Origin of the sequence: Bradyrhizobium sp. HKCCYLRH3061, assembly GCF_051168015.1 — a bacterium.
Taxonomy (GTDB): domain Bacteria; phylum Pseudomonadota; class Alphaproteobacteria; order Rhizobiales; family Xanthobacteraceae; genus Bradyrhizobium.
Genome location: NZ_JBNPUE010000015.1, coordinates 1 through 190180, shown reverse-complemented (window position 1 = coordinate 190180; position 190180 = coordinate 1). Strand labels below are relative to the sequence as shown.

At 66.3% G+C, this 190180-nt stretch carries 158 protein-coding genes and 1 pseudogene; 57 read left to right on the top strand and 102 right to left on the bottom strand.

Annotation, left to right across the window (positions count from 1 at the left end; genetic code table 11):
- Positions 1 to 113 precede the first annotated feature (113 nt).
- From ACQR2C_RS23675 to ACQR2C_RS23665, 3 genes are all read right to left on the bottom strand, one after another.
- Positions 114 to 1055, bottom strand: a complete 942-nt coding sequence (locus ACQR2C_RS23675; protein WP_434882250.1) for an NAD(P)H-binding protein — start codon at positions 1053 to 1055, stop codon at positions 114 to 116.
- Between the two features lie 309 nt (positions 1056 to 1364).
- Positions 1365 to 2213: a VOC family protein gene (locus ACQR2C_RS23670; protein WP_434882241.1), complete on the bottom strand. Its 849-nt coding sequence runs from the start codon at positions 2211 to 2213 to the stop codon at positions 1365 to 1367.
- Complete coding sequence (locus ACQR2C_RS23665; RefSeq protein ID WP_315805861.1) at positions 2210 to 3469, bottom strand: Glu/Leu/Phe/Val family dehydrogenase; 1260 nt, start codon at positions 3467 to 3469, stop codon at positions 2210 to 2212. The genes ACQR2C_RS23670 and ACQR2C_RS23665 overlap by 4 nt, the downstream gene beginning before the upstream one ends.
- 206 nt (positions 3470 to 3675) lie before the next feature.
- Between ACQR2C_RS23665 and ACQR2C_RS23660 the strand changes: the two genes are divergently transcribed.
- Positions 3676 to 4569 (top strand): sugar kinase, encoded by an 894-nt coding sequence (locus ACQR2C_RS23660; RefSeq protein WP_315805870.1) that lies wholly within the window; start codon positions 3676 to 3678, stop codon positions 4567 to 4569.
- A gap of 20 nt (positions 4570 to 4589) precedes the next feature.
- Entirely contained in the window at positions 4590 to 5498 is a 909-nt protein-coding gene (gene rbsK, locus ACQR2C_RS23655; protein ID WP_434882240.1) for a ribokinase, read from the top strand.
- On the opposite strand, the gene ACQR2C_RS23650 is transcribed toward rbsK, so the two are convergent.
- On the bottom strand, positions 5495 to 6730 hold the full coding sequence (locus tag ACQR2C_RS23650; RefSeq protein WP_434882249.1) for an NAD(P)/FAD-dependent oxidoreductase: 1236 nt from the start codon (positions 6728 to 6730) through the stop codon (positions 5495 to 5497). The two genes, rbsK and ACQR2C_RS23650, sit on opposite strands and share 4 nt — an antisense overlap.
- Positions 6731 to 6843: 113 nt before the next feature.
- On the opposite strand from ACQR2C_RS23650, the gene ACQR2C_RS23645 reads away from it, so the two are divergent.
- Positions 6844 to 7629 carry an enoyl-CoA hydratase/isomerase family protein gene (locus ACQR2C_RS23645; protein WP_434882239.1) on the top strand — a complete coding sequence of 262 codons (786 nt, stop codon included), beginning with the start codon at positions 6844 to 6846 and terminating at the stop codon, positions 7627 to 7629.
- Positions 7630 to 7637: 8 nt separating this feature from the next.
- Here ACQR2C_RS23645 and ACQR2C_RS23640 read toward each other — a convergent pair whose 3' ends face one another.
- Positions 7638 to 9344, bottom strand: coding sequence for an IlvD/Edd family dehydratase (locus tag ACQR2C_RS23640; protein ID WP_434882238.1), 1707 nt, complete (start codon positions 9342 to 9344; stop codon positions 7638 to 7640).
- Positions 9345 to 9485: 141 nt separating this feature from the next.
- Positions 9486 to 10304 carry an NAD-dependent epimerase/dehydratase family protein gene (locus tag ACQR2C_RS23635; RefSeq protein ID WP_315805865.1) on the bottom strand — a complete coding sequence of 273 codons (819 nt, stop codon included), beginning with the start codon at positions 10302 to 10304 and terminating at the stop codon, positions 9486 to 9488.
- 89 nt (positions 10305 to 10393) lie between these two features.
- Here ACQR2C_RS23635 and ACQR2C_RS23630 point away from each other — a divergent pair, with 89 nt between their 5' ends.
- Positions 10394 to 11362 carry an SMP-30/gluconolactonase/LRE family protein gene (locus ACQR2C_RS23630; RefSeq protein ID WP_434882237.1) on the top strand — a complete coding sequence of 323 codons (969 nt, stop codon included), beginning with the start codon at positions 10394 to 10396 and terminating at the stop codon, positions 11360 to 11362.
- Positions 11363 to 11473: 111 nt separating this feature from the next.
- On the opposite strand, the gene ACQR2C_RS23625 is transcribed toward ACQR2C_RS23630, so the two are convergent.
- Together ACQR2C_RS23625 and ACQR2C_RS23620 are read right to left on the bottom strand one after the other, a co-directional pair.
- A complete protein-coding gene (locus tag ACQR2C_RS23625; protein ID WP_434873690.1) occupies positions 11474 to 12904 on the bottom strand; it encodes an aldehyde dehydrogenase family protein in 1431 nt (476 codons plus the stop codon).
- Between the two features lie 489 nt (positions 12905 to 13393).
- Positions 13394 to 15760: a transketolase gene (locus ACQR2C_RS23620; RefSeq protein ID WP_434882236.1), complete on the bottom strand. Its 2367-nt coding sequence runs from the start codon at positions 15758 to 15760 to the stop codon at positions 13394 to 13396.
- Between the two features lie 138 nt (positions 15761 to 15898).
- On the opposite strand from ACQR2C_RS23620, the gene ACQR2C_RS23615 reads away from it, so the two are divergent.
- From ACQR2C_RS23615 to ACQR2C_RS23605, 3 genes are all read left to right on the top strand, one after another.
- Positions 15899 to 16360 carry an Lrp/AsnC family transcriptional regulator gene (locus ACQR2C_RS23615; RefSeq protein WP_434882235.1) on the top strand — a complete coding sequence of 154 codons (462 nt, stop codon included), beginning with the start codon at positions 15899 to 15901 and terminating at the stop codon, positions 16358 to 16360.
- A gap of 1382 nt (positions 16361 to 17742) precedes the next feature.
- Complete coding sequence (locus ACQR2C_RS23610) at positions 17743 to 18846, top strand: ferredoxin (protein ID WP_316218384.1); 1104 nt, start codon at positions 17743 to 17745, stop codon at positions 18844 to 18846.
- A 55-nt stretch (positions 18847 to 18901) separates the two neighbouring features.
- Entirely contained in the window at positions 18902 to 20167 is a 1266-nt protein-coding gene (locus ACQR2C_RS23605) for a 2Fe-2S iron-sulfur cluster-binding protein (protein ID WP_434882234.1), read from the top strand.
- A 204-nt stretch (positions 20168 to 20371) separates the two neighbouring features.
- On the opposite strand, the gene ACQR2C_RS23600 is transcribed toward ACQR2C_RS23605, so the two are convergent.
- The 10 genes from ACQR2C_RS23600 to ACQR2C_RS23555 form a co-directional block, all read right to left on the bottom strand.
- Entirely contained in the window at positions 20372 to 21544 is a 1173-nt protein-coding gene (locus tag ACQR2C_RS23600; RefSeq protein ID WP_434882233.1) for a fumarylacetoacetate hydrolase family protein, read from the bottom strand.
- Positions 21545 to 21617: 73 nt separating this feature from the next.
- Complete coding sequence (locus ACQR2C_RS23595; RefSeq protein ID WP_434882232.1) at positions 21618 to 24617, bottom strand: autotransporter outer membrane beta-barrel domain-containing protein; 3000 nt, start codon at positions 24615 to 24617, stop codon at positions 21618 to 21620.
- A gap of 246 nt (positions 24618 to 24863) precedes the next feature.
- Positions 24864 to 25817: a DMT family transporter gene (locus tag ACQR2C_RS23590; protein ID WP_434882248.1), complete on the bottom strand. Its 954-nt coding sequence runs from the start codon at positions 25815 to 25817 to the stop codon at positions 24864 to 24866.
- A gap of 197 nt (positions 25818 to 26014) precedes the next feature.
- The gene (locus tag ACQR2C_RS23585; protein WP_316239044.1) at positions 26015 to 26854 is read right to left on the bottom strand and encodes an aldo/keto reductase; all 840 of its coding nucleotides are present in this window, start codon (positions 26852 to 26854) and stop codon (positions 26015 to 26017) included.
- Between the two features lie 184 nt (positions 26855 to 27038).
- Entirely contained in the window at positions 27039 to 29732 is a 2694-nt protein-coding gene (locus ACQR2C_RS23580; protein WP_434882231.1) for a nitrate reductase, read from the bottom strand.
- Positions 29733 to 29750: 18 nt separating this feature from the next.
- Positions 29751 to 30965, bottom strand: coding sequence for an NAD(P)/FAD-dependent oxidoreductase (locus ACQR2C_RS23575; RefSeq protein ID WP_410053187.1), 1215 nt, complete (start codon positions 30963 to 30965; stop codon positions 29751 to 29753).
- Positions 30966 to 30970: 5 nt separating this feature from the next.
- On the bottom strand, positions 30971 to 31396 hold the full coding sequence (locus ACQR2C_RS23570) for a globin family protein (RefSeq protein WP_316239042.1): 426 nt from the start codon (positions 31394 to 31396) through the stop codon (positions 30971 to 30973).
- A gap of 77 nt (positions 31397 to 31473) precedes the next feature.
- Positions 31474 to 33192 carry an ABC transporter ATP-binding protein gene (locus tag ACQR2C_RS23565; RefSeq protein ID WP_434882230.1) on the bottom strand — a complete coding sequence of 573 codons (1719 nt, stop codon included), beginning with the start codon at positions 33190 to 33192 and terminating at the stop codon, positions 31474 to 31476.
- 10 nt (positions 33193 to 33202) lie between these two features.
- On the bottom strand, positions 33203 to 34291 hold the full coding sequence (locus ACQR2C_RS23560; RefSeq protein ID WP_316239040.1) for an ABC transporter permease: 1089 nt from the start codon (positions 34289 to 34291) through the stop codon (positions 33203 to 33205).
- 68 nt (positions 34292 to 34359) lie between these two features.
- Complete coding sequence (locus ACQR2C_RS23555) at positions 34360 to 35802, bottom strand: CmpA/NrtA family ABC transporter substrate-binding protein (RefSeq protein ID WP_434882229.1); 1443 nt, start codon at positions 35800 to 35802, stop codon at positions 34360 to 34362.
- Positions 35803 to 36460: 658 nt separating this feature from the next.
- On the opposite strand from ACQR2C_RS23555, the gene ACQR2C_RS23550 reads away from it, so the two are divergent.
- Entirely contained in the window at positions 36461 to 37294 is an 834-nt protein-coding gene (locus ACQR2C_RS23550; protein WP_434882228.1) for a formate/nitrite transporter family protein, read from the top strand.
- Positions 37295 to 37360: 66 nt separating this feature from the next.
- Positions 37361 to 39091: a protein kinase domain-containing protein gene (locus tag ACQR2C_RS23545; protein WP_434882227.1), complete on the top strand. Its 1731-nt coding sequence runs from the start codon at positions 37361 to 37363 to the stop codon at positions 39089 to 39091.
- Positions 39092 to 39115: 24 nt separating this feature from the next.
- Here the strand turns inward: ACQR2C_RS23545 and ACQR2C_RS23540 are convergent, their stop codons facing one another.
- Entirely contained in the window at positions 39116 to 40030 is a 915-nt protein-coding gene (locus ACQR2C_RS23540; RefSeq protein WP_434882226.1) for an intradiol ring-cleavage dioxygenase, read from the bottom strand.
- A 148-nt stretch (positions 40031 to 40178) separates the two neighbouring features.
- Between ACQR2C_RS23540 and ACQR2C_RS23535 the strand changes: the two genes are divergently transcribed.
- Together ACQR2C_RS23535 and ACQR2C_RS23530 are read left to right on the top strand one after the other, a co-directional pair.
- Positions 40179 to 41453, top strand: a complete 1275-nt coding sequence (locus ACQR2C_RS23535; RefSeq protein ID WP_434882225.1) for a serine hydrolase domain-containing protein — start codon at positions 40179 to 40181, stop codon at positions 41451 to 41453.
- 244 nt (positions 41454 to 41697) lie between these two features.
- A complete protein-coding gene (locus ACQR2C_RS23530) occupies positions 41698 to 43215 on the top strand; it encodes an HWE histidine kinase domain-containing protein (RefSeq protein ID WP_434882224.1) in 1518 nt (505 codons plus the stop codon).
- 6 nt (positions 43216 to 43221) lie between these two features.
- On the opposite strand, the gene ACQR2C_RS23525 is transcribed toward ACQR2C_RS23530, so the two are convergent.
- Positions 43222 to 43956: a cytochrome c biogenesis CcdA family protein gene (locus tag ACQR2C_RS23525; RefSeq protein ID WP_315802516.1), complete on the bottom strand. Its 735-nt coding sequence runs from the start codon at positions 43954 to 43956 to the stop codon at positions 43222 to 43224.
- Positions 43957 to 44258: 302 nt separating this feature from the next.
- Positions 44259 to 44504 carry a hypothetical protein gene (locus tag ACQR2C_RS23520; RefSeq protein ID WP_315802553.1) on the bottom strand — a complete coding sequence of 82 codons (246 nt, stop codon included), beginning with the start codon at positions 44502 to 44504 and terminating at the stop codon, positions 44259 to 44261.
- A gap of 512 nt (positions 44505 to 45016) precedes the next feature.
- Between ACQR2C_RS23520 and ACQR2C_RS23515 the strand changes: the two genes are divergently transcribed.
- The 3 genes from ACQR2C_RS23515 to ACQR2C_RS23505 all read left to right on the top strand — a co-directional run bounded on the left by ACQR2C_RS23515 (position 45017) and on the right by ACQR2C_RS23505 (position 47901).
- Complete coding sequence (locus ACQR2C_RS23515) at positions 45017 to 46237, top strand: LysR family transcriptional regulator (RefSeq protein WP_315802515.1); 1221 nt, start codon at positions 45017 to 45019, stop codon at positions 46235 to 46237.
- Positions 46238 to 46244: 7 nt separating this feature from the next.
- Positions 46245 to 46640, top strand: coding sequence for a helix-turn-helix domain-containing protein (locus tag ACQR2C_RS23510; RefSeq protein ID WP_015668220.1), 396 nt, complete (start codon positions 46245 to 46247; stop codon positions 46638 to 46640).
- A 439-nt stretch (positions 46641 to 47079) separates the two neighbouring features.
- Positions 47080 to 47901 (top strand): enoyl-CoA hydratase, encoded by an 822-nt coding sequence (locus ACQR2C_RS23505; protein WP_434873675.1) that lies wholly within the window; start codon positions 47080 to 47082, stop codon positions 47899 to 47901.
- Here the strand turns inward: ACQR2C_RS23505 and ACQR2C_RS23500 are convergent.
- From ACQR2C_RS23500 to ACQR2C_RS23490, 3 genes are all read right to left on the bottom strand, one after another.
- Positions 47898 to 48977: an isocitrate/isopropylmalate dehydrogenase family protein gene (locus tag ACQR2C_RS23500; protein ID WP_315802513.1), complete on the bottom strand. Its 1080-nt coding sequence runs from the start codon at positions 48975 to 48977 to the stop codon at positions 47898 to 47900. The two genes, ACQR2C_RS23505 and ACQR2C_RS23500, sit on opposite strands and share 4 nt — an antisense overlap.
- 140 nt (positions 48978 to 49117) lie before the next feature.
- A complete protein-coding gene (locus ACQR2C_RS23495) occupies positions 49118 to 50185 on the bottom strand; it encodes an alcohol dehydrogenase (RefSeq protein ID WP_315802512.1) in 1068 nt (355 codons plus the stop codon).
- A 231-nt stretch (positions 50186 to 50416) separates the two neighbouring features.
- Entirely contained in the window at positions 50417 to 51586 is a 1170-nt protein-coding gene (locus ACQR2C_RS23490; RefSeq protein ID WP_434882223.1) for a CaiB/BaiF CoA transferase family protein, read from the bottom strand.
- A gap of 237 nt (positions 51587 to 51823) precedes the next feature.
- On the opposite strand from ACQR2C_RS23490, the gene glgA reads away from it, so the two are divergent.
- Positions 51824 to 53239, top strand: coding sequence for a glycogen synthase GlgA (glgA, locus tag ACQR2C_RS23485; protein WP_434873672.1), 1416 nt, complete (start codon positions 51824 to 51826; stop codon positions 53237 to 53239).
- Positions 53240 to 53403: 164 nt separating this feature from the next.
- Here the strand turns inward: glgA and ACQR2C_RS23480 are convergent, their stop codons facing one another.
- From ACQR2C_RS23480 to ACQR2C_RS23470, 3 genes are all read right to left on the bottom strand, one after another.
- Complete coding sequence (locus ACQR2C_RS23480) at positions 53404 to 55527, bottom strand: methyl-accepting chemotaxis protein (protein WP_434882222.1); 2124 nt, start codon at positions 55525 to 55527, stop codon at positions 53404 to 53406.
- Between the two features lie 238 nt (positions 55528 to 55765).
- Entirely contained in the window at positions 55766 to 56920 is a 1155-nt protein-coding gene (locus tag ACQR2C_RS23475; protein ID WP_434882221.1) for a patatin-like phospholipase family protein, read from the bottom strand.
- A gap of 62 nt (positions 56921 to 56982) precedes the next feature.
- Positions 56983 to 57804, bottom strand: a complete 822-nt coding sequence (locus ACQR2C_RS23470) for a 3-hydroxybutyrate dehydrogenase (RefSeq protein WP_434882220.1) — start codon at positions 57802 to 57804, stop codon at positions 56983 to 56985.
- Between the two features lie 185 nt (positions 57805 to 57989).
- Between ACQR2C_RS23470 and ACQR2C_RS23465 the strand changes: the two genes are divergently transcribed.
- Complete coding sequence (locus tag ACQR2C_RS23465; protein WP_434882219.1) at positions 57990 to 58886, top strand: LysR substrate-binding domain-containing protein; 897 nt, start codon at positions 57990 to 57992, stop codon at positions 58884 to 58886.
- Here the strand turns inward: ACQR2C_RS23465 and ACQR2C_RS23460 are convergent.
- Positions 58874 to 59593, bottom strand: a complete 720-nt coding sequence (locus ACQR2C_RS23460; protein ID WP_315802506.1) for a peroxiredoxin-like family protein — start codon at positions 59591 to 59593, stop codon at positions 58874 to 58876. The two genes, ACQR2C_RS23465 and ACQR2C_RS23460, sit on opposite strands and share 13 nt — an antisense overlap.
- Before the next feature lie 85 nt (positions 59594 to 59678).
- Positions 59679 to 59960, bottom strand: coding sequence for a hypothetical protein (locus tag ACQR2C_RS23455; protein WP_315802505.1), 282 nt, complete (start codon positions 59958 to 59960; stop codon positions 59679 to 59681).
- 238 nt (positions 59961 to 60198) lie between these two features.
- On the opposite strand from ACQR2C_RS23455, the gene ACQR2C_RS23450 reads away from it, so the two are divergent.
- Together ACQR2C_RS23450 and ACQR2C_RS23445 are read left to right on the top strand one after the other, a co-directional pair.
- A complete protein-coding gene (locus tag ACQR2C_RS23450) occupies positions 60199 to 60690 on the top strand; it encodes a cupin domain-containing protein (RefSeq protein ID WP_315802504.1) in 492 nt (163 codons plus the stop codon).
- A 92-nt stretch (positions 60691 to 60782) separates the two neighbouring features.
- A complete protein-coding gene (locus ACQR2C_RS23445) occupies positions 60783 to 62012 on the top strand; it encodes an MFS transporter (protein WP_434873665.1) in 1230 nt (409 codons plus the stop codon).
- Here the strand turns inward: ACQR2C_RS23445 and ccoS are convergent.
- The 10 genes from ccoS to ACQR2C_RS23395 form a co-directional block, all read right to left on the bottom strand.
- Positions 61982 to 62167 carry a cbb3-type cytochrome oxidase assembly protein CcoS gene (gene ccoS, locus ACQR2C_RS23440; protein WP_316218368.1) on the bottom strand — a complete coding sequence of 62 codons (186 nt, stop codon included), beginning with the start codon at positions 62165 to 62167 and terminating at the stop codon, positions 61982 to 61984. The two genes, ACQR2C_RS23445 and ccoS, sit on opposite strands and share 31 nt — an antisense overlap.
- Entirely contained in the window at positions 62158 to 64359 is a 2202-nt protein-coding gene (locus ACQR2C_RS23435; RefSeq protein WP_434873664.1) for a cation-translocating P-type ATPase, read from the bottom strand. The genes ccoS and ACQR2C_RS23435 overlap by 10 nt, the downstream gene beginning before the upstream one ends.
- Positions 64360 to 64372: 13 nt before the next feature.
- Entirely contained in the window at positions 64373 to 64873 is a 501-nt protein-coding gene (locus ACQR2C_RS23430; RefSeq protein WP_316218366.1) for a FixH family protein, read from the bottom strand.
- A gap of 17 nt (positions 64874 to 64890) precedes the next feature.
- Positions 64891 to 66372, bottom strand: a complete 1482-nt coding sequence (ccoG, locus tag ACQR2C_RS23425; RefSeq protein ID WP_434882218.1) for a cytochrome c oxidase accessory protein CcoG — start codon at positions 66370 to 66372, stop codon at positions 64891 to 64893.
- Between the two features lie 111 nt (positions 66373 to 66483).
- Entirely contained in the window at positions 66484 to 67356 is an 873-nt protein-coding gene (gene ccoP / locus ACQR2C_RS23420; protein ID WP_315802498.1) for a cytochrome-c oxidase, cbb3-type subunit III, read from the bottom strand.
- A gap of 6 nt (positions 67357 to 67362) precedes the next feature.
- Positions 67363 to 67527, bottom strand: a complete 165-nt coding sequence (locus tag ACQR2C_RS23415) for a cbb3-type cytochrome oxidase subunit 3 (protein WP_315802497.1) — start codon at positions 67525 to 67527, stop codon at positions 67363 to 67365.
- 18 nt (positions 67528 to 67545) lie between these two features.
- Positions 67546 to 68280, bottom strand: coding sequence for a cytochrome-c oxidase, cbb3-type subunit II (gene ccoO, locus ACQR2C_RS23410; RefSeq protein ID WP_315802496.1), 735 nt, complete (start codon positions 68278 to 68280; stop codon positions 67546 to 67548).
- A gap of 11 nt (positions 68281 to 68291) precedes the next feature.
- Positions 68292 to 69938 (bottom strand): cytochrome-c oxidase, cbb3-type subunit I, encoded by a 1647-nt coding sequence (gene ccoN / locus ACQR2C_RS23405; RefSeq protein WP_315802495.1) that lies wholly within the window; start codon positions 69936 to 69938, stop codon positions 68292 to 68294.
- Between the two features lie 271 nt (positions 69939 to 70209).
- The gene (locus ACQR2C_RS23400) at positions 70210 to 70635 is read right to left on the bottom strand and encodes a CBS domain-containing protein (RefSeq protein WP_315802494.1); all 426 of its coding nucleotides are present in this window, start codon (positions 70633 to 70635) and stop codon (positions 70210 to 70212) included.
- A 37-nt stretch (positions 70636 to 70672) separates the two neighbouring features.
- Positions 70673 to 71506: a universal stress protein gene (locus ACQR2C_RS23395; RefSeq protein ID WP_315802493.1), complete on the bottom strand. Its 834-nt coding sequence runs from the start codon at positions 71504 to 71506 to the stop codon at positions 70673 to 70675.
- Between the two features lie 271 nt (positions 71507 to 71777).
- Between ACQR2C_RS23395 and fixL the strand changes: the two genes are divergently transcribed.
- From fixL to ACQR2C_RS23375, 4 genes are all read left to right on the top strand, one after another.
- On the top strand, positions 71778 to 73301 hold the full coding sequence (fixL, locus tag ACQR2C_RS23390) for a sensor protein FixL (protein ID WP_434882217.1): 1524 nt from the start codon (positions 71778 to 71780) through the stop codon (positions 73299 to 73301).
- On the top strand, positions 73294 to 73911 hold the full coding sequence (gene fixJ / locus ACQR2C_RS23385) for a response regulator FixJ (protein WP_316183542.1): 618 nt from the start codon (positions 73294 to 73296) through the stop codon (positions 73909 to 73911). The genes fixL and fixJ overlap by 8 nt, the downstream gene beginning before the upstream one ends.
- 77 nt (positions 73912 to 73988) lie before the next feature.
- A complete protein-coding gene (locus ACQR2C_RS23380) occupies positions 73989 to 74393 on the top strand; it encodes a response regulator (RefSeq protein WP_316183541.1) in 405 nt (134 codons plus the stop codon).
- A 112-nt stretch (positions 74394 to 74505) separates the two neighbouring features.
- A complete protein-coding gene (locus ACQR2C_RS23375) occupies positions 74506 to 75213 on the top strand; it encodes a helix-turn-helix domain-containing protein (protein ID WP_434882247.1) in 708 nt (235 codons plus the stop codon).
- A 14-nt stretch (positions 75214 to 75227) separates the two neighbouring features.
- On the opposite strand, the gene ACQR2C_RS23370 is transcribed toward ACQR2C_RS23375, so the two are convergent.
- The 4 genes from ACQR2C_RS23370 to ACQR2C_RS23355 form a co-directional block, all read right to left on the bottom strand.
- Positions 75228 to 76553, bottom strand: a complete 1326-nt coding sequence (locus ACQR2C_RS23370) for an MFS transporter (protein ID WP_434846982.1) — start codon at positions 76551 to 76553, stop codon at positions 75228 to 75230.
- A gap of 97 nt (positions 76554 to 76650) precedes the next feature.
- Positions 76651 to 77109: a PRC-barrel domain-containing protein gene (locus ACQR2C_RS23365; RefSeq protein ID WP_315802550.1), complete on the bottom strand. Its 459-nt coding sequence runs from the start codon at positions 77107 to 77109 to the stop codon at positions 76651 to 76653.
- Between the two features lie 47 nt (positions 77110 to 77156).
- A complete protein-coding gene (locus ACQR2C_RS23360) occupies positions 77157 to 79358 on the bottom strand; it encodes an amylo-alpha-1,6-glucosidase (RefSeq protein WP_434882216.1) in 2202 nt (733 codons plus the stop codon).
- Positions 79359 to 79430: 72 nt separating this feature from the next.
- On the bottom strand, positions 79431 to 81194 hold the full coding sequence (locus tag ACQR2C_RS23355; protein WP_316183537.1) for an ABC transporter ATP-binding protein: 1764 nt from the start codon (positions 81192 to 81194) through the stop codon (positions 79431 to 79433).
- 292 nt (positions 81195 to 81486) lie between these two features.
- On the opposite strand from ACQR2C_RS23355, the gene ACQR2C_RS23350 reads away from it, so the two are divergent.
- Entirely contained in the window at positions 81487 to 82557 is a 1071-nt protein-coding gene (locus ACQR2C_RS23350) for a glycosyltransferase family 4 protein (RefSeq protein WP_434882215.1), read from the top strand.
- Positions 82558 to 82664: 107 nt separating this feature from the next.
- On the opposite strand, the gene ACQR2C_RS23345 is transcribed toward ACQR2C_RS23350, so the two are convergent.
- The 4 genes from ACQR2C_RS23345 to bioB form a co-directional block, all read right to left on the bottom strand.
- Complete coding sequence (locus ACQR2C_RS23345) at positions 82665 to 83930, bottom strand: adenosylmethionine--8-amino-7-oxononanoate transaminase (RefSeq protein ID WP_434882214.1); 1266 nt, start codon at positions 83928 to 83930, stop codon at positions 82665 to 82667.
- On the bottom strand, positions 83927 to 84559 hold the full coding sequence (gene bioD / locus ACQR2C_RS23340; protein ID WP_434882213.1) for a dethiobiotin synthase: 633 nt from the start codon (positions 84557 to 84559) through the stop codon (positions 83927 to 83929). The genes ACQR2C_RS23345 and bioD overlap by 4 nt, the downstream gene beginning before the upstream one ends.
- A complete protein-coding gene (locus ACQR2C_RS23335; RefSeq protein ID WP_434882246.1) occupies positions 84556 to 85701 on the bottom strand; it encodes an 8-amino-7-oxononanoate synthase in 1146 nt (381 codons plus the stop codon). The genes bioD and ACQR2C_RS23335 overlap by 4 nt, the downstream gene beginning before the upstream one ends.
- A gap of 100 nt (positions 85702 to 85801) precedes the next feature.
- On the bottom strand, positions 85802 to 86851 hold the full coding sequence (bioB, locus tag ACQR2C_RS23330; protein ID WP_434882212.1) for a biotin synthase BioB: 1050 nt from the start codon (positions 86849 to 86851) through the stop codon (positions 85802 to 85804).
- Positions 86852 to 86968: 117 nt separating this feature from the next.
- Between bioB and ACQR2C_RS23325 the strand changes: the two genes are divergently transcribed.
- The 9 genes from ACQR2C_RS23325 to soxA all read left to right on the top strand — a co-directional run bounded on the left by ACQR2C_RS23325 (position 86969) and on the right by soxA (position 95265).
- The gene (locus ACQR2C_RS23325) at positions 86969 to 87601 is read left to right on the top strand and encodes a GntR family transcriptional regulator (protein ID WP_315802482.1); all 633 of its coding nucleotides are present in this window, start codon (positions 86969 to 86971) and stop codon (positions 87599 to 87601) included.
- Between the two features lie 129 nt (positions 87602 to 87730).
- The gene (locus ACQR2C_RS23320) at positions 87731 to 89131 is read left to right on the top strand and encodes an MFS transporter (protein WP_316218354.1); all 1401 of its coding nucleotides are present in this window, start codon (positions 87731 to 87733) and stop codon (positions 89129 to 89131) included.
- A 136-nt stretch (positions 89132 to 89267) separates the two neighbouring features.
- On the top strand, positions 89268 to 89717 hold the full coding sequence (locus ACQR2C_RS23315) for a (2Fe-2S)-binding protein (protein WP_315802480.1): 450 nt from the start codon (positions 89268 to 89270) through the stop codon (positions 89715 to 89717).
- 10 nt (positions 89718 to 89727) lie between these two features.
- Positions 89728 to 91911 (top strand): molybdopterin cofactor-binding domain-containing protein, encoded by a 2184-nt coding sequence (locus ACQR2C_RS23310; protein ID WP_434882211.1) that lies wholly within the window; start codon positions 89728 to 89730, stop codon positions 91909 to 91911.
- Positions 91912 to 91966: 55 nt separating this feature from the next.
- Entirely contained in the window at positions 91967 to 93244 is a 1278-nt protein-coding gene (locus tag ACQR2C_RS23305; protein ID WP_434882245.1) for an FCSD flavin-binding domain-containing protein, read from the top strand.
- Positions 93231 to 93674: a sulfur oxidation c-type cytochrome SoxX gene (gene soxX, locus ACQR2C_RS23300; protein ID WP_434882210.1), complete on the top strand. Its 444-nt coding sequence runs from the start codon at positions 93231 to 93233 to the stop codon at positions 93672 to 93674. Before ACQR2C_RS23305 ends, soxX begins: the two co-directional genes overlap by 14 nt.
- Positions 93675 to 93680: 6 nt before the next feature.
- The gene (locus tag ACQR2C_RS23295; protein WP_434882209.1) at positions 93681 to 94169 is read left to right on the top strand and encodes a SoxY-related AACIE arm protein; all 489 of its coding nucleotides are present in this window, start codon (positions 93681 to 93683) and stop codon (positions 94167 to 94169) included.
- Positions 94169 to 94489, top strand: a complete 321-nt coding sequence (gene soxZ, locus ACQR2C_RS23290) for a thiosulfate oxidation carrier complex protein SoxZ (protein ID WP_434882208.1) — start codon at positions 94169 to 94171, stop codon at positions 94487 to 94489. The genes ACQR2C_RS23295 and soxZ overlap by 1 nt, the downstream gene beginning before the upstream one ends.
- On the top strand, positions 94489 to 95265 hold the full coding sequence (gene soxA / locus ACQR2C_RS23285) for a sulfur oxidation c-type cytochrome SoxA (protein WP_434882207.1): 777 nt from the start codon (positions 94489 to 94491) through the stop codon (positions 95263 to 95265). The genes soxZ and soxA overlap by 1 nt, the downstream gene beginning before the upstream one ends.
- Before the next feature lie 316 nt (positions 95266 to 95581).
- On the opposite strand, the gene ACQR2C_RS23280 is transcribed toward soxA, so the two are convergent.
- Both ACQR2C_RS23280 and ACQR2C_RS23275 read right to left on the bottom strand, forming a co-directional pair.
- Positions 95582 to 97237, bottom strand: coding sequence for a regulator (locus ACQR2C_RS23280; RefSeq protein ID WP_434882206.1), 1656 nt, complete (start codon positions 97235 to 97237; stop codon positions 95582 to 95584).
- Positions 97238 to 97309: 72 nt separating this feature from the next.
- Positions 97310 to 97996, bottom strand: a complete 687-nt coding sequence (locus tag ACQR2C_RS23275; RefSeq protein WP_434839735.1) for a cysteine hydrolase family protein — start codon at positions 97994 to 97996, stop codon at positions 97310 to 97312.
- A gap of 125 nt (positions 97997 to 98121) precedes the next feature.
- Between ACQR2C_RS23275 and ACQR2C_RS23270 the strand changes: the two genes are divergently transcribed.
- A complete protein-coding gene (locus ACQR2C_RS23270) occupies positions 98122 to 98388 on the top strand; it encodes a hypothetical protein (protein WP_316183523.1) in 267 nt (88 codons plus the stop codon).
- Between the two features lie 773 nt (positions 98389 to 99161).
- Here the strand turns inward: ACQR2C_RS23270 and ACQR2C_RS23265 are convergent.
- Entirely contained in the window at positions 99162 to 100199 is a 1038-nt protein-coding gene (locus ACQR2C_RS23265) for a S1C family serine protease (protein ID WP_434882205.1), read from the bottom strand.
- Between the two features lie 347 nt (positions 100200 to 100546).
- Between ACQR2C_RS23265 and ACQR2C_RS23260 the strand changes: the two genes are divergently transcribed.
- Complete coding sequence (locus tag ACQR2C_RS23260; RefSeq protein ID WP_315802468.1) at positions 100547 to 101314, top strand: thermonuclease family protein; 768 nt, start codon at positions 100547 to 100549, stop codon at positions 101312 to 101314.
- A gap of 43 nt (positions 101315 to 101357) precedes the next feature.
- On the opposite strand, the gene ACQR2C_RS23255 is transcribed toward ACQR2C_RS23260, so the two are convergent.
- The 3 genes from ACQR2C_RS23255 to ACQR2C_RS23245 all read right to left on the bottom strand — a co-directional run bounded on the left by ACQR2C_RS23255 (position 101358) and on the right by ACQR2C_RS23245 (position 106040).
- Complete coding sequence (locus ACQR2C_RS23255; RefSeq protein ID WP_316183265.1) at positions 101358 to 102686, bottom strand: PQQ-dependent sugar dehydrogenase; 1329 nt, start codon at positions 102684 to 102686, stop codon at positions 101358 to 101360.
- 81 nt (positions 102687 to 102767) lie between these two features.
- Entirely contained in the window at positions 102768 to 104555 is a 1788-nt protein-coding gene (locus tag ACQR2C_RS23250; RefSeq protein WP_315802466.1) for a chloride channel protein, read from the bottom strand.
- A 252-nt stretch (positions 104556 to 104807) separates the two neighbouring features.
- Positions 104808 to 106040, bottom strand: coding sequence for an acetyl-CoA C-acetyltransferase (locus ACQR2C_RS23245; protein WP_316183264.1), 1233 nt, complete (start codon positions 106038 to 106040; stop codon positions 104808 to 104810).
- 555 nt (positions 106041 to 106595) lie between these two features.
- Between ACQR2C_RS23245 and ACQR2C_RS23240 the strand changes: the two genes are divergently transcribed.
- The 7 genes from ACQR2C_RS23240 to ACQR2C_RS23210 all read left to right on the top strand — a co-directional run bounded on the left by ACQR2C_RS23240 (position 106596) and on the right by ACQR2C_RS23210 (position 117007).
- Entirely contained in the window at positions 106596 to 107567 is a 972-nt protein-coding gene (locus ACQR2C_RS23240; RefSeq protein WP_315802464.1) for an amidohydrolase family protein, read from the top strand.
- A 46-nt stretch (positions 107568 to 107613) separates the two neighbouring features.
- A complete protein-coding gene (gene dctA / locus ACQR2C_RS23235; protein WP_316218340.1) occupies positions 107614 to 108927 on the top strand; it encodes a C4-dicarboxylate transporter DctA in 1314 nt (437 codons plus the stop codon).
- A gap of 244 nt (positions 108928 to 109171) precedes the next feature.
- A complete protein-coding gene (locus ACQR2C_RS23230) occupies positions 109172 to 110092 on the top strand; it encodes a PepSY-associated TM helix domain-containing protein (RefSeq protein WP_315802462.1) in 921 nt (306 codons plus the stop codon).
- A gap of 295 nt (positions 110093 to 110387) precedes the next feature.
- Positions 110388 to 111968 (top strand): efflux transporter outer membrane subunit, encoded by a 1581-nt coding sequence (locus ACQR2C_RS23225; protein WP_434882204.1) that lies wholly within the window; start codon positions 110388 to 110390, stop codon positions 111966 to 111968.
- Entirely contained in the window at positions 111968 to 113083 is a 1116-nt protein-coding gene (locus tag ACQR2C_RS23220) for an efflux RND transporter periplasmic adaptor subunit (protein WP_316183260.1), read from the top strand. The genes ACQR2C_RS23225 and ACQR2C_RS23220 overlap by 1 nt, the downstream gene beginning before the upstream one ends.
- Before the next feature lie 34 nt (positions 113084 to 113117).
- A complete protein-coding gene (locus tag ACQR2C_RS23215) occupies positions 113118 to 116195 on the top strand; it encodes an efflux RND transporter permease subunit (protein ID WP_434882203.1) in 3078 nt (1025 codons plus the stop codon).
- Positions 116196 to 116317: 122 nt separating this feature from the next.
- Positions 116318 to 117007 carry a PadR family transcriptional regulator gene (locus ACQR2C_RS23210; protein ID WP_434882202.1) on the top strand — a complete coding sequence of 230 codons (690 nt, stop codon included), beginning with the start codon at positions 116318 to 116320 and terminating at the stop codon, positions 117005 to 117007.
- Positions 117008 to 117419: 412 nt separating this feature from the next.
- On the opposite strand, the gene ACQR2C_RS23205 is transcribed toward ACQR2C_RS23210, so the two are convergent.
- Complete coding sequence (locus ACQR2C_RS23205; RefSeq protein ID WP_315802457.1) at positions 117420 to 118256, bottom strand: class III extradiol dioxygenase family protein; 837 nt, start codon at positions 118254 to 118256, stop codon at positions 117420 to 117422.
- A gap of 5 nt (positions 118257 to 118261) precedes the next feature.
- Complete coding sequence (locus ACQR2C_RS23200) at positions 118262 to 118615, bottom strand: protocatechuate 4,5-dioxygenase subunit alpha (protein ID WP_315782786.1); 354 nt, start codon at positions 118613 to 118615, stop codon at positions 118262 to 118264.
- Positions 118616 to 118737: 122 nt separating this feature from the next.
- Here ACQR2C_RS23200 and ACQR2C_RS23195 point away from each other — a divergent pair, with 122 nt between their 5' ends.
- Complete coding sequence (locus ACQR2C_RS23195; protein ID WP_434882201.1) at positions 118738 to 119670, top strand: LysR family transcriptional regulator; 933 nt, start codon at positions 118738 to 118740, stop codon at positions 119668 to 119670.
- Positions 119671 to 119694: 24 nt separating this feature from the next.
- Here the strand turns inward: ACQR2C_RS23195 and ACQR2C_RS23190 are convergent, their stop codons facing one another.
- The 3 genes from ACQR2C_RS23190 to ACQR2C_RS23180 form a co-directional block, all read right to left on the bottom strand.
- Positions 119695 to 120081, bottom strand: coding sequence for a VOC family protein (locus ACQR2C_RS23190; RefSeq protein WP_434839743.1), 387 nt, complete (start codon positions 120079 to 120081; stop codon positions 119695 to 119697).
- Between the two features lie 74 nt (positions 120082 to 120155).
- Complete coding sequence (locus ACQR2C_RS23185) at positions 120156 to 121433, bottom strand: flavin monoamine oxidase family protein (protein WP_434882200.1); 1278 nt, start codon at positions 121431 to 121433, stop codon at positions 120156 to 120158.
- On the bottom strand, positions 121426 to 122145 hold the full coding sequence (locus ACQR2C_RS23180) for a RibD family protein (protein WP_434882199.1): 720 nt from the start codon (positions 122143 to 122145) through the stop codon (positions 121426 to 121428). Before ACQR2C_RS23180 ends, ACQR2C_RS23185 begins: the two co-directional genes overlap by 8 nt.
- A 164-nt stretch (positions 122146 to 122309) precedes the next feature.
- Here ACQR2C_RS23180 and ACQR2C_RS23175 point away from each other — a divergent pair, with 164 nt between their 5' ends.
- Together ACQR2C_RS23175 and ACQR2C_RS23170 are read left to right on the top strand one after the other, a co-directional pair.
- Positions 122310 to 123836: an alpha/beta hydrolase gene (locus ACQR2C_RS23175; RefSeq protein WP_434882198.1), complete on the top strand. Its 1527-nt coding sequence runs from the start codon at positions 122310 to 122312 to the stop codon at positions 123834 to 123836.
- A 65-nt stretch (positions 123837 to 123901) separates the two neighbouring features.
- The gene (locus ACQR2C_RS23170; RefSeq protein ID WP_434882197.1) at positions 123902 to 124255 is read left to right on the top strand and encodes a DUF2200 domain-containing protein; all 354 of its coding nucleotides are present in this window, start codon (positions 123902 to 123904) and stop codon (positions 124253 to 124255) included.
- A 38-nt stretch (positions 124256 to 124293) separates the two neighbouring features.
- Here ACQR2C_RS23170 and ACQR2C_RS23165 read toward each other — a convergent pair whose 3' ends face one another.
- Positions 124294 to 125211 carry a PaaI family thioesterase gene (locus ACQR2C_RS23165; protein ID WP_315802450.1) on the bottom strand — a complete coding sequence of 306 codons (918 nt, stop codon included), beginning with the start codon at positions 125209 to 125211 and terminating at the stop codon, positions 124294 to 124296.
- Between the two features lie 310 nt (positions 125212 to 125521).
- On the opposite strand from ACQR2C_RS23165, the gene ACQR2C_RS23160 reads away from it, so the two are divergent.
- The gene (locus tag ACQR2C_RS23160) at positions 125522 to 126190 is read left to right on the top strand and encodes a hypothetical protein (protein ID WP_315802449.1); all 669 of its coding nucleotides are present in this window, start codon (positions 125522 to 125524) and stop codon (positions 126188 to 126190) included.
- A gap of 56 nt (positions 126191 to 126246) precedes the next feature.
- On the opposite strand, the gene ACQR2C_RS23155 is transcribed toward ACQR2C_RS23160, so the two are convergent.
- From ACQR2C_RS23155 to ACQR2C_RS23105, 11 genes are all read right to left on the bottom strand, one after another.
- The gene (locus tag ACQR2C_RS23155; RefSeq protein WP_315802448.1) at positions 126247 to 127794 is read right to left on the bottom strand and encodes a L,D-transpeptidase; all 1548 of its coding nucleotides are present in this window, start codon (positions 127792 to 127794) and stop codon (positions 126247 to 126249) included.
- 297 nt (positions 127795 to 128091) lie between these two features.
- Positions 128092 to 128970, bottom strand: a complete 879-nt coding sequence (locus ACQR2C_RS23150) for a bifunctional helix-turn-helix transcriptional regulator/GNAT family N-acetyltransferase (protein WP_434882196.1) — start codon at positions 128968 to 128970, stop codon at positions 128092 to 128094.
- A gap of 130 nt (positions 128971 to 129100) precedes the next feature.
- Positions 129101 to 130036, bottom strand: a complete 936-nt coding sequence (locus ACQR2C_RS23145) for a sugar-binding protein (RefSeq protein ID WP_434839750.1) — start codon at positions 130034 to 130036, stop codon at positions 129101 to 129103.
- 82 nt (positions 130037 to 130118) lie between these two features.
- Entirely contained in the window at positions 130119 to 131216 is a 1098-nt protein-coding gene (locus tag ACQR2C_RS23140; protein WP_315802445.1) for an ABC transporter permease, read from the bottom strand.
- Entirely contained in the window at positions 131216 to 131998 is a 783-nt protein-coding gene (locus ACQR2C_RS23135; protein WP_434882244.1) for an ATP-binding cassette domain-containing protein, read from the bottom strand. Before ACQR2C_RS23135 ends, ACQR2C_RS23140 begins: the two co-directional genes overlap by 1 nt.
- A gap of 19 nt (positions 131999 to 132017) precedes the next feature.
- On the bottom strand, positions 132018 to 133340 hold the full coding sequence (xylA, locus tag ACQR2C_RS23130) for a xylose isomerase (RefSeq protein WP_434882195.1): 1323 nt from the start codon (positions 133338 to 133340) through the stop codon (positions 132018 to 132020).
- Positions 133337 to 134794 carry a xylulokinase gene (xylB, locus tag ACQR2C_RS23125; RefSeq protein WP_434882194.1) on the bottom strand — a complete coding sequence of 486 codons (1458 nt, stop codon included), beginning with the start codon at positions 134792 to 134794 and terminating at the stop codon, positions 133337 to 133339. Before xylB ends, xylA begins: the two co-directional genes overlap by 4 nt.
- 116 nt (positions 134795 to 134910) lie before the next feature.
- Positions 134911 to 135939 carry a LacI family DNA-binding transcriptional regulator gene (locus ACQR2C_RS23120; RefSeq protein WP_315802441.1) on the bottom strand — a complete coding sequence of 343 codons (1029 nt, stop codon included), beginning with the start codon at positions 135937 to 135939 and terminating at the stop codon, positions 134911 to 134913.
- A 101-nt stretch (positions 135940 to 136040) separates the two neighbouring features.
- Positions 136041 to 137255: a sensor domain-containing diguanylate cyclase gene (locus ACQR2C_RS23115; RefSeq protein WP_434882193.1), complete on the bottom strand. Its 1215-nt coding sequence runs from the start codon at positions 137253 to 137255 to the stop codon at positions 136041 to 136043.
- A gap of 881 nt (positions 137256 to 138136) precedes the next feature.
- On the bottom strand, positions 138137 to 139309 hold the full coding sequence (gene pobA / locus ACQR2C_RS23110; RefSeq protein ID WP_434882192.1) for a 4-hydroxybenzoate 3-monooxygenase: 1173 nt from the start codon (positions 139307 to 139309) through the stop codon (positions 138137 to 138139).
- A 171-nt stretch (positions 139310 to 139480) separates the two neighbouring features.
- A complete protein-coding gene (locus ACQR2C_RS23105) occupies positions 139481 to 140401 on the bottom strand; it encodes a helix-turn-helix domain-containing protein (protein ID WP_316218322.1) in 921 nt (306 codons plus the stop codon).
- Between the two features lie 133 nt (positions 140402 to 140534).
- Between ACQR2C_RS23105 and ACQR2C_RS23100 the strand changes: the two genes are divergently transcribed.
- Positions 140535 to 141698 (top strand): cytochrome P450, encoded by a 1164-nt coding sequence (locus ACQR2C_RS23100; protein WP_316183241.1) that lies wholly within the window; start codon positions 140535 to 140537, stop codon positions 141696 to 141698.
- 107 nt (positions 141699 to 141805) lie between these two features.
- On the opposite strand, the gene ACQR2C_RS23095 is transcribed toward ACQR2C_RS23100, so the two are convergent.
- Positions 141806 to 142924: an NADH:flavin oxidoreductase gene (locus ACQR2C_RS23095; RefSeq protein ID WP_434882191.1), complete on the bottom strand. Its 1119-nt coding sequence runs from the start codon at positions 142922 to 142924 to the stop codon at positions 141806 to 141808.
- Positions 142925 to 143104: 180 nt separating this feature from the next.
- On the opposite strand from ACQR2C_RS23095, the gene ACQR2C_RS23090 reads away from it, so the two are divergent.
- Positions 143105 to 143428 carry a winged helix-turn-helix transcriptional regulator gene (locus ACQR2C_RS23090; protein WP_409997925.1) on the top strand — a complete coding sequence of 108 codons (324 nt, stop codon included), beginning with the start codon at positions 143105 to 143107 and terminating at the stop codon, positions 143426 to 143428.
- Between the two features lie 20 nt (positions 143429 to 143448).
- On the opposite strand, the gene ACQR2C_RS23085 is transcribed toward ACQR2C_RS23090, so the two are convergent.
- The 11 genes from ACQR2C_RS23085 to ACQR2C_RS23035 form a co-directional block, all read right to left on the bottom strand.
- On the bottom strand, positions 143449 to 144945 hold the full coding sequence (locus ACQR2C_RS23085; protein ID WP_434882243.1) for an AMP nucleosidase: 1497 nt from the start codon (positions 144943 to 144945) through the stop codon (positions 143449 to 143451).
- A 117-nt stretch (positions 144946 to 145062) separates the two neighbouring features.
- Positions 145063 to 146022, bottom strand: a complete 960-nt coding sequence (locus tag ACQR2C_RS23080; RefSeq protein ID WP_316183238.1) for a Gfo/Idh/MocA family oxidoreductase — start codon at positions 146020 to 146022, stop codon at positions 145063 to 145065.
- The gene (locus ACQR2C_RS23075) at positions 146023 to 146886 is read right to left on the bottom strand and encodes a class III extradiol dioxygenase subunit beta (protein WP_434873641.1); all 864 of its coding nucleotides are present in this window, start codon (positions 146884 to 146886) and stop codon (positions 146023 to 146025) included.
- Positions 146887 to 147276 (bottom strand): protocatechuate 4,5-dioxygenase subunit alpha, encoded by a 390-nt coding sequence (ligA, locus tag ACQR2C_RS23070; RefSeq protein ID WP_257168873.1) that lies wholly within the window; start codon positions 147274 to 147276, stop codon positions 146887 to 146889.
- Between the two features lie 12 nt (positions 147277 to 147288).
- Positions 147289 to 148203, bottom strand: a complete 915-nt coding sequence (locus tag ACQR2C_RS23065) for an amidohydrolase family protein (protein ID WP_434882190.1) — start codon at positions 148201 to 148203, stop codon at positions 147289 to 147291.
- An 8-nt stretch (positions 148204 to 148211) separates the two neighbouring features.
- A complete protein-coding gene (locus ACQR2C_RS23060) occupies positions 148212 to 149135 on the bottom strand; it encodes a DUF1932 domain-containing protein (RefSeq protein WP_434882189.1) in 924 nt (307 codons plus the stop codon).
- A gap of 6 nt (positions 149136 to 149141) precedes the next feature.
- Positions 149142 to 149837 (bottom strand): 4-carboxy-4-hydroxy-2-oxoadipate aldolase/oxaloacetate decarboxylase, encoded by a 696-nt coding sequence (gene ligK, locus ACQR2C_RS23055; RefSeq protein WP_315802430.1) that lies wholly within the window; start codon positions 149835 to 149837, stop codon positions 149142 to 149144.
- Positions 149838 to 149854: 17 nt separating this feature from the next.
- The gene (locus ACQR2C_RS23050) at positions 149855 to 150880 is read right to left on the bottom strand and encodes an amidohydrolase family protein (RefSeq protein ID WP_315802429.1); all 1026 of its coding nucleotides are present in this window, start codon (positions 150878 to 150880) and stop codon (positions 149855 to 149857) included.
- Between the two features lie 43 nt (positions 150881 to 150923).
- Complete coding sequence (locus tag ACQR2C_RS23045; RefSeq protein ID WP_316183232.1) at positions 150924 to 152300, bottom strand: MFS transporter; 1377 nt, start codon at positions 152298 to 152300, stop codon at positions 150924 to 150926.
- Between the two features lie 539 nt (positions 152301 to 152839).
- On the bottom strand, positions 152840 to 153739 hold the full coding sequence (locus ACQR2C_RS23040; RefSeq protein WP_315802427.1) for a LysR family transcriptional regulator: 900 nt from the start codon (positions 153737 to 153739) through the stop codon (positions 152840 to 152842).
- Positions 153740 to 154014: 275 nt separating this feature from the next.
- Positions 154015 to 154428, bottom strand: coding sequence for a TspO/MBR family protein (locus tag ACQR2C_RS23035; protein WP_315802546.1), 414 nt, complete (start codon positions 154426 to 154428; stop codon positions 154015 to 154017).
- Between the two features lie 275 nt (positions 154429 to 154703).
- Between ACQR2C_RS23035 and ACQR2C_RS23030 the strand changes: the two genes are divergently transcribed.
- Positions 154704 to 155663 (top strand): AAA family ATPase, encoded by a 960-nt coding sequence (locus tag ACQR2C_RS23030; RefSeq protein WP_315802426.1) that lies wholly within the window; start codon positions 154704 to 154706, stop codon positions 155661 to 155663.
- A gap of 5 nt (positions 155664 to 155668) precedes the next feature.
- Positions 155669 to 157045: a vWA domain-containing protein gene (locus ACQR2C_RS23025; protein WP_434882188.1), complete on the top strand. Its 1377-nt coding sequence runs from the start codon at positions 155669 to 155671 to the stop codon at positions 157043 to 157045.
- 264 nt (positions 157046 to 157309) lie between these two features.
- Here ACQR2C_RS23025 and ACQR2C_RS23020 read toward each other — a convergent pair whose 3' ends face one another.
- From ACQR2C_RS23020 to ACQR2C_RS23005, 4 genes are all read right to left on the bottom strand, one after another.
- Positions 157310 to 157585, bottom strand: coding sequence for a hypothetical protein (locus ACQR2C_RS23020; protein WP_434882187.1), 276 nt, complete (start codon positions 157583 to 157585; stop codon positions 157310 to 157312).
- Positions 157586 to 158307: 722 nt separating this feature from the next.
- Complete coding sequence (locus tag ACQR2C_RS23015; protein ID WP_315802423.1) at positions 158308 to 158754, bottom strand: RidA family protein; 447 nt, start codon at positions 158752 to 158754, stop codon at positions 158308 to 158310.
- 12 nt (positions 158755 to 158766) lie between these two features.
- Entirely contained in the window at positions 158767 to 160461 is a 1695-nt protein-coding gene (locus ACQR2C_RS23010; RefSeq protein WP_316218455.1) for a benzoate-CoA ligase family protein, read from the bottom strand.
- A 175-nt stretch (positions 160462 to 160636) separates the two neighbouring features.
- Entirely contained in the window at positions 160637 to 161131 is a 495-nt protein-coding gene (locus ACQR2C_RS23005; RefSeq protein ID WP_315751998.1) for a MarR family winged helix-turn-helix transcriptional regulator, read from the bottom strand.
- A gap of 306 nt (positions 161132 to 161437) precedes the next feature.
- Between ACQR2C_RS23005 and ACQR2C_RS23000 the strand changes: the two genes are divergently transcribed.
- Together ACQR2C_RS23000 and ACQR2C_RS22995 are read left to right on the top strand one after the other, a co-directional pair.
- Positions 161438 to 162622, top strand: a complete 1185-nt coding sequence (locus tag ACQR2C_RS23000; RefSeq protein ID WP_316183228.1) for an ABC transporter substrate-binding protein — start codon at positions 161438 to 161440, stop codon at positions 162620 to 162622.
- Positions 162623 to 162642: 20 nt separating this feature from the next.
- Positions 162643 to 163101 (top strand): cupin domain-containing protein, encoded by a 459-nt coding sequence (locus tag ACQR2C_RS22995; protein ID WP_172111799.1) that lies wholly within the window; start codon positions 162643 to 162645, stop codon positions 163099 to 163101.
- 118 nt (positions 163102 to 163219) lie between these two features.
- On the opposite strand, the gene ACQR2C_RS22990 is transcribed toward ACQR2C_RS22995, so the two are convergent.
- The 4 genes from ACQR2C_RS22990 to ACQR2C_RS22975 form a co-directional block, all read right to left on the bottom strand.
- Positions 163220 to 164467, bottom strand: coding sequence for a flavin-dependent oxidoreductase (locus ACQR2C_RS22990; protein WP_434882186.1), 1248 nt, complete (start codon positions 164465 to 164467; stop codon positions 163220 to 163222).
- A 54-nt stretch (positions 164468 to 164521) separates the two neighbouring features.
- A complete protein-coding gene (locus tag ACQR2C_RS22985; RefSeq protein ID WP_434882185.1) occupies positions 164522 to 166870 on the bottom strand; it encodes a bifunctional salicylyl-CoA 5-hydroxylase/oxidoreductase in 2349 nt (782 codons plus the stop codon).
- 87 nt (positions 166871 to 166957) lie between these two features.
- Complete coding sequence (locus ACQR2C_RS22980) at positions 166958 to 167794, bottom strand: enoyl-CoA hydratase family protein (RefSeq protein ID WP_434882184.1); 837 nt, start codon at positions 167792 to 167794, stop codon at positions 166958 to 166960.
- A 48-nt stretch (positions 167795 to 167842) separates the two neighbouring features.
- Positions 167843 to 168604: an SDR family NAD(P)-dependent oxidoreductase gene (locus ACQR2C_RS22975; protein WP_315802545.1), complete on the bottom strand. Its 762-nt coding sequence runs from the start codon at positions 168602 to 168604 to the stop codon at positions 167843 to 167845.
- A gap of 170 nt (positions 168605 to 168774) precedes the next feature.
- On the opposite strand from ACQR2C_RS22975, the gene ACQR2C_RS22970 reads away from it, so the two are divergent.
- Genes ACQR2C_RS22970 through ACQR2C_RS22950 form a run of 5 tightly spaced genes read left to right on the top strand, consistent with a single transcriptional unit; the run spans position 168775 to position 174502 of the window.
- Complete coding sequence (locus tag ACQR2C_RS22970) at positions 168775 to 169605, top strand: alpha/beta fold hydrolase (RefSeq protein WP_434882183.1); 831 nt, start codon at positions 168775 to 168777, stop codon at positions 169603 to 169605.
- Positions 169602 to 170888, top strand: a complete 1287-nt coding sequence (locus ACQR2C_RS22965; RefSeq protein ID WP_434873914.1) for an acyl-CoA dehydrogenase family protein — start codon at positions 169602 to 169604, stop codon at positions 170886 to 170888. The genes ACQR2C_RS22970 and ACQR2C_RS22965 overlap by 4 nt, the downstream gene beginning before the upstream one ends.
- A gap of 2 nt (positions 170889 to 170890) precedes the next feature.
- The gene (locus tag ACQR2C_RS22960; protein WP_434882182.1) at positions 170891 to 172405 is read left to right on the top strand and encodes a class I adenylate-forming enzyme family protein; all 1515 of its coding nucleotides are present in this window, start codon (positions 170891 to 170893) and stop codon (positions 172403 to 172405) included.
- Positions 172406 to 172424: 19 nt separating this feature from the next.
- On the top strand, positions 172425 to 173519 hold the full coding sequence (locus ACQR2C_RS22955) for an NAD/NADP-dependent octopine/nopaline dehydrogenase family protein (protein ID WP_315802413.1): 1095 nt from the start codon (positions 172425 to 172427) through the stop codon (positions 173517 to 173519).
- Entirely contained in the window at positions 173516 to 174502 is a 987-nt protein-coding gene (locus ACQR2C_RS22950) for a 3-hydroxybutyryl-CoA dehydrogenase (RefSeq protein ID WP_434882181.1), read from the top strand. Before ACQR2C_RS22955 ends, ACQR2C_RS22950 begins: the two co-directional genes overlap by 4 nt.
- Positions 174503 to 175574: 1072 nt before the next feature.
- On the opposite strand, the gene ACQR2C_RS22945 is transcribed toward ACQR2C_RS22950, so the two are convergent.
- From ACQR2C_RS22945 to ACQR2C_RS22920, 6 genes are all read right to left on the bottom strand, one after another.
- Entirely contained in the window at positions 175575 to 176621 is a 1047-nt protein-coding gene (locus tag ACQR2C_RS22945; RefSeq protein ID WP_315802411.1) for a peptidase M29, read from the bottom strand.
- A gap of 32 nt (positions 176622 to 176653) precedes the next feature.
- A complete protein-coding gene (locus tag ACQR2C_RS22940; protein ID WP_315802410.1) occupies positions 176654 to 177415 on the bottom strand; it encodes an ABC transporter permease in 762 nt (253 codons plus the stop codon).
- Positions 177412 to 178188 carry an ABC transporter permease gene (locus ACQR2C_RS22935; RefSeq protein ID WP_434873917.1) on the bottom strand — a complete coding sequence of 259 codons (777 nt, stop codon included), beginning with the start codon at positions 178186 to 178188 and terminating at the stop codon, positions 177412 to 177414. The genes ACQR2C_RS22940 and ACQR2C_RS22935 overlap by 4 nt, the downstream gene beginning before the upstream one ends.
- A complete protein-coding gene (locus tag ACQR2C_RS22930) occupies positions 178185 to 179030 on the bottom strand; it encodes an ABC transporter ATP-binding protein (RefSeq protein WP_315802408.1) in 846 nt (281 codons plus the stop codon). Before ACQR2C_RS22930 ends, ACQR2C_RS22935 begins: the two co-directional genes overlap by 4 nt.
- 105 nt (positions 179031 to 179135) lie before the next feature.
- The gene (gene ilvD / locus ACQR2C_RS22925; RefSeq protein WP_434873919.1) at positions 179136 to 180842 is read right to left on the bottom strand and encodes a dihydroxy-acid dehydratase; all 1707 of its coding nucleotides are present in this window, start codon (positions 180840 to 180842) and stop codon (positions 179136 to 179138) included.
- 24 nt (positions 180843 to 180866) lie between these two features.
- On the bottom strand, positions 180867 to 181844 hold the full coding sequence (locus ACQR2C_RS22920; protein ID WP_434873920.1) for an ABC transporter substrate-binding protein: 978 nt from the start codon (positions 181842 to 181844) through the stop codon (positions 180867 to 180869).
- A gap of 290 nt (positions 181845 to 182134) precedes the next feature.
- On the opposite strand from ACQR2C_RS22920, the gene ACQR2C_RS22915 reads away from it, so the two are divergent.
- Positions 182135 to 182485, top strand: coding sequence for a RidA family protein (locus ACQR2C_RS22915; protein ID WP_315715601.1), 351 nt, complete (start codon positions 182135 to 182137; stop codon positions 182483 to 182485).
- 21 nt (positions 182486 to 182506) lie between these two features.
- Here ACQR2C_RS22915 and ACQR2C_RS22910 read toward each other — a convergent pair whose 3' ends face one another.
- The 6 genes and pseudogenes from ACQR2C_RS22910 to ACQR2C_RS22885 all read right to left on the bottom strand — a co-directional run.
- Positions 182507 to 182743: a hypothetical protein gene (locus ACQR2C_RS22910; protein ID WP_434882180.1), complete on the bottom strand. Its 237-nt coding sequence runs from the start codon at positions 182741 to 182743 to the stop codon at positions 182507 to 182509.
- A gap of 108 nt (positions 182744 to 182851) precedes the next feature.
- Positions 182852 to 184228 carry a sigma-54-dependent transcriptional regulator gene (locus ACQR2C_RS22905; protein WP_434882179.1) on the bottom strand — a complete coding sequence of 459 codons (1377 nt, stop codon included), beginning with the start codon at positions 184226 to 184228 and terminating at the stop codon, positions 182852 to 182854.
- A gap of 12 nt (positions 184229 to 184240) precedes the next feature.
- Positions 184241 to 186043 carry a sensor histidine kinase gene (locus tag ACQR2C_RS22900; RefSeq protein ID WP_434882178.1) on the bottom strand — a complete coding sequence of 601 codons (1803 nt, stop codon included), beginning with the start codon at positions 186041 to 186043 and terminating at the stop codon, positions 184241 to 184243.
- Between the two features lie 139 nt (positions 186044 to 186182).
- Entirely contained in the window at positions 186183 to 187505 is a 1323-nt protein-coding gene (locus tag ACQR2C_RS22895) for an NAD(P)/FAD-dependent oxidoreductase (RefSeq protein ID WP_434882242.1), read from the bottom strand.
- Between the two features lie 292 nt (positions 187506 to 187797).
- Entirely contained in the window at positions 187798 to 189123 is a 1326-nt protein-coding gene (locus tag ACQR2C_RS22890; protein WP_434882177.1) for a dicarboxylate/amino acid:cation symporter, read from the bottom strand.
- 578 nt (positions 189124 to 189701) lie between these two features.
- Positions 189702 to 190180, bottom strand: a pseudogene (locus ACQR2C_RS22885) (hypothetical protein); the annotation flags it as partial.

Sequence of the window (190180 nt, the reverse complement as noted above, 5' to 3'; positions counted from 1 at the left end):
CAAAAACCCACAACAGTTGAGCCTCGCAATATGCGGAAGCTGAACCGGACAGCCGTGGGTCAAGCCCGGCCATGACGACGGAGAGGATCGTGCCCAACATGGCGCCGGAGACTTCAAAACACCGCGTGGTCGCCGCGCTCGGCCGTGGCCTCGCCGCGGATCAGCTTCGCGTAGTAGTCGAACAGCGTCTCCGAACCCGTCGACGGCGTGGCGTCGGCGTCGTAGCGGCCGGTGGCGGGGTCGAGCACCAGCATGGATTCGGTGGCGTAGTAGCGGCCGATGCGGGCGAGCTCCGCCTTGTCGGCGAGCGACGGCACGACCCGACCGGCAAGATCGAGCCCGCGGATGACGACGTCGAGCAGCGCCACCGGGACGTGGCGGATGTGCGGCTTGCGTCCGAGCAGCGCGAACAGATGCTCGCCCTGCTCCAGCGGCGTGATGGCCGGTCCGGGGCCGCCGATTGGCAGCACGCGATTCCAGCAGCTCTCGTCATCGAGGCAGCCGGCCAAGTAGTCGCCGAGATCGGCGTCGCTGATCGGCTTGCACGCGGTGAGACGGCCATCGCCGAACACGAGATATGGCCGGCCCTGTCTGACACGCTCGACCTGCCCGGACAGCGACTTGAAGAACGCGGTGGGACGAACGATCGAATGGATCAGGCCCTGCTCCATCAGATGCGCTTCGAACGCCAGCTTGGCCTGCTGAAACGCCAGCAGCGGCTTCTGCACGCAGATGGCAGACAGCATTACGAAGTGCGTCACGCCTGCATTGCGGCCGGCCTCCAGCACGTTCACATGAGCCTGGTGGTCGACCGCCCAGGCATCGCGCGGCACACCGGTCCGCGATGCCATGCAGGACACCACGGCGTCGAAATGCTCGCCGCGAAAGCCGTCCCGCGCCAGCGAGACGGGATCGGTGACGTCGCCCGTTCTGACGGTGGCACCCTGGACCCGCACGGCGTCCTGGCGCGGACGGACGAAGCAGACCACCTCATGCCCCCGCGCGACCAGCGCACGCACGGTGGCGCGGCCGATCGTTCCCGTCGCGCCGAGCATGAAGACACGGCGCGGACCAGACGAAGGGACGACGATAGGAGAGGTCATCGGCTGAGGCGAAACTCTGGAAACCGTCCCAATCTATATCACCGCCTGCCCTTGCGCGGCGTCGAGACTGCCACGGGAATTCTCGTCATGCCCGGGCCCGTCCCGGCCATCCACGTCGTCCGGCGTGTGCGGTGCTACGTGGATGGCCGGGACGAGCCCGGCCATGACGGGTCGAAAGAGCTGAGCGCATCCCGACGCCCTAGCGTTGCTCGCGACCTGCCGTGCCGTTGTCCGAACGCCTCTCCACGCTCCGCGAATCCCTCACTCCGCCACGCGCGGGGTCTTCTCCAGGATCAGCGTGTGGATGCCGCAGGTGCCGCTGTAGAGGCTCATCACCCGTGTGCCGGGCTTGCGCCCAACTCTGGGCTCGGAGACCTGCAGGCCGGCGGCGAGCAGCCGCGCGCGCGTGGCATCGATGTCGGCGACGCGCCAGCTCAGGCCCCACAGCTTGTCATGGGCCTTGTCGTTGCCGGCGACCGGCCGCTTCACCACCTCGACGATCAGGTCGCCGCAGCGGAAGAACATCAACTGCCCCCATTCCTGATGGCTGCGGTCGAGCGCCATGTCGAGGCCGAGCCGGGCGCCGTAGAGCGCGGCGGCGCGTTCGGGATCCTCGGTCGAGATCACGATATGGTCGAGGCCGAGCACGGCCGTATCGGCGGTCTTGGCGGACGGCGGACGTGGCTCGGCAAGCTCGAGGAAGAACATGCGCACGCCACGCGTGAGATCGGTCATCGCGCGGGTGCGCTTCCAATGCAGCGTCCGGCCCGAGATGCGGTCGGTGTTGTCGACCTCGGCAATCGGATCCGGCTTCAGCGCGACCCGCTCGAGCCGCCGATGCATCTTGCCGATATCGCCGGTGGCAAAGCAGATGCTGGCGAGCCCCTCTCCCCAGATCTTGATGACGTTGCGGATGCGGTCGGCGGCGGGGCTCTCCCCCGCCGGCGCCATCAGCTCCAGGCTCATGTTGTCGAGCGTGAACAGGACGCGGTCGGCGCCCTCGCCCGAATTCTGCCAGGACGGCTTGCGCGCCAGCAGCGTCTCGAACGCGGCGCTGCCGGCCTGGATGTCCTGCAGCAGGACGACGACGTGGTCGAGCCCGGTGATCACGGAAACAGCCCTCGCGAGTTCTTGGCGTTGCGCACCTTCTCCACCCCGATCGCCATCGCCGCGGTCCGGTGCGAGATGTCGTCGGCCTTGGCGCGCGCCAGCATGCGCTCGAAGGCGCGGTCGAGGATCTGGTACTCCCTGCGCATCACCTCCTCTTCCTCCCAGAACAGCTGCTGCAGATCCTGCACCCATTCGAAGTAGCTGACGATGACGCCGCCGGAATTGCAGAGAATGTCGGGAATGAGGAAGATCTCCTTGCGGCGCTGCTCCAGCACGAGATCGGCATCCGGCGTGGTCGGACCGTTGGCGGCTTCCGCGATCACCCGGCATTTCAGATGCGCCGCCACCTTGGCGTCGATCACGCGCTCGACGGCCGCCGGCACGAGGATGTCACAGGCCAGGGTCAGTATCTGGTGTGGATCGAAGGCGAGTTCGGTGGAGAAGCCCGCAATGCTGCCGTGCCTGGTCGCATGCTCCATCAGCGCCGGGATGTCGAGGCCACGCGGATCATGGAGGGCGCCAGTGTGATCGCTGACCGCAATCACCTTCATGCCCATCTGGTGGAAGCCGAGCGCGGCGTAGGAGCCGACATTGCCGAAGCCCTGCACTACGGCCGTGGACGTGGTCGGGTCGATGCCCAGCTCATCCATCACCCGCCGCGACACATGGGCGACGCCGCGGCCGGTCGCCTCGCGGCGGCCGAGCGTGCCGCCGGAGAACACCGGCTTGCCGGTGACGATCTCGGTCACGGTCTGGCCCTGGTACATCGAATACGTGTCCATGAACCAGGCCATCACCTGCTCATTGGTGCCCATGTCGGGCGCCATCACGTCGGTATGCGGGCCGACGAACGGGATCATCTCCTGCATGTAGCGGCGCGACAGCGATTCGAGCTCGCGCTTCGACAGCTTGGAGAGATCGACGTTGATGCCGCCCTTGGCGCCGCCATAGGGCAAGCCGACCAGCGCGCATTTCCAGCTCATCCAGATCGCGAGCGCGGCGACCTCGCCAATGTCGACCGTCGGGGCGAACCGCGTGCCGCCCTTGGTCGGCCCCATCGTCAGCAGATGCTGGACCCGGTAGCCTTCATAGACCGAGATTGTGCCATCATCCTTGTGGATCGGACACGAGACGGTGATCGCCCGCTTCGGCAACAGCAGCCGGTCCCGCTCGTCGGCTGGGATGCCAAGATGGTCGGCGATCACGTTGAACTGATTGGTGGCCATCTCGAACACCGGACCCGCATAGACAGTCATATTCCACTCCCGAATCTGCGTTTCTGCAGGCCGGCAACCATAGCGCGACCCGCGCGCCGGCGGCAGGGGGCCACCGGTAGCAGACGGCCGATCTCAACCACCAAGGTGACGATTTGACGAAGAATTTCAGCGTTGATCCGCTTTGACCGCTTGCTAATCTGCGGCGCCGGGGCCGCGACCACCCCTTGAGTGAGACAAAAATGGCAATGCAGGCCCTCTTCATCGGACAGACCTACATCGACGTGACGTTCATTACCGACCACATGCCGACGGGGGACGAGAAGCATGTGGCGTCCGACTATGCCGTCTCGTTCGGCGGCAATGCGGTGACTGCGGCTTTTTGCTGCGCCAAGCTCGGCATCGTGCCCGACCTGATCGCGACCGTCGCGAATGACTGGCTCGGGCGGATGTTCCAGGACATGACCGCGAAATACGGCATCTCCGTGCATCCCCGGAAGGTCAATGCCTCCTCGTTGTCCTTCATCATGCCGAAGGACGGCAAGCGCGCCATCGTGCGCTGCCGCGACGACGCGCATATCCACCCGTTCCCGCTGCTCAATCTCGGCAATTGCAGGGCGCTGCATGTCGACGGCCACCAGCCCGACGCCGCGTTGCATTATGCCAAGCTGTGCCGCGAGGCCGGCATCCTGACCTCGCTCGACGGCGGCGGCCTGCGCACCAACACCCATGAGCTCCTGGAATATATCGACGTCGCGATCGTGGCCGAGCGGCTGTGCGAGCAGATGGACCTCACGCCGGAGAAGATGCTCGACTACCTGAAGAGCCGCGGCTGCCGCATCGGCGGCGTGACCCAGGGCGAGAAGGGCCTGCTCTGGTATGACGAGGTCGGCGCGGTGCATACGCTGCCCGCCTATCCGATCCCGCGCGAGCGCGTGATCGACACCAACGGCGCCGGCGACGTCTTCCATGGCGCCTATGTGTATTCGTATCTGGCCGATCCGGCGAAGGGCTGGAAGGAGCATTTCGAGTTCGCCCGCGCGGCCTCGACGTTCAAGATCCAGAAGCTCGGCAACGAGGCCGGCCTGCCGACGCTCGCCGATATCGAGCTGGTCCGGCAGGAATTCGAGGCGCGCGTCTAGCGGTTGTGGGGAGCAGGCGGATGGGGCGGGTCGTCGTCGCCGGCAGCATCAACATGGACGTGGTGGCGGCGGCCGAGCGCCATCCGCGCATCGGCGAGACCGTCGCCGGCCGGTCGGTGATGTACTTCCCGGGCGGCAAGGGAGCGAACCAGGCGGTGTCGGCGGCCAAGCTCGGCGCGCCGACCACGCTGATCGGCCGGCTCGGCCGCGACGCCTTCGGCGAGCAGCTGCGCGCCTTCCTCGCCGGCCAGGGCATCGACCTCGCCGCGGTCAAGGACAGCGCGGACGCGTCGACCGGCACCGCGATCATCACGCTGGCCAACGCCGACAACACGATCGTGGTGATCCCGGGCGCCAATGCCGAGGTCAGCGCTGACGATGTGGCGCAGATTGCGTTGACAACGGGCGACGTGGCGGTGAGCCAGTTCGAGATCCCGCAGGCGACCATCGCCGCCTTCTTCCAGCGCGCGAAGGCCGCCGGCGCCACCACGATCCTCAACCCCGCCCCCGCCAGCGCCTTTGGCCGCGAGCTGTTCGCGCTGGTCGACGTCCTCGTGCTCAACGAAAGCGAGCTCGGCTTCCTGGCCGGCATCGAGCTTGGCGACGCGCCGACGCCGCGGCAGGCGAACGCGGCGGTGCTTGCGCTCAAGCCTCGCGACGACCAGACGGTCTGCGTCACGCTCGGCGCGCGTGGCGCGGTCGCGGTCTCTGGTGCCGAGGCAAGGCTGGTCGAAGGCCGCGCGGTCAAGGCTGTCGACACCACGGGCGCCGGCGACTGCTTCGTCGGCGCGCTGGCGGCGCGACTGTCGCAGGGCGCGGCGATCGCGGATGCGATCGCCTACGCCAACGCTGCGGCGTCGATCTCGGTGCAGCGGATGGGCGCCGGCCCGTCGATGCCCACTGCCGAGGAGGTGCGCGCGCTGCTCTAGGCGAGAGCGCTCTTCAGGTCGAAGCTGGAATCAGCGGCCTTGGCTGCATCCAAGGTGCCGCCCGCAGCAAGCAACTTGCGGCCGAACATATGGTCGCCGGCGCGGTTGACCGACTCGATGCCGACCAGCCGGCCCTCTTTGTAACAGAATGCGGAGAATGCCTTTTGCGCCGGATCCCCGCGCAGCACGACCTGGTCATAGCCCGTGGTGAGCCCCGCGATCTGGAGCTTGTCATTGCCCTGATCGCTCCAGAACCACGGCTGCCCGTCATAGGGCTTGACGTCGCCCGTCAGCCGCGCCGCGACGCAGCGGGCATGATCGGTGGCGTTCTGCACCGACTCCAGCCGCAGAGTCCCGCCGAAGCGCTGGCTGGCGAACAGCGCGCAATCGCCGATCGCCGAGATGTGCGGATCGCTGGTCAGCAGATACTCGTCGACCACGATGCCGGAGGCGACCTGCAATCCCGCCTCGGCGGCGAGCTCGACATTCGGCAGCACGCCGACGCCGACCACGACGAGATCGGCGGGGATGTGCCGACCATCGCTGAGGCTGACGCCGGTGACCTTGTTGCCGTCGGCCTCGATGCTGGTGGCCTGCACGCAGAGATGAATCCGCACGCCGGCTTCCGCATGCTGCTTCTGGAAGTAGTCCGAGATTTCCGCGGTCACGGCCCGCGCCATCACCCGCGCGCCGAGCTCGAGCACGTCGACCTCGAGGCCCTTGTTCCGCGCCGTCGCCGCGAATTCGAGACCGATGAAGCCGGCGCCGATCACCACGGCCCGCTTGGCATCGGCGAGCAATCCTCGCAGCGCTTCGCTGTCATCGAGAATGCGCAGATAGCGCACGGCCGGGAGATTGGCATTGGGAATGTCGAGCAGCCGGTTGCGCGCGCCAGTCGCGAACACGAGGTGCCCATAGTCGAGCGTCCGACCGGAGGCGAGCAGCACCTTGCGCTGATCGCGCTGAACCGCGACGGCACGATCATAGACGAGATCGATGGTCTGGTCCGCGTAGAACTTCTGCGGCCGAAACATCAGGGTCTCGGGACCGCCGGTGCCCTTGAGATAGGCCTTCGACAGCGGCGGGCGCTGATACGGCAGATGCGGTTCGTCGTTGATCAGGTGAATCGGATCGGCAAAGCCTGCCTGACGCAGCGAGGTCGCGAGCTGGAATCCCGCATGCCCCGCACCTACGATCACCACCGGTCCCTTCGTCACTGCGCGCTGCCCCATTCTGTCATTGTCCATGCCGACGGAACCGGGTTTTGGCAGACTTGCCCGGCATTGTCACCGGTCCCGCCGTGCGGTTTAAATGCGGCAACAAGAACCACGCCCGGGAGGTATGAATGTCGGACGCCGTAGCGGAACCTGCCCGCCTGAGCATCGAGGGTCCGATCGCGGCCATCACGCTCGACCGCCCGGCGGCGTTCAACGCCATCAACCTTGCGATTGCGAAGCGCTTGGAGCTGCTTGCGGCCCAAGTAGAGGCCGACAAGACCATCCGCGTGCTGATCCTGAAAGGCGAAGGCCGCGCCTTCTGCGCCGGCGGCGACCTGCAGACGATCGGCGCTGCCGCTGAGGCCAACGCCATCACGCCTGTCGTCAGCGAACTGCTGCATCACTACCATGCTTTCATCGCGAGCCTGCGGCGCATGCCCAAGATCGTGCTGGCGAGCGTGCACGGCTCCGCCGCCGGCGCAGGGATGTCGCTCGCCTTCGCCGCCGACCTCTGCATCGCCGCCGAGGACGCGCGCTTCACGCCGGCCTATGCCAAGCTCGGCGTGTCGCCCGACGGCGGCGGTACAGTTGGCATGGTCGCCACTGTGGGCATCAGGCGGGCGTTGCAGATCTTCCTGGCGGAGGACAGCTTCACGGCCGCGCAGGCCCATGAATGGGGCTTGGTCGCGAAAGTCGTCCCCGCCCCCGGGCTCGCTGCAGCCACCGAAGCGCTGGCGCAGCGACTGGCGCAGAACATGCCGGCGGGGATCGCTGCGACCAAGGCGCTGATCCATCGCGCACTGACCAGCTCGGTCGAAGACCAGCTGGCGGCCGAGCGGGATGCGATCATCAATTGCATGCACACCGACGAATTCCGCGCCGCCGTGAAGCGGTTCACCAGCAAGGGAAAGTAGGACTGCGCTCAACTCTTCCCTTTCCGGCGCATGAAATCGAAATCGCAGCCGTCGTCGGCCTGCAGGATCGTTGCATGGAAGAGATGCGCATAGCCGCGCTCGGCCCATTCGGGCGTTGCGGCTTGCTTCAGCGCAGCGCGACGCCGGTCCAACTCGGCGTCGTCGACCAGCAGGTCGATGCTGCGCTTTTCGACATCGAGCCGGATCATGTCGCCGCTCCGCACCAGCGCCAGCGGACCGCCGACGGCGGACTCCGGCGTGATGTGAAGGACGATGGTGCCGAACGCGGTGCCGCTCATGCGCGCATCGGAGATGCGCACCATGTCCTTGGTGCCGCCGCGCGCGAGCTTCTTCGGGATCGGCAGGTACCCCGCCTCCGGCATGCCTGGCGCGCCCTTGGGTCCGGCATTGCGCAACACCAGGACGTCGTCGGCCGAAACATCGAGAGCGGGATCATCGATCCGCAGGGTCATGTCCTCCACCGACTCGAACACGACGGCGCGCCCGGTATGTTGCAGCAGCTTCGGGCTCGCCGCCGAATGCTTGATGACTGCGCCGCGCGGCGCCAGATTGCCGCGCAGCACGGCAAGGCCGCCTTCCGGCTTGATCGCGTCATCGCGCGCGCGGATCACGTCCTGCCCGGGAACATCCTCCGCCGCAGCGACGATGTCGCGCAGCGACTGGCCGGTGATCGAGCGGCAATCGAGGTCGATGAGATCGCCGAGCTGCTTCATCAGCTTCGGCACGCCGCCGGCGTGATGGAAATGCTCCATGTAGTGATCGCCGGACGGCTTGAGGTCGACCAGCACCGGCACCTCGCGCCCGATGCAGTCGAACGCATCGAGGTCGATCCTGTGCGGCGTCCGGCCGGCGATGGCGGTGAGATGCACGAGCCCGTTGGTCGAGCCGCCGATCGCCTGCAGCACCACCTGGGCGTTCTTGAAGGCCGCCGGCGTCAGCAACTCGCTCGGCCTCGGCCCCTTCGTCTTGGCCATTTCCGCCGCGACCCGGCCGCTGGCCTCGGCCGAGCGGAAACGCTCGGCGTGGGGCGCCGGGATGGTCGCGCTCATCGGCAGGGACAGGCCGAGCGCCTCGGTGACGCAGGCCATGGTCGAGGCCGTGCCCATCACCATGCAGGTGCCGACCGAAGGCGCGAGCCGGCCGTTGACCGCATCGATCTCGCTGCCGTCCATCTCACCGGCGCGATACTTCGCCCAGAGACGTCGGCAATCGGTGCAGGCGCCGAGCACCTCGCCCTTGTGATGCCCGACCACCATCGGTCCGACCGGAATGACCACGGTCGGCAGATCGGCGGACACCGCGGCCATGATCTGCGCCGGCAAGGTCTTGTCGCAACCGCCGATGACGACAACGGCGTCCATCGGCTGCGCGCGGATCATCTCCTCGGTTTCCATCGCCATCAGGTTGCGCAGATACATCGAGGTCGGATGCGCAAAACTCTCGGCGATCGAGATGGTCGGAAACACGAACGGCATCGCGCCGGACAGCATGACGCCGCGCTTCACCGCTTCCAAAATCTGCGGCACGTTGCCATGGCAGGGATTGTAGTCGCTGTAGGTGTTGGTGATGCCGACGATCGGACGATCGAGCGCGTCATCGGAATAGCCGGCCGCCTTGATGAAGGCCTTGCGCAGGAACAGCGAGAATCCAGCATCGCCGTAAGCGGTCAGTCCCTTGCGCAGGCCGTCGGTCATGGTCTTCTTTTCTTTCGTTGCTCTGTCTCGTTATTCCGGGGCGCGCGAAGCGCGAACCCGGAATCCAGAAGTGGTTTAAACTCTCATGTCGAGATTCCGGGTTCGCGTCCTGCGGACGCGCCCCGGAATGCCGACCTTGGATCACCCCCAATCGATGATCCGGCTGGTGTCGCCATCGAACTCCGTGGTGCAGAACGCGCCGCCCTGGAAATAGTCCCCAATCGGATCGGCCGGCAGCTTGGCCTGCTCGGCCATGGCGTGCTCGCGGAAATCCTCGGCGCGGCCAGTCGGGCGGTAGCCGAGATCATAGGCGCGCTGGTTGTCCCACCAGGCGCGTTCATTGAGCGAGGCGCCGTACAGCACCTCGAAGTGGATGTCCGGATGCTCCAGGCCGATGCGGCAGAGCTGCACGAGATCCTCCGGCTTCAGCCAGATCGACAGACGGCGCTTGTCGAGCGGCTTGTCGCCGAAATTGCCGATGCGGAGGCACGTGACCTTCAGCCCGTGCTTGTCGGCATACAGAGACCCGAGCGCCTCGCCGAACACCTTGCTGACGCCGTAGCGGCCGTCGGGGCGCGGCTGCACGTCGTTGTCGATCTTGCGATGGCGCGGATAGAAGCCGACCGCGTGGTTCGACGACGCGAACACCACGCGCTTCACACCCTTGCGGCGGGCGGCCTCGAACAGGTTGTAGCCGCCGATGATGTTGGCCTGCAGGATGTCGCTCCACGGTCCTTCGACCGAGTAGCCGCCGAAATGGATGATGCCGTCGACGCCCTCGCACAGCGCCTCGACCTGGGACAGGTCGGCAAGATCGGCCGCCTTGAACGTCTCCTGGCTGGACAGATCCGCCGGCGGTCTGAGGTCGCTGAGCAGAAGGTCCGGATAGATCGGCGGCAGCAGCTTCCGCAAGGAAGTGCCGATTCCACCGCTCGCTCCGGTCATCAAGATACGTGGCATTTCATCCCTCTTGTTCGGCCCGCAGGTTTGCGGTCATTGCTCGGCGATGATAGCAGAGATCGTAACGGCGCAATAACAGGACCGGCCAAATGTCCGACGGAAACGCTCACGCGCAGGGCTTTCGCCCTGCCACCTTCTATCCCGATCCGGCGATCCAGGCGCTGGATCCGCGCTTCGAGAAATACTGGCTCAAGCTCTCCGCGGTCGAGCGGCTCGCCACCGGGCTGCGCTGGGCAGAGGGGCCGGTGTGGTTTGGCGACGGGCGCTATCTCCTCTGCAGCGATATTCCCAACCAGCGCATCCTCAAATGGGAGGAGGAGACCGGCGCGGTCTCGATCTTCCGCAAGCCCTCCAATTTCGCCAACGGCAACACCCGTGACCGGCAGGGACGGCTCGTCACCTGCGAGCATGGCGGCCGCCGCGTCACGCGCACCGAATACGACGGCTCGATCACCGTGCTGATGGATTCCTTCAACGGCAAGCGGCTGAACTCGCCGAACGACGTCGCGGTGAAGTCCGACGGCTCGATCTGGTTCACCGATCCGACCTTCGGCCTGCTCGGCAATTACGAGGGCTACAAGGCCGAGCCGGAGATCGACACCCACGTGTACCGGATCGACGCTGCCACCGGCCAAGCGACCATCGTCGCCGAAGGCGTGCTGGGGCCGAACGGGCTGTGCTTCTCGCCCGACGAATCCATCCTCTACATCGTCGAATCCCGCGGCGTGCCGACGCGCAAGATCCTCGCCTATGACGTCTCCGCCGACGGCACGACGCTCGCCAACAAGCGCGTCCACATCGATGCCGGCCCAGGCACGCCGGACGGCATGCGCTGCGACGTCGACGGCAATCTCTGGTGCGGCTGGGGCATGGGCTCGCCCGAGCTCGATGGCGTCATGGTGTTCGCGCCGGATGGCGCGCCGATCGGCCGCATCGCTTTGCCCGAGCGCTGCGCCAACGTCTGCTTCGGCGGCCTCAAGCGCAACCGCCTGTTCATGGCTGCCAGCCAGTCGATCTACGCACTCTACGTGAACACGCAGGGCGCGCTGGGGGGCTGACATCCGGTCCCGTAGGGTGGGCAAAGGCGCGGAGCGCCGTGCCCACCTGCTTCGTTGTCGGCGCGAACGGTGGGCACGCTGCGCTTTGCCCACCCTACGCATCCTCATCGATCAGGCCGCGTTGTAGCCCGCGACCGCCTTGACCTCGAGATACTCCTCGAGACCGAACTTGCCCCATTCGCGGCCGTTGCCGGACTGCTTGTAGCCGCCGAACGGCGCGGTGCGGTCGTTCGGCACGCCCTGCAAATTGACGTTGCCGGCGCGGATCTTGCGGCCGACCTCGCGGGCCTTCTCGATCGTCGGAGCCGAGACGTAGCCGGCAAGACCATAGGGCGTGTCGTTGGCAATCTTCACCGCCTCGGACTCGTCCTGCGCACCGATGATGACGAGCACCGGCCCGAAAATCTCCTCGCGCGAGATCGTCATGTCAGGCTTGACGTCGGCGAAGATGGTCGGACGGACGTAGAAGCCCTTGTTGACGCCCTCGGGCAGGCCCGGACCGCCAGCCACGAGCGTCGCGCCCTCCTCGATACCCTTGTTGATGAGGGCCTGGATCTTGTCCCACTGGCCGCGATTGACGACCGGGCCGATCGTGGTGCCCTCGCCGCGGGGATCGCCGGCCTTGGTCTTGTCGGCGACGCCCTTGGCGATCGCGGCCACTTCCTTCATCCGCGCGGCCGGCACGATCATGCGCGACGGCGCGTTGCAGGACTGGCCCGAGTTGTTGAACATGTGCATGACGCCGCCGGTCACCGCCTTGGTGAGGTCGGCCCCCTCCAGGATCACGTTCGGCGACTTGCCGCCGAGCTCCTGGCTGACGCGCTTCACCGTCGGCGCTGCGCGCTTGGCGACGTCGATGCCGGCGCGGGTTGAGCCGGTGAACGAGATCATGTCGATGTCCGGATGTTCGCTCATGGCGGCGCCGACCTCCGGCCCGAGGCCGTTGATGAGGTTGAACACGCCCTTCGGCACGCCGGCTTCATGCAGGATCTCGGCGAAGATCAGCGCCGAGGTCGGAGTGAATTCCGACGGTTTCAGGATCATGGTGCAGCCCGCGGCCAGCGCCGGCGCGACCTTGCAGGCGATCTGATTGAGCGGCCAGTTCCAGGGCGTGATCATGCCCACCACGCCCACCGGCTCGCGCACGACCACGGACGCCGGAAGCGTCTCCTCGAACTCGTATTTCTTAAGCACGTCGAGCGTCGACATCAGATGGCCGAGGCCGGCGCCGGCCTGCAGCTTCTCCGCCATCGGCAGCGGCGCGCCCATCTCGTCGGAGACGGCGGCGCCGATCTCCTTCATGCGGCCCTTGTAGATCGCGATGATCTTCTCGAGCAGGGCGACGCGCTCATCGCGCGAGGTCTGCGAAAAGGTCTCGAAGGCGCGCTTGGCGGCGGCGACGGCCTTGTCGACATCGGCCTTGGAGCCCAGCGCAACCTCATACATCGCCTCCTCGGTCGCCGGATTGATGACCGGGGTGGACTTCTTGACGACCGGATCGACCCAGGCGCCGTCGATGTAGAATTGCAGGCGATTGACCATCGGAAAACCTCTTCACGTGGAAGCATATGGAGGGGCGGCAGCGCGCGGGCCGGCATCCTGGCACGCGCGATCCGCGGGATGAACCCGCCACATGCGGGGACCGGGGTTGCGTCCCGCGGATATAGGAGCAAGCCCGCGACCGGCGCAAGCCGACGCGCCTGCGTTTCGTCGCCGCTCCATTTTGCATCGCAACAAGCGTGGCTCCCTCTTTCGCCGCTAACCGGCCATCATTCCGGATGGCAGAATTCCCGTCGCCGAAGATTCATTTCCAAGATGTGAACTGCTTCACATCGCCGTTGGATCGCCGTGGCTAATCTCCCCGTCATAGACATCCCGGCATCTCGAAAGGACGCCGGACACGATTTCAGAACCGATATTTTCGCCTGTTCTTATTGCGTGGCCTTTTAGCACGTAGACATTTGATCCAAGTTGCGACGCCGTCTCCTTCACCCCAGGTGAGCGAGGCGGCGTCCTTGTTTCCGCCCCCTCTCACACCGCCATCTTGCGATGCCTCACCGGGGCGCCGGTGAGGCTCTCGGCGGCGTCGATGATCGCGTTCGCGTCCATGCCGTTGTGGCGATAAAGGTCGTCGATCGTGCCGGTCTGGCCGAATTTCTCCACACCCAGCGCCTCGACGCGATGGCCGCGCACCGAGCCGAGCCAGCCGAGCGTCGCCGGATGGCCGTCGATCACGGTGACGATGCCGCAATCGCGCGGCAGCGGCGCCAGCAACTGCTCGATGTGGCTGAGATGCTGCCCGCCGCGGCGATGCCGGCGCAGGCTGCGCGCCGCCGTCCATCCGGCATGCAGCCGGTCGGCCGAGGTGATCGCGAGCAGGCCGACGTCGCGGCGGGACTCGCCGATCAGCCCGGTCGCCTCGATCGCCTCCGGCGCGACCGCGCCGGTATAGGCGACGATCACCTCCGCATTCGGGCCCGGCTTGCGCAGCCAATAGGCGCCCGCGGCGATGTCGGACTCCAGCTCGGGCGTCATGATCCGCTGCGGCTGGTCGATGGTGCGCGTCGACAGCCGCAGATAGACCGAGCCGCCCTCGCCCGGCGTGGCTTGCATGTGGGTAAAGCCCCACTTCATGATCGCGGCGAGCTCGTCGACGAAGGCCGGCTCGAACGAGGACAGCCCATCCTGCGCCATGCCGATCAAGGGCGTCGCGATCGACTGATGCGCGCCGCCTTCCGGCGCCAGGGTGACGCCCGACGGCGTCGCGACGACCATGAAACGCGCATCCTGATAGCAGGCGTAGTTCAGCGCATCGAGGCCGCGCTCGATGAAGGGATCGTACAAGGTGACCACCGGCAGCAGCCGCGCGCCGTTGATGGCGTGCGACAGCCCGAGCGCGGAGGCCATGATGAACAGGTTCATCTCGGCGATGCCGAGCTCAATATGCTGGCCCTTCGGCGAGGCCGCCCAATTGAAGGTCGAGGGGATCTTCTCACTGCGGAACAAATCGGCCTTCTCGGCACGCGCGAACAGGCCACGGCGGTTGACCCAGGCACCGAGATTGGTCGAGACGGTGACATCGGGCGACGACGTCACGATGCGCGAGGCCATTGCGGTGTCGCCGCGGGCGAGATCGTTGAGGATCAGGCCAAAGCCCTGCTGCGTCGACATCTGGGCCGCGGCGGTGAAGGTCAGCCTGGGCACGTCGAACACGGCATCGTCGAGCCGGCGGCCGTCGCGATTGAACGGCACGGATTTGAGGAACGCCTCCAGCGTGGCCGCATCCTGTGTCAGGCCTTCGAACTTGTCCCATTCATGGCCCGGGCGGATGTTCTGCTGCGCGCGCCATTTCTCCATCTGCGCCACTGTCATCAGCCCGGCGTGGTTGTCCTTGTGGCCCTGGAACGGCAGGCCGACGCCCTTGATGGTGTAGGCGATGAAGCAGACGGGGCGATCGTGGTCGATGGACTCGAACGCCTCCAGCATGCTCGCCATGTCGTGGCCGCCGAGGTTCGACATCAACGCCAGCAGTTCGTCGTCGCTGCGCTTGTCGAGCAGCCGCGTCACGTCGCCCTGGTCACCGATCTCGTCCTGGATGTGCTTGCGGAAGGCAGCCCCACCCTGGAAGCACAAAGCCGCGTAGAGCGCGTTCGGGCAATTGTCGATCCAGCGCCTGAGCGCCTCGCCGCCGGGCTCGGCGAACGCCTCGCGCATCAGCCGGCCGTACTTCACGATCACCACGTCCCAGCCGAAATTGCGAAACATGGTTTCGAACTTCTCCCACAGGCCCTCGCGCACGACAGCGTCCAGGCTCTGGCGGTTGTAGTCGACGATCCACCAGGTGTTGCGCAGGCCGTGCTTCCAGCCCTCGGCCAGCGCCTCGAAGATGTTGCCCTCGTCCATCTCGGCGTCGCCGACCAGCGCGATCATGCGGCCTTCGCGGCGATCCTTCATCCAGCCATGCGCCTGCACGTAGTCCTGCACCAGCGACGAGAACAGCGTCTGCGCGACGCCGAGCCCGACCGAGCCGGTGGAGAAGTCGACGTCGTCGACATCCTTGGTGCGCGACGGGTAGGATTGCGCGCCCTTGAAGCCCCGGAAATTCTCCAGCTTCTCGCGCGTCTGCCGGCCGAACAGATATTGGATCGCGTGGAACACCGGGCTCGCATGCGGCTTCACTGCGACGCGGTCCTCGGGGCGCAGCACCGAGAAGTACAGCGCCGACAGGATGGTCGCGAGCGAGGCGGACGAGGCCTGGTGGCCGCCGACCTTCAGGCCATCGGTGTTCGGCCTGATGTGGTTGGCGTGATGGATGGTCCAGGACGACAGCCACAACGCCTTGCGGGTCAGCGCGTTCAGGATATCGAGACGGTCTGACGATGCGGATGGCGTGGCCATGGCGCTGCTCCCCGGGTATTGCTGGATTCGTGGACTTTAATCCTCTTGCCACGGCCAGAATTCTCAATTTTTCGCGCACAGAGCGGCTATATTGGGATATTTTATCAACCTGAACTCATTTTCAGCGACTTGATTCCAATGCCAGAACTCGACGCCATCGACCGCAAGATTCTCGGCCACCTCCAGGCCGACGGCCGCATCACCATGCAGGAGCTCGCCGACAAGGTCGGGCTGTCGGTCTCGCCCTGTCACCGCCGGGTCAAGTTGCTGGAGGAGCGCGGCGTCATCACCCGCTACATCGCCAGCGTCGACCAGAAGGCGCTCGGGCTGCACGTCTCGGTGTTCATCTCCATCAAGCTGGCACGTCAGAAGGAGGAGGACCTGAAGCGGTTCGAAAAGGCGATCTCCGCCTGGCCCGAGGTGCTGGAATGCTATCTGATGACGGGCAATCGCGACTACCTGCTGCGCGTGGTGGCGGCCGATCTGTCGTCGTATGAGGCGTTCCTGAAGACGAAGCTGACCCGGCTCGACGGCATCGCCTCGATCGAGAGCAGCTTTGCCCTGAGTCAGGTCAAGTACTCGATTGCACTGCCGGTGTGAGCCAAGCAATCGCCACGACCTCCGCTGTCGTCCCGGCGAACGCCGGCACCCATACTCCGCGGCGGCCGTGGTGAAACAAGCCTGGTCCAACATCTCGCGCAACAACATCTTCCTGGGGTTATGGGTCCCGGCGTTCGCCGGGACGACACCGTGTTTGTTGAAACGAGACGCCCACCAAGATTTCCGTCATTGCGAGGAGCGCAGCGACGAAGCAATCCAGAGCGCATCCGCGGCAAGATCCTGGATTGCTTCGCTGCGCTCGCAATGACGCCCGTACTGTCTGCCGTGCTCACGTTGTCCGACAGCACTTTCTGATGCATGAGAATATAGTTTCGCGACCTCGCGACACGTTTTGCGCCCGAGCTTTGATTTTTCGCCCTCTCATCAAAGAGGGCGCAGGGAAGGCCGGGCGCTGGCCGCGCCCGTGGCCCGCCTGCTCAAAAAATGCAGGCGGCAGGTACCACAGGTCTGGCCGAATACGCCCGGCCCTCCCTGCGCGATGGTTTTGACGGCTGCTTCGCGTTCTCCCTGGTGCGCCGGGCTTTCTGGCCACCATCACGAGCGCGACACGCTGAGGCATCGTCACCCGCTTGATATCAGCGTCGGGATATCAGGACCGCGCGACTTGACCGTGCGTGCATCATTGTTCGTCCGCGCGACTGATCACGCTGCAACGACACACGCCCATCGCATTCCGCTGCCGACGTCCATGACGACCGCGATACGTCCCCTCCGACGCAACGGAACGGGCCGGACTCTAATGCTGATTTTGCGAAATCGGCAAGCGATTTATTTTTCGTCCGGGGGGTGGACAGGATTTGCGCAGGCAATCTGATTTGCCCGTCGGGTCGCCACGCGCACCGCCGGCCTCTCCCAGAGTGCGGGAGAGGCCGGATTGCATCGGCAGATGCAATCCGGATGAGGGGGGACTCTCCGCTGGGCTGGTGCGCGTGGCCGCCCCTCCCCCACCCCTCTCAGCGCGAGCGAAGCCTTGATCGCGCCTGCGATGCGTCACAGCAAGGGCCGTCATTGATCCAGATCAAACGTCCACGACAAACCGATCTCGCCCCCGATCAAATCCTTGATGTTCCTCGATTTGATCCAGATCAAACGGCCGCACGCCTACCGCAGCATGGCCCAGACACGTCCATATTGGCCGTCAAAAAGCGCCACATCTCGCCGTCAGATTCTGCGGCACAGCATGCGCTGATGACGCGAACTAACAGGCACGGCGGACCAACACGTCCGGCCCGAAATCGTCACACCAGCGCGCCCGTACAGAGAAACCAGCGTCCTGGAAAGCAATGCGAAACAACAGCGCTCAACGTTCGGCTCAACACGATTATGCTTCCCACCAACGACAGACCCGGCCACTCGCCCACGTGGCCGTGAACGTGGCACCGGCCCGGTATCAGCCGGCCGCACAGCCCGGCAGCCGCAGCACCGGACGCGGCGAGCGGCGGTTCTGGCTGACGATGCAGACGGTGATGCTGGCCGTCGGCGTGCTGCTGGTGAACCTGCTGCTGTTCTTTCCTGCGCTCGGCATCGCGCTGATGTGGAATCTGCTGATTCCCGTCGCGCCCGCCTTGGTGACGATCTCGCCCGGCCTGTGGCGCAACATCTGTCCGATGGCGACATTCCATCTGCTGCCGAACAAGATGGGCATCTCGCAGAACATCAGGATGCCGGAATGGGGCGCGGCGACGCTGGCGGTGATCAGCGTGACGCTTCTCTTCATCGTGGTACCGATGCGGCGCATCGGGCTCAATGTCGATGGCCCGCTGACGGCGGTCATGCTGCTGTCGGCCGCGGTCATGGCGTTCGCGATGGGCTCGGTGTTCGAGATGCGCTCGGGCTGGTGCACCTCGTTGTGCCCGATCCATCCGGTCGAGCGGCTCTACGGCACCAACCCGGCCCTGACCTTCAAGAACGCCCGCTGCAACATCTGCGAGGCCTGCAGCAATCCGTGCCCCGACTCCACGCCGGAGCTGACGCCGACCGCCGGCGTGCCCACAAAAGTCCAGCAGTTCCTCGGCAACTTCCTGATCGGCAGCTTCCCCGGCTTCGTCTGGGGCTGGTATCAAGTGCCGGATTATCCGCCGCAGCAGGTCGACCAGGCCGCGATCATCACCGCCTATGTGTGGCCGCTGGGCGCCGCGCTCGTCAGCTACGTCGTGTTCAGGGTCGGCGAGCGCATCCTGCGCTACAGGCCGGCCGCCCGCACCCGGATGCATCGCATCTTCGCGGCGGCCGCGATCAGCACCTACTATTGGTATCGCCTGCCCGGCCCGGCGTCATTACTCCCGGACTGGTTTCCGCTGGTCTCGCATCTCATCACGACGCCATTCTTCTTCTGGTTCCTGGTGCTGCGCTCGCCGAAGGTGAGCTGGCTGAAGCGGCCGGTGATGGCGTCGAACTACTGGTCGAGCCGATTCGAGAGCACGGCCAACAAGAATCTCATCCGCGTGTCGCCCGGCAAGGCGTGAAGCCCCGCGGTCTCGTCCCACCATCGTCACAGCGTATCCGATCGAGGAGTAAACCATGTCGAACTTCAGGACCGTCACCGTCAAGGGCCGCCAGTTCCGCGTCCGCGCGGGTGACGTGCTGCTCGATGGCGCGCTCGCCAACGGCGTCGAGATTCCGTTCGACTGCCGCGCCGGCACCTGCGGCACCTGCATGGTTCACGTCTCGAAGGGGCAGACGGTGTGCGGCGAGACGCATACGCAGGGCATGATCTATGCATGCCAGGCGCGCGTCGTCTCCGACCTCGACGTCGACGTGGAGGACGTGCCGGAGATCGATATCAGCAAGGCACGGCTGGTCGGCCTGCGCGAGGTCGCGCCAGATATCATGGAGCTGATGATCGCGCCCGAGAAGAAGAGCATCAGCTATCTGCCGGGCCAGTACTTCAAGTTCACCTTCGCCGGCTATCCGGCGCGCGCCTACAGCCCGACCGCCTCGTTCGACGGCCGCATCGGCGGCCGCGTCATCCATCTCAACATCAAGAAGGTCCGTGGCGGCCGCGTCACGCAAGCGCTCGGCAGCGGCATCCGGCCCGGCCATCGGCTGCGCATCCAGGGGCCGTATGGTCACGCGTTCCTGCGTCCGGGCGGCGCCGGCCGTCTCGTCCTCGCCGGCAGCGGCACCGGCTTCGCGCCGATCTGGGCGATCGCGGCGATGGCGTTGCGCGAGAACCGCAGCCGTCCCATGGTGATCATCGCCGGCGCCAAGAAGCTGCCGCAGCTCTACATGACGCCGATCCTGGCGCAGCTCGCGCGGCTGCCGAATGTCACGATCATTCCGACCGTGGAGGAAGGCCCGATCAACCATCCGTCGATCCGCACCGGGCGGATCGAGCCGCACATGCCGACGCTGACGTCCTCCGACGTGGTCTATGCCTGCGGCTCGCCGCGCATGGTCACCGCACTTGCCGGCATGGTCGAGAAGGCCGGCGCGACGTTCTATGCCGACCCGTTCGATTCAGCGCCGCCGGAAGCGCCATCCGGCCTGATCGGGCGCATCAGGACGCTCGTGGCGCGACGTCCGCCCGAGCCTGAGCCGGGCCGTGACGGCGGCAGGGGGCGTGACGCGTCGCTCGATCCGTTCGAGCGGGCGTTGTCGCTGGTGCCGAAGGATCCGATCGACGACGATCTCGGCCTGCGCCGGTCGGAGCCACGGCGCAGCCCGGCCGCCGAACGCGACCACGCGCTCTCGCTGGTCCGCGAGCGCGCCGCGCGCGGCGATCCCGCCCAGCTGCAGGAGCGCCCGCGCCGCGTCGCCGGCGAAATGGCGTCGGGGCATGTGTGAGGCGACGCAGGAGCCCCCCAGTCTCTCCGTCACTCCGGGGCGCTCGCGAAGCGAGCGAGCCCGGAGTCCATAACCACGAGCCTGCGTGATGGAGCGCGATCGTAACTCAGGACGTCTGCCTCACGAGCGCCGCGGCGTATGGATTCCGGGCTCGCGCTGTCGCGCGCCCCGGAATGACATCGTGGGTGTGGAAGCCCGCGTGCCTCAGACCAGCTTGCGCCGCGCGAGGCTGCGCATCAGGGCGCCGACGCCGAACGTCCACGGCTCGCATTCGTCGCTGTTGCGCATGCGGTTGACGAGGCGGCCGAGCTGCGGAGCTGAAATCGTGACGATGTCGTCGCGCTTGTGGGTGAACCCCTGACCCGGCGCATCGCGGTCCTTGACCGGTGCGAACATCGTGCCGAGGAACAGCGCGAAGCCGTCGGGGTATTGATGCACGGCGCCGATGGTCTGGGCGACGAGATCGGTCGGATCGCGACTGATCTTGCTAATGGAGGAATGGCCGTCGAGCACGAAGCCGTCGCTGCCGGTCACGTTCAGCGCGACGTCCATCTTCCTGACGTCGTCGAGCGAAAAGCTCCTGTCGAACAGGCGCAGCAGCGGTCCGATCGCGCAGGAGGCGTTGTTGTCCTTGGCCTTGGACAGCAGCAGCGCCGAGCGGCCCTCGAAGTCGCGCAGGTTGACGTCGTTGCCGAGCATCGCGCCGACGATCTGGCCGCGGCTCGACACCGCCAGCACCACCTCCGGCTCCGGGTTGTTCCAGGTCGATTTCGGATGCAGCCCGGCATCCATGCCGGTGCCGACCGACGACATGGTCGGCGCCTTGGTGAAGACCTCGGCGTCGGGGCCGATGCCGACCTCGAGATACTGGCTCCAGGCGTTCTGCTCGATCAGCACCTGCTTGAGGTGCATGGCCTGGTCGGAGCCGGGCTTCAGCTTGGAGAAATCGTCGCCGACGAGACGCACCACCTCTGTCCGGATCGCCTCGGCCGAGGCCGGATTGCCGCGCGCGCGCTCCTCGATGACGCGCTCCAGCATCGAGATCGCGAAGGTGACGCCGGCCGCTTTGAGCACCTGTAGATCAACCGGCGCCAGCAGCCACGGCTTGGCGGGATCACGGCGATCGGGGGGCGTGTTGGCGAGGATGGCGGCGAGGTCGCCGATGCGCGGCCCGCCCATGCCGCGCAGTGCAGCCGCGGGATCGTCGTGCTCGCACAGCGCGCTGACGGTCGGGAAGGCCGAGGTGACATCGTAGACGCCGTCATCGCGCACCGCCACAACGGCCGGACCATCGACGTCGGGCCGCCAGACCCGGCCGACCAGCGTTCCCTGGGTGCCGTCGTCGGGCAGCATGGTCTCGGGCGTCAGATTGATCATGGCGTTCTCCCTGGTGTCTCGTTGAGGCAGCCGTAGCATTGCTGCGAGAACGATCCAAGATGGGAGCGCGCGATCACCAGCTGTAGCGCACCGCGCCCTTGCCGGCGTAGGAGCGTCTGATGGTCGAGAACTCGCCTTCGAAGGTCGCGGCCGCCGACCAGCCGTTGCGCCAGGCCATTTCGGCCGAGGCCGTGGTGAGCGCGAGGTCGCGCGATTGCGCGGCGCCGTTGACGATGAAACTCGTGCCTGGCAGCGCCTGGAAGCTGGCGGTCATGGTGCGATCCGGGTTGAAATTGTGCGCCCAGGCGGCGCGGCCACGCAGCGACAGCACGCCGTCGGCGAGCGCAAACGACCGGTCGCCGCGCGCGCCAAGCTCGGCGCGCGCATCCGTCACGGTCTTGCCGGCATAGCTCAGCGCGAAGGTGCCCGCGCCGGAGAGCACCTGCTCGGCATAGGACGGCAACACGTAAGCCGTCGCCTGCCCGCCGAGATAGGGCGTGACCCCGCCCCACGGCGTGGCATAGCGGCGGCCAGCCTCGAGGCGGGCGGAATAGGCCGATGCATTGAAGCGGGCGCGGAGCTGGTCGACGCTCGCGACGGCCACGGTGCGGTCGGTGGTCACGTCGTGCCAGCCATAGGCCAGCGCGGCGGAGAGATAGTCCGGGCCGTTGCGATAGCGGGCGAAGGCGCCGGCCTGGAACAGGTCGGAGCGGCCGCTGCCGCCGCCATTGACGCTGAAGCTGGTGCCGCCGCCCGACAGCGCGAAGCCGGCCAGCCAGTTCGGCGACACGATGTAGTCGGCGCCGGCGGCGAAGCCGACCTCGCGGATGGTGGTGTCGTTCGAGCCGAGCGCGGCATTGCCGTCGGTGAACGAACCGCCACCAAACGGCGCCGCCCAGGTGCTCCAGCGCTCGTCGAAGCGCCGGGCCAAAGCGGCCTTGACCGGCATGCGCGCGAAGGCATCGCGCGGTGCGGCGCCCTGCCCTGCGTCGGCGAACGCCGCCGGAGCCGATGGGTTCGCACTGCGCCCGGCGACGAAGGGATCGGTCATCAGGCCAAGGAAGATCTTCATCGAGTCGAACATCGCCTGCTGCGAGGCGGTGGCGATCTCGCCGGACGCCTGCGTCAGGCCGGCCGGGGTCAGCGCGCCGAAGGCGACCGGGATGCCGCCGGTGCGGTTGAAATAGCCGGTCGTGGTGTCTGTGACGTTCTGCTGGTTGGTATTGGTCCCGGACGTGCCGAGCGTCAGGTTTAGATAGACGGTGTTGGCGTCGTAGCTCAGGCTCGAGGAGAAGTTGGCCGGCAGGTTGGTGTTGACCAGCGTGTTGAAGGTGCCGCTGATGCCGCCGGCGGCGTTGACGATCGTGTACTGCTTGTTGACGTAGCTGCCGGGGGCGAACGCCGCCTGCACCGTGGCGCCACCCAGCGTCGCGGTGCCCGTCACGTTGACCCGGTCGGCATTGGCCGGCGACACCTCGACCATGTAGCTCGCGGCAGCCGTGAACACGAGATTGCCCTGCACCGTCAGCAGCCCGATCGAATTGCCGGGCGCCAGCGCGCCGCCATTGACCAGCGTGCTGCCGACGATGCCGTTGCCGCCGAGCGTGCCGCCGGCATTCACGGTCACGCTGCTGCCGGCGATCGAACCGTTGACGGCGAGGATGCCGCCATCGACCGTGGTCGCACCGGTGTAGGTGTTGATGCCGGACAGCATCAGCTTGCCGCTGCCGACCTTGGTCAGCGCGCCCGGTCCGACCGTGCCGCACTCGCACGGGTCGTAGTCGCTGATCACGCCGGAGACCTCGGTCGAGAGATTGTTGCCGCCAACCACCAGCGTGTTGAAGGCGCCGATGTAATAGTTGCCGGATCCCGCCAGGGAGCCGGCGGTGATGCGGCCGTCGCCATTGGCCCCCGTGCTGCCGGAGAAGTCGACCACGCCGGTGCCGTTGGTCACGAACTGCGCGGCGCCGCCGGTCGTATTGTCGAGGAAACGGGTGCGACCACCGGCATTGGTGATGATCGTGGCGGAGCCTGCGGTCGCATGGTCGAAGAACAGGGTGGAAGCGCCGTCGTTGGTGGTGATGGTCGCATTCGCCGCGGTGGAATGGGCGTTGAACTGGATATGCCCGTCCATGTTGTTGGTGATCTCTGCGTTGCCCGCGGACGGCGTGTCGCTGCCGAAGCCCATCCCGAACATCAGGTAGGAATTGCCGCCATTGGTGATGACCGCGTTGGCGGCCGTCGCGGCATTGACGAACGCGACCAGGCTGAACGTATCATTCGTGATCGTCGCATTGCCGGCGCTGGTGTTGGCGTTGAACAGCGTGCGGCCCTGATGGTTGGTGATCACGGCGTTCCCCGCCGTCGCCGTATCGGTGCCTCCGGCGACGCCGAACGCCGTCGTGGCGATCGACTGGTTCACGATCGTCATCGTGCCGGCGGAGCTCGCGCCGAGGAAGTTGGTGGTGCCGCCATCATTGGTGAGCGAGACGATGCCGGACGTATCGGCCCTGACGACGTTGAAGATGCCGAAATTCGACACGTCGCCGATGATGCGGGCGGTGTGGGTGGCGTCGCCGAGCTGCAGGGTCGCGCCGTTGCCGATGAAGGTGCCGCCCGAATAGGAGTTGTTGCCGAGCAGAATGGTGGTGCTGTTGCCGAGCAGCTCGGCGCGCACGCCGGCAACGGTCTCGCCGAGATTGTTGTTGATCGTGATCGTCTGGCCGGAATTGGCGTTGTTGATGAAGCCCCAGCCGGAGCCGGCGACGCCGAAATTCACGTCGGCGCCGCCAATCGCATAGGACTGGGCGTTGCTGAGGACAATCCAGGAATCCGGATTGAGCGGCGCGGTGACCGTGATGGTCGATGCGCCGGTGGCGCCGAACAGCGCCCGCTGGCCGCTCGATGCGGGCGGCGCGCCGGCCGGCGGGGTCTCCCAGTTGGTCGCGAGGTTGTAGTCGGAGGTCGCAGTCGAAGAGCCGGTGCCGCCCCAGGTGTAGTCGGTCTGGGCCTGCGCCGACGTCGTCGCCCCGAGCCCGACGAGCCCGAGCATGAGCCCCAGCGCGCCCCACACGCCTCGCGCCGTCGGACGCCCCGCCGTTTCGACCCGCCTCTGCACGCAATCCCCCGATCTTGCTCTGCACCCCGTGATGCAATCCAAGACCTAGCAGGCGCGCGGCGCCCGCCGAGATCGACGGCGTCCCTGTTTCTTGTTTGAAATCAGCGCGTTACGCGTTTGATCGCGGTTGTAGCGGGCGCGCAACGCATCCACCCAAAAAGTCGCCCCCCGCAATGGCCTGGGGGACGTGCGACCGATGGCTCACGGATTCGGCGAGCTCTCGCCGGCGACCTGCAGCAGTTGCGAGCGACGGACGCGCTCGCGATGGGCAGTGTAGAGGCCGCTGGAAACGATGAAGGCGGCGCCGACGATGGTCCAGACGTCCGGCACCTCGCCGAACACCAGGAAGCCGAGGATGCTGACCCACAGCAACTGGGTGTAGGAGAACGGCGCCAGCACCGAGGCGTCGGCATAGCGGAATGCCAGCACCACGATCCACTGCCCCATGGTCGAGGCGACGCCGACCAGCACGCCGAAGCCGATGTCCTGCCAGGACGGCGTGGTCCACACGAATGGCACGATGGCCGAGAGCACGCAGACGCCGGCGATCGACGAATAGGTCATGATCGTGATCGCGTGCTCGCGCCCGCTCATCATCCGCGTCATGATCAGGGTGCAGGCCCAGGCGAAGGCCGAGACGATCGGAAACAGCGCAGCAAGATGGAACGCGCCGGTGCCGGGGCGAAGAATCACCAGCACGCCAAACAGGCCAACCGCGGTGGCGACCCAGCGGCGCAGGCCGACCTTCTCGCTGAGGAAGATGATCGACAGCGCGGTGACGAACAGCGGCGCGACGAAGCCGGTGGCGGAGGCCTCGGCGATCGGCAGGTAGCGCAGGCCGGTGATGAACATCAGCGACGAGCCGAGCAGCGCGACGCCGCGCAGCAACTGAAACTTGAGCTGCGCGGTGCGCATAGCGAACAGCGGCGAGCCCGGGATCATCGCCGGCACCATGATGAGTGCGAATACGACGAAGCGGATCCAGGTGATCTCGATCGAGGGCAGCGTCTTCGACAGATATTTCGCCGTCACGTCCGAGGTGCCGAGGAACACGGTCGACAGCAGGATCAGCGCAATGCCGCGGAACGGCCGGTCGGCGCGGGCGGGCGCGCGCTTGCGCCGGGCCTGCGGCTTGTCCTGCACGGACGTCGGCACGTCGTCGAGGCGCGCGGCGGCGGCCGCACTCGGGGGCGGGGTCACGGTCGAACTCGAAGGTTGGCAGAAGCGACGATTCGGTGAGTGGCGACAAAACGCCAATCACGGCCGCGGGACAACCCATGGAAAGCGGGCAGCCGATATGCGCTGGCTACGCGCCGAGGTAGCAAACATCCGTAATTTTCCGTGATGCTGCGCTACAGCATGGGCAGCCCACGCGGCTTCGGCCCGCGCGGAAAGGCGCGATCGATCGCGGCGATCTCGGCCGCGGTGAGCTCGATGTCGCCGGCCGCCGCATTCTGCTCGGCATGTTCGGGCCGCGACGCCTTGGGGATCGCGAACAGCGACGACGCCCGCGTCAGGAAGGCGAGCGCGACCTGGCGCGGCGTCGCGCCGTGCTGCTCCGCGATCCGCTGCAGCACCTCGCCGCCGGCGCTGCGGCGTTCCGGAAAGTCGTCATGGCCGAACGGCGAATAGGCGACCACCGCGACGCCGTGCTGGCCGCACCATGGGATGACGGCGTGCTCGATGGCGCGCTCCTGCAGGTGATAGAGCACCTGGTTGCAGGCGATCCTGCCCTCGCCTGCGACCTCCAGCAGCTCATCGAGATCGTCGACGTCGAAATTGCTGACGCCCCAGGCCGCGATCTTGCCGGCCGCCTTGAGCTCCTCGAACGCTGCCACCGTCTCCGCGAGCGGATAGGAGCCGGGCCAGTGCAACAGATAGCAGTCGAGCCGGTCGGTCTTGAGCCGCTTCAGCGAGCGCTCGCAGGCGGTGATGGTGCCACGGCGGGAGGCGTTGCTCGGCAGCACCTTCGACACCAGGAACACGTCGTCGCGCCGGCCGGCGATGGCTTCGGCAATGACGAGCTCGGCATCGCCATACATCTCCGCGGTGTCGATGTGGCTCATGCCGAGATCCAGGCCGCGCCGCAACGTGGCGATGGCGCGGCTGCGGTCGGCGTGGTCGAGATACCAGGTGCCCTGCCCGATCACGGACACACCGGCGCCGCCGGTTCCGAATGTCTTGTGCTTCATGGCGGCGAGCATAGAGGATGGAGCGCGCGACGTCGATTGGCGCTCCCCAGGAACGTCATTCCGGGGCGACGCGTCAGCGTCGAACCCGGAATCTCGAACCTGGTTTGCACCGGCTCGTTTCCGCCATGTCGAGATTCCGGGTTCGAGGCCTTGCGGCCTCGCCCCGGAATGACGGCGGGCTTGGCTAGCTCGCCACCTTCACCGACGCCTCGGCCTGCGCCGGCGTCTGCGCGATCAGCCGCTTCATCTCCGGAATGCACGAGCCGCAATTCGTTCCCGCCTTGAGCTGCGCGCCGATCGCGGCGGGCGTGCGCGCGCCGGCGGCGATCGCATCGCAGATGGTGTCGCGGCCGACGCCGAAGCAGGCGCAGACGATCGGGCCGCCGCCGACGCCGTCGGGCGCGCGGCCGGACAGCAGCATGCGGCGCTGGTCGTCGTCGAGACGATCGGCTGAAAACATCGTCTTCACGACGTTCCAGTCGCCGGCATCATGGCCCGGTCCGACGAAGACGCAGGTCTCGATGCGGTCGCCGCCGAAGGACGCGGCGCGATAGACGCCGCCGCCGACATCCATGTAGTCCGTGACATCGTCGGTGGCGCGCGCCTTGAACCACGCCGGCCAGCGCATGAGGTCGCCGTTGTCGGCGAACAGATAGCCGAAGCCGCCCTGCACCGTCGCCCGCGCCCACCACAGATGGGACGGCAGCGCGAGCTCGGTGCGCGACAGGATGAAGCCGCGGAAGACGTACTCATAGGGACTGATCGCGGCCGGCGTCGCCTTGGCCTCGGGCTGGCCGGAGAACGGATCGGTGTGCGAGGCGACGAGCGCGCCGACGCGGCCATGCGAGGAGTTCGTCGCGTTCCAATGGATCGGCGCGAACAGCATGCCGCGCTGCTGGCGCTCGCTGACGACGACCTTGAGGATGCACCGGCCGTGCTCGGTCGTCACCTTGGCGAAGCCGTCATGCATCAGGCCGTAGCGCAGCGCGTCGTCCGGATGCACCTCGACGAACGGCTCCGGCAGATGCGCCGATAGCCGCGGGCTCAAGCCGGTGCGCGTCATGGTGTGCCATTGGTCGCGGATGCGCCCGGTGTTCAGACGCAGCGGCCGCGCGGCATTGGTCTCGCTGCGCAGCGCCGGCACCTCCGGCGCGACGAAGCGGGCCTTGCGGTCGCCGGTGAAGAAGGCGCCGTCGGCGAAGAAGCGCGGCGCGGGCGGCTTGCCGGCGCGGACCGGCCATTGCACCGGCGCCATCGTGTCGTATTCGTCGTCGCTGAGGCTCGCCAGCGCGCCGATGTCGAAGTCGCGGCTGCCGTCGTTCTCAAACGCCGACAGCGCCGCATGCTCGCGGAAGATGTCCGCGGCGGAGCTGTAGTTGAAGGCGGAGGCGAAGCCGAGCCGCTTGCCGACCTCGCTCAACATCCACCAGTCCGGCATGGCTTCGCCGGCTGGCGCCAGGAAGGCGCGCTGGCGCGAGATGCGCCGCTCGGAGTTGGTGACGGTGCCAGATTTCTCGCCCCAGGCCTGCGCCGGCAGCAGCACGTGCACGCCGGCATCCACGGTGTCGTTGGCGCGGACGTTCTCGGAGACGACCAGCAGCTCGAGCTTCTTCAAGGCTGCGCGGACCAGATCGGCGTCCGGCAGCGACACCGCGGGATTGGTGCCGATCACCCACAGCGCCTTGATCTCGCCGCGCGCGATCGCCTCGAACATCGCGACCGCCTTCAGCCCTTCGTGGGTGGCGATATCGGGCGCCTTCCAGAAGCGTCTGATACGGTCGATGTCCGGCGGCGTGAAGCCCATATGCGCGGCGAGCTGGTTGGCGAGCCCGCCGACCTCGCGGCCGCCCATCGCGTTGGGCTGGCCGGTCAGCGAAAACGGCCCCATACCCGGCTTGCCGATGCGCGCGGTGGCAAGATGGCAGTTGAGGATCGCATTGACCTTGTCGGTGCCCTGAGCCGACTGGTTGACACCCTGCGAGTACAAGGTAACGACCTCTGGCGTGTCGCGGAACAGCTTGAAGAAGGCGGCGACATCGGGCTCAGACAGACCGGTGGCGAGCGCGGTCGCCGCGGTGCTGCCGGCAAGGCTGCGCGCGCGCGCCAGGGTCTCGTCGAAACCAGACGTATGGCGCGCGATGTAGTCGCCGTCGAGCGCGCCGCTGTCGGCGAGATGCACCAGCAGGCCGGAGAACAGCGCCGCATCCGTGCCGGGCCTCAATCCCAGGAACAGGTCGGCTTCTTCAGCCGTGTCGGTACGGCGCGGATCGATGACCACGAACCTGGCGCCGCGCGTCTGCTTGTTGGCCAGCATGCGCTGGTAGAGCACCGGGTGGCACCAGGCGGCGTTGCTGCCCACGAAGACCAGCAGATCGGCCCGATCGAGATCCTCATATGTGCCGGGGACGGTGTCGGCGCCGAAGGCGCGGCGGTGGCCGGCGACCGACGACGCCATGCACAGCCGCGAATTGGTGTCGACATTGGCCGAGCCGAGAAAACCCTTCATCAGCTTGTTGGCGACGTAGTAGTCCTCGGTCAGCATCTGGCCCGAGAGATAGAACGCCACGGCGTCCTCGCCGTCGCGGGCGACGATGTGCTTGAGGCGGGTCGCGACGTGATCGAGCGCATCGCTCCACGCCACCCGCTCCATGCCGCCCTTGCAGCGGATCATCGGATAGAGCAGCCGGCTCTTGAGCCCGAGCGTCTCGCCGAGCGCCGAGCCTTTGGAGCAGAGCCGGCCGAGATTGGCCGGATGCGACGGATCGCCGGAGATCGCCGCGCCGCCGCTGCCGTCGGGCGTGGCGAGCACGCCGCAGCCGACGCCGCAATACGGACAGGCGGTGCGCACCGTGCGCAACTTGGGATCAACAGTCGTCATCGTGCGAGGTCCCCTCTCTCACGCTGCCCGTGGCCGCGCCGCGGCGCGGCCGAACATCATCTCGGTCCGGATCGCCGCGACCGGCTCGCGGCTGCGGATCAGGTCGCGATACCACAGAGCATCCCTGGTCTCCCCGATCAGCACGGCGCCGGTGAGGCGCCCGTCGGCGATGACGAGCTTCTTGTAGATGCCGCGCCTGGCATCGTTGAGCACGATCGTCTCGCTGCCCTCGACACCAACGAAATCGCCGGCCGAGAACACCGACACCCCCGACACTTTCAGATTGGTCGAGACGACGCTGCCGCCATAGGCCGCCTTGCGTCCGGCCAGATGCTGCGCCAGCACCCGCGCCTGCTCGTAGGCCGGTTCGACCAGCCCGTAACAGGTGCCGCGGTGCTCGGCGCATTCGCCGAGCGCGAAGATGCCAGGCGCCGAGGTCTGCATCGCATCGTCGACGACGATGCCGCGGTTGACGGCGAGCCCCGCTTCCTTTGCCAAGGTCACATTCGGCCGGATGCCGGCGGCGAAGATCACCGCGTCCGCGGCGAGGCGGCGCCCGTCGGCCAGCTCGACCTCTTCGACCCGGCCGTTGCCGTGGATGGAAGCGGTGCTGGCATTGAGCAGAACCTCGATGCCCTTGCGCGCCACCAGCGACTTGAGCAGCGCGGCGGCCGGCGCATCGAGCTGCCGCTCCATCAGCCGGTCCATCAGATGCAGCAGCGTCACCTTGGCGCCGGCGCGCGCCAGGCCATAGGCCGCTTCCAGCCCGAGCAGCCCGCCGCCGACGACCACGACGCGGCCCTTCTTGGCCGCCAGCGCCAGAAGCACGTCGGTGTCGCGGCTGTCGCGGAACGTGTGCACGCCCGGCAGATCGGCGCCCGGCACCGGCAGCCGCAGCGGCAGCGAGCCGGTAGCGAGGACCAGGCGCGAGAACGCCACGTTCTCATCGTTCTCGATCTGCAGCTCGCGGCGGCCGACATCGATGCCGGTCACGCGCGCGCCGTACTTCAACGTCACGCCGCGCTCGCGCCACCAGGATGCCGGCTTGAGCTCGATCTCGTGGGACGCGGCCTCGCCGGCCAGCACCGACGACAGCAGCACGCGGTTGTAGGCCAGCCGCGGCTCCTCGCCGATGACGGCGATCGCGTAGCGGCCGAGCACGGTCTGCGACAATTCCTCGGCCAGCTTCGCAGCAGCCATGCCGTTGCCGACGATGACGAGCGGTTCACTCAAGGCGCCTACTCCGCCGCCTGCGCCTTGCCATAGGCTTCCGCGATCATGTAGCCGGACAGCGTGCCATAGGCCGCGGTCCAGGCGGCGGCGACCTCGGGCGTCCAGCCGTCGCCGAGGCCCTTCTCCAGGGTCCACAGCAGCGCAGCACCGACCACCGGATAGTGCTCCGGCCTGGCACCGTAATCGACGTGGCGCTTGGCGAGCGCGCTTGCCGCCGGCAGGATCGCAGGCAGGTTGGTCAATCCATTCACCACGACCGCCAAGGTCGCCATCAGCTTCTTGCGCTGCTCGGTGAGGTCGTCCGGAAACATCGCACGCACCTGCGGCGCGACCTCGAACAGGCGATCGTAGAAGATGGTCGCGGCCTGATCGGAGATCGGCGCGACCTTGGCAAAACTGTCCTGAACCAATGCGATCTGAGACGGCGTCATGGGAAATCCTTCGATGCAGCTATCGGGCCTCGTTGGTCGTCTGAAGGCGGACGGCGGTTCGATCCGGCGTCCGGCAGTCATGCAGCCTGGGTGCCTGAATGCGACGGGACCGCGGGGCCCGGCTCAGGTTTCGAACCGTGTTCATAGGCCTCGAGGAAATCGAGCACCTCGCGCCGGTAGCGGTAATAGTCCGGATGCTCCAGCAAGGCCTTGCGCGTGCGCGGTCGCGGAATGTCGACCTGGAGAATGTGACCTATGCGGGCGTTGGGACCGTTGGTCATCATCACCACGCGATCGGCCAGCAGAATTGCTTCATCGACGTCGTGGGTCACGCACAGAGCCGTCACCTGCGTGCGCTGCCAGACTTCCATCAGGACCTCTTGGAGGTCCCAACGGGTGAGACTGTCGAGCATTCCGAACGGCTCGTCGAGCAACAGCAGCTTCGGAGACAAAGCGAAGGCGCGCGCGATGCCGACGCGCTGTCGCATGCCGTTGGACATCGACGCAGCCGCCGTGTCGAGCGAGTCGCCGAGGCCGACGCGCTCGAGGTAGTAGTCGACGACGTCGTTGCGCTCCTTGGGCGTCGCATGCGGATAGACCCTGTCGACGCCGAGCGCCACGTTCTCACGCGCGGTCAACCACGGAAACAGCGACGGCGACTGAAAGACGACGGCTCGGTCGGGACCGGCCGACGAGACTTCGCGACCATCCAGAATGATGCCGCCGAGCGTGACATCGTTGAGTCCGGCGGTCATCGAGAGCACGGTCGACTTGCCGCATCCCGAATGACCGATCACGGAGATGAATTCTCCCTTGCGCACCTTCAGGTCGAAATTGTCGACCACGGTGAGCGGACCGCTCGGGGTCGGATAGACCTTCGACAGCTGTGAGTATTCCAGGTAGCGGTCGGACTGGTAGGGCGCCGAGCTGATCGCGCGCTGGTAGGCCGGGGGCGGCTTCTCCATCTGGGTGATCGGCACCACATTGGGCAGAGAGCGGGCAACGGCCTTCTCCTGCGTCCGGCCGGCGGCCGCGTCCATGAGATAACTCGTCACCGCTTGCCTCAGCTGCTTGAAGCGCACGTCCTCGTTAATCGAAGAGCGCTGGCGCGGGCGCGGAATGTCGACCTTGAAATTCTGTCCGAGCGTGGACTTCGGCCCCGGCAGCAACGGAATGATGCGGTCGGCAAGCAGAATGGCCTCGTCGACATCATTGGTGATCAGCACGACGGTGCGCTTGTCACGCGACCAGATCTCGACGATCTCGTCCTGAAGTCGCGCCCGGGTCAGCGCATCGAGCGCAGACAGCGGCTCGTCGAGGAGCAGAATTTCCGGTCCGGTGGCGAGCGCGCGGGCGACGGCTACCCGCTGCCGCATGCCCCCTGACAGCTCCGACGGCAGGCGCTGCGCCGCATGCGACAGCCCGACCATTGCGATATACCGGTCAACCCTTGCCGACCGCGCCGCCCTGGTCTCTCCGGCGAACACCTGATCGACGGCGAGCGCGACGTTGCCGCGCACCGTGAGCCATGGCATCAGCGAGTAGGACTGGAATACGACGCCACGGTCGGGCCCTGGCCCGGAGATCGGCTTGCCTTTGAGTGTGATCTCGCCGGCATCGGGCTGAACCAGCCCCGCAATCGCCGAGATCAGCGTCGATTTTCCGCTGCCGGAAAATCCGACGATGGCAACGAACTCGCCTTCCTCGACCTCGAGATCGAGATTGGACAACACGTCGAGCTTGCGATCGCCGCTGCCGTAGCTCTTGCTGACGCCCTTCAACGACAGGAATGACATGACGGCCACCTCAGCGCTGACTCGAGAAGGTGAAGGCGGATTGCAGCGCGTACATCACCCGATCGAGCAGGAAGCCGATGATACCGATGGTCAGCACCGCCACGATGATCCGCGCCAGCGACTGTGACGAGCCGTTCTGGAATTCATCCCATACGAACTTTCCGAGACCCGGGTTCTGCGCCAGCATTTCGGCGGCGATCAGGACCATCCAGCCCACCCCCAGCGAAAGACGCAACCCGGTGAAGATCAGCGGCAGCGAGCTCGGCAGCACCAGTTTCGTGATCGTGCGATGGGTCGGGAGCTGGAGCACACGGCCGACGTTCAGCAGGTCCTTGTCGATCGACGCGACCCCGAGCGCCGTATTGATCAGCGTCGGCCACAGCGAGCAGAGCGTCACGGTGATGGCCGAGATCAACAGCGACTTCGGCAGGTATTCGGTCGGATTGGTGTAGAGAGCGGATACGACCATCGTCACGATCGGTAGCCAGGCCAGCGGGGACACCGGCTTGAATATCTGGATCAGTGGATTGAGCGCACCGTTCACGGTCTTCGAAAGTCCGCAAAAGATGCCGAGCGGAACCGCGATCACCGTAGCGACGACGAAGCCGACGGCAACAGTCAGCAGACTGGTGAGGATCTGATCGAAATAGGTCGGGTTTCCGGCGTAGCTTCGCTGCTTGACCTCATCAGCCCGTCCGTCCGCGATCAGCTTGGCATTGCGTGCCTCCTGCCGTTCGTAGAAGGCGGCCTGCTTGGCGCGTTCGGCCACATGATCGGCGTAGAGATTCTTGGCCTGCCCCCAGACTTCGGCTGGCCCCGGAATGGCGCCGAGCGACGTCTTCACGTGGGGCGCGACCCAACCCCACGCAGCAAGGAAGAGGCCGATGCCGAGCAACGGAACGAGCAGCGTCTGCCGGAGCTCCTTCAATTGCGGCTTGATACTGTCGCCGGCCGCCATCCGCGCCAATGGAGCGAGCCAGCCTAGACCGACGATATTCAGATAGCTCGCGGCGGCGTTGATCCGCGCGAAAATTCGCTCCTTGCGCGCGCGCTGCTCCGCGGCGGCGTCGACATCGACATAGTCTCCGACAATTGCCATTGCTCATCTTTCAGAATGCGAGACAGGGACCGGGTGTGAACCGCCAGGACTTGTGGCCCTGCCGCCGTTCATCCGCCGATGATCTTGTTGCCTTCGATCTTCTGCTTGCCCTTCAGCCCGACCTTGAGACTGTCGATATAGGCGTTCGGCTGGCGACCATCGTAGGTCACGCCATCGATGAATTCGGCAGTCGGCGCGCGGAAGCCGTCGGTCTGCCAGGGAAAATCCTCCTTCTTCGCCTTGCCGTCCGCGACGAGTTGCTGGGCGGCCGCAAGATAGATGTCGGGCCGATAAACGCTCTTGGCCGTCGCGTGGTACCAGGCGTCTTCCCTGGCCTCGGCGATCTGTCCCCAGCGCCGCATCTGGGTGAGATACCAGACGGCATCGGAGTAATAGGGATAGGTCGCAAAGTAGCGGAAGAAGACGTTGAAATCCGGAATCTGCCGCTTGTCGCCCTTCTCGTACTCGAAGGTGCCGGTCATCGAGTTCGCAATCACCGCCTTGTCGGCGCCGACATATTCAGGCTTGGAGAGCATCTCGACGGCCTTGGCGCGGTTGGCGTTGTTGTTCTCGTCCAGCCACATCGCGGCGCGGATCAAGGCCTTGGTGAGCGCGAGCGTCGTATTGGGATTCTTCTCGGCGAACGCCGCCGTGATGCCGAACACCTTCTCGGGATTGTCCTTCCAGATCTCGTAGTCGGTGATCACCGGCACGCCGATGCCCTTGAAGACGGCGGCCTGATTCCACGGCTCACCAACGCAGTAGCCGTTGATGGTGCCGGCTTCGAGCGTCGCGGGCATCTGCGGCGGCGGCGTGACCGACAGCAGGGCTTCGGCCGCGATGGTGCCGCTCGTATCATCGGCCGAATAATATCCAGGATTGATGCCGCCGGAGGCGAGCCAGTAGCGAAGCTCGTAGTTGTGGGTCGAGACCGGGAACACCATGCCCATCTTGAAGGACTTGCCGGAAGCCTTGAGCTTCTCGATGGCCGGACGCAGCGTCTCCGCCTTGATGGGATGCACCGGCTTGCCGCTCGCATCCTTCGCCACCTGTGGCTTCATCAGCTCCCAGATTTCGTTGGAGACCGTGATGGCGTTGCCGTTGAGATCCATCGAGAACGGCGTGATGATATGGGCCTTGGTCCCGAAGCCGATCGTCGCCGCGAGCGGCTGGCCGGCAAGCATGTGCGCGCCATCGAGCTCGCCGGTGATGACCCGATCGAGCAGCACCTTCCAATTGGCCTGTGCCTCCAGCGTGACAATCAGCCCCTCGTCCTCGAAGTAGCCGTTCTCCTTGGCGACCGCGAGCGGGGCCATGTCGGTGAGCTTGATGAATCCGAACTTGAGCTCGTCCTTTTCAAGCTTGGCCGCACGCGCACGGCTGGAAGTGAGCGCCAGCGCGGCGGCAGTGCCTGCCGCAAGAAACGCACGACGATCCAGCACGGCGCCGCGCTTGGAAGCGAACGCCTGTTCCGGATCAGGACGTCGGGTGAGGTCGGATGAATTCGGCATGAAAGGATGATCCTTTGCGTCTCCGTGACGCCTTGCCGGCCTGCGGACGCAAGCCGACTCCCGGAGAAGGCTCCGGTGAGCTGTCACGCTGCTGATGAATGAGTTTTCGGGAGACGGCGTCGATGGCGTCAGGAGTACTTATTCAATCTTTGTGCCAAGCGCGTTCTGAGCCGGAGCGCAGCAATTTCAGCGGGTTAGGAACAAGCCGTCCGCGCCTGCCTTCGCCAGAAACGCACGTATCTTTTGCGATTCGCTTGCTATATGTGCAATGCACACCGAATGAGCACATGCGATACGGCCGTAAGCAGCCGCCGTCTCAACGCCCGGCACATTCGCTCATGGTCGCGCCGCGCAATCGGCTAAGGCGTTGGATAAATTGACGAACCGGCATTGTGGCCAGAATTGGCACGTGGCTTGCTAACAACTCATTAGTCAACGATGACTGCGGTTCGACGGATTGTTGAGGCTGTTAGCGCCTGACATTCGGGACGGATCTCAATGAACTGCTCCGATCCCAGCAGTCGTCGTGATGCGCCCGCAATTCAGCCTTGCACCGACATTCGACGCCGCTCGCTTCATGTGGTGCCCACCGGGAAACGTGTTCCCGGCGGGCAACGCGAAACCGGCAGTTGTTAAGCACAATCAGAAGGAAGCCTGAATGTCGTATCTCGCGCCCTCGGAATTCGTCACCAAGATGGTGGATGCAGGGGAGTCCAAGATCTTCATGTCGACACGGGATACGGTTATCCGCGCCTATATGGCCGGCGCCATTCTCGCGCTCGCGGCGTGGTTCGCCGTGACAATCAATGTGAACACCGGCCAGCCGATCATCGGCGCGCTGCTGTTTCCCGTCGGCTTCTCGATGCTCTATCTGCTGGGCTTCGACCTTCTGACCGGCGTGTTCGTGCTGTCGCCGCTGGCGCTGATCGACAAGCGTCCCGGCGTGACCATCGCAGGCGTGCTGCGCAACTGGGGACTCGTCTTCATCGGCAATTTCGCCGGCGCGCTGACAGTGGCCTTCATGATGGCGTTCGTGACCACATTCGGCTTCACGCAGGAGCCGGACAAGGTCGGCGCCGTCATCGGCAATATCGGTGAAGGCCGGACGCTGGGCTACGCAGCGCATGGCGCCGCCGGAATGGCGACGCTGTTCATCCGCGGCATGCTGTGCAACTGGATGGTCTCGACCGGCGTGGTTGGCGCGATGATCTCGACGACCGTCCCGGGCAAGGTGCTGGCGATGTGGATGCCGATCCTGGTCTTCTTCTACATGGTGTTCGAGCATTCGGTGGTGAACATGTTCCTGTTCCCGTCGGGGCTGATGCTCCATGCGAAGTTCTCGATCATGGACTACCTGATCTGGAACGAGATCCCGACCGTGCTCGGCAATCTCGTCGGCGGCCTCTCCTTCACCGGCCTGACGCTCTATGCCACCCACGTCAGGACGCAGCCGAAGCGCGATGCCAAGATCGCCGCTCGCGTCGCCGCCTGATTTCATTTCCCCTCGGGAGCCCGTCCCCGATAGGGTCGGGCTCCCTCACTTTGTCCCAAGGCCCAGATGCCATTGCGGATCACCATCGGAGCACATTCCGACAAGGGGCAGAAGCCGGGCAACCAGGACTTCCACGGCGCCCTGATTCCCGACGAGCCGGCGCTCAGCCTGAAGGGCATCGCGGTCGCCATCGCCGATGGCATCAGCAGCAGCGAGGTCAGCCACATCGCGAGCGAGTCGGCGGTCAAGAGCTTCCTGACCGATTATTACTGCACGCCGGATGCCTGGTCGGTGAAGACCTCGGCGCGACGCGTGATCACGGCCGCCAACTCCTGGCTTCATGCCCAGACCAGAGCCAGCCAATACGCCTATGACCGCGACAAGGGTTACGTCTGCACGCTCAGCGCGATCGTGATCAAGGCGGCCACCGCGCATCTCTTCCATGTCGGCGACTGCCGCATCTCACGCCTCGCCGGCCATTCGCTCGAGCAGCTCACCGACGATCATCGCGTCATGATCTCGTCGCAGCAGAGCTATCTGGGGCGCGCGCTCGGGGTCAACCCTCAGGTCGAAATCGACTATCAGGCTGTCAGGATCGAGCGCGGCGACATCTTCGTGCTCGCGACCGACGGCGTTCACGAGCATGTCGGCAAGCGTTTTGTCGCCAACGTGTTGAAAGAGAATTCCCACGACCTCGACCAGGCGGCCCGCATCATCGTCGCCGAGGCGCTGGCGCAGGGCAGCGCGGACAATCTCACGATCCAGATCGTGCGGATCGACGAGCTCGGTGTCGGCGACGCCGCCGAGATTCCGGTCCAGGCCGAGCAGCTGCCGCCGGCGCCGCTGCTGGACGCGCGGATGATCTTCGAGGGCTACCGGATCTTGCGCGAGATCCATTCCAGCAGCCGCAGCCACATCTATCTGGCGGTCGACGTCGAGACGGAGCTCCCCGTCGCCATCAAGGTGCCTTCGATCGACCTGCGCGGCGACCCGGCCTATTTGAAGCGCTTCCTGATGGAAGAGTGGATCGCGCGACGGATCGACAATCCGCACGTGCTGAAGGCCTTCCCATCGACGCGCCGCCGCGATCATCTCTACGTCGTCACCGAATTCGTCGAAGGCCAGACCCTGGCGCAATGGATGATCGACCATCCGAAAGCCGATCTCGATACTGTCAGAGACATCATCGAGCAGATCGCCAACGGACTGCAGGCGCTGCATCGCAAGGAAATGCTGCACCAGGATCTGCGGCCTGCAAACATCGTGATCGACCGGACCCGGACGGCGAAGATCATCGATTTCGGATCGGTGCGCGTCAGCGGCGTGGTCGAGGCCGACCCGGCCGCCGACCACGACAGCATCCTCGGCACCCAGCAATATACGGCGCCGGAATATTTTCTCGGCGAGGGCGGCTCCGAATGGTCCGATCAGTTCTCGCTCGGCGTGATCGCCTACCAGATGCTGACAGGCCGGCTGCCCTATGGCGCGCAGATGGCGCGCGCGAGAACCCCGGCACAGTTTCGCAAGGTGCGCTATCAGCCGGCCTCGGGCGATGACCAAACCGTCCCGCTCTGGATCGACGGCGCACTTCGCCGCGCCGTCCATCCGGTCGCTGCCAAACGTTACGAGAGCCTCTCGGAATTCGTCTTCGACCTTCGGCACCCCAATCCGGCCTATGTCGGCGGCGACCGGACACCGCTGATCGAGCGCAATCCGCTGCTGTTCTGGAAGGCAACGACGGCGCTGCTCGCGATCGCCGTCGTCATCCTGCTCGCGGCTCGCCACGGCGGCTGGTAGGCGAGACTGGCGCTCGCCGCAGGATCAGGCGGGTTCAGGCGCGATCGCGCCGAGCGGCGTCGGCGCCACGCCTGCTCCCGGCTTCATGCGGAAATCATAGCTCATCAAGTGCCACGGCCCAGCCGCCAGCTTGCCGTCCGGCATCACCGCATCGGTGCGCCGCTCCACCTGGGCGATGAGGTCGTCCTTGACGCCGAAGACGACGTCGCTGTCGAGATATTCGTCGCCGCCGACGAAGACGTGGGTGATCAGCGGCTCGTAATCCTTGGCGTCCACCAGGAAATGCACATGGGCCGGGCGCATCGGATGACGCTTCGTCTCGAGGATCATCCGTCCCACCGGACCGTCGGTCGGGATCGGATAGCTGCAGGGCAGGATGGTGCGGAAGAAAAAGCGACCATCCGCATCCGTGATGAAGCGCGCCCGCGACGACGGACCATCGCTTTCATAGGACGGCCGCTGCGAATCGTAGAAGCCCTCGTCGTCGGCATGCCAGACATCGACCGTGGCGCCCGCCAGCGGGGCACCCGACAGATCGGTCACCCGTCCCTGGACGAACATCTTCTCGCCCTTGAGATCCGCCGAGATGTCGGTGCCGTGGGGCGTCACCTTGTGCTCGCCGACGTAGAACGGACCGAGCACGGTCGTCTCCGTCGCCCCTGCCCGGTCGCGATGATTGATGGCGTCGACCAGCATCGACACGCCGAGCACGTCGGACAGCAGGATGAACTCCTGCCGGCTCGCGGTGCAAGTCTGGCCGGTGCGGGTCAGAAAGTCGATGGCGGCGGCCCACTCGTCGAAAGTGAGCTCCGTCCGGCGCACATAATCGTGCAGCGACTTCACCAATTCCTGCAGCAGGAATTTCGCGCGCGGATCGGGTGTGCGCTCGAAGCTCGCGACGACGGCCTCCGTGAGCTCGACCTCGTTGAATTGTGTCATTGCCAATTCCTCCCGGCGCAAAGGGTACACGACGCATCCCCGGCCCGCCATTGGACGCGGCGCGTTTTTCGGCTATCACCCGAAACAAACGGGATGCGCGGCCGATCCTCGCGCAGGCCGCCGGAAACCGATCATAGCGGAGACGCCGATGCTCGCCCCCACTCCTGCCTCGCCCGAAACCGTCGGGATGTCGAAAGCCGCGCTCGACCGCATCGATGCCCATCTGCGGCAGCGCTATGTCGAGGCCGGCCGCTTTCCCGGGACGCAGTTGATGGTCTATCGCCGCGGCAAGATCGTGCACGCGAGCTCGCTCGGCTTTGCCGACGTCGAGCGCAAGGCCCCGGTCCGGGACGACACGATCTACCGCATCTATTCGATGACCAAGCCGATCACCTCGGTCGCCTTCATGATGCTGGTCGAGGAGGGCAAGGTTGCGCTCGACGAGCCGGTCGCGAAATACATTCCGGAGTGGAAGAATCTCGGCGTATTCGTCGCCGGCACCGCGCCGGGCTTTGTCAGCCGCCCGCCGTCGCGGCCGATGCTGATCGTCGACCTCTTGCGCCACACCTCGGGCCTCACTTATGGCTTCCAGCAGCGCTCGAACGTCGATGCCGCCTATCGCGACGCCAAGATCGGCGCGGTCGAAAAGGCCGGCACCCTGCAGTCGATGATCGATGACCTCGCGCGGATTCCGCTGGAGTTCTCGCCGGGCGAGGCCTGGAACTACTCGGTGTCCACCGACGTGGTCGGCTATCTCGTCGGCAAGATCGCCGACCAGCCGTTCGAGCAATTCCTGAAACAGCGCATCTTCGATCCGCTCGGCATGAGCGACACCGACTTCCATGTTCCCGCGGCGAAGGCGCACCGGCTGGCGGCGTGCTACTCGGCCGACGCCGGCGGCGCCTTGTCGTTTCACGCCGCCGATCGCAAGGGCGGCCTGACCTTGCAGGACGACCCGGCGACCAGCACCTTCCTCAACCCGCCCGACTTCATCTCCGGCGGCGGCGGCCTGTGCTCGACCACGGCCGACTATCTGACGTTCTGCCGCGCATTGCTCAATGGCGGCGAGCTCGGCGGCGTCAGGCTGCTCGGGCCGAAGACGCTGAAGCTGATGACCTCGAACCATCTGCCCGGCGGCGTCGACCTGCCGGCGCTGTCGCGCTCGATGTTCGCGGAAGCGGCCTATAACGGCATCGGCTTCGGTCTCGGCTTCTCGGTGACGATGGACCCGGCCAAGACGCTGATCCCCGGCAGCGCCGGCGAATATGCCTGGGGCGGCGCGGCCTCCACCGCGTTCTGGATCGACCCGGCCGAAGAGCTGATCACGATCTTCATGACCCAGGTGCTGCCCTCGAGCGCCTACCCGATCCGCCGCGAGCTGCGCACGATGGTGTACGCGGCCATCACCGAGAGCAACGTTTAGGAGAGGCGCTGTGGCGGCAAAGCCGCTCAGGGAACCGACGATCCCCGCGCATTGCGCTTGGCGCGCTTGCACCGCTCTCCTATGCTGACAACGATGTGAACGGCTGCAACCGCCGGGACCTTGCGGACGCAGCCGCTCCAGCCTGATATGCGCTCGCTGCATACATTCGCCTGCGCCCGACGCATCTCCCCAGCCGACGTCAGTCCCAACGGCAATCAGCAGCGCCAGCTCAAACGGGGCATCCGTGCCAAAACTCTCCCTGCCGATCCGGCTTGCTCTTCTGGTCGCAGGGACCACGCTGCCGCTCATCCTGTTCGCAGGCGGGATCGTCTTGCACAACTACATGCAGGACCGCAGCGACGCCCGCCAGCGCGTGCTGGAGACGGTGCGCAGCATCCGCCTGACGCTCGATGCCGAAATGCAGCGCATGACCGGCGGCGTCCAGGTGCTGGCGCTGACCGATGCGCTGACCACCGGCGATTTCGAACGCTTCCGGCCGATCGCGATGGGCTTCCTCGAGCAGTACGGCAAGAACGGCACGATCGTGGTCGCCGACCGCGAGGGACGCCAATTGTTCTCGTCGGCGACGCCGGATACGGCTCACCTGCCGCCGCGCAACAACCGCGAGATCACCCGCCGCGTGTTCGAGACCAGGCAGCCGCAATATTCCGACCTGTTCTACGGCGTCGTGAAGAAGAGCCTGATCGTCACCGTCGAGGTTCCCGTCTTTCGCGACGGCGAGGTCGTCTATGACATCTCGTTCAGCCCGCCGATCGAGATGTTCCAGACCATCCTGGAAAAGCAGCGGCCGAACCCGGACTGGACCCTGTCGCTGCTCGACCGCCAGGCGACCGTCTTCGCACGCGTGCCGAATCCGACGAAGACGATCGGCAAGCAGGCCTCGCCCTCGGTCTTCGATCGCATGCGCAGCGAGCAGGAGGCGACGCTGTCGAGCGTATCGCTCGAGGGTGTGCCGTTGCTGTCGAGCTTCACCCATTCCACCCTGACCGGATGGACCATCGGCGCCGGCATCGCCGAGGATTCGCTGGTGGCGCCGCTGTGGCGCAACCTCGCCGTTACCAGCCTGCTCGGCGGCATCATGCTGGCGATCGGCCTGGCCTTCGCGGTGCGGATGGCGACGGCGATCGCGCGCGCAGAGATGCTGCACGATCTGCTGATCGAGGAGCTCAATCACCGGGTCAAGAACACGCTGGCGATCCTGCAGGCGATCGCGGTGCAGACCTTCCGCAGCGCCAGCCGCCATGAGCGCGAGAAGTTCGAGGGCCGACTCGGCGCGCTCGCCGAGGCGCATAATCTGCTCAGCAAGGAGAAATGGCAGGGCTCCGAGCTGCAGGACGTGATCGAGCGCGTGCTCAAGCCCTATCGCCTCAACACGCCCGACCGCATCAGGATCTCCGGCCCGAAGGTGGCGCTGTCGCCGCGGCTCGCGGTCGTGCTGTCGATGATCGTGCACGAGATCGCAACCAACGCCGCCAAGTATGGCGCGCTCTCGAACGACACCGGCACGGTCGATCTGTCCTGGGAGCTGACGAGCGCGGCCGACGCCGCGAAGAAGCTGCCGGCACGGCTGCGGCTGGTGTGGCAGGAGACCGGCGGCCCGGTGGTCTCGGCGCCGATCCAGCGCGGCTTCGGCTCCCGCCTGATCGAGCGCAGCGCGCGCGATCAGCTCGGCGGCGAGGCCACGGTCGACTTCCTGCCGCCGGGCGTGGTCTACACCATCACCTGCAAGCTCGACGATTGAGCCGCGTCAGCCGAACCTCTGCAGCGCCGGGAACGTCTCGAGCAGCCAGATGCTGAAGGTCGAGACCGCGCCGGTGAGAAAGCCTATGCCGGTGGCGATCATCAGCACGCCCATCGCGCGCTCGATGTTCACGAGATGGCCACGCATGCGCATGAACAGCGCCGAGAACTGCTCGATCATGAACGCCGCGACCAGGAACGGAATGCCGAGGCCGGCGGAATAGACGGCAAGCAGCCCGGCGCCCTTGGCGACCGTCGTCTCCGCGGCTGCGATCGAGAGGATCGCAGCCAGGATCGGCCCGATGCACGGCGTCCAGCCGAAGGCGAAGGCGAGCCCCATGACATAGGCGCCCCACAGGCCGACCGGCTTGGGGATCGGCAGCCGCCCTTCGCGCATCAGGAACGCGATCCGGGTCAGGCCGAGGAAGTGCAGGCCCATCACGATGATGACGATGCCGGCGAGAATGGACAACTGCTCCGACCAGGCCCGGATCAGGCCGCCGATCAGCGAGGCGCTCGCCCCCAGCATGACGAACACGGTGGAGAAGCCCAGCACGAACAGTGCGGCCGAGATCATCACCGCGCGGCGCGACGCGGCCGGAGGCTCCTCGCTCTCGATGTGCTCGATCGTGGCGCCGGTGAGATAGACCAGATACGGAGGAACCAGCGGCAGCACGCAGGGCGAAAGAAAACTGACCAGGCCAGCAATGAACGCGGCCGGAATCGATACGTTCTGGATCATGCGAGTCCCGCGATACGCCCCTCCAGGCGCAAGCCGGGGCACGACGCTTCTTGCCGCCGATACGGGGAATACGCAACAGACGTGCCGAAGTTACGGCGCTCAACGATGATCACCGCCTACAGGCCTTCGCTAGGATTGAGCCCGACGTCCCCGGATCGGAGCCTCGTCGGCAAAGTCCCGCCCGGATGCGGCACGTCCACCCGTTCCAACCGGCTCGTCCGCGAGCCGCTGCGCGCATCACCGCGGGATCACGACATATCACAAATGCGCTAAATGCACCTTTGTGCACACATCGAACTGTGCTATTTCACCACTCGAAGCAAAGGCTGCCTGCGCTGACCCGGCTGCAGCTTCGGATCGCGCAGCTTGTCGGGATTGTCAGCTTGAACCATTTCATCGCAGAGCGATCTCAGATCGTCCTCGCTCAGACGGTTCAGCTTCATACGCAGGTCGAGGATGGCAACCGAGACCAAATGTGCCGATTCGCGATTGCCCGTCGCCGCGAGCGTGGCGCGGCACTGCTCCAGGGATGCAAGCACTGCAAGCATTTGTTCGTCTGAATTGGCCACAGGCGTCGTTTCCGTTCTAGCGTGCGACGAGATGGAGCCGAGCAACTCCCGACTCGCGGATGGCTTCCAAATACGTCATGTCGTTGCTCCCCTGCGCTTTGCCCATGCGGCTCATCCGAGCCGCGCGCCTACCCCCTGGGACGGCACGACGACGTCCTGGCATGGCGCATGGTGAAGACACATCACCGCTCCCCGGCATTCGATGAGTTAGCGCCACGATCCGTTCATCAAGATAGCATGACAACGGACCATCTTCGAATACCATTTCATTGCAGTCGAGGCAAAAACCGTCGATCTTAGGTTCGACTCGCGCTAAGCGTGTCTCTGTCCTACATGATGTGTCAGACCGCGCGTCTGCTGGCGGTAAGACCATGCTGCAGAGAACTGAACGTGGCAGACTCATCGCCCCTCGATCGCTCAACCAAATCATGGCACGAACGTGCCCTGACCGTAATTTATCGGAATCACTCTAGCAGGCGGAGAGAGCTTGTATGCGCGTTGCGGCGGAACGGGGCGTTCCTCAGAAGGAACGCCAGGACCTAGCCGAGACCCCTGCGACGCTGGCGCCAGGGGAGCACGGCGACTCGTCTGCTGCGGCAGGATCGAGCATTGAACTGAGCCGAGAGAGTGGCGGCGCCAAGGGCGCAACGGCGAGCAAGCCGGCAAAAACTGCGACGGGCCGGGCCGCCCCGGCCAAGTCGACCGTGAGCAAATCGGCGCTGGCAAGCCTCACCGACTGGGATGCAGCGCGGATCTTCCTCGAGGTTGTCAGGGCCGGCAGCTTCCGCTCCGCGGCGGAGCGGCTGACGCTCTCGATCAATGCCGTACGGCGACGCATCGATGATTTCGAGCGGCAGATCGGCGCGACGCTGTTCACGCGCGACGTCCACGGCGCTCGGCTGACCGACGAAGGCGCACTGGTGGTCTCTGCCGTCGAACGCATGGAGGCCGCGTCATTCGAGCTGCTGCGCGCGGGCGATGGTCTCGCCGGCGCTGCGTCGGGCGAGGTCCGGGTCGCGGTGACCGAGGGGCTCGGCACGTTCTGGCTGGCGCCGCGGCTGGTCGAATTTCAGCAGAGCTTTCCCAACGTCATGGTCGACCTCTATTGCGCGATGCGCTCGGCCGACGTGTCACGCCACGAGGCCGACGTGGCCATCCATCTCTCCCGGCCGGCGGCGCTCGATGTCAAGCTGGTCCGGCTCGGCCGCATGCACCTGATGTGCTTTGCGAGCGAGAAATATTTGGAGATATTTGGCATCCCAAAGACGATTGACGATCTCGTCAAACATCGCTTGGTTCTGCAGGTGGCGGACGAAGCCGCCGCCAACGCCGCCTTCGCCACCATCTTTCCCGGTTTCGAGCAGCGGGACCTGATCGCGATGACCACCAATGTCTCGAGCGCCAATTACTGGGCCGTGGCGCACGGCGCCGGTATCGGGGTCTTCCCAACCTATGCGAGTGCCCTGGGCGGGAAGATCATACCACTTGAGGTTGACCTCAAGTGGTCCTACGACATCTGGCTGTCTTACCATGCCACCACCGGACGCATCCCTAGGGTGCGTCACATGATCGACTGGCTGGTCGAGGCCTTTAACCCTGGCAAATACCCGTGGTTTAAAGACGAATTCATTCATCCACAGCAACTTAAAACAGTATATATGGGTGAACCCCTGACCCATCTATTCGGGGGCTTTCCGATGGAAGGACGGTAAAATCAGTATGAACAAATCAGCGGCAAAGAAAATGAAGCAGCGCAGTGCGGGCAAGCCCGACATCGAGCTCGGCAAGCGGATTCGCCTCCGGCGTGTGGAGCAGAAGATCTCGCAGGCTGAACTCGGCGAGAAGCTCGGCGTGAGCTTCCAGCAGGTCCAGAAGTACGAGAAGGGCGTCAACCGGGTCGGCGCTGCGCGTCTGCAGCAGATCGCCACCGCGCTCGACGTGCCCGTGACGTTCTTCTACGACGGCGACAGCAAGGCGCGCGAGGTCGAGAGCCTCCTGTTCCTGGACTCAGCCTTCAGCCTGCGGTTGCTGCGCGCCTACAGCAAGATCAAGGACCAGACCGTACAACGTCAGCTGGTATCCTTGATGGAATCGATCGCAGCGAACGAAGAATAGGCAAGGCTGTCTGATCCGTCAGACAGATCTGCCCGTGATGGATATGGACCATCTTCGCTCGAGGGCGCAACTTGGGGGCGCCAGGCTTTGCCAGCTCGGGCGAGTTCACTGCCTCGGCTCGAGGCCGAGTGATCGGCGCGGCCGGCACACCGGCCCTTCTCGTCCGCCCAGCGATCGCTGCGCGGTCTGAGGCTTCGTCGCCCTTGTATTCTCGTGCTCTCTGCCGTCATAGGAAGTGGCGGCATGGCGGCGTTTCGGTCCCGTCGGCCGACGCTGATCATGAACGCTGCGCGTCCTCTCCTGGGCCACCCGTGCACAGGTCGAGAGCATCGGCTCTGACGTCCTCTTGCCTGCCCATCGTGGCCTGAACTCACATTGACGCCGTCACCGGCGCGGTGAACGATGCCGGCCGCCTTGCCCTCCCTGCCGACGGACCCTCATGCCGACCATCTCCGAGCTCCCCACCACCTTCGCCGAGGGCAAGATCCTCATGACCAGAGCGGGCGACGGCGTCGGCATCATCACCTTCAACAACCCGGATAAGCGCAATGCGATGTCGCTGGAGATGTGGGAGGGGCTCGGCCAGGCCCTGGTCGCGCTGCGCGACGATGACGCGATCCGGGTCGTGGTGCTGACCGGCGCCGGCGGCAAGGCCTTCGTGTCCGGCGCCGACATCAGCCAGTTCGAGCAGAGCCGCCACAACGCCGCGGCCTCGGAGGCCTATGCCGAGCGCAGCGCCGCCCAGCGGGCGCTGCTCGCCGGCTACCCTAAGCCGACGATCGCCTGCGTCAGCGGCTTCTGCCTCGGCGGCGGCCTGCAGATCGCGATGCTGACCGACATGCGCTTTGCCGCCGAGGACAGCCAGTTCGGCATCCCCGCCGCCAGGCTCGGCATCGCCTATGGCTATGACGGCCTGCGCAACCTGGTGTCACTGGTCGGCCCGTCGCAGGCGCGGCTGCTGCTCTATACGGGCCTGCGGATCGATGCCGCGGAGGCGCTGCGCATCGGCCTCATCGATCGGATGATCCCCAACGACGAGCTGCTGCCGGCGACGCTGGAGATCGCCCGCACCATCGCCGGCAATGCGCCGCTGGCGGTCAAGGCCGCCAAGATCACCATCGCCGAAGTGCTGAAGGACGAAAGCCGGCGCGACATGGAAGCCATCAAGCGGATCGGCGACGCCTGCATGGATTCGGAGGATTTCCGCGAGGGCCGCCGCGCCTTCATGGAGAAGCGCAAGCCGGCCTTCAAGGGACGTTAGAGCGCCTCCAGCACCGCCTTGGTCACGTCAATCGTGCCGGCCTTGCCGCCGAACTCGAACGGCTTGAGGCCGGAGGCATAGACCCGGTCGACGGCCAGCTCGATCCGCTGCGCCGCTTCGGCTGCGCCCTCGATGCCATGCGTGTCCGCCAGCCAGTCCAGCATCATCGCGGCCGAGAGGATCATCGCGGTCGGATTGGCCTTGCCCTGCCCCATGATGTCGGGCGCGGTGCCGTGGCAGGGCTGGAACACGGCGTGGCGGTCGCCGATGTCGGCCGACGGCGCCATGCCCATGCCGCCGACGAGACCGGCGGCGAGATCGGACAGGATGTCGCCGAACATGTTCTCGGTGACCAGGACGTCGAAATCCCACGGGCGCTTCACCAGCATGAGCGCGCAGGCATCGATGTAGAGGCGGTCTGTCTTCACGTCCGGATGAAGTTGAGCGACCTCGTCGAAGATCTTGCGAAAGTAGGCGAAGGCCTTGAAGACGTTGGCCTTGTCGACGCAGGCCAAAGTTCCCGAGCGGCCGCGCGCGCGGCGCCGGGCGGCGAGCTTGAAGGAGAAGTTGAACAGCCGCTCGGATGTCTTGCGGGTAATGACGAGGGTCTCGCGCGCCTCCTCATGTGTCACGACACCTTTGCCCATCGAGGCGAACAGGCCTTCGGTGGACTCGCGGATGACGACGAAGTCGATGCCGCGCTCGGCGGCGCCGACGATCGGGCTCGGCACGCCCGGGATCAGCCGCGCCGGCCGCACGCCGGCATAAAGGTCGAAATGGAAGCGCAGCTCGATCTGCGGCGCGATCTCGGTGTTGTCGGGATAGCGCACCGAGGGCAGCCCGCAGGCGCCGAGCAGGATCGCGTCCGCCTCTTCGCACAGCCGGATCGTGCTGTCGGCGATCGAGACGCCGGTTGCGAGATAGTTGTTGGCGCCGGCCTGGGCCTCGGTGAAGCGGAACGACAGGCCGGCCTTGGCCTCGACCTTGCGCAGCACCTCGAGCGCGGGCGCCATGACTTCAGGACCGATGCCGTCGCCGGGGAGGACTGCGATGTGGAGTGAATTGGTCGAGGGCATGGGCGACGCTTTCGAGGACGACATCAATGAGCCGTCATGCCCGGGCTTGACCCGGGCATCCACGACTTTCTAACGCCGCGGCGCCAAAGACGTGGATGGCCGGGTCAAGCCCGGCCATGACGAGCGGACGGAGTTGCGATTTACGGCGTCAGCACCGCACGGCCGACCAGCTGACCCTTTTGCAGATCGTGCAAGGCATCGTTGGCCTTGGACAACGGCATCGGCGTCACCGGGATCGGGGCGATGTGCTTGGCGCGGACGAGATCGAGCAGCTCCTTGGTCTCGCGGAGATTACCGACATAGCTGCCCTGGATGGTGACCGCCTTGATCGGAATGAGTGGCAGCGCCCACGGCGCGCCGCCGCCGAACAGGCCGACGATGACGAGCTTGCCGCCCTTGGTCAGGCAATCGAAGCCGAGCTGCGCGGTGGCGGCATTGCCGACCAGGTCGATGACGGCGCGGATCGGCTCGCCTGCGGCCTTGTTCAGTTGCTCCAGCGCATCCGGCGCCTTGCCGTCGACCGCCGCCAGCGCCCCGGCCGCCAGCGCCGCCTCGCGCTTGCGCGCGTCGATGTCGACCACGATCGCGCCCTTGCCGCCCATGGCCTTCAACAGCGACAGCGCCATCAGCCCGAGGCCGCCGGCGCCGAAGATCACGATCGGCGTGTCGAAGTCCTTCTCGACCTTCTTGAGCGCGCTGTAGGTCGTGACGCCCGAGCAGGCGTAGGGCGCGGTCGTCACCGGATCGAGGCCCTTGAGGTCGATCAGGTGGCGCGGATGCGGCACGGTCATGTGGTCCGCATAGCCGCCGTCGCAATAGACGCCGAGCGAGGCCGGCTTCAGGCACATGTTCTCGTCACCGGCGAGACAGGTGGCGCACTTGCCGCAGCCGATCCAGGGATAGACCAGCACGACGTCGCCGGCCTTCAGCCCGCCCTTCTCCGCCTCGGTAACCTCCGGCCCGAACGCCACGATCTCACCGGCGCTCTCATGGCCCATGGTCCGCGGCAGCGACACGCCGCGATCCTTGAGCGAGAGCGGCTTGCGGCCGTGGCCGAGATCATAGCCGCCCTCCCAGATGTGCAGATCGCTGTGGCAGACGCCGGCTGCCTTCACCTTGATCAGCACCTGCTTGCCGAACGGCTGCGGCGTCGGCTCGTCGACCTCGGTCAGCGGCGCATTGAAATCGGTGACCTTGAAGCTCTTCATGCTTTCACTCCCGTCGTCCGGCGCGGCCAGGACCGGACGGCGCATCGACGGGACGAGCGGCGCGGCTGCGCGCGGCAACGGCGCCTTTCGACCTCCTCCCGGCATGAGCGCGTCCGGCTGGTCCGGACTGTTCTTGCGATGTCGCGACATTGGCTGGAAACGCGTGGAGCGGCAAGGCTGCGCGCAGCATGTGCGGTCATGGCAGCCCTGCAGCGTTTTGCCTCAGCGAGCTCAAGGTTTTGCAGCGTCGCTGACGCCAGCCTCGCGCAGGATGTCCTCGGTGTGCTCTCCGAGGCTCGCGGCCCGGGGGCCGGCCGCAACTTTCGCCTCCGACATCCGAAACGGCAGGTTGACGACCTTGAAGTTGCCGGCTGCATCCTCCACATCGGCCAGCGCGCCGCGATGCGCGATCTGCGGATCAGCCAGCGCATCGGCCACGCTGCGGTAGGCCGAGCTGGGTACGCCGCCCGCGTTCAAGGCGTCCAGGCATTGGGCGACGTCGAGCCGGCGCGACCAGGCCTCGACGCCATCCATCAGAGCACCCCAGTTTGCCCGCCGGTCGGAATATTTTGCGAATCTTGGATCCTCGATCCAGTCCGGGTGGCCGATCACAATCATCAGGTTCTGGAACGTCTTCTCGCTGGCGATGGCGATCATGACATAGCCGTCGCGACACTCCGCCGGGCCGAAGGTCGGCCGCGACGGCTGCGCGACGGGAAATTGCGACCATTGGATCTCGTTCAGCGTCAGGCTCAGCATCGATTCCAGCATCGAGCAGTCGATGTGCTGGCCGCGCCCGCTGCGCTCGCGCTGATACAGAGCGGAGGCGATGGCGCCGAACGCGTAGGTCCCGGTGACGACGTCGGCATGATAGATGCCGCAATAATCGGGCCGGCTGCGCCCCGGCTGGTAGGCGAGATGCGCCATGTCGTAGCCCGAAGCCGCATGGATCACCGGGGCATAGGCCGGGAGTTCCGCCGATGGGCCGGTCTGGCCGTAACCCGAGATCGAGCAGTAGATCAGCCGCGGGTTCAGCGCGCTCAAGGCCGCGTAGTCGAGCCCGAGCCGCTGCATCACGCCCGGGCGGAAGTTCTCGACCAGGATATCGGCCTCGGCGACCAGCCGACACACCGCGGCGACACCGTCGCGCGACTTGAGGTCGAGCACGACGCTCTTCTTGCCGACGTTGAGCTGACCGAAAGCGGTAGAGCAGCCATGACGCATCGGAGGCCGGGTGCGCATGGTTTCACCTTCGGCTGACTCGATCTTGATCACCTCCGCTCCCATATCGGCAAGCATGCGGGCACAGTGCGGGCCGGCGATGGTGGTCGAGAAGTCGAGGACGCGCAGTCCCTCGAAACATCCTGTCAAACGGCTCTCATCGTTTCCCACTAGACTCACCCTGGCAGCTCCCTGGTTTGAACTCTTCTCGCTCGGCACCGAGGCCGAAGCTCCGCTTTGCCGTCGCTGATTCACGAAGCGTAAGCCATCGATCGTCGTGCAGGTCGTTTCTAGATCGAACCATTCGATGTCGAAAGCGTTTGGCCTTTCGCCGCAATGCGGCAACGCTTTTCTTCATGACTGAATTTGGACCTTTTCTTGCATAGGACGAACATGGGGCTTGATCGAGGACATCTCTTGCGGGTTCTGTTCGTTACGACCGAAATGGACGATTTCGTCCGGGTGGGCGGACTGGCTGCCGTTTCGGCGGCACTTCCCCGGGCACTGCGCTCACATACCGACGTCAGGATCATGCTGCCCGGCTACCGGGACGTGATCGAGCAACTCACCCACATCGAGATCGTCGGCCAATGTGCGCCTTTGGCAGAGATGCCAGGCTGCGCGCTGGGACGGTCATCGACCCGCGACGGCCTGCCGGTCTACGTCCTGCTCTGCGACGAGCTTTATGACCGGCCGGGCAACCCCTACGGCGACGAGAACGGGCAGGACTGGGCGGACAACGACATCCGTTTCGGCCGTCTCGCCGCCGCCGCCGCCGAGCTCGCGGCGGGCACGCTGGACAAGAACTGGGCAGCCGATCTGGTCCACGCCAATGATTGGCAGGCGGCATTGGTGCCGGCCTATCTGGCGTGGCGCGGGGTCGACGTGCCGTCGATCCTGACCATCCACAACCTCGCCTATCAGGGCCTGTTCCCGCGCGAGTCGTTGCGCCGGATCGGCGCCCCCGAATCCTCGTTCCACATCGATGGTCTGGAGTTCTACGACAAGCTGTCCTTTCTCAAGGGCGGTCTGGTCTATGCGTCGCATCTCACCACGGTCAGCTCGACCTATGCCCAGGAGATCACGACGCCCGAGCTCGGCTGCGGGCTGGAGGGCCTGCTCCGGCAGCGCTCCAATGCCCATGAGCTGACCGGCATTCTCAACGGCATCGACGAGAGCTGGGATCCCCGCTATTGCCAGAAGCTGGCGCAGCCCTTCGCCGCGGGCGACTGGAAAGGCAAGAAGGCCAACGCCGACTACGTCCGCAAGCAGTTCGGGCTGGCCGTGTCGCGCGGTCCGATGTTCGGCATCGTCGCGCGCCTCGTTCACCAGAAGGGCATCGACCTGGTGCTGGAAGCCGCCGATGAGATCGTCGGCGCCGGCGGCCAGATCGTGGTCACCGGCACCGGCGAGCCCGCCATCGAACGCGCGCTGATGGAGGCCCACCGCCGCCGGCCGGACGCGATCGGGGTCGCCATCGGCTTCAACGATGCGCAGGCGCGGCGCATCTTCGCGGGCAGCGACTTCACCCTGATGCCGTCGCGCTTCGAGCCATGCGGCCTGAGCCAGATGTATGCCCAGCGGTTCGGCTCGCTGCCGATCGGCCACCAGACTGGCGGCCTCGCCGAGACGATCACCGATGGCGAGACCGGATTCCTGTTCGAGAAGCCGTCGGCGGAATCCTTCCTCGGCGGGGTAAAGCGCGCGTTTTCGGCGTTCACCAGCACCGAACGGCTGAACGAGATGCGGCTTTCGGCGATGGCCCGCTCGTTCAGTTGGGACCTGTCGGCAGCCTGCTACAATGCGCTGTACCGGAAGATGCTGGCGTCTTAAGCCGGGACCGGCTGTCGTAGCCCGCATGAGCGGAGCGACATGCGGGATGATTTCAACGTTCGGAGCAGACCCCGGATATCGCTGCGCTCGTCCGGGCTACGGCCAAATAACAAAAGCCCGGACATCGTCCGGGCTTTTTCTTGGGCGCTTGAAAGGTTGGCTTCTTACGCCGCGCGGACCGCTTCCAGGAAGCTGCCGACCTCTCGCTTGAGGCGGTTGGAATCTCCAGCCAGTGACTTGGCCGACGACAGCACCTCGGCGGAGGCCGAGCCGGTCTGCGAGGCGCCACGCTGCACGTCCGTGATGTTGGACGAGACCTGCTGGGTGCCGTGGGCGGCCTGCTGCACGTTGCGCGAGATTTCCTGCGTTGCCGCGCCCTGCTCTTCGACCGCCGCCGCGATCGCGGCACCGATCTCGGCGAGCCGCTCGATCGTCGAGCTGATCGCCTGGATCGAAGTCACCGATTCCTGCGTCGCGGCCTGCACGCCTGAGATCTGCTGTGAGATCTCCTCGGTCGCCTTCGCCGTCTGTTCGGCGAGCGCCTTCACCTCGGTCGCAACCACCGCGAAACCGCGGCCGGCATCGCCGGCCCGCGCCGCCTCGATGGTGGCGTTGAGTGCAAGGAGATTGGTCTGTCCGGCAATGCTGTTGATGAGCTCGACGACGTCGCCGATGCGGGCTGCGGCCTGCGACAAATCGGCGACGCGCCCATTGGTCTGGCGCACCTGCTGCACGGCGTCGCCGGCCATGCGCGCCGACGCCTGGACCTGACGGCTGATCTCGGTCACCGACGAGGACAGCTCCTCGGTGGCGGAGGCGACCGACTGGACGTTGGCGGACGCTTCCTCCGACGCAGCCGCCACCACCGTGCTGAGCTCCTGCGATCGGTTCGCCGTGTTGGTCAGCGTATCCGCCGAGGTTTCGAGCCCCGAGGCCGCCGACGACACGGTGTTGACGATGTCGGCAATCGTCAACTCGAAGTTGCGCGTCAGCGCATCCAGCCGCCGGGCCCGATCGATCTGCGCCTGCGCGTCGCGCTGCGCGGCCTCGTCCGAATCCTTCTTGGCGATCAGGGCGTCCTTGAAGATCTTGAGCGCGCGCGCCATCGCGCCGATCTCGTCCTTGCGGGACTCGTTCGGAATGTCGGCGCTCAGCTCGCCATTGGCGAGGCGCAGGGTCACGCCGGTCAGCCCGACCAGCGGGCCGATGACGCCACGGACGACGCCGAGCACCACCGCCACCGACACCAGCGCGACAACGAGCAGGATTCCGAGAGCGGTGAACAGGCGCAGCCGCGCGGCCTCGATCGACTGATCGATGGCCTGGTGCGCCGACGTCAGCGCCGCATCGCGCAGCACGATCACATTGTTCAGCATCGGCGTGGTCCAGCGGCCCCACTCCTCGGGGGTGACCGGCGAAGGTTGACCGTCGCGCGCCGCGGTGACGATCTGACGATAGCGGCGCTCGCCGTCGCCCATCAGCGTCGAGCGGACATGTTCGAGCGCAGAGCTGACGTCCGGATTGTCGCGCACGCTGCGGGCCGCGAGCTCCATCTGCTGCCACAACAGGGTCACCTGCCCGCTCTGTTCGGTGACCTCGGCGAGGCGTGCCGGCGTCCAGTTCAGGCTCTGGATGAAGAAGCGAAGAACCGCGGAGCGCGCACCATTCACCGTCCGCATCGATTGCGACAGTTGCGCCAGTTGGCCCGACGGCAGCAGGTTCTCGACGTCGCCACCGACGCGCGACAGCTCGATTGCGGTCGCGTCGATCGCGGCATTCAATGACTCGGCGGCGCGGCCGAGGCCGTCGATCGTTGCCGCCTGGATGTTGGCCGGACGCTGCGCAAAGGGCAGCCCCACGGCACCGCGAGCCGCCGACCGGATACCGCGAAGGGTCTGCTCGGCGGCGTCGATGCTGCTGGTCGCCAACCCCGCCGCCTTGGCGGATGACTTGGCCTGGTTGAGCAGATCGTCGGTGCTTGCGATGGTCTTGTCGAGCTTGACGGCATCGTCGGCCGAAGCGGGCGCCGGAGCAGCCAGCAGATTCCAGATATTCCGTTCGAGCGGGATCTGGGCGTTCACCTTCATCGCCAGCTCGAAAGCGTCAAGGACGCGTCGCGCCTGCTCGCGCTTGACCAGATCTCCCCACCCGCTCCATGCGAGCACGAACGCAAAGGCCATGGCGAAGAAACCGGTCAGCAGATTGCCGGCGAGAATTTTCCATTTCAGGCTGACCGCGCCGGTCTCCGGCTTGACCGTCTCATTGTGCAGCACCGCGCGCGAGGACATTGGTTATTCCCAATCAATTACCGTTGCCCGGCCGGTCGCGCGCGTATCGGCTGATACGCGCTTGCGCAGCTGCCCTTCGGCGACGTTCCCGCACGGTCGGCAAACAAGATCGCGGCGACGCTGCCGCGCCACAATGATTAAGAACGAATGACGACTAATCCCTTAAACCAAGTTGTTCCATGCGGTATCGGAATGCCGAAATGCTGCACTATTGGGATCGGGTCAGCGCATCGGCCTGCTACTCGGCAGCCGCTGCAAGCTCGATCGAGGGATCGTGCAACACCACGCCGGCGAGCGGATCGTGCTCGCCCGACCAGGGCCTGCGCTGCAGGACCGATCGCGTGTGCTGATAGCCCGCAGTCCAGCGCGCGATGATGCCCCGCTCGGTGAAATCGATATCCTTGGTATGGCTCTCGCGAGCGAGTTGCGGGGCCAGCAGCCGGACGACATGCATCCGCGTCTGGCAGCCGTGACTGATGAGATCGCGGATCGCCGGATCGTTGCGGGCCGACTCCGGCAAATGAACCGCAAGCTGATTGATGATATGCCGCAGCCGATGCGTCTGCTGCTGGCGCGCGATATGGCTCGAGATCCGGCTCGAATATTGCACGTCCTTGTGGCGGTTGAACACCTCCGCCATGGTCGTCGGCTCGGCACCTTCGGGATTCCACAGATGCACGGCGAAGATCAGCGAGTCCTTTCGCGGATTGTCGTCGAACACGACTTCGGTCGGCGTGTTCGACAGGATGCCGCCGTCCCAATACAGTTCGCCATCGATGCGAACGGCCGGAAACGCGGGAGGCAGCGCGCCCGATGCCAGGATATGGCGGACATCGAGCACGTCGTCGCGACTGTCGAAATAGCGCATCCGGCTCGTCCTGACGTGCGCCGCCCCGACGGTGAGGCGTAGACCGCCATTGTTGAGACGATCGAAATCGACGAGTTCCTGCAGCGTTTCCTGCAGCGGAGCGGTCGAGTAGTAGCCGGCCTGCTCGGCACCGAGCGGATAGGCCTCCCCGGCATGCGCCAGGGCGTTGGGACGGAAGAAGCCCGGAATCCCGTGCGTCACGGTCGTCCAATAGGACAGCCGCTCGTTGAAATCCGGAAAGGCCGTGCGCACCGACCAGGCTGGCTGCCGGTGCATCCGCTTCCAGAACTCCCGCAGCCGCGTCATGCGCTCCTGCACCGGACTGCCGGCGATGAGAGCGGCATTGATGGCGCCGATCGAGGTCCCGATCACCCAGTCCGGCTCCAGGCCGGCCTCGTGCAGCGCCTGGTAGACGCCCGCCTGGTATGAACCGAGCGCACCACCGCCCTGCAGGACGAGAACCACCTGCCCGGGCAGCCTGCCACGATCGATCATCGCGCGCATCGTGTCGTCGACCTCGGCCATGTCTCCCTCCTGATACATTGTCCTGTTCGCAGTTCTCACGTCGCTGTTACATCGCCCGACCGTCAATGTGCGGTCCAACCACCATCGACCGGCAGGGCGACACCGGTGATCGATGCGGCGGCATCGCTGGCGAGAAAGACGGCGAGCGCGCCGATCTCCTCCACCGTTGCAAAGCGCTTGTTCGGCTGTTGCGCGAGCAGGACATCGCGGATGACCTGATCGCGGGAGATGCCGTGCGCCTTCGCCTGTCCGTCGATCTGCGCCTCGACCAGCGACGTGTAGACGTAGCCTGGACAGATCGCATTGCAGGTGATGCCGATCTCGGCCGCCTCCAGCGCCGCGACCTTGGTGAGGCCGATGATGCCGTGCTTGGCAGCAACATAGGCCGATTTGAACGGAGAAGCGACGAGGCCATGCGCCGAGGCGATGTTGATGATGCGGCCGAAGCCATTCCGCCGCATCGACGGGAGCGCCAGCCGCATCGTGTGGAACGCCGACGAGAGGTTGATCGCGACGATGGCATTCCACTTGTCGACCGGAAACTCCTCCAATGGCGCGACATGCTGAATGCCGGCATTATTGACCAGTACGTCGATACGGTCGAACTCATGCAAGGTGTCGTTGATCATTTGCTCGATTGCCGCGGGCTGCATCATGTCGGCGGCGGCATAGCCGGTCCGCACACCGAACTCGGCTGCGATGTCCGACCGCATCCGTTCGATGTCCTCCGGCGCGCCAAAGCCGTTCAGCACCACATGTGCCCCCGCGCCGGCGAGCGCCCGCGCGATGCCGAGGCCGATACCGCTGGTCGAGCCCGTGATCACCGCCACCTTGCCGGACAACGGACGTAACGAGCGCGGGGTCGTCATCGTATCTGCAGCCATGGCTGTTCCTTCATCCGTTTCGAAGATTGCTCGAGGCGAGAACAAACTGCCGGGCTGCCGCGACGAATGGAAATGCCGTTTGGCTCGTCCCACGATACGGTTTCGCTATCGCGATCGTTGATGCGATGCGCGGTCTGCTAGGATATTGCATCCGGGACGTCGGCCCGGTCGAACGGAGCTCTCCCATGGAAATGCATCAGGTTCGGTATTTTCTTGCCGTTGCCCGGCTGCTGCACTTCACGCGCGCGGCCGAGGAATGCAACGTGACGCAGCCGTCGCTGACCCGTGCGATCAAGCAGCTCGAAGCCGAGCTCGGCGGCGATTTGTTCCGGCGTGAGCGGCCGGCCGCACAACTCACCGAGCTCGGCCAGCGCATGCATCCACTGCTGAAGCAATGCTACGAGGCTGCCGTCGGCGCGCGAACCCTGGCCTCGTCCTTCAAGAGCGGAGAGCTCGGCACGCTCCGGATCGCGCTCGCCGACTCGGTCGACCTTGCGCTGCTGATCCCGCTGCTCGATCAGCTGCAGCGCCAGTTCAACCAGCTCGAGCTCAGGTTTCTGCGCGGCAGCAGCCGCATGATCGCAGAGCATCTGAAGAACGGCGAAGCAGAGCTCGGCATCGCCTCGGAGATCGACGAGACCTGGGATCGGCTGGATGTCTGGCCTCTCTTCACGGAGGACTTCGCGCTCGCCGTGAGCAGCCGGCACCGGCTGGCGGGGCAGGACGCGATCACGATCGATGATCTCAGTGGCGACGCGCTGCTCTGCCGCAACTACTGCGAACATGCGGACAGGTTGCGCACGCTGCTCCGCGAGCGCGGCGTCGACCTCGGACGAACTCATGACGTCCACTCCGAACGCGACCTGATCGCGCTGATGGAAGCCGGAGTCGGCATCGGTGTGGTGCCGCAAACGACCGCGCTGCCGGAGACCCTGCATCGGGCCGCGGTCGACGGACTCGACGTGCGGCGCACCGTGCATCTCTACGGCGTTGCCGGACGTGAACGCACGGCGGTTGCCTCGACCGTGATGCGCATGCTGCGCGGCAGGAACTGGCAGGAATGGCTCGGTCAGCTGTCCTGAGCTGCGGCCTGGCGAAGCGCTTCGACCAGATCGTCGATCTCCATCCGCTTGCGGAAATCAGGATCGACGAAGCGCGCCTTCACGAGGCCGTCACGCCCGACCACGAAGGCAGCCGGGATGGGCAACACCCAGCCGTCATTGCCGTGGAAGCTCGCCAGGTCCTGGTGCGCCAGCAGTTGCTGGATCTCACGACCGAGCCAGATCGCGAGGTTGAGCGACAAAGCATAGCCGTTGTCGAGATCCGTCAACACAGGGAAGGTCGCGCCGGCGTCCGATTTGAACTGCTGGGTGAACGCCTGCAGCTCCGGCATGATCGCGACGATCGCGCCGCCCGCGGCGTCGATGCGCTGCTGCGCCTTGATCACCGCGCGAACGTTGAGCCGGCAATAGGGACACCAATGGCCGCGGAAGAACATCACGGCGACCGGCCCCCGGACGAGGCAGGATTGCAGGCTCACCAGGCGGCCAGCCTCATCGGGCAGGACGAAGGGCGGCATCGTCTCACCGGGCCGCGGCGCAGTCTCGCCGCCACCGTTTTCTCCGAGCCGCGCCACCAGGCGGTCGACGGCGGACGCATAGGCCGGAAAGATCTCGCGACCCGCAGCGGCATAGGCCTCGAGTTGCTGCCGCAGGGTGCCCTGTATCTCCCTGCATTGCAGGAAGGCCTGTCTGAGCCGCTCGGCATCCGCGGGTGAAAGCACTGTCATGAGCTGCTCCGGCACGTTCAGGACCCCAACCATGATAGTTTCCCGGGCAAGCCGACCACAAGGGCGGCCTGCCCGGCTGCCGCGCTCAGGGCCGGTAGAAATTGCCGGTGGGATCGAGCATGCCGGACGTCGAATAGAGCTGCCCGTCGCTCATGAAGAAGACAGTGTTGTTCGGCACCTTCCTGGCGTGGCGCATCATGGCCCGATGATTGGCGTCGCCGGTGGCCATCGTCATCATGCTGGTCTTGCCGGCGCTGTAGACATAGGCCATGCCGGGCGCGAGATCGAGGCCGCCTTGCGCGACGGCTGCGGTGGCAGAGACCGCGACCACGGCCGCGGCAATCAAGGTCTTGGACAGGCGGGTCATGGATATCTCCTCCTCATGAATGCTGTCGCCCGTCATCGGGCGCTCGCATTACAAGCGTGAGCTGCCCTGCTTGAGAAATGCCGTTGTCCAATCGCGAGGATAGCGCCCGCCTATCGATAGCGGCGGTCTATCGGCTCCAGAGAAAGGATGCATTTCCATCACGTGCTCTGCTCCCCGATGGTGCGCCTCGCGATGCCCGCTCGGCGCGGGCCGCTGTTCCATCAGAGGAGACCATGACATGTTGATGCAGATCGCAGCTATACGCACGCGCCGCCTGAGCGCTGCTTTCGTCCTGGCCGTTGCTACGACGGTGATCGCGGCGTCCGGCGCCCGCGCCGGCGAGTGTCCGGCTGACAAGATCAAGGCCGGCGTGCGCGAGAAAACCGACGTCAAGGCGGTCGGCGTGACCGACGTCACCCTTGGCGCGATCGATCTCGCCAAGCAGCCCGCCAATCTCAAGGACCGCGAGTTGCGCTTCCGCAAGCTGACCATCGCGCCGGGCGGCATCGTGCCGTGGCACAGCCATGACGATCGCCCGGCGCTGATCTTCGTTCAGCAGGGCGAGATCGTCGAATATGCCAGCAACTGCGCCGAGCCGATCCTGCACAAGGCCGGAGATCTGAGAGCCGAGGTGTTCGGCACGTCGCATTGGTGGAAGAACGACGGCAACGAGACGGTCATCCTCTATGTCGGCGACGTTCGCAAGGATCCGCACGACCATAACATGTAGATCGCGTACCTCCGCCAGCCGCCTTCGGATCGCCCCTTCAGGCAGGCGATCCGGACACGGCCGCGTTGCGCTGTCGAGCCGAGGAGATTGCCATGACGGATATGTCCGCACGGTTGCCGATTGGAGCCGGCCATGTGAATGCACGAACGGCGGCGCGGCGCGCGGTCCTGGTCGGCCTGCTCGCCTTTTTCAGCCTCGTCGATCTGTTCGCGGCGCAGGCAATGCTGCCGGTCCTCACACGCTACTATCAGGTCAGCGCGGCCGAGATGGGGCTCGCCGTCAACGCCTGCACGCTGGGAATGGCGATCGCGAGCCTGGTCATCGGCCTGCTCAGCCCGCTGATCGATCGCCGGATCGGCATCGTTGCCAGCCTTGCCCTGCTCGCCGGCTTCACCGCACTGCTCGGCAGCGCGCCGGACCTCTCCATCTTCGCAGGCTTGCGCATCCTGCAGGGCCTTTGCATGGCCTCGGCGTTCGCCCTCACCCTGGCCTATCTCGGCGAGCAGTGCAGCGCCGGCGAAGCCGGCAGCGCCTTCGCGGCCTATATCACCGGCAACGTCGCCAGCAATCTGGTGGGGCGGCTGCTCTCGGCCGGTCTGACCGGGGCCCTCGGCCTCAAGCCGACCTTCTACGTCTTCGCCGCGCTCAATGTCTGCGGCGCCCTGCTCGCCGCATTCGCGGTCGGAGGCACGGCCATGCGTGCGGAAGGAGCGATGCGGCTGCGCGGCGGGGCCATCGCCGATCACCTGCGCGACCGCCGCCTGCGCGCGGCCTTCGGCGTCGGCTTCTGCGTCCTGTTCGCCTTCATCGGCGCCTTCACCTTCGTGAACTTCGTGCTGGTGCGGCCGCCGCTGTCGCTCGGCATGATGGAGGTCGGACTGGTGTATTTCGTCTTCCTGCCGTCGATCGCCACCACGCTGCTGGCGGGCCGGACGGTCGCAAGGATTGGCACACAGGGCGCGATCTGGGGCGCACTCGCGACCGCAGGCCTCGGCCTCGTCCTTATGCTGTCGTCACGGCTCGGGGCGGTGCTGGCCGGCATGGTGCTGGTCGGCGCCGGCACGTTCTTCGCCCAGGCGGTGACCACAGGCTTCGTCGGAAAGGCCGCCACGCACGATCAGGGTGTCGCCAGCGGACTCTACCTCGCCAGCTATTTCGCCGGCGGCATCGTCGGCACGGCCGTGCTCGGGCAGTTGTTCGATCGGTTCGGCTGGACGGCCTGCGTCGCAGGCATCGCCGGCGCGCTGGGGATCGCGGGATACCTGGCCCGCTGGTTGACGCCGCCGGACGCTCAGGACCGGCTCGGCGCCGGCTCGGACTGAGACGGCGGGGCCTGCTCATCGTCGTCGGCGATGGCGCGCCAGGCCGCCCCTTCGAGATCCTCATACTGGCCGCTCTTCAGCGACCAGAGAAAGCCGACCAGGCCGGCCAGGCCGAGCGCCAGAGCGAGCGGGACGAGAATGATCATCACTTCCATGACGCGGCCTCCCCGGCCACCTTGCGGGCACGTAGCGCATTCAGCATGACGATGATCGAGGAACCGGACATCGCGGCTGCCGCGATCAGCGGGGTGACGACGCCGCTGATCGCAAGCGGCACCGCCAGGACGTTGTAGCCGACTGCGAGCCATAGATTCTGCCGCATCAGATGCAGCGCCTTGCGCGCGTAGTCGATCGCGGCCAGCACCGGCGCCAGGGGACGACCGAGGAAGACGAGATCGGCGGTGGCCTGGCTCAGATGCGCGGCCGAGATCGGCGACATCGAGACGTGCGCGGCGGCGAGCGACGGCGCGTCGTTCATGCCGTCGCCGACCATCATGACCTTGACGCCCGCGCGCTTCAGCTCCTCGATAACAGCGATCTTGTCGGCCGGCGTGACGCCCGCGCGCCACGCGCCGATGCCGAGCGCCTTGGCGGCCGCGGCCACCGCCGCCTCGTGATCGCCCGAGAGGATCTCGACCTTGATGCCGCGCCGCTGCAGGCCGGCGACGATCTTGGCGGCGTCAGGGCGCAGGCCCTGGCGCACCGAGAACAGGTACCTGCTATCGCCGCGGCTGAAGGCCACCACCGAGGCCTCGGGATCGACGCCCTTGGTCTGCGCAACCAGCGCCTCGGCGTCACAAAAGGCCGGACGTCCCAGCCTGATCTCGACGCCGTCGACGACGGCGCGGACACCCTGGCCCGGCTCCTCGACCGCGCCCATCAGCGGCGACCGCGCATTGGCGGCCTGGGCCACCGCCGCGGCCACCGGATGATGGCTCGACAGCGCGAGCTGGCCGGCCAGCGCGAACACATCTGCAGGAATGCCGGCGGCGTTGACGACCTCGAGCTCCGGCAGCGTCAAGGTGCCGGTCTTGTCGAAGATGACGTGATCGGCCTCGGCGAGGCGCTCGATCGCATCGCCCGCATTGAGCAGCACGCCGGACTTGAACATCGCGCCCGACGCCACCGTCTGCACGGTGGGGATCGCAAGCCCGAGGGCGCAGGGACAGGTGATGATCAGCACCGCGATGCCGGTGACGATGGCATCGTGCCAGCTCGCGCCCATCAGCACCCAGCCGAGCACGGTGAGCGCCGCCGTCGCGTGCACGACCGGCGCATAGAGCCGCGAGGCGCGGTCGGCGAGGCGCATGTAGCGCGAGCGCGCCTGCAGCGCGTTGTCGAGCAGGCGCGTGATCTCGGCGAGCAAGGTGCCCTCGGCGGCGGCGGAAACCCGGACACGCAGCGTGCCGGAAATGTTGAGCGAACCGGCATAGACGGCGGTCCCCTGCTCGGCCGGTACGTACAGCGTCTCGCCGGTGATCAGGCTCTGGTCGATCTCGGAGCGGCCCTCGACCACGACACCGTCGACGGCGCAGCGCTCGCCGGGCCGCAGCAGCACCAGATCGCCGGCGCGGACGGCGGCGACCGGCACCTCCGAAATCTCGTCGGGACCGATGAACTTGGTCGCGGTCTCCGCCTTCAGCGCGGCGAGATTGCCGGCGACCGCGCGGGTCCTCCGCCGCATGCTCTGGTCGAGATAGCGGCCGACCAGCAGGAAGGTCAGCAGCATGATCGCGGCGTCGAAATAGGCGTGCTCGGCGTGATGAAACGTCTCGACGATCGACATGCCCAAGGCCAGGATCACGCCGATGCAGATCGGCACATCCATGTTGACGTTGCCGGTCTTCAAGGCGCGCCACGCCGAGCGGAAAAACGGCTGGCCGGCATAGGCCGCGGCCGGCAGCGCGATCACGGCCGACAGCCAGTGGAAGAAGTCGCGCTGCTCGGGCAGCATGTCGCTGCCGTTGCCGGACCACACCGGGATCGACAGCATCATCACGTTCATGGTCGCGAACGCGGCGACGCCGAGACAGCGCAGCAGGAAGCGCGATTCCTCCGCCTCGGTGGCCTCGGCGCTCGCCTTCTCGAACGGATAGGCCTTGTAGCCGAGCTCGGCGAGGCGATCGATGAACCTGGCTGGATCGAGGGTGCCCTGCTTCCATTCCAGCGCGACACGGCGGTCGGTGAGATTGACGCGCGCGAGCGTCACGTCGGGCAGCGCGGAGAGGCCGCGCTCGATCTTGGCCATGCAGCCGGCGCAGCTGACACCCTCGACCGCGAGGTCGATGTGCTTCAGGCCGGCGCCGAGATCCTTGACGTAATGGGAGAAGTCACGCGTCACATGCATGATCGGACGTCCTTCAGTTCAGCAGCACGCGGTTCTTCGACAGGAACAGGCGGCGGCCGCTGGAATCGCCTTCGAGCACGAGGTCCCACTGGCCCGGCGCGATCGCCTCCGCGGTGCCGCGATAGATGCCGCCGCCGATCTCGGCCAGCGCGACCTCCTGGTCGGCGCGCTTGTCGGCCGGCCGCTCGAGCCGGCCCTGGAAGGTCAGGCCAGACAGCGGATTGCCGCTCGCATCGCGGGCGTTGACCTGCACCACCGCCGCGCCGCCTGCGCCGCGCTCGATATGCGCCTCGACCTGCCAGCGCCGCGCCTCCTGGGCGCGCGCCGCCGCGATCTCGTTCTCGTAGCCGAGGCTGGCGCTGTAGGCGCTGTCGACCTCGGTGCCTGGCAGGGTCGAGATCGCCGCCGTCATCATGTAGACGTTGACGCCGATCACCGTCCCGAAGAAGGCGAGAAGCATCGCGAGCACCATGCCTCCGGTCAGCTGGAAGGAAGGATTGGAACGGCTGGCCATTGACGGGCTCCCTTGCTCTACGGGCTGACGAAATTGTCGGTGGCGGAGGCGACGACGCCGAGACCGATATCCGTCACATGGAACTTCACCGGAATCGACTTCTCGAGATTGCTCTCTTCGGGCGCGGTCACCAGCAGGCGCAGCTCCTCGGTCTGGTCGCGTCCGATCACGATCATCGGCCGGTCCGGGGTCACGGAATCGGCGCCGACGACGTGGACGGCGGCGTTGGCCGGCCCTTCGATGTCGATGGCGATGACGCGATCGAAGCCGTGCTTGTTGAGGACGCGCACCGTATAGGCATTGCGGATCGAGCCGTCGGACAGCTTGATCGCGATCGGGTTGCGATCGTGCAGCACGTTGACCTCGAGCAGCGACCGGGTCGCGAGCTTGTAGACCATGGCACCGCCGACCACGGCGATGATCGCGGCATAGACAATGGTCCGCGGGCGCACGAGCTTGTAGATCGGCGGCTTGCCTTCCTGTCGGCGATGAATGTTGATGTCGTTGTCATAGCCGATCAGCCGCGTCGGGCGGCCGATCTTGGTCATGACGGTATCGCAGGCGTCGATGCAGAGGCCGCACTGGATGCAGTCCATCTGGGCGCCGTCGCGGATGTCGATGCCGGTCGGGCACACCGCCACGCATTGCTTGCAATCGATGCAGTCGCCGGCAGGCTGGCCGAGCGCGCGCAATTCGGCGGCCTTCTTGACCGACATGCGGCTCTCGCCGCGGTCATAGCGGTAGGTGACGTTGAGCGCCCATTCGTCGGTCAGCGCCGCCTGGATGCGCGGCCACGGGCACATATAAACGCAGACCTGCTCGCGCATGAAGCCGGCGAGCGTGTAGGTCGTCGCGGTCAGGATCGCGATCCAGACATAGGCGAGCATCGGCCCCTGGAAGGTGACGAGATCCTTCACGAGCGTTGGCGCATCGCTGAAATACAGCACCCAGGCGCCGCCGGTCCACCACGCGATCATCAGCCAGATCGAATGCTTGAGCACGAGCTCCGAAATCCGCTCCAGCTTCATCGGGTCGCCGGAGGCATCCTTCTTCATGCGCTCCCGGCGGTCGCCCTCGATCAGGCGCTCGACGGCATAGAACAGGTCGGTCCACACTGTCTGCGGGCACAGATAGCCGCACCAGATGCGGCCGCCGATCGCGTTCATCAGGAACAGGCCGATGGCGGCGATGATCAGGAGGCCGGTGAAGTAGTACACCTCCTGCGGCCACAGCTCGATGAAGAAGAAATAGAAGCGGTGGTTCGGGAAGTCGATCAGCACCGCCTGGTCGGGCGCGCCGAGGCCGCGATTCCAGCGCACGAACGGCAGGAAATAATAGACGCCGAGACAGAAGCCCATCAGGCCCCATTTGATCCGGCGGAAAGTGCCCGAGACGCTCTGCGGATAGACCTTCTTGTGCGCAGCATAGAGCGGACCGTAATCGTCCACCTGTTGCAGATCTTGGGGCTGCAGGTCGTCCGGTTTTACCGTCTGGTTCATGGCTGGCGGATCATGGCTGGGGTCTTCTCGCAGTTGCGGCCGAAGGTATGTCCACCTCCGGCCGCTCAGTTGATCCAGCTCAATTGAAGGGAAAGTTCCGTTGGATTTCCGTTACTTTCCGCCGCCCAGCGAGTGGACATAGACCGCCATCGCCTTGATCGTGGTCGGGTCGAGACGGCCCTCCCAGGCCGGCATGACACCGGCGCGACCGTTGGTGATGGTCTCGATCAAGGTCGCCTCGTCGGAGCCGTACAGCCAGATCTTGTCCGTGAGGTTCGGCGCGCCGAGCTCCGGATTGCCCTTGGCGTTGTCGCCATGGCAGGCCGCGCAGTTCTCGGCGAAGATCTTGGCGCCGGCCTTGGCGTCATAGCCCGGCCGGGTCGGCAGGCCCGCCAGCTCGCGGACGTAGTTGGCGACCGTGATGATTTCCGCCGGCTTCAGGACACCGTCCTTGCCGAAGGCGAGCATCTGGCCCTCGCGGGTCTTCGGGTGCCCCGAGCGCACGCCGTACAGCAGGGTCTGCTGGATCTGCTCCAGCGAGCCGCCCCACAGCCAGTCGTCGTCGTTCAGGTTCGGGAAGCCCTTCGCACCGGCCGCGCCGGTACCGTGGCAGGCGGCGCAGTTGTCGCCGAACACGGTCTTGCCCTTGGCACGCGCCAGGGCAAGCATCGCCGGATCCTTCTCGATGTCGGCGAGCGAGGCCGTCGCGAGCGCGGCCATCTTGGCGCCGCGGATCTTCTCGAGATTGGCAAGCTCGACCGCCACGTCCGCACGGGACGAGTAGCCGAACATGCCTTGCGTGTTGCTGGAGATCAGCGGCCAGGCCGGATACACGATCCAGTAGCCGATCGCCCAGACGATGGTGATGTAGAAGGTGATCACCCACCACCGCGGCAGCGGGGTGTTGAGCTCCTTGATGCCGTCCCAGACGTGGCCGGTCGTGGCCGTGCCCGTGACGCTGTCAACTTCGTTGTGGTCAGCCATGATGAATTACTCCTCCCGCAACGGCATGCTCGCCGCCTCGTCGAAAGCGGCCTTGTTGCGAGGCCAGAGGGCATAGGTCACGATCGCGAGGAAAATCGCGACGAAGATCGGGGTCCACAGCGTCGTCACGAGTGACGACGCGATGTTTTCCACTGCAATGATGGGCTTCATGATGCTCGCCTCTCGATCTCAGCGCAGATTGGCTTTTTCGTTGTAGATCTTGAAGTCCACCAGCGTGCCGAGCATCTGCAAGTAGGCCACCAGCGCATCCATTTCAGTCGGCGCACCCGCCTTGCCGTCGAAGTTGCGCACCACCGCCTTCGGATAGCGCTTGACCAGCGCCTCCGCGCCGGCACCGTCCGGATCGACCTGCGCCTTGAGGTCGGCGGCGGCGTTGGCGATCTGGTCGTCGGTGTAGGGCACCCCAACCATCCGCAGCGTCTTCAGATGGTCGGCGATGTTGTCCGCGTCGAGCTCGGTCTCCTTCAGGAAGGGATAGCCGGGCATGATCGACTGCGGAACGATGGCGCGCGGGTTGGTCAGATGGGTGACATGCCAATCGTCGGAGTACTTGTTGCCGACGCGGGCGAGGTCAGGCCCCGTGCGCTTGGAGCCCCACTGGAACGGGTGGTCGTACATGCTCTCCGCGGCGAGCGAGAAGTGGCCGTAACGCTCCACTTCGTCGCGCAGCGGACGAATCATCTGCGAGTGGCAGAGATAGCACCCCTCGCGGACATAGATGTTGCGGCCGGCCAGCTCGAGCGGCGTGTAGGGCCTGACGCCGTCGACCGCCTCGATCGTGCTCTTCAAGTAGAAGAGCGGAGTGATCTCGACGAGGCCGCCGATCGCGACCACCAGCAGGATGCCGATGACCAGGATGATCGAGTTCTTCTCGAAGACTTGGTGTCGTTGCCAGAAAGACATGATTGGTTACCTCACTCCGCCGGCTGAAGGGCGACGGGCGACTGAACTTCTTCCTCACCGACACGGACCGTCATCCAGAGATTGTAGGCCATGATCAGCGAGCCGATGACGAACAGTGCACCGCCGGCTGCGCGGATGATGTAGAAGGGATGCATCGCCTCGACGGTCTCGATGAACGAGTACTCGAGGAAGCCGAGCGCCGTGTAGGACCGCCACATCAGACCCTGCAGGATGCCCGAGACCCACATCGCGGAGATGTAGAGCACGATGCCGAGCGTGGCCGTCCAGAAGTGCCAGTTCACGAGCTTGAGGCTGTAGAGACCCTTGCGGTTCCAGATCCACGGCACCATGCAGTACAATGCGCCGAAGGACACGAAGCCGACCCAGCCGAGCGCACCGGAGTGCACGTGACCGATGGTCCAGTCGGTGTAGTGGCTGAGCGAGTTGACAACCTTGATCGACATCATCGGACCTTCGAAGGTCGACATGCCGTAGAAGGCGACCGACACGACCAGCATGCGCAGCACGGGGTCAGTCCGCAGCTTGTCCCATGCGCCCGACAGCGTCATCAGGCCGTTGATCATGCCGCCCCAGGAGGGCATCCACAGCATGATCGAGAAGGTCATGCCGAGGGTCTGCGTCCAGTCCGGCAGCGCCGTGTAGTGCAGGTGGTGCGGGCCGGCCCAGATGTAGAGGAAGATCAGCGCCCAGAAGTGGATGATCGACAGCCGGTAGGAATAGACCGGACGCTCCGCCCGCTTCGGGATGAAGTAGTACATGATGGCGAGGAAGCCGGCGGTCAGGAAGAAGCCGACCGCGTTGTGGCCGTACCACCACTGGAACATCGCATCCTGTATGCCGCCCCAGGCGATGTAGGACTTGGAGCCGAACAGCGACACCGGCAGCGACGGATTGTTGCCGAGATGCAGCATCGCGATCGTGACGATGAAGGCAAGGTAGAACCAGTTCGCCACGTAGATGTGCGGCTCCTTGCGCTTGATGACCGTCACCAGGAACACCAGAAGATAGACCACCCAGACGATGGTGAGCCACAGGTCGGAGTACCACTCCGGCTCGGCATATTCCTTCGACTGCGTAACGCCGAGCAGATAGCCCGTGCCGGCGATCACGATGAAGAAGTTGTAGCCCAGCACCACGAACCACGGCGCGAGGTCGCCGGCCAGACGGGTCCGACAGGTCCGCTGCACGACGTAGAACGAGGTCGCGATCAGCACGTTGCCGCCGAAGGCGAAGATGACCGCCGAGGTGTGCAGCGGGCGCAGGCGACCGAAGCTGATCCATTGCAGATCGAAGTTCAGCGCCGGCCATGCCAATTGCGAGGCAATGATGAGACCGACGGTGAAGCCGGCAATGCCCCAGAACATCGCCATGATCGCGCCGAGCTTGATCGGACCGAGATTGTAGTTCGGTCGGCCATTGATCTCCTGCGGCGGCAGCTCGCCGCGCTCGAAGTAGCGGTTGAGGATGAAGAAGACGGACGCCGCGCTGGCGGCAGCCGCGAGCGAGGCGTGGAACGCGAAGGCCGTATCCAGTGCCTTCGCCGCAGCGAAGACGCACAGGAAGGCGGTGACGGCAAAAGTGAGCGACAAGCCACTTTCGCCGATGGTCATGGATTTTGTGGATGAGGACGCGCTCATGCGGAATCTCGCTGAAAGAACACGAGCCCAGCAACCACAATCGTTCACACGTGGAATTGATCGAAATCAACTTTGCGACCGGCTCGCCGTAAAGACTGGGAATGTTGCAGAACCAGCCGGAGGGAACCAGGACCGCGGCAGAGTACGATCCCGGCGATGCATGCTCCGATGCACAGAGCCAGAGAGGCCCGCACGCGGCACACGTGCGGGCCTCATCTCCCAGACGTTGGCACAAGGCCTGAGATCAGGTCTTCAGATCAGGTCCTCGCGATCATTCCTTGGCGGCGGCGGCCAGAGCCCTGACGATATCCTCGCGGGCGACGATCCCGACGACCCTGTTGTCGCCGTCGGTCACGGGCAGGCTGCGGATACGATGCTCGACCATCAGTTGTAGCACGCGCGTCAGCTTCGTATCCGGCCGGACATAGATGAACTCGGATGTCATCACGTCGGCGACCGTCCGGTTCATCAGGTCCGTATAGCGCGGCAGCATCTGATTTGGCGTGAAGGCAAAGCATTTCAGCACGTCGAACTTGGTGACGATGCCGATCACCTCGTCGTTCTCGACGACGGGGTAGGTGTTGAAATCGTCGCGGTCGAACATCTCGCCGAGCTCGCGGATCGTCGTCTCCCGGGTCACGGTCGTGACGTTCCGCGTCATGTAGTTGCCGGCGGTTTCCTCGAGAAATCTGTACAAGGCGGCAATCCTGTTCTCGAATGAAGCGGGTCGAATTTCAGTGCGACAGCAGAACGCAACGCTCGCTGCGCGTCATCAGATGCTCGGTGACCCCGCCGAGCACGAGCTCGCGGAATCGGGAATGGCCATAGGCGCCCGCCACGACGAGACCGGCCGAAACATCGGCGGCGACGGCGTCGAGCGTAGCCGCAACGTTGCGCCCCGGCCCCGGTTCCGCGATGCGCGCCGATGCGACGATCTTGTGACGGCCGAGCCATGCGACAACGTCCGCAAGACGCGCCTCGCAGGCGTCATATTCCGAGGTGTTCTCCGGGATCTCGGCGACCACGACGCCGCTCGCCCTGGCGAGCAGCGGCAGGGCATCGGCCAAAGCGCGGCGCGCCTCCGGTGTCTCCTTCCAGGCCACCAGCACGGTCCCGAGATCGAGGCTGCTGACGTTGTCCGGCACCACGAGCAGCGGGCGCCCGGCCTGCATGACAAGATCCTTGGGATTGGCCACCGCGAACGCATCGGACACCCCGGGCGGCACGCCGCCGGTGACGAGAATGTCGGCGGCACGGGCCTGCGCCAGCACGTAGCGCGCGGGGAAATCCACGGCGCTGCGCCAGCTCAACGACGCAGCCCGGTCACCCACTGCGGTGCGGAACTCCTGCTCGAGCTCGGCCAGTCGATTCCGCAGCGCGGCCTCACCCTGCTCGATCAGATCCTGCGCCTGCTCGCCGGTCGTGAAGTACAGCGGCGGCGCGAATTCCGCGGCCGCAACGCCGATGACAGCTGCGTCAAAGCGCGCCGCCAGGTCGGCCGCGACCCGAAGGCGGGCCTCATTCGGCTGACTGAGCGCAAGGCTCACCATGACAGTCGCGAACGTCATCCCGCCTCTCCAAACATTGCTTCCATGCAACTCTTAGAGGTGAAATCGCCTGCCGTGATGAGATAGATCAAGGTGCGGCGCGGGAGCATGGACGGCAGGACACCGTTGCAACCCGACCCAGGATCGGAGAAAGCCTTGAATTGTCGAACCAAAGTTTAAGTCGGCCCGGGTTGCAACGGCGCAATCTGGTATAGGATACCGCGGTGGTCGGCCTCCCGGCTGCGGCGGTAACGGCGAATCGGATAACGGCGAATCGATCAAAGGCTTCGAATTGCGCGACTTCACCCACCCCTTCCCGGATGCATCCGCCAGGCCCGAGGACGCTCCCGAGGACGCTCGGAGGCTGGGCTTCGGCGCGTGGGATCTCGATCTGGCCTCGGGCGAGTTCTACTGGTCGGTGACGACGCGGAAGCTGTTCGGCGTGGCGGCCGATCAGCCGGTGACCTACGGCTCCTTCCTGGCGCTGCTCGCGCCCGAGGATCGCGCGCCGGTCGAGGCGGCGATCGAGGATTCGCGCTATCGGAGCACCGGATTCGACATGTCGTTCAAGGTGTCCGGCGGCGGGCACTGGATTCGCGTGCTCGCCGGCGTGGTGTCCGACGAGGCCGGCACGCCGCATCATCTGCGCGGCATCGCCCTCGACATCGACCAGGAGAAGCGGCTGGAGGAGACACTGCGGCTGCGCGAACAGCATTTCCGCTCGATCCTGGACACCGTGCCGGACGCGATGATCGTGATCGACGGCAGCGGCACGATCCAGTTCTTCAGCTCCGCGGCGGAGCGGATGTTCGGCCTCACCGAGGCAGAAGCGGTCGGCCTTGACGTCAGCGAATTGATGCCCGAGCCGGACCGCTCGCGCCATGCCGGCTACCTCACCCGCTACCATGCCAGCCGCGAGCGCCGTATCATCGGCATCGGCCGCATCGTGACCGGCCGCCGCCGCGACGGCACGACGTTCCCGATGCATCTGTCGATCGGCGAGATGCAGTCCGGCGGCAAGCCCTATTTCACCGGCTTCGCCCATGATCTCACCGAGCATCAGCAGACCCAGGCACGGCTGCGCGAACTGCAGTCGGAGCTGGTCCACGTGTCGCGCCTCAGCGCCATGGGCGAGATGGCCTCGGCGCTGGCCCATGAGCTGAACCAGCCGCTCGCCGCGATCAGCAATTACATGAAAGGCTCGCGCCGGCTGCTGGCCGGCAGCAGCGATCCGAACACGCCCAAGATCGAGAGCGCGATGGAGCGCGCCGCCGAGCAGGCGATTCGCGCCGGCCAGATCATCCGCCGTCTGCGCGACTTCGTCTCGCGCGGCGAATCGGAGAAGCGGGTCGAGAGCCTGTCGAAGCTGATCGAGGAAGCCGGCGCGCTCGGCCTTTCCGGCGCCCGCGAGCAGAACGTCCAGCTGCGCTTCCAACTCAATCCGGATGCCGATCTCGTGCTCGCCGACCGGGTCCAGATCCAGCAGGTCCTGGTCAATCTGTTCCGCAATGGGCTCGAGGCGATGTCTCATTCCGCACGCCGCGAGCTCAGTGCGACGAATCGCAAGATCAGCGACGACTTGATCGAGGTTGCGGTGTCCGATACCGGAACGGGATTCCACGACGACGTCATGCCCAACCTCTTCAAGACCTTCTTCACCACCAAGGACACCGGAATGGGAGTCGGCCTCTCGATCAGCCGGTCCATCATCGAGGCCCATGGCGGGCGCATGTGGGCCGAGAACAACGAAGCGGGCGGCGCGACGTTCCGCTTCACCCTGCCGGCTGCCCCAACCAAGGTTGAGCACGATGGCTGAACAGGCCAAGGTCTATGTGATCGACGACGACGAGGCGATGCGGGACTCGCTGAACTTCCTGCTCGATTCATCAGGCTTTGACGTCACGCTGTTCGAGAACGCGGAGGTCTTCCTCGGCCAACTGCCGATGCTCCCTTTCGGCTGCGTCGTCTCGGACGTGCGGATGCCCGGCATCGATGGCATCGAGCTGCTCAAGCGCATGAAGGCCGCCGGCAGCAGCTTTCCGATCCTGGTGATGACCGGCCATGGCGATGTGCCGCTCGCGGTCGAAGCGATGAAGCTCGGCGCGATCGATTTTCTGGAGAAGCCGTTCGAGGACGAGCGACTGGTCGCCATGATCGAAACGGCAATCCAGCAGGCCGAGCCAGCCGCGAAGAACGAATCGGTCACGCAGGACATCCTGGCGCGCGTCGCCAGCCTGAGCCCCCGGGAGCGCCAAGTGATGGATGGGCTGATGGCCGGCCTCTCCAACAAGCTGATCGCGCGCGAATACGACATCAGCCCGCGCACCATCGAGGTCTACAGGGCCAACGTGATGACCAAGATGGGAGCGAACAGCCTCTCCGAGCTGGTGCGTCTGGCGATGCGCGCAGGCGCGCTGAAGGATTGAGCTAGATCAAGCTACCTTGACAGAATCGAGTGTTATGTTGTGCCTCGGTTCAACATCACATTCTCGCGGCACGTGCGATGTCGGCTCACACAAAACTCACGGTCTACGTGGCCGACGACGATGCTGATGTCCTCGGCTCGCTGCGCTTTCTGCTGGAGGCCGACGGCTTCGACGTGCGCACGTTTCGCAGCGGCACCGCGCTGCTCAAGGCGTCCGACCATGCGACCGTCGACTGCTTCGTGGTCGACTACAAGATGCCGGAGATCAACGGGGTCGAGCTCGCCGAACGGTTGCGTCAGCAGGGAGCCACCGCTCCGGTGGTGCTGATCACCGGCCACTACGATGACCGGCTTGCGGCGCGCGCGGCGGCCGTCGGGATCCAGGATTTCCTGCTCAAGCCGCTGCTCGACGACAATCTGGTGAAGCGGATCCGCAAGGCGATCGCCAACGACCATTCCGGTACCGCACAGCGCGTCGTCTGACCCGGCCGGCCTACGTACATCTACGTAAGGAACCCCCCTTAAGATAACGGCCGAAATGTCCTTAACGGGAGCCGCAATGTACCACATCGCCATCCGCCGCAAGGAGATGGTCATGCTCAATCAGTCGATTGCCCACCCGGTCGTCAACACCAACGCCCCCCACGCCGTCCCCTCTGCTGTCGTCCCTTCTCCTGCCGCCAATCCCTTTGCCGAGATCACCGGCCACGCCGGGCTGATCGCCAGCGAGTTCTCCTACAAGAAGGACGAGGAGATCTATGGCGAGGACGAGCCGGCCGAGTACGTCTACCAGGTGATCTCGGGCGCCGTTCGCAGCTACAAGCTGCTCTCCGACGGCCGCCGCCAGATCGGCGCCTTCCATCTTCCCGGTGACGTTTTCGGCCTCGAATTCGGCTCCATGCACCGCCTCGCCGCCGAAGCCATCATCGATACCACCGTGCGCCTGGTGAAACGCCGCAGCCTCGAACAGGCCGCAGGTGTCGACGTCGCGGTCGCCCGCAAGCTCTGGACCATGACGGCCGGCGATCTCCGCCATGCCGAGGACCACATGCTGCTGCTGGGCCGCAAGACCGCGATGGAGCGCGTCGCGACCTTCCTGCTCGAGATGGACCGCCGCCTCGCCGTCGCCGGCATGATGGCGCTGCCGATGTGCCGCCGCGATATCGGCGACTATCTCGGCCTGACCCTGGAGACCGTGTCGCGCGCGCTGTCGCAGTTGCACAGCCAGGGCGTTCTCGGTTTCTCCGGTGCCCGCCAGATCGTGCTGCGCAACCGCCAGCGCCTGCGCAGCATGGACGCCTGAGGCGCCCTGCCCGTTCATGCCCTGCGCTCGCGCTGCCCGGTCTCCGGCATCAAGAGCGCGATCAAGAGAAGACCTGTCAGCGCCACGCCTGACAGACCCATGAATGCAGTGGCGCTGCCGTAGCGGTCGCTGGCGAAGCCGGCGACCACGGTGGACAGCGATCCGCCGATCCCGGATGCCGTCCCGACAATTCCCTGCGCCAGATTGAAATGTCCGCTGCCGAAGGCGACGTCGGCCACCGTCAGCGGAATCATGACGGCGAACACGGCCGCCGTGACACCGTCGAAGATCTGCACCGCCACCAGCACGTAGGGATCGTGCACGACCGCGAACAGCGCGCCGCGCGTCGCGAGCGCGGCAAACCCCAGCATCAGCAGCGGCCTGCGGCCCCATTGCTGCGCGACCGCGCCGACCGAAGGCGAGGTCAGCGCCACGATCGCCTGCGGCACCACGATGCAGAACGCGATCAGCATCGGCGCCCACTCGCTCGATTTCGTCGTCACCACGCCGGCCATCAGCGGCAGCATCGCCGCATTGGCGAGCTGCAGCAGGAACACGCCGAGCGCGAAGACGAGCAGCGCGCGCTGGCGCAGCAGGCCGAGCAGGTTCGACAGCCGCGCGACCTCCTTGTCCTCGTGATCGGCCTGGCCGTGCGCCCGCGCGACGTCGATCTCGCGCTCGCGGATGCGCGACAGCGCGATCAGCGTCGGAAAGGCGAGAATGAAGGTAACCAGGAACACGGCGCGGCTGGACAGCAGATAGCCGCAGGTGCCCATCACGGCCGCGGCCACGCCGTTGCCGAGCGACGCGAACCGCGCATTGCGGCCGAGCCGCTCCGCCATGCCGCGCGGCCCGACCAGGCCGAGGCTGATCGCCGCGATCGCAGGTCCGAGCACGCAGCTCGCCGCCGCATGCAGCGTCGCGGCACCCGCGACCACGGGAAAGATCGGCCAAGCGGCATAGGCGAGCGCGCAGCAGCCGATGGTCGCGATGGCCAGACCGGCGACGCGGCGCTCGGACCGGGCCGCATCGATGATCGCGCCGCCCGGCATCTGCCCGATCAGCCCGACGATGCCGCCGATCGACAGCACCAGGCCGATCTGGGCCTGCGTCCATTTCTGCGTCGTCAGATAGACCGCGATGAAGGGACCGAAGCCGGTCTGCACATCGGCCAGGAAGAAGATGAACCAGTCCAGCCCGCGCAGGCTCTGCCGCGACGGCGCAGGTCTCGCAATCGTCGGGCCATGATCCTGCCCTGCATCCGGACGCGCGCCCGCCTCTGCCGCGCCGTCAGGCTCGGGCTCCCGGTCAGGTGATCTCGACGGCCGTGCAATCGGCATGGCTTTCTATTCTCAACTCATGAGGCTGACGGGACAGAACATCCCCCACCGTGTTCCGCTGCACGCGCAGGCCGGACCGGCAATCTCACGCATCAACTCAATGATCGAAATCCCAGGGTGACAGCTTGCCGGACGCGCCGAGCACGACGACGGGCTTGTCCTCCTTGTATTCGGGCGCGGCCTTCACCTGCTCCTTGGTAAGGTCGAGCGTGACCTGGTCGCTCTTCTCCGCGATGTGCTTGAAGTCGAGCGCGGTCCAGTCGACCACGATCTTGCGGCTGCCGACGCCGAGGAAGCCGCCGAAATCGATCACCGCGGCGCGCACCGTCCCGGTGGGATCGACGATGACATCGACGATGTGGCCCATGTCCTCGCCGGTCGAGCTGCGCACGTCGCGGCCGAGCACGCCATGCGCATCGCGCGCGCCGAGGATCGTGACCGAGGGCGGCGGTGCCGGCTCCTTTGCGGGCGCCGCTGCGTCCCTGGCAGGCGGTGTCGGCGACGGCTGCTGCGCATGCCCATCGCCTGCATACGAACCGATCAGCAGCGGCAGCATGACGAGGCAACTGCGAGCAGCCCGGCGAAGAGTGTGTTTCAGCGTCATCATTGCGCCAGCACCAGCGAGACCTGGATCTGACCGCGCCGCCGCAGCACCTCCATCGAGATATCCTCGCCATGGCGGCGAATGCGCAGGTCGATCGTCGAGCTGCCGAGCCGGAGATCGCGCAGCACAACCCAGTCGAGGAAAGGCGGCAGCCGCGGATTGCGCAGACGGATCTGGCCGCGCTCGGCGTCGAACTCGAGTCCGAGGGCCGCTTCGAGCAAGGTGAACGGCGTCGCGCTGGCCCAGGCCTGCGGCGCGCAGGCCACCGGATAGAGCGTCGGGCCGCGATGCTTCTCCCGCCGGAAGCCGCAGAACAGCTCCGGCAGCCGGCGCAGATCCATGTAGGACGCCGCTTCGAACAGGCCGCCGAACACCTGCTCAACCGCATGCTTGAGGCCATAGCGCGACAGGCCGAGCGCAATCAGCGCGTTGTCATGCGGCCAGATCGATCCGTCGTGATAGGACATCGGATTGTAGCGCGCTTCGCCGCAGGCCACGGTGCGGATGCCCCAGCCCGAGAAGAAATGCGGCCGCAGCAGGTCAGCGGCGAGCTTGCGGGCGCGGTCCTCGCGCACCATGCCGCTGAACAGGAGCTGCCCCGCGTTGGACGTCCGCACCCGGCAGGGCTGCTTGTGGCCGTCGAGCGCCAGCGCATAGGTGTTCAGATCCTCGCACCAGAAGGCGTCCTCGAACCGTTCCGCGAGACGGGCGGCCTCGGCCTGGAGCAGGTCCGCCATCTCGGCCTTGCCGAGCCGACGGGCGCAACGCGCCGCCAGCTGCTTGCCGGCAAAGACATAGCCCTGCACCTCCGCAAGCGCGATGTAACCTTCCGCGAGGCGGCCGTCGGCATGGAACACCGCGTCGTAGGAATCCTTCCAGCCCTGGTTGGCGAGGCCCTGCTCGGAGGCGCGCTGATATTCGACGAAGCCGTCGCGATCGGGATCGCCGGGTCCGTCGATCCAGCGCAACGCCAGCTCGATCGCCGGCCAAAGCTCGCGCAGGGTGTCGATGTCGCCGGTGCGCTCGATGTAGAGGCCGGCGAGCAGCACGAACAGCGGGGTGGAGTCGACGCTGCCGTAGTAGCAGGCGAACGGCACCTCGCTCAGCGCCGCCATCTCGCCGCCCCGCATCTCGTGCAGGATCTTGCCGGGCTCGGCATCGGCCAGCGGATCGGTCGTGCGCGCCTGATGCACCGCGAGCCGGCGCAGCACGCCGCGGGCGATGCGCGGATCGACCCACAGCATCTGCATCGCCGTGATCAGCCCGTCGCGGCCGAACGTCGTCGAGTACCAGGGAATGCCGGCATAAGGATAACGTCCTTCCGGCGTGTCGGTCATCAGGATGTTGAGGTCGGCCGCCGCCTGGCACAACACCTCATTGAGGATGTCGTTGGAGGTCTCGATGGTGGTGGCGCCGTGCGTGCAGCGGCGCATCTCGCGCCGATGGGCGAGCAGGCTCCGAAAGAAGCGCCCCGGCCGCTCGCCGGCCTTGGCGTTGCACATCACGGCCACGAACAGGGACGCAGATTCCTGCGGCGCAAGATCGAAATGATAGGTCGCGACATTGGTGGTGAGACTGGTCGGACGCGGATCGAAGCTCATATCCGTGGTGCGTGTGACATTGTCCAGCCCACGATAGTGAAGCACGACCTCGCCTGGATCGACCAGCCGGCTCGAGCCGACCCCGCGGCGGGGCCGCACCGAGCCCCGCACCTCGAACAGGTCGGCAAAATCGTTGTCGAACGTGAGCTTGAGATCGAAGCTGGCGTGGCGATCACCATGGTTCTGCAGCCCGATGCGCTGATAGGCCGTGCCATGCCAGAGAAAGATCGTCCGCACGATGTGCAGCATGTCCTTCGGCAGCACCAGGCGGCCCTGGCTGTAGATGTCGGGATTGGTGAGATCGACGGTCAGCGCGGAGTTGTCGTCACGCAGGCTCGAGCCGAGCAGCAGGGGCTGAACGTCGTCCAGCGTCAATTCGAGGCGCGCGAGATAGCGCGTATCGGCGTTGAAGAGACCGTCCGGTCCGCCGGCCGAGGCGCCGATGTCGCCATGGCCGTCGAGGACAATGAACGTATCGTCATGCTTGAGCGAGCGCCGCGGCCGTGCCGCCGGCCCGGTCATGGGAATGTAGAACGGCTGCTCGGCAGGCTCGTCCGTCCGGGTGATCAACGACAGTGTGCTTGCGACTTCGGCGGACATGTTGGCCTCATGCGATATTGAAGTGCCCGGACAACCGAGAGTGCACGTTCTCGACGCGATCCGACGCAACGATCAGGCGGCGAACTTGGCGAGCCGGTTCATCTCCTGGGTCACGAGGTCCCGATACGGGCCCTCGTCCTGCATCAGCCGGTCGGGCGCGCCGTCCTCGATGATCCTGCCCGATTTCAGCACCACCACGCGGTCAAAATTCCGCAAGGTCGCGAGTCGGTGCGCGATCGCGATGACGGTGCGGCCGCGCATCAGGCGGCTCAACGCCTCACGGATGGCCTCCTCGGACTCGCTGTCGAGCGCCGCCGTCGCCTCGTCGAGCAGCAGGATCGGCGCGTCCTTGAGGAAGGCCCGCGCGATCGCGATGCGCTGGCGCTGTCCGCCCGACAGCTTGACGCCGCGATCCCCGACCATCGTCTGCAACCCCTCCGGCAGCGTCTCGACGAAGTCGCAACGCGCCGCGATCGCCGCCCGCAACACCTCATCGTCGGTCGCACTCGGACGTCCGTAGCGGATGTTTTCCAGGATGGAGCGATGGAACAGCGAGATGTCCTGCGGCACCACCGAGATCGCCTCGCGCAGGCTCTGCTGGGTGACCTTGGCGATGTCCTGGCCGTCGATCGTGATGTGACCGGCTTGCGGATCATAGAACCGTTGCAGCAGCGTGAACAGGCTCGACTTGCCGCCGCCGGACTGACCGACCAGGCCGACGCGCTGGCCGGGCTGCAGCCGCAGCGTGAAATTCTCGAACAGCTTGTGGCCGCCCGGATAGTGGAAGGTGATGTTGTCGAACGCGATCGCCGCGCCGCTCTTGACCAGCGGCTCGGCCTCGGGGTGATCGCGCAGCTCGTGCGGCTGCAACAGGGTCGCGATCGCCTCGCTCATGCGCGCCACATGCTGGGTGACGTCGACCAGCGCGACCGCGAGATCGCGCGTCGCGTTGAGAATGCAAAGGCCGAGCGTGCAGACCAGCACGACGTCGCCGGTCGTCGCCCCGCCCCGCTGCCACAGCGAAATCGCCCAGGCCATGAGCGCGACCGTCAGCACGATCGTCACCGTGGCGTGCAGAATGCGCAGCTTCTCGAGGTAGCGGAGACTGCGCCCCCGCGCCTCGAGCTCCCTGTCGATGGTCGCGTCGAACCGGTCGTGCTCGTGGCGCAGGCCGCAGAAGGCGCGCACCAGCGGCATGTTCGAGATCACGTCGACCATCTCGCCGTCGACCATCGCAGCCTTGTCGGCGAAATCGTCGTGCAGCGGCTTGCCGGCGGCGGCCAGACGGAACATCGCCACCACCATCATGGCCGCGATCAGCAGCAGGCCGATCGCCATCGGGCCGCTCACGGTTCCGATCAGGCAGATGGCCGCGACCGTGGCGAGGCATGGCGGCAGCACGTTCCACATGAACATGTTCTCGACGGTGAACACCGCGTTCGACGTGGCCGTGATCCGGCTCGACAACATTCCCGGCAGGCGATCGCCGAAATAGCTCGGCGCATGCCCAGTGAGATGACGGAAGATGTCGCGCCGAAGATCTCCGGTCACGCGCACGAAGGTGAAGCTCGCGATCCAGCTCGCGACGCGCCAGAGAATGTTGTCGGTCGCAATCAGCGCCATCAGCAGCAAGAACGCGGTCCAGACATTGCTGTCACGCGACGGCCCGGAGGAGAGCGCGTCGACCAGCGACTTCACACCATATTGCGTGCCCACCGAGCAGGCAACTGCACCGACGACGGACAGCAGAATAATGAGATGCGCTGCAGGGCGCCTCATGAGATAGCGCAACACGAAAGGAAAGGGCCGGTGCGCGTAGCCTGAAAGCTGATCCATGATCTTCCCATTGAGATGAGCGCGTCGTTGCGACACCTGTTGCGGCGAGTTGAACGATGAACAGTTTGTCCGGTTCCTTGCGCTGCCGCGCTGCAACCCTGCCCTTCGACAATGACGGCAGCAGCGTTGAGGATCAGGGATGGCATCAATGAGACGCCGAGGAACACGTTGTGTCGAAGAAAGAGTGATCAGGGCAAGGGAACTTCGCACATGCGACAACGTTCCCGCTTCGGCAGTGCCGGTGCCATTCGGTAGGGGGCTTCATCCATGATCACGAATAGGAGACGACGAGATGCGCATTGCGCAGGTAGCTCCATTGACGGAGGCTGTGCCTCCGAAGCTCTACGGCGGCACTGAGCGGGTCGTTCATTGGTTGACCGAGGAGCTCGTGGCCCTCGGACACGACGTCACCCTGTTCGCCAGCGGCGATTCGCAGACATCGGCGAAACTCTCTCCGACATGGCCGAAGGCTCTGCGCCTCGACGGCTCGGTAAGGGATCCGAACGCGCTTCACATGGTGATGCTCGAAAACGTACGGCAGCAATGCGACGACGAACAGTTCGACATCCTGCACTTCCATCTCGACTACTACCCGTTCTCCCTGTTCCACCGGCAACCCACCCCCTTCCTCACCACCCTGCACGGCCGGCTCGACCTGCCGGAGCATCAGCCGGTATTTTCGGTCTTCAAGGATGTTCCCGTCGTCTCGATCTCGGACTCGCAGCGCCGACCGGTGCCGAATGCGAACTGGGTGCGCACCGTGCTGCATGGGCTTCCCGAACGGCTGCTGATGCCCAAGCCTGTGACGCCGAGCTATCTGGCCGTGCTCGGACGCATCGCCCCGGAAAAGGGAGTCGACCGCGCCATCAAGATCGCGATGCGCTGTGGGATTCCGCTGAAGATCGCCGCCAAGATCGACCGCGCCGACCAGGATTACTACGACCAGCTGATCCATCCCCTAATCAAGGACAATCCCTTGGTCGACTATATCGGCGAGATCGGCGACCACGAGAAACCGGAATTCCTGTCCGGTGCGCTCGGCCTGTTGCTGCCGATCGATTGGCCGGAGCCGTTCGGCCTGGTGATGATCGAATCGATGGCCTGCGGCACGCCCGTGATCGCCTACAATCGCGGCTCGGTTCCCGAGGTGATCGACGACGGCGTGACCGGCTTCGTCGTCGAGGACGAGCTTAGCGCGGTCGCAGCGGTCAATCGCCTGTCCGGCCTGAGCCGCGCCCGCGTGCGCGAGCAGTTCGAACGCCGCTTCACCGCACGCCGCATGGCGCTCGACTATCTCGCGGCGTATCGCAGCCTGATCGAGATGGCGGAGCCGCGCATCCGTCTCGTCAGCAGCGCTGAATAAGTAGATCGAATCCGAGACCGGGCACTGAGCTGCCCGGCCTCCTGATCATCTCAGCTGACAGCAGCCTACTCCGGCGAACATGCGCTGGAACTCGTCCATCGGCGACATCAGAGCACGTGGTCGACCGCCTCGTCGATCGCGGTATACACCGCCTCGAGGTCGCCAGAGGTGACGCAGTATGGCGGCATGACGTAGATGGTATGGCCGAGCGGACGCAGCAGCACGTCGCTGTCGCGGAAAAACGCCAGCAGCCTGGGACCGACCTCGGCAAGGTAGCCCGGCTCGTCGGCATGGAGATCGAGCGCCGTGATAGTGCCGCAACGCCGCAGCGCGGAAAATCGCTCGTCGTAACGCAAGCGGTCGAGACAGCGCTGCTGCGCGGCCGCGACGGCGGCGATCCGGGCCCGCGTCTGCGGCTGCCGCCATAGCTCGAGATTGGCGCTGGCCGCCGCGCAGGCGATGGGATTGGCCGTGTAGGAGCTGGAGTGAAAGAACGTGCGGGCGCGGTCGGTCGAATAGTGCGCCTCGTAGATCGCCGGACTGCACAGCGTCACCGCAAGCGGCACCGCGCCTCCGGTCAGCCCCTTGGCGTAGCAGGCGATGTCGGGCGCGATGTCCGCCTGCTCGCACGCGAACAACGTGCCGGTGCGGCCCCAGCCGGTCATGACCTCGTCGGCGATGAACAGCACGCCGAACGCCTTGCAGATCCGGTGCATCTCGCGCAGCACCGCGGCCGGATACATCAGCATGCCGCCGGCGCCGAGCACCAGCGGCTCGACGATGAAGGCGGCCGGCCGGTCGCTCTCACACAGCGCAGCGAGCGCGTCCAAAGTTGCCTGTTCCCTGCCCTGCGACGGAAACGGGATGACGGCAACGTCGAACAGCAGCGGCTCATAGGCGGCGTTGAACACGCCACGCGCGCCGACCGACATCGCACCGATGGTGTCGCCGTGATAGGAATGCTGCATCACCACGATGCGCGAGCGCGGCTCGCCGATGTTCCTGAAATAGCCGAGCGCCATCTTCAGCGCGACCTCGACGCTGGTGGCGCCACTGTCGGAGAAGAACACGTGCGCAAGGCTCGGCGGCACCAGCGCGAGCAGCCCGGCGGCAACCTGCTCGGCCGGCTCATGGCTGTGACCGGCGAAGATCACCTGATCCAGCCGCTCGGCCTGGTCCTGAATCGCGCGCACGATATGCGGATGGCAATGGCCGTGCGTGACCACCCACCACGACGCGATCGCATCGATGATCCGCCGGCCGTCGGCGGTGAAGAGATAGGCGCCCTCGCCGCGCGCGACCGGCGTCATCTCGGGCTGGAGCGCATGCTGCGTGAAGGGATGCCAGATCGGCGAGGTTGCCTTGCGCATCATGGTTCGAAATCCCTGCGCTGGAATTGCGTGGCGAACACGTTCTGCAGCGATCGCGCCGTCAGCGGCGTGATCCAGGGCAGCCGGCCCAGGCGCTTCACCCCGCCGAGCCGGCAGATGGTCTCCTCGTTGTCGGCATGGCCGTCGCCGATGAAGGCGATGCCGAGCACGTCGATGCGGCGGCTGCGCAGCGCCGCCAGCGACAGCAGCGAGTGATTGATGGTGCCGAGGCTGGTGCGCGCGCAGAGCACGACCGGCAATTGCCATCGCGCGAAGACATCGAGATAGAGCGTCTGGGAATCGAGCGGCACCATGACGCCGCCGGCCCCCTCGATCACGACAGGCCGGCCGACGGACTGCGGAGGATGCAGGCTGAGCGGATCGATGCTGATGCCTGCGAGGCGGGCCGCGCGATCCGGCGAGGCCGGCTCCGGCAAACGATAGGCTTCGGGCAGCACGCGATCGTCGGCGAGCTCGGCCAGCCGCTGGACACGGCAGGAGTCCGTCTCCTCGGCAAGGCCGGCCTGGACCGGCTTCCAATAGCAGGCCCCCAGCAGCGCCGTGAGGCCGGCCGCGAACACCGTCTTGCCGATCCCGGTATCGGTGCCGGTGACCACGATGCGTGGCGTCATGCCCCCAGCCTCCCGATCTCGTCGGCGAGCGCATCGAGCAGCGCCACGATCGCGGCCTCGTCGACGTTCAAGGTCAGCGACAGCCGGAGCCGCGCCGTGCCAGGCGGCACTGTCGGCGGCCGGATGCCGCGGACGTCGAAGCCTCGCGCCTGCAGCGCGGCAGCGAGGCTCATCGCGCGCGCATTGTCGCCGACCACGCAGGGAATGATCTGCGACGGCGACCAGCTTTCACCGAAGCGCGCGTCGATCGCGCGATGGGCGAAGCCAACGAGCTGCGCCAGCCGCTGCTGCCGCTCCGGCTCGTCGCGCAGGATCGCAAGCGCCTCCAGCACCGCCACCGCCATCAGCGGCGACGGCGCCGTGCTGAAGACGAAAGGCCGGCAGCGATTGATCAGCGTGTCGCACAGCACGCCGCTTGCGGTGACCAATGCGCCGGCCGCGCCCAACGCCTTGCCGCAGGTGTGAACGGTGACGACGCTCTCGCGTCCCTCATAGGCTGCGGCGAGACCGCGGCCCTGCGCGCCGTGGACCCCGGTCGCATGGGCCTCGTCGATCAGCAGAAAGGCGTCGTGGCGCTCGGCGATCGCCATCAAATCCGCCAGCGGCGCGAGATCGCCGTCCATGCTGTAGAGGCTTTCGACGACGATCCAGGGCTGGCCGACACCGCCGTCCCTGCGCCAGGTCAGGATCGCGTCCTCGGCCGACTGCGCGTTGTTGTGGATGAACTGGCACGTCTCGGCGCGACCGGCACGCGCGCCCTCATGGGTGCTCGCATGAACGAGCGCATCGAGCACCAGCAGGTCGTCGCGCTGCGGCAATGTGGTGAGCACGGCGAAATTCGCCATGTAGCCGGAGCCGAAGAACAGCGCGCGCTCGGCGCCGAAGAAGCGCGCGGCCTCCGCCTCGAGCCGTTCGTGCTCGTCGCAATTGCCGCGCAGCAGGCGCGAGCCGCCGGCGCCGACCGGCGTGCCGGCCTCCATGGCCGCGGCGACCGCGCGCTTGATGCGTGGCGCCTGCGCCAGTCCGAGATAGTCGTTGGAGGAGAAATCGAGACCGGCCGGTGGAGTGAGCTGCCGCAACCGGTCATCGGCCGCGAGTCTCTGCAGGCCGTCGGAATAGATCGCCAACCTGTCGGACAGCATGGACATGGCTCCGCTCTGTTTCGGTCAGCCGCGGGCGTGGACCGGCACGACCAGGCAGTTCCGTGGGCGCGGTCGCGCCGAACTCGCGATGAGGTTCGAATCAGGCCGGGGACGATGCGTCTGCGCTTTCGCTGGCGGCGGCCGGTGCGACCGGACGCGCCGACAGCGACGAGGTCATGCCGAGCCGCGCGAGCAGATCGGCGTCGCGCTGCGCCTGGGGGTTGGCCGTGGTCAGCAGCACGTCGCCGATGAAGATCGAATTGGCGCCGGCGAGCAGGCACAGGCTCTGCAGCTCGTCGCTCATGTACTGCCGGCCCGCCGACAGCCGCACCACGCTCCGGGGCATCAGGATGCGCGCGACCGCGATCAATCGCACCAGCGCAATCGGATCGGGCCGCGTGGCCGTCTCGTGGACCGGCACGCCCCTCACCTCGTTCCACATGTTGATCGGCACGCTGTCGGGATGCTCGGCGAGGTTGGCGAGCAGCACCAGCATGCCGAGCCGGTCGTCGATCTCCTCGCCCATGCCGATGATGCCGCCGCAGCACACCTTGATGCCGGCCTCGCGCACATGCGCGAGCGTATCGATGCGGTCCTGCAGCGTGCGCGTGGCGATGATGCGGTCGTAGAACTCGGGCGAGGTGTCGACATTGTGGTTGTAGAAGTCGAGCCCGGCCTCTCTCAGCCGCTGCGCCTGCGGCGGCGTCAGCATGCCCAGAGTCACGCAGGTCTCCATGCCCAGATCCTTCACCGCGCTGACCATGTCGCAGACCTGATCGAGGTCGCGGTCCTTGGGACTGCGCCAGGCGGCGGCCATGCAGAAGCGCTCGGCTCCCGCTGCCTTCGCGCGCCGCGCGGTGGCGACCACCGCATCGCGGTCCATCAGCTTCGTCGCCTTGAGACCGGTGTCGTAATGCGCGCTCTGCGAGCAGTAGCCGCAATCCTCCGGGCAGCCGCCGGTCTTGATGCTGAGCAGGCTCGCGGTCTGCACGCGGGTGGGATCGAACTGCCGGCGATGCGCCGACTGCGCCAGGAACATCAGATCCGGAAATGGCAGGCCGTAGAGCGCCTCGGCCTCGTCCCGGGTCCAGTCGTGACGGACGGCAGCGTCGTTGTCGGGGCGATCGGACGAGTTGCTCGGGACGGTCATGCCACACCTTACAAATTATAGATTTTCATAGGTGTTATCTATGAAAACCCCTATCAAAGCACCGTAGGACACGGCAGCTTTGATCGCACCGGTTTTTTCGATAGATAATCTATCGCCATGCAGGACGAGAATCTCACCACGGCCCACCGCATCGCCGAGGCCATCACCGAACGGATCGTCAGTGGCGCGCTCCCTCCGGATGCGCCGCTGCGGCAGGACCACGTCGCGCGCGAGTTCAAATCCAGCCACGTGCCGGTGCGCGAGGCATTTCGACAGCTCGAGGCGCTGTATCTCGTGGTCGCGGCACCGCGGCGCGGCGTGCGGGTGGCGCCGCTCGATGCGAAGTCGACCAGGGAGATCGTCGAGATGCGCGTCGCGCTCGAGGTGATCGCGCTGCGCAATGCCGCGCCGCGCTACACGCCGACGCATCTCGCCGCGATCGAGCTCGCGCTGATCGAGGCCGACAATGCCGAGACCATCCAGGAATTCGAGACCGCGAACCGCGCCTTCCACCGCGCGCTGGTCGCGCCCTGCGCGATGCCGCGGCTGCTGGCGAGCCTCGACGGATTGCGCCTGGCGAATTCACGGCTGGTGCTGGCGATGGCGCGCAATGCCGGCTGGCGTCCGCGCACCAACCAGGATCACCGGCTGATCCTGCAGGCCCTGCGCGCCCGCCAGATCGGCCACGCCTGCGAGCTCCTGACGCGGCACAACCAGACGATCGAACGGCTGGCAAGGCCGGGCGTGTAGCCAGCTTCGACCCGTTCCTTGCGACCGGGCGCATACCGCCATGCGCCCGCGACGGCTGGGGCGCTCGCCTGCTCCCGTGTACATGCTGATCCGGACGCGCCCCGCGAACCGAAGGTCTCCAAAGGTCTCATGTCCGACCGCCACCACGCTTCGAAGCTCGCCGGCGACGGCACCACCGATGGCCTGCCGCCCGGCAAGCGGCCCTGGGCCATCGCCGCGATCTTCACGGCGCTGTCGATGGCCTCGCTCGACGTCGCCATCGCCAACATCGCGCTGCCGTCGATCTCGGCCGATCTCCACGTCTCCCCGGCCGAGGTGGTCTGGGTGGTCAACATCTATCAGATCGCCTTGGTCGCGACTTTGCTGCCGCTCGGCGCGCTCGGCGAGATCGTCGGCCATCAGCGCATCTATCTCGGCGGCCTGCTGCTGTTCACGCTGGCCTCGGTCGGCTGCGCGCTGGCGTGGTCGCTGCCGACGCTGGTGATCGCCCGCGCGCTGCAGGGCCTCGGCGCCAGCGGCATCATGAGCGTCAACACCGCGCTGGTGCGCTACGTCTATCCCGGCAAGATGCTGGGACGCGGCCTCGGCCACAATGCGCTGGTGGTCGGCATTTCCTTCACCTTCGGCCCGACGATCGCGTCCGCCATTCTCTCGCTCGGCTCCTGGCCGTGGCTGTTTGCGATCAACCTGCCGTTCGGCCTGATCGCGATCGCGATCGGCATGAGGATGCTGCCACGGACGCCGCGCGCCGAGCACGGCTTCGACTTTCTCGGCGCCGCCCTCGCTGCGCTCTGCCTCGGCCTGTTCATCACCGGCATCGGCAGCGCCGCGCACGGCGCGACGCCGGCCATGGTGGTCGCCGAACTGGTCGCAGCGCTCGTGCTCGGCGTCATCCTGGCCCGCCGCCAGGCCGACCACCCGGCGCCGATGCTGCCGATCGACCTGTTCCGCCGCGGCGTGTTCGCGCTGTCGGCCGCGACCGCAGTGTGCTCGTTCTCGGTGCAGGGCCTCGGCTTCGTGTCGCTGCCGTTCTATTTCGAGGACATTCTCCAGCGCTCGCAGGTCGAGACCGGGTTCTTCATGACGCCCTGGCCGCTCGCAGTCACGATCATGGCGCCGATCGCCGGCCGGCTGTCGGACCGTTTTCCCGCCGGCCTGCTCGGCGGCATCGGCCTGGTGATGCTCGGCTCCGGCATGGCGCTGCTCGCCATGCTGCCGGAGAACCCGAGCATCGCGAACATCGTCTGGCGCATGCTGATCTGCGGCATCGGGTTCGGCTTCTTCCAGGCGCCGAATATGAAGGCCATCATGTCAAGCGCCCCGCCGCACCGCAGCGGCGGCGCCAGCGGCATCGTCGCCACGGCCCGGTTGACCGGCCAGACCACCGGCGCGGCGCTCGCCGCCTTGTGCTTCAGCCTTGCGGGGCACCAAGGAGCCACCCTTGCCTTGGCCCTCGGCGCCGGTTTCGCCGCGCTCGGCAGCGTGATGAGCTTCCTGCGGCTTGCCGTCGCTCCGCCGCGCGGCCCATGAGCCGACGCAACTACAAGCCGGGCCCATCACAAATCCTGCGCGCGGCAAACGCATATTCTTGATTTGAAGGATGCAAACGTTCGCGCCACAGTGCCGCCCTCTGTTCAACTGGCGCGTTGAACGAAAGGGATCTGCGATGGCAAACCTCACGATCAACGGACAATCCTATACCCTGGACGTCGAGCCCGACACGCCGCTGCTGTGGGCGATCCGCGAGAACGCCGGACTGACCGGCACCAAATATGGCTGCGGCATTGCACAATGCGGCGCCTGCACCGTGCATCTCGACGGCGCGGCCGTGCGCTCCTGTGGCGTCACCGTCTCCGAGGCCCTGGGCAAGCAGATCACCACCATCGAGGGGCTCGCGAGCGACACCGGGCTGCACAAGGTGCAGCAGGCCTGGGTGGAGAACGACGTTCCGCAATGCGGCTACTGCCAGAGCGGCATGATCATGGCCGTCGCGGCACTGCTCAAGGACAATCCGAAGCCGAGCGATCAGGACATCAACGACGCCATCACCAACATCTGCCGCTGTGGAACCTTCGCGCAGGTGCGCGAGGCGATCCACGCCGCCGCCAACGCCTGAGGAGGACGGCATGAACCAGCATGTGACGCCGCGCCTCGACCGCCGGTCCTTCGTCATCGGCACCGCCGCGCTCGGCGGCGGCCTCGCCCTCGGCCTCGACATTCCCTTCGGCGGGCCGCAGATCGTGCGCGCCGCGGATGGCTCGCCCGAGGTCAACGCCTGGGTCGTGATCCGCCCCGACGACACCGTGGTGATCCGCATCGCCCGCTCCGAGATGGGCCAGGGCTCGCTGACCGGTCTCGCGCAGCTCGTCGCGGAAGAACTCGCCTGCGACTGGAGCAAGGTGACGACCGAATATCCGACGCCCGGCCAGAACGTCGCGCGCAAGCGGGTGTGGGGCGATTTCTCGACCGGCGGCAGCCGCGGCATCCGCGCATCGCAGGACTACGTCCGCAAGGGCGGCGCCGCCGCGCGCATGATGCTGATCCAGGCCGCGGCCGACGAATGGAAGGTGCCGGTGGCCGAATGCACAGCCGCCAACAGCGTCATCACCCACAAGGCCTCGGGCAAGACCACCACATACGGCAAGGTCGCGGAAGCCGCGGCCAAGCTGACGCCGCCGGCCGACGTGAAGCTGAAGGATCCGAAGGACTGGACCCTGATCGGCAAGGGCGTGAGACGGCTCGACACCGCCGACAAGGTCACCGGCGCGATGATCTACGGCGCCGACATGAAGCTGCCCGGCATGCTCAATGCCGCGATCAAGGATTGCCCGGTCACCGGCGGCAAGCTGAAGAGCTATGACGAGGCCAAGATCGCCGGCATGAAGGGCGTCAAGAAGGTGGTCGCGATCGATGGCACCGCCGTGGCCGTGGTCGCCGACACCTGGTGGCACGCGAAGACGGCGCTCGACGCGCTGCCGATCGTGTGGGACGAAGGCGAGAACGCCAAGGTCTCCTCGGCCTCGATCGCCAAATGGCTCGCGGAAGGATTGGAGTCCGGCCCCGCCTTCGTCGGCAACGAGAACGGCGACGCCAAGGCGGCGCTGGCGAGCGCCGTCAGGAAGGTCGAGGCCGTCTACAACTACCCGTACCAGAACCACGCCACGATGGAGCCGATGAACGCGACGGCGCTCTACACGCCCGAGCGATGCGAGGTGTGGTGCGGCACGCAGAACGGCGAGGCGGCGTTCGCCGCGGTGCTGGAAGCCTCAGGGCTGCCCGCCGACAAATGCGAGGTGCACAAGCTGATCCTCGGCGGCGGCTTCGGCCGGCGCGGCCAGACCGACTATGTCCGCCAGGCGGTGAAGATCGCCAAGGAGATGCCGGGCACGCCGATCAAGCTGTTGTGGTCGCGCGAGGAGGACATGACCCACGGCCGCTATCACCCGATCACGCAGTGCAAGCTGACCGGCGGCTTCGACGCCGACAACAATCTGACGGCGCTGCACATGCGCATCTCCGGCCAGTCGATCCTGTTCAGCCTGCGGCCCGACGCGCTGGTCAACGGCAAGGATCCCGCGACTTTCCAGGGCCTCGCGCCATCAGGCGAAGCCACGATCGGCTACTCCGTGCCGAATTTGCTGATCGAACACGCGATGCGCAACCCGCACATCAATCCGGGCTTCTGGCGCGGCGTCAACGTGAACCAGAACGCGATCTATCTCGAATGCTTCATGGATGAGCTCGCCGACGCGGCCGGCCAGGACCCGCTGGACTTCCGCCGCAAGCTGATGGCCGATCATCCCAAGCATCTCGCGGTGCTCAACGCTGTCGCGGAGAAGATCGGCTGGGGCACGCCGGCGCCCGACGGCGTGTACCGTGGCCTCGCTCACCTGCACGGCTATGGCAGCTACGTCGCGGGTGCTGCCGAAATCTCGGTGATCGACGGCAGCAAGATCAAGATCCACCGCATCGTCGCCTCGACCGATCCCGGCTACGTCGTCAACCCGGCGCAGGTGGAGCGGCAGATCGCCGGCTCGTTCGTCTACGGCCTCTCGGCGCTGTTCTACGGCGGCTGCACCGTGAAGGACGGCCGCATCGAGCAGACCAACTTCGATACGTACAACTCGATGCGCATCGCCGAGATGCCGAAGGTGGAAGCGATCATGATCCCGAGCGGCGGGTTCTGGGGCGGCGTCGGCGAGCCGACCATCGGCGTCGCCGCGCCCGCCGTCCTGAATGCGTATTTTGCCGCCACCGGGAAGCGCATCCGCTCGTTGCCACTGCGCGACCAGAACATCACCTTCGCATGACCCGCGTGGCGGCGGCCGTTGGGACCAATGGCCGCCGCCGTGCTATTGCAGGATGATGACGATGTCCCGGCAGCGCACGCGCAGAGAGGTCGGCGGCCTGATCGCGGCGTCAGTTGCCATGATCGCCGCCCCTGCCGTGCTGCGCGCACAAGCGATGGCGCGCGTCGTCGTGATCGGCGGCGGCTTCGGCGGCGCCAGTTGCGCCCGCGCGCTGCGCCAAGCCGATGGCAAGCTCGACGTCACCCTGGTCGAGGCCAACGAGACCTTCACGGCGTGTCCGCTCAGCAACGAGGTCATCGCTAGCCTGCGCGATATCAGTGCCCAGCAGTTCGGCTATGACAAGATCGCAGCCGAAGGCGTGAGCACTGTGCTGCGGGCGGCCACGGCGGTCGATGTGCCGGCCCACAAGGTCACGTTCGCCGACGGCACCACGCTGGCCTATGACCGCCTCGTGCTGGCGCCCGGCATCGACCTCGATTTCACGGCCCTGCAGGGCTACGACGAGGCCGCCTCCGCGGTCATGCCGCACGCCTACAAGGCCGGCGAGCAGACGCTGCTGCTGCGGACGCAGATCGCGGCGATGCCGGATGGCGGCACCGTCGCGATCGCCGTCCCGGCCAATCCGTCGCGCTGTCCGCCCGCGCCTTACGAGCGCGCCAGCCTGATCGCGCATTATCTCAAGGCGCACAAGCCGAAGTCGAAGGTGCTGATCCTCGATGCCAAGGACAGCTTCTCGCAGCAGAAGCTGTTCGAGCAGGCGTGGCAGCAGCTCTACCCCGGCATGATCGAGCGCATTCCGCTGTCGCAGGGCGGCCGCGTCACCGGCGTCGAGATCGCCACGCGTACCGTCGTCACCGAGTTCGGCAACTACAATCCCGATGTGACCAACATCATCCCGCCGCAGAAGGCCGGCCGCATTGCCGCTCTCGCCGGCGCGGCCGACCGCACCGGCTGGTGCCCGATCGATGCCGCGACCTTCGCCTCGAAGCTCGTCCCCGACGTCCATGTCATCGGCGACGCCTGTCTCGGCGGCGGCATCCCGAAATCGGCCGGCGCCGCCCAGGCGCAGGGCAAGGCGTGCGCGGCCGTGATCGCGCGCGATCTGACGGGACGGCGGTCGGAGCCGCCGCCGCTGACCGGCATCTGTTACAGCATCGTCGCGCCGGACGACGCGTTCTCGCTCGCCGGCGTCTACCAGCCCAAGGGAGACATCTTCGCCGAGATCGAGGGCGGACGGGCCAGCCCGATCGACGCATCGCGCGAGACGCGCGCGCGTGAGGCCGCCGCGGCGACGGCCTGGTTCAAGGCGCTGACCCACGATGCCTTCGGCTAGCCTTGTCATCGCCGCGCTCGTGGCCGCCCTGCCCGCCGCTGTCGCGGCGCAGACACTCGCGCCCGCTACGATCACCGGCGACGGCATCGCCTCGTCCCTCACCGGACGGCCCGGCGACGCTACCCGCGGCCGCGCACTCGTCCTCGCGCGCAGCTCGACCTGCATCCTCTGTCACTCCGGCCCGTTCGCGGAGGTGCGCTTCCAGGGCGATCTCGCACCCAGCCTTGCCGGGGCCGGCAGCCGTTCGACGATCCCGCAGCTCCGCTTGCGGCTGGTCGATGCCTCCCGACTCAATCCGGAAACGATCATGCCGTCCTATTATCGCATTGACGGGTTGACGCGCGTCGGTTCCGCCTGGCGCGACAAACCGATCCTGTCGGCGGAGCAGATCGAAGACATCGTCGCCTATCTCGCGACCTTGCGCGAGTGAGCCCATATGACCGGCATGTTCGAACCGTCCCACATTTCCCGCCGCCACCTGCTGCAACTGGCGGGAACGCTGACCGCCGCGGGCGCGCTGCCGCTGATCACGGTCCGGCCTGCGCAGGCGACGCCGGCGATGCTGGCGTCGGCGATCCGCAACCTCGTCGGCGAGGCAAAGGTGAACGCCGGCAAGATCCGATTAGACATCCCGCCGCTGGTCGAGAACGGCAATACAGTGCCGATGACCGTCAGCGTCGATCACCCGATGACGCCTGACAATTTCGTCAAGAGCATCCACGTCTTCAACGAGAAGAACCCGCAGCCCAACGTCGCCAGCTTTCACCTGACGGCGAGCGCCGGCCGTGCCCAGGTCACGACGCGCATCCGGCTCGCCGACACCCAGAAGGTCGTGGCGATCGCAAAGCTCTCCGACGGCTCGTTCTGGTCGGCGAGCGTCGACGTCATCGTGACCTTGGCCGCCTGCACCGAGGAGATGCCGTGATGCCTGCCGCCCTCGTCAACGTTCCCGCCAAGGCCAAGCGCGGCGCCGTCATCGAGATCAAGACGCTGATGAGCCACGTCATGGAGCCGGGCTATCGCCATACGGCCGCAGGCGAAGCCATCCCGCGCGACATCATCACCAGCTTCACCTGCCGCTTCAACGGCACCGAGATCTTTCGCGCCGATCTCTATCCGGCCATCGCCGCCAATCCGTTCCTGTCGTTCTTCACCATGGCTACCGAGAGCGGCCGCTTCGAGTTCGAATGGATCGGCGACAACGGGTTCGTCGCCACCACCACCGCCGCGATCACGATCGAATGATGCGGTCTGCGTTTCTCACTGTCGTCACGGTGATCGTCCTGACCTTGCCCGTGCTTGCCGGCGAGATCGCAGAGTCCGAGCGCCGCTCCGGCTATGACTTCATGTCGTCGGACACCAGGGCGATGCAGGACGACGACACCGCCAATCCGGCGATGCTGTCGGTGCTCGACGGTGAGGCGCTGTGGACGACGAAGGCAGGCACGGCCAACAAGGCGTGCGGCGATTGTCATGGCGCGGTCGATGTCAGCATGAAGGGCGTCGCCGCGCGCTATCCCGCCTTCAATGCCGCCAGCGGTGCGCCGGTCGATCTCGGCCAGCGCGTCAATCTCTGCCGCAAACAACATCAGGAGGCGGCGCCGTTCGCAGCAGAAAGCCGCGAGCTGCTGGCGCTGACGGCGCTGATCGCGAAGCAATCGCGCGGGATGCCGATCACCGCTGGCGACGATCCGCGGCTCAAGCCCTTCATCGCGCGCGGTCGCGAGCTGTTTTTTCAGCGGCAAGGCCAGCTCAATCTCGCCTGCACCAATTGTCACGATGACAATTGGAGCAAGCATCTCGCCGGCTCCGCGATCACGCAGGGACAGCCGACGGGCTATCCGATCTACCGGCTGGAATGGCAAGGCATGGGCTCGCTGCAGCGCCGCCTGCGCGGCTGCATGACCGGCGTGCGCGCGCGAGCCTTCGACTTCGACGCGCCCGACATGATCGCGCTCGAGCTCTACCTGATGTCGCGCGCGCGTGGCATGCCGATGGACGCGCCGGCGGTGCGGCCATGAGTACGTCGGACCAAACCACGGCGCGGCCGACCAAGATCGGATTGATGGGGCAACGGAGCCGCAATGCCCCGCCTCTCCTTCACCGATCCGCATGCGCAGGGACGCATCGGACCGATCCGGATGCGTCGGTGTTCGCCCTGCCGGCGTTCACCGTCATTCCGGGGCGATCGGCAACGCGAAGGCGCAAAGCGGCTGCGCGTTGACGATCGAACCTGGAAGCCCGAGCTTGTGAGAAACCGACGCAAGACAACGTCGAGATTCCGGGCTCAAGGCCTGCGGCCTTGCCCCGGAATGACGGTGGTCGTGAGTCATCGGACTACTCCGCCGGCGCCGCCTGCATCTCCGCATGCGGCACGTAGCTCTCGGACATGCCGAGCCGCCCCAGTGCGAACAATCCGCCCGCGACCACGACATAGGCCAGCGCCACCGCCGGCGTGACGCCGAAACCGCTACCGATGCCGACCGCCTCGCCGTGCATGAAGCCGAAATAGGTCATGACCGCACCGGCGAGCGCAAACGCCGCCGCCTTGGTGAAGTCGCGCTCGATGACGAACACCCCGATCGCGCCGAGCACGAGGCCGGCCAGGATCGAGCCGCCGCCCATCACTTCGAGCCCGTGATACAGCACGCCCTGCTGCGGCAGCGCCGCGATCGCAGCGGTCTTGACCGCATCGACCTTGTCGGCCGCGAGGCCGCCGACGCTCTGCGCCGCGGTCACCGTCGAGGCCAGCATGGTGTCGATCTGCAGCTTGGCCCAGGCGGCGAGATGCGGCGTGAAGGCGAGCACGATCGCCGGCGCGTGCTTGACCGGCGTGGTCTGGAACGCCTGCGCGCCGATCAGCATGCCGATGTAGAGCAGGATCGGCGAGATCGCGACTACCGGCACCAGCGCCAGCAGCACCGAGATGATGCCGAGCCAGGACAGCACGATCACCATTAGCCCGGTCGCCGCGGAGTAGCCGATGCGGCCACCCATCGCCTTCCAGCCGGGATGGCCGATATAGACGGCGTTGATGAAGGGATTGCCCATCATGCAGCCGATCAGGCTGACGACGCCGTCGGCGGTCAGCACGCGCGTGGTCGGATATTCGTCTCCCGCGGCTTCCGCGCTCTCGACATTGTCCATGGCCTCGACGAGGTCGTAGATGCCGAACGGGATCGCGGTCACCAGGATCACGCCGAGATATTCGAAGCCTGAGAACACCGTGCCGAACGCCGGCAGCGGCACCGAGAAGCCGAAGCTCGCAAAGGCGTCGCCGACGCCCTTGACGCTGAGGCCGCCGAGACCGAGGCCGAACAGGTTCGAGCCCCAGGCGATGACCATGCCGACCGCGATGGCGACGAGCCCGGCCGGCAGCCCCTTGGGATATTTCACGCCGCCAAACCAGCTCACCAGAATGATCGCGAAGCACACCAGGCCGATCTGCGGCGTCATGTACATCTCGAGCGCCGGCCGCATCGAGATGAAGGTGACGGAGACGCCGGCCAGCGTGCCGAGGAGCGCCGCGCGCGGCGTGATCTTGCGGATATAGGGGGCGACGAAGCCGCCGATCATCAGGATGAAGCTCTGGAAGAACACCCAGACGAGGCCGGCCGACCAGCCCTTCAAGGGATCGCCGGTCTTCAAGGTGATCGGCAGCATGATCACGAAGGTGACGATGAACATGTGCGGCACGCTGACGCCGGACGGCAGCGCGCAGACGTCGCTGCGTCCGGTCTTCTTGGCGAGGCGATAGGCGAGAAACGCGTAATACAGGGTCGACAGGCACATCATCAGACCGAGCGCCGGCAGGATGCGGCCGAACACCAGGCTGTCCGGCATCTTCAGCACGAAGCGCAACAGCCCGGTGAGGACGAGCATGTTGACGAGGATGTTGGTGCCGAAACCGAAGAACGCGTTCCAGTCCCCTTGTGTCCAGAGCACCGGTTTGAAATCCGCACTTGTCGAGCTTGCCGTCCCGCTTCCGCTCATCGCCTTGCTCCCCTGTTGCCTGCAGCGACTACATGATCAAACTCATCCGTCTCAGATCTTTCAGCTCGTCTCTCAGATCATGGCCTTCAGCACCGCGGCCGAGTCCGCGACCCAGCCGAAGATGCCGCCCTGGGCCTTGATCATCTTCAGCCCCATCTCGTGGAATTCCGGGAAGTAGGACGCGCAGCCATCGGAGATGACGACGCAGCGATAGCCGCGGTCATTGGCCTCGCGCACGGTGGTGTTGACGCAGACCTCGGTGGTGACGCCGCACACCAGCAGATTGGCGATGCCATGGAGCTTCAGCACCTCGCCCAACTCGGTCGCGTAGAAGGCACCCTTCCCCGGCTTGTCGATCACGACCTCGCCATCGACGGGATAGAGCGCGGGAATGATGTCGTGCCCGGCCTCGCCGCGGATGAGGATGCGGCCCATCGGACCGGGATCGCCGATGCGAAGCGACGGCGCGCCGCGCTCGACCTTGGCCGGCGGCGCATCCGACAAATCCGGCTCGTGGCCCTCACGGGTGTGAATGACCAGCATGCCGGACTCGCGTGCCGCCGCCAGCACATTCGCGATCGGCTCGACCGCGCGGGCAAGCTGCGACACGTCATTGCCCAGTGTCTCGCCGAACCCGCCCGGCTCCATGAAGTCGCGCTGCATGTCGATGATGACCAGCGCGGTCTTGGACAGATCGAGCGTGATCGGCTCCGGCTCGGCGATGATCGTCGCGGTTGCCGCTGCAGATGAGTTCGCCATGTCAGCCGCCTGCCTCCCCGCGAGAATGTCTCGCAACTGATGAAGCAAGCGGTGTGCCATTGTGTACAATGCGGCGAGGCGCGACGGCCCTGGCGAAGCACGAACTAATTCAAGGGGTTGAGAAGATGGCCGACATTGCCCGGTTGCTGGGCAGGCTCGTTCGGCGCGAACTCAGCCCATTTCATGAGCGATCATTGCATGCAATGATCGCCATGCTGCATCGCCTTGCGCCAAGGAAGGAGATTGAGCTTCACCTCGTCCCGCCTGTGCGCAGCATGACCACCGATCGCGCCAAACCGACAAATGTCGGGTCAAGCCCGGGACGACGGCGGGAGAACGTCACATCACCTTCCGATAAAAATAATCTTCTTGCTATTTTTCGGAAATCATGATTGTCTATGCGCATCCCGCCTCATCGCAGAGGGGCGTAGCGCGCGATCGTCACGACACGCGAGGCGGGGAAGCGATGGCCGCGAGAGATCGCAGCGTCCTCTTTCGAGGGCGCGGACGAACGATGGCTTGCGGACGTGAAGTCGCAGCGTCCTGACACCCCGACGCTGGTGTCACCCGCGCAATGCGCAAGCATTGTCGCGGCATGGTGGCCAACAAGCCCGGCGCACCAGGGAGACTGCGTATAAGCGTGAAGACCGTCGCGCAGGGAATGCCGGAGTGTTCGGCTTTGCCTGTGGTACCTGCCGCCTGCATTTTTTTCGCAGGCGGGCCATGGGTGAGGCCTTCACCCGGCATTCCCTGCGCCCTCTGCATGATTTGCGAGGGGCGAATTGAATGTAGAACTCGGGCGCGACGCGCCGCGAGGCTGAGATGTCGTGTCCCGTGCTGTTTGAGACTGTGAATTAGATGAACGGAGACACCTCTGCCGTGCAACAGCTGGATTCAATAGCGCCGCTTGACGACGGAGAAGATGCGACATGCTGATGACTGCGCCCTCTCCCCTTGTGGGAGAGGGCATGTACGACAGTGTGACAAGGACGGTCGGGTGAGGGGTATCTCTCCAAAAACGCCAATCGCGGAGAGATACCCCTCACCCAAACGAGTATGCGGAGAGGCTATACATGCCCTCTCCCACAAGGGGAGAGGGCACTATATCACACAGCTCGACTTGTCGAGCCAATCGTCGCCAGCACTATGCGCTCATGTAGCAAGCTTATCCAGCCGCCTGCCGCGCCGCAGGCTTGCGCTCCACCGGGTGGATGTCGATGCCGCGCAGCCTTCCCAGCCGCAGCACATCCATCGCGACGGTGCGGCCGATGCGATCGCGGTCGAGCACGCGGATCAGGTCGTCGACGCCGTTGATGTCGGCGCCGTCGAGGCTGATCACGACATCGCCCGGCAGCAGGCCGGCACGCGCCGCCGGGCCATCCGGCTCGATCTGCATCAAGAGCGCGCCCATCTTGTTCTCGACGCCGGCGAGCAGCGCGTGACGCCGCGGCACCGGCGCGGTCTGCCCGGAGACGCCGATATAGGCGCGGCGGACATAGCCGTGGCGGATGATTTCCGACAGCACGAACTGCGCGGTGTTGCTCGCGACCGCAAAGCAGATGCCTTGCGCCCCCTGGATGATGGCGGTGTTGATGCCGATCACCTCCGCGGCCGAGGACACCAGCGCCCCGCCGGAATTGCCGGGGTTGAGCGCCGCATCGGTCTGGATGACGTCCTCGATCATCCGGCCCGAGACCGAGCGAATCGAGCGCCCCAGCGCCGACACCACGCCGGCCGTCACGGTCGATTCGAAGCCGAGCGGGTTGCCGATCGCGACCACGAGCTGGCCGCGCCGCAGGCTCTTGGAGTTGCCGAGCGCGGCGTAGCGCAGGTCGCGCGCGTGATTGGCGCGCAGCAAAGCGAGATCGGTGTCGGGATCGACGCCCAGCACCTGCGCATCGGTGACGACGCCCTCGACGTCGCGCAGCCGGATGGCCTTCGACAAGCCGACCACATGGCTGTTGGTCAGCACCAGCCCGTCGGGCGAGATCACGATGCCCGAGCCGAGGCCGCCGCGCTCGGCGCGGGAGCCGGCTTTGGGGCCAGTCTCGACACGCACGACCGCAGGGCCGACGCGCTCGGTGACGTCGATGACGGCATTGGAATAGGCGTCGAGCAGCGCCCGGTCATCGGCCGGGGCAGCAGACGACGCTTGCGCCGGCGACAGCGCGTCGCCGGCGAGATCGGAGGTAAAGTCCAACATGGCAAGATTTCCTTCGGCCGCTCAGATGGGTAGCAGCCTGCCCCGGCGCAAGGTGGCGGTCTGTCCCGTTCGCAAGGCGGGCGAGCTGATCCGCACTTGCGGCCGTCGTTCGAGACGCCCGCCTCCGGCAGGCTCCTCAGGACGAGGACCGGCTGCGCGGCAATATCTCAAACCCTCATGGTGAGAAGCGCCGCACGCCAAAATGAGCCAAGCAGTCGGTCCAGATGGCGGTGCGTCTCGAACCATGAGGCCGAGACGCCGGATCCCAAGCCGCACTTGCCGTGACTCACGAGCGATGTGATAGGACTGGACGCGGATATTTGATGCAATTGATTGCGGGAGAAAACATGCGGCTGCGAGACCGGCTGTTGTCGTTGTGTGGGGCCATTGTGCTGGGAGCCGGCATGACCGGCGCATCGCTGGCGGCGAGCGCCACGGTGCGCAGCGGTGACACGATCCAGCTCGGCGACACTGTGTTCCGGCTCGACGGCATCGATGCGCCGGAGGTCGACCAGCTCTGCATCGACGATCACGCCGATTCCTGGAGCTGCGGCGTCGAGGCGCGCGAGCAGCTCGGCAAGCTGATCGGCGGGCGCTCGGTGCGCTGCGACGATCTCGGTCCCGACAAGCCGCTCAAGACCCGCAGGATCGGCCTCTGCACCATCGACGGCGACAAGGTCAGCCTCAACCAACAGGTCGCGCGCGCGGGCTACGCCATGAGCGCGGATCCGGCGATCAAGTATCGCGCCAAGGACGATGTCGCCGCGGCCAAGGAGGCGGTGCGCGGGCTGTGGAAGGGATGCTTCGTCGCGCCCTCAGAGTTCCGCGCCGACAAGAAGGACGGCGCCCTGCTCGGCGCCGCCTGCCGCGCCGACCGCGACCGCGAGATCCGTGCGGTGCTGTTCCCGGACGCGCCGAGCGCGCCGCCGGGCTGCAGCATCAAGGGCAAGTTCGCGGTGCGCGCCCGCGTGACCGGCAACATCGGCATCTACCATCTGCAGGGCTGCCCGAGCTATCCCGCGACCACCGAGCCCGACCGCTGGTTCTGCTCGGAGGACGACGCACGCGCCGCCGGCTTCCGCCGTGCGTTCAACTGCCGCGCACCGAAGAAGTGAGGACGGCCCGCTCGTGCTTCTCAATGCCGCATCAGCTGGTCCATCAGCGGCTGACGCGCCAGATCGTGCCGTTGCCGTCTTCGGAGATGAGCAGGCTGCCGTCGCGCGCCACGGTGACGCCGACCGGCCGCCCCCAGACCTCGCGATCGTTGACGACGAATCCGGTGACGAAATCCTCGTATTCGCCGGTGGGCGCGCCGTCCTTGAGCCTGATCCGGATCACCTTGTAGCCGGTGCGCTTCGACCGGTTCCACGAGCCGTGCTCGGCGGCGAAGGCATCGCCGCGATACTCCGGCGGAAACAGATTTCCGTCGTAGAACGTCAGACCGAGCGAGGCCGAATGCGGCTGCAGCAGCACGTCGGGCACGGTGATCCTGCCCTTCAGGTCGGGGCGCTCGCCGGCATGGCGCGGGTCGGGGTTGTCGCCGATGTAGTACCAGGGCCAGCCATAGAAGCCGCCCTCCTTCACCCGCGTGACATAATCCGGCACCAGATCGTCGCCGAGCCCGTCGCGCTCGTTGGTCGAGCACCACGGCGCTCCGGTTGCCGGCTGGATGGCGAGGCCGACGCAGTTGCGGATGCCGGTGGCGAACAGGCTGCGGTTCTGGCCGTCGGGATCGAATGCCAGCACGCCGGCACGGTCGGTCTCTCCGCCCCAGCCCGCGCCGAGCGGATGCGCCTTGATCCAGGCACTGATTCCGCCGGCTGGCTCTCCCAGCGCTTCGCCGACATTGCCGGCGGAGCCGACCGACACCAGCATGCGCTTGTCGTCCCTGGTGAAGACGATATCGCGCGTCGAATGGCCGTAGCCGGCCGGCAGATCGGCGATCGTCTGGGCCGCGGCCGACGCCTTCATGTCGCCAGCCCGATAGGGAAAGCGCATGACGCGCTCGGTGCTTGCGACATAGACCCATTGCGGATCGCGGCTCGGATAGAACGCGATGCCGAAGGGATGGCCGAGACGGTCGGCAAAGATCTCGCTGGAGGCGACCTTGCTGCCGTCCTCGCTCGGGCGCAGCACGCGGACGCGCCCGGCCCGGGTCTCGGCGACGAAGATGTCGCCATTCGGCGCGGTGCGGAGGATGCGCGGCCCGTTCAGCCCCTCGGCGAACAGCGCGACCTTGAAACCGTCGACGACCTTCGGCACGGCGGAGGCCGGTCGTTGCACCACGCGGGACACGTTCGCGGCGGACGCCGTCGCCCCCGGCGTGGGCAGGTCTTCAGGGCGGATCAGCCTGATCGTGCCCGGTGCATCACCCTGCCAGCTGCCGAACGCGTCCTTGCCTTTCAGCACAGCAGGTTCGGCTGCGGCGGCGGTCGCCGCCAGCGCGCTCAAGGTCGCCACGACAGCCGTGCTCATCAGTCTCGTCATGCAGTCCTCGCGCGTCTCGAACGGCCGGCAGTCTACCCCGGTCGAGGACCGGCGATCACGTGTCGCCGCGATGGGACGCGATCACGACAGCGCCCCGAGCACACCGCGCGTCGCCTGGTCGATCTCCTCGACATAGCGGCGGCGCGCGAAGGACTCGGTCAGGAAGCCGATCACCTTGCGGCTGTTCTCCGATTCCAGCACCGCCAGCTCTTCCGCGCCGGAATCGTCAAAGATCTTCATCGCCGTCTTGACGTTCATTTCGGGCAACAGCGCGACGTCGAAATATTTGGCGAGCTCGACCACCTGGATCTCGTCGGCGATGGAGTCCAGTTCGCCCGAGAACAGATCGGGCAGCGACACCAGCCCGCAATAATCGTCGCTGTTGTTCACCACCACCACGGCCTGGCGCGTGCCCAGCGCGAACTCGCGCCGGCAGGCCGCGATGCTGGTCGTGGTCGGCACCTTGGCGACGTCGGAGCGCATCAGCCGCTCGACCGTGAGGTTGCGCAGCCAGCCGACGTCGTTGGCACTGCGGATGGTCTCGCCGCGCAGATGCAGTCGCCAGGTCGAGAACGAGTGGCCGAACAGGACGCGGACGCACACCGACGTCACGATGCAGGCGCCCAGCACGACGGCCGTGACGTCGACGCTGCGGGTCATTTCCAGCACCAGGAACGACATCGTCAGCGGCCCGCCGACGATGGCGACACCGAGCGTCGCCATGCCGGTGAGCATCGCCACCAGCGGGTCGATCGCGAGCCCGAGGCCGGCCAGCGCGAGCAGTCCCGCAAACAGCTTGCCGAGCAGGCTGCCGACGAACAGCGAGGCGAAGAACAGACCGCCGCGGAAGCCCGAGGCCAGCGAGATCAGGCAGGCGGCGAGCTTGAGCACGATGATGGTGGCGATCATGCCGACCGCCATCTCGCGATGCAGATCGAGCAGCATCGCGCCGTGGCCAGCCGCCAGCACCTGCGGCGTCACGATCGCCATGGCGCCGACACAGACCCCGCCGATCACCGGGCGCAGCCAGACCGGGATGCGGACGAACAGCCGCTCGACCGCCGGCGAGGCGCGCATCACCACGATGCCGATGCCGGCGACGAGGAGCGCCAGCACGAACAGCGCGATGTATTGCTCGAAGCCGACCGCGCCGACCTTGGCGATCTCCAGCGAATACGGCGCGCCGGCGAGATATTGCGAGGTCAGCGCACCTGCCAGCGACGCCGCCAGAATCGGCGCCGCGCTGCCCACGGAGTAGACGCCGACGATCAGCTCACAGGCATAGAACGCGCCGGTGATCGGCGCGCCGAAGGCGGCCGCAATGGCTGCCGCCGCACCGCAGCCGAGGATGAGGCGCAGATCGTTGCGGCGGAGTGTGAGATACTGCCCGAGAAGCGAGGCGACGCCGGCGCCGATCTGGGTGTAGCCGGCCTCAAGCCCGACCGACGCGCCGGAGCCGTTGGAGACCAGGGTCTGGCCGCTCACCACGATGCTGTCCCGCATCGACAGCCGTCCGCCGCGCAGCGCATTGGCCTCGACGGGGTCGACCGCGGCCGCGATCTTCCAGCGCCGCCGCAGCCATTCCATGATCCCGAGCGCGAGGCCGCCGCAGGCGGGTGCGATCAGCGCGACCGCCGGGTTGACCCAGGTATGAGCGCTGAGCCGGACATCGATCGGAATGCCATAGATGACCACATGCGCGACCTGCGCGATCAGGCTCATCACCGTCACGATCGCACCCGTCGCGACGCCGATCACCAGCGCCAGCGGTATCAGGTAGAACTCGTTGCTGCGCAGCAGGGCCCGCAGCCGCGTGACCACCCGGTTCGAAGCCTTGCGATCGATGATATGCGACAGCGTCGACAGCACGGAGAGCCATTTCTTCTACGATGAGGCCTCGCCGTGGCAATAACCTGTCGCAACTAGCGGAACAAGCGCGAATTCCTGTCCAGTCGAAACGTGGTTGACCGGTCCGGAAAGTGGAACCGCCGCGGCCCGCGCGATCCTACGCCTCCGCGCGGCACCGCTGAGGTCACAAGCAGCCCAAGTTTAAAACGACGGCGCCCGCCACGGGAGACTCCGCAACGGGCGCGTGCAACTCAAATCGAGGAGATCGACCGTTCAGACCCGCTCGATGATGATCGCGGGTGCCATGCCACCGGCCGCGCACATCGTGACCAGGCCGCGCTTGAGATCGCGCCGCTCGAGTTCGTCGAGCAGCGTCCCGATCAGGATGGAGCCGGTGGCGCCGATCGGATGTCCCAGCGCGATCGAGCCGCCGTTCACATTGACCTTGGCGCGATCGAGCTTGAGGTCGCGGATGTACTTCTCGGCGACGACGGCGAACGCCTCGTTGATCTCGAACAGGTCGATGTCATCAAGCTTGAGCCCGGCCTTGGCCAGCACCTTGCGCGTCGCCGGCACCGGGGCGTTCAGCATCAGGGTCGGGTCGTCGCCCATGTTGGCCATCGCCACGACGCGTGCCCGCGGCTTCAGACCATGAGCCTTGGCATAAGACGGCGACGCCAGCAGGATCGCTGCCGCACCGTCGACCACGCCCGAGGAGTTGCCGGCGTGATGGACGAAGTCGATCTCGAGGTCGGGATAGCGCTGCAGGATCAGGTTGCGATAGGTCGTGCCCTTCTCGTCAAGCGCGTAGTCGGCGATCGCCGGAAACGCCGGCTTCAGCCCGGCGAGCGCCTCCGCCGTGGTCTGCGGCCTGGGATATTCTTCGTGGTCGAGCGCGAGGCTGCCGTCCTCGCGACGTACCGGCACCAGGCTCTTCTTGAAGTGGCCGGCAGCGATCGCCGCCGCCGCGCGCTTCTGGCTCTCCAGCCCGAGCGCGTCGACATCGGCGCGGGTGATGCCTTCCATGGTGGCGATGGCGTCGGCACAGACGCCCTGGTGCGACTGCGGGTGCAGCGCGCGCAGATGCAGATTGCCGGCATCCATCATCAGCGGCCCCTCGCCGCGCCGGCCCTCCATCGACATCATCTCACAGCCGCCGGCGACGACGAGATCCTCCTGCCCTGCCATGATCGAGGCGGCGGCGATGTTGACGCTGGTGATGCCGGAGCCGCAGAAGCGGTCGAGCGTGACGCCGGAGGCGCGGATGTCGTAGCCGGCATCGAGCGCTGACATGCGGCCGAGGTCGCCGCTCTGCGGGCCGCGCTGCGACGAGCAGCCCCAGATGATGTCGTCGACATCGCCGGTGTCGATGCCGGTGCGCTCGGCCAGCGCACGCAGCACGGTGGCGCCGAGATGCTGCGGATGCAGCCCGGCGAGCGCGCCCTTGCCGGCCTTGCCGATACCGCGCGGCGTCCTGCAGGCATCGATGATGAGCGCGTCGACCATGGTGTTTCCTTTGCCCGATGTTGCTGTGCGCTGACAGCGCGCAGCGTCTCGGCGGCCGCACGCTCTCTTTGTTGTCGCATAGCATTGCGCATGCGGTCTTCACAACGGCGCGTGAAGCTGCCGGCGCATGACCAAAACGCACGCCATGGCGTTGACGCAGCTCACCTTTCCGTCGCACGAACAATTCCGCAGATCGGCGCGCTGACGCTGCCTTCTCACAGACGGGTTGAAGAGCAGCCGGTCTCGCCCAGTCGCGCTGCAACGCAGCTCGAACGGAGGGTCTCGGCAACGTTGGCAATTGGACTGCAGAGCATTGTCCAAGCAAGCGAACTGACCGTTCACCCAATGCTTCTTGTCATGCTGCAGAGGCCGCAAGATCCTACTGGGATCACCGCGATCCGCCGGCCCCGGATCCGGAGCACGCCATGATCACGACGCCACGTTGAGAGGTCGCCTGACCTCGCCATCGTAGGGTGACGATAGCAAACACGAACGATGCCCGCGCCTGGCAGGCGGAGCCTGCCTGCGACCGGCCATTCCGAGGAGGACGCCCTGATGTTGAGACGAGATCTGCTGGCCACCATGGCCGGACTGGGAGCGGCAAGCGTGCTCGGCGCGGTCCCCGCGCAACTCTCCGCCGAAGAGGCCAAGATCCCCAACATCGCCGGGCCGGATCCGGCACCGAAGACCCCAAGCTTCAGGGCGCCACCGGGCAGCGTCGATACCCACACCCATATCTTCGGACCGGCCGCGACCTATCCGTTCTCGCCCACCCGCCCCTACACGCCGCCCGACGCATCGCTGGAGATGTTCCGGGCGCTGCACGCCAAGATCGGCGTCGAGCGCGCCGTCATCGTCAACGCCACCGTCCACGGCACCGACAATCGGGTCGTGACCGATGCGATCGCGCAGAGCAACGGCAACTACAAGGGCGTCGCCAACATCAATGCGGCGATGTCCGATGCCGACCTCGCGGCGCTCGGCAAGGCCGGCATCTGCGCCTGCCGGTTCGCCTTCCTCCGCCGCCTCGGCGGCGTCGGCGACATGAACGTCTTCCGCAGCCTCGTGGACCGCGTCGCGGCGATCGGCTGGCACGTCGACATCTATCTCGAGGCCGGAACGATCCAGGAATTCGTGCCGATCCTGAAGGCGCTGCCGGTCACCTATGTGATCGACCACATGGGCACGATCAGCGCCGCCAAGGGGATCGACGATGCCGGGTTCAAGGCGCTGCTCGACCTGCAGGCGAGCGACGACAAGTGCTGGATCAAGATCACCGGTCCCGAGCGCGCTTCGGCCTCCGGCCCCCCATTCCACGACGCGGTCCCGTTCGCCCGCAAGCTGATCGACAACGCGCCGGATCGCGTCATCTGGGGCACCGACTGGCCGCATCCGAACGTCAAGATCATGCCCAATGACGGCGATCTGGTCGATCTGATCCCACTCTACGCCCCGGATCCGGCCATGCAGCGAAAGCTGCTTGTCAGCAATCCCGAACGGCTGTTCAAGTTCGAGCCCAAGAGCTGAGTCACCGCCAGCTGCGACTTCGAACCTTTCAGCGACAGGACCGATCATGACCGCCACGACCCTCACCGCCGACAGCAAGCCAGGCGCCCGCCGAGGCTGGTGGAAGGAGCTTTGGGTCCAGGTCATGATCGCGATGGCAGCGGGCATCCTGCTCGGTGCCATCAAGCCGGATCTCGGCGCCCAGATGCAGCCGCTCGGCGACGCCTTCATCAAGGCGATCCGGATGCTGATCGCGCCGATCATCTTCTGCACGGTGGTCAACGGCATCGCCCACATGGCCGACATGGCCAAGGTCGGCCGCGTCGCGATCAAGGCGCTGATCTATTTCGAGGCCATCACGACGCTGGCGCTGATCATCGGCCTGACCGCGGTGAACCTGTTTCAACCCGGCGTCGGCATGAACGTCGACCCGGCAACGATCAACTCCGCAACGATCGAGCCCTATGTCAAGCAGACCGCTGCGGTCGGCTTCGTGCCGTTCCTGCTCAACATCATCCCGCAGACCTTCGTTGGCGCCTTTGCCGAGGGCAATATCCTGCAGGTGCTGTTCATCTCGGTGATGTCAGGCTTTGCGCTGATCTGGCTCGGCGATCGCGCCAAGCCGGTGACGGACGTGATCGAGGTCGCCGGGCAGATGATCTTCGGCGTCGTCCGGATCGTGATGTGGGCAGCGCCGCTCGGCGCCTTCGGGGCAATCGCCTTCACCGTCGGCAAGTTCGGCATCGGCTCGCTCGCCAAGCTCGGCCTGCTGCTCGGCAGCTTCTACCTGACCTGCCTGATCTTCATCGCCGCCGTGCTCGGACCGATCGCCGCCTTCACCGGCTTCAGCCTGTGGAAGCTGATCCGCTACCTCAGGGACGAGGTGCTGGTCTGCATCGCCACCACGTCATCGGAGACCGTGCTGCCGCGCATGCTGGCGAAGCTCGAAGCCGCCGGCTGCGAACGCAGCATCGTCGGTCTCGTCATCCCCACCGGCTATTCGTTCAATCTCGACGGCACCTGCCTCTACCTCGCCACCGCCGCGGTGTTCCTGGCGCAGGCGACCAACACGCATCTCGACGTCAGTCACCAGATCGGGCTGCTGCTGATCCTGCTGGTGACATCGAAGGGCGCAGCCGGCATCGCCGGCGCCGCTTTCGTCGTGCTGGCCGCAACGCTGGCCGCGACCGGAACGATTCCGGTCGCCAGTGTCGCCTTGGTGCTCGGCATTCACCGGCTGATGTCGCAGGGGCTGACGCCGACGAACCTGATAGGTAACGCGGTCGCCACCATCGTCATCGCGAGGTGGGAGAATGGCTTGGACGCGACGCGCCTGCGCGAGGTGCTCGATGGCGTCATGACGGCATCTGATGCAAATTGAAATCATTGAAGCAGACGTGAAGCGAGTCTCGCCGCATTGACGCCGATCAAACGGCGCATGACCTAAAATTAATAGTTGTCTTCTTTCGTCTCGCTGCTGCGCTCAGCTAATGAAGCGCAGCGGACGACGTGTCGATATCCCCGCGTCGTCCAGCAAGAACGATCAGAAACGTTCACGGAGCAAGCGCCTGAGGACCACCGGTCCCGCATGACACCGTGCGCGAGACGATCAATCGGAGACGATCATGAACAAGCAGCTTCTGCTCAAACTTCACCGTTGGATCAGCCTCGTCTTCGCGCTGCCATTGCTTGTCATCATCGTGACCGGGATGATCCTCTCCTTCGAGCCGATGGCACAGGTCGCCGCCGTCAAGCCGCACAGCGTCGATCCGGCGCGCGTGGTCGCGCTGATCAAGCAGTACGATCCCGACGGCAAGGCACGCGGCCTGTCAATCGACGCCTCCATGCAGCACCTCACCTTGCAGGGGGCGCCAGGCACCGAGGTCGACATGACGACCGGCGCCGCGGTCGAGAGGCCGGCGATGGCCAGCGTCTTCTCGTGGGCGCGCAGGACCCACGAGCATCTGATCGGAATCCCCGGCCTCACTCTGATCTCGACCGTCGCCATGGTCGGCATCATGATCATCGGCATCCTGATGGGACTGCCGCGGCTGCGCAACACGCTGTCCGGCTGGCACAAGGGCACGGCCTGGTTCACGCTGCCGCTGATTTTGCTCAGCCCGCTCACCGGACTCTGCCTCGAGCTCGGCCTCACCTTCGCAGGCAGCGCGCCGCCCGCAGCGGCCAAGCGCATCTCGCTGCCTGAGGCCGTCAGCATCGTATCCAGGGACCACGACCTGTCGTCGGTGAACTCGATCGGCAATCGCGGCGGGCGGATGATGGCGAGGATCATCGAGGACGATGAGCTCAGGGCCTATGCGGTCACGTCCGACGGGCTCTCCGCATTGCCGCGCAACTGGCCGCGCCTGCTGCACGAAGGCAACTGGTCTCTGATCGGAAGCGCGGCCAACATTCTGATCTCGGTCGCGTTGTTCGCGCTGCTGGTCACCGGCGTGTTGATCTGGACGCAGCGCCGGCTGCGGCGCCCGAGCCGCGCGCGCGACGTGCCGGCGAAGACCGCCGTGGCATCCTCGATGCCGTCCTGACGATTGCGATCATCGCATGGAGCCGGCCCGCCCTGCGGGCCGGCTTCCAATTACGACCTTCTGCGCGATCTGCGCGGCCCGGTTCGTCGCCGCGGCCTGGTACGGGACGGGCAGCGGCGTTCTCGGCGTTCGTCTCAGAACTGTCATGCGCGTCCGGCGCAGGCGGGCACCGACGCCGCACGGACCGTGCGCGAGACGTCAAGGTGTGAGCAAGCCCGTCCTGTCATCAACGTGACTTGACCAGATCGGTACTGACACGCATCGTCAGCAGCAGAAAACGAAACGGTTTAGTTTCATGTCTGATGATGTCCAATTGTTTCACGGCTGTTCGGGACCAGTCCCAAGACGCAGCGCATTGCCCTTGCGGCTCGGCCTGCTCGGTTGCAGCATGCTGCTCGCGTCCTGCGCGGTCGGCCCGGACTTCATGTCTCCCGACGCGCCGGCCGCAACCGGTTATGTGGCCGAACGTCGGCTCGCCGCGACCGCCAACGCCTCGACACCGGGCGGCAATGTGCAGAGCTTCGCGCCCGGAGGCGATCTGCCCGGCACTTGGTGGGCGCTGTTTCATTCCCGGCAGATCAACGCCTTCGTCGAGGAGGCGATTCGCAACCACCCGGACATCGAGGCCGCACAATTGGCGCTGCGTGCTGCGCGCGAGAACGCTCTGTCGCAGCAGGGCGCGCTGTTTCCGCAGCTGAGCGCTAGCGGGTCGGCCGAGCGTACGCAGGCCTCCAGCACGCAGCAGGGACAATGGCCTGGCCAGACGTCGCTCTACACGCTCTACGGTAGCTCCGTCAGCGTCAGCTACGCGCTCGACCTATGGGGCGGTACGCGGCGTCAGGTCGAGGCGCTGCAGGCCCAGGCCGACTACCAGGGGTTCAAGATGGAGGCGACGTATCTCGCGCTGACCGCCAATGTGGTGACCGCCGCGATCACCGACGCCTCGCTGCGCGACCAGATCGCGGCGACCGAGGAGATCATCAGGGCCGAGACCGATCAGCTCGGCCGCATCCAGCGCCAGTTCGACGTCGGCGCGATCTCCAAATCCGACGTGCTGGCGCAGGAGGCAACGCTGGCGCAGGCCAAGGCGACGTTGGCACCACTGCAGAAGCAACTGGCGCAACAGCGCAATCAACTGATGGCCTATCTCGGCCGGCTGCCGAGCCAGGACCGCGGCGAGCACGTGACGCTCGCGGAGCTGAAGCTGCCGCGCAAGCTGCCGGTCTCCCTGCCCTCGTCGCTCGTCCGGCAGCGTCCCGACATCCGGCAGGCCGAGGCGACCTTGCACCAGGCGACTGCGACCGTCGGCGTCGGGATCGCCAACCTGCTGCCGCAGGTGACGCTGTCCGGCAGCTACGGCGCGAGCGGGCCGGAGCGGCTGTTCTCGCCGACGACGCTGGTATGGGATGCCGCCTCGAGCGTCAGCCAGAAGCTGATCGACGGCGGCACGCTGTACCACACCAAGGAGGCCGACGTCGCCACGTTCGAGCAGGATTTGTCGCTCTACAAGAGCACGGTCATCACGGCGTTCCAGAACGTCGCGGATTCGCTGCGCGCCATCCAGTACGACGCCGAGGCGCTGAAGGCGCAGGCCGCCGCCGAGAAGGCCACGGCCGACAGCCTTGCAATGTCGGTCGAGCAGTTCAAGACCGGCGCCGTTCCCTACGCCAACGTCATCACCGCGCAGCAATCCTATCTCAACGCCCGGGTCTCCCGCATCAAGTCGCAGGCCACGCGCTTCACCGACACCGCGGCGCTGTTCCAGGCGCTCGGCGGCGGCTGGTGGAATCGGCAGGACGAGACACCGGCGGCGCTGCCGCGCGCCAATCCCGGCTATTTCGCCGGTCCCAATCGTACGACCCAGGAAGCAATGTAATGAAGAAGCGCATGGTCATCATGCTGGCCGCCATGGCCGCTCTGTTCGGCGGCCTGTACGGCTTCCAGACCTTCAAGGGCATCATGATCGCCAAGGCGATCGGCGCCATGGCGAACCCGCCGCAGACGATCTCGACCACGGTCGCGGCGACCGCGCCGTGGCGCTCCAATCTCACCGCAGTCGGCTCGCTGCGCGCCGTTAACGGCGCCGATCTGTCACTGCAGGTCTCGGGCATCGTACAGAGCATCCAGTTCAATTCGGGTGATGCCGTCGAATCCGGCCAGTCCCTGCTGCAACTGGTCGCCACCGACGACGTCGCCAAGCTGCAATCGCTGCAGGCGACCGCCGAGAACAACGCCATCGTCGTCAAGCGCGACGAGGAGCAGATCAAGTTCAACGCCGTCAGCCAGGCGACGCTCGACAGCGACCGCGCCAACCTGAAGAACGCGCAGGCCCTGGTCGCGCAGCAGAAGGCGGTCGTCGAGCAGAAGACCCTGAAGGCGCCGTTCGCCGGCCGCCTCGGCATCCGCGCCGTCGATCTCGGACAATTTCTCAGCGCGGGCACCACCATCGTGACCTTGCAGAGCCTCGATCCCATCTTCGTCGACTTCTATCTGCCGCAACAATCGCTCGCCGACATCCGCATCGGCCAGGACATCACCATCGTGGTCGATGCCTTCCCTGCCGAGCGTTTCGCCGGCCAGATCTCGGCCATCAACGCCAAGGTCGATTCCACCAGCCGCAACGTCCAGGTCCGCGCCACGCTGCACAACGCGGCGGCGCGGCTGCTGCCGGGCATGTTCGCCAAGGTCGAGATCGCGACCGGACAGCCCGAGCAGCTCGTCACCCTGCCGCTGACGGCTGTCGTCAGCAATCCCTACGGCGACCTCGTCTATGTCGTCGACGATCTCAAGGACGGCCAGGGCAGAGCGCGGCAGACCTTCGTCAAGAGCAAGCCGGCCAAGGGCGACCGGATCGCGATCACCGACGGCATCAAGCCGGGCGAGACGGTGGTGATCGCGGGCCAGATCAAGCTGCGCAACGGCAGCCCGGTGAGAATCGACAACTCGCACGTCCCGGTCGCCGAGGCCGCGCCTGACGTCGTCGATCAGTAATTCGCGAAAAGCCTCCGACCTTCAGAGCCCGCCCATGCGCTTCACAGACATCTTCATCCGTCGGCCGGTGCTGGCGCTCGTGGTCAGCGCGCTGATCCTCGTGCTCGGCCTGCGTTCGATGACGACGCTCGCCATCCTGCAATATCCGCGCACGCAGAACGCCATCGTCACGGTCAGCACGGCCTATGCCGGCGCCGATAGCGATATCATCGCCGGCTTCATCACCACGCCGCTGGAGAATGCGATCGCCCAGGCCAACGGCATCGACTACATGACGTCGACCAGCGTCACCGGCAGCAGCACCATCACGGTGAACCTGCGGCTCAACTACGATTCCGGCAAGGCGATGACCGAGATCAACGCCAAGGTGAACTCGGTGCTGAACCAGTTGCCGACCGGCACGCAGCAGCCGACCCTGACCCTGAAGGTCGGACAGACCATCGACGCGATGTATATCGGCTTCGCCAGCGACGTGCTGGCGCCGAACCAGATCACCGACTATCTGACGCGCGTGGTTCAGCCGAAGCTGCAGGCGGTCTCCGGCGTGCAGACCGCCGAATTGCTCGGCGCCAAGAAGTTCGCGCTGCGCGCCTGGCTCGATCCCGACAAGCTCGCGGCCTATGGCCTGACGGCGACCGACGTGTCGACGGCGCTGTCGGGCAACGACTACATCTCCGGGCTCGGCACCACCAAGGGCCGCCTCGTGCAGGTCGACCTCGCCGCCGCGACCAACCTGCATTCGCTGGAGCAATACCGCAACCTCGTCGTCAAGCAGGTCAATGGCGCCATCATCCGCCTGCGCGACGTCGCCAATGTCACGCTCGGCAATGACGACTACGACAGCGCGACGCGTTTCAACGGCAAGACCGCGGTCTATATCGGCGTCCAGGTGGCGCCGACCGCGAACCTGCTCGACGTCATCAACGGCGTGAAGGCGGTCTATCCGGAGCTGCAGCGGCAATTGCCGAACGGCATCACCAGCGAGATCCTCTACGACTCCACCGATTTCGTGAACTCGTCGATCGACGAGGTGATCCACACGCTGGTGGAGGCCATCGGGATCGTGATCGTCGTGGTCTTCATGTTCTTAGGCTCGTGGCGCTCGGTGCTGATCCCGGTGATCGCCATTCCGCTGTCGTTGATCGGCACCTTCGGCCTGATGCTGCTGATGGGCTTCTCCATCAACCTGCTGACCCTGCTGGCCCTGGTGCTCGCGATCGGCCTCGTCGTCGACGACGCGATCATCGTGGTCGAGAGCGTGCACCGCCTGATCGACGAGGGCGTGCCGCCGGTCGAGGCGGCGATCCAATCGGCGCGGGCGCTGGCGAGCCCGATCATCGCGATGACCGTGGTTCTGATTGCGGTGTACGTGCCCGTCGGCTTCCAGGGCGGCCTCACCGGCGCGCTGTTCACCGAATTCGCCTTCACGCTGGCCGGCGCCGTCACCGTCTCGGCGGTGATCGCCCTGACCTTGTCGCCGATGAACTGCGCCTGGCTGCTGCGCCGGACCGAGCGCGACGCCACCACCCTCGAGGCGCGGCTGGTGAGAACGATCGACCATGTGCTCGAACGGCTCGCGCATGGCTATCGCCGCGGGCTCGAAAGCGTGTTCGCGACCAAGCCGGTGGTCGTGGTGTTCGCGCTGCTGCTGCTCGCGATGATCCCCTGGCTCTATGTCAGCTCCACCAGCGAGCTCGCGCCGGACGAGGACCAGGGCATCGTGCTGTCGCTGACGAATTCCGCGCCCTCGGCCACGCTCGAGCAGCGCCAGTTCTACGGCCAGCAACTGTACGGCCTGATCGCGCAGCGGCCGGAGACGCGCACCGTGTTCCAGATCGACACCTCGACGCAGGTGATCGGCGGCTGGGTGCTGAAGCCGTGGGATCAGCGCAAGGCGACGACCAAGACCCTGCAGCCGGAATTCCAGCAGCTCCTGAACGGCATCGCCGGCGCGCGCTCGGTGGCGTTCCAGCCCTCGCCGCTGCCGGGCAGCAACGGCCTGCCGGTCCAGTTCGTGATCGGCACCACGGGGTCCTTCAACGAGCTCAACGACGTGTCGCGGGATTTCATGACCAAGGCGCTGGCGAGCGGCAGGTTCATCTTCCTCGACAGCGACCTGAAGATCGACAAGCCGCAGACCACCGTGGTGTTCGACCGCGACAAGGCCGCCGATCTCGGCCTCAAGATGAGCGATCTCGGCGGCGCGCTCGCGACCATGCTCGGCGGCAACTATCTCGACTATTTCAGCCTGGAGGGCCGCTCCTACAAGGTGATCCCGCAGGTCCGGCAGAACGATCGCCTCACCGACACGCAGCTGCTCGACTATTCGATCCGCACCAGCGGCAACGCCATGGTGCCGCTGTCGACCGTGGCCCGGCTCGAGCGCAAGACCATCCCCGAGTCGCTCAACCACTTCCAGCAGATCAACGCGGCGACCATCTCCGGCGTGGCGATGCCGGGCATCGCGATGGGCGACGCGCTCGCCACCCTGAAAGAGATCGCGACATCGCTGCCATCGGGTTACTCGATCGACTATGGCGGCGCCTCGCGGCAGCTGGAGCAGGAATCCGGCGGCTTCGTCACCACCTTCGTGTTCGCGCTGATCATCATCTTCCTGGCGCTCGCCGCGCTGTTCAACAGCTTCGTCGATCCGGTCATCATCCTGGTGTCGGTACCGATGTCGCTGGCGGGCGCACTGATCTTCATCAGCCTCGGCATCGGCGGCGCCAGCATCAACATCTACACCCAGGTCGGCCTCGTCACCTTGATGGGCCTCGTCAGCAAGCACGGCATCCTGATGGTGGAGGTCGCCAACGAGCTGCGCGAACACGGCAAGGACCGCACCGAGGCCATCATCGCGGCGGCCACCGTCCGCCTGCGCCCGATCCTGATGACCACGGCGGCGATGGTGCTCGGCGTGATCCCGCTGATCGCCGCGAGCGGCGCCGGCGCGGTGTCGCGCTTCAACATGGGGCTGGTGATCGCCACCGGGCTCGCCATCGGCACCCTGTTCACGCTGTTCGTGGTCCCCGTCGCCTATGCGCTGATCGCCCATCGGGGTACGGCGCACGAGACGCCGGCCCAGGCTGCCGGGGCGACAGCCGCTCCTTAAACGGCTTACAAAACAACGAAATATCAGAAGCTTAGGCGAAGACCCGACAATCGAGCAGCCCGGCATTGACAAACGATATACTTAAACGATATATCGTTTGTACGAACGGGAGATCATATCGTATGAGACATCATCATTGGAAATTCGGACCTTCTCGCCGCGACGACGAAGAGCGCGGTTGGGCGCAACGCGGACGGCATGAGCGGCATGGCTTCGGCGAGACCTGCGAGGACATCCGGCTCAGCGGGCGCGGCCCCGGATTCGGCCGCCATCGCGGTCCCGGCCTGTTCGAACGGGACGGTCGCCGTGGCGGGCGCGAGGAATTCGGACGTGGCGGCGGGCGCTTCTTCGGCCCCGGCGACCTGCGCAGCCTGCTGCTGTGGCTGATCGGCGAGAAGCCGCGCCATGGCTACGAGCTGATCAAGGCGGTCGAGCAGCTGGTCGGCGGCGCCTATTCGCCGAGCCCGGGCTCGGTCTATCCGATCCTCAGCCTCCTCGAGGACATGGGCCAGATCGAAGCCGCCTCAAGCGAGGGTGGCAAGAAGCTGTTCGCGATCACCGACGCCGGACGCCAGGCGCTGAAGGACGACGAGGCGGCGATCGAAGGTCTGCTCAGCCGGCTGCGCATCATGGCCCGCACCATGGGCGGCATGCGCCCGCCCGAGCAGGTGCTGCAGAGCGTGCAGACGCTGAAGATGGCGCTCAAGATGCACCGGCAGGGTTGGAGCGAGGACGAGGCCAAGCGTGTCAGTGACATCCTCACCCGGGCCATCGCCGAGATCCAGGGCGACGACGACGGCGCGGCGAGCTGACATCAACATCAGCCAGAAGCGGAGGCGTAGCAGCCGGAATTGATATCCGTGCTCGCGCCGTGCAGACGGTGCGCTCCCTCTCCCCGTTCTTCACGGGGAGAGGGGCAGCCACGCGGGAAGCGTCGGTTGAGAAACCATACTCCCCTCATCCAAAACATCTGCTGTCGTCCCGGCCTTTAGCCAAGACTGCTAACATCGGGTCGCGATGAGACAGGCGACTGATAGCGACGTTCCTCGATAGCATCCGCGGTATGGGTCCCGGCGTTCGCCGGGACGACACCGTTGATGCGGCCTAGTCGAGCCAAACACACTGCTGTCGTCCCGGCCTTGCGCCGGGACCCGTACCGCGTGATGGTCGTTGGCGGAACGGCTCTCGGTCATCACCGTCCGCACCAGGATCCCGCAAGAGCCGCTACACCGGCTCCAGCACCATCAATCCCGTCGCCGTGTTGGAGATCGGGATGTGATAGTTGGAATGCTCCTTGCGGACCTTCTCCGGCAAGGTGCCGCGCGCCACCATCCAGTTCAGCAACTCGACGCCCTGGGTGCCCGACAGCTCGACCAGCTCGGTGGTCGAATACTTCGTCGCCCACGAGGGATCGTCGATCATGCTGGCCATGAACTTCTCATCGAAATCCTTGTTGATGAAGCCGGCCCGCTCGCCGTCGAGCTGGTGCGACAGGCCGCCGGTGCCCATCACGACGACGCGCTCATCCCCAGGCCAGGATTCGATCGCCCGCGCCAGCGCCTGACCGAGCTTGTAGCAGCGTGCAGCCGATGGCAGCGGCGCCTGCACCGTGTTGACGACGACCGGCACCACCCGCACCGGCCATTTCTGATCCGGCCAGCACAGCGCCATCGGCAGGGTGAAGGCGTGATCGACCACCATCTCCTGGCAGGTCGTGAGGTCGAAATCCTCCTTCACCAGATGCTCGATCAGGTGCCACGACAATTCGCTGTCGCCCTTGAACGGCGCGGTCTGCGGAATGCCCCAGCCCTCGTCGGCATTGCTGTAGCTGTCGGCCGCGCCGACCGCGAAGGTCGGCATCTTGTCGAGGAAGAAGTTGAGGCCATGGTCGTTGTAGACCAGCACGACGACATCCGGCTTCACCTTGGCGAGCCATTCGCGCACATGCGGGAAGCCGTCGAAGAACGGCTTCCAATACGGATCCTGCTGCAGACCCTTGGCGATTGCGCCGCCGATGGCCGGAACGTGGGAGGTGGTGATGCAACCGACGATCTTTGCCATGACGATTACCCCCTCGCCGCCAGAAGCTTGGCCTTGAACTGCTCTTTCGTCAGCCCGGTCTGCTGCGCGCCGATGTCCTGCATGTCGAGCCCGAAAATGCCGGCGAACTTGGCGAGGTAGTAGGCGTTGCCGCCGGCCTCGATCAGCTCGAGCACGTTGCGGTTCTTGATCGCCGCGCGCTGCTGCGCATTGAGGCCATATTTGGCGCAATAGCCGTCCTCGTCGGCGACGAAGGCCTTGCGGTTGGCGGCATCGTTGAACGAGTAGCACATCTTGTTGAGCGCGTAGCCTTTGCGCGCCTGCTCGCCGTCGAAGATGGTGGTGCCGGGCACGGGCTGCCGGGCTGACGTGGCGGACATCGTCGCCTCCCCTGTTCGTGTTACGACGACCACGCTTGATCTGGATCAAACGCGGCGCCGGTTCGTGCCGCCAGTATCGCCGACAGACATCCCCGATAAAGGCCGCGCGGCCGATCTGATCCATGAGCCAATTCGATCATTTGGACCTCGACGGCCACCTGCTGCAGCTGCTGCTCGCCGTCATCGAGGAAGGCTCGGTGACGCGCGCCGCGCAGCGGCTCGGCGTCACGCAGTCGGCCGTCAGCCATCTGCTCGACAAGCTGCGCGCGATCGCCGGCGACCCGTTGTTCGTGAAGTCCGGCCGCGGCATCGTGCCGACCGCCCATGCGCAGCTCCTGGCGTTGCGCGCCCGCGCGCTGCTCGACGATCTCCGGAGCTTCTCGCACACCGCCGCGTTCGAGCCGGCGAAAATCTCCGCGCAGGTGACGATCGCGGCCAATGATCTGCAGCGCGACCTGCTGCTGCCGTCCCTGCTCCGCTACGCCCGCGCGCAGGCGCCGGGCCTCAGCCTGCGGGTGATCCCTTCAGGCGCACCGGTGCCGGAAATGCTGCGCGAAGAACACTGCCAGCTGATCATCACGCCACGCCCGCCCGAGGGCAGCGACATCCTGCAGAAGCGGCTGTTCGAGGACAGCTATCGCGTGTTCTACGATGCGGGCCAGCGCGAGCCGCCGGAAAGCCTGGAAGACTATCTCGCCAGCGACCATGTCACCGTGCTGTACGAGCCGCGACGCCGGCTGGACATCGACGAGGTCCTCGCCGAGCGCGGCATCGTCCGGCGCTTCGCGGCGCAGGTTCCCGGCTTCGGCGGCATCGGGCCGTTCCTGCGCGGCAGCCGCATGATCGCGACCCTGCCGAGCCTGCTGCGCGCCTACATGCTGCGCGGCCTCGCGGTCGCGCCGGTGCCGGTCCCCTGCCCGGCGATGCCGATGTACATGGTCTGGCACCTGCGCCACCACGAGGATCCGATGCACCGCTGGCTGCGCCAGCAGCTCGAGATCGTGGTCGCGCCGAGCCTCGCCGCTGCGGCCGAGCACATGCCCATCATGGCGTGACTCATCCCGAGAGGTGAGCGGCCCTCACCCCGGCGTATGGCACACCGCCTCGATGTTGTTGCCGTCGGCGTCGCGCACGAACGCGCCGTAATAGTTCTCGTGATAATGCGGCCGCAGTCCAGGCGCGCCGTTGTCGCGTCCGCCTGCCGCGATCGCCGCCTGATAGAATGCATCGACCGTGGCGCGATCCTTGGCGTGGAACGCGACATGCGTCGAGGTCGCGGCCGTCCCGCCGGTGCCGATCCAGAAATCCGGACGGCCGTCGCCGAAGCCGGCGTGATCACCGTGGCCGCCGGTCTGCGCGTCGGTGATCTCCATCATCAGGACGTAGCCGAGCGGCGCCAGCGCCGCCGCATAGAACGCCTTGGCGCGGGCAAAGTCGGAAACGGGGAAGCCGACGTGGTCGAGCATGGCGATCCTCATCGATGATGACGGCCGAATGCTAGCTCCGCGGGCAGGACGGCGCAACGATGCACGCGGCACGCTCACATCGCGAGGATGCGCCGCGCCGTCCGTTGCCCACTCGCCAGCGCCGCCTCGACCGTTCCCATGTCGCGGCCGCGATACAACGCCTCGCCGGAGATCAGCACCCGTCCGCCATCCCGGCGCGAAAGCGTATCCTGCGCCTCGCGCGAGGTCAGCGTCGCGTAGGAATAGGCGCCGCGCGCGAACGGATCCTTCGCCCAATCCGTGACATGCGACGCGACGAGCTGCCGCTTCAGGGAGCCCACGGGCCGTGAGAAGATGTCCGCGAGCGCCGAAAGCCCTCTTTCGATCAGCGCGTCCTCGTCGCACGCAGCGAAGGCAGCGGCCGGCGGCCCGGCGAGCCAGCCGGTCAGCACCGCGTCATCGTTCGGATGCTGCGTCCACCACACCGGCACGTCGGCATCGGACAGCACGAACAGCATGTCCGAAAGATCCTCGGTCCGGGCCTCGCGCCACCACCGCCGCTCGAAGCGCAGCAGCAGCTTGATGACGTTGCCGAAGCCGATGGTTTCGGCGGCGGCCAATTGCGGACGCATGGAAGGCGGCAGCGCGATGGTTCGCAGCAGCGGCAGCGGCACGGTCAGGATGACGCGATCGCCGCGCTGCGCGCGGCCGTCGGCGCAGCGCACGACGACACCATCATCGGCGCTCTCCACCGCGCGCACCACCGCCTCGAGCTGCATCGCCACGCCATGCGCCCGGCACTCCGCCAGGAGATGAGCGAGCAGCGCCGCGTAGCCGCCGACGATGCGCGCCTGAGCGCCGCGCTCGCCGCCCATCCATTCGTCGCGCAGCGCGAACACGCTGGCACGGGCGGGATCGGCCGCGTCATAGCCCTGCACCATCCCGAGCACGGATTTGCGCAGGGCGGCGAACTCCGCGCCGGCGAAATGCCGGTCGAGCAGCGCCGTCACGGTCATGTCCTCGGCGAGCTGCCGCGCCACGCGGTGCAACTGGCGCATCTGCCGATCGGCGGGATCCTCGCGCGAGAACGCGCCATCCGCCACGTACCAGCGCGTGCCATCGACCGGCGTTGAGGCCAGCCCCGCCTCCGCCATCAGCGAATGGGTGACCGGCGCCTCGCCATGGATGAATTCCGCGCCGGCGTCCGCGCGATATCCGAACCTGCTCGCGGGCAGCGGATGGATGCGTCCGCCGCAGCGGTCACGCGCTTCCAGCAGCGTCACCCGCTGGCCGGCGCGGGCCAGCTCGCGCGCCGCCATCAGGCCTGCGGCACCGGCACCGACGATGATGATGTGCATTGGCCGCTCAGCCATGACTCGCCTGGGCCGGCATGGCCGAGCCGTTGGTGATCTTGTAGCGCAGCCACAGCGCGCCGCCCTCCAGCGCCGTGCTGCTTTCGAGCGTCATCGCCGTGATCGGCGCGCGCATGCCGGACTCGGCTTCCGTCGAATCGAACACGCTGGGCGCCCCCTTGGCGCCATCCACCGCCGGACACAGAACGAGGTTGAACTCGTCGACCAGACCGGCGCGCAGGAACGCGCCGTTGGCGCCGCCGCCGCCTTCGAGCAGCAGCCGTTTCACGCCGAGCTCGTGCGCGACGATGTCGAGCACGAGCTCGAGATCGAGCTTCGACTGGCCGGCGAAGACGTAGGACACGCCTTCGCCGCGCAGTCCCGCGAGATGCGCATCGGACACGGCCTCGGTCAGCACGACGACGATCGGATCGCCGCCGATGTCGGAGCGGCCCCAGCAGATCTTGCCATGGGGATCGAGCACGATGCCGTAGGCCTTGGCGCCGGGCCGCGCGATCCAATGGGTGCGCGGGAAGCGCTCGGTGGTCTCGGCGGGATAGGCCGAGCCCTTGGCGAATTCCTGGCCGGTGACGCGGCCAATCAGCCAGGCGTCGCCGCCGAGCTGGTCATGCACCTGCTCGAACAGATCGCCCGATCCCTTCGGACGCCAGCGGCTCGGCAACGTGCGGCCGTCGACGCTCGACGCCATCAGGCAGATGACTTCCGGTTTCATGCATCCTCCTTGTCGCCGCCAAACGGGGGTCACCGAATATCGGTGCGGCGGCGTTGTCAACGAAGCGGCGTGCGTTTCGTTCGATTGCGCCGGTTTCGCTCGCCGGCGCCGTCGTTGTTACGGCGCACATTCGTGCGCTAGTTTCGGATGAAATGGAGCCAACCATGGACGCTGCGCCGCGCAGACGGGACGCCATCGGTTTGCGCGGGGCAGCCCTGCTGGCTGCAGCGCTCGCCGGCCTCGCGCTCTGCGTCGCCGGGATCTGGCGCCTCGAAGCCGAGCGCGCAGGCATCACGATCACCCCGCTGCGGGCGGGCTCCACTCCCATCACCGTCTATCGGCGCGACGGAGCGGCTGCGTCGCCCGTCGTCGTCATTGCTCATGGCTTTGCGGGCTCGCGCCAATTCATGGAAGCCTATGCGCTGACATTGGCGCGCGCGGGCTATGTCGCGGTCTCGTTCGATTTCGAGGGGCATGGCCGCAATCCGACGCCGATGTCGGGCGATGTCACGCGCGTCGACGGCACGACGAAGAAGCTGATGAGCGAGATCGGCCGCGTTACCGATGCCGCGCTGTCCCTGCCGGGGACTGACGGCCGGGTCGCCCTGCTCGGGCACTCGATGGCGTCCGACATCATCGTGCGCCAGGCGCTGGCCGACCCGCGCATCGCCGCAACGGTGGCGATCTCGATGTTTTCCGAAGCCGTCACGCCGAGCGCGCCGCGCAATCTGCTGATCATCACCGGCGAATGGGAAACGGCCCTGCGCCGGGACGCGCTGCGTAACCTCCGGCTCGCCGATCCCGCCGCGCGCGAGGGCGACACCGTGGGCGATCCCGCGGACAACGGCGGGCGCCGCGCCGTCGTCGCGCCCGGCGTCGAACACGTCAGCGTGCTGTATTCGACGACCGCATTGCGCGAGGCGCGCGACTGGCTCGATCGCGCGTTCGGCCGCGCCAGCAGCGGCCCGGTCGCTTCGACTGGCGGTGCGATCGCGCTGCTGCTTGCCGGCATCGTGCTGCTGGCCTGGCCGTTGGCCGCGCTGCTGCCGAAGGGCAGCGCAGCGCCGCCTGCGCTTCCCTTGCGCAGCCTGGCCGTCGCCACCTTGCTGCCGGCGGTGGTGACCCCCCTGGTGCTGAGATTCGTCAATACGCGCTTCCTGCCGGTGCTGGTCGCGGACTACCTCGCCGTGCATCTGTTCGTCTATGGCGCGCTGTCGCTCACGCTGCTCCGCGCGCAGGGCGTTCACTTCGGCCGCGTGGCCTGGATCGCGGCGCTGGCGTTCGCCGCCTATGGCATCGGCATATTCGGCGGCGCGCTCGATCGCTATGTCGCATCGTTCATGCCGATTCCCGCCCGCCTCCCGATCATCGCCGCGATCGCGGCCGGCGCCGTGCCCGCCATGCTGGCTGACAGCCTCGCCAACCAGGGCGGCCATGCCGCGCTGTGGCGCACGCTCTGGATCAGGACCGCCTTCCTGGCCTCGCTCGGCAGCGCGGTCGCGCTCGATCTCCGCAGGCTGTTCTTCCTGCTGATCATCATTCCGGTCATCGTGCTGTTCTTCATCGTGTTCGGACTGATCGGCGGCTGCGTCGGCCGCAGGACCGGCTCGCCGATGGCTGAAGGCATCGGCCTCGGCCTGATTCTGGCGTGGTCGCTCGGGGTGTCGTTTCCGATGTTCCTGCCGGGCTAGCGCGCCGGTTTCCCCGGTGCACGAAGGGGCTGCGTCATGATACCAATCACGGACAGGGAGCACTCATGGCGAAACACCGCATCTACACGACGAGCTTCGCGAGCGTGTACCGGCTCTACGTCGCGAAGGGCGAAAAGAAGGGCCGGACCAAGGCCGAGGTCGATCAGGTCATCTGCTGGCTGACGGGCTACGATCAGAAACAGCTCGACGCTCAGTTGGACCGGCAGACGGACTTCGAGACCTTCTTTGCGCAGGCGCCGGCCATGAATCCGGCGCGCTCCCTGATCAAGGGCGTGGTCTGCGGCGTCCGCGTGGAGGACGTCGAGGAGCCGACGATGCGCGAGATCCGCTACCTGGACAAGCTGGTCGATGAGCTGGCGCGCGGAAAGGCGATGGACAAGATCCTGCGCACGCCGTGAGCGCCAAGCGCGCGGCGGCGGTCGTGCAAACCCAAGCCTCAGTCCTGCTCCTGCCCCGGCGCCTGCCGCAGCATGAAATGCCCGAATGCGGTGGCAATCGGCTTCGTATCATCGTCCTGCCAGGCGCGGGCCTCGAAGGCGACGACGCGGCGGCCCTGCTTGACGATCGACGCCGACGCGATGCTGTCGAGCGCGCGCCCCGAACGGAGATAGTTGATGGTGAGGCCGATCGGCTTCGGCGGCGCCGACGCGCCGAGCTCGCGCATCACGGTGATGATCGCCGCGGTTTCGAGGAATGCGCCGGTCATGCCGCCGTGGATCGCCGGCAACACGGGATTGCCGATGATCTGCTGCGAGAACGGCATCATCAGCGTCTCGTTCTCGGCGAGACGAATGCCGAGACAGCGCGCGAACGGACTGGTGGCGAACGGCCCCGTCGGATCCTCAGGCGCCTCGAGCGGTGGCGGCGCGCCGTTGAACGCCGGGCGATCGGTCAGCATGTTGGTGCGGTTGGCGCCGATCATGAAACAGGCCGTCGCGGTCGCGACCGGTTCGCTTTCTTCCTCCTGATAGGCGGTGGCGCGCACGAAGGCGATCGAGCGCGTGACGCGGAAGCATACGGCATGCGCCTTGATGTCGAGCCCGGGGGTCGCCGGCTTCTGATAGTCGATGCGCAGATCGAGCGTGGCGATCGCCCGGCTGCCGTCGAGCGCGAGCTGCACCGCCATTCCGCAGCTCTCGTCGAGCATCGCCGTGACCACGCCGCCATGGATGACGCCGGTCTCGCTGTCGCCGACGAACACGGGACGATAAGGCAGGGTCGACCAGGCCTCGCCGGGCGCGAAGCGGTCCATCCTGAGCCCGCTGATATGGCCATAGACCGAGCGGCGATTCCTGATGGCCCCGGCGAGCGCGTCGAATGCCGGCGGTGCGGCGGTGGGCGGAATGTGGGACATGCGCGATTTAGAGCATGATCGCACGGAGGCACGAAGTCTTTTTCCGGCACATCTGCTTTGTGTGCGAACGATCCGCCCCGGACCACCGCTGCTCCCGCCTCTGCACCGTTCTGCACCGCCGACCACGTTCACGACGCGCGCCGCGAGACCGACGTGCAGCAGCGCGCACCGCACGGCCTTGCAGCTCGGCGCCGGGACCGCATTCCGCAAAACTACGTGGATGAAATGTTCCACCGGCGCGGCGCGCTTAGAACATTGGCAACCTTAATATGATCATAATTGTCTCCATCAAATCCCGGAGACCCCGTCGATGCGCAGATCCACCAAGACGCCGGACGCCCCGCCGAGCAGCGGCACGGCCTCTCTACGAATTGTCCTGAGCCTGGCGCTCGTTGCCAGCGCCGGCGCGATGTGGTGGAGCAGCGGCGGCGCCAACAGCTTCTCCTTCGGTAACGGAGCGCCTTCGCTCGAGACCCGCGTCGCCACGCTGACATCGGAGCTGGCCCAGCTCAAGGCCGAGACCGCCCAGTTGCGCGACCGCCAGAGCGACACCTCCGGCGAGCTCATGCAATTGCGCGCCAGCCTCACCACGACCGAGACCGGCCTGGCCACTCTGCGCACCGCCGCCGACGAGACCGAGGCGCGCCGCCGCGATACGGCCGACAAGATCGAGTCCGATCTCGCGCTGCTGAAGCGCCAGGCGGTCCGCCTCCGCGGCGCCCAGGAAGATGCGGCGACCGAGCTGAGCGGGCTGCGCACCGCCGCCGCGAACAGCGACATGTCCATCGAGCAGCTCCGGACCTCCACCGGCGAGATGCGTCAGCAGTTGGCGCGCATCGAGACCGCGCGCGAAGCGACCAGCTCGATCTCCCGCAGGCCTCACCGTGTCAGGCGCGTAGCGCGCGCGGCCGAGGCGCAGCACGAGCCGCAGCCCTTCCTGATGCAGTGGCCCGGCGTCCTCCCCGCAGGCCGCAACTGATTTGAAGTGCCACCCGGCCTGACCCGCGAATCGCGGTCAGGCATCAGCCCGGCTGGTCACCACCAGCCCGGCTGCACCGGCCGGTAGTAGGTCGGAGGCGGCCCGCGACGACGCGGAGCCGCGACGGGCTGGCCATCCCAGCTGCGCTGGAAGAAGCTGCCGAAGCCGTCGTCATATTCGTCCCCGCTGGCGACGACATCGGCATTGGTCGTCGGCCGCCGCGTGATGAAGCCGCCCTGCGGCTGGTTGCTCAGCACCGCCACGAACTCGGTCCGGTAGTTGGTCTCGCTCGACAGCGGCTCGTCCGAGACGATGATCGAGGAGCGCGGCACCGCCGTCGGCGCGATGCGGTCGAGCACGTCCTTCGGAATGGTGATGCGGTCGAGCGCGTCCTTGGCGGTGTCGCCGTCGTCGATGGTCACCGCCGTCCAGCGCAGCCCCGCGCCGTCCTGCGCCACCGCGGTGAACACATGCGTTCCGATCGGCCGGTCGGGATCACGGATGGTCACCGGGGCCTCGATCGAGGTGTCGAACACCTCGCCGCCGCCATCGGGGGCCGGCTTGTGCGTGTTGCGCCTGACATAGAGCATCTGCGTCGACCGGCTGATATAGACCGAGACCGGCTCGGTCGCGAGCCTGGCGTCGGTCGCGGCCTTGCTCGTCTCGGTCTTCCTGGCCGCCGCCGCCTTGGCGGCGTCCTTGGTCGAGGTCGCCGCTGCGAGCTTCACGGTCGCGTCCGACTTCGCGGCCTCGAGCTGCGCTGCCGCGTCGGTCGCCTTGGCGGCGGCCTTCTGCTTCGCATCCTCGGCCAGCGTCCTGGCCTGATCGGTCTTGGCGGCAGCCAGCTTCCTGTCGGCGAATTTGAGCTCGGCCTCGGCGCGTGCCTTGGCCTGCTCCAGCTTGCGCAAGGACGTCTTCAGCGCCTTGGCCTCGCGCTCGGCCGCGGCGGCCGCCGCCTTGGCCTCGTCGGCGCTCTTGGCGGCGTCCTCGGCTTCGTGGCCAAGCGTCGCGGCCCGCGACGGCACCGCGGCGAGCGCCTGCGCATTTGGTACGAACAAAGCGGGATGGGAGAACTCGACCGGCGCCGGGTCACCCGGCGCGATGATCACCCGCATGCCGATCCAGGTCCGGTCGAACAGCTTCTCGGCAAAGCCATAGGGCATGCGGACGCAGCCATGCGAGGCGGCATAGCCAGGCAGCGGCCCGCCGTGCAGCGCCACACCATTCCAGGTGATGCGCTGCATGTTCGGCATCCAGGCATCGTCGTAGAGCGTCGAGTGGTGGTCCTTGTCCTTCTCGATGATGGCGAACACGCCGGCCGGCGTCTCGCGGCCGGAGACGCCGGTCGAGACCGGCGCGCGCCAGATCCAGCCATCGGCGTCGTAGAACGTCACCTTCTGCGCCTTGATGGACACGATCGCCATGATCGGATCGCCATGCGCGCGCGGCGCCGTCGCCTCGGTCACCGGCGCCGGACGCGCCTGCCGTGCACCAGCCTCGGATCCGGCCAGCGCCAGCACGGTGGCAGCCGCGAGAGTCGTCAGGAGCGCTCCCCGACGCCGCATCGCTGCAAGGTTCTGAGCCGCCGTGGATCGTGTCGCCATGCTGTTTCCCGAATCGTCATTGCTGTTCCGCCGGCGCGATCGGCGCAGGACGATCTATACGCTCGATCATGTCTTGGGGTGAAGTGAGGCGAAGGCGCGTCCTGATGTCATCGGCTTTCCGCTCGCCGCAATTGGGGCAGGATCGGGCAACGAATCGGACTCAAGACGCGCCCTTCCGTCGCACGCCCCCAAGACCCGCATTCCACCACCCCACCGGTTGCCCATCGCTTAACGCCGAACAGGGCGATCGGGTCCGTGGCTCGGCCTGGAGAACCGCAAGGCGCAGGCGCCGCGAGATCAATCTGAAATCCGCTTCTCGAAGAACAGGTCCGGATAGGGGTCGTCGTTGAAGCGGTCGATCTCGGTCCAGCCGGTGCGGCGATAGAGCTGCATGGCCTCGGCGAGCGCGCTGTTGGTGTCGAGGCGAAGGAGGCTGATCGAGAGCTTGCGGGCAGCCGCTTCGGCCGCATCCATCAGGCGGCGGCTGAGGCCGAGGCCGCGCGCGGCGGGCGCGACCCAGAGCCGCTTGATCTCGGCGGCATCGCCGCCGCTGCCCTTCAGCCCGACGCAGCCGAGCGGCAGGCCGTCGGACAGCGCGACGAAGAAGGCGCCGCGCGGCACCATCATGTCCAAGGCGTCGGGATCGCGCGACAGCGAAACATCGAAGCCGCGCTCGAAACGGCGTGACAGCTCGGCGTAGTATTCGCCGAGGCAGTAGCGCGCCTGCTCGCTCCTGGGATCGGTCTCCTCGATGGTGATGCGGCTGCGCCCGAGCGCGGCCGCAACCATGTCCATCGCGGCAAGCAACGCCTGGGGCTGGCCATGGCGCGCCAGCATCGATTCCGCCTGGGCATTGGAGAGCGTCTCATAGGCGTCGAATTCGCGCCGGCCGGCGGCCGTGAGCCTGGCGACGCGGCGGCGCGCGTCGTCGGGATGCGGCCGGGTCGTTACCAGCCCCTCCTCCTCCAGGCCGCGCAGCAGCCGGCTCATCAGCCCGGAATCGAGCGCGAGATAGTCGCGCAGCTCGGCCACGTCGCTGCGGCCATGGCCGATCGCGTTGAGCACGCGGGCCGCGCCGAGCGGCCGACCGCGCCCGAGAAACGAGGTATCGAGCGCGCCGACCTCCGAGGTGACGGCGCGGTTGAAGCGGCGGACGCGGGAGACGGGGTCGAGCATGATATCTGACTTAAGTCAGATATCTCGCGATGTCAACGCGGAGACAATCACGCCGACTGCAAACAAAAAGGGCGGCCCAGCCGCCGGCCGAAGCCGGATGCCGGACCGCCAGGTTTTCCCCGGGAGGAACTCAGTTCAGAAGCTTGGCGACGTTGTCCTTGGTGACGAGGTCGAGACCCGTGTAGATCACCTCCGGCACCTTCTCGCCCTTCTTGATCGCGAGCAGCGTGTCCATCGCCTTCTCGCCCATCTCGAACGGACGCTGGCCGGTCAGCGCGTTGGAATAGCCGTCGCGCAGCAGCTCGAGCTGCATCTTCAGCGTATCGGCAACGACCAGCGTCAGCTTGCCGGCGTCGATGTCCTTCTTGTTCTTGTTGACGAAGGCCTTGTAGCCTTCGGGTGCGAACATCGGCCAGCCGCCGATCGGCACGATGGCGCCGAGATCGGGCGTCGCGGTGCGCAGGTCGGCCATCTGCTGCACGGCGAGCGCGGGATCGTCGTTGCAGAAGGTCGGCGAACCGGCCACTTCCGTCCACTTCGAGCCCTTCAGCGCCTCGCGCACGCCGTCGACACGCTCGGCGAGGTTCTTGGCGCCGGGACCGCCGGAGACGATGGCGTACTTGCCGCCGTCAGGCCGCAGCTCCCGCAGCTGCTTGCCGAGCGCGAGGCCGAAGTCCTTGTTGTTGGTGCCGATATAGGCGAGGCGCTTGGAGCCAGGCGCATCGGCGTCGAAGGTGATGACGGGAATGCCGGCGGCGGTCGCCGCCTCGATCGATTTCGTCATCGATGGAACGTCGGCGACCGAGATGGCGAGGCCGTCGACCTTCTGGGTGATGAAATCCTGGATGATCTGCGCCTGCGTGGCCGGCTCGTGCTCGACCGGGCCCTTGTAGATGCACTCGACATTGCCGAGCTCCTTGGCGCGCTTCAGGCAGCCGTCGCGCGCGACGTCGAAGAACGGATTGTTCATCGCCTTCGGCACGATGGCGAAGCGGTACTTGGTCTCCGCCTGCGCCGGGGCCAGCATGATCGCGAGCGACGCGACCGCATAGAGCAGCTTCTTCATGGGTTTCCCTCCTCCATGTCTATCCCTGATGATTGTCTGTTCCGGGTGAGGATAGACGTGATGTCATCCCGGCCAGTATTCGTCACAGCAGGCGTGCGCGGATGCGATCGACCAGCACGGCGGCAATGATGATCACGCCGACCAGCGTCTGCTGCCAGTAGGAATTGACCTGCGCCAGCACCAGCCCGTTCCTGATCACCTCGAGCAGCACGCAGCCGACGATGGCGCCGAGCGGGCCGCCGAGACCGCCGGCGAGGTTGGCGCCGCCGATCACGGCCGCGGCGATCACGTTGAGCTCGTAGGACGTCGCCATGTTGGCCGGCGCGGATCCCAGCCAGCCGGAGATGATGATGCCCTGCAGGCCGGCGGCCAGCGCGCCGATCACATAGACCTCGATCTTGACGCGGGGCACGGAGACGCCGGTGAGCTCCGCGGCCTTCTCATTGCCGCCGATCGCGAACACGTGGCGGCCGAACGCGGTGTGGTGCAGCACCAGCGCCATCACCAGCGCCAGCGCCATCAGATAGATGAAGGGCGCCGGCACGCCGTACACGTCCCCCTGCGTCAGCGCGTAGAAATAATCGGCGTCCGGCCCGCCGGGGAAGCTGCCCTTGCCGTTCGAGATCACGTAGCTCAGGCCGCGCACGATCGAGAGCATGCCGAGCGTCGTCACGAACGGCGACAGCCCGAGCAAGGCGATGCAGACGCCGTTGATGAGGCCGACGACCAGCGAGACCGCAAGGCCGGCCAGCACCGAGACGATCAGGATCAGGCCGGGCACGTTGGCGACCACGGTCTTGCCGTCCGCGGCGAGATGCACGAACAGCGAGGACAGCGGCATCCCCGGCGTCGACAGCGTCGTCATCACCATCGAGGTGATCATCGCCGCGAAGCACATCATCGAGCCGACCGACAGGTCGATGCCGCCGGTGATGATGACGAAGGTGATGCCGAGCGTGGCGATGGCGATGAAGGAGAAGTTCTTGGCGACGTTCTGCAGATTGCCTTCGGTCAGGAAATAGGGACTGGCGAAGCTCATCACGATGATGAGGGCGATGAGCGCCAGCGTGACGTAGGCCGTCTGCGAGGCGAATACGCCGCGGTGCCACCATCTGATGGCGCCGACATTGGTGAAGGTGACGTCGGTGCCGGCGGAGCTGGTCTCGGATGGAACGGACATCACGCCGCCTCCTTGGCGCCGGTGATCAGCGCGGTCACTTCCTCGGGGCTGGTCTCGCCGACCGGCTTGTCGGCCTTCTTCTCGCCGCGGCGCATCACCACGACGCGATCGCAGACCGCGAAGATGTCAGGCATGCGGTGCGAGATCAGGATGACGGCGATGCCCTGCTCCTTCAGCCGATGGATCAGGCTCAGCACCTGCTCGACCTGGCGCACCGAGATCGCCGCCGTCGGCTCGTCCATCATCACCAGCCTGGCGTTGGACAGCCGCGTGCGCGCGATCGCCACCGCCTGGCGCTGGCCGCCCGACATGTCCTTGACGAGATCGTGCGGCCGCGTCTCCGAGCGCAGCTCGCGGAACAGCTCCAGCGCGCGCGCCTCCATGCCCTTGTGGTCAAGCAGCACGAGGGGACCGAAACTGCGTTTCAGCTCGCGGCCGAGAAACACGTTGGCGGCGGCGGTGAGATTGTTGGCGAGCGCGAGATCCTGGTACACGACCTCGATGCCGACGCTGCGCGAATCCATCGGGCGATGGAAATGCACCTCGCGGCCGCCGAAATGGATCGTGCCCTGGCTCGGCGGAAAGTTGCCGGCGATGATCCGCACCAGGGTCGACTTGCCGGCGCCGTTGTCGCCCATCAGGCCGACGACCTCGCCGGCGCCGATTGTCAGATCCACGCCCTGCAGCGCGCGGATCGCGCCGAACTGCTTGCCGATGCCCTTCAGCTCCAGCACCGGCTGCGCGGCCGTGCCGGTCACGGCGCGCTCGGCCGCGCTCGTCATCGTATGCAGGCGGCTGTCGTCAGACATAGCGGTTCACCACGCTTTCGAGATATTCCTGGCGGCCGGAACGCGGCTGTGGATCGAGACCGGTGTCGACGGCGCGGTCGGCGAGCTCGGCGAGCGAGCGGCGGCCGGCAAGGATCGCCTGCCCTTCCTCGCCGTCCCAGCCGGCGTAGCGGGCTGCGAGCGGCGCCGTCAGCGCACTGTCGGTCAGCATCTCGTCGGCCGCGATCAGCGCCCGCGCGCAGGCGTCCATCGAGCCGACATGGGCGTGCAGCAGATCATCCGGATCGATCGACTGCCGGCGAATCTTGGCGTCGAAGTTCAGCCCGCCGGTGGTGAAGCCACCGCCCTTGAGCATGTCATGGAACACCAGCGCCAGCTCCGGCACGTTCATCGCGAACTGGTCGGTGTCCCAGCCGAGCAGATCGTCGCCGCGGTTGATGTCGAGGGAGCCGAACACGCCGAGCGCCTGCGCCAGCGCGATCTCGTGCTGGAACGAATGACCGGCGAGGATGGCGTGGTTCTGTTCGATGTTGAGCTTGACGTCGGCGAGCAGGTCATAGCGCTGCAGGAAGCCGTAGCAGGTGGCGACGTCGAAATCATATTGATGCTTGGTCGGCTCCTTCGGCTTCGGCTCGATCAAGAGCGGTCCCTTGAAGCCGATCTTGTGCTTGTGCTCGACGACCAGCGAGACGAACCGTCCGAGCTGGTCGAGCTCGCGCTTGATGTCGGTGTTGAGCAGGGTCTCGTAGCCCTCGCGGCCGCCCCACAGCACGTAGTTGGCGCCGCCGAGCCGGTGCGTCACTTCGAGCGCGGCGCGCACCTGCCCCGCGGCATAGGTGAAGACATCCGGATCAGGATTGGTCGCGGCGCCCGCCATGTAGCGGCGGTGCGAGAACAGATTGGCCGTGCCCCATAGCAGCCGCACCTTGGCAGACGCCATCTTCTGCTCGAACAGGTCGCCGATCGCATTGAGATTGGCGACCGATTCCTTCAGCGTCGCGCCTTCCGGCGCCGCGTCGACGTCGTGGAAGGTGAAGAACGGCACGTCGAGCAGCCGGAACAGTTCGAACGCCACCTCGGCCTTGGCCCGCGCCATCGCCAGCGCATCGTCGCCATGCTGCCACGGCCGCAGGAAGGTCTCGCCGCCGAACGGATCGCTGCCCGGCCAGCAGAACGAATGCCAGTAGCAGACGGCGAAGCGCAGATGGTCCTCCATCCGCTTGCCCCGGATGAGACGGTCCTTGTCGTACCAGCGGAACGACAGCGGGCTGCGTGACTCGGGCCCGCCATAGCTGACGGTTGCGCCGGTCTGGAAGAAGGGAGCCTGGACGTTCACGAGATGCACTCCTTGAGAGCAGGATAGAGCTTGCGCCATTGCGCGTAGGCGTCGTCGTAGGCGGCGCGCTGCGGCCCGCGGGGTTCGAAACTCTGCAGCCGCTGCGGCTTGCGGCAGACGTCGGCCGGGGCTGCGCCGGTCGCGGCCAGACGGCCGAGCCTGGACGCACCGATGGCGGCGCCGACCTCGCCCTCCTCGACGCGGTGCACCGTGACGCCGAGCACGTCGGCCATGATCTGCGCCCACAACACAGAGCGCGAGCCGCCGCCGACGAGATCGAGCTCTTCGATCGGCTGCGCGCTGCGCGCAAGCGCGGCGAACATGTCGCGTGAGGCAAACGCCACGCCCTCCAGCACCGCCTGCACCAGATCACCGCGGCCGGCGGCGCTGCGCAGGCCAACCAAGGCGCCGGCCGCGTGGGCATCGTTGTGCGGCGTGCGCTCGCCGTCGAGATAAGGCAGGAACCGCACCGGGCTCGGGCGATCGACGCTGATGCCGAGCGGCGCCAGCAGCGCGGCTTCCGGCGTCTCGAGAAGGCGCGCCAGCCACGCCAGCGAGGCCGCGGCCGACAGCATCACGCCCATCTGGTGCCACAGACCGCCGAGCGCATGGCAGAACGCGTGCACGGCCGCTTGCGGCGCCGGCGCGAAGCGGTCGGTCACCCGGAACAGCACGCCCGATGTGCCGAGCGACAGGAATGCATCGCCGGGCGTGATGGCGCCGAGCCCGATTGCGCTCGCCGCGTTGTCGCCGGCGCCGCCCGCGATCACGACGTCAGCGCCCATGCCCCAGCGCCGCGCCAGCTCGGGCGACAACACGGCGCTGCGCTCATTGCCCTCGACCAGGCGCGGCATGTGATCGAGACCGAGCCCGGTCGCCGCCAGCAGTTTCTCCGACCAGCGCCGCGCGCCGACGTCGAGCCACAGGGTGCCGGCCGCATCCGACATGTCCTCGACCATCTCGCCGGACAGCCGATAGCGCACATAGGCCTTCGGCAGCAGCACTTTCGCGACCTCGGCAAATATCCTCGGCTCGTGCTTCGCCACCCAGACGAGCTTCGGCGCGGTGAAGCCGGGCATCGCGAGGTTGCCGGCGATCGCATGCAGTTCGGGGCAGCGGCGTTCGAGCTCGGCGCATTCGGCTTGCGAGCGGCCGTCATTCCACAGGATCGCCGGCCGCAGCGGCCGGCCGTCGCGGTTCAGCAACGTCGCGCCGTGCATCTGGCCGGACAGGCCGATGCCGCTGACGGCAGCGGTCTCGCGCGGACGCTCCCGCGCGAGATCATCGACCGCGCCGATCACGGCCTCGACCCAATGATCCGGGTTCTGCTCGGACCACAGCGGCTGCGGATGCGACAGCGCCAGCGGACGCCCGGCGCTTGCGATCAGCGCGCCCGCCTCGTCCTCCAGCACGGCCTTCACGCCGGATGTGCCGACATCCAGTCCGAGAAACACGACTCCACTCCTCCCACCGACCGCCAGGCGCTTCGGCGATCTGCTGTCGCCTCGAAACCAGCACCTCGGTCTTTCTCGTTCCGTACGCAAACGACCGCGTCACCGCGGCCGCCCGCTCACGGCAGATTGTCCCGCATCACGATGTCGATGCGGATCGTCTCCTGTTCGCTCAGGATCGGCTCGCCGCGCGCCAGCGCCAGCAGCACGCGCACCGCGGAGCGCGCCTCGTGGCCCGGGTTCTGCGAAATCGCCGCATCCATCACGCCGTTCAACAGCAGCTTGCGCGTCAGTGCCGTCACGTCGTGGCCGACGAACACGATGTCGTCGGCGCGCCCCGACTCGGTCAGCGCTTTGGCGACGCCGGCCGTGCCGGCGCCGACATTGTAGAGCCCGACGATGTCGCGGTGCTCGGTCAGCAGCTTGCGCATGAGGTGCTCTGAGCGATCGTCCACGTCATGCCCCTCAGCAACCGGCAAAACCTCAAGTTGCCGAAACTCCGCCGCGAGAACCTGGCCGAAGCCGAAGATGCGCTCGGCATGATCGCGCAGGCCTTGCGAGCCCGCCATGATCGCGATCCGCCCCGCCTTGCCGCCGGCGAAGCGTCCGACCAGCGCCCCCGCGGTGCGGCCAGCGGCGATGTTGTCGATGCCGACATAATGCTGCCGCCGCGACGATGGCACGTCCGACACCAGCGTCACCACCTTGGCGCCGGACTCGACGAGATCGTTGATCGCCGCGCGCACGCCCGGATGATCGAGCGCCACCACCGCGACGCCGTCGACCTGACCGACGAGCTGCTCGAGCTTCGCGGCCAGCACGGCGGCATCGAACACGTCGGTCGTGACGACATCGACCGTGAGCCGGCGCGCGGCCATCCAGCTCGCCAGATCGCCGAGATGCGCCTGAATCTGCTGCATGAAGGGATTGATGCCGGACGGCATCACGAAGGCAAAGCGCCGCGCGCGGGCACGGGCGAGTTCGGAGGCCGCCGCATGCGGCTGGAACGCGCTACGCGCCATGGCGTCCTTGACGCGTCGCACCGTGTCCGGGCGCACGCCCGGCCGGTTGTGCAGCACGCGGTCGACGGTGGCGAGGCTCACACCCGCCTGTCGCGCAATGTCCCGCAATGTCAGCGGCGCGTTCATGGTCCTCCCCTTTGGGTTGAGGAGATTAGCGCCATTTTTGAGGTGCGCAACTCATTTTTGAGGGGCGGCGCGCCCGGCCGCGCCTGGAAGCCCCGAGGGAGCTAGACGAAAGCGACCTCGATCCGCTTGTCGGACCGCGCCGTCATGCGACAGGCGCGTGAGAAGCCGTCGCTGGCGATCGCGAGCTTGAAGTGCTCCGGCAACTCCGCCGTCGAGATCACGTCCAGTGCAGCCGCGTGTTCGGACAGTGCACGGACCGTGCAGTCGAACGTCGACCGTCCGGCGTTGAACGCGATCTGTCCCGCCTTGAACACGCGGCGCAGCGCGGGCGCGATCGAGGGCGACGCCTCCACCCAGGCGATGACCTGATTGCGGCCGTTGTTCTTGGCGGAGTACATCGCCATGTCCGCCCGCTCCTGCATGGCATCGAAGCCCAGACGGGAAGTCATATCCGCGGCGCCGAAGCTGGCGGTGACCCTGATCGGTCCGCATGGCGTGTCGATCGACAGGCCGGCAGCCGCCGACCGCATCTTCTCCAGCACCGCCAGCCCGTCGTGCAGGCCCGTATGCGGCAGCAGGATGCCGAACTCCTCGCCCCCGAGACGGCCGATGACGTCGGAGCTCCGCAGCACCGACCGCCAGGTCTCGACCAGCCTGGACAGGACGAGATCGCCGACGGCGTGGCCGTAAGTGTCGTTCACCGACTTGAAGTGATCGATGTCGACCATCGCATATGTCAGCTTGTGGCCGTGACGCTCGGCCAGCGCCCGCAACCGCTCGCCTTCGTTGTGAAAGGCGCGGCGCGACAGCGCGCCGGTGAGAGCGTCGCGCATGCTCAGCTTGCGCAGCATCAGCTCGTCGACGGCGATCGCGGCGAGATCCTTCAGCATGTCGACATCGTGCGCACTGAACTCGCGCGGCGCCGTGTCCATCGCGCATAGCGTGCCGACGTTCACGCCGGAGATGCGAAGCTGCGCACCAGCGTAGAACCGAATGAACGGCTTGCCATGGACGAGGACGTTGTCCACCAGCCGCGCATCCTGATGCGTGTCGGGGATGATCAGCGGCTCGCTTTCCTGAATGGCATAGTTGCACAGCGCGGGCCGCCGCTCGCCCTCACGGTCGGCCATCCCTGTGGCCGCCTTGAACCATTGGCGATGGCCGTCGATGAGGGTGAGTGTCGACATCGGGACGCCAAAGACCTTCCGGCACAGGCCGGTGAGACGGTCGAAGGCGAGCTCGCTGGGTGTATCAAGGATGTCGAGTTCGGCAAGGGCTTCCAGGCGGCGGGCATCGTCGTGGTGGTCGGCTGACATCGGCAACTCCTCGCCGACAGCTTCTCGCGGAGGGACTTAACGCCGGATTGAGGAGGAGAATGAGCAAATTCCTAACAGGAAGCACGACGTCCGGCGGGGGAACCGCCCGAGGGCCGGCCTGCCTGCCATCGGCCGGCCAGCCGGCGACATCTTCCGATAAAAATAATCATCTTGCCATTTATCCGAATTCGTGATTATCTCCCGCCATCCCGCCTCAACGAGAGGGGCGTTGCGCGCGATCGTCACGACACGCGAGGCGGGGATGCGGTGGCCGCGAGAGATCGCAGCATTCTCTTTCACGAGGGTGCGGACGAACGATCGCTTGCGGACGTGAAGTCGCAGCGGCCTGACACCCCGAAGCTGGTGTCAACCTGGCGCAATGCTAACGCATTGCGTTGGGGATGGTGGCCAACAAGCCCGGCGCACCAGGGCGACTGCGTATAAGCGTGAAGACACCGCGCAGGGAATGCCGGATGCTCGGCTGCACCTGTGGTACCTGCCGCCTGCATTTTTTTCGCAGGCGGGCCATGGGTGAGGCCTTCACCCGGCATTCCCTGCGCCCTCTCACTTGGAGGGACGAACCAGTTGCAGGCCTCGGGCATCAGATGCCGCGAGAACGCGCTGCTATGTCCTCGCTGTTTGAGCCGTGAAGCCTACCCCACCCACCACCGTCGTCCCGGGCAAGCCGTGACGCGCAAAGCGCGTCGCGGCGCCGACCCGGGACCCATGGTCCGCGGCGGGTGTGAGGCGCGGGATGGCCGACGCGCCTGCCCCGAACTATGCCCTGTGATTATGGGTCCCGGCTCAAGGCCGGGACGACAGGAGAGTTTGCTGATGCGGTTACGCCATCAGTTGACGCCGACGAAGCGCGCCGCGCTCGCTCAGAACGGCAGCCCGACATAGTTCTCCGCCAGCGACCGCTGCGCGGCCTCGGACGAGAACAGATAGGCGAGCTCGGTGTCCTGCAGTCTGTCGTCGTAGGACAGCCGGTCGGGGAAGCGATGCAGCAGCGTCGTCATCCACCACGAGAAGCGCTGCGCCTTCCAGATCCGCGCCAGCGCGCGCTGGGAGTAGCCGTCGATGCCGGCGTCGTCGCCCTTTTTGTAGTGATCGAGCAGCGCATGATAGAGATAGTAGATGTCGGACGCCGCCGAGTTCAGCCCGCGCGCGCCGGTCGGCGGCACGATGTGGGCGGCGTCGCCGGCTAGGAACAGCCGGCCGTAGCGCATCGGCTCGGCGACGAAGCTGCGCAGCGGCGCGATGCTCTTCTCGATCGACGGGCCAGTGATCAGCTTGGCCGCGATCTCATTGGGCAGGCGGCGCTTCAGCTCCTCCCAGAACGCGTCGTCGCTCCAGTCCTCGACCTTGTCGGTCAGCGGCACCTGGACATAGTACCGGCTCAGCACCTGCGAGCGCAGCGAGCACAGCGCGAAGCCGCGCTCGTGCTTGGCATAGATCAGTTCCGGCGACACCGGCTTGGTGCGCGACAGCACGCCGAGCCAGCCGAACGGGTACACCCGCTCGTATTCCGTCAGCTTGTCGTGCGGGATCGACTTGCGGCTGACGCCATGAAAGCCGTCGGCGCCAATGATGTAGTCGCAGTCGATGCGGACGACCTCCTCGTCCTGACGGTAGGTGACGTAGGGCTTGTCGGAGGCGATGTCGTGCGGCGTCACGTCGGCCGCGTTGTGCACGACCTTGCCGCCGAGCTTGTCGCGGGCCTCGTAGAGATCGCGCGTCAGCTCGGTCTGGCCATACACCATCACCGAGTTGCCGCCGGAATATTTGTGCAGGTCGACGCGGTCGAGCTTGCCGTCATGGGCGATGTAGAAGCCGTGATGGATTTCGCCCTCGCGGTCCATGCGCTCGCCGCACTGCGCCTCGCGCATCAGCTCGGCAAAGCCGTGCTCGAGCACGCCGGCACGGATGCGCGACAGCACGTAGTCGCGGCTGGACTTCTCCAGGATGATCGTATCGATGCCCTGCAGATGCAGGAGCTGCGACAGCATCAGCCCCGACGGGCCTCCGCCGATGATGCAGACTTGGACTTTCATGGGCGCGTTCTCCCGGATTCGCAGACGCAGGTTTGTTGGGTATGCTTTTCAGTGGCGGATTTTACCAAGAAATGCGCAGGATCACTTGGATGGACGCGGCATTCTCTTGTACTTTTCCAACACCATGCCGCGACGCAAAACGAATGCGGCGGCGGTATCGGGCGGCGCCGGTCAGCCGGCCGGCGGCGCCGCGCCGTCTCCGACACCCATTGCGCGCCGATAGTCGCGCGGGCTCGCGCCGGTGTGGCGCTTGAAGAAGCGGCAGAAATAGGCCGGGTCCTTGAAACCGAGCTCGAACGCCAGCTTCGACACCGGCGCTGCAATATAGGTCAGCCGACGACAGGCCTCACGGGCCAGACGCGCATGTACGATATCGAGCGCGGACTGGCCGGTCTCGGCCCGCGTCAACCGATTGAGCCGCTCCGGCGTCATGCCGAGCTCGTCGGCGTAACGCGCCACCGACCAGTGATCGCGGTGATGCGCCTCGACCAGCACGATGAAGCGGGTGAACAGATCCGCGTGCCCGCTGCCGCGCCGCCCGCCTTGCGACTGCCGCGCGCTCTGCTGCGCCAGCCGCCACACGATCGAGCGCCCGAGCCAGTGCGGCACCGGCGAGGCCGCGGAATCGGCTGCGGCGAACTCGCCGGCGAGGTCGACGAACAGCGTGCCGATCCGGCCCGTCGCAACGGCTTGCGGCTCCAGATGCAGGATTTGCGGCGTTGCAAACAGGTCGCGCAGCGCCTCGCCGGTCGCCGGCACGTCGCCCTCCACCACCGCCCGCGGATTGAAGGTGAGCACGTAGCCGTCGGTCTCGCGCGAGAAGCGGAAGGCATGGACGACGCCGGGCGGAATGATCACCGCCACCGGGCCGGTGCAGCGCTCGCGGCTTTCGTCCAAGGCGATCTCGGCCGGGCCGGAGGCGACCCAGAGGATCTGATGCAGGCCCTGGTGCGTATGCGCCTCGATTTCCCAGCGATACAGCTTGCTGCGCACCTGGATCGGCTCGACATGCAGCATGTCCGGCTGCGCGGCGGAGGCTTCGCCGTACAGCGCGAAGGCCGGGATCGACGGCTTGGTGCGAAAGCGGGGCATGAGCGAGAGCTAACCCCGAATGTCGGAAAAGTACAAGTCTTGACCGGCTTTCGTGTCTCACGCCGCGGCCACGGCTCGGCTAGATCAGTGAAAAGAACAACAACGACCACACTCAATGGAGAGGAGGCCCGACATGTTCACGTTCGACCCGTATTCGCCGGCGGTCGATGCCGACCCGTTCCCGTTCTACAAGACGCTGCGCGACGAGCACCCCTGCTTCTGGAGCCAGCAAGCCCAGATGTGGATCCTGTCGCGCTATGCCGACGTGGCAGCGGCGGGCACGAACTGGCAGACCTATTCGTCGGCTAAGGGCAACCTGATGACCGAGCTGCCGAACCGCGCCGGCGCGACGCTCGGCACCACCGATCCGCCGCGCCATGACCGGCTGCGTGGCCTCGTCCAGCATGCCTTCATGAAGCGCAATCTGGAGAGCCTGTCAGGCCCGATCCGCGACATCGCGCGCGACAGCGCCGAGGCGCTGCGCGGCCAGGACCGGTTCGACTTCATCGACGCCTTCTCGTCGAAGTTCACGGTGCGCGTGCTGTTCGCCGCACTCGGCCTGCCGCTCGGCGACGAGCAGACGGTGCGCGACAAGGCGGTGCTCATGGTGCAGAGCGATCCGGTGAGCCGCGCCAAGGGACCGCAGCACATCGCAGCCTACAACTGGATGCAGGACTATGCGGCCGGCATCATCGCGGAGCGCCGGGCGCGGCCGCAGAACGATCTGATCTCGCATTTCAGCATGGCCGAGATCGACGGCGACAAGCTCGACGAGCGCGAGGTGCTGCTGACGACGACCACGCTGATCATGGCCGGCATCGAGTCTCTCGGCGGCTTCATGACGATGCTGGCGTACAATCTCGCCGATCACGACGACGCCCGCCGTGCGGTCGTCGCCAATCCCGATCTGCTGGCGGACGCCGTGGAGGAGTCGCTGCGCTTCAACACCTCGGCGCAGCGTTTCCGCCGCTGCCTGCAGAAGGATCTCACCCTGCACGGCCAGACCATGCGCGAGGGCGACTTCGTCTGCCTCGCCTACGGCTCCGCCAATCGCGACGAGCGGCAGTTTCCCAATCCCGACGTCTACGACATCACGCGCAAGCCGCGCGGCCACCTCGGCTTCGGCGGCGGCGTGCATGCCTGCCTGGGATCGGCGATCGCGCGCATGGCGATCAGGATCGCGTTCGACGAGCTGCACAAGGTCGTGCCGGACTATCGCCGCACCCAGGAGCAGCTGCCCTGGATGCCGTCATCGACCTTCCGCAGCCCGATGTACCTGGAGCTGACGGTGCATTAGTCGGTCGCAAGGACGGGATGGCGGGCTCGAGCACGCACCTCGCGGACGGTACGCTCCCTCGCCCCGCTTGCGCGGGGCGAGGGAGGCGCCAACCGGTTTACCAGAGCTCAAACCAGCGCGCCGAGATCCGCCGCGCTGAAGCCCTTCAGGCCCGCCTTGTCGCCGGACTTGATCTTGGCGACCCATTCGGCATCGCTGATCAGCGCGCGGCCGACCGCGATGAGGTCGAACTCCTCCTTGGCCATGCGCTCCAGCAGCGCATCGAGATCGGCTGTCGTCGACGGCTTGCCGGCGAACGCCGAGAAGAACTCGTCGGACAGGCCGACCGAGCCGACGCTGATGGTCGCGGCGCCCGTGATCTTCTTGGCCCAGCCGGCGAAGTTCAGGCCCTTCTCGCCGTCGACGTCCGGGAATTCCGGCTCCCAGAAACGGCGCTGCGAGCAGTGCAGGATGTCGACGCCGGCCGCGACCAGCGGCTGCAGCCAGTCGGCCATCAGCGCCGGCGTCTCTGCGAGGCGCGCCGCATAGTCCTGCTGCTTCCACTGGCTGACGCGCAGGATGATCGGAAAATCCGGCCCCACCGCCTTGCGGATCGCGGCGACGATTTCGCCGGCGAAGCGCGAGCGCTCCTCGATGCTGGCGCCGCCATAGCGATCCTCGCGCTGGTTGGTGCCGGACCAGAAGAACTCGTCGATCAGATAGCCGTGCGCACCGTGGATCTCGACGGTGTCGAAGCCGGTGCGCTTGGCGTCGGCCGCGGCCTGCGCGAATGCGGCGACGGTGTCGGCGATGTCGTTCTCGGTCATCGCGTTGCCGCGCGGCTTGCCAGGCGCAACCAGCCCGGACGGGCTCTCGACCGGCGCATCAGGCTCCCAGCGGCTCATGCCCTTGGTCGAGCCGGTGTGCCAGATCTGTGGCGCGATGCGGCCGCCGGCCGCGTGTACGGCGCTCGCCACGCTCCGCCAGCCGGCCAGGGCTGCGTCACCGTGGAAGAAGGGAATATTGGGCTCGTTGCGCGAGGCCGGACGGTTGACGACAGTGCCCTCGGTCAGGATCAGCCCCACGCCGCCTTCGGCGCGGCGACGGTAATAAGCGGCATTGGCCTCGCCGGGAACGCCATTCGGCGCCGCGTTGCGGGTCATCGGCGCCATGACGATGCGGTTCTTCAGCTCCAGCGACTTCAGGCGAAACGGACGAAACAGCACGCTGGTATCGAGGTCGGACATTCAGAGGGCTCCATTGCGTTCGGAACCGCTCCAGTATACTTCGTAAACCTGAAGTCAATCAGGCACCCGAAGTCGCTCAGGTATATCAGAGGAAACCGCGTCGTGACCGTCGCGTCGACATCAGAGACCGCCCCGCTCCGCTGCAAGCCGCAGCACTTCTCGTCGGAGTGCCCGAGCCGGGTGCTGATCGACCAGATCGCCGACAAATGGTCGATGATGGTGCTGGCCGTGCTGGACGGCGGGCCGTTGCGCTTCAACGCGGTCAAGAAGCAGCTCGAGGGCGTCACCCAGAAGGCGCTGACGCAATGCCTGCGCCGGCTCGAGCGCAACGGCCTCGTCGCGCGGGAGGTAATCGCGGACTCGCCCGTTGCCGTCCAGTACGAGATCACGCCGCTCGGCCGGACCCTGCAGCCGCCATTCCGCGCGCTCTACGCCTGGACCATCGCCAAGATGCCCGAGGTCGAGCAGGCGCGTCAGGCCTTCGACGAGCGCCGCGGCCGCTGATCGGCGGCGGTCGCAGACCGCTATTGAAAGGCGACTTCGGCGAAGCTGCGCAGCTTGCGCGAATGCAGCCGCTCCGACTCCTGGTGCTTCAGCAGTTCCAGCGCCTTCAGCCCGATCTGAAGATGCTGGCCGACGCGCTGCCGGTAGAAGTCGCCGGCCATGCCGGCGAGCTTGATCTCGCCATGCAGCGGCTTGTCGGAGACGCAGAGCAAGGTGCCGTAGGGCACGCGGAAGCGATAGCCGTTGGCGGCGATGGCGGCGGACTCCATGTCGAGCGCGACGGCGCGCGACTGCGACAAGCGGCGGATCACCCCAGGGCCGGAGATCTCCCAATTGCGGTTATCGACGCTGGCCACCGTGCCGGTCCGCATCACCCGCTTCAGCTCAAAGCCGGAATAGCCGGTCACCGTCTCCACGGCCTCTTCGAGCGCGACCTGCACCTCGGCCAGCGCGGGGATCGGCACCCAGGGCGGCAGCTCCTGGTCGAGCACGTGGTCCTCGCGGACGTAGCCGTGCGCGAGGACGTAGTCGCCGAGCCGCTGAGTGTTGCGCAGTCCCGCGCAGTGGCCGACCATCAGCCAGGCATGCGGCCGCAGCACCGCAATGTGGTCAGTGACGTTGCGCGCATTCGACGGGCCGGTGCCGATGTTGATCAGCGTGATCCCCTGATGGCCCGGCTCGACCAGATGAAGCGCCGGCATCTGCGGCGTGCGCGCCGGCGCGGAGCCCGTGGTGCCACCGCCGAGACGCGCGGTTCGCGTGATCACATTGCCCGGCTCGACGAAGGCCTCGGCTGCCCCCTGCCCGGCCGCCAGCTGCTGGCGGCCCCAATCGGCGAAGGCGTCGACATAGAACTGATAGTTCGTGAAGATCACGAAATTCTGGAAATGGTCCGGGTCGGTCCCGGTGTAGTGATAGAGCCGACGCAGCGAGTAGTCGACGCGCGCGGCGCGGAACAGCGACAGCGGCTCCGGCATGCCGGGCTTCAGCTCGAGCGTGCCGTCGGCGATCGCATCGTCCATGGTCGCGAGATCCGGAGCGTCGAACACGTCGCGCAGCGAGCGCGTCACCAACGGGCTCTCATGGTGCGGAAGCGCCGTCTCGATGTTGATGTCGCGGCGATAGGCGAAATGCACCGGGATCGGCTCGGCTGACTCGCCGATCTCGACCGGCATGCCGTGGTTCTCCACCAGCAGACGGATCTGCTCGGTGAGATACGAACGGAACAGGTCTGGCCGCGTCACGCTGGTCTCGTGCACGCCGGGCCCTGCGACGAAGCCATAGGCCAGACGCGAGTCGAGCCGGGCATGACTTGCGGTCGTCAGCCGCACGAAGGGATAGGTGGCGCGGATCCGTGTCGCCGGCACGAGGCCGTTGGCATAGGCCTCGAAATGGCCGCGCAGAAACGCCGTGTTGCGCTCGTAGATTTCCTCGAGCCGGGCCACCGCGGCGGCCGCGTCGGTAAAGCTTTCGGTCTGGAACGGTTGCGGCGATTGCACGGTCAAGGGCGGCCTCATCTTGCTGAAGCCGATGGTAAGCGAAGCCGCCATACGAGTGCAACGCTCGTCGGCGGATCTTCCAGGCGCCGCCGAGGGTCCCCTCCCCGCGCGCCGAGACGCGAGGAGGGAATCGGCTCAGCCCTTCGCGAGCTGCGCGTCGAGGTCGTGCAGCACCTGGTAGCAGGGCAGCACCTGGGCAACGGACGCGTTGGGCTCGCGGCCCTCGCGGATCGCGGCGAAGAACTCGCGGTCCTGCAGCTCGATGCCGTTCATGGAGACATCGACCTTGGAGACGTCGATCTTCTCCTCCTTGCCGTTCACCAGATCGTCGTAGCGCGCGATGTAGGTGCCGGTGTCGCCGATGTAGCGGAAGAAGGTACCGAGCGGGCCGTCATTGTTGAACGACAGCGACAAGGTGCAGATCGCGCCATTGGCGGCCTTGAGCTGGATCGACATGTCCATCGCGATGCCCAAGGTCGGATGGATCGGCCCCTGGATCGCATTGGCCTTCACGATCGGCGAGCCCGCCTGGTAGGCGAACAGGTCGACGGTGTGCGCGGCGTGGTGCCACAGCAGATGGTCCGTCCAGCTGCGCGGCTGGCCCAGCGCATTCATATTGGTGCGGCGGAAGAAGTAGGTCTGCACATCCATCTGCTGGATGTGAAATTCGCCGGCCTTGATCTTCTTGTGCACGAACTGGTGGCTCGGATTGAAGCGGCGGGTGTGGCCGCACATCGCAACCAAGCCGGTCTCCTTCTGCAGCTCGACGACCTGCTGGGCGTCCTTCAAGGAGTCGGCGAGCGGAATCTCGACCTGCACGTGCTTGCCGGCCTTGAGGCAGTCGATCGCCTGCGCAGCGTGCATCTGCGTCGGCGTGCAGAGAATGACGGCGTCGACCTCCGGCAGCTTGAGGCTGTCGGCGAGCTCAGTCGCGACGTGCTTGATGCCGTATTTGTCGGCGACTTCCTTGGTCTGGTCGAAGCGGCGGCCGACCAGCGACACCACCTCGACGCCATCGATGTTCTTGATGCCGTCGAGATGCTTGATGCCGAAGGCGCCGGCGCCGGCGAGCGCGACCTTGATCGTCTTGGCCATTTAGTTGTTCTCCAGGATCAGATGGCCGACCGCGGTGTTGCTCGCCGGCACATGATAGAAGCGGTGGCGCACGGTCGGCGCGTTGCCCTTCTTGGTCTCGTTGACGTCGCTCATGGCGCCGCGCGCGATCAGCCACATCACGAGCTCGATGCCCTCGCTGCCGGCCTCGCGGACGTAGTCGATATGCGGCACCTTGGACAGGCCTTCGGGATCGTTGATCAGCTTGTCCAGGAACATGTTGTCCCATTCCCGGTTGATCAGGCCGGCGCGCGGACCCTGCAACTGGTGGCTCATGCCACCGGTGCCCCAGATCTGCACGTTGAGCGGCTCGTCATAGCTCTCGATCGCCTTGCGGATCGCCTTGCCCAGCATGAAGCAGCGGCGGCCCGACGGCACCGGATACTGCACGACGTTGACGGCGAACGGGATGACGGGGCACGGCCATGCATCGACCTGGCCGAAGATCAGGCTGAGCGGCACGGTGAGGCCGTGGTCGACATCCATCTTGTTGACGATGGTGAGATCGAAATCGTCCTGGATCACCGACTGCGCGATATGCGCGGCGAGCTTCGGATGTCCGATCACCTTGGGCACCGGGCGTGGCCCCCAGCCCTCGTCGGCCGGCTGATATTCGGCTGCGGTGCCGATCGCGAACGTGGGAATCATGTCCAGGCTGAAGGCGGTCGCGTGGTCGTTGAAGACCAGGAACACCACGTCCGGCTTCTGCTCCTTCTCCCACTGCTTGGCGAAATCGTAGCCGGCGAACACCGGCTTCCAATAATCCTCGCCGGTCTTGCCGAGGTCGAGGGCGGCGCCGATCGCCGGCACGTGCGAGGTGAAAACGCTTGCGGAGATTTTTGCCATTTACTTCTTCTCCCCGGTGTAGCGGTTGCCCTCGACCGAGCGGCCGCCCTTGATCATCATCTCGCGATACTGGTCTTCAGTCATGCCGGTCATGCTGCCGGCCATTTGCTGAAAGCTCTTGCCGTCGGTCGCGCCGATCTTGGCGAGGAAGTAGATGTTGCCACCAAGCGCAATGCAGCGGTTGAGGTCGCGGTCGAGCACGGCCTGCTTCTGCTCCTCGCTCATCGGCCATTCGTCGAGATAGGCGCGCTCGTTGGCCTTGAAGCGGGCGCGGTTCTCCGCCTTCATCAGCGACATGCAGAACTGGTTGAGGTGATAGCCCATCCGCGACATGTCCGCGTCGAAGATGGTCGTGCCGGGAACGTCGGTATAGGGTTTGTCGAGCGACATCGCTTCCCTCCTTCAGGATTCTTCGGGCCAGTACAGCCGCATCGGATTGTCGACCAGGAGCTTCTGCTGCAGCTCCGCGGTGACGGCGATGTGGGGAATGAAGTCGACCAGCAGGCCGTCATCGGGCATGTGGTCCTTGAGGTTCGGATGCGGCCAGTCGGTGCCCCACAGCACGCGACCCGGGAAGGTCTCGACGATGCGCTTGGCGAACGGCACGACATCGCGATAGGCGTTCTGCTCGCCGTTCAGCGCCGGCGGCCCCTTCACCGAGAGACGCTCGGGGCAGCTCACCTTGGACCAGACGTTTGTGTGCTCGCGCATGAACTTCACGAACAGCTCGAACTCGGGGCCATCGACCGGCTTGGTCACGTCGGGGCGCCCCATGTGATCGACCACGACCGTGGTCGGCAACGAGGTGAAGAAGTCCCACAGCTCGGGCAGGTCGACGGCTTCGAAATAGATCACGACGTGCCAGCCGAGCATGTTGATGCGGTTGGCGATCTCGATCAACTCGTCCTTGGGCGTGAAGTCGACCAGGCGCTTGACGAAGTTGAAGCGGACGCCGCGCACGCCGGCGTCGTGCATCGCCTGCAACTCGGCGTCGGTGACGCTGCGCTTGACGGTGGCGACGCCGCGGGCCTTGCCGTTCGAATGCACGAGCGCATCGACCATCGCGCGGTTGTCGGCGCCGTGACAGGTCGCCTGCACCACGACGTTGCGGGCGAAGCCGAGATGGTCGCGCAGCGCGTAGAGCTGGTGCTTGGAGGCATCGCAGGGCGTGTACTTGCGCTCGGGCGCATAGGGGAATTCGGCGCCAGGGCCGAACACGTGACAATGCGCATCGACGCTGCCGGCCGGCACCTTGAAGCGCGGCTTCGACGGGCCGTCATACCAGTCCAGCCATCCCGGGGTCTTCTGGAACTCCATGAGGTTCCCTACTCCTTGGACTTGATCTTGTTGATGATACGATCGGCCTCGGTGCGCCAGTCCGGGCTGCGCGCGAACTCCTTGGTGCCGCGCGTGCCGAACAGGCCGTCATCGGCGAGATCGGCGACCCAGGCCTGGCGCTCGGCGGTGCCTTCCGCCGACCACGGCGTCAGCCCGATGTCGCGTACGGTCTCGGCCACCTCCCTCACCTCCTCGGCGCGGCGGCGGCCATGCTCGATGACCCGCTGAAAGAAATAGGCGCCCTGCTTCTCCCAGTCGATCCCGGGAAAGGTCTCCTTCAGCGAGGCCAGCACCGCGTCCTCGACGCCATAGGCGCGGGCGGTGGTGAAGCTCTCGATCACCATCGCCTCCAGGCCCTTGATCATGATGCTGCGGCACATCTTTGTGGCCGAGGCCACGCCGAGCTTGTCGCTGGCGGGCTTGGCGGCAAAGCCGAGATCGTTGAGCAGCGGGGCCAGCTCGCGCGCGCCGGCGCCTCCGAGCAGCAGCGGCACCTTGATGCGATAGGGCGGTACCGAGGTCATCACCGCGCCTTCGACATAGCGGCCGCCGGCTCCGTCGATCAGCGCGGCCGCGCGCTGCTTGGCGCCGGGCGAAGCCGAGTTGAAGTCGAGGAACCACGCGCCTGGCTTGATCTTCGGAGCGCAGGCTTCCGCCACCGCCACGTCCTGACTGGCGGTCACCGCCGAGACGATGAAGTCGGCCTGCGCCGCCAGTTCGGCATGCGAGGCCGTGAGCGTCACGCCGATGCTCTCGGCATGGCTGCGCATCGCGTCGCCGCGGCTGTCCGCCAGCTTCACATCATAGGCCGAGACGCGCACGCCATCCTTGCGCAGATCCTCGGCGAGGATCTTGCCGACCTCGCCGTAGCCGATCAGCCCGACATGCCACTGGTTCGACGCCGCGGTCATCGCTGCTCAATCGATGTATTTGAGCCCGGCCTTCGCCAGCGGCTCGCGCATCTTGTACATGTCGAGGCCGAGCACGCCCGACGCCAGCTTCTCGCGCTTGTCGGCCTCGTTGGCCTCGCGCGCCGCGGCCGCATCCGCCGCCTGATGTGCGACCGCGGCCGGCACCACGACGATGCCGTCGACATCGGCGACGATCACGTCGCCCGGATTGACCGCGGCGCCGGCGCAGACGATCGGGATGTTGACCGAGCCGAGCGTGGCCTTGACCGTGCCGCGCGCGGAGATCGCGCGCGAGAACACCGGGAACTGCATGTCGGTGAGATCGGCGACGTCACGGACGCCGCCGTCGATGACGAGGCCCTGCGCGCCGCGGGCGCGGAAGCTGGTCGCCAGGAGATCGCCGAAGAAGCCGTCGGTGTTCTCGACCGTGCAGGCCGCGACGACGACGTCGCCGGGCTGGATCTGCTCGGCCGCGACATGCAGCATCCAGTTGTCGCCGGGCTGCAGCAGCACCGTGACGGCCGTGCCGCACATCTTCGCCGTCGGATAGATCGGGCGCATGTAGCATTGCATCAGGCCGACGCGGCCCATCGCCTCGTGGATGGTGGCGACGCCGAACTTCGACAGCTTCTCCACCGCCGCCTTGTCGGCGCGGTTGATCTTCGTCTTGACGATGCCGAGATTGTTCATGGGGGTGCTCATATCGCTTGCCCTTTAGATTACTTGCCCTTGGCCTTCAACGCGGCGTCGAGACGCGGGAACACGCGCCGCGCATTGCCTTCGTAGATCTGGTGGCGCTGCTCGGGGGTCAGCTTGGCGGCCTCGATGTAGCGCTTGGTGTCGTCGTAGTAGAAGCCGGTCTCCGGATCGATGCCGCGGACGGCGCCGATCATTTCCGACGCGAACAGGATGTTGTCGATCGGGATCACGCCGGTCAGGAGGTCGATGCCCGGCTGGTGATAGACGCAGGTGTCGAAGAAGATGTTGTTGAGCAGATGGTCCTTCAACAGCGGCTTCTTCAGCTCCTGGGCGAGGCCGCGGAACCGGCCCCAGTGATACGGCACCGCGCCGCCGCCATGCGGGATCAGGAACTTCAGGGTCGGGAAGTCCTTGAACAGGTCCGACGTCAGGCACTGCATGAACGCGGTGGTGTCGGCGTTGAGATAATGCGCGCCGGTGGTGTGGAAGCAGGCATTGCAGCTGGTCGAGACGTGGATCATCGCGGGGATGTCGAGCTCGACCATCTTCTCGTAGATCGGATACCAGTGCCGGTCCGACAGCGGCGGCGAGGTCCAGTGGCCGCCGGACGGGTCCGGGTTCAAATTGATGCCGACGAAGCCGTAGTCCTTGATGCACTTCTCGAGCTCGGGAATGCAGGTCTTGGGGTCCACGCCCGGCGACTGCGGCAGCATCGCGACGCCGATGAAATTGTCCGGGAACAGCTTGCTGACGCGGTAGCAGAGCTCGTTGCAGATCCCAGCCCAGGTCGAGGACACCTGGAAGTCGCCGATATGGTGGGCCATGAAGCTCGCGCGCGGCGAGAACACGGTGAGGTCGCTGCCTCGCTCCTTCATCTTCTTGAGCTGGTTGCTCTCGATGCTCTCGCGCAGCTCATCGTCGCTGATCGAAAGCTCCGACGCCTTGGGCATGACGGAGGGATCCTTGATGCCCGCGATCTGCCGGTTGCGCCACTCTTCGAGCGCCTTCGGAGCCGTCGTGTAATGGCCGTGCACGTCGATGATCACGTCAGTCTCTCCCTCAGATTGTCTCGCGAGCCAGCTAGCGCCTTCAATGCGCCGCCACGGGGGCGCCGACATCCTTGCCGCTGGCGCGGCCTCCCGGTCCCACGACCTGCTTTACCACAAGGGCGAGCGCCGCGATCAAGCCGGGAACTGCGATCACGGTGAAAATCTCGCTGAAGGTCAGGTGCCGCGCGGTCAATTCGGCGACCAGGAACGACCCGGCGATACCGCCGAAGCGGCCGATGCCCATCATCCAGGCGACACCGGTGGCGCGGCCCTGGGTCGGATAGAACGCCGCGGCCAGCGCCGGCAGCGACGACTGCGCCGTGTTCATGACCACGCCGGCGACGAACACGATCACCACCAGGAAGCCCATGTTGCCAGCCGCCTGCCCAATCAGGAAGATCGTGACCGCCGTCAGCGCATAGCCGACCGCGACGATGCGGTTGGCGTTGAAGCGGTCCATCAGCAGGCCGAAGAACACCGCCCCGACTCCGCCGAGCGGGAACAGCGCCGAGATCAAGGTCGCGGTCTGCGGGTTCAGCCCGACATCCTTGAACAGGATCGGCATCCAGTTGATCAGCGAATAGAAGATCACCAGGCCCATGAAATAGGTGACCCACAGCATCAGCGAGCCCACACGCAGCACCGGCGACAGCACCATGCCGATGCCGGTGGCATTGACGCGCCGGGTGGTCTCGGCATGCTCCGGCTCCAGCATCACGAACTGGCCGACTTCGGAGGCGGCAGAAGAGACCCTGCGCATGACCTTACGGACACGCTCCACACTGGCGCCTCGCGACAACAGGTAATGCACCGATTCCGGCAGGATCGCGATCAGCAGCACCGTCAGCACCAGCGGGGTGACGCCGCCGAGCACCAGCACGCTGCGCCAGCCCCATTGCGGGATCATCCACGCCGCGAGAAAGCCGCCGCATGCCGCGCCCAGCGGAAAGCCGCAGAACATCAAATTGGTCATGGTCGCGCGCAGCCGGCCCGGGCAATACTCGCTGAGCAGGGTCACGGCATTCGGCATGGCGGCACCGAGGCCGATACCGGTGACGCAGCGGAGCACGGTGAGCTCGGTGAGGTTGCTCGCGAACGCCGAGGCAAGACAGGCGATGCCGAAGATCAGCACGGAGCCGACCAGCACCAGCTTGCGGCCGAGACGATCGGCGATAGGCCCTGCGAACAGCGCCCCGCCGGCAAGGCCGAACAGCGCCGCGCTCAGCACCGGTCCCAGCGCCGACTTCTCGATGCCCCACTCCTTCAGGAGCGACGGCGCGATGAAGCCGATCGCCGCGGTGTCGAAGCCGTCGAGCAGCACGATGACGAAGCCGAGCGCGAAGATCAGCCACTGGAAGCCGGAAAACGGGTGGTCGTCGAGAAAGGCCTGGACGTCGACACGGGCGGTCGTTGGCATCGCTTCTGCTTCCTTGGGGTGCTGTTCTGGCGCATCAACCGAGGTCCGCAGACGCCCGTTCCTCGCGTGGTCGGGTCTTGCAGCTTCGGCAGCTTGACAGGCTATGTGACGGACAGGGACAGCGCGCACCAGCGCCCGGCGGCTTCTATCAGCTATTCCGAAACGGCATAAGATATCACATGAGCCATGCTGAATTTAGAATGGGTCTGGAGAGGCCGCCACAGCCGCTTGGGCGCAACGTCGAGGCTCACACCTCCACCTCCCCAGGCGACGCTGCTACACTTGCTCCCCAGGCGACGCTGCTACACTTGAAGATCGGAGCTTTGCGCTCGCGTGTCTCCAAGTCGTCAGGGCCGGGCTTGTCCCGGCCATCGACGTTGGTCGGCATCCTGGGAATGACGTGGATGCCCGGGACGAGCCCGGGCATGACGGAGTAACTCACTGGCGGGGTTGCTCGTCCCAGGAGTCCGATATCTTCACATGCCCGCCTTGAACCTCCAGGGGACAATGGCGCCGCCCGAACCGAACTGACGCAGCGCTCAGCGCGGCAGCTTCCTGATCAACGCGGTCGCCAGCTTGATCGTCTGCTGCGCCAGCGGCGTCGGGCGCTTGTGCGCCGAGGTGACGAAGCACAGCACGCTTGTCGGGGCCGGCTCGGTCAGCGGCCGGATCGCGAGCTCGCCGGCGCGGCCCGAGGCGGCGACGCCGCTCGGGGTCAGCACCGCGTGGCCGTAGCCGGCGCAGACGAGATCGATGATCGAGGGCACGCTCGATACCTCCCAGGCGATGTCGAGCTTGATCCCGGCGAGCGCGGCCTGCGTCTCCAGCAGGCGCCGCATCGCGTGCACCCGCTCCGGCATGATCAGGCTGTAGCGCGACAGCTCGGCCATCGGCAGCGGCGCGGTGACGCGGCGCTTGCCCTTCGGCGCGTGGCTGACGAGGGCGAGCGGCTCCTGCAGCACCGGCGTGATCTCGATGCCGGCCTGCGCCTCGGGATTGTAGACCATGCCGACATCGATGCGGCCCGTGGTGACCCACTCGACCACATGCGTCGACAGGCCCTCGACCACGGCGAGCCGCGCCGCCGGATATTCCTTCCGGAAGCGATCGATCAGCGGCAAGGTCAATTGCCGCGCGATGCTCGGCGGCAGGCCGATGGTGACGCGGCCGACCGGCGCATCGCGGCTGGCGCCGAGATCCTCGCGCGCATGCGCCACCAGCTGCAGCACGCCGACGCTGTGGTCGAGCAGCCGCTTCCCCGCTTCAGTCAGTTCGACGCCGCGCCCGTTGCGCGCGAACAGCTGCTGCTTCAATTCCGATTCCAGCGCCCGCACCTGCCGCGACAGCGCCGGCTGCGCCACGTCGAGCACGGACGCGGCCTTGCTGAACGAGCCGAGCTCGGCGACCTGGACGAAGTATTCGAGCTGCTTGAGGTTCATGGGCGGTGGCCCCGCGAATGCCCGTGGTGTGACGCGAACTCGGAGCCGCAAGCGCGCTGCAACCTCGCCCCGCTTGCGGGGCCGCGACGAGCTTCGCTCGCGCTGAGAGGTCGGATTGCATCGTCAGATGCAATCCGGGTGAGGGGGTACAGGTCTATCCGCGAACACCCCCCGCGCGGCTGCCCCTCACCCCAACCCTCTCCCCGTAAGAACGGGGAGAGGGAGCGCACCGTTGTTCTCATCTGACAGCGAGCTTTCATCAAACCCGCCTCATCTCAATTCAACACGTTCACCGAAAAATTCAGCACCGACGCAAACCCTACCCAACACGCATAGGGCACGAACAGCAACGCGGCGATCCGATCCTCGCGCCATTGCATCACGATGAAGATCACGATCAGCACGAACATGCTGGCGATGATCGCGAACGCGACCCACATCAGATGCGCGGTGAAGAACACCGGCGACCAGGCGAAGTTCAGCACCAGCTGTCCCCACCACACCTGCATCACGGCGCCGCTTTCGACCCGCTCATAGGTGCGCCAGCCGGCGACCGCAATCATGATGTAGAGCACGGTCCAGGCGATCGGAAACAGCCAGCCGGGCGGGGTGAACCAGGGCTTGTTGAGCGAGCCGTACCAGGCGCCGGGCATGTTGGAGGCGCCGATGATCCAGCCGCCTCCGACCACGAGGACCAGCAGGACGAGGAGATGCAGGATGGATCGGTTCATATTCCGCTCGGCGTGATTTACAGGAGGAGGTTCTCGGTCCGTCCGCTGGCGACCGGCAGCCATGCGGCTTGGGCACCCACGCACGCACTGGACAGGGCTGCCGGGTGCGCGTAGCCAGGACATAACACAATGCGAGGAAAAGTCAGGGTTTTCGCCCTGATGCCAACGTCCAGGGACCGGAACGCCGATCACATCTGCGCCGGGTCCTGATACCAGGAAACGGAGTTTCGTCAGTGGCTGATTCCCCGGCCTCCCCTTCAGCCATCGCCTCGATCGCGGCCGTCGAAGCCGGCCTCGCCGCGCAGGGCTATATCGCCAGCCGCCAGATCGCCACCGCCGTCTACCTGTCGCAGGCGATCGACAAGCCGATCCTGGTCGAGGGGCCGGCCGGCGTCGGCAAGACCGAGCTCGCCAAGGCGATCGCCGCCTGGCGCGGCCTGAAGATGATCCGGCTGCAATGCTATGAGGGTCTCGACGAGGCCAAGGCGCTGTACGAGTGGAAATACGCCAAGCAGCTGCTCTACACCCAGATCCTGAAGGACAAGCTCGGCGAGGTGCTCGGCGGCGCCCAGACCTTGCATGCCGCGCTCGGCCAGCTGCATGATTTCGGCGACGTGTTCTTCTCCAAGGAGTTCGTCGAGCCGCGGCCGCTGCTGCAGGCGCTGCTCGAGCCAAACGGTTGCGTACTGCTGATCGACGAGATCGACAAATCCGACGCCGAGTTCGAATCGCTGCTGCTGGAGATCCTCTCCGATTTCCAGGTTACGATCCCCGAGCTCGGCAGCATCGCCGCCGCAAAGCCGCCGACGGTGATCCTAACCTCCAACTCCGAGCGCAATCTCGGCGACGCGCTCAAGCGGCGCTGCCTGCATCTGCACATCGGCTTCCCCGAGCAGAAGCTGGAGGAGCGCATCGTCGAGAGCCGCGTGCCCGGCATCGCGCAGAATCTGCGCCGGCAGCTCGTGGCCTTCATCCACGACGTCAGGACGCTCGACCTGAAGAAGCAGCCTTCGGTGAGCGAGACCATCGATTGGGCGCGCGTGCTGGTGCTGCTGCAGGCCGCTGAACTCGGCCACGAGGTGGTCAAGGACACGCTCAACGTGCTGCTGAAATACGAATCGGACATCGAGGTCGCGCTGCCGCAGGTGACGACCTTCGTCGCCAAGGCGCAGCGACAGAACATCTTCGGGTAGGCGCCATGCAGGAGAACCTGCATCGGTTCTTCCGGGCGGCGCGCGGCGCCGGCGTGCACGTCTCGCCGGCCGAGAGCATCGACGCCATGCGCGCGGTGGCGAGCGTCGGTCTCGCCGACCGCACGGTGCTGCGCGACAGCCTGCTGCTGACGCTCGCCAAGAGCGAGGACGAGAAGAAGGCGCTCGGCGCCTGCTTCGACCTGTTCTTCGCCCATGTCGATCCGGCGCAGGCCGAGGCGGATGACGACACGCGGCAGGACGCGGCGTCGAAGAAGGCCCAGGCAGCTCCGCCATCATCGGGACAGCCGGCCGGCGCCGAGGCGGATGCAGAGCTTGGGCCCCTCGCCCAGATGCTGCTGACGCAGAACACGGCTGACATCTCGGCCGCGATCGCCAACGCGTCCAGCGCCGTCGGGCTGTCGGAGATCCGCTACTTCACCCAGCGCGGCCTGTTCTCCAGCCGCATGCTGGAGACGATGGGCATCCAGCGGCTGCGCGACGATCTGGATACGCTTACCGAAACCAATCCGGCATTGGCGGAGCGGCTGCAGGCCGGGCTCGACGGCCTGCGCGACACCGTGCGCGATGCCGTCGCGCAGGCGCTGGCGCTGTACGGCCGAGAAGAGACCGAGAATCTGCGCCACGAGATCCTGCGCAACGCGCAGCTCTCGCGCATCGAGCCGCGCCAGGTCGCGGCGATGCGGGCGCTGATCCGGCAGATCGCGCGCCGCCTGCGCGAGCGCTATGCGAAGCCGCGCAAGCGCCAGCGCCGCGGCCATCTCGACGTCCGCCGCACGCTCCGCCGCAACGCCGCCTGGGGCAGCGTGCCCTTCCTCACCGCGTGGAAGCGACGGCACCGCGACCGGCCGAAGATCGTCGCGCTGTGCGACGTCTCCGGCTCCGTCGCCCGCGTCTCGGACTTCTTCCTGCTGCTGATCCACAGCCTGCACGACGTCGTCAGCGATGTCCGCTCGTTCGCATTCTCCGGCCACCTGATCGAGGTCAGCGAGATCCTGGAGCAGAAGCCGGCCGAGGAGGCCATGGCCGAGATCATGCACAAGGTCGGCTTCGGCTCGTCCGACTACGGCTCGTCGCTGGTCGATTTCGAGAAGCAGTTCATGGCCTCGGTGACGCCGCAGACCACCGTGATCATTCTGGGTGATGCCCGCAGCAACAAGCTCGCCCCGCGCGCCGACATCCTGAAAGCGATCTCGGAGCGCGCCAAGCGCGTGGTGTGGCTCAATCCAGAGGGCCGCATGACCTGGGGCTGGGGCGATTCAGAGATGCCGCGCTACCAGACCTTCTGCAACGTCGTCCGCCCCTGCGCGACGGCCCAGCAGCTCGAGCGCGCCGTGAGCGACATCGTCTCGGCCTATCAGTAGGCCACCGCTCTCACCCCGTCATTGCGAGCGAAGCAAGCAATCCAGGGGTGGAGCAAGGACTCTGGATTGCTTCGTCGCTGCGCTTCTCACCATGACGCCGAAAATTCGTAGGGTGGCAAAGCCGTCGTGCGGCGCAAGCCGCGCGATGGCGTGCCCACCGACAGTCCATCCGCGCAAGACGGCGGGCATGGCGCGAACATGTAACACGGACAAACAATCACATTGCGGGCGCGCCTTTGCCCACCCTACGCACCGTCGGCGGAGCTACCTTCCCCCCGCCGCCCGCTTCAACAATGCCGCACGCTGCTGGTCCGTAAAACTCACCCCCGACTTCTTCTCCACCACGCGCACCGCCCACGACCGCATCGGATCGTCATCCACCCGCGCCGGCTCGCGCAGAATGGCGACGCCGATCTCCAGCATCTTGGCATCGGCCTGATGCTCGATGCCGCCGCCACCGACGCTCGCCAATGCCAGCGCGCCGGCCGCAGCGCCGATGCCGGCGGCCAGCGCCGTCGCCACGAAGAGTTTCCAATCCAAGTCCGCCCCCTGCTCTCATCCGCCCCTGGGCGGCCACGCTCGAACAGGTTGGTGGCTGCGACATGGCGATCCCGCGTCCATCGTTCGACAGAGGGCGCATCAGGCGACCACAATTGTTCGACGAACGAAGCGCGATGCCCGCGAACTGTGATGTGCTGTGTGACTGCCCGTCGCGTTACCATGTCGCAGCGCTCGAGCCTTGTGTCGTCGGGCAAATCACGACGATGCTTGCGCCCAACCTGATCCGGCGAAGAGGGGCGTACGCGTCGTCACGATACGTGGGGCAGGCTGCGGCGGACGCCGTTGCATCATGCGCTTGTTGCGCGGACGAGTGATGTCGTGGCGTACGGTGAAGTCGTGATGTCCTGATACCCCGACGCTGGTATCACCCGCGCAACGCGCTACGCGCGTTGTCGCGAACGCGACGAGGCTTCGCCTCGCGCGGAGGTGGCCAACAACCCGGCGCACCAGGGAGACCACGTATAAGCCGTCAAACATCGCGCAGGGAAGGCCGGCATGTTCGGCCCACCTGTGGTTCCTGCCCCGTGCATTTTTGATCGCACGGGGGCCGCGGGTGTGGTGGACACCCGGCCTTCCCTGCGCCCTCGATTTTCGCCGGGGGTGATCGACCAGCAAAGCTCGGGCCGACCAGCCGCGAGAGCGCGATGTCATATTCCAGATTCGACCGATCAAAGACGGGCCCCTGCCGGCAGCACCCGCCCTCAGCGCGGCACCACCGCAGTCGCCTCGATCTCCACCCGCGCGGCCTTCTCGACCAGCCTGACGACCTGCACCAGGGCCATCGCGGGATAATGACTGCCAAAGATCTCGCGATAGATCTTCCCAAGCTCCTTCAGATGGCCGAGATACTCATCCATGTCGACGACATACCAGGTCAGGCGCACCAGGTGCTCCGGACGCGCATGGCCCTCGGCCAGGATTGCGGAGATGTTTTCCAGCGCCTGCCGCACCTGCGCGACGAAGCCGTCGGCGAGCGTCTCGCTCGCGTCCCAGCCGATCACGCCGCCGGTGACGACGATGCGCCCCTCGGCGCTGATGCCGTTGGCATAGCCCTTTGGCATCGGCCAGCCGCTCGGCTGCAGCACGCGCATGCCCTCGGCCTCATCCTGCTTCACCACGGCCAGCGTGGGCGCCTTGGTCGTGCTCACGACTGTGCCTCCTTATCGATTGTCAGCGCCGGACGGCGGCGCGGCCACGCCTTGCGCCAGCTGCCGCAGGGCAAAGCGCTTCAGCTTGCCGGTCTCGGTCTTGGGCAACTGTGTCACGAACTCGATCGCACGCGGATATTTGTACGGTGCGATCTCGCGTTTGACATGCTCCTGCAGTTCGGCCACCAGCGCCGGCGTGCCTTCGGCTCCCGGCGCCAGCACGACATAGGCCTTCACGACCATGCCGCGCGCGTCGTCGGGAGCACCGACAACGCCGCATTCGGCGACCGCCGCGTGCGTCAGCAGCGCCGCCTCGACGTCGGTGCCGGCGATGTTGTAGCCGGACGAGACGATCATGTCATCGGAGCGCGACTGATACCAGAAGTAGCCGTCCTCATCCATCACATAGGTATCGCCGGTGACGTTCCAGCCGTTCTGAACATATTTGCGCTGACGCTCGTCGGCGAGATAGCGGCAGCCGGTGGGACCGCGCACTGCGAGCCGCCCCATCGTGCCCGGCGGCACGTCGCGGCCCTCGTCGTCGACGATCTTGGCCTCGTAGCCCGGCACCGGCTTGCCGGTGGCGCCGGGGCGGATCTCGTCCTCGATGGCGCTGATGAAGATGTGCAGCATCTCGGTCGAGCCGATGCCGTCCATCAGCTTCAGCCCGGTCGCCTTCAGCCAGGCGTCGAAGGTCGGCTTCGGCAGGGTCTCACCGGCGGAAACGCATTTGCGCAGCGAGGAGATGTCGCGCCCCTCGAGCTTGCTCAGCATCGCCCGATAGGCGGTCGGCGCCGTGAAGCAGATCGTGGCCTTGGTGCGCTCGATGGCCGCGAGCAGATCGTCCGGCGAGGTCTTTTCCAGCACGACATAGGATGCCCCGATATGCATCGGAAACAGCACGCCGCCGAAGCCGAAGGTGAAGGCGAGCGGTGCGGTGCCGATGAAGCGGTCGCTCTGGCTGGCGCGCAGCACGTTGCGGGCGTAGCCGTCGCACACTGCGAGCATGTCGCGGTGAAAATGCATGGTGCCCTTGGGATCGCCGGTCGTACCGGAAGTGAAGGCGATCAAGCAGAGATCGTCGGAGGCGGTGTCGACTGCGGTGAACTCCGGGCTGGCATCGGCGATCAGCGCTTCCAGCGCGCTGGGCTGGCCGTTGCCCCAATAGACCACCTGCTTCAGCGCCGGCGCGATCGGGCGGGTCTTTTCCATCTCGTCGGCGAGCTTGCCGTCGCACAAGGCCAGCGCGATCTGCGCCTTCTGGATCGGATAGGACAGCTCTTTGGCGCGCAGCAGCGGCATGGTGGCGACCACGATGCCGCCGGCCTTGATGACGGCCAGATAGGTGGCAACCATCATCGGATTGTTGGCGGAGCGGAGCAGCACGCGGCCGCCGGGCACGAGGCCGAGCTTGCCGACCAGGACGTTGGCGATCCTGTTCACCAGGGCCTGCAGCTCACGATACGTGTAGCCGATGTCAGCGCTGATGATGCACGGCGCATCGCCCCGCCCCTCATTCACCCAGCGATCGACGAAATGCGTCACGCAGTTCAGCCGCGGCGGATACTGGAATTCGGGCCGGCTGAAGACGAAGTCAGGCCACAGCTCGCGCGGCGGCAGATTGTCCTGGGCGAAGGTGTCGACGTGGGCGCTGTGCGCATGCGCACTGGCGCTCTCCGGCTGCTGAACCTTGGCGGCAGTGGCCATCACACGCTCCTGTCTGAAGGGAAGAACGCCCGGCACGTTTCAGTCCTAAACATTTTAGACTTAAAACATCTGGACGCAAGAGCCGAAGAGAGCCGAAGATTGTGCACTGCCCGCAAATTGTTTGAGCGTTTGCCGCGCGTGGCAGCGTGGCCTGCGACGTCCTGTCAGGCCCGCTTCAATCCTGCCGGCGCTGCACGGCCTTCTGCGCCGACCCCTTGGTCTTGGCGAGCAGCCGCATCAACTCGCGCACGTCTTTCTCCGTGAGATCGCCGAAGATATCCGCGATCCAGGTCTCGTGCTCGGCCGCCATCTTGCGGAATTCGGCGCGGCCGAGCTTGGTCAGCCGGATCACCTGGACGCGGCGGTCGGTATCGGAGGTGCGGCGATCCAGATGGCCGGATTCGACGAGGCGCTCGACCAGTCCGGTGACGTTGCCGTTCGAGACCATCATGCGCTTGGAGACGTCGGACAGGGTCATGCCATCAGGCGCCTTGTCGAGCTGCGCCATCAGGTCGAAACGCGGCAGGGTCACGTCGAAACGCTCACGCAGCCGGCTGCGGATCTCGCCTTCGATCAGCGTCGTGCAGGTGAGCAGGCGCAGCCACAGCCGCAGCTCCTCGGCATGGTCCTCGGGCAGCTCGACGGCCTTGGTCTCGGAATCAAGCGTCATGACGGAATCACTTGGGCACGTTCAGCCTCGTCTGGCGAGGCTCGTGAGTTTGACCTTCAGGACCTCCCGGGAGCAAGGAAAAATGTACCGTCATTTTGCGCAGGACGATGAGGCGGCAATTCCTTTAACCTTCAAGCAATTGGCGCGGCGCTTGCATGCGTGCCGAAACTGCCCTTTCCGCAAGCAGCTCGCTTGCGGCTGAGGGCGTCATCAGACTAGGCTTGTGACCAAGCTGCGGTCTGGCCCATCGTTTGGTCAGGTGCAAAAAAACATAAACCTGAAATTCCGCATCCCGGGGGAGTTGTCATGAAAATGAGTTCGAAGCTGGCCGGTCTCGGCGTCGGTCTTGGCATTGCTGCGAGCCTGCTCGCCCAGCCGACGCTGGCCGCCGACAAGATCAAGATCGGCGTCATCGTCACCCTCTCCGGCCCCGCCGCCGCGCTCGGCGGCCAGGTCCGCGACGGCTTCAACCTTGCCATCAAGGACCTCGGCGGCAAGATGGGCGGCAAGGACGTCGAGGTGGTCGTCGCCGACGACGAGCTCAAGCCGGACGCCGCGATCACCAAGGTCAAGGGCCTGCTCGAGCGTGACAAGGTCGACTTCGTCGTCGGTCCGATCTTCTCCAACATGCTGCAGGCGATCCACCGGCCGGTCACCGAGAACAAGACCTTCCTGATCAGCCCGAATGCCGGTCCGTCCAGCTACGCCGGCAAGGAGTGCAGTCCCTACTTCTACGTGACCTCGTACCAGAACGACCAGGTGCATGCCGTTCTCGGCAAGGTCGCGCAGGACCGCGGCTACAAGAAGATGTATCTGCTGGTTCCGAACTACCAGGCCGGGCGCGATTCCGTCGCCGGCTTCAAGCTCGACTACAAGGGCGAGATCGTCGAGGAGTCCTACGTCCCCCTCAACACGCTCGATTTCCAGCCTGAACTGTCCAAGATCTCCTCGCAGAAGCCGGACGCCGTGTTCACTTTCATGCCGGGTGGCATGGGCGTGAACCTCGTCAAGCAGTTCAAGCAGGCCGGCCTTGCCGACACCATTCCGGTGCTCTCGGCCTTCACGGTCGACGAATCCACGCTGCCTGCGCAGCAGGACGCCGCGGTCGGAATGTTCGGCGGCGCCAACTGGGCGCCCAATTTCGACAATCCGCAAAGCAAGAAGTTCGTCGCCGGCTACGAGGCCGCCTACAACAGCGTGCCCGGCACCTACGCCATGCAGGCCTATGACGCCGCGCTTTTGATCGACAGCGCCGTGAAGGCGGTCAATGGCGACCTCAGCAACAAGGATGCGGTGGCCGCGGCGCTGAAGAAGGCCGATTTCGCCTCGCTGCGGGGCAACTTCAAGTTCAACACCAATGGCTACCCGATCCAGGACTTCTATCTGACCAAGGTCGCCAAGCGGCCCGACGGCAAGTTCCAGACCGAAATCGTGCAGAAGGTGTTCGAGAACTACGCCGACCGCTACGCCAAGGATTGCGCGGCCAAGTAACAACAGGGAGCGAAACCAACATGAGCCATCCGGAAATCGCCGGCATCACCCGGGCCAATGAGGGCATCCAGGGCATCTCCTGGAACATCCTCGGCCAAGTCTACGTACCGAAGAACCGCACCGAGCACAGCTTCTCCTGGCATGCGACGTTCCCGGTCGGCACCTTCGTGCCGCCGCACATCCATCCCGACCAGGACGAGTATCTCTACATCCTCGAAGGCCGGCTCGACTTCTTCCTCGATGGCGCCGAGGAATACGCCACCGCCGGCGACACGGTGCGGCTGCCGATGGGCAAGCCGCACGGCATCTTCAACAAGTCGCAGCAGACGGCCAAAACGCTGTTCTGGGTGTCGCCGACCCGGCGGCTCTACGAGCTGTTCTGGGCGATCCACAACATGCGCGAGCAGAACCCGGACGACGTGGTGAAGCTCGCCGCCGAGCACAACATCCACTTCCTGCCCCCGCCTCCGGGGGCGTGAGCCGGGCTGGTGCTTGGGTTCGAACTATACCGCAGAATGCAGTCGGCTCCCTCTCCCCGTTGTTACGGGGAGAGGGCTGGGGTGAGGGGCAGCCCGGAAAACGGTGCTCGACGCTGACTTACGACGCCTGCCGCGTCACCATCCGCGCGGCAAAGCCGGCCCGGTTGGCATAGCCGCGCACGATGCCTTCGCGGGCTTCGTAGTTGAGGATGGTGTTGATGTCGCTGAACCCCTGCGGCGCGAGCTGCTCGACGGCATCGATGACGCCCTCGGGGCCGCCGCGACGGTTGGACGCGACGATCTCGGCCGTCATCGGCAGCCGCTTCTGCTCATAGGTCATCAGCGCCTGGCGCGGATGCTCGGAGCGGGCCAAGGCATCGGCGAGCGCTCGGGCATCGAGAATGGCCTGCGAGGCGCCGTTGGAGCCGACCGGGTACATCGGATGCGCGGCGTCGCCCAGCAGCGTGACGCGGCCACTCGACCAGTAAGGCAAGGGATCGCGGTCGCAGCAGGGATATTCCCAGAACTCCGGCGTCGCCCGCACCATCGCGGCGAAGTCGACCTGGGGAATGGAGAAGCCGTTGACATGCGGCATCAGCTCGTCGGCCTTGCCGAGCCGCGACCAGTCCTCGCGCCGCGGCGGCGCGGTGTTGGCATCGCCGATGCGCACCAGCACGGCCCAGTTGGTGAGGCGGCTCGCGGGGCTCGAGCCCTCGGCGATCGGATAGATCACCGCCTTGGCGTTGAGGCCGCCGGCGATGATCATCGAACGCCCGGTCAGGAACACCGGCCAGTCGGTGGCGCCGCGCCACAGCATCAGGCCGTTCCAGCACGGCGCGCCCTCGTTCGGGAACAGCGTCTGCCGGACCTTGGAATGGATGCCGTCGGCGCCGATCAGCACGTCGCCGCGGGCGGTGTGGACATGGGCGCCGGTGCGGTCGAAGAAATACGCGGTGACCCCGCCCTCATCCTGGGTGAAGGCGCCGAGCCGGCAGCCGGTGTGGACCTTCTCAGGCCCGAGCCGCTGCATCACCGCCTGATGGATCACGCTCTGCAGACGGCCGCGGTGAATCGAGAATTGCGGCACATCATGGCCGGCATCGAGCCCGCGGGTCTCGTGCCAGACCTCCTGGCCGCGCCGGGTCAGGTAGAACAGCTCATAGGTCCGGATGGCGACCTCGTCGAGCCGGTCGAGCAGCCCGAGCTGGGCGAGCTCGCGGATCGCGTGCGGCAGGGTGTTGATGCCGACACCGAGCTCGCGGATTGCATCCGCCTGCTCGAACAGCTCACAGTCGATGCCGCGCGCCCGCAGCATCAGAGCCGTGGTCAATCCGCCGATACCGCCGCCTACGATGATCGCCTTCATCGTCCCCTACTCCACTCGTACTTCGCATACCGGGCGGCAGCGTTGCACAGCGGCTCACTCCGCCGCAAGCGGCTTCGCAGCCTCGGCCTTCAGCTCGGCCCGCGTTTTCGGCTTAGCCTTAATCTTCAGCTCCTCGAAATCCTGCCGGTCGCGGACGCTGTTGCGGAAGATCTGCTCCTTGCCCGGCAGATATTGCGGTGGACAGAACATGTCGGCGCCGTACCAGGCCGCGGCCTTCATCGTGAAGGCGGGGTCGACCAGATGCGGACGGCCGAGCGCGACGAGATCGGCGCGGCCGGCGGCGAGGATGGTATTGACCTGGTCGGCCGAAGTGATGTTACCGACGCACATGGTGGCGACATCAGCCTCATTGCGGACCTGGTCCGAGAACGGCGTCTGGAACATGCGGCCGTAGATCGGCTTGGCCTCGCGCACGGTCTGCCCGGTCGAGACGTCGACGAGATCGACGCCCGCCTCGCCGAAGGCGCGGGCGATCAGCACCGCGTCGTCACCAGTGATGCCGCCCTCGGCCCAGTCGGTGGCGGAGATGCGCACCGACATCGGCTTGTGCGCCGGCCACGCCGCGCGCATCGCCGCGAACACTTCCAGCGGGAAGCGCAGCCGGTTCTCCAGCGAGCCGCCGTACTCATCGGTGCGCCTGTTGGTCAGCGGCGATATGAAGCTCGCGAGCAGATAGCCGTGGGCGCAGTGCAGTTCGAGCATGTCGAATCCGCACCGGTTGCCGCGCTCGGCCGCAGCGACGAAGTCGGTCTTGATCGCATCCATCGACTGGCGGTCGAGCTCGCGCGGCACCTGGCTGTCCGGGAAATACGGCAATGGCGACGCCGACACCACGTCCCAGCCGCCCTGCTCCAACGGCCGGTCGATGCCGTCCCACATCAGCTTGGTCGCGCCTTTGCGGCCGGCGTGGCCGAGCTGCAGCGCGAACTTCGCCTGCGAGTTCGCATGGACGAAATCGACGATGCGCGTCCACGCCGCCTCCTGGGCGTCGTTCCACAGACCGGCGCAGCCGGGCGTGATGCGGGCACCGCGGCTGACGCAGGTCATCTCGGTGAACAGCAGACCCGCGCCGCCGATCGCGCGCGAGCCGTAATGCACCAAGTGGAAATCGCCAGGGACACCTTCCTCCGCCGAGTACATGCACATCGGCGACAGCACCGCGCGGTTCACGATTGTCATCTCGCGCAGCTTGAGCGGCTGGAACATCGGCGCCAAGGGCTTCTCGACATCGACATCAAAACCCTTGGCGCGGACCTGGCGCGCGAAGGCCTTGTCAACCTCGGCCACGAAGTCCGGCGCGCGCAGAGTGAGATTGTCGTAGGTGATCGCTTTCGAGCGCGTCATCACGCCGAACGCGAACTGAACCGGATCGAAATCCCAGAAGCGGTCGACATGCTCGAACCAGACCAGCGACACGTCGGCGGCGTGCTGGGTCTTCTCGACCTCCTCGCGCCGGCCATGCTCGTAAAGATCGAGCGCCGCTGGAATGTTGGGCGCGCGCTGCATGGCGTCGGCCAGCGCGATCGCGTCCTCCATCGCAAGCTTGGTGCCCGAACCGATCGAGAAATGCGCGGTCGACTTGGCGTCACCGAGCAGCACCATGTTGTCCCTGACCCAGCGCTTGTTGCGGATCATCGGGAAATTGCGCCACATCGAGCGGTTGATCAGCAGCGGATGGTCGCCGAGGAACCAGCCGAAGATCTCCTTCATGCGATCGGCGGACTGCCGCTCGTCGAGCCCGGTCAGGCCGGCGCGCTCGAAGGTCTCGGGATCCGTCTCGAATATCCAGGTCGAGTGCCCCGCCTCATACTGATAGGCGTGCGCAATGAACGGGCCCCACTCCGTCTCCTGGAAGATGAAGGTGAAGGCATCGAGCGGCTTGGTCGAGCCCATCCACGCGAACTTGTTGGCGCGCAGGTCGACCTCGGGCTGGAAGTGATCGACATACTTCTGGCGGAAGCGGCTGTTGATGCCATCCGACAGGATCAGGAGATCGGCATCAGCGAATTGCGTCTCGTCCTCGAGATCGACCTCGAAGTGCAGAGCGACACCCAGCTCGTGGGCACGCTCCTGCAGGATGCGCAGCAGCGTGCGGCGCGAGCAGCCGCAGAAGCCGTTGCCGCCGACGCGATGCACCGTGCCGCGGAAGTGCACGGCGATATCATCCCAGTAGGCGAACTCCTGGGTGATGCGCTGGTAGCTCGGCAGATCGTGCTTCTCGAAATTGTCGAGCGTGGCGTCCGAGAACACCACGCCGAAGCCGAACGTATCGTCGGCACGGTTGCGCTCGTAGACCGCGATGTCGGCGCTGGGCCGCTGCTTCTTGAGCAATATCGCCGCATAGAGACCGGCAGGTCCGCCGCCGATGATCGCGATCTTCATGAGCGCCTCCGCTGGAGAGCCGAGCCAATGAAAATTATTTTAGACCTAAAATATCTCCTGGCAAGTCCCTTTGGTTCCCGCGGCCGCTCAATTGCCCTGGAAGACCGGTTTGGACTTGGCGGCGAACGCTTCGAAGGCGCGGTTGAAATCCTCTGTCGTCATGCACAAGGCCTGGGCAACTGCCTCCGCCTCGATCGCCTCCTCGACCGACATCGCCCATTCCATCGCCAGCATGCGCTTGGTCATCGTGTTGGCAAAGGTCGGGCCGTTCGCGATCTCTGTTGCCAGTGTCACGGCCTGCCCCAGCACGTCGGCGGGCGCGACGGTGCGGCTGAAGAAGCCCCAGCGCTCGCCCTCGTCCGCGCTCATGAAGCGGCCAGTGTAGAGCAGTTCGGACGCACGCGATTGGCCGATGATGCGCGGCAGGATCGCGCAGGCGCCCATGTCGCAGCCGGCAAGACCGACCTTGTTGAACAGGAACGCGACCTTGGCGCCGGTCGCTGCGAGACGAATGTCGGAGGCCATCGCGATGATGGCGCCGGCACCGGCGCAGATGCCCTCGACGGCGGCGACGATCGGCTGCGGACAGGCGCGCATCGCCTTGACCAGGTCGCCGGTCATGCGGGTGAAGGCGGTGAGACCCTTGGTGTCCATCTTCACCAGCGGACCGATGATCTCGAACACATCGCCGCCGGACGAGAAGTTGCCGCCGGCGCCGGTCACGACCACCGCCTTCACCTCATCGTCGAAGGCACAGGCCCGGAAGAAATCGGTCAGCTCGCGATAGCTCTCGAACGTCAGCGGATTCTTGCGCTCGGGCCGGTTCAACGTCACGGTCGCGACGCGATCCTTGACCGTAAGCAGGAAATGGCTGGGCTTGTAGTCCGCCAGCGGCACGGTGACGGGGTTGGCCGGTCTCGACATGTAAGTTCCCTCTGTTCAACTGTTTTCGTTAGGCCAGGGCGCTGCGGCTCACACTTCGCCGCCGGCAACCGCGATCGCCTGCCCCGTGATCGCACCGGCACCGCTGCCGCACAGCCACAGCACAGTGTCGGCAACCTCCTGCGGCATGATGAGACGCCCCTGCGGATTGTGCTTGGCAAGCTCGGCGATCGCTTGCTCCCGGCTGCGGCCGGTCTTTTTCATGATGTTGTCGACGCTTTCCGCGACAAGATCGGTATCGGTAAAGCCGGGACACACGGCATTGACCGTGACGCGCGTCGCGGCCAGCTCCAGCGCCAGCGATCGCGTGAGGCCGACGACCGCATGCTTGGCCGCGGTGTACGCGCTGACATAGGGATAGCCCTTGAGGCCCGCGGTAGACGCCACTGCGACAATCCTGCCATAGGGCCTGCCCTTCATTGCCGGCAGCACCGCCTGCACGGCGTGTACGACGCCCATGAAGTTGATGTCCATCATGCGGTGGAACAACGCGGTGTCGGATTTCAGGAACGGCGCCGATTCTGCGCTTCCCGCATTGGCGACCAGAATGTCGATCGGCTGATGCGCGGCGGCGCTTGCGGCTGCGGCATTGAGCGCCGCCGGATCGGCAACATCGGCGATTGCGGCATGATCTGCGCATCCGGCCGCGATCGCCTCATCGAGCGTTGCGCGGTTGCGACCGACGATCGTCACGGTTGCGCCCGCAAGCTTCAAGGCGCGCGCGATTTCGCGGCCAATGCCGCGCCCGCCCCCGGTCACCATCGCATGCGCGGCTTGCGGAAGTCCGGACATGCGTGCGCCTCCTCTGATTTCGTTGGCTCGTCTCGACGGAGAAGTTATTTTAAACTTCAAATTTTTGCAACAACACGCCGGAAGCGGCTTGACACCTCGTTTACCGCGACTAGCGTTCAAGGGCCTGGAGCGAGCAACGTAGCGGCCTCGGGCATATCTCGGAGGTCTGCGTGCCTGCGTCGCAAATCGTTACCACGAAGGACGGCCGCTTCGGCTACGAGGCATCGGGGACGCCCGAGCAACAGAGCGTTGTGTTCCTGCACGGCATCGGTGGCGCCGCGCGCGCCTGGCGTGGTCAGCTCGATTATTTCGGCGAGCGCTGCCATGCGGTGGCCTGGGACATGCCGGGCTATGGCCGATCCGCCCGGCTCGACATGGTCAGCATCACCACGCTCGCCGCTGCGCTCCAAGACTTCCTGATTCAGATCGGCGCCAAGCAGCCGATCCTCGTTGGTCATTCCATCGGCGGAATGATCGTACAGGAATGGTTGACGATGCATCCACAGGCCGCGTCGGCCGTGGTGTTGGCTCAGACCAGCCCGGCCTTCGGCAAGGCCGACGGCGACTGGCAGAAATCGTTCATCGAGGCCCGCCTCGGCCCGCTGGATCGCGGAGCGACGATGGCGTCATTGGCGTCGGGCCTGGTCGAGGAGTTGGTCGGCGACGATCCCGATCCGCACGGCCTTGAAATTGCAACCTCCTGCATGGCCGGCGTGCCCGAGGCAAGCTATCGCTCGAGCATGCTGGCCCTGCTCGGTTTCGACCGGCGACAAGCCTTGAGGGACATCAAGGTGCCGACGCTGGTGCTCTCGGGATCGAAGGATCGCAACGCACCGGCGCCGATGATGGAGAAGATGGCAAGCTTCATTCCCGCGTCGAGCTATGTCGAGATCCAAGGCGCCGGCCATCTCGTCAATCTCGAACGGCCCGGCGAATTCAACACTGCGCTCGACGCCTTTCTGAAGGCGCACGCGACAACGACGGCAGCGGAGGCACAATGACCATTCAGGTCCAGAAGACGGCGACGGCATCCCGTGAGGCGCTCGACGCCCCGATGTTCGATCCGGCCGCGTACCGGCTGACCGCTGAGCAGGCCGACATCATCACTCGCGCTCGGCAACTCGGACAGAGCGTGCTGGCGGGCCGCGCCGCGACCTGGGATCGCGAGGCGAGCTTTCCGACTGAGAACTACAAGGACCTGCATCGCGCCGGCCTGCTCGGCATCTCCGTTCCCAAGGCTCTCGGCGGCCTCGGCGCCGGCTACCAGACCTATGCACTCACCGCCGCCGAGATCGGCCGCTATTGCGGCGCGACCGCGCTGACCTGGAACATGCACGTTTGCTCGACCTTATGGTCCGGACCGCTCGCCGACGACCTCGACATGGAGGACGACGTCCGCGCCGAGCATGAGCGGCGGCGCGCGATCCACTACAAGCGCATCGTCGAGGACGGCGCGATCTACTCGCAACCGTTCTCGGAAGGCGGCGCAGCTGCGGCGGGCGGCGTCGCCTTCGGCACCGAGGCCAAGCCGGTCAATGGCGGCTGGCTGATCAACGGCAAGAAGATCTTCGCCTCGCTTGCCGGACACGCGGATTATTATGGTGTGCTATGCACCGAGGTCAGCGAGGGCGAGAAGGCGTCCCGCCGCAACACGCTCTATCTCGCGGTGCCGGCGAAAACGGAGGGCGTCTCCGTCGTCGGCGACTGGGATCCGCTGGGCATGCGCGGCACGGTGTCACGCACGCTGCTGTTCAAGGATGTCTTCGTCGCGGAGGACGCCGCCTTGATGCCGCGCGGCGTCTACTTCCAGGCGGCCATGCGCTGGCCGCACATGTTCATGACGCTGTCGCCGACCTATATGGGCCTGGCGCAGGCGGCCTATGACTTCACCGTCAAATATCTGCGCGGCGAGGTGCCGGGCATGCCGCCGGTCAAGCGGCGGATGTATCCGACCAAGCAGATCGCGGTGGCGCAGATGCAGATCAAGCTGGAGCAGATCAAGGGCATCTGGTTCCAGGCGGTGACCGAGGCGCGCGCCAATCCGACCAAGGAGCAGGTGCTGCGCGCCTATGCGGCGCAATACTCGGTGATGGAGGGGGCCAATGACCTGGCGGCGCTCGCCATCCGCACCTGCGGCGGACAGTCGATGCTCAAGACGCTGCCGCTGGAGCGCATCTATCGCGACAGCCGTTGCGGCTCCCTGATGCTGCCCTGGACCGCCGAATTGTGCCTCGACCGCATCGGCCGCGAGGCACTGTACGAGCCCGGCGAGACGGACGACTGAGCGTGGACCTCTGCAACCTGATCGAGCGCAATGCGGCGTTCACGCCGGACAAGCCGGCGATCCACTTCGAAGGCGTGACGCTGAGTTATGCCGATTTCAGCGCGCGCATCGCTCTGACGGCGCGGGCGCTGAAATCGGAGTTCGGCGTCGGGCGCGGCGACCGCGTCGCGATCCTGAGTCTCAACCGGCCGGACTATCTGGTCCTGCTCTATGCTTGCGCGCGGCTTGGCGCGATCCTGGTGCCGCTGAACTGGCGGCTTGCGGTGGCCGAGCAGGTCTTCATTCTTTCCGATGCCGCGGCCAAGGTGCTGGTGCTCGAGCAGGCGTTTGCGCCGGTGCTGCCGGTGCTAGCGGAGCAGCACCCGGAGACAGTGCCGGTCGGCATCGATTTCACGCCGGCTAACGGATTGCAGATCGACGATCTCCTAGCGCGTGGCCACGGCGACGATCGCAACCCGCACATCGATCTCTCCTGCCCGCTGCTGATCGTCTACACCTCGGGCACCACGGGCCGGCCGAAGGGCGCAGTGCTGCGGCAGGAGGCGCTGCTGTGGAACGGGGTGATGAGCCAGCACATGCATGGCCTGACCTCCGACGATCACGTGCTGACGGTGCTGCCGCTGTTCCATGTCGGCGGGCTCAACATCCAGACCACGCCGGCGCTGCATCACGGCGCCACCGTCACGCTGCACGCCCGCTTCACCCCGGATTCGACGCTGGCCGCGATCGTCAACGACCGGCCGACATTGACCGTGCTGGTGCCTGCAACGATCCAGGCCGTCACCGAGCATCCGGGCTGGGCCGCCGCGAACCTGTCGTCGCTCAAGGCCGTCGCCACCGGCTCGAGCATCGTGCCGCCGGCGCTGATCGCGCGTATCACGGCGCGCGGTGTGCCGGTACTGCAGGTCTATGGCTCGACCGAGACCTGTCCGATCGCGGTCTACACGCGGCTCGGCGGCGACCTCTCGCGCGCAGGCTCGACCGGCCTGCCCGGGCTGTGCTGCGAGGCCAAGATCATCGACAAAGACGGCGACGAGCTTCCGGCGGGCAAGGCGGGCGAGATCGCCGTGCGCGGGCCCAATCTGTTCTTCGAATATTGGGGCAACGCCAAAGCCACGCAACAGGCGATCCATGACGGCTGGTACCGCACCGGCGACATCGCCCAGCGCGATGCGGAGGGGTACTTCTTCGTGCTCGAGCGCAAGAACAACATGATCATTTCGGGCGGCGAGAACGTCTATCCGGCCGAGATCGAGCGTGTGCTCAGCGAGCATCCCGACGTCATCGACTGCGGCGTGATCGGCCGGCCCGATTCGCGCTGGGACGAGGTGCCGGTCGCCTTCGTGGTCAAGCGCCAGGGCTGCGCGCTTGAGGCCGAGACCCTGCGCGCGCATCTGCAGTCGCAGCTCGCGCGCTTCAAGGTGCCGCGGGACATCGTTTTCGTCGACGACCTGCCGCGCACCGCGCTCGGCAAGGTGCAGCACCATCTGCTGCGCCAGATCGATGACCCCAGATAAGCGAGACGGAGACGCGCTCTTGAAAATTGCAGTGCTCGGCGGCGGCAACGGCTCCTTTGCAGCGGCAGGCGATTTCGCGCTCGGAGGCCACGAGGTCCGGCTGTGGCGCCGCGATGCGGACGCTGTCGCGCAGCATCGAGCGGCGGGCTCGACGATCGTCGTCAAGGACGTCAATGGCCGGCATGAGGCCAGGCTCGCGCTGGTCACGACCGACATCGGCGAGGCCGTCCATGGTGCCGAGCTGATCCTCTGCCCGGCGCCGGCCTTCGCACAGGCCGACATCGCGCGCCGTCTGGCGCCGCATCTGACCGACGGCCAGGTCGTATTCCTGCCGCCGGCGACCTTCGGCACCATGATCTTCGCGGCGGCCGCACGCGATGCCGGCAACAAAGCCAGCGCCAGCTATGCCGAGACCGGCACCCTGCCCTGGCTGACCCGCAAGCATGGCCCGTTCGAAGTGGCGATCACCATCCGCGCCAAGCGGCTGCCCGTCGGCGTGTTTCCTCTCAGGACGGCGGACCGCGCTCTCGCGGTGATCGGCCGCGCCTTCCCTGGCGTGATCGAGTCGTGCGGCGATGCTCTGTCGGGCGCACTGATGAATGCCGGCTGCATCATTCATCCGCCGCTGATCGTGATGAATGCAGGGCCGATCGAGCACTTCGAACGCTGGGACATCCACAAGGAGGGCACGCAACCGTCGATCCGCCGCGTTACCGATGCGCTCGATGCGGAGCGGATTGCGGTGCGCGAAGCGCTCGGCTATGGCGCGCCGCATTTCCCGCTGGCGCATCACTACGCCAAGGAGGGCGAGATCTGGATGTATGGCCGCGGCTCGCACGATCGGCTCACCGATTCCGGCGATTGGCGCGAGCAGCTCGTGCTGACGCAGCACCGCTACATGCGCGAGGATCTCCGGCTCGGCCTGTCGTTCCTGATCTCGGCGGCCGAGCTGAGCGGCACGCCGGTGCCGCTTGCCCGCGCTTTCCTTGCCATCGGCGGCGCAATCTGCGGCGAGGATTTTTGGGCGACGGGACGCACGCTCGCCAGCCTCGGCCTTAGCGGTCTCGATCGAACCGCCTTGCAGGCGCTGCTGCGCGACGGGTTCGCGGCATGAGCACGCGCGGTCATATTGCCTGCCTCGGCGCCGGTCGCATGGGGCGCGGGATCGCGGTGGCTTTCGCCTATGCCGGCCATCCCGTGACCATGATCGACATCAAGCCGCGCACGGCGGCCGAGTTCGACAGGCTGCGGCGCGGGGCGCTCGGCGAGATCAGCGCGACGTTCGCGACCTTGACGCGGCTCGGGATGCTGCAGGCCGCGGATGCCGACAGACTGATGGCGAAGATCAGCGTGGCTCCGGCCGGCGCGAGCAGCGACGTGCTGGTGCAGACCACGCTCGTCTTCGAAGGCGTGCCGGAGATCGTCGACCTCAAGCGCGAGGTCTTGGCTGCGGCGTCGCGCGCGGTCGCGCCGGACGTGATCATCGCCTCGACGACGTCGACCATCCTGGTCGATGATCTCTCCGGTGCGGTCGAGCGGCCCGAGCGCTTTCTCAATGCCCATTGGCTCAACCCGGCCTATCTGATCCCGCTGGTCGAGATCTCGCCGGGCAAGGCCACAGATCCCGACGTCACGGCGCGGCTGAAGGCTTTGCTGGAAGACATCGGCAAGGTGCCGGTGGTCTGCGCGGCGACGCCGGGCTTCATCGTGCCGCGCATCCAGGCGCTCGCCATGAACGAGGCGGCGCGGATGGTCGGCGAAGGTGTCGCCAGCGCCGAGGAGATCGACAAGGCGATCCGCTACGGCTTCGGCTTCCGCTACGCCGTGCTCGGCCTGCTCGAATTCATAGACTGGGGCGGCGGCGACATCCTCTATTACGCCAGCCGCTATCTCGAAGGTGCGCTGGGTAGCGACCGCTACCGCGCGCCCGAGGTGATCGAGCGCAACATGGCGGAGGGCCGCATCGGCCTGCGCACCGGTTCGGGCTTCCTCGACTACTCCGGCATGGACGTCGCCGCCTATCGCGAGCAGCGGCTGGGAGCGCTGGTCGACATGCTGCGTCACTTCAAGCTGGCCCGGCCGCCGGTGGTGGATTGAGGCGGAGCACGTCGCAGCGACGGAGCCATGGGGTGGCCAAAGGCGCGCCACGCCGTCGTCCGATCGTGACGACGTCTCGCGCGCCGTGCCCACCGGTCGCACCGATCGCGTGGATCTACGGTGGGCACGCAACCGCCCTGCGAGCGGCCGCTTTGCCCGCCCTACGGATGCGGAGAATAGACGGGGCGACTGCTCGTGAATGGGCCCTCTCCCCTTGCGGGAGAGGGCATGTGGGACAGCGCGGCTGGCTCGGTTGGGTGAGGGGTATGCCTCGACGAAGTTTGCCTGCGGAGAGAGACCCCTCACCCGACCGCGTTTGTTGATAGGCCGGAGATGCCCTCTCCCACAAGGGGAGAGGGCGATGTATCGAGCAGCGCGCCGGCCGAGATGTTTTGAGTCGAAGATGCACGTTCGGCAACATCCGGCGGATTCACGGTTCAAACAGCGATCGACATGCGGACGCGGTCTCGCGACGCATTTGCGTCCGAGGCTGCTGATTAGTTCGTCCCTCTTCACATGCAGAGGGCGCAGGGAATGCCGGGTGAAGGCCTCACCCATGGCCCGCCTGCGAAAAAAATGCAGGCGGCAGGTACCACAGGCAAAGCCGAACACGCCGGCATTCCCTGCGCGATGGGTCTAACGCTTATACGCAGTCTCCCTGGTGCGCCGGGCTTGTTGGCCACCATCACCGCGCGGCACTGAGGCCGACGCGACTTGATACCAGCGTCGGGGTATCAGGACGCTGCGACTTCACGTCCGCGACAGATCGTTCGTCCGCGCCCTCGTAAGAAGGCGCTGCGATCTCTCGCGGCCATCGCATCCCCACCTCGCGTGTCGTGACGATCGCGCGCAACGCCCCTCCGCAGTGAGGCGGGATGCAGAGAGAGAACCACGATTTCCGAAAAATAGCAAGTGATTTATTTTTTTCTGAATTCGCTCAGGTTCGGGATCGTCATCGATACGCCTCGTCGTGTTGGGCGACCTGCCGCCGCGACCAAGGTGCGCTCCCCTCCCCCTTGCGGGGAGGGGAGCGCACCGTTGTCGGGGCGATTGCTCGAATACGCCAAGGAGTTTACCCGAACACGTCCTGCAGCACGCCTTCCTTGATCACGGCGACCCCGTCCAGCTCGATCGTTGTCCCCATCATCGGCAGGTCGAAATGACCCGCCGTGTAGCGGCCGGCGAATTCATTGGCGCCGGTGGAGAACAGGAAGTTGCCGGGGACGGCGCGCAGTTCGGTGCCGTTGGTGTCGCGCTGGTCGTACATGGTCAGCGCCTCGTAGCGCGCGCCGGGGTTCATGCCCCAGCCGACATGCGACACCGCATAGGCCTCGCGGTCGCCCCAGGAGGCGAGATAGGCACGCATCATCGCGGCGTCGGCGCCCTCGCCTGCCAGGTCGGTGATGTAGTCGTCGCGCAGCGTCATCGTGACAGGCGATGAGAGATAGCGCTTGAAGGTGAGGTTGATGTCGCCCGGCGCCATGACGATGGTGCCGTTGACCGATTTGCTCTTGGGAAAGCTGACGACGATGCCGCCCGGCCAATGCGCCAGCGTGCCGGGACGGTCGGTCCAGCCCCAAACGCCGACGGTCGAGGCGCCCTCCATGACGACGTCGAGATCGGTGCCGGCCTTCGACGTCACGCGCATGCGTTTCGTGCCGCGCAGCATCTTGGCGGCGGCCCGCACGCGCTTCTCCAGCGCCGAGTCAGGCCGCATGCGCTCGAGCGCTTCCGGATGCTCATTGGAGATGACGAGAATGCGCGCGCCGGCTTTGAGGATCTCCGGCGTCTCCACCGCGTGCATCAGGCCCTCGATGGTGCAGTCGACGACGAAGCCCGCTTGCTGCAAGGCCGTCACAACGGGGCCGAGCTTGCCGATCGCCTCCGACGCGCCGGTCGAGCGCACCGGCACCGGGTGGGGGTTGCGCGGGGTCGGCACCACGACGTGGAACGGACGCGCGCCCATGCGCAGCAGCGCCAGCTCGGCGATGTGCACGTTGAGCGGGCGCGACTGCGTCTCCGAGAGGATGGCGGCGGTATCGCCGGCCTTCACGGCACAGCGCTCGAAGATCTCGCAGAATGCGTCGATCCATTTCGCCTCGATGCGATCCGCCAGCATGGTCGTTCTCCCGATTGTTGTCGTTGTTTGTATCAGACCGAGGGGAAGCCGCGCAGCAGGTAAGCGCGCAGGCCCTGCAGCAGGGCGTTGAGAATGAGGCCCAGGAGCGAGATCGTGATCAGCGGCACGAACATGTCGACGGCCTGGAAGGTGCGCGCGGCGGTCACCAGCACATGGCCGAGCCCGTCGGTCGAGGTGATCATCTCGGCGAGGAACACGACGATGCAGGAGATCACGAGGCCGATGCGGCAGCCGGTCAGGATCGACGGCATCGCGGCCGGCAGCACCACCTTCCACAGCACGTCGCGCGGCGGCGTCCCGGCTGCGAGTGCCGACCAGATCAGCTTCTGCTCGACCGTGGTGGCGCCGTAATAGGTCGACAGCAGGATCGGAAACAGCGCATCCGCCGCCACCAGCATGATCTTGGATTCGTGGCCGAAGCCGAGCAGCAGCAGGAAGGCCGGATAGAGCGCGACCTTCGGCAGCGGCGCCAGCACGCGCACGATGGGCTTGACGGCGGCGTTGACGGGCGGGCTCACCGCAGCGGCAATTCCCAGGGAAACACCGAGCACCACGGCGATCGCAAAGCCGGCGAACAGCCGGAACAGCGTCGCCACGATGTCCTGCTGGAAGGTGACGCTCGAGAGCTGCTGACCCATGCGCAGGAACACCTGCCCCGGCGGCGGCAGCAGGGTCGGCGGCGCGTAGCCGAACGACACCAGCGCCTGCCACAGCAGCAGGACCAGCACGATCGGCGCGGCGCCCAGCAGGATGTCGTTGGAGGTGCGCGTCATGAGAAGCTCAAGGGCATGTCGAACTGCGGCTCGGACCAGCGAACCAGCCAGCGCCTGACGACCTCGAACGCCGCATCGAGGCAGATGCCCATGGCGCCGATGATGATGATCATCGCGAACACCGTGTCGTACTGGCCCATGTCGAGCGCGTTGAACAGGATGTTGCCGGCGCCGGACTGCCGCGCGATCATCTCGCTGGTGACCATCGTGATCAGCGCCAGCACCAGGCCCGTGCGGCAGCCGGTCAGGATCTCCGGCAAGGCCGCAGGCAGGACGATGCGCAGCAGACGCTCGGCCGGCGACAGACCCATCGCCGCTCCCGACCACAGCATCTTCTCCTCGACCGCCTTGGCGCCCTCGAAGCTGTGGTAGATCACCGGAAGGCTGACACCGAGGAAGATCACCAGCGTCTTGGAGATGTCGCCGACGCCGAGCCACAGCATGATGATCGGCATCAAGGCCGCCTTCGGCACCGGGTAGATCAGCATCAGCAGCGGATTGAAGAAGGCGGCGGTCGACCGGCTGCGCCCCATCAGCAACCCGAGCGGAATCGAGAAGGCGAGCGCCAGCGCGAAGCCGATCGCCATCCGCCGCAGCGAGGCCAGGATGTTGATCAGAGATTCCTTGTCGGTGAGGATCGGCGGGATCGCGCGCAGCGACTCCAGCGCGGTCGGGAAGCTGTCGTTCTTCAGCCCGAGCGAGGCGAGCTGCCAGGCCAGGAGCAGACCGCAGCAAGCCATCACCGGCGCAAGCGGCTTTGACAGGCCATTCATGACGGCAGCTCGTTGTCACCGGAATCATCGAACATGCGCTCGATGTCGACGATGTATTTCTGATAGCGCGGGTCCAGCAGCAGCTCCTCGCGGCGGCGCGGCCGGGGCAGATCAATGTCGATCACCTCGCGGATGCGGCCGGGCGAGCGCGACATCATCACGACCTTGTCGGACAGGAACACGGCTTCCTCGACCGAGTGGGTCACGAACAGCACCGTCTTGCGGTCGCGCTCCCAGATGTCGAGCAGGTCGTTCTGCAGCCGCGTGCGCGTGTGCGCGTCGAGTGCGCCGAACGGCTCGTCCATCAGCAGCACCTCCGGCCCGTAGGCCAAGGTGCGCGCCAGCGCGACGCGCTGCTTCATGCCGCCGGAGAGCTCCTTGGGATAGAATTTTTCGAAGCCGGTGAGGCCGACCATGGCGAGCAACGTCCGCGCGAGCGCCTCGGCCTTCGCCGGCTTCTTGCCCTGCTGCAGCGGGCCATACATGACGTTGCCGAGCACGCTCTTCCAGGGGAACAGCGCGAACTCCTGGAACACCGGGCCACGATCGGGGCCGGGACCGGTAATCGGCTTGCCCTTCATTTTCGCGGTGCCGCTGGTCGGGCTGACGAAGCCACCGACGATGTAGAGCAAGGTCGACTTGCCGCAGCCGGAGGGCCCGAGGATCGAGACGAAGGCGCCCTCGCCCACCGTCAGCGAAATGTCCGACAGCGCGGTGTGGTCGCGGCGCGACGAGGTCTTGAACACCTGCGACACGTGATCGATCTCGATGATCGGCGTGGCCGCGCGGCGGCCGAGCGGCGTGCCCGCAAGCTGGCCGGGTCGGATCGGGGTCACGCCCATGTCGGCTTCTCTTTCCGATGCAGCACGCTCAAACGCTCCGTGAAATCAGGCAAGACAGACTGCCGCAGATTAGCAAGAACCCTGCCAATCGTCGCGCTTCGCGGCTCATTCCTGCTCCTGGTCGAACCAGGGCCATTCGGCCGGCCCTTCGTGAGTCACGGCGCCGAGCGGTGCCTGCCCAACGAGTTTCGCGTATTTCGCCAGTGCCCCCGCCCTGTGCCGCGGCGGCCGCTGCGACCACGCGCTGCGGCGCGCGCCAAGCTCGGACTCGTCGAGCAGCACATCGAGCGTGCGCGCCTTCGCATCGATGCGGATCGGATCGCCATCCTGCACCAGCGCCAGCGGACCGCCGACGAAGGCTTCCGGCGAGACATAGCCGATGCACAGGCCGCGGGTGGCGCCGGAGAAGCGGCCGTCGGTGATCAGCGCAACCTTCTCGCCCATGCCCTGGCCATAGATCAGCGCGGTGACGCCGAGCATCTCGCGCATGCCGGGGCCGCCGACCGGCCCCTCGTTGCGGATGACGAGCACCTCGCCGGCCTGATAGTTGCGTGCGCGCACGGCTGCGACGCAGGCCTCCTCGTCCTCGAAGACGCGGGCACGGCCTTCAAACACCAGGTTCTTGAGGCCGGCAACCTTGATGACGGCGCCATCGGGCGCGAGGTTGCCCTTGAGCACGGCGACGCCACCGTCGGCCATGATCGGCCTGGCCGGGCTGAACACGATCTCGCCGTCCGGCGCGTTGGCCGAGCCGTATTCCTCGGCCAGCGTGCGGCCCGTCACCGTGAGGCAGGAGCCGTCGATGTGGCCGCTCTCGATCAGCGCGCGGATCACCACGGCGGCGCCGCCGATGTCGTAGACGTCCTTGGCGGTGTACTTGCCGCCCGGCCTGAGATTGCCGATCAGCGGCGTGCGCGCGAACACCTCGCCGACATCGTCGAGCGTGAAGCGGATGCCGGCCTCATTGGCGATCGCCGGCAGATGCAGCGCCGCGTTGGTGGAGCCGCCGGTCGCCGCGACGATCGCCGCGCCGTTCTCCAGCGCCTTCCGGGTCACGAGGTCGCGCGGCAGCGGGCCGCCACGCGCGAGCATCTGCATGATCAGGCGTCCGGCCTGCCGCGCCACGTGGGCGCGCTCGGCATAGACGCCGGGGATCATCGAGACGTTGGGCATCGACAGGCCCATTGCCTCCGACAGCATGCCCATGGTGTTGGCGGTAAATTGCCCGGCGCAGGCGCCGATGGTCGGCAGGCAGGACCGCTCGATGCCTTCGAGCGTCTGTGCATCGATCTCGCCGGTCATGTAGCTGCCGACGGCTTCATACGAATCGAGCACCGTCAGCGTCCTGCCCTGATACTTGCCGGGCAGCGCGCTGCCGCCATAGATGAAGATCGAGGGCACGTTGCAGCGGACCATGCCCATCATCACGCCGGGCAAGGTCTTGTCGCAGCCGCCGAAGCCGATCAGCGCATCATAGGCAAGGCCGTGGACAACGGCCTCGATCGAGTCGGCAATCAGCTCGCGCGAGAACAGAGAGAACTTCATTCCCTCGTGGTTCATGCTGATGCCGTCGGAGACCGAGACGGTGGCGAACTCGCGCGGCGTGCCGCCGGCCTCCGAGATGCCCGTCTTCGCCGCGTCGACCTGGACGTCGTGCGTCATGTTGCAGGGCGTCTGCTCGCCCTTCTGGCTGACGACACCGATCATCGGCTTGGCGATGTCGGCGTCATCCAGCCCCATCGCGCGCATGAAGGCGCGGTGCGGGGCGCGGTCGAGCCCCTCCACCGTCACGCGCGAGCGCAGCTTCCTCATCGACACGAGCTCCGCGCCAGCCGCCTACTGGATCGGCGCGACGATCGTCGGATGCTTGAAGTGGGCGACGTCGAGCTTCGGCAGCATGCCGGTCTCGGCGTAGATGTCGAGCATCTTCTGGATCGCCGGGAAGTTCGGCGCGGCGACCGGGTCGCGGCCGAAATCATTGTCTTTCAGCAGATAGGTATCGATCACGGCGACCGGCGCCTTCATGACCTCCGACACCACCTTCAAGGTCTCGTCGCGGTTGGCGAGCGCCTTCTTCATGCCGGCGGTGATGTCGCGGACATAGGCCTTCACCAGCTCAGGGTTCTTGTCGACGAAATCGGCGCGGCAGGCCTCGAGGATGTGGACGATGTTCGGCATCGCCTCGGACAGCGAGAACAGCTTACGGGTGCCGCCCTTGGCCTCGGCGCGCGCTGCAAAGGGCTGATTCATGTTGACGGCGTCGACACGGCCCTGGCGCAGCGCATCCTCCGACACCGCGAAACCGACCTCGACCAGCTTGATGTCCTTGGCGGGATCGAGCCCGGCCTTCTTCAAGAGCATGTTGAACGGCCCCTGCGTGCCGCCACCGATCACGGAGATGCCGACCGTCTTGCCCTTGAGATCGGCGATGGTCTTGATCGGCGAATCGTCCTTGACCGCCCAGTAGACCGAGAAGCCGCCCGGCTTCTCATAGACGTGCTGGGCGACGATGTAAGCCTTGAGGCCGCCGCCGACGACGCCGTTGGCCAGTGACAGCGGCGCCTGCGTGGCGCAGTCGAGCGCGCCGGCGGCAAGCGCCTGCGTCATCGGTGCCGTTCCCTGGAACTGGGTCCACTCGATGTTGTAGGTCTTGCCGATATCCGGAAATTCGGCGGGCCGCTTCATCATCCAGTATTTGGATTCTTCCGCCGGGATGGTCCAGCCGACGCGGATCGTCTGCTGTGCGAATGTCGGCCCCGCGCTCGTCACCAAAGTCATCGCCGCGAGTGCCGCCAGCATCAACCGTTTCCGCATCACGCCCCTCCGCCTCATCAAAAAAGGAACCTCGCGGAGAATGTTTCATGTCTCAAATATCCGTGCAAGCGCGGAAAACGCCCCGCCCTTGCCTGCCCCATGGGCATGCCCGCTTTGCAGCGCGACAAGGCCGGATCATCGTGAGGCGCCGCGGTCCGTGTGCCGCAGCGCTGTCGACAACGCAAGGTCGCACGCTCCAAGGTGGCGAGGGTGGCCGGTCAGCCGACTGGCGTTGCCGCGCCGCACGCGCTAGGGAGAAGCTCCGAATTGACCTTTTGAGGAGTTCTTCGATGTCGATCCAGCGTTTCGAAATTGGCCCGCGCATGAGCCAGGTCGTCGTTCACGGCAATACCGTCTATCTCGCCGGCGTCGTCGCGCAGAAGACCGCCGGTGAAAGCGTCACCAAGCAGACCGAGGAGATTCTCTCGATCATCGACGGCCACCTCGCCAAGGCCGGCACCGACAAGTCGAAGCTATTGTCGGCGACGATCTACCTCACCGACATCAAGACGTTCGGCGAAATGAACGCCGTGTGGGATGGCTGGGTCTCGGCCGGCAACACCCCGGCGCGCGCCACTGTCGAGGCCGGCCTTGCCGCGCCGCAATACACCGTCGAGATCATGGTGATCGCGGCGAAGTAAGTCGCAGCGGCCGCCGCGGCGCTATTCGGTATCGCGGCGGCCGGTGTTGCGATTGAGCGGATCACGCCGCTCGCGCATGAGCCCTTCCGGAAGCACCGGCTCGGTGCCTGGCAACGGCTCAGCGCGCACGTCGGCGCCCCACTGCTCCTGCTGGCGGGGCGTCGTTTCGTCCTTGACCTGCGGCGACTGCGGCAGACCGTCCTTGCTGACGGGGTCGTAGGCGCCGGAGCGCAGGTCGCGGGTGTCTCTGCCTGTCATGGTGTTTCAACAAGCGTCGTCCGGCATTCGTTCCTGATCGCCGGCATGGAACAGAAGGCCTTCCTCTGAGCGCAGAGGTCGGCGTCGATGGTGGCGATGCAGCCACGGTCAGGACTGCGGCCGCAACGGCGCGCCCTCGCGGATGCCGTCGACCTTTACGGCGAGCCGCTTGATCTTGTCGTAAAGCGTCTGTTTCGGAATGCTCAGCAGCGCCGCGGTCGCCGGCACGTCGCCGAGCTTGCGGCGCAACGCGTCCTCGATGATCGAGCGCTCGATGTTCTCCAACTGCCGTGGCAGCGACAGCTCCGAGGCTGCGGCGCCCGAGCGGTCGAGGACCTTGCGGTCGAGCACGCCGAGCACGAAGCGGTCGGCGACGTTGCGCAGCTCGCGCACATTGCCCGGCCATGAATAGCCGAGCAGCAGCGACATGGTCTGCTCGTTCACGATCGGCGCATCGCGCTCGAACCGCTTGGCGGCCTCGAGCGTGAAATGCTCGAACAGGATCGGGATATCCTCGCGGCGCTCGCGCAACGGGGGCAGCTCGATGAAGGCGACGCCGAGGCGATAATACAGGTCGGCGCGGAACAGCTTCTGCTCGCTGAGCTCGAACAGATTGGCCTTGCTGGCCGCCACCACGCGGCAATCCACCGCCACGGGCTTGTTGGAGCCGACGCGCTCGACCGAGCGGTCCTGCAGCGCGCGCAGCAGCTTCACCTGCACGCTGAGCGGCATGCTCTCGATCTCGTCGAGGAACAGCGTGCCGCCATGGGCGTATTCGATCTTGCCGATCCGCTGCTTGGTCGCGCCGGTGAAGGCGCCGGCCTCGTGGCCGAACAATTCGCTCTCGACCAGCGACTCCGGCAGGCCGCCGCAATTCACCGCGACATAGTTGCCGCCGCGCCGGGCGCTGTGGGCGTGCAGGCAGCGGGCGACGACGTCCTTGCCGGTGCCGGTCTCGCCATAGATCGTCACGTCGACATTGGTGGACGCGAGATTGGCGACGAGGCGGCGCACCTCCTGGATCTGCGGCGAGCGCCCGAGCAGGCTCGCCTCGATGCCCTGGCGGTCGGCGAGCGCCGAGCGCAAGGTGTGGACTTCGAGCGTCAGGCGCCGCTTGTCGAGCGCGCGGCGTACCACGGAGACGAGCTGCTCCGACGAGCACGGCTTTTCGATGAAGTCGTAGGCGCCGTTGCGCATCGCGTCCACGGCCATCGAGATGTCGCCATGACCGGTGACCAGGATGACCGGCAGGTCCGGATCGAGCCGGTGCAATTCGGACAGCCACTCCGTGCCGCTCTTGCCGCGCAGCCGCACGTCGGACACCACCACGAACGGCATGTCGGCGCGGACGATTGCGCCGGCGGCTTCGGCGGAGGCGAACGGCGTCACCGGGAGGCCGGCGAGCTGCAGCGCCTGGACGGCGCCGATGCGGACATCCTCGTCGTCCTCGACATAGATCACGCCGACCGGTTGCTCAGGAGTCATGCGGGGACCTCTTCAATCGGCGAGCGGCAGCAGCACGATGAATTCGGCGCCGGCCGGCTCGAGATTCCGCGCCCGCAGCTCGCCGCCGAATGACCGTGCGATGTGGTTGGCGATGACGAGCCCAAGCCCGAGGCCCTTGCCGGCCGGCTTGGTCGTGACGAAGGGCTCGAACAGGTGCGGCAGGACATCGGCGGCGATCACCGGGCCGCTGTTGGCGATGGCGATACGGCACTGCCCCTCCTCACGCACGGCGTGGATGTGGATGGACTTCCGCGCGGCGCCCTCGACGGCATCGAGCGCGTTGGCGATGATGTTGCAGAGCAGTTGCTCGAGCCGGATCTGTTCGGCCCTGACATGAAGCTCGGGCGCGAGATCGATGGTCACGTCGACATGGCCGTCCTTCACCCGCGCGCCGAGGATCTTGAATGTCTCGGACAGCGCCTGCTCGACCGCGACGGCATCGAGCGGCGCGTTCGATTTGTAGGCGAACACGCGCAACTGGCCGGTCAGGCGCGCGAGACGGCGAACCAGCTCGCCGATGCGGATGAGATTGCCGCGGGCCTCGCCGATCATGCCGCGATCGACGAATTGCACGGCATTGTCGGAGGCGGTTTGCAGCGCCGCCAAGGGCTGGTTGATCTCGTGCACCATGCCCGCCGACATCTGGCCGAGCACGGCGAGCTTGCCGGCATGGACGAGTTCGTCCTGCGCGGCGCGCAATTCGGCGGTGCGCTCCTGCACCCGCATTTCCAGCCTGTCATTGGCGGCCTGCAGCGCGGCCTGGCTCGCCAGCCGCTGCCGGATCTCGCGGCGTCGCTGCGCCAGCAGGCCGAACGCCAGCAGCGCCACGATGCTGGCGAGACCCGAGAGCGTGCCGATGATCAAGGCCGTCCGCCGGATCGGCGCCTCGTCGTCGAGCAGCAGCAGCTGCCATTGCCGCCCGTTGAGCGGACGCTCGTCGACGCTGGAGACCGCGCCACGATCGGTCGCGACCTGACCGCCGCGATCGGTCCTCTCCATGAAGGTCCAGCCGAGCGGCGCGAGGCTGGAACTGCCATAGGGCTTCGACGTCGCGATTTCCTCGAGCGCATCCACCGAGAGCGGCGTCAGCGGGCGGAAGCGCCATTCCTCGCGCGAGGCGAGAATGGTGACGCCGCGGGCGTCGACCAGAAGCATGTCGGCACCGCGGTTGCGCCATTCGCGCTCGAAGGCATCGAGATTGACCTTGACGACGGCGACGCCGATCGTCCGTCCCTGTTGCTTGACGGCATAGGACAGGTAATAGCCGGCGCGCGCGCTGGTGATGCCGATGCCGAAGAACGCGCCGCGGCCGGTCGCCAGCGCCTGGCGCATATAAGGCCGGTAGGACAGGTTGCTGCCGACCGGCGTGCCCGGCTGGTCGAAATCGGCGGCGGCGATCGCATCACCGGCGACGGTGAGGACATAGAGGTTGTCGGCGCCGGCCAGCAGATTGATCGACTTCAGATGCAGGCTGACGCTCTGCTGCAGCGCGCGATCGTCCGGCGTGCCGAGCAGCCGGAAGACATCGGGCGAGGTCTCCAGCAGCGACGGCAGATATTCGAAGCGCGAGAGGTAGCCGTCGAGCTGCGCGGCCTCGACCGCCAGCCGCTGCTGGGCCGTGGCGTGCCGCTGATCGAGCCCGCGGGAAAAGGCAATGGCATAGCCGAACCAGGCCGCCGTGCCGACCAGCGCAGCCGCCATCACTCCGCGAACGACCAAACCCGCGCGCCTGCGGACCACCGCAGTGACGTCGGGATGTCGCTCGAGGCCGATCCGGAATGGAAGGTCCGTCATTCCCTTTTCCAGGCCCATCGCTCCCAGGCCCATGCACCGGGCCGCGCCTGCCGTATCCGCAATTGTTCTGCAAGTCTAAGGCCTTGCCGGGCCACAGGCGACAACAAAATCGGCCGTGTCGGCGCCCTGGGCACCCACGTCAGTGCAGCTTGACGTGCGGCTCGGTGCGGCGGGTGATCAGCCGCGCCAGCGTGTCCAGGGTCACCTTGGCGAAGCCGTGCAGCGCGTATTCGTGCATCTTGTAGAGCGACAGATACATCATCCGCGCGAACAGGCCTTCGAACACCAGATTGCCGCCGACCAGCGCGCCCATCATCGAGCCGACGGTGCTGAACTCGCCGAGCGACACCAGCGAGCCGAAATCGTGATAGCGGTAGTCCGCCAGCGGCTCGCCCCTGATGAAGCGCGGGATCTGCCTGTAGAGGTGCGAGGCCTGCTGATGCGCGGCCTGCGCCCGCGGCGGCACGTTGCCGCGCTCGCCCCAGGAGCAGGCCGAGCAGTCGCCGATCGCGAAGACGCGCTCGTCGCGCGTGGTCTGCAGGGTCTGCCTCACCACGAGCTGGTTGATGCGGTTGGTCTCCAGCCCCGCGATGTCCTTCAGGAAATCGGGCGCCTTGACGCCGGCGGCCCAGACGATCAGCTCCGCCGGGATGACGCGGCCGTCGGCGAGGCTCACTTTGTCGGGCCCGACCTCGGCGACCTTGGCGCCGACCAGCACCTCGACGCCGAGCCTTGCGAGCAGCTTCTCGGTCTCGCGCGACACCCGCTCGGGCAAGGCCGGCAACACCCGGCCCGCGGCTTCGATCAGCGTGATCCGGATGTCCTTCTCGGCATCGACCTGGTCGAGGCCATAGGCCACCACCTCGCGGGTCGTTCGATGCAGCTCGGCGGCCAGCTCGACGCCGGTCGCGCCGGCGCCGATGATCGCCACCTTGAGCTGGTGCGGGGCGATCGGCGACGACTGCGAGTGGGCGCGGATGCAGGCGTTGACCATGCGCTCGTGGAAACGCCGGGCGTCGTGCTGCGATTCCAGCTTGATCGCGTGGTCGACGACGCCGGGCGTGCCGAAATCATTGTTCTGGCTGCCGATGGCCATGACGAGCACGTCATAGGGGATGGTCCGCCGCGGCGTGACCTCGCGCCCCTCCGCATCGAGATAGGGCGCCACCAGCACCTCGCGCTTGTCGCGGTCGAGGCCGATCATGTCGCCGATGCGGTAGTGGAAGCCGTGCCAATAGGCCTGGGCGAGATAGTCAACCTCATGCGCCGAGAGGTCCATGCTGCCCGCGGCGATCTCGTGCAGCTTCGGCTTCCAGACATGGGTGCGGTTGCGCTCGACCAGGGTGACGTCGAGCTTCCCCTTGCGGCCGTATCCGTCTCCGAGCCGGGTCGCGAGCTCCAGGCCGCCGGCACCGCCGCCGACGATCACGATGCGAGGAACACCAGACTGCGCGACGGCCATCATCCAACCTCCCCAAGGGTGACCGCGCCGCGACGGAGGGACTGCGATGTCACTCCGGTTGCGTCATCACGTCGGAATGCGCGGCCTTGCGGCGCCAGGCAGGATGCCTCCACGGTGAGCCCCTGCCCGCTGCCACCCTAGCAGATTATCCGAGATGTTGGCGGCATCGCGATTGGGCTTGACCGACTGATGCGCCGGGCCCCTGACGATGACGAAGCGGGCATGCCACATTTTGGCACGACGGCGCCACTGACGCTGGAATGCGACAGCAGCGCCACCCGCGACCGCAGGCCTATCCCGTCGTGACGGCGACCTCGACATCGGCCGGATCGATATCGCGATCGAGCGCGATGCGCAGCTTGTCGCGATCCAGCTCGCCTTCCCACCACGCCACGATCACGCAGGCGACGCCGTTGCCGCACAGGTTGGTCAGGGCGCGGCATTCGCTCATGAACTTGTCGATGCCGAGCACGATTGCCATGCCGGGAACGAGTTCCGGCCGCACGGCCGCAAGTGTTCCGGCCAGGGTGATGAAGCCTGCGCCGGTGATGCCCGAGGCGCCCTTCGAGGTCAGCATCGCGACCAGCAGGATCGTGATCTGCTCGCCGAAGGACAGGTGGACGTTCATCGCCTGCGCAATGAACAGCGTCGCCAGCGTCATGTAGATGTTGGTGCCGTCGAGATTGAACGAGTAGCCGGTCGGAACCACCAGGCCGACGACCGGCTTGGAGCAGCCGAGCCGCTCCAGCTTCTCCATCATCTGCGGCAGCGCGCTCTCGGACGACGAGGTGCCGAGCACGATCAGCAGCTCGTCCTTGATGTATTTGAGGAACTTGAAGATCGAGAACCCGGCGATGCGGGCGATGATGCCGAGCACGATCACGACGAAAGCGATCGCCGTGAGATAGAAGGTCGCGATCAGGCCGGCGAGGTTGCCGAGCGCCTGCGGCCCATAGCGGCCGATGGTGAAGGCCATGGCGCCGAAGGCGCCGATCGGAGCGGCCTTCACCACGAGAGCGATGACGCCGAAGATCGCGTGCGCGGCGTCGTCGACGAAGGCGCGCATCGTGTGGCCGCGCTCGCCGAGCGCCATCAGCGAGATGCCGAACAGGATCGAGAACAGCAGCACCTGCAGGATCTCGCCCTGCGCGAACGCTCCGACCACCGTGTCCGGGATGATGTGAAGCACGAAGTCGACCGACTTCATCTCGCTCGCCTGCTTGGCGTAGTTGGCGACGGCGGCGGCGCCGGCGTTGCTCTGGCCCTGGAACCCGGCCCCCGGCTGGATGAAATTGCCGACGATGAGCCCGAGCGCGAGCGCGAAGGTCGAGACGATCTCGAAATAGATCAGCGCCTTGACGGCGACGCGCCCGACCTTCTTCACCTCGGAGACATGCGCGATGCCCGACACGACGGTGCAGAAGATGACCGGCGCGATCACCATCTTGATCAGCTTGACGAAGCCGTCGCCGAGCGCCTTGATCCATTCGTTCTTGCCGAGCTCGGGCCAGAGCCAGCCGACGACGACACCGAGCACGATCGCGAACAGGACCTGCACATAGAGGATCCGGTAGAACGGCTTCTGCGGCGCCGCGGCCGCTGTGATGGTTGCAGACATCGTATCTTCTCTCCCTGATCTTACTCGGTCTATCTCTCTGGCCTGCCTAGGACCCGCTTCCGCGCCGGCTCCATTGCGTGCCGGGGCAACGTCGCGCGTCTGGACGCGGGCCGCGCGAGGCGGACCCGCTAAGCTGCGCAGTCGGGATCGCCCGTCACCGGGTCTCAGGTGAGGAATGAGCTGTAGGCTGGCATCCGGACGTCCCCTCGCATCTGTTGTTCTGGAGCTGGCGCTCGTTTGGCGGCTCAGTAAGCAGCAATCGTGCCAGCCGAACGGTGCGGCGTGAGGCATCTGCATGTCCTTCAGTTTGCTGCGATTTGTGAACCATCACTCCCGCCGGGCCAGGGCCCTCGCGGCGCCGCGTCTGGACTTTCGGAAAATGGCCCCGGCCGGCGCCCGAAGAACCGGACGGGCCGGCACGCCGTGGCCCGACCGGCCCCGCCGGTGATCACGAGCAGGTATCGCCCGTCCGCGATGAGGTTCGGTCCGCGTGGTCGTGCTCGACGAAGCCACAACAAGATCGATCAGCCCGGGCCGCCAGACTCCTTGGGCCAAAGCGGCGCGATCCAGCCCAGCGATTATTCCTTTGTCAGATCGGTCTCGGGTTGGGAACGCACATTTCCTGCGGATATCTTTCCGCATGGAGGTGAACTGATCGTTCTAAGTCGGTGCGGGCGTCGAAGCGCAGGTCGATGGCAAGGCGATGGATGCTGTCGAGAAGTCGTGCGACGAGTGCGTTTCCCATGACCAGGCGTGTTCCGTGTGTCGCCGATCCGGTCCATCGCATAGCGGGTGAGAAGACCGAGGACATGCCTCAATGGTCCAGCGAGGTGGACCGGATGCGCCGCGAACAGGACGCCCGTCTTCCGCTCGAGAAAGTCGAGAACGATCGGGCCGGCCTTGAGGAACATGTCCACGCGTCGGTAGGTCGCGTGCTGGCCGAACATCGCGGTGAGATAGGTGCGCGCAGCGGCGTCCCCCATTGGCGCTAACTTACCATTTTGCTGCCGGAAATGGATGATTCCTCGGTCGAGTGACTGACGAATCGCTTTCGAAC

What these genes read in the sequence shown, in the direction of transcription:
- ACQR2C_RS23175 (WP_434882198.1), top strand. Translation starts at nt 122,310, where the DNA reads ATGGACGCTGCGCCGCGCAGACGGGACGCCATCGGTTTGCGCGGGGCA.
- ACQR2C_RS23025 (WP_434882188.1), top strand. Translation starts at nt 155,669, where the DNA reads ATGCAGGAGAACCTGCATCGGTTCTTCCGGGCGGCGCGCGGCGCCGGC.
- rbsK (WP_434882240.1), top strand. Translation starts at nt 4,590, where the DNA reads ATGGGGCGGGTCGTCGTCGCCGGCAGCATCAACATGGACGTGGTGGCG.
- ACQR2C_RS23615 (WP_434882235.1), top strand. Translation starts at nt 15,899, where the DNA reads ATGCCAGAACTCGACGCCATCGACCGCAAGATTCTCGGCCACCTCCAG.
- ACQR2C_RS23120 (WP_315802441.1), bottom strand. Translation starts at nt 135,939, where the DNA reads ATGAACGCGCCGCTGACATTGCGGGACATTGCGCGACAGGCGGGTGTG.
- ACQR2C_RS23605 (WP_434882234.1), top strand. Translation starts at nt 18,902, where the DNA reads ATGTCGAACTTCAGGACCGTCACCGTCAAGGGCCGCCAGTTCCGCGTC.
- ccoS (WP_316218368.1), bottom strand. Translation starts at nt 62,167, where the DNA reads ATGGAAGTGATGATCATTCTCGTCCCGCTCGCTCTGGCGCTCGGCCTG.
- ACQR2C_RS23650 (WP_434882249.1), bottom strand. Translation starts at nt 6,730, where the DNA reads ATGGGGCAGCGCGCAGTGACGAAGGGACCGGTGGTGATCGTAGGTGCG.
- ACQR2C_RS22935 (WP_434873917.1), bottom strand. Translation starts at nt 178,188, where the DNA reads ATGAATGGCCTGTCAAAGCCGCTTGCGCCGGTGATGGCTTGCTGCGGT.
- ACQR2C_RS23460 (WP_315802506.1), bottom strand. Translation starts at nt 59,593, where the DNA reads ATGACAGTGCTTTCACCCGCGGATGCCGAGCGGCTCAGACAGGCCTTC.
- ACQR2C_RS23470 (WP_434882220.1), bottom strand. Translation starts at nt 57,804, where the DNA reads ATGGCTGCAGATACGATGACGACCCCGCGCTCGTTACGTCCGTTGTCC.
- ACQR2C_RS23270 (WP_316183523.1), top strand. Translation starts at nt 98,122, where the DNA reads ATGGCCGACATTGCCCGGTTGCTGGGCAGGCTCGTTCGGCGCGAACTC.
- ACQR2C_RS23550 (WP_434882228.1), top strand. Translation starts at nt 36,461, where the DNA reads ATGTCGTATCTCGCGCCCTCGGAATTCGTCACCAAGATGGTGGATGCA.
- ACQR2C_RS23365 (WP_315802550.1), bottom strand. Translation starts at nt 77,109, where the DNA reads ATGCTGCCGCTGCTGATCGGTTCGTATGCAGGCGATGGGCATGCGCAG.
- ACQR2C_RS22895 (WP_434882242.1), bottom strand. Translation starts at nt 187,505, where the DNA reads ATGGCCGTCGCGCAGTCTGGTGTTCCTCGCATCGTGATCGTCGGCGGC.
- ACQR2C_RS23275 (WP_434839735.1), bottom strand. Translation starts at nt 97,996, where the DNA reads ATGGCGAACTCATCTGCAGCGGCAACCGCGACGATCATCGCCGAGCCG.
- ACQR2C_RS23065 (WP_434882190.1), bottom strand. Translation starts at nt 148,203, where the DNA reads ATGGAGTTCCAGAAGACCCCGGGATGGCTGGACTGGTATGACGGCCCG.
- ACQR2C_RS23560 (WP_316239040.1), bottom strand. Translation starts at nt 34,291, where the DNA reads ATGGCAATTGTCGGAGACTATGTCGATGTCGACGCCGCCGCGGAGCAG.
- fixJ (WP_316183542.1), top strand. Translation starts at nt 73,294, where the DNA reads ATGGCTGAACAGGCCAAGGTCTATGTGATCGACGACGACGAGGCGATG.
- ACQR2C_RS23430 (WP_316218366.1), bottom strand. Translation starts at nt 64,873, where the DNA reads ATGGCCAGCCGTTCCAATCCTTCCTTCCAGCTGACCGGAGGCATGGTG.
- ACQR2C_RS23350 (WP_434882215.1), top strand. Translation starts at nt 81,487, where the DNA reads ATGCGCATTGCGCAGGTAGCTCCATTGACGGAGGCTGTGCCTCCGAAG.
- ACQR2C_RS23160 (WP_315802449.1), top strand. Translation starts at nt 125,522, where the DNA reads ATGCGCAGATCCACCAAGACGCCGGACGCCCCGCCGAGCAGCGGCACG.
- ccoO (WP_315802496.1), bottom strand. Translation starts at nt 68,280, where the DNA reads ATGTCTTTCTGGCAACGACACCAAGTCTTCGAGAAGAACTCGATCATC.
- soxX (WP_434882210.1), top strand. Translation starts at nt 93,231, where the DNA reads ATGCCTTCGGCTAGCCTTGTCATCGCCGCGCTCGTGGCCGCCCTGCCC.
- ACQR2C_RS23295 (WP_434882209.1), top strand. Translation starts at nt 93,681, where the DNA reads ATGACCGGCATGTTCGAACCGTCCCACATTTCCCGCCGCCACCTGCTG.
- ACQR2C_RS23355 (WP_316183537.1), bottom strand. Translation starts at nt 81,194, where the DNA reads ATGGATCAGCTTTCAGGCTACGCGCACCGGCCCTTTCCTTTCGTGTTG.
- ACQR2C_RS23565 (WP_434882230.1), bottom strand. Translation starts at nt 33,192, where the DNA reads ATGTCATTCCTGTCGTTGAAGGGCGTCAGCAAGAGCTACGGCAGCGGC.
- ACQR2C_RS23150 (WP_434882196.1), bottom strand. Translation starts at nt 128,970, where the DNA reads ATGCTCGACCCCGTCTCCCGCGTCCGCCGCTTCAACCGCGCCGTCACC.
- ACQR2C_RS22950 (WP_434882181.1), top strand. Translation starts at nt 173,516, where the DNA reads ATGAGCACGCGCGGTCATATTGCCTGCCTCGGCGCCGGTCGCATGGGG.
- ACQR2C_RS22890 (WP_434882177.1), bottom strand. Translation starts at nt 189,123, where the DNA reads ATGTCTGCAACCATCACAGCGGCCGCGGCGCCGCAGAAGCCGTTCTAC.
- ACQR2C_RS23255 (WP_316183265.1), bottom strand. Translation starts at nt 102,686, where the DNA reads ATGACGAGACTGATGAGCACGGCTGTCGTGGCGACCTTGAGCGCGCTG.
- ACQR2C_RS22905 (WP_434882179.1), bottom strand. Translation starts at nt 184,228, where the DNA reads ATGACTCCTGAGCAACCGGTCGGCGTGATCTATGTCGAGGACGACGAG.
- ACQR2C_RS23215 (WP_434882203.1), top strand. Translation starts at nt 113,118, where the DNA reads ATGCGCTTCACAGACATCTTCATCCGTCGGCCGGTGCTGGCGCTCGTG.
- ACQR2C_RS23665 (WP_315805861.1), bottom strand. Translation starts at nt 3,469, where the DNA reads ATGACTGTCTATGCGGGTCCGGTGTTCGAGATGGCCACCAATCAGTTC.
- ACQR2C_RS23640 (WP_434882238.1), bottom strand. Translation starts at nt 9,344, where the DNA reads ATGACCGACGGCCTGCGCAAGGGACTGACCGCTTACGGCGATGCTGGA.
- ACQR2C_RS23140 (WP_315802445.1), bottom strand. Translation starts at nt 131,216, where the DNA reads ATGTCCGTTCCATCCGAGACCAGCTCCGCCGGCACCGACGTCACCTTC.
- bioD (WP_434882213.1), bottom strand. Translation starts at nt 84,559, where the DNA reads ATGACGCCACGCATCGTGGTCACCGGCACCGATACCGGGATCGGCAAG.
- ACQR2C_RS23260 (WP_315802468.1), top strand. Translation starts at nt 100,547, where the DNA reads ATGCGGCTGCGAGACCGGCTGTTGTCGTTGTGTGGGGCCATTGTGCTG.
- ACQR2C_RS23480 (WP_434882222.1), bottom strand. Translation starts at nt 55,527, where the DNA reads ATGTCCTCGCGCGCGGTGCTGCACAATGAGACGGTCAAGCCGGAGACC.
- ACQR2C_RS23345 (WP_434882214.1), bottom strand. Translation starts at nt 83,930, where the DNA reads ATGATGCGCAAGGCAACCTCGCCGATCTGGCATCCCTTCACGCAGCAT.
- ACQR2C_RS23395 (WP_315802493.1), bottom strand. Translation starts at nt 71,506, where the DNA reads ATGACGTTCGCGACTGTCATGGTGAGCCTTGCGCTCAGTCAGCCGAAT.
- ACQR2C_RS23085 (WP_434882243.1), bottom strand. Translation starts at nt 144,945, where the DNA reads ATGAGGCCGCCCTTGACCGTGCAATCGCCGCAACCGTTCCAGACCGAA.
- ACQR2C_RS23465 (WP_434882219.1), top strand. Translation starts at nt 57,990, where the DNA reads ATGGAAATGCATCAGGTTCGGTATTTTCTTGCCGTTGCCCGGCTGCTG.
- ACQR2C_RS23280 (WP_434882206.1), bottom strand. Translation starts at nt 97,237, where the DNA reads ATGAGCGGAAGCGGGACGGCAAGCTCGACAAGTGCGGATTTCAAACCG.
- ACQR2C_RS23535 (WP_434882225.1), top strand. Translation starts at nt 40,179, where the DNA reads ATGCTCGCCCCCACTCCTGCCTCGCCCGAAACCGTCGGGATGTCGAAA.
- ACQR2C_RS23510 (WP_015668220.1), top strand. Translation starts at nt 46,245, where the DNA reads ATGAACAAATCAGCGGCAAAGAAAATGAAGCAGCGCAGTGCGGGCAAG.
- soxA (WP_434882207.1), top strand. Translation starts at nt 94,489, where the DNA reads ATGCGGTCTGCGTTTCTCACTGTCGTCACGGTGATCGTCCTGACCTTG.
- ACQR2C_RS23625 (WP_434873690.1), bottom strand. Translation starts at nt 12,904, where the DNA reads ATGGTCAATCGCCTGCAATTCTACATCGACGGCGCCTGGGTCGATCCG.
- ACQR2C_RS23210 (WP_434882202.1), top strand. Translation starts at nt 116,318, where the DNA reads ATGAGACATCATCATTGGAAATTCGGACCTTCTCGCCGCGACGACGAA.
- ACQR2C_RS22980 (WP_434882184.1), bottom strand. Translation starts at nt 167,794, where the DNA reads ATGTCGAGACCGGCCAACCCCGTCACCGTGCCGCTGGCGGACTACAAG.
- ACQR2C_RS23000 (WP_316183228.1), top strand. Translation starts at nt 161,438, where the DNA reads ATGAAAATGAGTTCGAAGCTGGCCGGTCTCGGCGTCGGTCTTGGCATT.
- ACQR2C_RS23080 (WP_316183238.1), bottom strand. Translation starts at nt 146,022, where the DNA reads ATGGCCAAGACGATCAAGGTCGCGCTCGCCGGCGCCGGCGCCTTCGGC.
- ACQR2C_RS23010 (WP_316218455.1), bottom strand. Translation starts at nt 160,461, where the DNA reads ATGGCCACTGCCGCCAAGGTTCAGCAGCCGGAGAGCGCCAGTGCGCAT.
- ACQR2C_RS23660 (WP_315805870.1), top strand. Translation starts at nt 3,676, where the DNA reads ATGCAGGCCCTCTTCATCGGACAGACCTACATCGACGTGACGTTCATT.
- ACQR2C_RS22965 (WP_434873914.1), top strand. Translation starts at nt 169,602, where the DNA reads ATGACCATTCAGGTCCAGAAGACGGCGACGGCATCCCGTGAGGCGCTC.
- ACQR2C_RS23675 (WP_434882250.1), bottom strand. Translation starts at nt 1,055, where the DNA reads ATGCTCGGCGCGACGGGAACGATCGGCCGCGCCACCGTGCGTGCGCTG.
- ACQR2C_RS23515 (WP_315802515.1), top strand. Translation starts at nt 45,017, where the DNA reads ATGCGCGTTGCGGCGGAACGGGGCGTTCCTCAGAAGGAACGCCAGGAC.
- ACQR2C_RS23310 (WP_434882211.1), top strand. Translation starts at nt 89,728, where the DNA reads ATGAACCAGCATGTGACGCCGCGCCTCGACCGCCGGTCCTTCGTCATC.
- ACQR2C_RS22915 (WP_315715601.1), top strand. Translation starts at nt 182,135, where the DNA reads ATGTCGATCCAGCGTTTCGAAATTGGCCCGCGCATGAGCCAGGTCGTC.
- ACQR2C_RS23195 (WP_434882201.1), top strand. Translation starts at nt 118,738, where the DNA reads ATGAGCCAATTCGATCATTTGGACCTCGACGGCCACCTGCTGCAGCTG.
- ACQR2C_RS22930 (WP_315802408.1), bottom strand. Translation starts at nt 179,030, where the DNA reads ATGGGCGTGACCCCGATCCGACCCGGCCAGCTTGCGGGCACGCCGCTC.
- ACQR2C_RS23635 (WP_315805865.1), bottom strand. Translation starts at nt 10,304, where the DNA reads ATGCCACGTATCTTGATGACCGGAGCGAGCGGTGGAATCGGCACTTCC.
- ACQR2C_RS23165 (WP_315802450.1), bottom strand. Translation starts at nt 125,211, where the DNA reads ATGTCCCACATTCCGCCCACCGCCGCACCGCCGGCATTCGACGCGCTC.
- ACQR2C_RS23620 (WP_434882236.1), bottom strand. Translation starts at nt 15,760, where the DNA reads ATGGCCACGCCATCCGCATCGTCAGACCGTCTCGATATCCTGAACGCG.
- ACQR2C_RS22985 (WP_434882185.1), bottom strand. Translation starts at nt 166,870, where the DNA reads ATGAAGATCGCGATCATCGGCGGCGGACCTGCCGGTCTCTATGCGGCG.
- ACQR2C_RS23205 (WP_315802457.1), bottom strand. Translation starts at nt 118,256, where the DNA reads ATGGCAAAGATCGTCGGTTGCATCACCACCTCCCACGTTCCGGCCATC.
- ACQR2C_RS23380 (WP_316183541.1), top strand. Translation starts at nt 73,989, where the DNA reads ATGTCGGCTCACACAAAACTCACGGTCTACGTGGCCGACGACGATGCT.
- ACQR2C_RS23040 (WP_315802427.1), bottom strand. Translation starts at nt 153,739, where the DNA reads ATGAACCTCAAGCAGCTCGAATACTTCGTCCAGGTCGCCGAGCTCGGC.
- ACQR2C_RS23105 (WP_316218322.1), bottom strand. Translation starts at nt 140,401, where the DNA reads ATGCCCCGCTTTCGCACCAAGCCGTCGATCCCGGCCTTCGCGCTGTAC.
- ACQR2C_RS23245 (WP_316183264.1), bottom strand. Translation starts at nt 106,040, where the DNA reads ATGGTCGACGCGCTCATCATCGATGCCTGCAGGACGCCGCGCGGTATC.
- ACQR2C_RS23060 (WP_434882189.1), bottom strand. Translation starts at nt 149,135, where the DNA reads ATGACCGCGGCGTCGAACCAGTGGCATGTCGGGCTGATCGGCTACGGC.
- ACQR2C_RS23230 (WP_315802462.1), top strand. Translation starts at nt 109,172, where the DNA reads ATGAACAAGCAGCTTCTGCTCAAACTTCACCGTTGGATCAGCCTCGTC.
- ACQR2C_RS23320 (WP_316218354.1), top strand. Translation starts at nt 87,731, where the DNA reads ATGTCCGACCGCCACCACGCTTCGAAGCTCGCCGGCGACGGCACCACC.
- ccoG (WP_434882218.1), bottom strand. Translation starts at nt 66,372, where the DNA reads ATGAACCAGACGGTAAAACCGGACGACCTGCAGCCCCAAGATCTGCAA.
- ACQR2C_RS23180 (WP_434882199.1), bottom strand. Translation starts at nt 122,145, where the DNA reads ATGAAACCGGAAGTCATCTGCCTGATGGCGTCGAGCGTCGACGGCCGC.
- ACQR2C_RS23240 (WP_315802464.1), top strand. Translation starts at nt 106,596, where the DNA reads ATGTTGAGACGAGATCTGCTGGCCACCATGGCCGGACTGGGAGCGGCA.
- ACQR2C_RS23520 (WP_315802553.1), bottom strand. Translation starts at nt 44,504, where the DNA reads ATGCTTGCAGTGCTTGCATCCCTGGAGCAGTGCCGCGCCACGCTCGCG.
- ACQR2C_RS22940 (WP_315802410.1), bottom strand. Translation starts at nt 177,415, where the DNA reads ATGACGCGCACCTCCAACGACATCCTGCTGGGCGCCGCGCCGATCGTG.
- dctA (WP_316218340.1), top strand. Translation starts at nt 107,614, where the DNA reads ATGACCGCCACGACCCTCACCGCCGACAGCAAGCCAGGCGCCCGCCGA.
- ACQR2C_RS23555 (WP_434882229.1), bottom strand. Translation starts at nt 35,802, where the DNA reads ATGCCGAATTCATCCGACCTCACCCGACGTCCTGATCCGGAACAGGCG.
- ACQR2C_RS22900 (WP_434882178.1), bottom strand. Translation starts at nt 186,043, where the DNA reads ATGACGGACCTTCCATTCCGGATCGGCCTCGAGCGACATCCCGACGTC.
- ACQR2C_RS23335 (WP_434882246.1), bottom strand. Translation starts at nt 85,701, where the DNA reads ATGCTGTCCGACAGGTTGGCGATCTATTCCGACGGCCTGCAGAGACTC.
- ilvD (WP_434873919.1), bottom strand. Translation starts at nt 180,842, where the DNA reads ATGAGGAAGCTGCGCTCGCGCGTGACGGTGGAGGGGCTCGACCGCGCC.
- ACQR2C_RS23600 (WP_434882233.1), bottom strand. Translation starts at nt 21,544, where the DNA reads ATGATCAATCTGACGCCCGAGACCATGCTGCCCGACGACGGCACCCAG.
- ACQR2C_RS23545 (WP_434882227.1), top strand. Translation starts at nt 37,361, where the DNA reads ATGCCATTGCGGATCACCATCGGAGCACATTCCGACAAGGGGCAGAAG.
- ACQR2C_RS22990 (WP_434882186.1), bottom strand. Translation starts at nt 164,467, where the DNA reads ATGAAGGCGATCATCGTAGGCGGCGGTATCGGCGGATTGACCACGGCT.
- ACQR2C_RS23145 (WP_434839750.1), bottom strand. Translation starts at nt 130,036, where the DNA reads ATGAAGAAGCTGCTCTATGCGGTCGCGTCGCTCGCGATCATGCTGGCC.
- ccoP (WP_315802498.1), bottom strand. Translation starts at nt 67,356, where the DNA reads ATGGCTGACCACAACGAAGTTGACAGCGTCACGGGCACGGCCACGACC.
- ACQR2C_RS23100 (WP_316183241.1), top strand. Translation starts at nt 140,535, where the DNA reads ATGTTCACGTTCGACCCGTATTCGCCGGCGGTCGATGCCGACCCGTTC.
- ACQR2C_RS23500 (WP_315802513.1), bottom strand. Translation starts at nt 48,977, where the DNA reads ATGCCCTCGACCAATTCACTCCACATCGCAGTCCTCCCCGGCGACGGC.
- ACQR2C_RS23415 (WP_315802497.1), bottom strand. Translation starts at nt 67,527, where the DNA reads ATGAAGCCCATCATTGCAGTGGAAAACATCGCGTCGTCACTCGTGACG.
- ligA (WP_257168873.1), bottom strand. Translation starts at nt 147,276, where the DNA reads ATGTCGCTCGACAAACCCTATACCGACGTTCCCGGCACGACCATCTTC.
- ACQR2C_RS23115 (WP_434882193.1), bottom strand. Translation starts at nt 137,255, where the DNA reads ATGTCAGCCGACCACCACGACGATGCCCGCCGCCTGGAAGCCCTTGCC.
- soxZ (WP_434882208.1), top strand. Translation starts at nt 94,169, where the DNA reads ATGCCTGCCGCCCTCGTCAACGTTCCCGCCAAGGCCAAGCGCGGCGCC.
- ACQR2C_RS23585 (WP_316239044.1), bottom strand. Translation starts at nt 26,854, where the DNA reads ATGAAGCACAAGACATTCGGAACCGGCGGCGCCGGTGTGTCCGTGATC.
- ACQR2C_RS23045 (WP_316183232.1), bottom strand. Translation starts at nt 152,300, where the DNA reads ATGCCAACGACCGCCCGTGTCGACGTCCAGGCCTTTCTCGACGACCAC.
- ACQR2C_RS22920 (WP_434873920.1), bottom strand. Translation starts at nt 181,844, where the DNA reads ATGCGGAAACGGTTGATGCTGGCGGCACTCGCGGCGATGACTTTGGTG.
- ACQR2C_RS22910 (WP_434882180.1), bottom strand. Translation starts at nt 182,743, where the DNA reads ATGACAGGCAGAGACACCCGCGACCTGCGCTCCGGCGCCTACGACCCC.
- ACQR2C_RS23075 (WP_434873641.1), bottom strand. Translation starts at nt 146,886, where the DNA reads ATGGCAAAAATCTCCGCAAGCGTTTTCACCTCGCACGTGCCGGCGATC.
- ACQR2C_RS23325 (WP_315802482.1), top strand. Translation starts at nt 86,969, where the DNA reads ATGCAGGACGAGAATCTCACCACGGCCCACCGCATCGCCGAGGCCATC.
- ACQR2C_RS23200 (WP_315782786.1), bottom strand. Translation starts at nt 118,615, where the DNA reads ATGTCCGCCACGTCAGCCCGGCAGCCCGTGCCCGGCACCACCATCTTC.
- ACQR2C_RS23645 (WP_434882239.1), top strand. Translation starts at nt 6,844, where the DNA reads ATGTCGGACGCCGTAGCGGAACCTGCCCGCCTGAGCATCGAGGGTCCG.
- ACQR2C_RS23445 (WP_434873665.1), top strand. Translation starts at nt 60,783, where the DNA reads ATGACGGATATGTCCGCACGGTTGCCGATTGGAGCCGGCCATGTGAAT.
- ACQR2C_RS22945 (WP_315802411.1), bottom strand. Translation starts at nt 176,621, where the DNA reads ATGCTGGCGGATCGCATCGAGGCGAAATGGATCGACGCATTCTGCGAG.
- ACQR2C_RS23450 (WP_315802504.1), top strand. Translation starts at nt 60,199, where the DNA reads ATGTTGATGCAGATCGCAGCTATACGCACGCGCCGCCTGAGCGCTGCT.
- ACQR2C_RS23570 (WP_316239042.1), bottom strand. Translation starts at nt 31,396, where the DNA reads ATGACGCCGTCTCAGATCGCATTGGTTCAGGACAGTTTTGCCAAGGTC.
- ACQR2C_RS23540 (WP_434882226.1), bottom strand. Translation starts at nt 40,030, where the DNA reads ATGACACAATTCAACGAGGTCGAGCTCACGGAGGCCGTCGTCGCGAGC.
- ACQR2C_RS23435 (WP_434873664.1), bottom strand. Translation starts at nt 64,359, where the DNA reads ATGCATGTGACGCGTGACTTCTCCCATTACGTCAAGGATCTCGGCGCC.
- ACQR2C_RS23360 (WP_434882216.1), bottom strand. Translation starts at nt 79,358, where the DNA reads ATGTCCGCCGAAGTCGCAAGCACACTGTCGTTGATCACCCGGACGGAC.
- ligK (WP_315802430.1), bottom strand. Translation starts at nt 149,837, where the DNA reads ATGAGCACCCCCATGAACAATCTCGGCATCGTCAAGACGAAGATCAAC.
- ACQR2C_RS22995 (WP_172111799.1), top strand. Translation starts at nt 162,643, where the DNA reads ATGAGCCATCCGGAAATCGCCGGCATCACCCGGGCCAATGAGGGCATC.
- pobA (WP_434882192.1), bottom strand. Translation starts at nt 139,309, where the DNA reads ATGAAAGTCCAAGTCTGCATCATCGGCGGAGGCCCGTCGGGGCTGATG.
- ACQR2C_RS23155 (WP_315802448.1), bottom strand. Translation starts at nt 127,794, where the DNA reads ATGGCGACACGATCCACGGCGGCTCAGAACCTTGCAGCGATGCGGCGT.
- ACQR2C_RS23005 (WP_315751998.1), bottom strand. Translation starts at nt 161,131, where the DNA reads ATGACGCTTGATTCCGAGACCAAGGCCGTCGAGCTGCCCGAGGACCAT.
- ACQR2C_RS23225 (WP_434882204.1), top strand. Translation starts at nt 110,388, where the DNA reads ATGTCTGATGATGTCCAATTGTTTCACGGCTGTTCGGGACCAGTCCCA.
- ACQR2C_RS23505 (WP_434873675.1), top strand. Translation starts at nt 47,080, where the DNA reads ATGCCGACCATCTCCGAGCTCCCCACCACCTTCGCCGAGGGCAAGATC.
- ACQR2C_RS23190 (WP_434839743.1), bottom strand. Translation starts at nt 120,081, where the DNA reads ATGCTCGACCACGTCGGCTTCCCCGTTTCCGACTTTGCCCGCGCCAAG.
- ACQR2C_RS23095 (WP_434882191.1), bottom strand. Translation starts at nt 142,924, where the DNA reads ATGTCCGACCTCGATACCAGCGTGCTGTTTCGTCCGTTTCGCCTGAAG.
- ACQR2C_RS23135 (WP_434882244.1), bottom strand. Translation starts at nt 131,998, where the DNA reads ATGACGAGCGCGGCCGAGCGCGCCGTGACCGGCACGGCCGCGCAGCCG.
- ACQR2C_RS23525 (WP_315802516.1), bottom strand. Translation starts at nt 43,956, where the DNA reads ATGATCCAGAACGTATCGATTCCGGCCGCGTTCATTGCTGGCCTGGTC.
- ACQR2C_RS23315 (WP_315802480.1), top strand. Translation starts at nt 89,268, where the DNA reads ATGGCAAACCTCACGATCAACGGACAATCCTATACCCTGGACGTCGAG.
- ACQR2C_RS22975 (WP_315802545.1), bottom strand. Translation starts at nt 168,604, where the DNA reads ATGTCCGGACTTCCGCAAGCCGCGCATGCGATGGTGACCGGGGGCGGG.
- ccoN (WP_315802495.1), bottom strand. Translation starts at nt 69,938, where the DNA reads ATGAGCGCGTCCTCATCCACAAAATCCATGACCATCGGCGAAAGTGGC.
- ACQR2C_RS23495 (WP_315802512.1), bottom strand. Translation starts at nt 50,185, where the DNA reads ATGAAGAGCTTCAAGGTCACCGATTTCAATGCGCCGCTGACCGAGGTC.
- ACQR2C_RS23170 (WP_434882197.1), top strand. Translation starts at nt 123,902, where the DNA reads ATGGCGAAACACCGCATCTACACGACGAGCTTCGCGAGCGTGTACCGG.
- ACQR2C_RS23375 (WP_434882247.1), top strand. Translation starts at nt 74,506, where the DNA reads ATGCTCAATCAGTCGATTGCCCACCCGGTCGTCAACACCAACGCCCCC.
- ACQR2C_RS23305 (WP_434882245.1), top strand. Translation starts at nt 91,967, where the DNA reads ATGACGATGTCCCGGCAGCGCACGCGCAGAGAGGTCGGCGGCCTGATC.
- ACQR2C_RS23580 (WP_434882231.1), bottom strand. Translation starts at nt 29,732, where the DNA reads ATGACGACTGTTGATCCCAAGTTGCGCACGGTGCGCACCGCCTGTCCG.
- ACQR2C_RS23455 (WP_315802505.1), bottom strand. Translation starts at nt 59,960, where the DNA reads ATGACCCGCCTGTCCAAGACCTTGATTGCCGCGGCCGTGGTCGCGGTC.
- ACQR2C_RS23185 (WP_434882200.1), bottom strand. Translation starts at nt 121,433, where the DNA reads ATGGCTGAGCGGCCAATGCACATCATCATCGTCGGTGCCGGTGCCGCA.
- bioB (WP_434882212.1), bottom strand. Translation starts at nt 86,851, where the DNA reads ATGACCGTCCCGAGCAACTCGTCCGATCGCCCCGACAACGACGCTGCC.
- ACQR2C_RS23265 (WP_434882205.1), bottom strand. Translation starts at nt 100,199, where the DNA reads ATGTTGGACTTTACCTCCGATCTCGCCGGCGACGCGCTGTCGCCGGCG.
- ACQR2C_RS23220 (WP_316183260.1), top strand. Translation starts at nt 111,968, where the DNA reads ATGAAGAAGCGCATGGTCATCATGCTGGCCGCCATGGCCGCTCTGTTC.
- ACQR2C_RS23475 (WP_434882221.1), bottom strand. Translation starts at nt 56,920, where the DNA reads ATGGCCGAGGTCGACGACACGATGCGCGCGATGATCGATCGTGGCAGG.
- ACQR2C_RS23630 (WP_434882237.1), top strand. Translation starts at nt 10,394, where the DNA reads ATGTCCGACGGAAACGCTCACGCGCAGGGCTTTCGCCCTGCCACCTTC.
- ACQR2C_RS23370 (WP_434846982.1), bottom strand. Translation starts at nt 76,553, where the DNA reads ATGCCGATTGCACGGCCGTCGAGATCACCTGACCGGGAGCCCGAGCCT.